Source organism: Corynebacterium mustelae, assembly GCF_001020985.1.
In the GTDB taxonomy this organism is placed as follows: Bacteria; Actinomycetota; Actinomycetes; order Mycobacteriales; family Mycobacteriaceae; genus Corynebacterium; species Corynebacterium mustelae.
On sequence record NZ_CP011542.1, the window covers coordinates 1152446 to 1383131 of the forward strand.

The 230686-nt window shown below is 52.6% G+C and carries 219 protein-coding genes, 1 tRNA gene, 2 pseudogenes and 3 riboswitches (2 of these 225 cut by a window edge); of the genes and pseudogenes, 135 read left to right on the forward strand and 87 right to left on the reverse strand.

Translation table 11 applies throughout. The features are described from left to right. The 3 genes from CMUST_RS05395 to CMUST_RS05405 form a co-directional block, all read right to left on the reverse strand. Positions 1-118, reverse strand: the start of a protein-coding gene (locus CMUST_RS05395; protein WP_144414130.1) for a hypothetical protein. 407 nt of this gene lie to the left of the window's left edge; the window shows 118 of its 525 coding nt (coding positions 1-118); it begins with the start codon at positions 116-118; its stop codon lies beyond the left edge, outside the window. Positions 119-151: 33 nt separating this feature from the next. Continuing rightward, positions 152-673, reverse strand: a complete 522-nt coding sequence (gene greA, locus CMUST_RS05400) for a transcription elongation factor GreA (RefSeq protein WP_047261655.1) — start codon at positions 671-673, stop codon at positions 152-154. Between the two features lie 139 nt (positions 674-812). After that, complete coding sequence (locus CMUST_RS05405) at positions 813-1238, reverse strand: DUF4307 domain-containing protein (RefSeq protein WP_047261656.1); 426 nt, start codon at positions 1236-1238, stop codon at positions 813-815. Between the two features lie 241 nt (positions 1239-1479). Between CMUST_RS05405 and mca the strand changes: the two genes are divergently transcribed. The 5 genes from mca (at position 1480) to CMUST_RS05430 (ending at position 4838) form a co-directional block, all read left to right on the forward strand. Next, positions 1480-2343, forward strand: coding sequence for a mycothiol conjugate amidase Mca (mca, locus tag CMUST_RS05410; protein ID WP_047261657.1), 864 nt, complete (start codon positions 1480-1482; stop codon positions 2341-2343). Positions 2344-2545: 202 nt separating this feature from the next. Continuing rightward, positions 2546-2854, forward strand: coding sequence for a hypothetical protein (locus tag CMUST_RS05415; protein WP_144414264.1), 309 nt, complete (start codon positions 2546-2548; stop codon positions 2852-2854). Between the two features lie 52 nt (positions 2855-2906). Beyond that, on the forward strand, positions 2907-3689 hold the full coding sequence (locus tag CMUST_RS05420; protein WP_169748507.1) for an isoprenyl transferase: 783 nt from the start codon (positions 2907-2909) through the stop codon (positions 3687-3689). A 32-nt stretch (positions 3690-3721) separates the two neighbouring features. Beyond that, positions 3722-4231: a flavodoxin domain-containing protein gene (locus CMUST_RS05425; protein ID WP_047261659.1), complete on the forward strand. Its 510-nt coding sequence runs from the start codon at positions 3722-3724 to the stop codon at positions 4229-4231. A 142-nt stretch (positions 4232-4373) separates the two neighbouring features. Then, the gene (locus CMUST_RS05430) at positions 4374-4838 is read left to right on the forward strand and encodes a hypothetical protein (protein WP_047261660.1); all 465 of its coding nucleotides are present in this window, start codon (positions 4374-4376) and stop codon (positions 4836-4838) included. Here CMUST_RS05430 and coaA read toward each other — a convergent pair. Beyond that, positions 4835-5761: a type I pantothenate kinase gene (gene coaA, locus CMUST_RS05435; protein WP_047263407.1), complete on the reverse strand. Its 927-nt coding sequence runs from the start codon at positions 5759-5761 to the stop codon at positions 4835-4837. The two genes, CMUST_RS05430 and coaA, sit on opposite strands and share 4 nt — an antisense overlap. Before the next feature lie 256 nt (positions 5762-6017). On the opposite strand from coaA, the gene glyA reads away from it, so the two are divergent. Beyond that, the gene (gene glyA, locus CMUST_RS05440) at positions 6018-7301 is read left to right on the forward strand and encodes a serine hydroxymethyltransferase (protein WP_047261661.1); all 1284 of its coding nucleotides are present in this window, start codon (positions 6018-6020) and stop codon (positions 7299-7301) included. A gap of 67 nt (positions 7302-7368) precedes the next feature. On the opposite strand, the gene CMUST_RS05445 is transcribed toward glyA, so the two are convergent. After that, positions 7369-8985, reverse strand: coding sequence for an MDR family MFS transporter (locus tag CMUST_RS05445; RefSeq protein ID WP_047261662.1), 1617 nt, complete (start codon positions 8983-8985; stop codon positions 7369-7371). A 5-nt stretch (positions 8986-8990) separates the two neighbouring features. After that, a complete protein-coding gene (locus CMUST_RS05450; RefSeq protein WP_052844546.1) occupies positions 8991-9632 on the reverse strand; it encodes a TetR/AcrR family transcriptional regulator in 642 nt (213 codons plus the stop codon). Positions 9633-9760: 128 nt separating this feature from the next. Between CMUST_RS05450 and pabB the strand changes: the two genes are divergently transcribed. Together pabB and CMUST_RS05460 are read left to right on the forward strand one after the other, a co-directional pair. Beyond that, a complete protein-coding gene (gene pabB, locus CMUST_RS05455) occupies positions 9761-11842 on the forward strand; it encodes an aminodeoxychorismate synthase component I (RefSeq protein ID WP_047261663.1) in 2082 nt (693 codons plus the stop codon). Further along, on the forward strand, positions 11839-12630 hold the full coding sequence (locus CMUST_RS05460) for an aminotransferase class IV (RefSeq protein ID WP_052844547.1): 792 nt from the start codon (positions 11839-11841) through the stop codon (positions 12628-12630). Before pabB ends, CMUST_RS05460 begins: the two co-directional genes overlap by 4 nt. A 113-nt stretch (positions 12631-12743) precedes the next feature. Here the strand turns inward: CMUST_RS05460 and CMUST_RS05465 are convergent, their stop codons facing one another. Continuing rightward, positions 12744-13151 (reverse strand): DUF5997 family protein, encoded by a 408-nt coding sequence (locus tag CMUST_RS05465; RefSeq protein WP_047261664.1) that lies wholly within the window; start codon positions 13149-13151, stop codon positions 12744-12746. Between CMUST_RS05465 and CMUST_RS05470 the strand changes: the two genes are divergently transcribed. Beyond that, entirely contained in the window at positions 13150-13884 is a 735-nt protein-coding gene (locus tag CMUST_RS05470) for a LysR family transcriptional regulator substrate-binding protein (protein ID WP_047261665.1), read from the forward strand. The two genes, CMUST_RS05465 and CMUST_RS05470, sit on opposite strands and share 2 nt — an antisense overlap. A gap of 1 nt (position 13885) precedes the next feature. On the opposite strand, the gene CMUST_RS05475 is transcribed toward CMUST_RS05470, so the two are convergent. The 4 genes from CMUST_RS05475 to CMUST_RS05490 all read right to left on the reverse strand — a co-directional run bounded on the left by CMUST_RS05475 (position 13886) and on the right by CMUST_RS05490 (position 17603). After that, complete coding sequence (locus CMUST_RS05475; RefSeq protein ID WP_407921995.1) at positions 13886-14830, reverse strand: 5-oxoprolinase subunit C family protein; 945 nt, start codon at positions 14828-14830, stop codon at positions 13886-13888. Next, a complete protein-coding gene (locus tag CMUST_RS05480) occupies positions 14827-15486 on the reverse strand; it encodes a 5-oxoprolinase subunit B family protein (RefSeq protein WP_083987424.1) in 660 nt (219 codons plus the stop codon). The genes CMUST_RS05475 and CMUST_RS05480 overlap by 4 nt, the downstream gene beginning before the upstream one ends. Then, complete coding sequence (locus CMUST_RS05485) at positions 15470-16228, reverse strand: LamB/YcsF family protein (RefSeq protein ID WP_047261666.1); 759 nt, start codon at positions 16226-16228, stop codon at positions 15470-15472. The genes CMUST_RS05480 and CMUST_RS05485 overlap by 17 nt, the downstream gene beginning before the upstream one ends. Positions 16229-16349: 121 nt before the next feature. Further along, positions 16350-17603: an NRAMP family divalent metal transporter gene (locus tag CMUST_RS05490; protein ID WP_047261667.1), complete on the reverse strand. Its 1254-nt coding sequence runs from the start codon at positions 17601-17603 to the stop codon at positions 16350-16352. Positions 17604-17820: 217 nt separating this feature from the next. Here CMUST_RS05490 and CMUST_RS05495 point away from each other — a divergent pair, with 217 nt between their 5' ends. Next, a complete protein-coding gene (locus CMUST_RS05495; RefSeq protein ID WP_158408198.1) occupies positions 17821-18489 on the forward strand; it encodes a GntR family transcriptional regulator in 669 nt (222 codons plus the stop codon). A gap of 80 nt (positions 18490-18569) precedes the next feature. On the opposite strand, the gene CMUST_RS05500 is transcribed toward CMUST_RS05495, so the two are convergent. Together CMUST_RS05500 and glpX are read right to left on the reverse strand one after the other, a co-directional pair. Then, the gene (locus tag CMUST_RS05500; RefSeq protein ID WP_047261668.1) at positions 18570-19964 is read right to left on the reverse strand and encodes a class II fumarate hydratase; all 1395 of its coding nucleotides are present in this window, start codon (positions 19962-19964) and stop codon (positions 18570-18572) included. A 211-nt stretch (positions 19965-20175) separates the two neighbouring features. Beyond that, positions 20176-21183: a class II fructose-bisphosphatase gene (glpX, locus tag CMUST_RS05505; RefSeq protein ID WP_047261669.1), complete on the reverse strand. Its 1008-nt coding sequence runs from the start codon at positions 21181-21183 to the stop codon at positions 20176-20178. A 274-nt stretch (positions 21184-21457) separates the two neighbouring features. Between glpX and CMUST_RS05510 the strand changes: the two genes are divergently transcribed. The 3 genes from CMUST_RS05510 to CMUST_RS05520 all read left to right on the forward strand — a co-directional run bounded on the left by CMUST_RS05510 (position 21458) and on the right by CMUST_RS05520 (position 25011). Next, on the forward strand, positions 21458-22111 hold the full coding sequence (locus CMUST_RS05510; protein WP_236690166.1) for a DUF4245 domain-containing protein: 654 nt from the start codon (positions 21458-21460) through the stop codon (positions 22109-22111). 362 nt (positions 22112-22473) lie between these two features. Further along, positions 22474-23361: a DUF3558 family protein gene (locus tag CMUST_RS05515; protein WP_144414131.1), complete on the forward strand. Its 888-nt coding sequence runs from the start codon at positions 22474-22476 to the stop codon at positions 23359-23361. A gap of 3 nt (positions 23362-23364) precedes the next feature. Beyond that, positions 23365-25011: a hypothetical protein gene (locus CMUST_RS05520; protein WP_047261671.1), complete on the forward strand. Its 1647-nt coding sequence runs from the start codon at positions 23365-23367 to the stop codon at positions 25009-25011. Here CMUST_RS05520 and CMUST_RS05525 read toward each other — a convergent pair whose 3' ends face one another. Together CMUST_RS05525 and xseA are read right to left on the reverse strand one after the other, a co-directional pair. Then, on the reverse strand, positions 25012-25254 hold the full coding sequence (locus tag CMUST_RS05525) for an exodeoxyribonuclease VII small subunit (protein WP_047261672.1): 243 nt from the start codon (positions 25252-25254) through the stop codon (positions 25012-25014). It abuts the gene before it with no gap. Between the two features lie 38 nt (positions 25255-25292). Then, the gene (gene xseA, locus CMUST_RS05530) at positions 25293-26525 is read right to left on the reverse strand and encodes an exodeoxyribonuclease VII large subunit (protein WP_047261673.1); all 1233 of its coding nucleotides are present in this window, start codon (positions 26523-26525) and stop codon (positions 25293-25295) included. A 67-nt stretch (positions 26526-26592) separates the two neighbouring features. Here xseA and CMUST_RS05535 point away from each other — a divergent pair, with 67 nt between their 5' ends. Beyond that, the gene (locus CMUST_RS05535) at positions 26593-27558 is read left to right on the forward strand and encodes a 4-hydroxy-3-methylbut-2-enyl diphosphate reductase (protein ID WP_047261674.1); all 966 of its coding nucleotides are present in this window, start codon (positions 26593-26595) and stop codon (positions 27556-27558) included. 101 nt (positions 27559-27659) lie between these two features. Here the strand turns inward: CMUST_RS05535 and CMUST_RS15875 are convergent, their stop codons facing one another. The 5 genes from CMUST_RS15875 to CMUST_RS05560 form a co-directional block, all read right to left on the reverse strand. Then, positions 27660-29138: a DUF6542 domain-containing protein gene (locus CMUST_RS15875; protein ID WP_052844549.1), complete on the reverse strand. Its 1479-nt coding sequence runs from the start codon at positions 29136-29138 to the stop codon at positions 27660-27662. A gap of 53 nt (positions 29139-29191) precedes the next feature. Then, complete coding sequence (locus CMUST_RS05545; RefSeq protein ID WP_047261675.1) at positions 29192-30220, reverse strand: DNA recombination protein RmuC; 1029 nt, start codon at positions 30218-30220, stop codon at positions 29192-29194. Between the two features lie 29 nt (positions 30221-30249). Further along, positions 30250-31743: an AI-2E family transporter gene (locus CMUST_RS05550; RefSeq protein WP_144414132.1), complete on the reverse strand. Its 1494-nt coding sequence runs from the start codon at positions 31741-31743 to the stop codon at positions 30250-30252. Positions 31744-31942: 199 nt separating this feature from the next. Then, positions 31943-32140, reverse strand: a complete 198-nt coding sequence (gene metS / locus CMUST_RS05555; protein ID WP_047261676.1) for a methionine/alanine import NSS transporter subunit MetS — start codon at positions 32138-32140, stop codon at positions 31943-31945. Then, entirely contained in the window at positions 32137-33780 is a 1644-nt protein-coding gene (locus CMUST_RS05560) for a sodium-dependent transporter (protein WP_047261677.1), read from the reverse strand. The genes metS and CMUST_RS05560 overlap by 4 nt, the downstream gene beginning before the upstream one ends. Positions 33781-34024: 244 nt before the next feature. Between CMUST_RS05560 and ychF the strand changes: the two genes are divergently transcribed. The 4 genes from ychF to CMUST_RS05580 all read left to right on the forward strand — a co-directional run bounded on the left by ychF (position 34025) and on the right by CMUST_RS05580 (position 37121). Next, positions 34025-35110, forward strand: a complete 1086-nt coding sequence (gene ychF / locus CMUST_RS05565) for a redox-regulated ATPase YchF (protein ID WP_047261678.1) — start codon at positions 34025-34027, stop codon at positions 35108-35110. Positions 35111-35150: 40 nt separating this feature from the next. After that, entirely contained in the window at positions 35151-35432 is a 282-nt protein-coding gene (locus CMUST_RS05570) for a type II toxin-antitoxin system RelE/ParE family toxin (RefSeq protein WP_047261679.1), read from the forward strand. An 8-nt stretch (positions 35433-35440) separates the two neighbouring features. Next, on the forward strand, positions 35441-35740 hold the full coding sequence (locus CMUST_RS05575; protein ID WP_047261680.1) for a HigA family addiction module antitoxin: 300 nt from the start codon (positions 35441-35443) through the stop codon (positions 35738-35740). Between the two features lie 892 nt (positions 35741-36632). After that, complete coding sequence (locus tag CMUST_RS05580; protein ID WP_047261681.1) at positions 36633-37121, forward strand: hypothetical protein; 489 nt, start codon at positions 36633-36635, stop codon at positions 37119-37121. Positions 37122-37277: 156 nt separating this feature from the next. Here the strand turns inward: CMUST_RS05580 and CMUST_RS17190 are convergent. The 5 genes and pseudogenes from CMUST_RS17190 to CMUST_RS16885 all read right to left on the reverse strand — a co-directional run. After that, positions 37278-37439, reverse strand: a pseudogene (locus CMUST_RS17190) (hypothetical protein); the annotation flags it as partial. 34 nt (positions 37440-37473) lie between these two features. Further along, the gene (locus CMUST_RS17195; RefSeq protein WP_083987427.1) at positions 37474-37698 is read right to left on the reverse strand and encodes a hypothetical protein; all 225 of its coding nucleotides are present in this window, start codon (positions 37696-37698) and stop codon (positions 37474-37476) included. Then, positions 37643-37876, reverse strand: coding sequence for a DDE-type integrase/transposase/recombinase (locus CMUST_RS17200; protein ID WP_144414133.1), 234 nt, complete (start codon positions 37874-37876; stop codon positions 37643-37645). Before CMUST_RS17200 ends, CMUST_RS17195 begins: the two co-directional genes overlap by 56 nt. Further along, the gene (locus CMUST_RS17205) at positions 37866-37967 is read right to left on the reverse strand and encodes an IS3 family transposase (protein ID WP_144414134.1); all 102 of its coding nucleotides are present in this window, start codon (positions 37965-37967) and stop codon (positions 37866-37868) included. Before CMUST_RS17205 ends, CMUST_RS17200 begins: the two co-directional genes overlap by 11 nt. A gap of 225 nt (positions 37968-38192) precedes the next feature. Beyond that, positions 38193-38447 (reverse strand): hypothetical protein, encoded by a 255-nt coding sequence (locus CMUST_RS16885; protein ID WP_162488701.1) that lies wholly within the window; start codon positions 38445-38447, stop codon positions 38193-38195. Between the two features lie 186 nt (positions 38448-38633). On the opposite strand from CMUST_RS16885, the pseudogene CMUST_RS17210 reads away from it, so the two are divergent. From CMUST_RS17210 to CMUST_RS05620, 9 genes and pseudogenes are all read left to right on the forward strand, one after another. After that, positions 38634-38720: pseudogene (locus CMUST_RS17210) on the forward strand (PLDc N-terminal domain-containing protein); the annotation flags it as partial. A gap of 181 nt (positions 38721-38901) precedes the next feature. Further along, positions 38902-39333 carry a hypothetical protein gene (locus tag CMUST_RS05595; RefSeq protein WP_047261682.1) on the forward strand — a complete coding sequence of 144 codons (432 nt, stop codon included), beginning with the start codon at positions 38902-38904 and terminating at the stop codon, positions 39331-39333. Positions 39334-39614: 281 nt separating this feature from the next. Then, a riboswitch (TPP riboswitch) is annotated at positions 39615-39723 on the forward strand. After that, positions 39717-40550 (forward strand): hydroxyethylthiazole kinase, encoded by an 834-nt coding sequence (gene thiM, locus CMUST_RS05600; RefSeq protein WP_047261683.1) that lies wholly within the window; start codon positions 39717-39719, stop codon positions 40548-40550. (Overlaps the previous riboswitch by 7 nt.) After that, complete coding sequence (thiE, locus tag CMUST_RS05605; RefSeq protein WP_047261684.1) at positions 40547-41233, forward strand: thiamine phosphate synthase; 687 nt, start codon at positions 40547-40549, stop codon at positions 41231-41233. Before thiM ends, thiE begins: the two co-directional genes overlap by 4 nt. Then, on the forward strand, positions 41230-42087 hold the full coding sequence (thiD, locus tag CMUST_RS05610) for a bifunctional hydroxymethylpyrimidine kinase/phosphomethylpyrimidine kinase (protein ID WP_047261685.1): 858 nt from the start codon (positions 41230-41232) through the stop codon (positions 42085-42087). Before thiE ends, thiD begins: the two co-directional genes overlap by 4 nt. 42 nt (positions 42088-42129) lie before the next feature. Continuing rightward, positions 42130-42777 carry a thiaminase II gene (gene tenA / locus CMUST_RS05615; protein ID WP_047261686.1) on the forward strand — a complete coding sequence of 216 codons (648 nt, stop codon included), beginning with the start codon at positions 42130-42132 and terminating at the stop codon, positions 42775-42777. Between the two features lie 42 nt (positions 42778-42819). Continuing rightward, positions 42820-43095, forward strand: coding sequence for a type 2 periplasmic-binding domain-containing protein (locus CMUST_RS16890; protein WP_236690167.1), 276 nt, complete (start codon positions 42820-42822; stop codon positions 43093-43095). 264 nt (positions 43096-43359) lie between these two features. After that, positions 43360-43530, forward strand: coding sequence for an ABC-three component system protein (locus CMUST_RS17215; RefSeq protein WP_407922004.1), 171 nt, complete (start codon positions 43360-43362; stop codon positions 43528-43530). Further along, the gene (locus CMUST_RS05620; RefSeq protein WP_047261687.1) at positions 43514-43696 is read left to right on the forward strand and encodes a hypothetical protein; all 183 of its coding nucleotides are present in this window, start codon (positions 43514-43516) and stop codon (positions 43694-43696) included. The genes CMUST_RS17215 and CMUST_RS05620 overlap by 17 nt, the downstream gene beginning before the upstream one ends. Before the next feature lie 215 nt (positions 43697-43911). On the opposite strand, the gene CMUST_RS05625 is transcribed toward CMUST_RS05620, so the two are convergent. Further along, positions 43912-45780, reverse strand: a complete 1869-nt coding sequence (locus CMUST_RS05625) for a hypothetical protein (protein WP_047261688.1) — start codon at positions 45778-45780, stop codon at positions 43912-43914. Between the two features lie 91 nt (positions 45781-45871). Between CMUST_RS05625 and CMUST_RS05630 the strand changes: the two genes are divergently transcribed. Then, a complete protein-coding gene (locus CMUST_RS05630) occupies positions 45872-46153 on the forward strand; it encodes a putative quinol monooxygenase (protein ID WP_201779226.1) in 282 nt (93 codons plus the stop codon). Positions 46154-46158: 5 nt separating this feature from the next. Here the strand turns inward: CMUST_RS05630 and CMUST_RS05635 are convergent, their stop codons facing one another. Next, positions 46159-46575, reverse strand: a complete 417-nt coding sequence (locus CMUST_RS05635; protein WP_047261690.1) for a bleomycin resistance protein — start codon at positions 46573-46575, stop codon at positions 46159-46161. 109 nt (positions 46576-46684) lie between these two features. On the opposite strand from CMUST_RS05635, the gene CMUST_RS05640 reads away from it, so the two are divergent. Next, positions 46685-47152 (forward strand): HIT family protein, encoded by a 468-nt coding sequence (locus CMUST_RS05640; protein ID WP_047261691.1) that lies wholly within the window; start codon positions 46685-46687, stop codon positions 47150-47152. A gap of 4 nt (positions 47153-47156) precedes the next feature. Here CMUST_RS05640 and CMUST_RS05645 read toward each other — a convergent pair whose 3' ends face one another. The 5 genes from CMUST_RS05645 to CMUST_RS05665 form a co-directional block, all read right to left on the reverse strand. Then, on the reverse strand, positions 47157-47960 hold the full coding sequence (locus CMUST_RS05645) for an energy-coupling factor ABC transporter ATP-binding protein (protein ID WP_083987428.1): 804 nt from the start codon (positions 47958-47960) through the stop codon (positions 47157-47159). A 22-nt stretch (positions 47961-47982) separates the two neighbouring features. Beyond that, positions 47983-48711: an energy-coupling factor transporter transmembrane component T family protein gene (locus CMUST_RS05650; protein ID WP_047261692.1), complete on the reverse strand. Its 729-nt coding sequence runs from the start codon at positions 48709-48711 to the stop codon at positions 47983-47985. After that, positions 48712-49047 (reverse strand): energy-coupling factor ABC transporter substrate-binding protein, encoded by a 336-nt coding sequence (locus CMUST_RS05655; RefSeq protein ID WP_047261693.1) that lies wholly within the window; start codon positions 49045-49047, stop codon positions 48712-48714. A 26-nt stretch (positions 49048-49073) separates the two neighbouring features. Further along, positions 49074-49769 (reverse strand): energy-coupling factor ABC transporter permease, encoded by a 696-nt coding sequence (locus tag CMUST_RS05660; protein WP_047261694.1) that lies wholly within the window; start codon positions 49767-49769, stop codon positions 49074-49076. A gap of 47 nt (positions 49770-49816) precedes the next feature. Beyond that, positions 49817-50003, reverse strand: a riboswitch (cobalamin riboswitch). A 736-nt stretch (positions 50004-50739) separates the two neighbouring features. Then, positions 50740-51663 (reverse strand): DUF808 domain-containing protein, encoded by a 924-nt coding sequence (locus CMUST_RS05665; RefSeq protein ID WP_047261695.1) that lies wholly within the window; start codon positions 51661-51663, stop codon positions 50740-50742. A gap of 90 nt (positions 51664-51753) precedes the next feature. Between CMUST_RS05665 and CMUST_RS05670 the strand changes: the two genes are divergently transcribed. The 14 genes from CMUST_RS05670 (at position 51754) to CMUST_RS05730 (ending at position 65636) form a co-directional block, all read left to right on the forward strand. Then, positions 51754-52641: a 2-dehydropantoate 2-reductase gene (locus CMUST_RS05670; protein WP_047261696.1), complete on the forward strand. Its 888-nt coding sequence runs from the start codon at positions 51754-51756 to the stop codon at positions 52639-52641. Positions 52642-52724: 83 nt separating this feature from the next. Next, positions 52725-52875: riboswitch (TPP riboswitch) on the forward strand. Further along, positions 52867-53487 carry an ECF transporter S component gene (locus tag CMUST_RS05675; RefSeq protein ID WP_047261697.1) on the forward strand — a complete coding sequence of 207 codons (621 nt, stop codon included), beginning with the start codon at positions 52867-52869 and terminating at the stop codon, positions 53485-53487. (Overlaps the previous riboswitch by 9 nt.) Positions 53488-53509: 22 nt before the next feature. After that, positions 53510-54958, forward strand: coding sequence for an ABC transporter ATP-binding protein (locus tag CMUST_RS05680; protein ID WP_047261698.1), 1449 nt, complete (start codon positions 53510-53512; stop codon positions 54956-54958). After that, the gene (locus CMUST_RS05685; protein ID WP_047261699.1) at positions 54955-55713 is read left to right on the forward strand and encodes an energy-coupling factor transporter transmembrane component T family protein; all 759 of its coding nucleotides are present in this window, start codon (positions 54955-54957) and stop codon (positions 55711-55713) included. Before CMUST_RS05680 ends, CMUST_RS05685 begins: the two co-directional genes overlap by 4 nt. A 4-nt stretch (positions 55714-55717) precedes the next feature. Continuing rightward, positions 55718-56434, forward strand: a complete 717-nt coding sequence (locus tag CMUST_RS16945; RefSeq protein WP_052844550.1) for a nucleoside/nucleotide kinase family protein — start codon at positions 55718-55720, stop codon at positions 56432-56434. Between the two features lie 396 nt (positions 56435-56830). Continuing rightward, complete coding sequence (locus tag CMUST_RS05695; protein ID WP_047261700.1) at positions 56831-58429, forward strand: peptide ABC transporter substrate-binding protein; 1599 nt, start codon at positions 56831-56833, stop codon at positions 58427-58429. Between the two features lie 114 nt (positions 58430-58543). Continuing rightward, a complete protein-coding gene (locus CMUST_RS05700; RefSeq protein WP_047261701.1) occupies positions 58544-59470 on the forward strand; it encodes an ABC transporter permease in 927 nt (308 codons plus the stop codon). Further along, positions 59463-60425, forward strand: coding sequence for an ABC transporter permease (locus tag CMUST_RS05705; RefSeq protein ID WP_047261702.1), 963 nt, complete (start codon positions 59463-59465; stop codon positions 60423-60425). Before CMUST_RS05700 ends, CMUST_RS05705 begins: the two co-directional genes overlap by 8 nt. 18 nt (positions 60426-60443) lie before the next feature. Next, the gene (locus CMUST_RS05710) at positions 60444-62141 is read left to right on the forward strand and encodes a dipeptide ABC transporter ATP-binding protein (protein WP_047261703.1); all 1698 of its coding nucleotides are present in this window, start codon (positions 60444-60446) and stop codon (positions 62139-62141) included. A gap of 118 nt (positions 62142-62259) precedes the next feature. After that, positions 62260-63183 (forward strand): ABC transporter ATP-binding protein, encoded by a 924-nt coding sequence (locus CMUST_RS05715; RefSeq protein WP_047261704.1) that lies wholly within the window; start codon positions 62260-62262, stop codon positions 63181-63183. Continuing rightward, on the forward strand, positions 63176-63745 hold the full coding sequence (locus CMUST_RS05720) for a hypothetical protein (RefSeq protein ID WP_052844551.1): 570 nt from the start codon (positions 63176-63178) through the stop codon (positions 63743-63745). The genes CMUST_RS05715 and CMUST_RS05720 overlap by 8 nt, the downstream gene beginning before the upstream one ends. Then, positions 63720-63938, forward strand: a complete 219-nt coding sequence (locus CMUST_RS17020; RefSeq protein ID WP_052844552.1) for a hypothetical protein — start codon at positions 63720-63722, stop codon at positions 63936-63938. Before CMUST_RS05720 ends, CMUST_RS17020 begins: the two co-directional genes overlap by 26 nt. Next, positions 63935-65053 carry a sensor histidine kinase gene (locus CMUST_RS05725; RefSeq protein ID WP_052844553.1) on the forward strand — a complete coding sequence of 373 codons (1119 nt, stop codon included), beginning with the start codon at positions 63935-63937 and terminating at the stop codon, positions 65051-65053. Before CMUST_RS17020 ends, CMUST_RS05725 begins: the two co-directional genes overlap by 4 nt. Then, the gene (locus CMUST_RS05730; RefSeq protein WP_047261705.1) at positions 65031-65636 is read left to right on the forward strand and encodes a response regulator transcription factor; all 606 of its coding nucleotides are present in this window, start codon (positions 65031-65033) and stop codon (positions 65634-65636) included. The genes CMUST_RS05725 and CMUST_RS05730 overlap by 23 nt, the downstream gene beginning before the upstream one ends. Positions 65637-65720: 84 nt before the next feature. Here CMUST_RS05730 and CMUST_RS05735 read toward each other — a convergent pair whose 3' ends face one another. From CMUST_RS05735 to CMUST_RS05750, 4 genes are all read right to left on the reverse strand, one after another. Further along, entirely contained in the window at positions 65721-66518 is a 798-nt protein-coding gene (locus CMUST_RS05735; RefSeq protein ID WP_236690168.1) for a S1 family peptidase, read from the reverse strand. 15 nt (positions 66519-66533) lie between these two features. Beyond that, positions 66534-66887 carry an arsenate reductase (glutaredoxin) gene (gene arsC, locus CMUST_RS05740; RefSeq protein ID WP_047261707.1) on the reverse strand — a complete coding sequence of 118 codons (354 nt, stop codon included), beginning with the start codon at positions 66885-66887 and terminating at the stop codon, positions 66534-66536. A 167-nt stretch (positions 66888-67054) separates the two neighbouring features. Then, positions 67055-67588: a DUF402 domain-containing protein gene (locus CMUST_RS05745; RefSeq protein WP_047261708.1), complete on the reverse strand. Its 534-nt coding sequence runs from the start codon at positions 67586-67588 to the stop codon at positions 67055-67057. Then, positions 67589-68323, reverse strand: coding sequence for an Rv1157c family protein (locus tag CMUST_RS05750; RefSeq protein WP_047263419.1), 735 nt, complete (start codon positions 68321-68323; stop codon positions 67589-67591). A gap of 479 nt (positions 68324-68802) precedes the next feature. On the opposite strand from CMUST_RS05750, the gene typA reads away from it, so the two are divergent. Next, the gene (typA, locus tag CMUST_RS05755) at positions 68803-70716 is read left to right on the forward strand and encodes a translational GTPase TypA (RefSeq protein WP_047261709.1); all 1914 of its coding nucleotides are present in this window, start codon (positions 68803-68805) and stop codon (positions 70714-70716) included. A 278-nt stretch (positions 70717-70994) separates the two neighbouring features. Further along, positions 70995-71321 carry a DUF5713 family protein gene (locus tag CMUST_RS05760; RefSeq protein WP_047261710.1) on the forward strand — a complete coding sequence of 109 codons (327 nt, stop codon included), beginning with the start codon at positions 70995-70997 and terminating at the stop codon, positions 71319-71321. Positions 71322-71478: 157 nt separating this feature from the next. Here the strand turns inward: CMUST_RS05760 and CMUST_RS05765 are convergent, their stop codons facing one another. Beyond that, the gene (locus tag CMUST_RS05765) at positions 71479-72060 is read right to left on the reverse strand and encodes a hypothetical protein (protein WP_047261711.1); all 582 of its coding nucleotides are present in this window, start codon (positions 72058-72060) and stop codon (positions 71479-71481) included. Positions 72061-72094: 34 nt separating this feature from the next. Then, positions 72095-72721, reverse strand: coding sequence for a hypothetical protein (locus tag CMUST_RS05770; protein ID WP_047261712.1), 627 nt, complete (start codon positions 72719-72721; stop codon positions 72095-72097). A 95-nt stretch (positions 72722-72816) separates the two neighbouring features. Here CMUST_RS05770 and CMUST_RS05775 point away from each other — a divergent pair, with 95 nt between their 5' ends. From CMUST_RS05775 to dapC, 5 genes are all read left to right on the forward strand, one after another. Then, entirely contained in the window at positions 72817-74421 is a 1605-nt protein-coding gene (locus CMUST_RS05775) for an ABC transporter family substrate-binding protein (protein WP_047261713.1), read from the forward strand. Then, complete coding sequence (gene mshB / locus CMUST_RS05780; protein ID WP_047261714.1) at positions 74418-75338, forward strand: N-acetyl-1-D-myo-inositol-2-amino-2-deoxy-alpha-D-glucopyranoside deacetylase; 921 nt, start codon at positions 74418-74420, stop codon at positions 75336-75338. The genes CMUST_RS05775 and mshB overlap by 4 nt, the downstream gene beginning before the upstream one ends. A 1-nt stretch (position 75339) precedes the next feature. Continuing rightward, positions 75340-75750 (forward strand): hypothetical protein, encoded by a 411-nt coding sequence (locus CMUST_RS05785; RefSeq protein ID WP_236690193.1) that lies wholly within the window; start codon positions 75340-75342, stop codon positions 75748-75750. 54 nt (positions 75751-75804) lie between these two features. Beyond that, positions 75805-76122, forward strand: coding sequence for a ferredoxin (gene fdxA / locus CMUST_RS05790; protein WP_047261715.1), 318 nt, complete (start codon positions 75805-75807; stop codon positions 76120-76122). A gap of 145 nt (positions 76123-76267) precedes the next feature. Next, positions 76268-77374 (forward strand): succinyldiaminopimelate transaminase, encoded by a 1107-nt coding sequence (gene dapC / locus CMUST_RS05795; RefSeq protein ID WP_047261716.1) that lies wholly within the window; start codon positions 76268-76270, stop codon positions 77372-77374. 75 nt (positions 77375-77449) lie between these two features. Here the strand turns inward: dapC and CMUST_RS05800 are convergent, their stop codons facing one another. Further along, positions 77450-77818: a hypothetical protein gene (locus tag CMUST_RS05800; protein WP_047261717.1), complete on the reverse strand. Its 369-nt coding sequence runs from the start codon at positions 77816-77818 to the stop codon at positions 77450-77452. Positions 77819-78089: 271 nt separating this feature from the next. On the opposite strand from CMUST_RS05800, the gene CMUST_RS05805 reads away from it, so the two are divergent. Continuing rightward, a complete protein-coding gene (locus tag CMUST_RS05805) occupies positions 78090-78650 on the forward strand; it encodes a DUF4303 domain-containing protein (RefSeq protein WP_047261718.1) in 561 nt (186 codons plus the stop codon). 36 nt (positions 78651-78686) lie between these two features. Here the strand turns inward: CMUST_RS05805 and CMUST_RS05810 are convergent, their stop codons facing one another. The 3 genes from CMUST_RS05810 to CMUST_RS05820 all read right to left on the reverse strand — a co-directional run bounded on the left by CMUST_RS05810 (position 78687) and on the right by CMUST_RS05820 (position 82407). After that, positions 78687-79112, reverse strand: coding sequence for a hypothetical protein (locus CMUST_RS05810; protein WP_144414135.1), 426 nt, complete (start codon positions 79110-79112; stop codon positions 78687-78689). 159 nt (positions 79113-79271) lie between these two features. Beyond that, on the reverse strand, positions 79272-79994 hold the full coding sequence (locus CMUST_RS05815; RefSeq protein ID WP_047261719.1) for a hypothetical protein: 723 nt from the start codon (positions 79992-79994) through the stop codon (positions 79272-79274). 268 nt (positions 79995-80262) lie between these two features. Beyond that, complete coding sequence (locus tag CMUST_RS05820; RefSeq protein ID WP_047263422.1) at positions 80263-82407, reverse strand: hypothetical protein; 2145 nt, start codon at positions 82405-82407, stop codon at positions 80263-80265. Positions 82408-82908: 501 nt separating this feature from the next. Between CMUST_RS05820 and CMUST_RS05825 the strand changes: the two genes are divergently transcribed. The 6 genes from CMUST_RS05825 (at position 82909) to CMUST_RS05845 (ending at position 89665) form a co-directional block, all read left to right on the forward strand. Then, positions 82909-83169, forward strand: a complete 261-nt coding sequence (locus CMUST_RS05825; protein WP_047261720.1) for a hypothetical protein — start codon at positions 82909-82911, stop codon at positions 83167-83169. 360 nt (positions 83170-83529) lie between these two features. Further along, positions 83530-84030 (forward strand): GtrA family protein, encoded by a 501-nt coding sequence (locus tag CMUST_RS05830; protein WP_083987707.1) that lies wholly within the window; start codon positions 83530-83532, stop codon positions 84028-84030. Between the two features lie 215 nt (positions 84031-84245). Next, positions 84246-86381: a hypothetical protein gene (locus CMUST_RS05835; RefSeq protein WP_047261722.1), complete on the forward strand. Its 2136-nt coding sequence runs from the start codon at positions 84246-84248 to the stop codon at positions 86379-86381. 176 nt (positions 86382-86557) lie between these two features. After that, on the forward strand, positions 86558-87583 hold the full coding sequence (locus tag CMUST_RS15890) for a hypothetical protein (protein ID WP_052844556.1): 1026 nt from the start codon (positions 86558-86560) through the stop codon (positions 87581-87583). Further along, on the forward strand, positions 87525-88673 hold the full coding sequence (locus CMUST_RS15895; protein WP_144414136.1) for a hypothetical protein: 1149 nt from the start codon (positions 87525-87527) through the stop codon (positions 88671-88673). The genes CMUST_RS15890 and CMUST_RS15895 overlap by 59 nt, the downstream gene beginning before the upstream one ends. After that, positions 88670-89665, forward strand: coding sequence for a hypothetical protein (locus tag CMUST_RS05845; protein ID WP_047261723.1), 996 nt, complete (start codon positions 88670-88672; stop codon positions 89663-89665). Before CMUST_RS15895 ends, CMUST_RS05845 begins: the two co-directional genes overlap by 4 nt. 5 nt (positions 89666-89670) lie before the next feature. On the opposite strand, the gene CMUST_RS05850 is transcribed toward CMUST_RS05845, so the two are convergent. Beyond that, positions 89671-90063 (reverse strand): MmcQ/YjbR family DNA-binding protein, encoded by a 393-nt coding sequence (locus CMUST_RS05850; RefSeq protein ID WP_047261724.1) that lies wholly within the window; start codon positions 90061-90063, stop codon positions 89671-89673. 513 nt (positions 90064-90576) lie between these two features. Here CMUST_RS05850 and CMUST_RS05855 point away from each other — a divergent pair. Next, positions 90577-92637 (forward strand): TerD family protein, encoded by a 2061-nt coding sequence (locus CMUST_RS05855; protein WP_144414137.1) that lies wholly within the window; start codon positions 90577-90579, stop codon positions 92635-92637. A 52-nt stretch (positions 92638-92689) separates the two neighbouring features. On the opposite strand, the gene CMUST_RS05860 is transcribed toward CMUST_RS05855, so the two are convergent. After that, entirely contained in the window at positions 92690-93112 is a 423-nt protein-coding gene (locus CMUST_RS05860; protein WP_047261726.1) for a hypothetical protein, read from the reverse strand. Between the two features lie 198 nt (positions 93113-93310). After that, positions 93311-94288, reverse strand: a complete 978-nt coding sequence (gene dapD, locus CMUST_RS05865) for a 2,3,4,5-tetrahydropyridine-2,6-dicarboxylate N-succinyltransferase (RefSeq protein ID WP_047261727.1) — start codon at positions 94286-94288, stop codon at positions 93311-93313. Positions 94289-94517: 229 nt separating this feature from the next. Between dapD and CMUST_RS05870 the strand changes: the two genes are divergently transcribed. Both CMUST_RS05870 and CMUST_RS05875 read left to right on the forward strand, forming a co-directional pair. Continuing rightward, positions 94518-96257 (forward strand): hypothetical protein, encoded by a 1740-nt coding sequence (locus CMUST_RS05870; protein ID WP_047261728.1) that lies wholly within the window; start codon positions 94518-94520, stop codon positions 96255-96257. Between the two features lie 40 nt (positions 96258-96297). Next, the gene (locus CMUST_RS05875) at positions 96298-98067 is read left to right on the forward strand and encodes a hypothetical protein (protein ID WP_047261729.1); all 1770 of its coding nucleotides are present in this window, start codon (positions 96298-96300) and stop codon (positions 98065-98067) included. On the opposite strand, the gene CMUST_RS05880 is transcribed toward CMUST_RS05875, so the two are convergent. The 3 genes from CMUST_RS05880 to CMUST_RS05890 form a co-directional block, all read right to left on the reverse strand. Then, positions 98064-99026 (reverse strand): hypothetical protein, encoded by a 963-nt coding sequence (locus tag CMUST_RS05880; RefSeq protein ID WP_047261730.1) that lies wholly within the window; start codon positions 99024-99026, stop codon positions 98064-98066. The genes CMUST_RS05875 and CMUST_RS05880 overlap by 4 nt on opposite strands. Positions 99027-99279: 253 nt before the next feature. Next, positions 99280-100641, reverse strand: a complete 1362-nt coding sequence (locus CMUST_RS05885) for an amino acid permease (RefSeq protein ID WP_047261731.1) — start codon at positions 100639-100641, stop codon at positions 99280-99282. A 133-nt stretch (positions 100642-100774) separates the two neighbouring features. Then, entirely contained in the window at positions 100775-101686 is a 912-nt protein-coding gene (locus tag CMUST_RS05890; protein WP_047263423.1) for a DapH/DapD/GlmU-related protein, read from the reverse strand. A 158-nt stretch (positions 101687-101844) separates the two neighbouring features. Between CMUST_RS05890 and dapE the strand changes: the two genes are divergently transcribed. From dapE to CMUST_RS05930, 9 genes are all read left to right on the forward strand, one after another. Beyond that, positions 101845-102933: a succinyl-diaminopimelate desuccinylase gene (gene dapE / locus CMUST_RS05895; RefSeq protein WP_047261732.1), complete on the forward strand. Its 1089-nt coding sequence runs from the start codon at positions 101845-101847 to the stop codon at positions 102931-102933. A 26-nt stretch (positions 102934-102959) separates the two neighbouring features. Next, positions 102960-103742: an LOG family protein gene (locus CMUST_RS05900; protein WP_047263424.1), complete on the forward strand. Its 783-nt coding sequence runs from the start codon at positions 102960-102962 to the stop codon at positions 103740-103742. A 2-nt stretch (positions 103743-103744) separates the two neighbouring features. Further along, positions 103745-104605 carry a dihydropteroate synthase gene (gene folP, locus CMUST_RS05905; protein ID WP_047261733.1) on the forward strand — a complete coding sequence of 287 codons (861 nt, stop codon included), beginning with the start codon at positions 103745-103747 and terminating at the stop codon, positions 104603-104605. Beyond that, complete coding sequence (locus tag CMUST_RS05910) at positions 104602-105360, forward strand: glucosyl-3-phosphoglycerate synthase (RefSeq protein WP_047261734.1); 759 nt, start codon at positions 104602-104604, stop codon at positions 105358-105360. The genes folP and CMUST_RS05910 overlap by 4 nt, the downstream gene beginning before the upstream one ends. A 21-nt stretch (positions 105361-105381) precedes the next feature. Beyond that, complete coding sequence (locus CMUST_RS05915) at positions 105382-105723, forward strand: DivIVA domain-containing protein (protein WP_052844558.1); 342 nt, start codon at positions 105382-105384, stop codon at positions 105721-105723. A 140-nt stretch (positions 105724-105863) separates the two neighbouring features. Next, positions 105864-106034, forward strand: coding sequence for a DUF3117 domain-containing protein (locus CMUST_RS16320; RefSeq protein WP_083987430.1), 171 nt, complete (start codon positions 105864-105866; stop codon positions 106032-106034). An 81-nt stretch (positions 106035-106115) separates the two neighbouring features. Further along, on the forward strand, positions 106116-106982 hold the full coding sequence (locus CMUST_RS05920; RefSeq protein WP_047261735.1) for a methyltransferase domain-containing protein: 867 nt from the start codon (positions 106116-106118) through the stop codon (positions 106980-106982). A 9-nt stretch (positions 106983-106991) separates the two neighbouring features. Further along, positions 106992-107522 carry a P-loop NTPase family protein gene (locus tag CMUST_RS05925; RefSeq protein WP_047261736.1) on the forward strand — a complete coding sequence of 177 codons (531 nt, stop codon included), beginning with the start codon at positions 106992-106994 and terminating at the stop codon, positions 107520-107522. Continuing rightward, entirely contained in the window at positions 107519-108472 is a 954-nt protein-coding gene (locus CMUST_RS05930) for a serpin family protein (protein ID WP_144414138.1), read from the forward strand. The genes CMUST_RS05925 and CMUST_RS05930 overlap by 4 nt, the downstream gene beginning before the upstream one ends. On the opposite strand, the gene CMUST_RS05935 is transcribed toward CMUST_RS05930, so the two are convergent. Beyond that, positions 108469-109920: a GH32 C-terminal domain-containing protein gene (locus CMUST_RS05935; protein ID WP_047261738.1), complete on the reverse strand. Its 1452-nt coding sequence runs from the start codon at positions 109918-109920 to the stop codon at positions 108469-108471. The genes CMUST_RS05930 and CMUST_RS05935 overlap by 4 nt on opposite strands. Before the next feature lie 136 nt (positions 109921-110056). Beyond that, the gene (gene glgA / locus CMUST_RS05940; protein WP_047261739.1) at positions 110057-111229 is read right to left on the reverse strand and encodes a glycogen synthase; all 1173 of its coding nucleotides are present in this window, start codon (positions 111227-111229) and stop codon (positions 110057-110059) included. Between the two features lie 92 nt (positions 111230-111321). Here glgA and glgC point away from each other — a divergent pair, with 92 nt between their 5' ends. Continuing rightward, complete coding sequence (gene glgC, locus CMUST_RS05945; protein WP_201779227.1) at positions 111322-112548, forward strand: glucose-1-phosphate adenylyltransferase; 1227 nt, start codon at positions 111322-111324, stop codon at positions 112546-112548. A gap of 75 nt (positions 112549-112623) precedes the next feature. Here glgC and CMUST_RS15900 read toward each other — a convergent pair whose 3' ends face one another. From CMUST_RS15900 to CMUST_RS05960, 3 genes are read right to left on the reverse strand one after another with little or no spacing between them, the layout of a single operon-like run. Continuing rightward, positions 112624-113394, reverse strand: coding sequence for a phage regulatory CII family protein (locus tag CMUST_RS15900; RefSeq protein WP_052844559.1), 771 nt, complete (start codon positions 113392-113394; stop codon positions 112624-112626). Beyond that, positions 113394-114080: a DUF6891 domain-containing protein gene (locus CMUST_RS15905; RefSeq protein WP_052844560.1), complete on the reverse strand. Its 687-nt coding sequence runs from the start codon at positions 114078-114080 to the stop codon at positions 113394-113396. The genes CMUST_RS15900 and CMUST_RS15905 overlap by 1 nt, the downstream gene beginning before the upstream one ends. Positions 114081-114101: 21 nt before the next feature. Then, a complete protein-coding gene (locus CMUST_RS05960; protein WP_083987431.1) occupies positions 114102-114785 on the reverse strand; it encodes an O-methyltransferase in 684 nt (227 codons plus the stop codon). 136 nt (positions 114786-114921) lie between these two features. Here CMUST_RS05960 and sigE point away from each other — a divergent pair, with 136 nt between their 5' ends. From sigE to tatB, 3 genes are all read left to right on the forward strand, one after another. Beyond that, positions 114922-115575: an RNA polymerase sigma factor SigE gene (sigE, locus tag CMUST_RS05965; protein ID WP_047261741.1), complete on the forward strand. Its 654-nt coding sequence runs from the start codon at positions 114922-114924 to the stop codon at positions 115573-115575. Positions 115576-115724: 149 nt separating this feature from the next. Next, positions 115725-116168: an anti-sigma factor family protein gene (locus CMUST_RS05970; protein WP_236690169.1), complete on the forward strand. Its 444-nt coding sequence runs from the start codon at positions 115725-115727 to the stop codon at positions 116166-116168. A gap of 42 nt (positions 116169-116210) precedes the next feature. Beyond that, positions 116211-116675 carry a Sec-independent protein translocase protein TatB gene (tatB, locus tag CMUST_RS05975; protein WP_047261742.1) on the forward strand — a complete coding sequence of 155 codons (465 nt, stop codon included), beginning with the start codon at positions 116211-116213 and terminating at the stop codon, positions 116673-116675. On the opposite strand, the gene CMUST_RS05980 is transcribed toward tatB, so the two are convergent. Genes CMUST_RS05980 through CMUST_RS05990 form a run of 3 tightly spaced genes read right to left on the reverse strand, consistent with a single transcriptional unit; the run spans position 116672 to position 119693 of the window. Next, positions 116672-117811, reverse strand: coding sequence for an Mrp/NBP35 family ATP-binding protein (locus CMUST_RS05980; protein WP_047261743.1), 1140 nt, complete (start codon positions 117809-117811; stop codon positions 116672-116674). The genes tatB and CMUST_RS05980 overlap by 4 nt on opposite strands. A 17-nt stretch (positions 117812-117828) precedes the next feature. After that, positions 117829-118404, reverse strand: a complete 576-nt coding sequence (locus CMUST_RS05985; RefSeq protein ID WP_047261744.1) for a DUF1003 domain-containing protein — start codon at positions 118402-118404, stop codon at positions 117829-117831. 5 nt (positions 118405-118409) lie between these two features. After that, complete coding sequence (locus CMUST_RS05990) at positions 118410-119693, reverse strand: magnesium transporter MgtE N-terminal domain-containing protein (RefSeq protein ID WP_047261745.1); 1284 nt, start codon at positions 119691-119693, stop codon at positions 118410-118412. 215 nt (positions 119694-119908) lie between these two features. Here CMUST_RS05990 and CMUST_RS05995 point away from each other — a divergent pair, with 215 nt between their 5' ends. Together CMUST_RS05995 and CMUST_RS06000 are read left to right on the forward strand one after the other, a co-directional pair. Then, positions 119909-120343, forward strand: a complete 435-nt coding sequence (locus CMUST_RS05995; RefSeq protein ID WP_201779240.1) for a general stress protein — start codon at positions 119909-119911, stop codon at positions 120341-120343. 52 nt (positions 120344-120395) lie between these two features. Beyond that, positions 120396-121079, forward strand: coding sequence for a hypothetical protein (locus CMUST_RS06000; RefSeq protein ID WP_047261747.1), 684 nt, complete (start codon positions 120396-120398; stop codon positions 121077-121079). 91 nt (positions 121080-121170) lie between these two features. On the opposite strand, the gene CMUST_RS06005 is transcribed toward CMUST_RS06000, so the two are convergent. From CMUST_RS06005 to CMUST_RS06020, 4 genes are all read right to left on the reverse strand, one after another. Beyond that, the gene (locus tag CMUST_RS06005) at positions 121171-124926 is read right to left on the reverse strand and encodes a multifunctional oxoglutarate decarboxylase/oxoglutarate dehydrogenase thiamine pyrophosphate-binding subunit/dihydrolipoyllysine-residue succinyltransferase subunit (protein ID WP_407921996.1); all 3756 of its coding nucleotides are present in this window, start codon (positions 124924-124926) and stop codon (positions 121171-121173) included. 141 nt (positions 124927-125067) lie between these two features. Continuing rightward, entirely contained in the window at positions 125068-128835 is a 3768-nt protein-coding gene (locus CMUST_RS06010) for an ABC transporter ATP-binding protein (RefSeq protein WP_407921997.1), read from the reverse strand. Between the two features lie 70 nt (positions 128836-128905). Continuing rightward, complete coding sequence (locus CMUST_RS06015; protein ID WP_236690170.1) at positions 128906-129610, reverse strand: hypothetical protein; 705 nt, start codon at positions 129608-129610, stop codon at positions 128906-128908. 106 nt (positions 129611-129716) lie between these two features. Continuing rightward, a complete protein-coding gene (locus tag CMUST_RS06020) occupies positions 129717-130526 on the reverse strand; it encodes a shikimate 5-dehydrogenase (RefSeq protein WP_047261750.1) in 810 nt (269 codons plus the stop codon). A gap of 19 nt (positions 130527-130545) precedes the next feature. Here CMUST_RS06020 and CMUST_RS06025 point away from each other — a divergent pair, with 19 nt between their 5' ends. The 3 genes from CMUST_RS06025 (at position 130546) to CMUST_RS06035 (ending at position 133965) form a co-directional block, all read left to right on the forward strand. Next, positions 130546-132285: a carboxylesterase/lipase family protein gene (locus CMUST_RS06025; protein ID WP_083987432.1), complete on the forward strand. Its 1740-nt coding sequence runs from the start codon at positions 130546-130548 to the stop codon at positions 132283-132285. A 7-nt stretch (positions 132286-132292) separates the two neighbouring features. Further along, entirely contained in the window at positions 132293-133066 is a 774-nt protein-coding gene (locus CMUST_RS06030; RefSeq protein ID WP_047261751.1) for a (2Fe-2S)-binding protein, read from the forward strand. A gap of 77 nt (positions 133067-133143) precedes the next feature. Continuing rightward, the gene (locus CMUST_RS06035; RefSeq protein WP_047261752.1) at positions 133144-133965 is read left to right on the forward strand and encodes a hypothetical protein; all 822 of its coding nucleotides are present in this window, start codon (positions 133144-133146) and stop codon (positions 133963-133965) included. 8 nt (positions 133966-133973) lie between these two features. Here the strand turns inward: CMUST_RS06035 and CMUST_RS06040 are convergent, their stop codons facing one another. Beyond that, positions 133974-134480 carry a hypothetical protein gene (locus CMUST_RS06040; RefSeq protein ID WP_047261753.1) on the reverse strand — a complete coding sequence of 169 codons (507 nt, stop codon included), beginning with the start codon at positions 134478-134480 and terminating at the stop codon, positions 133974-133976. 122 nt (positions 134481-134602) lie between these two features. Between CMUST_RS06040 and CMUST_RS06045 the strand changes: the two genes are divergently transcribed. The 4 genes from CMUST_RS06045 (at position 134603) to CMUST_RS06060 (ending at position 140522) form a co-directional block, all read left to right on the forward strand. Further along, positions 134603-135781 carry an MFS transporter gene (locus CMUST_RS06045; RefSeq protein WP_047261754.1) on the forward strand — a complete coding sequence of 393 codons (1179 nt, stop codon included), beginning with the start codon at positions 134603-134605 and terminating at the stop codon, positions 135779-135781. 152 nt (positions 135782-135933) lie between these two features. Then, positions 135934-137382: a GntP family permease gene (locus CMUST_RS06050; protein ID WP_047261755.1), complete on the forward strand. Its 1449-nt coding sequence runs from the start codon at positions 135934-135936 to the stop codon at positions 137380-137382. 111 nt (positions 137383-137493) lie between these two features. Next, positions 137494-139539, forward strand: a complete 2046-nt coding sequence (locus CMUST_RS06055; RefSeq protein WP_047261756.1) for a DEAD/DEAH box helicase — start codon at positions 137494-137496, stop codon at positions 139537-139539. A gap of 182 nt (positions 139540-139721) precedes the next feature. Then, positions 139722-140522 carry a S1 family peptidase gene (locus CMUST_RS06060; RefSeq protein WP_047261757.1) on the forward strand — a complete coding sequence of 267 codons (801 nt, stop codon included), beginning with the start codon at positions 139722-139724 and terminating at the stop codon, positions 140520-140522. On the opposite strand, the gene CMUST_RS06065 is transcribed toward CMUST_RS06060, so the two are convergent. The 5 genes from CMUST_RS06065 to CMUST_RS06085 are packed head-to-tail and all read right to left on the reverse strand — an operon-like array spanning position 140514 to position 145702. Then, complete coding sequence (locus CMUST_RS06065) at positions 140514-141179, reverse strand: response regulator transcription factor (RefSeq protein ID WP_047261758.1); 666 nt, start codon at positions 141177-141179, stop codon at positions 140514-140516. The genes CMUST_RS06060 and CMUST_RS06065 overlap by 9 nt on opposite strands. 25 nt (positions 141180-141204) lie before the next feature. Beyond that, positions 141205-142596, reverse strand: a complete 1392-nt coding sequence (locus tag CMUST_RS06070) for a sensor histidine kinase (protein ID WP_047261759.1) — start codon at positions 142594-142596, stop codon at positions 141205-141207. Between the two features lie 8 nt (positions 142597-142604). Further along, positions 142605-142991: a hypothetical protein gene (locus CMUST_RS06075; RefSeq protein WP_047261760.1), complete on the reverse strand. Its 387-nt coding sequence runs from the start codon at positions 142989-142991 to the stop codon at positions 142605-142607. A gap of 41 nt (positions 142992-143032) precedes the next feature. Beyond that, a complete protein-coding gene (locus CMUST_RS06080) occupies positions 143033-144262 on the reverse strand; it encodes a glycerate kinase family protein (protein WP_047261761.1) in 1230 nt (409 codons plus the stop codon). A 15-nt stretch (positions 144263-144277) separates the two neighbouring features. After that, the gene (locus tag CMUST_RS06085) at positions 144278-145702 is read right to left on the reverse strand and encodes an SLC13 family permease (protein ID WP_083987433.1); all 1425 of its coding nucleotides are present in this window, start codon (positions 145700-145702) and stop codon (positions 144278-144280) included. A gap of 243 nt (positions 145703-145945) precedes the next feature. Between CMUST_RS06085 and CMUST_RS06090 the strand changes: the two genes are divergently transcribed. Further along, complete coding sequence (locus CMUST_RS06090) at positions 145946-147103, forward strand: HNH endonuclease signature motif containing protein (protein ID WP_047261762.1); 1158 nt, start codon at positions 145946-145948, stop codon at positions 147101-147103. Here CMUST_RS06090 and CMUST_RS06095 read toward each other — a convergent pair. From CMUST_RS06095 to putP, 3 genes are all read right to left on the reverse strand, one after another. Beyond that, positions 147093-147572, reverse strand: a complete 480-nt coding sequence (locus CMUST_RS06095) for a hypothetical protein (protein WP_047261763.1) — start codon at positions 147570-147572, stop codon at positions 147093-147095. The two genes, CMUST_RS06090 and CMUST_RS06095, sit on opposite strands and share 11 nt — an antisense overlap. 46 nt (positions 147573-147618) lie before the next feature. Next, positions 147619-148212, reverse strand: a complete 594-nt coding sequence (locus CMUST_RS06100) for an HNH endonuclease family protein (protein WP_236690171.1) — start codon at positions 148210-148212, stop codon at positions 147619-147621. Between the two features lie 78 nt (positions 148213-148290). After that, positions 148291-149814, reverse strand: a complete 1524-nt coding sequence (putP, locus tag CMUST_RS06105) for a sodium/proline symporter PutP (protein ID WP_047261765.1) — start codon at positions 149812-149814, stop codon at positions 148291-148293. Between the two features lie 129 nt (positions 149815-149943). On the opposite strand from putP, the gene CMUST_RS06110 reads away from it, so the two are divergent. The 6 genes from CMUST_RS06110 (at position 149944) to CMUST_RS06135 (ending at position 158856) form a co-directional block, all read left to right on the forward strand. Then, positions 149944-153021, forward strand: coding sequence for a DEAD/DEAH box helicase (locus CMUST_RS06110; protein ID WP_047261766.1), 3078 nt, complete (start codon positions 149944-149946; stop codon positions 153019-153021). Then, complete coding sequence (locus CMUST_RS06115) at positions 153022-153843, forward strand: SWIM zinc finger family protein (RefSeq protein WP_047261767.1); 822 nt, start codon at positions 153022-153024, stop codon at positions 153841-153843. Positions 153844-153852: 9 nt separating this feature from the next. Further along, the gene (locus CMUST_RS06120; protein ID WP_083987434.1) at positions 153853-154998 is read left to right on the forward strand and encodes a metallophosphoesterase family protein; all 1146 of its coding nucleotides are present in this window, start codon (positions 153853-153855) and stop codon (positions 154996-154998) included. Next, positions 154995-157589, forward strand: a complete 2595-nt coding sequence (locus CMUST_RS06125) for an ATP-binding protein (RefSeq protein ID WP_047261768.1) — start codon at positions 154995-154997, stop codon at positions 157587-157589. The genes CMUST_RS06120 and CMUST_RS06125 overlap by 4 nt, the downstream gene beginning before the upstream one ends. Positions 157590-158072: 483 nt before the next feature. Continuing rightward, positions 158073-158543 (forward strand): MarR family winged helix-turn-helix transcriptional regulator, encoded by a 471-nt coding sequence (locus CMUST_RS06130; protein WP_047261769.1) that lies wholly within the window; start codon positions 158073-158075, stop codon positions 158541-158543. A gap of 100 nt (positions 158544-158643) precedes the next feature. Then, on the forward strand, positions 158644-158856 hold the full coding sequence (locus CMUST_RS06135) for a PspC domain-containing protein (RefSeq protein ID WP_047261770.1): 213 nt from the start codon (positions 158644-158646) through the stop codon (positions 158854-158856). A 282-nt stretch (positions 158857-159138) separates the two neighbouring features. Here the strand turns inward: CMUST_RS06135 and CMUST_RS06140 are convergent. The 7 genes from CMUST_RS06140 to CMUST_RS06170 all read right to left on the reverse strand — a co-directional run bounded on the left by CMUST_RS06140 (position 159139) and on the right by CMUST_RS06170 (position 167773). Beyond that, a tRNA-Arg gene (locus CMUST_RS06140) sits at positions 159139-159212 on the reverse strand. A gap of 74 nt (positions 159213-159286) precedes the next feature. Beyond that, positions 159287-160858 carry an alpha/beta fold hydrolase gene (locus CMUST_RS06145; protein WP_158408201.1) on the reverse strand — a complete coding sequence of 524 codons (1572 nt, stop codon included), beginning with the start codon at positions 160856-160858 and terminating at the stop codon, positions 159287-159289. Between the two features lie 94 nt (positions 160859-160952). Beyond that, complete coding sequence (locus CMUST_RS06150) at positions 160953-162524, reverse strand: alpha/beta fold hydrolase (RefSeq protein ID WP_047261771.1); 1572 nt, start codon at positions 162522-162524, stop codon at positions 160953-160955. 127 nt (positions 162525-162651) lie between these two features. Beyond that, a complete protein-coding gene (locus CMUST_RS06155) occupies positions 162652-163284 on the reverse strand; it encodes a LutC/YkgG family protein (RefSeq protein WP_047261772.1) in 633 nt (210 codons plus the stop codon). A gap of 2 nt (positions 163285-163286) precedes the next feature. After that, on the reverse strand, positions 163287-164828 hold the full coding sequence (locus CMUST_RS06160) for a LutB/LldF family L-lactate oxidation iron-sulfur protein (protein WP_047261773.1): 1542 nt from the start codon (positions 164826-164828) through the stop codon (positions 163287-163289). After that, a complete protein-coding gene (locus CMUST_RS06165) occupies positions 164825-165610 on the reverse strand; it encodes a (Fe-S)-binding protein (RefSeq protein WP_047261774.1) in 786 nt (261 codons plus the stop codon). Before CMUST_RS06165 ends, CMUST_RS06160 begins: the two co-directional genes overlap by 4 nt. Positions 165611-166102: 492 nt before the next feature. After that, positions 166103-167773 carry an L-lactate permease gene (locus CMUST_RS06170; protein WP_047261775.1) on the reverse strand — a complete coding sequence of 557 codons (1671 nt, stop codon included), beginning with the start codon at positions 167771-167773 and terminating at the stop codon, positions 166103-166105. A gap of 417 nt (positions 167774-168190) precedes the next feature. Here CMUST_RS06170 and argS point away from each other — a divergent pair, with 417 nt between their 5' ends. The 3 genes from argS to CMUST_RS06185 all read left to right on the forward strand — a co-directional run bounded on the left by argS (position 168191) and on the right by CMUST_RS06185 (position 172871). Continuing rightward, positions 168191-169843 carry an arginine--tRNA ligase gene (gene argS / locus CMUST_RS06175; protein ID WP_047261776.1) on the forward strand — a complete coding sequence of 551 codons (1653 nt, stop codon included), beginning with the start codon at positions 168191-168193 and terminating at the stop codon, positions 169841-169843. 3 nt (positions 169844-169846) lie between these two features. Further along, positions 169847-171319, forward strand: a complete 1473-nt coding sequence (lysA, locus tag CMUST_RS06180) for a diaminopimelate decarboxylase (protein ID WP_083987436.1) — start codon at positions 169847-169849, stop codon at positions 171317-171319. A 142-nt stretch (positions 171320-171461) separates the two neighbouring features. Further along, entirely contained in the window at positions 171462-172871 is a 1410-nt protein-coding gene (locus CMUST_RS06185; RefSeq protein WP_047261777.1) for a hypothetical protein, read from the forward strand. Here CMUST_RS06185 and CMUST_RS06190 read toward each other — a convergent pair whose 3' ends face one another. Next, on the reverse strand, positions 172872-173276 hold the full coding sequence (locus CMUST_RS06190; protein ID WP_144414139.1) for a rhodanese-like domain-containing protein: 405 nt from the start codon (positions 173274-173276) through the stop codon (positions 172872-172874). It abuts the gene before it with no gap. Positions 173277-173539: 263 nt separating this feature from the next. Between CMUST_RS06190 and CMUST_RS06195 the strand changes: the two genes are divergently transcribed. The 3 genes from CMUST_RS06195 to CMUST_RS06205 are packed head-to-tail and all read left to right on the forward strand — an operon-like array spanning position 173540 to position 176264. Further along, positions 173540-174886 (forward strand): homoserine dehydrogenase, encoded by a 1347-nt coding sequence (locus CMUST_RS06195; protein ID WP_047261779.1) that lies wholly within the window; start codon positions 173540-173542, stop codon positions 174884-174886. Between the two features lie 6 nt (positions 174887-174892). Next, complete coding sequence (thrB, locus tag CMUST_RS06200; RefSeq protein ID WP_047261780.1) at positions 174893-175819, forward strand: homoserine kinase; 927 nt, start codon at positions 174893-174895, stop codon at positions 175817-175819. 25 nt (positions 175820-175844) lie between these two features. Next, a complete protein-coding gene (locus CMUST_RS06205) occupies positions 175845-176264 on the forward strand; it encodes a hypothetical protein (RefSeq protein ID WP_047261781.1) in 420 nt (139 codons plus the stop codon). Between the two features lie 68 nt (positions 176265-176332). On the opposite strand, the gene CMUST_RS06210 is transcribed toward CMUST_RS06205, so the two are convergent. Both CMUST_RS06210 and CMUST_RS06215 read right to left on the reverse strand, forming a co-directional pair. Continuing rightward, positions 176333-177043, reverse strand: coding sequence for a helix-turn-helix transcriptional regulator (locus CMUST_RS06210; protein WP_047261782.1), 711 nt, complete (start codon positions 177041-177043; stop codon positions 176333-176335). 159 nt (positions 177044-177202) lie between these two features. Continuing rightward, positions 177203-178942 (reverse strand): long-chain fatty-acid--CoA ligase, encoded by a 1740-nt coding sequence (locus CMUST_RS06215; RefSeq protein ID WP_047261783.1) that lies wholly within the window; start codon positions 178940-178942, stop codon positions 177203-177205. 555 nt (positions 178943-179497) lie between these two features. On the opposite strand from CMUST_RS06215, the gene rho reads away from it, so the two are divergent. From rho to CMUST_RS16325, 17 genes are all read left to right on the forward strand, one after another. Continuing rightward, positions 179498-181477, forward strand: a complete 1980-nt coding sequence (rho, locus tag CMUST_RS06220; protein WP_047261784.1) for a transcription termination factor Rho — start codon at positions 179498-179500, stop codon at positions 181475-181477. Between the two features lie 3 nt (positions 181478-181480). After that, positions 181481-182554 carry a peptide chain release factor 1 gene (prfA, locus tag CMUST_RS06225; protein ID WP_047261785.1) on the forward strand — a complete coding sequence of 358 codons (1074 nt, stop codon included), beginning with the start codon at positions 181481-181483 and terminating at the stop codon, positions 182552-182554. 6 nt (positions 182555-182560) lie between these two features. Next, positions 182561-183427: a N5-glutamine methyltransferase family protein gene (locus CMUST_RS06230; protein WP_047261786.1), complete on the forward strand. Its 867-nt coding sequence runs from the start codon at positions 182561-182563 to the stop codon at positions 183425-183427. 43 nt (positions 183428-183470) lie between these two features. After that, entirely contained in the window at positions 183471-184121 is a 651-nt protein-coding gene (locus tag CMUST_RS06235; protein ID WP_047261787.1) for an L-threonylcarbamoyladenylate synthase, read from the forward strand. Then, positions 184122-185321 (forward strand): MraY family glycosyltransferase, encoded by a 1200-nt coding sequence (locus tag CMUST_RS06240; protein WP_047261788.1) that lies wholly within the window; start codon positions 184122-184124, stop codon positions 185319-185321. 49 nt (positions 185322-185370) lie between these two features. After that, complete coding sequence (locus tag CMUST_RS06245) at positions 185371-185832, forward strand: hypothetical protein (protein WP_047261789.1); 462 nt, start codon at positions 185371-185373, stop codon at positions 185830-185832. A 563-nt stretch (positions 185833-186395) separates the two neighbouring features. After that, a complete protein-coding gene (atpB, locus tag CMUST_RS06250) occupies positions 186396-187187 on the forward strand; it encodes a F0F1 ATP synthase subunit A (RefSeq protein WP_047261790.1) in 792 nt (263 codons plus the stop codon). Between the two features lie 96 nt (positions 187188-187283). Beyond that, positions 187284-187529 (forward strand): ATP synthase F0 subunit C, encoded by a 246-nt coding sequence (locus tag CMUST_RS06255; protein WP_047261791.1) that lies wholly within the window; start codon positions 187284-187286, stop codon positions 187527-187529. A gap of 30 nt (positions 187530-187559) precedes the next feature. Next, the gene (locus CMUST_RS06260; protein WP_047261792.1) at positions 187560-188129 is read left to right on the forward strand and encodes a F0F1 ATP synthase subunit B; all 570 of its coding nucleotides are present in this window, start codon (positions 187560-187562) and stop codon (positions 188127-188129) included. Positions 188130-188134: 5 nt separating this feature from the next. Beyond that, on the forward strand, positions 188135-188953 hold the full coding sequence (locus CMUST_RS06265) for a F0F1 ATP synthase subunit delta (RefSeq protein ID WP_047261793.1): 819 nt from the start codon (positions 188135-188137) through the stop codon (positions 188951-188953). Positions 188954-189014: 61 nt separating this feature from the next. Next, on the forward strand, positions 189015-190643 hold the full coding sequence (gene atpA / locus CMUST_RS06270; protein ID WP_047261794.1) for a F0F1 ATP synthase subunit alpha: 1629 nt from the start codon (positions 189015-189017) through the stop codon (positions 190641-190643). A gap of 54 nt (positions 190644-190697) precedes the next feature. After that, the gene (locus CMUST_RS06275) at positions 190698-191675 is read left to right on the forward strand and encodes a F0F1 ATP synthase subunit gamma (protein WP_047261795.1); all 978 of its coding nucleotides are present in this window, start codon (positions 190698-190700) and stop codon (positions 191673-191675) included. A 3-nt stretch (positions 191676-191678) separates the two neighbouring features. After that, positions 191679-193121, forward strand: coding sequence for a F0F1 ATP synthase subunit beta (gene atpD, locus CMUST_RS06280; protein WP_047261796.1), 1443 nt, complete (start codon positions 191679-191681; stop codon positions 193119-193121). Between the two features lie 13 nt (positions 193122-193134). Continuing rightward, positions 193135-193506 carry a F0F1 ATP synthase subunit epsilon gene (locus CMUST_RS06285; protein WP_047261797.1) on the forward strand — a complete coding sequence of 124 codons (372 nt, stop codon included), beginning with the start codon at positions 193135-193137 and terminating at the stop codon, positions 193504-193506. A gap of 263 nt (positions 193507-193769) precedes the next feature. Next, positions 193770-194246 (forward strand): DUF2550 domain-containing protein, encoded by a 477-nt coding sequence (locus tag CMUST_RS06290; protein WP_236690172.1) that lies wholly within the window; start codon positions 193770-193772, stop codon positions 194244-194246. 32 nt (positions 194247-194278) lie between these two features. Continuing rightward, positions 194279-194974, forward strand: a complete 696-nt coding sequence (gene nucS, locus CMUST_RS06295) for an endonuclease NucS (protein WP_047261799.1) — start codon at positions 194279-194281, stop codon at positions 194972-194974. After that, complete coding sequence (locus CMUST_RS16325; RefSeq protein WP_083987439.1) at positions 194975-195259, forward strand: hypothetical protein; 285 nt, start codon at positions 194975-194977, stop codon at positions 195257-195259. It begins immediately after the preceding gene. A gap of 59 nt (positions 195260-195318) precedes the next feature. On the opposite strand, the gene mce is transcribed toward CMUST_RS16325, so the two are convergent. Further along, on the reverse strand, positions 195319-195777 hold the full coding sequence (mce, locus tag CMUST_RS06300) for a methylmalonyl-CoA epimerase (protein ID WP_047263436.1): 459 nt from the start codon (positions 195775-195777) through the stop codon (positions 195319-195321). 168 nt (positions 195778-195945) lie between these two features. Between mce and CMUST_RS06305 the strand changes: the two genes are divergently transcribed. From CMUST_RS06305 to CMUST_RS17025, 5 genes are all read left to right on the forward strand, one after another. Continuing rightward, entirely contained in the window at positions 195946-196257 is a 312-nt protein-coding gene (locus tag CMUST_RS06305) for an MTH1187 family thiamine-binding protein (RefSeq protein WP_047261800.1), read from the forward strand. A gap of 97 nt (positions 196258-196354) precedes the next feature. Beyond that, entirely contained in the window at positions 196355-197305 is a 951-nt protein-coding gene (locus CMUST_RS06310) for a tetratricopeptide repeat protein (RefSeq protein WP_047261801.1), read from the forward strand. 11 nt (positions 197306-197316) lie between these two features. Next, entirely contained in the window at positions 197317-198906 is a 1590-nt protein-coding gene (locus CMUST_RS06315; protein ID WP_047261802.1) for a peptide ABC transporter substrate-binding protein, read from the forward strand. A gap of 602 nt (positions 198907-199508) precedes the next feature. After that, entirely contained in the window at positions 199509-201317 is a 1809-nt protein-coding gene (locus tag CMUST_RS06320; protein ID WP_047261803.1) for an Ig-like domain-containing protein, read from the forward strand. A gap of 200 nt (positions 201318-201517) precedes the next feature. Continuing rightward, positions 201518-201679, forward strand: coding sequence for a hypothetical protein (locus tag CMUST_RS17025; protein WP_236690173.1), 162 nt, complete (start codon positions 201518-201520; stop codon positions 201677-201679). Between the two features lie 7 nt (positions 201680-201686). Here the strand turns inward: CMUST_RS17025 and glgB are convergent, their stop codons facing one another. After that, on the reverse strand, positions 201687-203891 hold the full coding sequence (glgB, locus tag CMUST_RS06325; protein WP_047261804.1) for a 1,4-alpha-glucan branching protein GlgB: 2205 nt from the start codon (positions 203889-203891) through the stop codon (positions 201687-201689). A gap of 220 nt (positions 203892-204111) precedes the next feature. Continuing rightward, a complete protein-coding gene (locus tag CMUST_RS06330; RefSeq protein WP_047261805.1) occupies positions 204112-206145 on the reverse strand; it encodes a maltotransferase domain-containing protein in 2034 nt (677 codons plus the stop codon). A gap of 304 nt (positions 206146-206449) precedes the next feature. Between CMUST_RS06330 and CMUST_RS06335 the strand changes: the two genes are divergently transcribed. The 7 genes from CMUST_RS06335 (at position 206450) to CMUST_RS06365 (ending at position 214437) form a co-directional block, all read left to right on the forward strand. Continuing rightward, entirely contained in the window at positions 206450-207316 is an 867-nt protein-coding gene (locus tag CMUST_RS06335) for an ABC transporter ATP-binding protein (protein ID WP_047261806.1), read from the forward strand. A gap of 141 nt (positions 207317-207457) precedes the next feature. Then, complete coding sequence (locus CMUST_RS06340; protein ID WP_047261807.1) at positions 207458-208294, forward strand: NUDIX hydrolase; 837 nt, start codon at positions 207458-207460, stop codon at positions 208292-208294. A 547-nt stretch (positions 208295-208841) separates the two neighbouring features. After that, positions 208842-209819, forward strand: a complete 978-nt coding sequence (locus tag CMUST_RS06345) for a hypothetical protein (protein ID WP_047261808.1) — start codon at positions 208842-208844, stop codon at positions 209817-209819. Between the two features lie 176 nt (positions 209820-209995). After that, the gene (locus CMUST_RS06350; RefSeq protein WP_047261809.1) at positions 209996-211186 is read left to right on the forward strand and encodes a THUMP-like domain-containing protein; all 1191 of its coding nucleotides are present in this window, start codon (positions 209996-209998) and stop codon (positions 211184-211186) included. A 296-nt stretch (positions 211187-211482) separates the two neighbouring features. Beyond that, complete coding sequence (locus CMUST_RS06355) at positions 211483-212277, forward strand: electron transfer flavoprotein subunit beta/FixA family protein (RefSeq protein ID WP_047261810.1); 795 nt, start codon at positions 211483-211485, stop codon at positions 212275-212277. Positions 212278-212315: 38 nt separating this feature from the next. Next, the gene (locus tag CMUST_RS06360) at positions 212316-213275 is read left to right on the forward strand and encodes an electron transfer flavoprotein subunit alpha/FixB family protein (RefSeq protein WP_047261811.1); all 960 of its coding nucleotides are present in this window, start codon (positions 212316-212318) and stop codon (positions 213273-213275) included. A 31-nt stretch (positions 213276-213306) separates the two neighbouring features. Further along, on the forward strand, positions 213307-214437 hold the full coding sequence (locus CMUST_RS06365) for a cysteine desulfurase family protein (protein WP_047261812.1): 1131 nt from the start codon (positions 213307-213309) through the stop codon (positions 214435-214437). Between the two features lie 582 nt (positions 214438-215019). On the opposite strand, the gene CMUST_RS06370 is transcribed toward CMUST_RS06365, so the two are convergent. Together CMUST_RS06370 and CMUST_RS06375 are read right to left on the reverse strand one after the other, a co-directional pair. Then, entirely contained in the window at positions 215020-216369 is a 1350-nt protein-coding gene (locus tag CMUST_RS06370) for an alpha/beta hydrolase (RefSeq protein ID WP_047261813.1), read from the reverse strand. Positions 216370-216503: 134 nt separating this feature from the next. Beyond that, positions 216504-217385 carry a spermidine synthase gene (locus tag CMUST_RS06375; protein ID WP_047263437.1) on the reverse strand — a complete coding sequence of 294 codons (882 nt, stop codon included), beginning with the start codon at positions 217383-217385 and terminating at the stop codon, positions 216504-216506. Between the two features lie 134 nt (positions 217386-217519). Between CMUST_RS06375 and mnmA the strand changes: the two genes are divergently transcribed. Continuing rightward, positions 217520-218653 carry a tRNA 2-thiouridine(34) synthase MnmA gene (mnmA, locus tag CMUST_RS06380; RefSeq protein WP_047261814.1) on the forward strand — a complete coding sequence of 378 codons (1134 nt, stop codon included), beginning with the start codon at positions 217520-217522 and terminating at the stop codon, positions 218651-218653. Between the two features lie 2 nt (positions 218654-218655). After that, the gene (locus CMUST_RS06385; RefSeq protein ID WP_047261815.1) at positions 218656-219663 is read left to right on the forward strand and encodes a uroporphyrinogen decarboxylase/cobalamine-independent methonine synthase family protein; all 1008 of its coding nucleotides are present in this window, start codon (positions 218656-218658) and stop codon (positions 219661-219663) included. 6 nt (positions 219664-219669) lie between these two features. On the opposite strand, the gene CMUST_RS06390 is transcribed toward CMUST_RS06385, so the two are convergent. After that, positions 219670-220377 (reverse strand): 3'-5' exonuclease, encoded by a 708-nt coding sequence (locus CMUST_RS06390; RefSeq protein ID WP_047261816.1) that lies wholly within the window; start codon positions 220375-220377, stop codon positions 219670-219672. A 168-nt stretch (positions 220378-220545) separates the two neighbouring features. Between CMUST_RS06390 and CMUST_RS06395 the strand changes: the two genes are divergently transcribed. Together CMUST_RS06395 and ligA are read left to right on the forward strand one after the other, a co-directional pair. Beyond that, positions 220546-221127, forward strand: a complete 582-nt coding sequence (locus tag CMUST_RS06395) for an RDD family protein (RefSeq protein ID WP_047261817.1) — start codon at positions 220546-220548, stop codon at positions 221125-221127. Positions 221128-221204: 77 nt separating this feature from the next. Then, a complete protein-coding gene (gene ligA / locus CMUST_RS06400; RefSeq protein WP_047261818.1) occupies positions 221205-223235 on the forward strand; it encodes an NAD-dependent DNA ligase LigA in 2031 nt (676 codons plus the stop codon). Between the two features lie 40 nt (positions 223236-223275). Here the strand turns inward: ligA and CMUST_RS06405 are convergent, their stop codons facing one another. After that, positions 223276-223941 carry an ACT domain-containing protein gene (locus tag CMUST_RS06405; RefSeq protein ID WP_047261819.1) on the reverse strand — a complete coding sequence of 222 codons (666 nt, stop codon included), beginning with the start codon at positions 223939-223941 and terminating at the stop codon, positions 223276-223278. 388 nt (positions 223942-224329) lie between these two features. On the opposite strand from CMUST_RS06405, the gene gatC reads away from it, so the two are divergent. Both gatC and gatA read left to right on the forward strand, forming a co-directional pair. After that, positions 224330-224623, forward strand: coding sequence for an Asp-tRNA(Asn)/Glu-tRNA(Gln) amidotransferase subunit GatC (gatC, locus tag CMUST_RS06410; RefSeq protein ID WP_047261820.1), 294 nt, complete (start codon positions 224330-224332; stop codon positions 224621-224623). A gap of 7 nt (positions 224624-224630) precedes the next feature. Continuing rightward, complete coding sequence (gene gatA / locus CMUST_RS06415; RefSeq protein WP_047261821.1) at positions 224631-226127, forward strand: Asp-tRNA(Asn)/Glu-tRNA(Gln) amidotransferase subunit GatA; 1497 nt, start codon at positions 224631-224633, stop codon at positions 226125-226127. Positions 226128-226219: 92 nt separating this feature from the next. Here the strand turns inward: gatA and CMUST_RS06420 are convergent, their stop codons facing one another. Then, positions 226220-226693 carry an SMI1/KNR4 family protein gene (locus tag CMUST_RS06420; RefSeq protein WP_052844563.1) on the reverse strand — a complete coding sequence of 158 codons (474 nt, stop codon included), beginning with the start codon at positions 226691-226693 and terminating at the stop codon, positions 226220-226222. A gap of 185 nt (positions 226694-226878) precedes the next feature. Between CMUST_RS06420 and CMUST_RS06425 the strand changes: the two genes are divergently transcribed. The 5 genes in view from CMUST_RS06425 to CMUST_RS06445 are tightly spaced (at most 36 nt apart) and all read left to right on the forward strand, a layout consistent with a single transcriptional unit that may run on beyond the window. Next, complete coding sequence (locus tag CMUST_RS06425; protein ID WP_047261822.1) at positions 226879-227400, forward strand: CbrC family protein; 522 nt, start codon at positions 226879-226881, stop codon at positions 227398-227400. A gap of 36 nt (positions 227401-227436) precedes the next feature. After that, complete coding sequence (locus CMUST_RS06430; RefSeq protein ID WP_047261823.1) at positions 227437-228195, forward strand: SMI1/KNR4 family protein; 759 nt, start codon at positions 227437-227439, stop codon at positions 228193-228195. After that, entirely contained in the window at positions 228192-228593 is a 402-nt protein-coding gene (locus CMUST_RS06435; protein WP_047261824.1) for a hypothetical protein, read from the forward strand. Before CMUST_RS06430 ends, CMUST_RS06435 begins: the two co-directional genes overlap by 4 nt. Positions 228594-228612: 19 nt before the next feature. Further along, positions 228613-229866, forward strand: coding sequence for a hypothetical protein (locus CMUST_RS06440; protein ID WP_144414140.1), 1254 nt, complete (start codon positions 228613-228615; stop codon positions 229864-229866). Next, positions 229853-230686, forward strand: the 5' portion of a protein-coding gene (locus CMUST_RS06445) for a hypothetical protein (RefSeq protein WP_144414141.1). It continues 72 nt past the right edge of the window; the window shows 834 of its 906 coding nt (coding positions 1-834); it begins with the start codon at positions 229853-229855; its stop codon lies beyond the right edge, outside the window. The genes CMUST_RS06440 and CMUST_RS06445 overlap by 14 nt, the downstream gene beginning before the upstream one ends.

Consider the following 230686-nt stretch of genomic DNA (forward strand, 5'->3'; position numbering starts at 1 on the left):
TGGTGGAATCTTGATGGCTGGGTGGGGTACAGCTTGCTACTAGGGTTGCGGAAAGGAAAAGGGTCATCGCGCCAGCTACATGTCGCCGAAGCGATGACCCACTAACTGAAGTAGTCACCGGAGTAAAAATCCTTAGAAGATTTAAATACGGTTAGTTATTGCGCAAGGTTGCGGCCTTGAGGGAATCATAAGGCTCCGCAGAGACGATCGTCACGGTAATCACCTTGCCGCTTGGGGCGGTGTATTCCCGAGTTTCGCCTTCACTTGCGCCCAAAATGGCGGCACCGAGTGGCGACTGCTCAGAATAGGTTTCCAGATCCTTGTTATCGGATGCTGCGGCGCGGGTACCGATGAGGAAGGTTTCTTTATCGGACTCATCACCGTTGTAGTACACATGCACCACCGAACCAACATGAGCTACACCTTCCACGATGCCAGCGCGTTCAGTGGTGGAATTAGCAAGAATCTCAGAAATTTGCTTAATGCGGGCTTCTTCCTGATCCTGCATCTCGCGGGCGGCATCGTAGCCGGCGTTTTCCTTAAGGTCGCCTTCTTCGCGGCGCTCGTTGATTTCTGCTGCGACGACCGGGCGGTGTGCGATCAGGGCGTTAAGCTCTTCTTCCAGCTTTGCTTTGGTTTCTGGGGTGATGTACTGCTTTTGGTTTTCAGCCATGATAAGTTTCGTGCCTTTTCTTCACTTCTTTGATAGTCATTGTGAAACCCCTGACAGGAAAACAACCGTTGTTGTCATGCAGGGGTCATAAAATTTGTGTATTGACGTGGAATCTTACCACACCCACCAATGGTGGTGTTTAGCCGCTGGTGTCCAAATAGAACGGAATATCCTCACTGCACCCATAAGCGCCACCGGCGACAGCCAATTCCCGGGTAGCAATATCGGTTTCAATGCGTTGCTGCGTCGGTCCGCCCGGTGGAATGTAGACCTCTCGGCGTCCGACCTCTGCCATGTCGTAATTGAGTGCTGTGACGATGCAATACGCAGGCACGGAGACGTCTTTGCGACTGATGTCAGCCCACACCCGCAATGTGGAGTCGTCGATACGCTCGGAACTGGCAAAGGAGATATTGGTCGACTGGTTTTCAACCGTACGCAGGTATTTGGCAAAAGCGACCCCAAATGAGGTAACTAAAACGAGTGTGAAAATAGCCACGAGCTTGCCAGTCCAGCCAGTGCCCGACTGATGCGGTGTTGCGTGATACCTCGAACGATTGGACATAGTGCGGGTCAAAACTCCTTGTACTGGGCCTTAAGCATGACATACCGGGTACAAACTTAAAGCCGAAGTGGCTGTCGTTATGGGCAATTAACCATGCTTATCTTACCTAATAATTCTCAGTTACTATCTGAGGTTGTTAAGACAGTACAGTTAAGAGAAGTTTTTACGCGGAGACTGCCGCCAAACAAATACATCTGGGCGGGCAGTTGCATATTTTCACCAGAAAGAAGGAACGAGATCCGTGACCGGTTTGCGTATTCTTGCTATTCACGCCCACCCCGACGATGAATCGAGCAAAGGCGCAGCCACTATGGCGCGCTATGTTGCTGAGGGGCATCGCGTCATGGTGCTTACGTGTACTGGTGGGGAACGAGGCGACATTCTCAATCCAGCGATGGATAAACCGGGTGTTTTAGAAAACATCAAAGCCGTGCGCGAGCAGGAAATGGCAAACGCTGTTGCAGCCCTTGGGGTGGAGCACAAGTGGTTGGGTTACGTCGATTCTGGTCTACCGGAGGGGGATCCACTACCGCCGCTGCCGGAGGGTAGTTTCGCATTGGCGGATACTGACGAGGTGACCGCGAAAGTGGTGGAAACCATTCGCGAGTTTCAGCCGCATGTCATTATCACTTACGACGAAAATGGTGGTTATCCACATCCTGATCATCTTAAAGTCCATGAAGTCTCAATGCGTGCTTGGGAGGACGCGGGGAATCCCGACTACCACCCGGAGCTGGGTGCCGCCTGGGAGCCTAAGAAACTGTATTATTCGCATGGGTTTATCCGGCAGCGGTTGGGGCTTTTCCACAATTTGCTTATCGACGAAGGAAAGCCCAGCCCTTACACAGAGATCTTGGATCGATGGAAAGCACATAAAGGCGACATCATGCTGCGGGTGACCACACAGGTGGAATGTTCCGAATACTTCCCGCAACGCGATGATGCTTTGCGGGCGCACGCAACCCAGATTGATCCGGCCGGTACGTTCTTCGGTACACCGATTGAGGTTCAGCAGCGGTTGTGGCCCACGGAAGAATTTGAATTAGCTAAAACCAGAGTGCGTACTTCGTTGCCTGAGGATAGCCTGCTGGCTGGATTGGAATAATCGGTTCCTAAGTTCAGATTCTGTGCTTCTAAAGGTGTAGCGGTTTGGGTTGGTTTTCCGACAAATATTATGGGTAGTGTGTGCGGCGATTTTTCTCGCGGTGTTAGCTACTGAAGTTAGCTGTCGGCATGGGCTGCGGACTACACTGATAACGGGTGAGAGCGCGAAATAGTGCTCTCGAGTGAATCAATTTATGGAGGTCATGGTGATTGTTCCATCACTGGCACTTAAGGCATCGGCTGTACAAACGGTAGTTTTTCTGGCTCAGCAGGGACCTGGTCCGGTGGGTAGTGAATTTGGCAAGGCCTCTCCGGTAGGTTGGTTCGTCTTGATCGCCCTTGTGGTGGCGGTGTTGTTTATCGGATGGGCGTTTCACCGCCGTTATAGCCGCATGAACCGGCGGCGCATGTTTGCCGAGGCTCATGGAATAGACCCATTCGATCAGGAAAAACTTGACGCAGCAATGGCGGAGGCTGGTGTCTTGGATCAGCGGAAAAAGAGCTGGTTCTAGCCGCTTAGGATGGCAAAAAGTTTTGGTTATTAGGTAGAGGAGAGTGCGGTTCGTGAAGAAACCGAATGTCGTGATACCAACATTGCTCTACCCCCTTTATGAACGCCGATTATTGCGGGAAATTTCCGGGGCAAAACAACCAAATCACGTGGCGATAATGTGCGACGGCAATCGCAGGTGGGCCAGGGAAGCTGGTTTTATTGACGTAAGTCATGGACACCGGGTGGGGGCGAAGAAGATTGGTGAAATGGTTTCTTGGTGTGCAGACACCGATGTGGAACTGGTGACAATTTACTTGCTATCCACAGAAAATCTTGGCCGGGAACACGACGAATTACAACTTCTTCTTGACATCATTTGCGATGTTGTTGACGAGATTTCCTCCCCAGAAAGTAATTGTCGGGTGCGCTTGGTGGGGCATTTAGATCTGCTACCGGAACACATCGCGCACCGCCTGGTCGCCTCGGCGGAATTAACCGCGAATAACACTGGGGTGGCGGTGAATGTTGCGGTTGGATATGGGGGACGACAGGAGATTGTCGACGCGGTGCGGGAATTGATCGCCACCGAGGCAGCCAGCGGTACGAGTGCTGAGGAGATGGTGGACAAAATCAGTGTCGAGTCCATCTCCTCACATTTATATACTTCCGGCCAACCCGATCCGGATTTGGTTATCCGTACCTCCGGTGAACAGCGGTTATCAGGCTTTTTATTGTGGCAGGCGGCTTATTCAGAGATTTGGTTTACCGACACGTACTGGCCTGCTTTTCGACGCCTCGACTTCCTGCGTGCCTTGCGGGAATATTCAAAGCGATCAAGACGTTTTGGTAAGTGATGCGTATTTGTTTATGGAAGGCTAACTGATAAATGGCCACTGTGTACATCAGATATAAGTCGGCATACTCTTCCACCCGCCACTATGCCGAACGCCTAGCGGAATTGCTAGGCACAGAGGCGTATGATCTTTCTATCCCAGTACCTGACGACGGTGAACCAGTTGTGGTTCTAAGCTACGTGCACGGACCAAAAATACCAGCGGCAACTTGCGTCTCGGAATTGCATGCACGTGCATCGGCGCCACGTCCACTGGCAGCGGTGGCGGTGGGGATGACTCCCATCGACGTGGCTGAAGAGAAAGATCAACTGCTAGAACTGGTTCCCGCAGAATGCGCCCGTTTTTATCTCAGTGGGGATCTCATTTACTCAACTATGCAGGCGAAGCATAAAGCGATTATGACCTCGATTGTGACTGCACTTCGGTTTAAGCCAAAGCGCAACCAGGGCGAACAAAATATCGTCGATAGCTACAACGTTGACACCAGAACCATGGATTTCGCGCAGTTAGCGCCAATTGTTGAGTGGGCTACCCGACGCTAGCCGTGGGGTAGGGGGTAGTGCGAGTTGGTGTGGACGCAGGTGTCGTATTAAAAAACATAAGAACTTTCCGCTGAAGGTGGGCGGATTTTTCTTGATACACATACATATTTTCCAGCGACCAAAATTTCTAAGGAAAACCACGATGAAACTCGCAAAAACAATAGTGACTTTGGCACTGAGTGTCACGCTCATTCAAGGCGTACCGACCGCTAAAGCTGCAGAGCAGCCAGCCTCCGAGGCAACTGCCACTGGTTCCTCGCAACTTGGAAGCTCGGCTGTGCTTGGTAATCTACTGACAGATTTCGACCGAGAGCAGGGAGTATTTTCCTACCATACGGTGTTTCGTATCTTGTCGAAGTTTGTTCCGGGGTTAACAGACCGCCAGCGTGACGCATTCCGCTATGGTCCGACTACTGCGGAACAGGCACAGGCATGCAAGGACCGGCACGCAGATGCCATTGCGGCAGGAACGGATGCAGCAACTTTGCCCTGTTCAATCTCAGAGATCTCCTATGAAGAATACTCCGATGCACAGCGTGCCATCGGTGCTGCGCTATCGCTTTCCAGCGATGCGTTTAACAAACCGGAGAAGCCACACGCGGATTAAATTTTTCGCATCCTCACCCGGTGGATACTGTGATCACCGCGCTTTGTTAGCACAAGTGATGCACGTACTCGGGTGGGTAAAATATTTTCCACCAGGTTTGGAAGATTAATCGTTTGCCAGATATCGCGAGCCTCACGGATTGCTGCGCTATCTGGCAATTCCGCGTAGTGGGAAAAGTGCGCGTCAGGAGCGCGGAACACGGTGGAGCGCAGTTGTAGGAAGCGTTCAATATACCATCGTTCAATATCGTCGGTTTTTGCGTCGACATAAACGGAGAAATCGAATAAATCGGAAACCACCAGGGTAGGGCCGGTTTGTAAGACATTGAGGCCTTCGACGATGAGGATGTCGGGCCGGTTGACGGTGATAAATTCCCCCGGCACCCGATCATAAAGGGTGTGGGAATACACCGGTGCTTTCACATCCGGTTTGCCAGATTTCACGTCGGTGACAAACCGAAGCAGCGCCCGCTGATCGTAGCTTTCTGGATACCCTTTGCGCTTCATGATTCCTCGGCGATGTAATTCCGCTGCCGGGTAGAGGAATCCGTCGGTAGTAATCAGATCAACATGCGGATGGCTGGGCCACCGCTGTAGTAGTACCTGCAATAGGCGTGCGGTGGTGGATTTGCCAACGGCTACGGAACCCGCGACCCCAATGACAAAGGGGACATGTTGGGCGCGTTCGCCTAAGAATGTTTCGGTGGCGGCGGTTAGTTCCTGGCGCGCCTGAACCTGAAGATGGATCAGACGGCTGAGTGGCAAATATACTTCTGCGACCTCTTCAAGGTCAATGTTTTCGCCAATGCCCCGGAGTTTTTCCAAGTCTTCTTCGGTGAGCACCTGGGGAAAGGACTTACGGAGTTCTCGCCAGGCGGAGCGGTCGAAATCCAGGTAGGGGCTGGAGTCATTGGGGCGGGCCATGTTCACCATTGTGCCAAGAACACCTACCTTGACCAAAGTTCAGTGGGGCATACGGCAGCTGTATATTTGCTGATAGGTTGCGGCGGGCGTCGAAAAGCTAACGGTGCAACGCCGCAGCATTAACCCGTATTGAATGTGGGATTGTTTTAGCGGCGATACTGTAAAAATCATCTTGTGGGTTAGACTACCTGTTGGGTACAACTCTGGTGGTGGACCAGGGGCTCAACAGTGATGAAAGGTTTGCGGGCCATAAAGAATGACGAATGACATCAGGTATCAGCCACTTGCGCAGCTTGATCCAGAAGTCGCAGGTGCAATCGCGGGCGAGCTTTCCCGCCAGCGCAATACTTTGGAAATGATCGCTTCGGAAAACTTCGTGCCTCGTGCTGTGTTGCAGGCACAGGGATCGGTTTTCACCAATAAATACGCCGAAGGCTACCCCGGACGCCGCTACTACGGTGGCTGCGAGCACGCCGACGTTGTAGAAGATTTGGCACGTAACCGGGCAAAAGAACTTTTCGGCGCGGAATTTGCTAACGTTCAGCCGCATGCTGGTGCGCAGGCAAACGCTGCGGTTCTCATGGCACTGGCTAACCCAGGCGATAAAATCATGGGATTGTCGCTTGCACATGGTGGTCACCTCACTCACGGCATGCACTTGAATTTCTCCGGGAAATTGTATGAAGTTGCAGCTTACGAGGTTGATCCCACTACATTCCGGGTGGATATGGATAAGGTGCGCGAACAGGCCTTGGCGCAACGCCCGCAGGTGCTGATCGCCGGTTGGTCAGCCTACCCACGCCACCAGGATTTCGAGGCGTTTCGCGCCATCGCCGATGAGGTGGGTGCGAAGTTGTGGGTCGATATGGCTCACTTCGCTGGTCTGGTGGCAGCTGGTCTGCACCCAAGCCCAGTGCCATATGCTGATGTTGTCTCCACCACGGTTCACAAGACCTTGGGTGGTCCGCGTTCCGGCATGATTTTGGCGAAGCAGGAGTATGCTAAGCCACTCAACTCGGCGGTCTTCCCAGGTCAGCAGGGTGGTCCGCTGATGCACGCGGTTGCGGCTAAAGCCGTGGCCATGAAGATTGCGGGCACTGAAGAATTCAAGGAGCGCCAGGCGCGCACCATTGAAGGTGCGAAGATTATCGCCGAGCGGTTGACTGCGGCTGATTGCGCCGCAGCGGGCGTCGATGTGTTGACCGGCGGCACCGATGTGCACTTGGTTTTGGTGGATCTGCGCAACTCCAAGCTGGATGGGCAGCAGGCAGAAGACCTCATGCACGAGGTAGGTATCACCGTTAACCGCAATTCGGTTCCGTTTGATCCTCGTCCGCCAATGGTCACCTCGGGCCTGCGTATCGGAACCCCAGCGTTGGCTACCCGCGGTTTCGACGCGGAAGCGTTCAGCCAGGTTGCCGATATCATTGCTGAGGCGCTCACCGGTAAGACTGATGTGGCAACGCTACGTGATCGGGTAACCGCATTGGCGGAGCAATTCCCGCTTTACGACGGTTTAGAGGACTGGAAGCTTTCTTAATGTAAATAAAATCCACCCTCATACCAGCAGTTAGCGCAAAAGACATGAGGGTGGATTTTTGGGTTTTCTAGTCGGTCGTATGATCGCCGCTTAACCGCGCTGTGGTGCGCAGTGGGGTATGGGTGACAAAACTAACCAAAATCAGGCTTAGCGCCACCAGTGGGATCAGCAGCAAAAACACCGGGGTCAAGGCGTCGTTATAGGCGCCGACGAAAGCATCGTGAAGCGGGGTGGGGAGATTTTGCACCAACGCTGGGGTCATGTGGTTCGCGTCGAAGGAACCGGCACCGATCGCTGTGCGCTCTGCTTCGCTTAACGACGCCACCGCCGCAGGCAGCCGCTGTTCTAACAGGGTGGAGAGATTGCCCACGAACACACCACCAACCAAGGCGGCACCCAGTGAGGCACCGATTTGGCGGAAGAAATTATTGACCGCTGTGGCTGAACCAACTACCTCTAGCGGCAACGAGTTTTGCACAATCAGAACCAGCACCTGCATGCATAGGCCCAACCCGGCACCCAAAATAAACAAATACAGCCCGATCTGCCATAACGGCGTATCCACCGTTAATCCGTGCAATAGCATCAGCGCGCCGATGGTGATCGACATGCCGATGATAGGGAAGTGGCGGTAGCGGCCGGTGGCGGTGATGCGATTTCCCGACCAGATGGAAAACCCTAACATGCCAACCATCATGGGGATCATCATGAATCCAGCATTGGTGGCGGAGATCCCCTCCACCATTTGGATGTAGGTGGGTAAGTACCCTAAAACGCCGAACATAGCGATTCCCAATACCAAGCCGGCGCCGGTGGTCAGCGCGAAATTCCGGTTGGCGAAGAAATCCAGCGGAATCAGCGGATCGGCGGCGCGTCGTTCCACGATCACGAGGACGGTGCCGGCAATAACTGTGCTGGCGATAAGCCCAAGAATCACCGGATCGGTCCACGCATATTGCGAGCCGCCCCAGGTGCTAACCAGAATCAACGAAACGGTGGGGATAATCATGAAGAACGTACCGAGGTAATCCCAATTAACTGCCGCTTTCGCAGGGCGGGGAATCCGAATGACGACAGCGGCCACGGCGATCGCGATGATACCTAACGGCAGATTCATCCAAAATGCCCAGCGCCAGCCGACGCCTTCGGTAAACCAGCCGCCGAGTAGCGGCCCGAGGACGGAGGAGAGCCCGAATACGCCGCCCATCACACCCATATAGCGGCCGCGGTCCCGTGCCGGAATGATGTCGGCGATAATCGCCTGGGATAAAATCATCATGCCGCCTGCGCCAATGCCTTGGACCGCGCGGCCGGTAATCAAAAGCGTCATGGAATCAGCCATGCCGCCGATAACCGAACCTAGCAAGAAAATCCCCAAAGCTGCGATGAAAAGATTCTTCCGGCCTAGTATGTCGCCTAATTTTCCATAGATCGGCAGCATGATGGTTTCGGCTAAAAGATAGGCGGTGATAACCCACATCATGTGGTCGACCCCGCCGAGTTCGCCGACGATGGTCGGCAGCGCGGTGGAGAAGATCATCTGGTCGAGGCTTGCTAATAACATGCTCACCATGAGCGCACCTAGTACCCACCAGGCGCGTTTTTGCTCCTCGGGCGTCATAGAAGTGGTATGCCTACCTACTTCGGGTTTATGTTTTGCAGATTTCTGTTTTATAAGTGTCATGATTGTTATGCTTTCGATTGAAGAATTGTGGTGGAATCGGCTAATACATCACGTGCTACGGCTTTAAAGGCGTGTGGCTCTATCGGATCCGTAGCTTTAGTCAGCATGTACGCCGAGCGAATTGCTGATACCGCAATGCCGGTGACGATCAACGCTTCCGCTGCGGGGGTGGCTTTGGTGCGTTGCCGGTTGGGGTGGGTGGCCAAATACTCCTCGATGAGCCGCTCGACCTGTTCTTGAGCTTGGTGAAACCGCGCGAAGTGCTGTCGGAGGAGTTCTGGTTCCGCTTCTAAGATGCGATGCCGCCTGGTGTAAGTGACGGAATTGAATGTGTGCCGCACCGGATCAAAGATCATATCTAGCAGTACTTCTAACGCTGCCTTGGTCAGATTGGAGTGATCGACTGCAATGAATTGTTCATTATGTTCTTTGGTCAGCGGGGTGGGGGCTGGCCCTAAGATTGCATCTTCTTTGGTGGGGAAGTAATTGAAAAACGTGCGTTTGGAAATTCCGGCTTCGGCGGCAATTTCGTCGATGGTCACATGCGACATGCCTTTTTCTAAGATCAGCCGGGTGGAGATTTCTTCAAGAATGGCATAGGTTTTGGCGCGTTTGGTTTCGCGATGAGATTTTTGTTGTTGCGTCATTAACGTGAGTATAGTTCTGAAATTTCACTAAGTGCAAAATTGCACCCTGTGAAATTAGGGCATTGTGTCGTCCTGCGTGTAACCGGTCACATGGCGCGGGTGGTGGAACCTGGATTAACCTCTAAAAGGTGCGTGTCCTCGTTATCGATCATCGTGATTCATTTACCTACAACCTGGTCTCCTACATTGAAGACATCATCGGCGCCCGCCCTGTTGTCTTAAGCTACGATGCGGACTACGACATTGCGGACGTCGAAAAGTTCGATGCCATCGTGCTGTCACCGGGGCCCGGTCGGGTCGATAACCCCAGTGACATCGGAAAAACCCTTGACGTTATCCGGGAAACCACCGTTCCCATTTTGGGCGTTTGCCTGGGACACCAAGCCATCAATTACGCCTGGGGCGGCGGCACCACCCGGGCACCGGAACCCGTGCACGGGCGAACCTCGCTGGTAGAACACGACGGCACCGGATTATTCGCAGGGATAGAAAACCCGGTGACCGTCGTCCGGTACCACTCGCTTATTGCCGATCCCATCGCGAACGACATTACAATCACCGCACGTTCTACCGACGGCATCACCATGGCGATCGCCCATGCGAGCAAGCCTCAGTGGGGCGTACAATTCCACCCCGAATCCATCGGCGGTTTCGACGGGCATAGGCTACTGGAAAACTTCCTGCGGCTCGCAGCTAAGCATACAGGCAAAGATTTCGTCACCAATGCTGCTGGTGCTGGCGGCGAACTAGCTGAAGACCCAACTGACGACAAACCCGGATCAAGCGAATCGTGCCAGTGGAAAGTCGAAGCCCGAACCCTCGATTTTGCGGTCGATGCCGCTGCGGCCTTTCACCACCTATACCGCGAAAAGACGGCTACCTTTTGGTTCGATGCTGGCGATAACAACCACCCCGATGGCAAAGTAAGCTACTTCGGCGATAATTCCGGCCCGCATTCTGGCGGCGAACACATCGACGGTAGTGATAGTGGGGCGTTGTATGTCGCCGAGAAGGAACTGTTTAGCGCCTGCACCCGCGACGTCGACCATCTCGACCTTGATTTCACCCTCGGCTGGGTCGGATTCGTCTCCTATGAAGTCAAAAATATCTGCGGTCATTCCGCCTCAGCAGTGCAGCACTATCCCACCACGTCGTTTATCTTCACCGATCGGGTCATCGCGGTCGATCATCGCCGTAATAAAACCCACATCCTGTTTTTACTGGAAACCGAAAGCGGGCAGGAAGACGGAACCATGTCGCAGCCAGCACGCGATACCGCAGCCAACGCCGCACAATATGAGTGGGCGCAGGCAATATGTGACCAGCTTCGCACGCTGCAACCGGTTCCCATCCCGGCCGATCCGATCACGATCGGACCGCTTTACGCCCGGCATAACAAACAGGAGTACCTAGCCAAGATAGCCGCCTGCCAGGAGTACATCCGCGCCGGGGACAGCTACGAGATTTGTTTAACAAACCAGCTCACTGCCAATGTTGTTTCGTGTGATCCACTGGGAACGTACCTTAAATTCCGGGACCTTAACCCCGCCCCTTTCGGTGCATTCCTCAATTTCGGCGACCAGATTATTCTTTCCAGCTCGCCGGAACGGTTTATTAAAGTCACGCCCGAGCGGGTTATCGAATCCCGCCCTATCAAGGGAACCCGGAAACGCAGCGAAAATCCTGTGGTCGATAACCAGCTAAAGGCAGACCTTGCGACCAACCCCAAAGACCGGTCGGAAAACCTCATGATCGTCGATCTGGTGCGCAACGATTTAGCCCGGATCGCACGGCCTGGAACGGTCATGGTCCCAGCACCGTTTGTCGTGGAATCCTTTGCCACCGTGCATCAATTGGTCAGCACCGTCACCGCCGAATTGGCCCCGGAAAACACCCTGGCGGACGTATTTTTCGCCACCTTCCCCGGCGGCTCCATGACTGGCGCGCCGAAGTACCGGTCGATGGACATCATTGAGGAATTAGAAGGCGGGCCGCGCGGAATCTATTCCGGCGCGGTTGGCTATTTCAGCTTGAACGGTGCCATGGATTTCTCCATGGTCATTCGAACCATCGTGATCCGCGATGGCCTGCTGGAATACGGGGTGGGCGGAGCCATTTTGGCTTTAAGCGACCCGGAAGAAGAATACCAGGAGACCATCACCAAAGCCGCACCGTTATTGAAATTGGTCGGTCAGGAATTCCCACAATGAGTTTCAATCTAGACCCAGGTAGCGAGCAGTTTGTTCCAGCTAAGAATCCACCAGCCGTAACTCCCCGGATCATTGATTCTTTCCTGGTGGATGATGGGCGAATCCGTAGCGTGGAAAGCCACTGCCACCGATTCGGTCGCAGCATCTACGCGGAATTTCCTGCTACTCGTTATCTGCTGAACACCGGCGACGTCGAAAGTTTTACTGTATCGCTCCTCGCAGCGCTTGCAACCATCATGCCGGTAGCAGGGCAGTGGTTTCCCAGATTGGAATACTATCCAGAAACCGACGACATTCGGTTTCTACTCCGCACGGCCCCCAATCAGCGCAGCCACACCGCACTATGGGTGCCCGAAACCCCAGACCCACGGCTCAAACCCCGGATCAAAGGGTGGGATTTAGACGAACTAACAGCGTTGAATGCTACCGCTCGCAGAAACGGTTGTGACGACGCCTTATTAGTCAACCCGGCGGGTGCTGCGATCGAAACGGCCTTTGGGGCGTTAGCGGTTATCGTCGATGGCACCATCTGTGCAGCCGAAACCGGCGTTTTAGAATCGGTCACGTGGAAGCTGACACAGAACTTACTCCCCACAACCGAGGCTTGCCTTAGCCCACAAGAGCTTATCCACTACCCGGTGATCGTCGGAAACGCGCTCCACGGTTGGACTGAAGTGCCCGAAATACTCATCGGCTCCACCCGACATCGGTTACCCACCGCACCGGAATTAGTACGGCGACTCAATGCCGCATTGTCGAACCACGCCGTCGATATTCGAACCTTTTAGAAACTAAAAAGCGCACGGCGTTAAAAATAGCCGTGCGACCTACTAGATATCTATTACAGTCAGTTGCGCCCTTTGTGGTGGGCAAGTGCTCACATTACTGGTACAACCAGGCGTTACTCTTCCACTGTCTCATCCGAATCCCCGGTCCGACTTTCGGCCAACGCGGTGCGGGCGGCACGCAACCAATCGGGTTGGTTTTCCAGTAGTTCCTTGATCTCAGCGGTGGTCAGTGCCTTATCCATACCATTGCGCTTGAGTGCGGCAATTGTGATACCAAGTTTTTGGGCAACCACCGGGCGCGGATGCGGCCCAGTACGGCGCAACTGAACCAACCACTCCGGTGGATTCTTCTGCAATGCCACAAATTCCTCGTGGGTCAACGCGTTAGCTTGGAACTCCTCTGGCGTGGCTGGCAAAAATATCCCCAGCTTCTTTGCCGCAGTTTGGGGCTTCATTGCGGTGCCGGATGGCTTGCGTACAGATTCTTCATTCACACAAACAACGGTAGCATTAACTTCCATGTTGAGCTTAAGCTTCGTAACCGGCACCGAACCCGACAAGTGGTGCGGTCGCTTCACCGAACGCACCCGCCACGGCGGATTAACCCCGACAAGCAGCGACGATCCGCTCGCGTCGGTCATCGCCGGTACCGCCGACCTGGGACTAGTACGACTACCCGACGCTCGCGTCGACGACAGCATGTACGTGGTAACGCTTTACGACGAACAACTGGGCGTGGCTGTTAACAAAGACCACACCCTCACCCTGTTGGAAACCCTCACCGAATCTGATATCACCGACGAAATCATTCACTACCGGCTACCAGCGACCGCTATTCTCACCGGCGAAACCATAGCCGAGATTCGCACCCACCTCCAGGTGGTTGCCGCCGGGGTTGGAGCAGTGATCGCCCCACGACCACTGTTGAAAAACTTAAGCGGAAATCTCGTGGAGCATCGTGAACTTTCCGACCCCCATGTAACCGCCACCACCATTGCATTGGTATGGCGAAAAGAAAAAGACAACGACGCAATTCAAGATTTCGTCGGAATCGCCAAAGGCCGAACCGCTAATTCCTCCCGCCAGGCACAACCGAAGAAAACTGCGCGGGAAAAAGCACTGGCCAAAAAAGCCCGTACTGCTTCGGCCCGCTCCGGAAAATCCGGCAAAGACACAACTAAGACCGCGTCAAACAAGGCGCGCCGGGGTGGCGTCGACAAGCAAAAACCTAGAAAACGCCGCACCAAAAAATAAATCATAATTTAAACCGCACAGTTTGCCCCGGTGCCAACTGAGCGCAGCGGTCACAAGCCCGAGACGTTAACACCGCGATAACCGGATAGCCACCTGTTACTGGATGATCCGGGCCAAAAACCACAGGATGCCCATTAGGCGGAACCTGAATCGCACCCCGCACCATGCCCTCACTCGCCAATTCGCCAGCCCGGGAACGCGCAAGCGGGGCAGTGGGAATCATTCGTACCCCCACCCGATTGGAATCGGCGCTGACCGTGAAAACTTGGCTCAAGAAACTGTCGATCGTCTCAGCACTGAACCAGTCATGGCGCGGTCCTAGAATAACGTGTAACTCCTCCTGCGGCACCCTGCGCCACAACGTCGGAATCTGCCGCAACCTGGGCCACCACTGAAGCTCCTCGATAAACCCCCGCGACGACCACAAAACATCACCAGCCATAATTGGGGCAGGCCCGATACCACTGAGTTGATCCCTGGCAGCCGACCCCAATTCTTGCGCGACATCGAAACCGCCGCGTACCGCCAGATAAGCACGCAAACCATAGTCAGGTGTAAGTACCTGTAACCGGTCAGAAGCCACCACGTCAATGATGACATTTGTATAGCTGCGTTGAACCCGGCCATCAACGGACTCGATTATGATCTGGGCATCGGTGCCGGTAATAATCACACTGGTGGACACCAAGAATTCCACCACAAAACCACCCATAAGTAATTCAATCACCGGCGCGGTAGCAGCATTACCTACAGCATGGTTAGCCCGCGCCGCCGACAACCGGTCGAAACTACCGGAAGCGCTGACCCCCATCGCAGCGAATCCCGGTCGACCTCGATCTTGGAACAACGCCAACGGGCCAGCCTGTACCACCCGCGCAATCGGTAGGGAATCGTGCCGGGGTGGTGCCAATATCGCCGATGATTGTCCATCATGCATGTCAGTCATGATTCCTCCACAAATCGCACCGCATCGCCTGGCTGAATAAGCGATGGGCGCTCACGATAACTATCCCACAGTATCTCGCGGGTAGTGCCAATAATCTGCCACCCGCCCGGTGATTGCTGCGGATACACCGCACTATAACTACCTGCTAACCCAACTGAGCCAGCTGGAATGGCAGTACGCGGACTGGACCGTCTAGGCACCTGAAACGGGTAATTCGCCGCAGTGAGGTACATAAAACCCGGTGCAAAACCGCCGAACGCAGCAATCCACCGGGTTGACGTATGGATAGCGATGAGTTCCTTTGTAGTCACATCTAAAGCACGCGCTGTGTCAGTCAGATCTAATCCGTCATACCTGACCGGGATCTCAATGGTTACCATCGGGTCCAACGCTGAAGCAGAGGCCGAAACCGGAAGAGCCTTAATCACCTTCGCTGCCTGGGTGGGCGTTAACTGGGCCGGGTCTACCGTTACCACGATTGTTTCGGCAGCTGGGACGATATCAACAATACCTACCAGTTGCTCATTGCGGATTGCTTCCATAATGGCGGAATGAAGCTCCATGACAGTGTCGAGTATCTTAGTCGCATCGATCGGGGTGGCCGTGACATCAACGATGAGGGCGGCGTCGCCGAGTGGTCTAATTGCCAGAGCCAATGCTCACACCTTCCGCCGTCAATTCGGTGCGGATACGATCAATCAAAGCCAAAGCCTGCGGGTTATCCCCATGCACACACAAGGAATCAGCTGGCAGCGTGATCGTGGTGCCGTCAATTGTGGAAATCGGTTGCCTTGTGGCAAACGCCACCGCCTGCGCGGCAGCCACCTCCGGGTCATGATGCACCGCGCCGGCAAGAGAACGAGAAACTAAGGACCCGTCGGGATTATAAGCGCGATCAGCGAATACTTCTTCAATCACGCTCAGACCAGCCGACCTCGCCCAATCCACGATAGGACTGGCGGCTAACACCATCAACGACAGTGACTGATCAAGTGCTGCGATAGCTTCGATTACGGCCATCGCTTGGGTTTTATCACTGGCGATGGTGTTATAGAGCGCCCCATGGGGCTTGACGTATTCAACCGTTCCACCACTTGCAGTTGCCGCAGCTTGGAGCGCCCCAATCTGATAAATAATTTCGGCAGTGAGTTCTCGCGGCGAATATATCATGGTGCGGCGCCCGAAGCCGCTTAAATCACGGTATCCCGGGTGGGCTCCGATCCGAACCCCGCCAGCGATAGCTTGAGCGGTGGTGTCAAGCATCACCTGGGGGTCTCCGGCGTGGAAACCGCAAGCGATATTCGCGCTGGTAATCAGCTTTAACACCTCGGTGTCGTTTCCGATGGTATACGCGCCGAAGCTTTCTCCTAAATCGGCGTTAAGGTCAATCTGCGCCATGGGCACGCTCCTTGAATTTTTTAAGGGTGAGCGAATGATGGGATTCGGTGCTTTGTCACACGGTGCCGTTATTACTGTGTAAAAAAACTACGGCAAAAAGAGGCACGCGTGTGGTTTCGGATCAGCTGCCAAGCAATGCGAATACTTTTTCAAAGGACTGCCACGCCAACCACCATGCAACGATAGCCGCGATTGCCCCCACAACAATAAGCCAGCGGGGATAGCGGTAACCGTGTAGAAGATCTGTCGAGCGAAACGCCGCAATATAGACGATTAGGGTGAAACCTATTGGTAGAACCAAACCGTTAAATGCACCCGCAAAGACTAGGAGCAACGCTGGTGCAGTGCCGACTGCTACGAAAGCGGTGCAGGAGATAACGATGAAGATGATGGTGATGATGGATTGCAGGCGTTTCTTCTCCGGTGTATTGGGTACCAGGAAGGTCGCTGAGGTGTAACTTGCGCCAATGACGGAACTTAGGGCTGCTGCCCATAGAACAATGCCGAACAGCCGTAGTCCTATTTCGCCAGCGGCGGCTTCGAATGCTTGGGCTGCTGGATTTCCAGCCGGGTCGAGCATGACTCCACCAACAACCACCCCCAACACCGCAAGGAACAAAACAACCCGCATTATTCCGGTTAGTAAAATACCGGTGATTGAAGAAGTAGTGACGCTCTTGACGTGTTCGATTCCAGTTTTGCCAGAATCTAGCATTCGGTGTGCACCGGCGTAAGTGATATAGCCGCCAACGGTTCCTCCGACCAGCGTGGTGATCACCACCCAATCAATATCGTCTGGTAGCACCGAATTGCGTAATGCCTCGCCTATTGGCGGTTGTGATACTACGGCAACATAAAGAGTAAGCGCCATCATTGCGATACCAAGCACGACAAGGATCTTGTCTAAGGCAGCACCCAATTGTTTAAACAAGAAAATAGCGATGGCGATTAATGCGGTGATAACGCCGCCAATCTTGGCATCCAAGCCCATGAGCGCATTGAGCCCCAAACCGCCACCTGCGATGTTTCCGATATTAAAGACCAAGCCGCCGATCGCGATCAAGGCCGCAAGGAAATACCCAAGACCAGGAATTACTCGGTTGCCCAGCTGCTGTGCTCGCATGCCAGAAATTCCGATCACTCGCCAGACATTCATTTGAATGGCAATATCAAGCACGATGGATACCACGATCGCGAAGGCGAACGCGGCACCCATTTTGCTGGTGAAAGTCGCGGTCTGAGTGAGGAAACCCGGGCCAATGGCGCTGGTTGCCATGAGGAAGATCGCGCCGATGAGAGCGCTGCGGGTGGAGGCTTTGGCGGTTGCTTCCGCTAAAGATGGGTTGGTGGTTGGCGGCGGGGAAGTATCTGCCATACGGAGCTCTTTCCTTGACGAAGATTGTTTAACAATCTGTGGTTTTTGGGATCAACGGAAATCTATACCATAAGTGGCGGTTGGCACAATACTCCCATAAAGTGATCGGGCTTACATGAAGGTGGGGGCTGGTGTAGGGGGCGAACGGGGGTGTGGCGTACACTGGAAAACCAAAGCCATATCAGCATTGCCCCACCATTCTTTGCACACAATGATCATGAATCACTTTCCGCATAAAATCCGTTCCGCAGCCGACCAGCTTTATCGCCACATCAGTAAAGAGATCCTGGAAGGGGTGTATCGGCCTGATCAACAATTATCGGAAATGGCGGCAAGTGAAAAATATGGAGTTTCCCGTAATACTCTCCGCGAGGCATTTCGACTGCTTATACAAGAAGGATTACTGATTCACCGCCCGAATCGAGGGGTGTTCGTGCGAGCATTCACTGTTGCAGATTTGGAGGACCTCTACACTTTTCGACGCATGTGCGAGGCTGCTTGTCTGCGCCACATCGGATCCGACCCTGATGCCACCGCGAGTTGCATCGCCGCGATGCGGCAATCCTGCCTTGATGCTGACCAAGCAATGGCCAACCAGGATTGGAATGCGTTGGCTATAGCCAATAACCACTTCCACATGGCTATTTTCAGTTCCGGTGGCAATAGCCGCATGACTAGACTAGGGCGAACCATTCTGGCTCAATCCCGATTAGTGTTCATGACATCCGGCCAAGAAGACAAAGTCCATGTGCCGTTCATTCGCGATAATAAACGAATGTTGGAGCAGATCGAACGCGGAAGTTTATCAGCTGCGGTCATCTCGTTAGAGCAATACCTCAACCGTTCTCAAGCTAATATGGCGAAACTTCTTGCGGAAAAACAATAACGAAATCCACACATATTCGTGGTGTTACCAAAAACAAATGGAGGATGGTTAAACCATCCTCCATTTGTTAAACGACTAGATTAGTCACGGTCAGTATTGGCCATCGCCAAAACGTCAAGGCGCTTATCAAGCTCTTCTTCGGTGAGTTTTTCACCATCAACGAAGCCCATATCGATAACCGTCTGGCGGATGGTCTTGCCTTCCTTCAGCGCGGTCTTAGCAACCTTTGCTGCGTTTTCATAGCCGATTGCGGAATTCAGCGGGGTAACAATCGATGGGGAGGACTCAGCCAAGGTCTTCATCCGTTCGACGTTAGGCTCGATGCCGTCGACAAGCTTTTCAGCAAAGACCCGAGCGGTGTTGGCCAGAAGTGTTGCGGACTCCAACACGTTACGAGCCATAACTGGAATGAAAACATTGAGTTCAAAGTGGCCCTGGGAACCAGCGAAAGCAACCGCGGCGTCGTTGCCGATAACCTGGGCTGCGACCTGGGTGGCGGTCTCGCACAGAACTGGGTTGACCTTACCCGGCATGATGGAAGAACCTGGCTGTAGATCAGGCAAGTGGATCTCCGCCAAACCAGTTAGCGGGCCGGAACCCATCCAGCGGATGTCGTTGGCGATCTTATTCAAGGAAACAGCTACGGTACGCATAGCACCGGAGAATTCCACCAAGCCGTCGCGGTTAGCCTGAGCCTCGAAGTGGTTGACACATTCCTTCAGCTCCTCAACACCGGTGAGCTTAACCAATTCAGCGGTGACCTTGGCGCCGAAATCAGCAGGGGTGTTAAGGCCAGTACCCACTGCAGTACCACCGATAGGCAGCTCGCCAAGACGAGGCAGGCATGCCTCAATGCGCTCAATGCCAGCGGCGATTTGGCGAGCATAGCCACCAAACTCTTGGCCAAGGGTTACCGGGACAGCATCCATCAAGTGGGTGCGGCCGGACTTTACTACTTCTTTCCACTCTTGCGCCTTCTTTTCCAAAGATGCATGCAGCACCTTCAAACCGGGGATGAGATCCTTAATGGCGGCCTCGGTGGCGGCAACGTGGGTGGCGGTTGGGAAAGTATCGTTTGAAGACTGTCCCATGTTTACATGGTCATTCGGGTGAACCTCAACACCATTTGCCTTGGCGATAGAGGCGATAACCTCGTTGGTGTTCATATTGGAGGAAGTGCCCGAGCCAGTCTGGAAAACATCAATGGGGAATTCGGCGTTATGCTTACCATCGGCAATCTCTTTAGCTGCGGCGATGATGGCATCAGCCTGCTCAGCGGGGAGCAAACCACGATCCTTGTTTACCTGTGCACAGGCAGCCTTGAGCAGACCCATTGCACGGATCTGAGCGGCTTCGAGACCACGGCCAGAAATCGGGAAGTTTTCAACAGCTCGTTGGGTTTGCGCACGCCATAGCGCGTTCACCGGAACTTTTACTTCGCCCATGGTGTCGTGTTCAATGCGGTACTCAGTCATAAACGTTGTCCAACCTTTAGGTGTGAAAGAGGTGTACAAAACAAGGTGCCAGAAAAGCACTACCCCTTAGTATGTACCAAAAACTCGCCGCAATGTGGCAAAGGGGGTAACAATCTTTCACACGTGCGCTGAATCACTTTTATGGCATAAGCCCGCTCTTTATCTTTTTAAAAGAGCGGGCTTAGTATTTTCTACTCGGATGACACACCGATTAACCCTTCGGGGAATAATCCACCACGGCGTATTCCTGTAATTTAGCCAGCTTGTGCACCGATTCAATGAACCGAACTGTGCCGGACTTTGACCGCATCACTAGCGACCGGGTGGTGGCGCCGTTCTTGCGATAGGAAACACCGCGCAACATATCACCATTGGTCACACCAGTGGCTACGAAATAACAGTTATCGGAACTTACAAGATCGTTGGTCGAAAGTACCCGCCCGAGATCATGGCCAGCTGCCCGCGCTTTTTCTGCCTCTGCCTCGTCTTTTGGTGCCAAAACACCCTGTATCTCACCGCCCATGCACTTCATGGCACAAGCGGTAATAATTCCCTCCGGGGTGCCACCAATACCCATCATGATGTCTACCGAGTTATTGTCCTGGGCTGTGGCTACAGCGCCAGCCACGTCACCGTCACGAATGAGCCGAACTTTGGCGCCAGCCGTGCGGATATCAGAAATCAACTCCGCGTGACGTGGCCGATCCAGCACCACCACGGTTACGTCGGAATGTGAAATGCCTTTCGCCTTAGCAACCGCCCGAATATTGTGTTCAACGGGGGCATTGATGTCGATACAGCCAACAGCCTCCGGACCGACGGCGATCTTATTCATATAAAACACAGCAGAGGGGTCAAACATAGTGCCGCGTTCGGCTGCCGCGAGAACGGAAATAGCGTTGGGGCGGCCTTCAGCCATGAGTGATGTTCCATCAATAGGGTCAACCGCGATGTCTACTTCCGCACCGTCACCGGTGCCTACGTGTTCACCATTGAACAGCATCGGGGCTTCGTCTTTTTCACCTTCACCAATAACGACGACACCGTTCATGTGAACCGAGTTGATGAGTTTGCGCATGGCGTCCACAGCTGCGCCGTCGCCTTCATTTTTCTGTCCTCGGCCTACCCACCGGCCGCTCGCTAATGCGGCAGCTTCGGTGACGCGGACAAGTTCAAGGGCGAGGTTGCGGTCGGGAACATCATAGTGCAAGTCAGACATGGGGCGTTAAGCCTCCTTATAGCAAACGCGGGCAGATTGTAAAAACACAGAAATTGGAAAAAGAAACCAAAATCCGTCTATCATTCTTCCACTTTAGGCACAGCCCGTGTGGGAAATAGTCACCCAAATTGGGGCAGCTGGGGTGTTTTATACCACTATTTGCTGTGTATTTTTATCCGAATGTAATTATTCCGTGTCCGGATTCGGTGTGATTCGCCACCAGGATCTCCAGGCGGTGTACCACTGCTATACAACCCCAAACCGTTTTTATACCATGACGCAAAAAACTCAGATGGGCACAACACAATGCCATGCGACTCCCCGTTGCAGCGCGATTCGTGCGATACTGGTCGCCGTGGCTGAAGAAAAACCAAGGATCTTTCAAAGCGGACGCGACATCGCATTATCGTTGGCGGCGGTGTTGGCGGTAATGATCGTCTCGGTGGCTTTTACCGGAATGTGCAGTTATGGTCGGGATACAGCGGAAAACGTTCAGATAAACAAAGTCGACGCGGCGGCGTTTTTCGATCTTGAAGCCCGCGCCATGAATTTCCCGCTGCGGTTGCCGGAGGTGCCAGCCGGGTGGGTAGCCAACTCCGCGCGTCGTGGCGCGGTTGATGGACAACCCGCACCGATCGTGGGGTGGGTGATTGGCAAAGACGGCTACGTACAATTAACTCAAACCGATGTTCCGGCAGATAAAGCTGTGACCGGGGCTGATAATAATTTCCGGGAACTAGTGGAAACTTACGACGTTGATGGGGTGGCGGTCTCCCGCTATGCATCCGAGGACGCCGATGTGCGCGACATAAGGGTGGCTGATTTAGGCGATGTGCGCCTGCTAGTAACCGGTGCTGCTACCAAAGAGCAATTCGACGATCTGATCAGTCGCACGATTGCTTCTGAACCAATCAAAAAACAACTTTAACGTTTCCACTGCCGCTACCCGTTGCACCATTGCTTACGCTCTATTGTGGCGTAACAAGTTTCACATGGGCCCAAAACGTTTTTACTTCATGAATTCGGGGGTTTAGCTGGGGCGGGAGTCAGGTTTGTAGAAGTGTGTGGGTGCTTGTCGACGCCGCCAGCGTGGCGTGTGGGGTGGGGTTGTTGTGCCGGTTTCTTGGAAGTCGGGGATTGTGGGCGGCAGTTGGTTCGTTCCTGGGGTTGATGCCGGGTTGTGGGTAAATCTCCGACTTGTATAAGTGCGTGGGTGCTTGTCGACGCTACCAGCGTGGCGTGTGGGTTGGGGTTGTTGTGCTGGTTTTTGGAAGTCGGGGATTTGGATTAATGCTTGGTTGTTTCTTGGGTTTTTGGGGTGTGGTGGGTGGATTCTCCGACTTGAAGAATTGGTGGGGGTTTACCTGTTTGGGGGTGGCGGTGTTTTTTATGGAACCGGTTGGGGTGGTGGGTGAGTCTAACTCTATAGAGCAGGTTGTCTATTTGGTTTTACACTGGTTGTCAGTGGCGTTGAAAGGCGGTTTTGAGGAAATGGTCGAGAAAATGTCAATGTGTGCCAGGACTCTGCCTGATCAGATAACGGCTCGTTCAGCACGCTGTACCGTGTCTGCGGTTGTGGTGTGTTGTGTCTTTCTGCTTTCTGGCTGCGGGTTATCTACGCCTTTGGCTCAGTACTTGGCTGTTAAAAACCAGCCGCAATCCCAACAACTACCAGCGTCATCGCAGGTGGCTGAACCGAAAACGCTTGGTGAGGTGTTGGAAGCTGGTACTGGAACGTTTGACCCGACCGATCCTAATTTAACGGTTTTTGATCCCTGCGGGGAAGTAACCAAAGAACAATATGAGCAATTCGGACTAACTATTTGGGATGTTTCCCACACGGCGCGCAAAGATTTTGCAGTCTGCGCGGTAAATCCGATAGACGTGTCCAAAAGTGATTTTGGTTTTACGATTTCAACTGATGTCGTTACTTATGAGCATATTGAGTCATTGGATCTAATTGTCGATCGACCGTTAGTAGCACTCCCGGAGCATTGGTATCAGCATAGGCTTTCCGACAAAGATGATGAGTTGGATTGCACTATAGCTGTGTCGACGAACCGAGGACGGATAAGTCTCACGGCATCAGGATCAAACTTGGTCCACGGGATAACACCCGAAATGTCCTGTCAGGAAGCAGTAGATATGTTGCAAAAAATCTTTGCTCTGAAAGGATAATCAATGTCTATGTTGATAAATTCAGCATCATTTGAAAGTGCATTTAACGGCATCAAAAATGCTCAACTTAATGCCAAAGAAACTTACGGTATTGCGCTTCGAGCCACGTTGAGTGGTGCGTTTTCATCATTGTCCGGGTTGCACGAATTAGGACTTAATCATGCGCAGGTGATTCAAGGTGGTGCGGGTAGTGCCCGGGATGTGTTGGCGAGTTTCCGGGATTTGGTGGAGTGGTTGGGGATGAACCTGCGGTTGAATCATGTGGCGTTTACTGGCCATGATCTTGCGTTATCGCGTGGGTTGGATACCGCTGATTCGGGTGGGACGTTTGAGCAGGATGTTGCGGAGTTCGCGTCGAAACCGGCGGCGTCGTTTGCGGATTTCCCATTCCTCCCACCTGCGCCGGTTCCGTCGGTGTCGTTGGAAACATTGGTGGCGCAGTTGGGTGCAACGCAGTCGGGTCAGGCTGCTCAAGCCGCGACAGATTGGCAGTCGATGGCGACGCAAGCAACAAGTATCGCGACACAGTTAGAAGGTATTGCGTCCCAGTTATCAGCGCAGAATCAGGGGGTTGCGGTGTTGCGGGCGACTGCTGGGATGAAGGCTACTGCGGCGAAAGCTATGTATTTCGCCGCGAACGCCACAGAGATGGCGAGGTCGGTGGGGGTGTTGTCGACGATTGCTCCGCATTTTCACACTCAAGCATCCCAAGCGTTGTCTGCGTTGCAGGCTATTGCGAATCCTGCGGAGAAAGAAGCCGCAGAGAAGTTGTATCTGGCGGCATTTCATGGGGTATATAGTGGTGCGTTATCTCAAGCGGTACCGGTAATTAGAAACCTCATGATTGATAACAGTGCTGGTGTTGGTGGTGGTAGTGCCACGATCGGGTCGGATTCTACTGGTGCACCATCTGCACCGACTACGAATACGCTGAGTCCGGCGGGTATGGGCACGCAGGCAGCATCAACTGCAACACTGCCTGTTGCTGGTGGTGGGGTGGGTGCACCGGCAGCACCGGTATCGGGTATGCCACCGGTCACCGGGCTTCCTACTGGAGCAGGACCGGGTGGTTCCGGTGTGTCGGCACATGCGCCGGTGTTTAGTGGACTCACCCCAGGTATGTCTGGTGGTATCAGTGGTGGGAGTGTTCCTGCGTCTGGTGGGTTCCGCCACGGGCACTCCGCTACCAGTGGTGGTCGTAGTACCACTGGTACCAGTATGGGTGCCGGTATGAACGGACTCGGTGGTTACGGTATGGCCGGTGGGGTTGGTTCGTCTGGCATGCGAGGCGGAACCGGTGGTGCTGGTGGCCGTGGATTCGGCACCGGTGGCAGTGGTGGCCATGGCTTCGGTGCTGGTAGTGGGGTTGGTGCAGCACCAAAAACCCCAAACGCAACCGGCAGCGGTGGCACCGGGGCAGGTGGTGTGAAGCCAACCACCGGAACGACCAACAGTGGCGGGCGTACTGGTACCCCGATGATAGGTGCACCGATCGGTGGGCAAAACACTAATAATGACAATCAGCGTAAACGTAAAAAGCCGATACGGGGTATTACTGCGAGTGTTGAACGAGACACCAACCTTAAAGCGTTGTTGGGCGACCAACCCAAAGTAATCCCAGGCGTCATCGGAAACTGGGTACGCGAATAATCAATTGGTTGAGTCGAGTGCATCATCAATGCGCTTCGACGCTCCTGCCAGGTACTCTTCACAGCGCTTGGCCAGCGCTTCGCCGCGTTCCCAGTATTTTAGTGATTCGTCTAACCCCATCTGGCCTAGTTCCAAGATACGGACAATCTCTGCTAATTCATCTCTGGCCTGTTCGTAGCTTAATTCTGAAATGGGGGAGAAGGCGTTTTCTCCGGTGCCTTGTCCAAAAACATCAGTGCTCATGATCGTGTTTTTCCTTCAAACGTTGGAGAGTATTCGGGTTAATCCGCAGGGTGGGTTTGCATGGCAGCAGCAGTGATGGAGCCATCGGCCACGCGGATTCGTAATTGGCTTCCAGGTGGTGATTGTTCGATGGTGGTCACTACCTCCGGGGGGCGGCCATCCCGAGGGATTACCTGAACCACCGCATAACCTCGTGCCAGGGTGGCGGCTGGACCAAGCGCTGCTACTTGGCTACGAAGCCCGGAAATATGGTGGGTTTCTGTTGCAATGAGGTGGCGAACCTCACGTCGAATAGCGGTGATAGTGCGCAGAATTTCCTCCCGCCGCACACTAAGCGTCGTATGGGGGTCTGCCAGCACTGGGCGGGATCTGATTGCCGCCAGTTGTTGTTGCTCGCGTTGGAGCCAGCTGCGTAATGCTACCTGGCAGCGTGAGCGAAGCTCTGCGATTACATTTCGTTCCGCCACCACATCCGGAACGACTCGTTTGGCAGCGTCGGTTGGGGTGGCGGCACGTAGATCTGCCACGTTATCCAGAATCGGATTATCGGGTTCGTGCCCAATAGCCGAAACCACCGGTGTGCGTGTCTGCGCCACAGCCCGCTGGAGAGCTTCCTCCGAAAACGGCAGTAGATCCTCCACGGAACCGCCACCACGGGCGATGATAATTACATCTACCGCTGGATCGGCATCTAATTTTTCAAGTGCGGCGATAACCTCGGGCACCGCCTTTGCACCTTGAACTGCGGTGTTAATTACTCGAAACTTGACTTCCGGCCATCTGGATTCGGCAACTGATAGCACGTCTCGTTCTGCTGCGGAACCTCGGCCGGTAATCAACCCGATTGTGTGCGGTAGAAACGGCAGAGGTTGCTTACGGTCGGCGTCGAAAAGTCCTTCCGAAGCAAGTTGCTGCCGCAACTGTTCAATCTTGGCCAACATAGCTCCGATTCCCACCGGCCGTATTTCTGTCACCCACAGCGAAAACGCGCCACGCCCCTCGTAGAAAGCTGGTTTGCCCAGCATGACCACCCGGTCGCCCTCGCGGATTGGCGTGGCTGGATTACTAAGTAATGTTTGGGGGCAAGTGACTTGAACGCTTGCTTCTACTTCGGTGTCCCGGAGGGTGAGATAGGCGAATTTCCAGCGGGGATTGACTTTAAATTGTGTGACTTGGCCCTCAACCCACACTTGGCCTAGCCGTTCAATCCAACCCTTAACTTTGGCGTTGAGTTCGCTCACGCACCACGCTTCGTCGGGGGAAGTCTGCATAGAAACCCATGTCCCATCTGATCTTTAAGTATTTGGCTTGTCTACAAAGTAGTTTAAGCTTGAACCCATGACTTCCCCTGTAGAGACCAACAAAAAGGTGCTCCTCGCTGCGCCCCGCGGCTACTGTGCTGGTGTAGACCGAGCTGTCGAAACCGTGGAACGGGCGTTAGAAAAGTATGGCACCCCAGTGTATGTGCGCAAAGAGATTGTTCACAACCGCCACGTGGTCGATAGCTTAGCGCGACGTGGTGCCATTTTTGTTGAAGAAACTGATGAAGTGCCAGAAGGTGCCCACCTGGTGTTCTCTGCTCACGGCGTTAGCCCAGCTGTGCATGCAGAAGCCAAACGGCTCAAGCTCAATACGTTAGATGCAACGTGTCCATTGGTAACCAAGGTGCATAATGAAGCCAAGCGGTTTGCTAGAGATGGCTACCATATTTTGCTGGTAGGACACGAAGGCCACGAAGAAGTTGAAGGCACCGCAGGAGAAGCGCCCGACGTCACTCATCTGGTTGATGGGGTCGAAGGGGTGGAAAGTCTTCCAGAATTTCTACAGCACGAAGAAAAACTAGTCTGGTTATCTCAAACCACGCTGTCAGTAGACGAAACGATGGAGATCGTGGACCTATTGCACGCGAAGTATCCGCAATTAGAAAACCCGCCGAGCGATGACATTTGTTATGCCACCCAAAACCGCCAGGTGGCGGTGAAGGCGATTAGCGAGAATGCCGATCTGGTGATCGTTGTTGGCTCGCAGAATTCCTCCAACTCTAAGCGGCTTGTCGAGGTGGCACTTCAGGCAGGAGCTAAAGCGAGTTACCTTGTTGATTTCGCGCACGAAATTGACGAAAAATGGCTAGAAGGAGTATCCACCATCGGCATAAGTTCCGGTGCTTCCGTACCTGAAATCTTGGTACAGGATGTATTGGAATTTTTAAGAAATCGCGGATTCTCAGATGTGGAAGAAGTGAGGACAGCGGCGGAAAAAATTACCTTCGCTTTACCACGCGATCTACGGCCACCACGAACCTAAAACTTGTGGAACCTAGCCCCCAAGAATTTCGTGATTGCTGCGGGATTCTTGGGGTTGTTTTGCTTCGGACCTTAAATATTGTCAATAGCGAAATTTAGGCTTTAACGGTACAAATCGTCATTCAGCGAGGATCGCCGCCGCCTGCGTCGTGGGGTGGAACTGTGATTAGCAGTCGATTGCTGGGTTCGGTTGTTCGATTGCCGGGGTTGCTGCCCTGGTTGCTTCACAATGCGAATATTTGTCTCAGACTGGCTGCGCAGCGAGTGCTGGCCTCGTGCGTTATCAACTACACCGATCCCCGGATTAGTCGCTGAGGTATCCGGGTGCACATTCTGCGCCTGCACACCCGGATTCTGCCGTGGTTGCGTTCCAGAGCGAAGCCGACGGCGACCTCCTTGGGTTTCGGCATTCGTCTGCGGGCGTTGTGCCCGCTGCTGGCTTTGCTGGGATCGTTGTTGACTACGTTGCCGAGACGGTTGCTCGGTTGCCGGGGTCTGCCGGTTGACCGGAGGGTGCGACGCAGCAACCCGGCGGGAAGGACGTCCCTCGCTTTGTGCGTTTCGACGTTGGGTAGCGGCTTCGCCACGACGCAGACGTTGTTGGCGGTGCTCTGCCCGCTGTTCGGCGCGTTGTTGTGCCGCGTTGTGAGGGCTAGGCGTGGCGGCAGCTGGGGAGGCTGCTTGTCGACGCCGTTGCGGTTGTCCTCCGCGTGCTTGTTGCGGCTGTCGCGGTTGCGTTGGTGGTTGCGTGCGGGTCGCTGGATCACGGCGCACCTGAGCCGCAGTACCTGGCTGGGAAGTTGTAGTAGGTCGTTCACCGGAAACCCGTGCGACGCGGCGAGGATGATGTGCGGTAACAGGTTTCTGCTGTGATGCGGCTGGCTTTTGGTCCGGAACCACAGGTTGTACGGTGGTAGCTGCCGGTGAAACTGGCCGCTCGGCTGTGCCGCGTTTTTTCTCTGATCGTTTTTGTGAATTACGTTTGAGCAATTCTTCCACGGTGACAGTTTCGGTTTCGGCTGTGGCGTGGTCGCGTACCCGGGTGCGTTGCGTTTGCTGTCTTGCTCGGGACGCTTGGGCAGCACTTCGTCTGTTTGACTCGGTTTCCTTGCGATACTCCTGGGTGGTTTTATCCGTCAATTGTTGCGAGATCCGACGCAGTAAGAAAAGTCGAATTACTGCCAAAAGCCCAGCGCCAACGGTAGCGCCGAAGATGACGGGGAATTGCTGAAGCAATGGGTAAACAGAAGTAATGATCTGTGTTGTCGACAGCGGTGTATCGGGATTAGGCAGTCCCTGGCGTACCAATAGCCAACCGGTAAGAACGATGGCTATGGCGAAAAAGATAGGAATGCTGGCAACTAAGAGAAAGAGTGACTTTGGCTGAGTAAGAATCGAGAGAAACAGAACTGTGACCACGAAACACACAACAAAAGCGAGCCCCAGGGTCCCGCTAGCAACGGTCAGCAAAGAGCCTACGGCCAGTCCACCAGTCAAAATGATGAGGGACAACCATAGAGGAATACCAAAGAATTGCGCGGCATTAGGCGCAGCGTGGTGCTTCTCCAAAACTCTCGACACGAACACCCATGTTACCGACTCGAAACAAAAAGGGGCATTCACACAGGTTAATGTCACAAAATATTTTCAGGAGACTCTTCGCTTCGCCTAAGCGACGGTAGATTTTTCAGCCCCGCCTCCGCACTCATCTTTCGGGCAGTAACCATAACCCGAGACTCCATTGAGGACATCGCAGCATTAAACGATTGGCTGGCTTTATCCAACGAATGACCGACTTTGTTAAGGTGCCCTACCAGAGTCGTGAGTCGGCTATGAAGTTCCTTCCCCAGCTGCAACACAGTTGCCGCGCGCTCATTGACCGAGTGCTGCTGCCATGTGATAGCGACGGTACGCAGTAGTGCGATGAGTGTTGTAGGGGTGGCAATGATGACATTTCGGCTAAAAGCGAACTCTAACAGTTCTGAATCGGCTGACAATGCCGCATCTAAAAATGGGTCAGCAGGCACGAACATCACGACGAACTCTGGAGTGGGCTGAAACGCCGAAATGTACTCCTTTCCCGATAATGCCGTGATGTGTGCGCGAACCAAATGAGCGTGCCTATTAAGAAATCCTTGTTGCTCCTCCGGGTCGCCGGAATTAATAGCGTCTAAATACGCACTAAATGGCACCTTGGCATCAACAATAAGATTGCGATCGCCGCTTAAATGAATCACCATGTCGGGGCGAACAACTGTGCCTTGGTGGTTACGATGCGCCTGTGTTTCAAAATCGCAATGCTTGACCATTCCAGATAGTTCCACAACTCGTTCTAATTGGATCTCACCCCAACGGCCCCGAACTTGTGGGTTTGTTAGTGCCGCCGCCAACTTAGAGGTGTTCTGGGTTAGTTGGGCATTGGTGTGCGCCATGGCTTGAGCCATGTGTTGGAACTGACTCGACATGGTGGCGAATGCCTCTGCCCGGCCCACCTCCAACTCGCGCACTTGGGAATGGAGCGAATCAAGTGCCCGATAAATCGGGTCAAAAGCAGGGTCCGACCCAGCCATGGAACTAGATGGTTTTCTATCGCGAAGTAACCAGCCGATAGCACCACCAGCTAATAAACAGATCAACGCAACGAGCGGCACGGTTGTATTCATGCCATACACAATTGCACATCAAGCCAACATCAGTTCCGGAAACGGCGAATCTTATCGAACATCTGTTTGGTTTTATTTTGCATTTGCGCAGACCGAACCGCCAAACGAGACATCTTTCCGTAGCCCGAAATCCGGTCAGGCTTTCCGTTCACATCTGGTGTCGCAGTTTGGTCATAACGGCTACCGCCGTTGCCAGAACCAGAGACATCATTAGCGAGATGTTCGTCAGAAGAGGCGTCGATAAGCGTATCGGAGGCGGCAATGCGTTTCGCGCGCAGCTTGCGACCAATTTCTTCACCCCATAGTCCGCTCATGGAACCTGCTGTGGTAACAAATTCAATTTCACTTGCTTGCTTTTCGCCTGCACGCAACGCCGTCATGTCATGTAGATACCGGAACAAGACGGCGACCATCGCGGCAAACGGCACAGCCAAAAACGCGCCAACAATAGAAAACAGCGAACCGCCTACAGTAACTGAGACCAAAATGACCACCGGGTGTAGGTTTAACGCCCGAGACTGCAATAGCGGCTGCAGAATATTTCCCTCTAATTGCTGAACCACAAGAACAATCGCTAATGCTGCAATTGCTTTGGTTACCCCCAGCGACACTAGTGCCACCAACACAGCCAGGGTACCTGCGACAAAAGCACCCACAATCGGGATGAAGCCACCGAGGAACGTCAAAACTGCCAGGGCCAGTGCCATCGGAACTCCAAGGGCGATTAGCCCAATGCCGATAAAAATAGCATCCACCGCAGAAACAATCGCCTGAGCGCGAATAAATCCACCTAGCGTGATCCACGCTCGGGCACACAATTCCGTTAAATGCCAACCTGCTCGCTTACCGACAATGCCGCGCAGCCAGGGGAGGAAACGGTCGCCATCTTTGAGGAAGAAGAATGTAAGAACCAAAACGATACCCAACGTAACAACCACCGACGTGGCGATTCCTAAACCGGAAAAGATTTCCGAGACTATAGAGCCCGTGCGGCGTTGTACCCACTGAACGGCAGAGTTAATTCTGTCATCTAGGTCGTCCGAATCGAGATTAAACGGTGGCCCCTGCAACCACAATTGCAAGCGTTGAACGCCCTCAAAGGCTTGGAAATACAGCGCCTGGGATTGCCTGCCTACTGAGGGAGCAATCATCCAAATAACGACACTAAACGCCCCAACCGCCCCCAGAATTGCAGTCAATGACGCCAAGGCTCGTGGCACCCCAAGTCGACGTAATCCGGCTACCGGCGGCCATAAAACGGTGCAAACGATAATTGCTAAGACGACTGGCAACGCGCCCCGCCACACCTGCTTAATCGCGTACCACAAAACAAAAGCAGCAGCGGTGATAATGAGCAACCGCAGACACCACGTGGCTAATCTGCGGATTCCATCGGCGATGATTTCGGCGCGGTCAATGTGATCCACGGAAGTTTCCGGCTGAAGCTCCTCGAAAACTTCAGCCGCTTCGGCGAACTCGGGCGAGGTGGGGCGGAAATCAGTCACAGAATCATTGTGGCAAATTTTCTGCCACTCGTGGCGGTTGCGCCTTGCCCGCCTGGCAAATTCTTAAGTAATTTTCACTGCCATCGGAGAAAAAATTAACGAGCAGCGGCCTTTCCCTCAGTGGGGGTGCGGCCAGACCGGCGTCGAAAAGCGAAACCGCACGAGGAAACCGTGCACAACAGTGCCACATTTCCCGTGCGGTGAAAAGTTTTAACTGTTACTTGCGGACTTCTGTCGTTATAACCACTTCCCGGATTTCCTGAGCGATCAAAACTTCATCGGTAGCAAATTCTGCGTCACCGAATTGGCCTGACATTTCATCTGGGTGACGCTGCAAGTGGATCAGTGTCGCGGCTAACCCGCCCCACACCACAACAATGAACAGAATCAGCATGGTTATTGCAATACCGGTCATTTCTTTAATTCCTTCCGGTCGTATTGCTCGATGGCGAAACCAGCCACGCGGCGTTCAGTGGGATCAAACTGGCGTGGTACCTGCGGCAACCGCTCCAATTCTGGTTCAATGCCAAAGTCCGAACCAGGAGGGCCATCGACAGGTAAACCGGTAGGCCACTTGATCATGCTCATAATCAACGAGCTAACCACAATGAAGGCCAACACTCCCCATCCGTAAATGGCAACCTGTGCCACGGTATAGTCGCCGTAGGGTTTCTTTACTAACGTGATGAGCTCTTGGATCAAGGTGAATCCCAACACCAAGGTGGTGATGTTCACAACACAGATCCGCCACACGACTCCCACCCGGAAGGACGAAACAACGTTGAGGTGTCCGGCGACCTCATCGATGCGGCGCAGAATCCAGTCAATTACGACGATGATAATAAGCGCGATTGCGACGATGCCGATGTTGTTGGTGAACTTGTCCATGATGTCCAAGTGAACCAGGCCACCCGTTGAAGCAAACAGGGCTAGCGAGAGCATCGCCATGATCAGGCCCACCGAAATAGCGGTGGTCTTACGCGGCAGGTTCAGCTTGTCCTTGACAGCCGAGACCACAACCTCGAAAAGGGAGAATAACGAGGTGAAACCTGCGATTGTCAGTGAACCGAAGAACAAGACGCCGAACAGCCCACCTAATGGCATTTGGTTAATGATGGTGGGGAAGGCGATAAACGCAAGGCCGATGCCAGATGTTGCCGCCTCATCAACGCCTACCCCTTGCTGCAGAGCCATGAAGCCCAAGGCCGCGAACACACCGATACCTGCCAGTACCTCAAAGGAGGAGTTGGCAAAGGCAGTAACCATTCCGGTTCCGGTCAAGTTAGTGCGGGGCTTGAGGTAAGAAGCGTAGGTCATCATGATGCCGAAGCTAACAGACAGAGAGAAGAAAATCTGACCATATGCCGCCACCCACACGGTTGGATTAGAAAGCGCCGACCAATTTGGTGTGAAGAATGCGTTCAAACCATCAACCGCGCCATCTAAGAACAGTGCACGCACCACAACGATGATGAAAAGCACCGTAAGTATCGGCATGAAAATCTTTGACACCCGGCCAATGCCTGAGTCGACGCCCATAGCCAAGACGATGATCGCAGCCACCCAGACTAGCGCTAGGGCTATGAAAATCTCCCAGATATACGTGGTGGAGAATGTCTGGCTTTTATCCAACTGGAGGAAAGCTTCAGAGAAATAGGTGTTGGGATCATCACCCCACGCCTGGTTAAAAGACTTAATGGTATAAAGGCCAGCCCACGCGATAATGGCGGCGTAGTAAATAGTAATGAAGAAACAAATCCCCACCTGGATCCAGCCCACCGGCTCGGCCCAGCGCTTGATGCGCCTAAAGATCAATGGGTCGGAGCCACGGTACCGGTGGCCAAGCGCGTAGTCCAAAAACAGCAATGGGATACCTGCGGTTAACAGCGCGATGAGGTAAGGAACCAAAAAAGCGCCGCCGCCGTTTTCATAGGCAACATACGGAAAGCGCCAAATGTTTCCCAGTCCCACTGCGGAACCAATGGCCGCGAGGATAAAGACCCATCGGCTGGAAAACACCTCTCTCCGCTGCGCCGGATCGACTTGTTGTGCCATGAGACAACCTTTCGTTGAAGAAAATGGCAGTGAACAATTGTGATTAATCGAAGGATGAACGGAACTTTTGGTGACCGCTTTTCGTTTAACTCAGTTCATTCACTTTGAGTATGAAGCATGATTTTAGCGAGAACACCCTAAAAATGGGAAACTATTTCTCATATTTTGAGACACTTGGTGGGCATATGCACCCCCATAACCCCCACCCACAGCAGGTTTGATCCAAATGATAGGATGATTCACCGTGAGCTTAACTCTTGGAATCGTCGGATTGCCCAACGTCGGCAAGTCCACTCTGTTTAACGCACTGACCCGCAACGATGTTCTTGCCGCAAACTACCCATTTGCCACCATCGAACCCAATATCGGGCTTGTCGAACTCCCCGACGCGCGGCTAACCCGGCTCGCCGAAATCTTCGGCTCGGAGCGTATCCTGCCCGCCACCGTCTCATTCGTCGATATCGCCGGAATTGTCAAAGGCGCATCCGAAGGCGAAGGAATGGGCAACGCCTTCTTAGCTAACATCCGGGAAGCCGACGCAATCTGCCAGGTTGTGCGCGCATTCGCCGACGAAAATGTCATCCATGTTGACGGTAAAGTCGACCCCAGCACCGACATTCAAATCATCAACACCGAGCTCATTCTCGCCGACCTCCAAACCATTGAAAAGGCATTGCCGCGATTAGAGAAAGAAGCAAAGAAAAACAAGGAACTTGCCGACACCGTCGCTGCCACCAAGCAGGCAAAGAAAATCCTTGAGGACGACCGCACCCTGTTTTCCGCCGCAAAATCCGGCGAGATCGACCTTGCGCTCCTGCGCGACCTGCACCTAATGACGGCCAAGCCGTTCCTGTACGTTTTCAACTCCGACGAGGAAGTTTTGCTTGACGACGCCCGCAAGCAACAACTCCGCGACCTCGTCGCCCCCGCCGACTGCGTGTTCCTCGACGCAAAGACTGAGACCGAACTCCTTGAACTTGATGAGGAGGAAGCCCTTGAACTTCTGGAATCCGTCGGCCAAACCGAGCCCGGCCTACACTCCCTGGCGAAAGCCGGTTTCGCCACCTTGGGCTTGCAAACCTACCTCACCGCTGGGCCGAAAGAATCCCGCGCCTGGACAATCCACAAAGGCGACACCGCCCCGAAAGCGGCGGGTGTTATCCACACCGACTTCGAACGCGGCTTCATCAAAGCAGAGATCGTTTCCTTCGAAGACCTTGACAAAGCAGGCTCCATGGCCGAAGCCAAAGCACAAGGAAAAGTGCGCATGGAAGGCAAAGACTACGTCATGGTCGATGGGGACGTGGTGGAGTTTAAGTTTAACGTTTAGCGTTATTGACGTTTCTCGTTAAGTCTGGCAGCCTTATCGTGTGATCATATCTTTTGGTGACCGGGACACCGAACGGGTATGGCGGCGTGAAGCTGTGACAAAGCTTGATCCACGGATTCATAAAACTGCTAACCGGAAACTTCATCAACTTGATGCAGCCACGACCCTTGACACACTGAGGGTGCCGCCAGGTAATCGCTTGGAGGCGCTCAAAGGCAACCGAAAGGGTCGCTACAGTATCCGGGTGAACAAACAGTGGCGGATTACATTTCGGTGGACTGATGGTGGTCCCGAAGACGTAACTGTCGAAGATTGTCATTGAGGTGCGATATGACTGAGAAGCTTTATCCTCCGATTCACCCTGGTGAAGTCTTGATGGAGGATTTCATTGAGGGATTCGGGATAACCCAGAACAAACTCGCTGTGTCAATTGGCGTGCCACCGCGCCGAATCAACGAGATCGTGCACGGGAAGCGGGGAATCACTGCGGACACCGCACTTCGGCTGGGGAAGTACTTTGGTATAGAGCCAAAGTTTTGGTTAAACCTGCAATCACGATACGAGCTCGAACTGGCAGAGGAAAAGGTCGGCGAGCAAATCTCGGCGATTCAACCCCTCGACGCCGCTTAACCGGCAAAAAGTCGATGCTGTTTAACAGCACGATGCAAGGCACCCACCGACAGGTTTTCGCTGGGTGTTTACTGCTTTTAGCGACCTTGATGGTTTCTGGAGTTCATCGTTCGACTATGTTACGGGCGCGGCAATCTTGACGTCACGCCTATTTCAATGCTCAATAAGCCAGCGATCGTGGCTGGCTGCGATGAGTGTGCCACTCCACGCGAACAATACTGATTCCGGCACCGCAATCGTCGAAAAGTGCAGGTAACTAGTACAAGTATGTCGGGTGCGCTTGCAATGGTCAGTGCAAGCGCACCCGGCGTTGGTTTGTGACCGATCGGTGGAGGATTGGGCTATTCCGCAACGAAGGATGCAAAACACCAAAACCTAGCACGCTGTCCCCAGTAGCCCATAGTTTCTCAGTGAGGCCAGGATCACCACGACGTGGATGTCGCTGGACCGCGGCACCATTCGACCTGTAGAAAGTAATTGAACCCGATGCTGATGATTCGTCTTGGGCTTGACCAAAGATTATTCAGCGCAGCAGGGTGGATTTACCAGCACCGCGTGATCCTGCAATGAGCAAATGTTCGCCGAATGCAAGCTTGAATAAACGCGGACGATGAGAACTAGCAAACTCTCTGGATAGGTCAGTCGTCACGGATAACGAATGCGGGAGAATTTTCGCGGGCCGCGTTAGGGGCACAGAAGGTTATGCACTCAATTCCTGAATGCCAGAAGTCCTCACAAAATGAACAACGCACTTCAAACCAAAAAAGAACTGCTAAAGAGCCGGATCCAGCCCCGTCCCCGCTAGAACAATGCACCCCCATGCGCTGAGACTCCTTTAATAATTGACTAAATTTGAATGACATCATCCACGGTAGCCAATATACTGCGGGGCATGAAAATATCCCGGACCCTTGGCACCCTCACCCTCCTGACAGCCATTGTTGTAGGCATTGCTGGCTGTAGCAACGATTCCGTCGGCAGCGATGCCAGCGACACCGCAGCATCCGACACGGTAGCCACGATTCCCGCATCGAGCCCTTCTCCGGAAAAACCCGAGAACAAAGACCCCGCCACCACCGATGGATCCTTCTGTGAGGTGATGCTCACCGACATCGATACCGCAGCCACGACGTACGCTGTCAACATTTCAGGCATGACCTCCGCTGACCAAGTGAAAAAGAAACTCGCCCTCGTTGAGCAGATCACCACCCCACCGGAGGGGCTGGAGGAAGAGTTTGCCATCTGGAAGACCTACTTGCAGACTGCGGTGACCTCGATCGACGACATCAGCGCGATGACCGCCGCTTACGACGACACAACCGAGGCCGCTGGCCAAGCTCTCTTCCGCGTTTATGTCGATGAGTGCATGAGTCGCCTCTAAGCAAACGTCCCGTCTCAACTCAAGGGGTAAGCAAAGTCTGCGTATCCTGCTTTCCTTACCGTAGATACACTGACAGTTCTTCCAAAAAAGACCCAGTATTACTGCCACCTTGAACTGCCCTGGGTTTTGTTCTTAGGTGTGTGCCTTGTGTTTCTATTATTTCTTGTTGGTGGTTGGTTCCGTTTCGACTTCGACTGGTGTGCGGTAGCCTAGGTTTTCTTCGAGTCTGGTTTCATTCCACCAAGTACCCCATTGGAACGTGGCGATTTCAACTTCTACAGCATCAACCCATCTGTGGGGATTGATGAGTTCATTTTTTAAGGAGCCGTTGACTTTTTCCGCGAGGGCATTGTCATAAGAATCCTTTTGCTGTGCCGGTTGATGCGGTGATCCCTGATTCTCTCAGCCGCTGATTGTAAACAATACTGACGTATTGTGTGCCATGGCCTGTATGGTGAATCAGCCCAGTAGTTTCCTTCGGTAAAGCAATAGCTTGGTTAAGAGCCTGCAGCGGCAATGCCTCACGTACGCAGTGAATCTGATAAAGCCCAGCCGATGATCGTGCGGGAGAATACATCGGTGATACAAGCGGTGTACACAAACCCTTTCCTGGTTAGTACATAGGTAATGTCAGCAACCCATAACCGGTTAGGGCAACTGGCTGTGAAGTTACGGTTAACCACGTCTGGTCGGGTGTCTGCTTGTGTGCCTTGATGGGTGGTGATCGGGGTTTTACCTTTGCTTTTACCGCACACCCGCCAAACGCATCACACGTGCTGTTTGTTCACGGCCAATAGTCACCCCAGCACGACGCAAAGCATGCCGCATTTTGCGGACACCGTACACTTCAGTAATTTTCCTTGTGGATACGTCGGATCAGCTCTATCAATGTTTCTGTCACGAATGTACGCGAGCACTTGGACCTTAAAGCCTTTGACTGGCGGTAACCACGAGATGTGATAAACCCACCGACACGGTGACTATTCAGTGTCTGGCAGATGAACTCGACTTCAGAAACGATCACGGTAGTGGTCGATAAACCTGATCATTTCCTTTCGTTTCGGGTCGAGTCTAGATGCGAAAAAAGCCGATGCAGCCTTTGAACTGCTCATTAATATCCCGTAGTTCCTGATTGTCACGACGCAACCGCGCATTTTCGGCGATCACATCAGCTTCATCACGGTGAATGATTTCCGCGCCATCCACGCCTAGCCTTTCTACACCCACTGGGCGTGCCGTATGCCACGACACACCAAGCTTCGGCGCCACACATTCACGCCCTACCCGCAACGAGCAGATCTTCAGCCAGAATCCGATTCTCAACAAGACGGACCACACGATCCTTAAGCATCCTGATCAAATTTCTCACGTCTACTCCAGATTTTAGATTTTCCCATCTACTCAAACGGAACAAAACCTGGGGCACTTCACCTTTGATCTGATCGACACCGCTGTTCTGGCGGCTGCTGTCTGATCATATGGTTCAAAGATCCTCTATAGCGCGCAGCTAAGCCCCTGTGGCTTTTGATCATCTTGCTCTTTCCGATTATTGGGCCGATCATATACCTACTTAAAGGCGGTTCTAAAGTTAGGGTTTAACAGGCTCTTCCTCTCTCGGTTGTTGAGGTACGTAACAACCCCACAGCCTAACTGGGGTAAACGATCCTATCTGTATCACTGCATACAAATAGATCCTGTACTCGGTGCGTGAAAACCCGAAACCAGCGCACACATAACGCGTCCGACGCTTCGAGCCTTTGACAAAAGGCATACTGGTGTCATGTCTAAAACTTCGGAAAGCCCCGAGTGGCATCGTGAGCTTATTGCCCGCGAGCCTGTCTTAGATCACCCCGAATTCATCTGGGATGATCGCTCCTTCGACTCCGAGATCGCTTCCGATTTCGCCGAAATTGGGGCATCCGGAACCTGGTACCCTCGAGAGGTCATCCGCGAAGTCGTCCTGGGGCGACTCGCCGGGACACATGCCACCTCGTTGCCTGGCGGCTACCGCATCGAAGACGCACAAGTCATCGAAATCACTCCCGATGTAGCCCAGGTTCGCTACAGCTTGCACGCGCAAGGCCGAGTCACCAGGCGAACTACGCTCTACCGGCGTGGACCCGACGGTTGGCAGGCCGTTTTCCACCAAGGAACCGTAGTCCCCAACGCTATTCCGCTACCACCCAATCATCCAGAGCCTCGCCAAGCGTAATCACCTCGAGCGGCCTCCTCAAACATGAACATGAAATGGTGAGCAATCACAGGGCAGCAACCGGGTAGCTTTCGACAGAGTCGAAGAGATTGATCTTGATGCGCCGCTTAGGCAGCGGGGTTAGAGCTGCTTCTTGTAATTGTGCGCTTTGTTGTTAATTCTGCCTGGTGTACGGGGCTGTTATGTCGCCAAGGCGCACGTTTAGCAAGCCCTGGTCTCCTTCGCACCTGCCGCCAGTCACCCCCATCCTAAACCGGTCTTTAAATCCTGTTACACTCTAAAGCTGTGACACGGGGTGCCACGCCGCCAAAAGTACGTGCGTGTGCTGAGAATATACCCGTTGTACCTGCCTCAGATAATGCTGACGAAGGGATGTCTTTATCATGTTGTTGATTCCTGCCCGCCAAATTTCTGGCGAAATCCGCGAAAACTCACCGCTTGTTGGGTGTATCACCAACACTGTTGTGACGAACTACACCGCTAACCTCCTGCTCGCTGTTGGTGCAGCCCCGGCAATGGTCGATATTGTTGGCGAAGCAGGTTTGTTTACAGGCGTTTCCGATGCCACCCTCATTAATCTCGGAACCCCCACTCCTGAGCAGCGTGAAGCCGCCCTTGAGGCTGCATCTTTTGCCCATGCTGCTGGACGCATCTGGGTACTTGACCCAGTAGCTGTGGGCAGTTTGCCCGTGCGTACGGACTTGGCCAAGGACCTGCTCACCCACCTTCCCGTCGTCATCCGTGGTAATGCCTCGGAAATCATCGCCCTGGCAGGCAAAGGGGTAGGCGGGCGCGGAGTCGACTCCTCGGATTCTGTTGGCGAGGCTATTGTTGCCGCTCAGGCACTCTCGCAGACCTACGGTTCGATTGTTGCTATTTCCGGCGAGGTTGATGCCATCGTGCAGGGCAACACTGTTGTGCGCATCGCAGGTGGATCGGCACTGCTCACCAAGGTCACAGGTGCCGGTTGTGCGCTGGGCGCTCTCATCGGCGCAGCGGCTTCCACCAATAAGGACATTCTTTCCGGCGTTGTCGCTGCTCACGTCATGTACGCTGCCGCCTCTGAAAAAGCTGCTGCCCGTTGCACTGGCCCGGGTACCTTTGGCGTGTACTTCCTTGATGAACTCGCCGCGCTCACTGACGCAGACCTTGACCGCATCTCAGTTAGCGTAGAAAAGATCGGCGCTGGCGATACCGCTGGAGGCATGGGGCAATGAGCGGAGCAGACCGCGGGGCTTCTTTTCTGCATCTCTACCTTGTGACTGACCATGATCTGTGCTTGAAGGCAGGTCGCAGCGTCTTGGACACCGTGTCCTTAGCAGTTGAGGGCGGTGTCACCTGCGTGCAACTGCGGGAAAAGAAAGGCCAGACGAAGGATTTTCTTGAACTGACGGTGCAGGTTTGCCAGGCTGTTGGTCACAAGGTGCCGGTCATCATTAATGACCGCGTGGATGTATTTCTCGCTGCCCGCGCGCTGGGCGTCCATGTCGCAGGGGTGCACGTTGGTCACAGTGATCTTCCTGCTCGCCTTGTGCGCGAATTGATCGGCCCTCATGCGCTCCTGGGGCTGTCGGCCGCAACACCGGCAGAGGTTCGTGAAGCCGAGGAATCTGGTGTGGTGGACTACATCGGCGTCGGCACGGTGCATTCCACGACCACCAAGGATGACGCGCCCAGACCCCTGGGCGTGGAAGGAGTCAGCACACTTGCCGCATCCACCCACCTGCCAACCGTCGCTATTGGCGGCATTGGTGTGGCTGATATGGAACCTTTGGGTAAATCACACATCGATGGGGTGGCTGTTGTTTCCGCGATCTGTAGTGCCCTTGATGCCAGGGCCGCATCCCAGGAGCTTTATCAACAGTGGCAGCGTGGCCGAGATAAAAAGAAGGAGAAATGATGAATACCCCCCGCGTTCTTTCTGTTGCAGGTTCTGATCCCTCCGGCGGAGCGGGTATACAGGCCGATCTTAAGGCTATGAGCGCCTGTGGTGCCTACGCCATGACCGTCATTACCGCACTGACCGCCCAATCCACGAAGGGCGTTGCGGGCGTACACCCCGTGCCAGTTGACTTCGTGCGTGCTCAGCTCGACACCCTCCTTGATGACATCACGCCCAATGCGACAAAGATCGGTATGCTGGCCAGCCGTGAGTTGGCCGAGGTGGTGGGGGAGTATCTACAGCGCCTAGATAACGTGGTCCTTGATCCTGTCATGGTTGCCACCTCTGGTGACTCACTGCTTGCGCCCGATGCCATTGACACCGTGCGTGAGTTGTGTACGAAGGTGGACCTCATTACACCCAACATGGCGGAGGCTGCCGTGCTCCTCGACTGTGCGGTTGCCGCCACCCCCGATGATCTATGTGCGCAGGCTCAAGCTCTGATGGACATGGGGGTGCGCCGCGTTATCGTCAAGGGTGGGCACCTCGACAATGTTGCCACCGATGTCTACGCCGACGAGGACGGCATCAGCCTCATTACCGCCGAGCGTATCAACACCTGCAATACCCACGGCACGGGATGCAGCCTTTCCGGTGCTATTGCCGCCCTGCGTCCGGCCACGTCCACATGGTACGAGGCCGTCGCCCGCGCAAAGCATTACCTGACCGGCGCGATTGGCGCCGCAGATAGCCTCGCTCTTGGTCACGGAAACGGGCCGGTCCAGCACTTCTATGAGCTGTGGTCCTGCGCACGTGACACTGTGGGCACAACTCTTTCCTTCCCAACAATCCCGGCGCGCACCATCCGCTGACCTTCCATCCGTCCCCTCTTGATTTCCATGAAAGGACCTTTCATGGCCTTTACCGATGAACTCTGGGCCGACACCTCCGACGTCTACCAAGCCATTACTTCTCATCCTTTTGTTACGGGGTTGGGCGATGGCAGTCTGCCTCGTGAGACCTTTGCCTACTACATGGCGCAAGATGGTCTCTACCTTGGCGAATATGCCCGCGTCCTGGCTGGCTTGGCCACCCAGTGCGACAGCGCCGATGATCTGCTCTTCTGGGTGGACTCGGCCCGCACCGCCATTGTGGTTGAACGCGAGCTGCATGCTTCCCATGTGGACCTTACTGCTGAAACCTCAATGAGCCCCACCTGCCGCGCCTACACATCGTTCCTGTTGGGTGTTCTTGAATCCGGGTCCTACGGGGTGGCCGCTGCTGCGGTTCTCCCGTGTTATTGGATCTACCAGGAGGTTGGACAGCACCTGCTGGCCGCCGCGGGTGACCTCAAAGGTCACGCCTACGGCGATTGGATTGGAATGTACGCTGATGAGGATTTCGCCCAGTCCGTGCGCCACGCCCGCGATATCGTCGACAAGCTGGGTGAGCGTGCATCCAAGCAGGAACGCGCCCGCATGCACGAGGCCTATGCGACGGCTGCCCGTTACGAGTGGATGTTCTGGGATGCGGCGTGTCGCAAGGAAAGCTGGGCTGTGTGAGCGGAGGGGGGTTAAGAAAGTCACTTTAATCAGTCCAGCACATTGATGCCTCCCGGTCAGGTGCGTGGCACCCTCACGATCGGTGTGATCCTCAGCATCTTCCGCAACGAACTCGCGATCGGGATACTTTCTGCTCATGTCGTCCCGCATGATCAGGATGTCGTCACAGTCCCGCTTGTCGACGGCCCCGGAGGGTCGAGTATCTGGCTTGGAACGAGTTCAACCCAAGCCCCGCCGCCCGAGCCTTCCTGGATGCAATCCTGCACGATCATGTGGATGCTGCTACTGCATCCTCGGATGCGTCAACAATGTGAATAGGCCCTGCCGGGAACCTGCCCCAGCACCGCATCACCGTCACAAGTGCAGTCCGGCCATGACGGCGATTTCTGACGTGTCAGTCCCCGCAAGCAAGGCCCCGCCAACCACAGGGGGCGGTTCGCCACCGTCGAGGACCTCCAAGCTATCACCGCGGCGGTTGTAGACTCCGGCGAACAGGCAGATCCTGGGTTATGTGATGAGAAAGCTCACGGCTTCCGTGTCATCTACTAAGAGGCTCGACAGGCCGCAAAGGATGTACGCGAGATTGTTTGTCGAGTCTGTGGGGTGCTTGGTAGCCAAAACTTTGATCTGCCCTCGAAGAGGGCTAATGCTATTTACGCCGTCACGGCATACTTCTTTGACTCATGTGACATCTTTGAGGAAGCGCCTGCTGATAGCATTGGAGGCGAGGTGCGGCATGTTGCCACCAACTAAAGGCATCAAGCCTCAGCGTGCTCTGCTAACCATTAGGGGCAAGCCTGATTTCTTGAAATCACCCGCAACCGTTTCAGGACTTTGGGAGCGGTTCTCGAAGCGCTCAAGTGAGGCTCGCGGAGACGCCATTATCACCTTCGATTGGTTTGCTGCCGACCAGACCTGAGCCCACCCGAGATGGATCCTCTTGAGTGGTGTCCCGAAGGTCCGATCTGGCCATATTTTCACGGACTGGGTCGATCCGCCCCCAAGGACTCATGGCGATTATTGCAGGGGCGTGTACCCAAAGTTCCGGTGAAGAAGACTCATCTGCAAACAACCAGACGTTTGGTTGGCAGCCTTCGTCGGTACTGCGGATGAAGGAGACATTTGGCAGCGAACTTACAACCCAAACGTTGCGAATGTTTCATTGAAAATCTCCCGCATGCGGCGGCGGGTGGAATAGCGTGTTTCCATGTCTTTGATTGCTTTTTTGATGTAGTTTTTGGTTTCTTGCCGTGGTTTCTGGCAGTGGAATTCGGCGGCGGTAAGTACCCGGCTGAGTACTTTTGCGGCGTTGTAGTAGGCGGCTTCGCCGGTGTTTTCTAGGTTTCGCCATGCTTGCTGTACTGCGATTTCGGCTGCGAGTCCGGGGTTTATGATCGCTAGCCAGCTTAGTTCGCGTTTCCAGGTGTCGGGGTCAAAGCCGTAGTTTTCGGGGTTGGCCATGAGTTCGTTGAAGGTTTCAGCTTGGTGGTGGGAATAGATTGCGTGGTGCAGTCCGGATTGCATGCCGAAATAGCCGCTGGTGTTGGTTAGAAGTGTGTGGAGTTCGTCGGTGAGGGCACCGGATTGGATTTCATTGAGCACCATGAGGTTGAAGAAGCATTCGGCGGTTGGCGAGATGGCGTAGTAGGTGCATAGATACATTTTTGCCGCAGCAAGTTGGTTTGTTTCAACGAGGTTGTAAAAGATGTCGTGTGATGCGGAGCCACAAGAGGTTTTGAGTGGGGATGCGTCGGCGTGGTTTTTTATGGTGGTTAACCACTGGGTTTGTTGTTCGAGAGATACGGGTGCGGTGAAAACGAGTTCAAGTGCTTTGGTGCCTTCGTCTTCGGCAAGGAGGAGTTCCAGTGCGGTTTGCCAGTCGCCTTGGGCCTCTTTAAGTGCCACAAGTAGGAGGAAAGCCGGGGTGGCGTGGTTGAAGTACTGATGTGGGTTGTCTGTGTCGGTGAGGGCTGCGTGCAGGGTGTTTTCGTAGTGGGTGATGGCGGGGTCGTCGAAAAGCGGTAAAAACTCGGAAATGTGTAGTTGGGTGCGTGTGGCATTGGCTAGTTGTTGTTTTACTAACCATTTTGCCAGGTTAATGGGGCGAACGTTGGTGTCTTGGCACAGTCTGATATAGAGCGAAATGAGCCGTTGCATGTGCGGGTTAAGCGCCTCGGGTTTGTATGCGGAGTCGAGGATTTCTAGGAGGGTTCGTGCTTGCTTTGCGACGGCCTTGCCGCGTCCTACATTGATGTGTTCTTCAATCATGCACAGCAGTTCGCCTAGGTCGACTGTGAGTTTTTCTTCATTACTAAACGAACTTTTTATCAAGGCTTTGAAGTCTTTGACTTTTGTGTTCAGCATCGCGGCGATGTCGGCGTCGCTGCCGAGCGCGATGGTGGATCTTTCTTCCAACCAGCGGGCAAATTCGGGTATTTCGTGTGCGGCTTGATCGACCAGCAACCTAAGTTTGCTGTGTGGGAAGGAATCGAGAAACTGTGATACAGGATCGTCCGCAACGGTTTCGTCGTCAAAGGATAACGTGTCAATCACAGTAGTTTCATCGGCGATGGGGAAGTTGTTGCCGCGATCATTTTTCGGCCAGGTGGTGGGGATGGTCATGCCGAAGGTTTCTAGAAGTTCCGCCGGGTCGGTGTTGGTTTCTTCGCAGGTGACGGCTAGTAATGCTGCGATGATGTGTTCGCAGCTTTTGTCGAAGGTACATTGTTGGCAGGAGTTGAGGCTGACATCGTGGCAGGGAAATACACACACCGTGGTGGTTGTTTCCGTGCGAGGGTCGAAAACCTCAGCGTCAATGCGGGTGAAGGGGCCAAAGCGCCCAATTATGGCTGTCCCGATGTCGGCGAAGCTGCTGCTGGTGACGGTAACGCAATTGAGGGCGGCCAGTGATAGTGCGGTTCGGAACTTCGGTTTCCCGGAGATGGTTCGATACAGTGCGAATCGTTGGTCAACGACATGGGAAAGATCAAAAGTGATGGCCACGGGTTACCTTTATGCGATGATAAGTGAGCAATTTCCTACATCGAAGTGTAGTAGAACTATTACTAATAACGTCGGTGCGGGGGGACAGGGGATGGAGAAAATGGTGACATTAACCGGCCAACTTATATGTGCCAACCAGGCTGAATTGGCACTGGTGGAGGAGCTTTTACCGGAGCATATTTCCTTAACGCGTACCGAAAACGGGTGCGTGTCTTTTGATGTTGTACAGACTACTAACCCGTTGGTGTGGGACGTGTCGGAAGTATTCGTTGACTCAGATGCGCTTGCCGCACACCAAAAACGAGCGGCGGAAAGCCGGTGGGGCCAGGCAACTAACCGGATTGAACGCCGCTATCTAGTAACGGAAAACTAGTGGGATTAGGATCCTTGAGTTCCTATCTCCATTTGAAGCCTCAGCAGGTAGCCGTCGGGGTCTTGGACCAGGAATTGCTGCACCCCAATTTCGGTGTCGCCGGTGCGGTACCACTGAGTTTCGGGTTCTACAAACAGTGGATAGTTTTCGGCGCGTAGCCGTTCTAAGGCGGGAGTGTAGTCGGGCACAACCACCTCGAAATTAATGCCTCTACCGAGCGGTTTTTCCGCAGGTGCCGTCAGCCAGGTTCGCCCGATGGCGATCTGGTCGAGCATGATATGGGCATCACCTAGCGTGATATAGGCGAAGTTTTCTTCCGGGCGGGAATAGCGAACACTGAATCCGATGAGCCGGCACCAGAAATCTAATGATGCGTCGATGTCGGTGACGCTCAACTCTGGGACTAGAGCGGGTTCGTTCATAGCGGCTCCGTTCGCGGTGCAGGGGAGGATGGTATTCGGTTACACTTGAGATAAGGTGCACGTTGCACACATGATAGATGATGATATGCCCACCAGAAAGGGGTTTTATATGTCAGATTGGCGAAGTGATCGGATAGGTTCGGCCATTGCGGGGGAGAACCCGATGGTTATCGCGGAATTGGATCAAGCGTTTGTTGCTATCGGTGATACCCAGTTTTTGCCGGGATACTGCGTGGTGCTCACCAAGCAGAAGGGCGTGAACACGCTGTCGGATTTGCCCAAGCCGGAGCGGATGCAGTTTCTCGCCGATCTTGATCTTGCGGTTTCCGCCATTGAAAACGTGTGTAAGCGCCGCGACGATGCTTTTCGACGGGTCAATATCGAAATCCTAGGAAACATTGACCCGTTTCTCCACGCCCACATCTTCCCGCGTTTCAATTGGGAAAGCGAGCTGGCCGCGAAACCCGTGTGGATGCATCCGTCGTCCGAATGGAGCGATCCTAATAATGCTGTAGGTCCTGCGCATGATGAATTGCGCGCCGAATTGCGCGAGGAGATCGAACGGTTGCGTGACTAAGGGCTTACTGTTCTTTCAGATCGGCGATGCTGTAGATGGCGCGCCCAAGTACGGCGGATACCACCGGTGCCCACGGTAAACACAGTGCTGCTTTGTTAAGGAGCTCTTCGTCGGCAAGCAAAGCTTCAGTCGCGCCAACAGTTAGATGGCCGTCGATAAGCACCGCAACCATATCGGCGGTTTCGTAGGCAAAATTGACGTCGTGGGTAGCGAAAACAATCGCGGTTCCAGAGGTGGAAAGATCCGAGAGTATCTCGGTGACCCGTGCAGCGCCATGTGGGTCCAGACCAGCCGTGGGTTCGTCGAGAAGCAAAACCCGTGGCTGCATCGCCAACGCCCCGGCTAAAGCGACACGTTTTCGTTGGCCGAACGACAACTGGTGCGGAACTCGATCCGCTAAGTGGTTGATTTCGCACTGCTCAAGTGCGGTTGCGACCCGGCGTGCGACTTCCGTTTCCGGCAATCCCTGGTTGATCGGCCCGAATGATACATCGGCAGCGACAGTTGTGGCGAAAATTTGATCGTCGGGTTCCTGCAACACCATTTGGACAGTGTTGCGGATCGTATCGCGACCCTTCCGCGAATAAGAATACGGCGTACCATCTAGGGTGATTGTGCCCGACGATGGTTTCCATGCCCCCGCAATTTGCCGAAACAGTGTGGATTTTCCGGCACCGTTGCGGCCTAAAACGGCGATGCGTTGACTAGGATGAATGTCGAGGGACGCATCGACTAGGACAGGAATCCCATCGCGATGAAACGCGATTGTATCTACCGAAACAATAGGTGCTGGGGTTTGATTATCCATGGGCAATACTCGTGGTATGGGTTTAGAAACTAATGAAACTAAACGCAGTTATTGTGGCTAAGACCGCGACGTAGCAGCTGAGCCTGGTGGTATTTGCTTGTCGACGCGGGTGTGCTACTAGTAGCGCTGTGCGATCCGCCCGCAGTTCGAGCCCTTCGCTCAATCTGCGGGCGCGATCAAAGGCAATGACGAATAACCCTGCCGCTTGTCCCGCAACCGAACCGATCCATCGCTTTATTGAGGAATGTCCAAGCCGCATTGCCTGCGCGTCCCACATGGTGCGTGCACTACCAATGAGGGTATTGACCATGCGATACATGGCGGTGACGACATAGACCAGGGGAGTTGGCATGCCGATGTGAAGGCTCCACGCGATGATCTCAGCCATCGGGGTGGTAAGAGCGAAAGCCATCACTGCTGTGGTGGCGACACACGAGCGCGATACCACTGTTAGTGCCTGTTCCCATTGCGAAAAATGTAGTTCAATGCCATGTGTTGTGATGCTCAGTAGAAGCGGAATGACACCAATGATGACAAAGCTCATGGGTGCGATGCACACCCCGAAATAGAGCCGAAGTGGGATCTGGGCACGAATGACCGCCCCGGCGATCAGCGCTGTAATAAGTGGTAATCCGGGGATAGGAGGCAATGCAACTGCGAGGCCAGCGCTGCCGATGAATAACAAGACCTTTTCACCGACGTTGTGGTGTGCCCAGTGGCTGCGCTCGGCAGCCATTTCCAAAGGGTTCATTTACTGTGAATCTTCGGTGGCGGTCGCATTTTCAGATCGACGCGGCAGCATTCGGCCCCGGTAAACACCAAGAACGTATCCTAGAACTCCAGCTCCTAGTCCTGCTTGCAGTGCGAATAATCCAGATTCCACTTCACCAGGTAACTCCCCAACGAGTGGCTCGTACCACGGTTCGTATGCGGGGTTTTCTTCGGCAACGATAGATTCTGCAGACGCATCTGTACCTGCAAATGGTTCCTCGGAATTCGGATCACCGAGGTTAAAGAACATAGGGAATACTGCGATGATAATAGCCACCGTGATAAGGCCGATGGTGACTAGTCGTGATTGTTTCATAGGTATTACTCCTTATCGTCGAGTGGTTAAGTCGATGCTGATTGTGGCTCGACGGTAGTTTCTTCAGTGTGGTTCAGCACACCAAGCGTTATCAGGTCGGATGTTGCGATACGACGAAGTGTTCGGGCGATAAGGACGGTAACAATAGCTTCAACTATTGCCAACGGAATTTGGGTTGGGGCGTATAACGCTAAGAAAGTAGTCAGCGCGTTAGTAAAACCATTGGCATGATGGGCGATAGATAACTGAATGGCAGTCACCACATAGGTGGAGAAATCGGCAAACAATGCGGCGCAGAAAATCCCTACTTCAAAGGAACCACCAATGCTTCGCACCAGTTTCCAGGCACCGTATCCTACCCACGGGCCAACGACTGCCATCGAAAACGCATTGGCACCCAGTGTGGTTATGCCACCGTGCGCCAACAACAAGGCCTGGAACAGCAAGACGGTGGTTCCAACGAAAGCCATGATCGGTGGCTTGAATAGAACCGAACCTAAGCCTGTTCCAGTGGGATGGGAGGACGAACCAGTAACGGACGGGATTTTCAACGCCGAAAGGACGAAAGTGAAAGCGCCTGCCGCTCCCAACAGCATTCCGGTTTCTGGTTGTTCTTTGATCTGTTTATTTACCTTCATTGCACCATGAATAACAAACGGTGCGGCGGCGGCAGTCCAGGCGACAGCCTGGGATACGGGGAGGAACCCCTCAGCAATATGCATTATGCACTTCTTTCAACATCGGTACTTGAGTCCTCGCAAGTACATTGTCAGTTAGCCGTGTCCTAGCCGGTCTCCTGGCTTCGTACCGATTGCGTTTTACTAGCCTTCCCAGGTAATGACAACCCAGTGGCGCAGCAAACTTCTGTGATTTTTTAAAATCTGGTACTTACAGTGGCGAGGTCCGCTGCCGAATTTTCATCGGCATTCCCGTTCACTAAGGCACACATCATAGTCTAGTGGCTTTGGAGGGGGATACACATTCGATTCAATTAATCGGTGTCCCGTGGTGGCTGGTTGCGGGTGGGAAAAGCCTTGCTTGTTTATTTGGCATATGCACACATAATCGGCTTCCTCCTATCATCATAAGTAATACAAAATACTTGTTTAAAGCGTATTTTTCTGTGGTAGGTTGGGGCCGCAATCAGGGGTAATTGACCCACGAATCAGAAGTGGTGAAATCTATGTTGATCAGAGTTATCGCCTGGACCAGCTTAGCTGCGGCAGGGGTTCTACATGCAGTCTGGGCAACTGGATCCTACTGGCCGACACAAGACAAAGAGCAACTTGCACGGGTGGTAGACGGTAGCACCCACATTGTTCCTTCTCCGATCGTGCCCTGAGCTGTTGCCGGAGGGCTAATTGTTGCTGGGGTAGTCACCGGTGGAGCGCTTGGTGAAAGGCACCTGTTGTCTACACACGAAAAGCGATAGCATCCGCACTGTTGACTTGGGAATTATCGCCAAGCACCCTCACCCTTAAAGTAGTAGGTGATGTTTCAGATGCGGAAGAATTCAGTGCGTGGAATCGAAAACTTTACCGACCGTTGTGTACAATTCTCGGGGTGACAACGTTGCTTGGGGCAAGCAAGACTATGAAGCGAATGACGGGTAACTTGAGATTAGCTCCATAAATAGCGTTCCCCTCAAACCACTATGGCAGACGGTATAAGGGGAATAGCTCCAGATTATTGTTAGTGCGCAGCGTCCTTCTTTTTCCGTGGGATCAGGTGCAGGATAGCCACGATGATTCCGCCCACGATCAGGCCGAAGATTAACGAGAAGAACGTATCAATCAACCACACCACGAAACCTCCGAGGTGTTCGACGGAGTGCGAAATGGAATGCACGAAGTGGTAGAGCGGTTCGAAGCCTAGTTCGTTGGTTCCTACCAGGAGGATGTGTCCGCCAACCCACAACATGGCGAACATACCAATGAAGGAAATAACGCTTAATACCTTTGGCATTGCGGTAACCAAGCCACGGCCAAACTTTTGCGAGGCGGTAGATCCCGTTGCGGCAAGCTTGAGTCCAACATCGTCCATCTTCACCAACAGCCCCACTGCGCCGTAGACCAAAAGTGTTACGCCAAGTGCTACCGCGATCAAGACGGCCGCTTCCATCCATATGCTTTGGTCCGCTACCTCATTTAAGGAAATCACCATGATTTCAGCCGAGAGAATCAAATCTGTGGTGATCGCACCGCGCACCAAAGTGTTCTCGTCTTTGGCGGCGGCATCTTCTTCCGCTTCATGGTGATGCCCAGAAATGAGCTCCCAGACTTTTTCCGCACCCTCAAAGCTCAAATAGGCACCACCGATCATGAGGATTGGTGTCAGCGCCCACGGTGCGAGTGCATTAAGTAGCAGTGCCACTGGCAAGATGATGACTAATTTGTTAAATAATGACCCCTTGGCGATGCGCCAAATAATAGGTAGCTCTCGTGCCGGACTGACACCTTCGACAAACCGAGGGGTTACAGCAGCGTCGTCGATAACAACACCGGCTGCTTTAGCTGACGTCTTTGCCGCTGCGGCGGCGACATCGTCGACGCTGGCAGACGCGGTTTTAGCAATTAAGGCAATGTCGTCAAGCAATGCTGCTAGTCCACCGGCCATTTTGTACCTCACCATCATGTTGGATTGTTTCGTTGTTTTATCTTAGCCAAGCGGCCAAGCTAAGCGGGAAAATTTGTTTTAATAGGGAACATGAAGGTCGTTGTATTTGGGGCAGGTGCAGTGGGCACATGGTACGGCGGATGGCTCAAAGCCAGTGGGGCAGACGTGACATTTGTTGCCCGAGGCGAGACGAAACACCGCCTGGAAACACATCCGGTGGAATTGCGGGGGCCGCAGGGCAGTACGTACGTAAGCGTGGAAGTCGTCGAAAAGCTCAACGATGTCGCGGCCGATCTAGTCATCTTTGCAACGAAAACCATCGGATCGGTTGATTTGCCGCCACAGCTTCCTGGTGATGCCGTTATACTCACCACTCAAAATTCCGTCGAATTACCCACGTTGGCGGTGGAAAAATACGGAGCTGATCGGGTGATTCCTGGGGTGGTGCGCGCCTTTCTCCATAACGTCGCACCAGGAATTACCGAACACGACGGTAACATCCAATCGTTGACCATTGGCAGTATCCACCCGGCAACGGCACAAATAGTCGAACGCATTGCCGCAGCTTTCAAGGCGACGCCGATAACCACCACTATCGCGCCTGACATAATGGCTGATGTGTGGGCAAAAGCGATGTTCGTTTCGCCTTTTGGTGCGCTTGGCGCTGTGTTTGCTAAGCCGCTGGGGATTCTACGTACGCGTTACCGCGACAGTCTTCGGCACCTCATGGAAGAAGTTGAACGTACTGCACGTGCTCACGGAGTTGAATTACCAGCGACGATAGTGGCAGACACGTTGAATTTTGCCGATGCTCAATCCCCAGACGCAACCAGCTCCATGCAGCGCGACATCATGGCAGGCAAAGCTAACGAATTAGATGCCCAGGTCGGGGCTGTTATTCGAATGGGACGACGGCTTGACATGGAGCTGCCAGCCCACCGTTTGGTTTTAGATATTCTGAGCACCCGAATTGGATAACCTTCTGACAAGTTGTAACCTATCTACCGCATGACATCTTAGAGTTCTTATGTATGTTATGCATGCTTGTCAGATGTAACTTAAAACGTATGCACGAGTGCTCACCCGCTTCTTTAAACCACTATTTAAGGTGAGCTGAGACAACGCCAGTTTGATTATGAAGAACGCGGTGCGTTGAATCGTCAGAACCTGATCCGGTTAATACCGGCGCTAGGGAGAAAACACATGAGTACTAATAATTCCACCACCAATGAACCACGCGCTAACTATTCATGGCGCGTAATCGACATCATTATCGCATCGGTTCTTGGTGTCGCCATCGGCTTGATTTTCTGGGTATGGAATTCCATCGGCGGCGCCTGGTACGAGGCAGCTAATGCGCTTACCCCCGGCTTGGGTGGCATTGCAGTAGGAATTTGGCTGATTGGCGGTGTTGTTGGTGGCTTGGTTATCCGCAAGCCGGGTGCGGCGCTATACGTCGAGTTAATTGCAGCTACTGTTTCGGCAACTATTGGTAACCAGTGGGGTATTTCCACCCTGTATTCGGGCCTGGCCCAGGGGCTGGGTGCTGAACTAATCTTCGCGTTATTCCTCTATCGGCGCTTTGGTATCCAAATCGCAGCTCTAGCCGGAATTGGTGCAGGGCTTGGCGCCTTTCTGCTGGAATTGGTGTTGAGCGCCAATATCGCCAAATCGTTGCTGTTTAACATCACATACCTGGTATCAATGTCGGTCTCCGGTGCCATTCTTGCGGGTGTTCTTGGATATTTCTTGGTTCAAGCTTTGGCAGCAACCGGCGCATTGGATCGCTTTGCAGTGGGGCGCCAATCCCGCGACCTGGTATAGCCTAAAATAAGCTACGCTGCGAATATCAATGCACATTTCTGCACGTGACTTTAGTTACCGGCATGCGTCCCGCCGGAAACCGGCGCTGAGTAATGTCAATCTCAGTATCGCCCCAGGCGAAAAGATACTCATGCTGGGTACCTCAGGTTCCGGTAAGTCAACCCTACTCGCGGCAATTGCTGGGGTGTTGGGCGCTGAGGACGGCGATAGTTCCGGTCGCCTTGAGGTATCTGGAACTGTGGGGATGGTGTTGCAAGACCCGGATTCGCAGGTCATTGCTTCGCGTGTGGGGGATGACGTGGCGTTTGGCTGCGAAAACCTCAATATTGCGCGCGATGAAATCTGGCAGCGGGTAACGGAAAGCCTTGCGTTGGTGGGGTTGGATCTGCCGTTGGATCACCCCACCGCGGAACTTTCCGGTGGGCAGAAACAACGACTTGCCTTAGCTGGGGTGCTCGCCATGGGGGCGGAGATCCTCGTTTTGGATGAACCCACCGCCAATCTGGATCCCGCTGGAGTGGCGGAAGTTGTGGCAGCAGTTGAGCATGTTGCTTACCACACCAACGCCACAATAATTATCGTCGAACATCGGGTTGCTACCTGGCAGTCGGTGGTTGAGCGATGCGTGGTTTTGGCCGATGCGGATTCCGGTTCCAGCGTGCTTTTCGACGCCCCCCTGGCCACCGTTGTTTCTGAACACGGCAAAGAACTGGCCGAAGCTGGTATTTGGGTACCCGGTTTCGACCCGGAGTTTTCCCATGTACCTGGTTCGGTGGCGGTGGCGGAGGCGTCGACAAGTGAAGCTGCAATTACCCTCACCGACGTAGTTACCGGGTGGAATACCCCGCTTAACCCGCATTTCCCGATAACCGCCACGATTCCCGCTGGGGTATCCACAGTGATAACCGGGCCCAATGGGGCAGGTAAAACAACCCTTTTGCTTAGCATGTGTGGTCTGCTGCCGCTTCATTCGGGCGATATTGCCATAGCCGAGAGCATTGCCGCACCGCTTGGGCCGCAACCGGATCGGTGGAGTTCCCGGGAACTAGCCACCCGCATGGGCTACGTATTCCAAGATCCTGAGCATCAATTCGTCGCTCGGACCGTCCTAGAGGAACTCACCACATCCGCTGTGGTTTTGGGGATGGATAAAGCCGAAGCCGAGGACAAATCGCAAGAAATCCTCAGTAGGTTGCGACTTGATCACCTTAGTGCGGCTAATCCATTCACACTTTCTGGTGGACAAAAACGGCGCCTATCGGTCGCCACCACTTTGGTGCTGGCACCAAGTATCGTATTTCTTGACGAGCCCACCTTCGGTCAAGACCGCACCACATTTATCGAGCTGGTGCAGCTGCTTAGGCAACTAAGCGAAGCCGGTACCACTGTCGTTTCAATCAGCCATGATGAGCTTTTTGTGTCAGCCATGTCTGATAATCACCTTCACCTCAACCCTCGGGGCAGCCAATGATACGCACTCTCGACAGTTTTAACCCGGTCGCCCGAATACTTGCACTTATAGCACTGACCACGCCGCTGATTATCAGCGTTGATGTGGTGTCTGCTGCAACTACGCTTGCTGCCACTATCATCGCCGCACCGTTATTCGGAATAAGCTGGGCGAAGCTTTTCCGTCGCGGTATTCCCATATTCATTGCAACCCCAATATCTGGAATCTCCATGGCATTGTATGGGCGTCCGGAAGGCAAGGAGTATTTCTCTTTTCTATTTGCCCATGTCACCGAAAACTCCGTCGAACTTGCCATAGCCATCATGGTGCGGGTACTTGCCATTGGCTTGCCAGTGGTTGTCCTGCTCGGAAACATTGACCCCACCGAGTTGGGCGATGGTCTTAGTCAAAAACTCAAACTGCCGCCCCGATTTGTCATCGGCGCAGTCGCTGCCGCCCGGCTGGTTAGTTTATTCAGACGCGACTGGGACGCCATGCGGCGGGCGCGGCGGGTGCGCGGACTTGACGGGCACGGCCGCATCCGGCGCGCTATCACCATGACATTCGCGCTTTTGGTCCTGGCTCTTCGGCGCGGTGCGAAGCTAGCCACCGCGATGGAAGCACGTGGCTTCGGCCGCTTTCCGGAGCGGACGTGGGCGCGGGAATCGACCTGGGGGAGGGCAGAGAACGTGCTTATTGCTTTATGTTTCTTCATTTCTTGTTCCTCCATCGCGTTGGCGATAGCGGTGGGAACCTTCCGATTCTTAGGTACGTAAATTCATGATTTTGTTCATCGACGGCCCGTCCGGTGCTGGGAAAACCACCCTCGCGGCGTACTTGCACCATGGGTTGCGCCGGGAAATGCCGGATCTCGATGTGGTGCACCTTGATGATTTTTACCCTGGTTGGGATGGGCTGCGTAAGGGAACCGACATTGTTGCACGTGACGTGCTGTCCATGGCCCGGTCGGGCTTTTACCGGTGGGACTGGGAACATAACCAACCGGCGCAGTGGAATGCGCTTAGCAGCGACAATCTCATCATTGAAGGGTCAGGGTGTCTCAGTAACGCCGCATTAGCCGCCGCGAGCCGTCGAACCGAGGATGTGGCGGCGATCATCATTTCCGGCGATGAGCAGTTGCGGAAACAACGCGCGTTGCGGCGCGACCCGGACTACGCGCTAAACTGGCGGCGGTGGGCGGAGCAGGAACTCCAGCATATGCAGGAAGTAGGGCAGTTGGTTGCTGAGTCGGATGCCGAATTTTACCAACTGTGGCTTAACCCGCGCGAGTTCTTCGCGGGCGGTGACGGGCTAAAACCAAGCGGTTTAGAGGGCGAAGCGCACCGGCGAACGGGTATGCGTCCAAGCCGGATCGTGCTAGGGAATAATATGTATCCACTGTTGTATATGGATATGGAAAGTGTGTCTGCTGTCGGGTACGCCGCAGAAATTCTGGCATGGCTACGCGTGTCCGGAATTATTGATGCCTACGAATAGGGGAGACCGTCACGTGGGTCGGTGTGAGCGGTAACCATGGCGTGCGTTTCTTGCTGGGGATAAGTAAGCCATTAGGTTTTTCTCATCGTTGCAATCGGCGGTTGTTAGGGCGGCATGAGGTGTTTTCCTGTCGAAAGGCCTGCAGCATGGGGGTGCTAAAACTTACCCCCAATTAGCTGCTGATGTGCTGCGGTTGCTGGGGGTTGAGTGTCTGGATAGTTCCAGTTAATGGCGGGTTTTTGCAGGTTTTGCTTGTCGACGATCCTTGATTGTGATCCCCTTTGCATATCACCGGGTATTCATGGGCTAGATCACACGATAGTATTCATTGCGAGTATTGGTATTGGGTCAATGCCGTACAAAATGTTTCATTTATATGTAGATGGAGGTCGTTTAATGACTTTTAAGAAGACTCTTGCCGTAGGAACGGCGGCGGCCGTAGCACTGAGCTTGGCTGCTTGTTCTTCTGATTCCACCTCTGGCAATGGCACTGGCGCCGATGCATCTAATGCAAATTACGTGATAGCTAATGGGTCCGAGCCGCAGAATCCACTAATCCCAGCAAACACCAACGAAAACGGTGGCGGCCGGATCATCGAATCGATCTACTCTGGGCTCGTTTACTACGATGCGGATGGCAAAGTGCACAATGAGCTCGCTGAATCCATTGAGCTTGAAGGCGACAAGACCTACAAGGTCACTATTAAAGAGGGTAGTACCTTCGCAGACGGCACTCCAATTAAAGCCGAGCATTTTGTCAATACATGGAACCACGCAGTGGAAAAGGCACTGCTGTCCAACTACTTCTTCGAGCCAATCCTGGGCTATGAAGAGGGAAAGAAAGAGATGGAAGGCCTAAAGGTCGTCGACGATAAGACCTTCACCATCGAATTGGCTCAACCTGAGTCTGACTTCCCAACCCGCCTTGGCTACTCCGCCTTCTTCCCACTGCCACCTGAGGCATTAGAAGACATGGATAGTTTCGGGGAAAAGCCCAACGGCAATGGCCCATACAAACTTGCAGAGTGGAACCACAATGAGTCTGCTCTTCTAGTTCCTAATGAGAACTATGACGGTCCACGTAAAGCACAAAACGACGGCATAAAGTTCGTTTTCTACTCCAACTTCGATGCAGCATATGCTGATCTGCTTTCGGGAAATCTTGATGTTCTGGATGCGGTTCCAGACACCGCATTCGCTACCTATGAGTCTGAACTCGGCGATCGTGCTGTCAACCAGCCATCCGCTGTATTCCAGTCCTTCACCATTCCGGAAAAACTTGAGCACTTCTCCGGTGAAGAGGGCAAGCTGCGTCGTCAAGCAATCTCCATGGCGATCGACCGCAAGGAGATCACGGACACCATCTTCCAGGGCACTCGTACCCCAGCTACTGACTTCACCTCGCCAGTTATCCCAGGACATACCGACCAGCTCAAGGGCGCCTCGGTTTTGGAGTTCAACCCAGAAAAGGCCAAGGAACTATGGGCTAAGGCTGACGAAATGTCCAAGTTCACCGGTGAATTCTCCATCGCATACAACGCCGATGGTGGTCACCAGGCATGGGTCGATGCGGTGGCAAACCAGATCAAGAACAACCTAGGAATCGAAGCGATAGGCAACCCATACCCGGATTTCAAGTCGTTGCGTGACGATGTCACCAACCGCACCATCGGCAGTGCATTCCGCACGGGTTGGCAGGCCGACTACCCGTCGTTGGCGAACTTCCTGGCACCGCTGTATGCAACCAATGCTAGCTCCAATGACGGCGACTACTCGTCTGCAAAGTTTGATGAGTTGATCAATCAAGGCGACGGCGCAAAGACTGTTGAGGAAGGATTCAATTCTTATCTCGAAGCCCAAGAAGTATTGCTGGAGGACCTGCCAGCTATCCCAACCTGGTACGCAAATACGGTCGGTGGGTTCTCGGAGAATGTCGAAAACGTCATCTTCTCCTGGAAGGGCCAGCCGGAGTATCACGAGATCACCAAGAAGTAGAAGAATCTGCTGGTAAACTATGATCTCCGTTTAGCAACCCCGTGTGGTTTAGTCACGCGGGGTTCGCTTGCGTGAGGAACGTAGTAGATGTAAGTAGATAAGGAACCTAAAGATATGTTGCGCTATGTTGGGCGGCGCTTGCTTCAAATGATCCCAGTGTTCTTTGGAGCGACGCTCTTACTCTACGCCTTGGTATTCCTCATGCCAGGTGACCCGGTGGAAGCCCTCGGTGGCGACCGCGGTCTCACGGATGCGGCACGTGCTCGCATCACGGCAGAATACAATCTGGATAAACCATTCATCATCCAGTATCTGCTCTATATCAAAGGTGTGTTCACCCTTGATTTTGGTACCACGTTCTCTGGTCGACCCGTGGCAGAAGCGATGGCTAACGCGTTCCCCGTCACCATCAAACTAGCGGTCATGGCACTCATCTTCGAAGCGGTTTTCGGCATGATCTTCGGAGTGATCGCGGGTATTCGCCGGGGTGGGATTTTCGACAGCACCGTTTTGGTTACCTCGCTGATCGTGATCGCCGTACCATCTTTCGTTATCGGTTTCGTATTCCAGTTTTTTATTGGTGTGAAGTGGCGGCTGCTCCCGGTCACCGTGGGTGCTAACGAAACATTTACCGCATTGCTCATGCCCGCCATCGTGCTCGGCGCCCTGTCGTTCGCCTATGTAGTGCGGTTAACGCGCCAATCGGTGAGCGAAAACCTTCAAGCTGATTTCGTTCGCACCGCGCGTGCCAAGGGCATGACCAACGGCTCGGTGACCCGTAGGCATGTGCTACGAAATTCGCTTATTCCAGTAGCCACGTTCTTAGGCTCTGATCTCGGTGCACTCATGGGCGGCGCTATCGTCACGGAAGGCATCTTCGGAATCAACGGTGTGGGTGGCGCTATCTATCAAGCAATTCTCAAAGGCGAACCGACCACCGTCGTGTCCTTTACCACAGTGTTGGTGATTGTTTATATCATCGCAAACTTGATCGTGGACTTGCTCTACGCCATTCTTGATCCAAGGATTCGCTATGCATAAAGATGAGAAGAAAATGGTTCTTCCAGGCCAAGAACGCTACATTGCGGAGACGGACGAAACCGGACTTGGCGCAGTAGATGCGGTTGCGGACGAATCCGCTCCCACCAGCGTATGGGGTGAAGCGTGGCGCTATCTACGCAAGCGGCCGCTATTTTGGATCTCCGCTGCACTGATTTTGTTAGCTGTATCGTTGGCGTTATTTCCGCAATTATTTACCTCCACCGACCCTCGGTTCTGTCAGCTTTCTAAATCACTGGCAGGTGCCGAAGCTGGCCACCCATTTGGATTTGATCGGCAAGGCTGCGATATCTATTCCCGGATGGTCTATGGGGCACGTGCATCGGTATCAGTGGGGCTGCTTACCTCCATCGCAGTCGTCATTATCGGCACCATGATCGGGGCTCTCGCTGGGTATTTCGGCGGGTTCTTAGACGGGCTGCTTTCCCGAATCACGGACGTGTTCTACGCGGTTCCGCTGGTACTGGCCGCGATCGTCGTCATGCAGGTATTCAAAGAACACCGCACGATCATGACCGTGGTTATCGTTCTAGCGATGTTCGGGTGGACAAATATCGCTCGCATTACCCGTGGTGCGGTGCTATCAACTAAAAACGAAGAATTTGTCACCGCTGCGCGCGCCGTAGGGGCATCGAAATGGCAAATCCTTAGCCATCACATTCTGCCCAATGCGGCAGCACCGATTATCGTGTATGCCACGGTGGCGTTGGGTACCTTCATTGTTGCCGAAGCCACACTATCTTTCCTAGGAATTGGTTTGCCGACCACAATTGTTTCCTGGGGCGGCGATATCGCCAAAGGCCAAGCATCGCTACGTTCAAATCCGATGGTGCTGTTCTATCCCGCGCTTGCTCTTGGCACAACGGTGCTGAGCTTCATCATGATGGGTGATGTTGTCCGCGATGCACTTGATCCTAAATCCCGGAAAACGAAGTAGAAGGGGCGAATGAGAAAAATGACTGATACTACCCTTCCGACTACCGCCACGGTAAAGCCACTGTTGGAACTTAAGGATTTGAAAATTTCTTTCCAATCTTCCACCGGAACAGTTGATGCGGTGCGTGGTGTTAACCTCACCATTTATCCCGGCCAGTCGGTGGCAATTGTGGGGGAATCAGGCTCTGGTAAATCCACCACTGCGATGTCTATCATCGGGCTTTTGCCTGGCACCGGAAAAGTGACTGGCGGCCGGATACTTTTCAACGGCACCGACCTCGCCGCCCTCGACGAGAAACAAATGGTCGAGTACCGGGGCTCCCAGATCGGGCTGGTCCCTCAAGACCCTATGAGTAACCTCAATCCAGTGTGGCGGGTGGGGACCCAGATTAAAGAGTCACTGCGAGCCAATAACATCGTGCCGAAGCCGCAGATGGATGCCCGGGTAGCCGACCTGCTTGAAGAAGCAGGTTTACCGGATGCTAACAGGCGCGCGAAGCAATACCCGCATGAGTTTTCCGGCGGTATGCGGCAACGAGCGTTGATCGCTATGGGTTTAGCGGCACGACCGAAGCTCTTGATCGCCGACGAACCGACCTCCGCCCTGGATGTGACGGTGCAGAAGCGGATTTTGGATCACCTGGAGCACCTCACCGCCGAATTAGGAACCGCAGTGCTGTTTATCACCCATGACCTGGGCTTGGCCGCCGAGCGGGCCGAACACCTGGTGGTGATGCACCGGGGTCGGGTAGTGGAATCCGGGCCGAGCCTGGATATTCTGCGTAACCCCCAGCACCCGTATACCCAACGGTTAGTCAAAGCTGCGCCGTCGCTGGCATCCGCGCGTATTCAGTCGGCTACGGAAAAAGGCATTGAGTCTTCGGAATTACTATCACACGATCATAATCTGAACGCGGAAGAGATTATCCGGGTGGAAAACCTCACGCGGGTGTTTAATGTTCGTGGCAGCCGTGGAGAAAAGAGCGAGTTTACCGCCGTCGATAACGTCAGTTTCGGCTTGAAAAAAGGCACTACGCTGGCGCTAGTGGGTGAATCCGGTTCGGGCAAATCCACAGTGGCGAATATGATTTTGAACTTGCTTGATCCCACCAGTGGCAAGGTCTACTACAAGGGCACCGACCTGTCGACGTTAAACGAAAAGCAATTGTTTGACATGCGCCGCAAACTACAGGTGGTCTTCCAAAATCCGTATGGTTCCTTGGATCCAATGTATTCCATTTACCGGTGTATTGAAGAGCCGCTTGTGGTGCATAAGGTCGGCAACCGCAAAGAACGCGAGGCATGGGTGGCTGAGCTACTGGACATGGTGGCTATGCCGCGTTCGGCTATGCGCCGGTACCCCAATGAGCTTTCCGGTGGGCAGCGGCAACGAATCGCGGTGGCACGTGCGTTGGCGCTGAAACCCGAGGTGGTCGTACTAGACGAAGCCGTCTCCGCCTTGGATGTGTTGGTGCAGAACCAGATTCTGCAATTGCTGGCGGACCTCCAATCTGAACTCAATTTGAGTTACTTGTTTATCACCCACGATCTCGCGGTGGTGCGCCAGACCGCCGACGAAGTTGCGGTGATGCAGAAAGGTAAATTGGTTGAGCGTGGCGAAACCAATGAGATCTTTAGCAACGCGCAGCAGGAATATACCCGGGATCTGATCAACTCTGTCCCTGGGTTAGGCATTGAATTGGGGACAAACATTTAACCAGCATTTGGCTTGGTTGGCCTAGCTTTTGGTCACAATCTACCCATGACAATAATCATGGGTAGATTGTGACCTTTGTTATGTGTATCGGATTTAAAAATCGATTGAGATTAGGGTTATGGAAAAAACAATACGTGATGGTTCCCAACCAGCTGCGGTCTCGGCTTGCGCCCTGGAAAAAACCTTCAAGGGCGGTTCCGTTGTCGCGGTCGCGGGGGTGGACCTAGAGATTCGCCAGAAGGAAGTAGTCGCGGTTCTTGGCAAAAACGGTGCGGGTAAGACCACGCTGATGGATATGATCGTTGGCCTGACCTCGCCGACGGCGGGGGAAGTGTGGATGTTTGGGTTGCCACCCCGCCAGGCGGTAGCCCAAGGCCTGGTGGGTACGATGCTGCAAACCGGCGGTCTTTTGCCTAATGAGACGGTCCGCTCCGTTATCCGCATGGTCGCCTCGGTGTATGACAACCCCATGCCGGTGGAACAAGCACTGGAGTTTTGCGATCTCGTCTCGATTGCGGACCGCAAAATCTCGAAGTGCTCTGGTGGTGAACAACAGCGCCTGAAATTGGCGCTGGCGTTGATCGGACAGCCTGCCTTGCTGATCCTCGACGAACCTACTAGCGGCATGGATCCGGCCAGTCGGTTCCGGTTGTGGTCGATGCTGCACCAGATCGCCCAAAACGGCACCACCATCGTGTTTTCCACCCATTATCTGAAAGAAGCAGAGGACTTCGCCCACCGGGTGATTTTGCTGAGCAATGGAAAAGTCGTAGGAGACGGCACACCGCATTCGGTTTTCGGATTAGAAGGCCGGGTAACGGTGGAATTTAAGGCTAGCGGTACTGGGGTCGACCTGGAAGCCGTCGAAAAGCACACCGCGGCGCTATCTATCACCCAGATGGGGGACACATACCGGCTGCTGACAAGCGATTCGGACGCGGCGGCGCGGTTTCTGCTAGCCCAACCAGGGGTGTCGAATTTGCGAATTTATGCCACCAGCCTGGACGAAATTTTTGCGGAATTGGAGGGAAGCAATGACTAAGAACCGCGACTATGTTCTGTTATCCATCGCCCGGCCGTTTAAGGATAAGGCAAATGTCTTTTTCTCCATCGGACTTCCGGTCATCATGTACCTGGTGATCGGCGCGGCGCCAGATTACGGCGCTACGCGGCTAAGCCACGGCACCGCCAGCGCCTATATTCTGGTCGGAATAGCGCTCTACGGTGGGGTAACGGCGGCTGTCAGTACCTCTGCGATGTCCGTGGTTGATCATTTTTCCGGTTGGGGCCGGATGCTAGGTACCACGCCGCTATCGATGAGCACACACATCATCGCCCAAGCGATAGCTGTTTTGCTCTTTAGCCTGTTTCCGGTGCTCGCGGTATTCATCACCGGCTACCTCACCGGCGCGCAGATTGATGGCATTGGTTGGCTCACCGCGTTCGTCATCACCTGGGCGGTTAGCGTACCGTTCGGTTTCTATGGCCTTATTTGGGCGCAGTTGGTTCCTTACCCCGACCACCATCGGTGTGGCCGCAACCACCGTCGTCTTGCTCGGCTTTGCCGGAAACCTGTTGATGCCGCTGTCGAAAACCCTGCTTAATTGGGCGGTCTTTACCCCCATGTTCGGCGCGGCGATGCTAGCCAGGTATCCAGTAGCAGAAAACACCCACGTGCTGGACTCCGGTTTCGACGAATCGATACCCATGTGGATGGCCGGGGTTAATCTGGCGGTATGGTCAGTAATCTTTGTGGTAGTGGCGGTGATCCTATCCAGACGGGATCGAAATCGATGATGAAACCAGGCAGCCGATTCTCCATGGAGGCAGCCGCCTACGCCGGAATTTGGTTGCCGTTTCTTGCAGTCGCGATGTGGGAGACCACCGCGCGGCTGCCGCTACCTACGATGGTGTATACCGTCGTCGTGTTCTTGTTGTTTTCTGCCAGCTATTTTTTCGCTTGCGGTGCTATTGGTGTGTATCCCGCACATTGGCGTCGAAGCTGGCAAATAACGCTTTATGCGGTGATTTTATTCGGGCTGATTCTGTGCGTGCTCCCGGTGGTTGGTGTAGCGGCGGTGAGTTTCACACCTTTCATGACGGCGTATTTTTCCTTCAATCTGAAACCGCGCATCGCCGGGCTATGCGTGGCGCTTACCTCCGCGTTGGCGACGGTTTTCGCGGTGCTGGCGAAACCGGAATACATTGAATACTTCCTGCTAATCACCGTTGTATTACCAGGATTGATTTTCGGACTTGCCTTGGTCGATATTTGGTCCGCGAATAAACGCGAACTTACTGCGGAATTACAATTGGTTCACCAGCGAGAAGCTATAGCCCGAGACGTCCACGACGTTTTAGGTCATACCTTGACCGTGATTAACCTCAAGGCGGAACTGGCCGCTCGTTCCGTCGACGTAGATCCGGCACGCGCCCGAGACGAGATGCAGGAGATCGCCCAGCTTTCGCGTACCGGTTTGGCGGAAGTTCGTTCGACGGTTACCCGAATGCGGCAACCAGATTTCGCCGGTGAGTTGCTTGCTTTTCGACGCGCCCTAGACACCGCGAACATCAACCTAACCGTCCATGATGCGGCGAGCCCGTTAGAACCGGTGGCTGCAACGGTTTTCAGTTGGGCGTTACGGGAGGCTGGCACGAATATTGTGCGCCATTCGCAGGCGACCGCGGTCACTGTCGACATTACGCCGAATCGACTGGTTATCACGGATGATGGAATAGGCTTTTGTGTGCCCGATGCCATAATGGGAGGCGGGCTTTTCGCCCTGGAACAGCGGGTGGTGGAATCTGGCGGCACATTCGCGATGACGTCTCGCCCCGGTGCTACTCGGCTGGAGGTAGCGTTTGCTACAGCGACGGAAAGACAGGTTGATGATGCGGATTCTGGTAGCTGACGATCAGGCATTAGTTCGGGGTGCTTTGGTTGCGCTGTTAAACCTGGAACCAGACATGACGGTGGTGGCCGAAGCAGGAACTGGTGCTGAGGTTACTCCTCTGGCACAGGAACACCAGATTGATGTTGCATTGGTAGACATTGAAATGCCGGGAATGAGCGGAATTGAGGCAGTGGCGGAATTAAAACGCGATCGTCCGGTCTGCAAAGCCATCATCGTCACCACCTTTGCACGGCCCGGGTACCTACGTAAAGCCTTCGCCGCCGGTGCGGATGGTTTTGTCGTGAAAGACACGCCGCCAGAACAACTAGCGGAGGCGATCCGGCGGGTGCATTCGGGACTACGGGTCATTGATCCGATACTGGCAACCAAATTTCTGGCGGTTCCGGAATGCCCTTTAACTGACCGGGAAGTGGACGTGGCGCGCTTGGTTATCAACGGAGCCGATACTGCGACGATCGCGAAGCAACTACATCTCAGCCAGGATACGGTTCGCAATCACCAGTCGCACCTCATCGCCAAGACCCAGGCCAGCAATCGCTACGAAGCGGCCCGTATCGCGCACGATAACGGCTGGTTGTAGGGTAGTGGCACTAAAAACGCCCATCACCAGCGTGGGGTGACGGGCGATGCGGTAAGCCGAAGCCTTAGCAGCGGATTGAATGCTCTAGCTGGAGGTTGGCATCTGGAAATATCGCAGATCGAAGTTGTAGTTTAGAAGCGATTCGATAACTGAGCTGCCAATTACCGGGAACCGAGGTTGTGGGACGTACGTCGGGTGAGCCTTGGAATCTACGTTGACACTTGGTTGATCCGAAATTTTTGTGCGTTGTAGACCTGAGTGGCGGCAGATCCAATCCATATGCTCTGTCACAGGAACGTGGAAAGCTACGGTGCCAGGTCCCGCAGCAGCGGATTGAACCCCCGCAAGGCGCCCATCGCCGTCGAAAAGCGGACCGCCGGAATCCCCGAACTCAATGCGGCCTCGTTCTATCTGGGACTCGATAACAGTGACGTTGTTCAGTGGTGCTGGCAGGTTGTGTACCCGACGCTGCACTACTGCATCGGCCATAAGCGCGCCGGTGAATTCGCCGCCACCCCAGCCGACAACGGTGCCGCGCTCCCCTGGATGCAGGTTGGAGCCAGACAACTGTGCGGGCGGGACATCCGTTGGGCGATCGAGGCGAACGAGCGCGATGTCATCCTTGGGATGCAGAATCGCCTCGGCAGGGTAGTGCGTTTGCTTTTTAATGATGATTGCGGAGTCGCCCTGGTGAATGCAGTGCTTTGCGGTAACGACCCAATCCGGGGCGATAACGGTGCCGGAGCATTGTGCATTGCCGAAGAACAGCAGTGCCAGGGAGTCGGTGGACTGGGCACGTCCGCCCATGATAGCCCCGGCAGGAGCTGCCATGATGCTTGTCGACGCTACCGCTACCGCAATAGCGACAGCAGTTTTCTTCATCCAGTTCAGCATGAGTTACAAAACCTCCGCGATTTTTTCAGTGGGGCGGGCAATAACTGCGCCCTTATCGGTAACGACGATGGGACGTTCAATGAGTATGGGGTGGGTGACCATTATCTCGATTAGTTCGTCCTCAGCCATAGACTTACTTAATGCTAATTCCTTATATGCCGATTCGCCACTACGAATTGCTTCGTGCGCCGATATCCCAGCATTGCTTAGAATTTCTTTCAGCTCGGCGGCAGAGGGCGGGGTGTCAAGATAATTAATGACGGTGATTTCTGCATCTGGCGCGTGGGTTTCGAGGTAATTAATTGCGGCGCGAGACTTAGAACAACGCGAATTATGGTAGATAGTGATGGTGCTCATGAAAGAAGGCGTGGCTTTCGTAATGCGGTATGCAGAATTGATCTAATAAAACGACGTCACTCGTATCTTTTTGTGGGTACATAATGGGGCGACCACACATTTAGATCCGGGTGACGTGCATGGATATTATGCAGTTTTAACGTATCAGATGAACCAGAGGTTCGGGCCTAAAGTGAGGGAATTAAATTAACTTCCTGTGCCCAATTAATGTCGATACCTTGGGACTTCATCCACTCGGTCGGATTATCGTTGTGGCGGGTGATACCCTCAACAGCAGCAAGAGTAGCCTCGATTGCCTTTTCGGCATCCTCGGCGGAAATGAGACCAGCAGAAGTCGCAGCGGCTAATTCGTCAATATCGACAACTTCGACACCGTCGCCAGCGTTCCAAATGAGATCAACGTATAGGTCACGGGTGGTCCACACACCGTCTTCTACGGAGATTTCCACCACATCAATGTAGATGTCTTCACGCTCGGTTACTCCATCGCGGTAGTGGAAGACATTTGCACGCAGTCCAAGTTCAGGCAGAAGCCAGCTTTCTAGATACCCAAAGTTCGGATGGTCCGCACCTCTGGCCATGTATAGCCCGAAATCGGTTTCGCGGTAGGTATCGACAGCGCGCAGGAAGCCTTTGGGATCAACGTTGGTGTTGGCCTTGAGATCAAAGGTTTCTTCCTTTACCGGATGGAGATCGGTCATTTAGTACACCTCAAAGAAAGCAGCCGTTGGAATAAACGAGCAGTGAGCATTACTTTCTTTTTCTATCGTGTCGATTGCCCCATCCATTACAGCCACAATTGGTCCGTTTCCGGTTTCCGCTACGCCGGACACAGTGGCTGGTCCCTCTGGGTTGATTCCGTTGTAGCCCAAGGAGGTGGTGCCGAACTTCAACGTCTTCATGTTGAACCAGTGCACCTTCATGTCGGAATGTGCCAATTTGCCAGTGCCGAGAGCGGTGAATAGGAATGTGGTTTCACCCGGTTTGGCCCCTGGCGCTGGAATTGCGGCAGGGCCTGGAACCGCGATGCCGGAACCTACGGAGTCCATGCTGGCGTTAATGCACTTGCTTGCAACCGTTGGCCAGTAGAATTGCTTGAATCGCGGCCCGTTTTCCGGCAGTTGGACATCAGCGTTGCCCTTGTCGGAGCCTTCATAAAATGCCACGCCAGCAAGGATGGTGGCACGTAGATTATCAGGTAGTGGGGTGGTGGTTGCGAAGTGGCGAGCCTGGTCAAGGAGTTGTTGCCGAGGGCGGCCTAATTCGTCGATAGGAGAAAGATCACTGAGTTTAACTACTGGGCCCATCGCGGAGGAACTGGAAGACCCAACGGCTGGTGCTGGTTGGGCTTCGCTGGCCGCTGCGATGGTTGGGCTTGCGATTGAAATTGTGATTGCGGTGATCGCGCCCGCGATGCGGCTTAGCGATTTCGGCATGCGGACATTGCGGGTGGGCGCATAACGATGTGGTAGCACAGGGCAACCTTTCACATGGGAACCAAAGCAATAAATGAGGAAACGTATTTACCGTACAATATCGACTTTTTTACCAATTTCCTCATTAGTCACAGTAATTAACTCAAGTATCAATAATTAACAGGTTTGTTTTGTATGTCAAGGCATTTCCCCAAGAATTCCAAGATCACCTCCGTGTAATTATCAGCAAAATCTCACGTAATTCATTTTCAGTTAAGCTTTTTCCCGCCCGTTTGAGGGGTAAGTAACGGAAGAAAGAATCCCCTCTGCCCACGTGTTTTTCAACTGTCAAGGCATCAAGGTGATGCTGTTGGATAAAAGATCTGCAACGTGTTTAGCGCCTCACTTTTGCCGCAATCTCGATTGCAAGGTGCGCTACCCCCACCTGGTGGAGTAGGGTTGGTACGTTAATTTTTTATGCAGTTTGAGGAGTCACCAGTTTGAGCCGTCCAGAATTTCGCAATGTAGCCATCGTCGCTCACGTAGACCACGGCAAAACCACCCTCGTCAACGCCATGCTAGAGCAATCAGGCGTTTTTGGCGACCGTGGTGAAGTTACCGACCGCGTGATGGACTCCGGCGATCTGGAAAAAGAAAAAGGCATCACCATCCTCGCGAAGAACACCGCCATTCGTCGCAAAGGCTTAGGCAAGGACGGCAATGACCTCATTATTAACGTCATTGATACCCCAGGTCACGCCGATTTCGGCGGCGAGGTTGAACGCGGCCTATCCATGGTCGATGGTGTTGTTCTGCTTATCGACGCCTCCGAGGGTCCGTTGCCGCAAACGCGTTTTGTCCTCGGCAAGGCGCTGGCAGCGAAAATGCCTGTCATCATCGTAGTGAATAAGACTGACCGGCCAGATGCCCGCATTGATGAAGTGGTCGAAGAAGCGCAGGATCTGTTGCTGGAACTTGCGTCTTCTCTCGATGATCCAGAAGCCGCCGAGGCGGCGGAACAGCTTCTCGACCTTCCGGTTCTGTATGCTTCCGGCCGGGAAGGCAAAGCATCTACCGAGAACCCAGGCAACGGAAACGTTCCGGAGGCCGAAGACCTCCAGGCGCTTTTCGACGTCATCTACGAAGCCCTGCCGGAACCTTCCGCTACCGTTGACGCACCTCTCCAAGCGCACGTCACCAACCTCGACTCGTCCTCCTTCTTAGGTCGTATCGCCTTGGTGCGTATCCACGCCGGAACCTTGAAAAAGGGCCAGCAGGTTGCCTGGATTCACTACGACGACGAGGGCAACCAACACGTCAAGAACGTCAAGATTGCGGAATTGCTCAAGACGGTAGGCGTCTCCCGCGAATCCACCAATGAGGAAATGATCGCTGGCGATATTGCCGCAATTTCTGGCATCGACAACATCATGATCGGCGATACCCTCGCCGATATTGATAACCCGGTTGCGCTTCCTCGGATCACCGTGGATGAGCCAGCCATCTCCATGACCATTGGTGTTAATACCTCTCCATTGGCTGGGCGTGGCGGCGGCGATAAACTCACTGCCCGCATGGTCAAGGCACGCTTGGATCAGGAATTGATCGGTAACGTCTCTATTCGGGTACTTCCTACCGAACGTCCAGATGCGTGGGAAGTACAAGGCCGGGGCGAAATGGCTTTGTCGGTATTGGTGGAAACCATGCGGCGCGAAGGCTTCGAGTTGACCGTCGGCAAGCCGCAGGTTGTGACCCACACTGTGGACGGCCAGGTATACGAACCGTACGATCACATGGTTATCGATACCCCAAGTGAGCACCAGGGTGCGGTTACCCAACTCATGGCGGCCCGTAAGGGGCAAATGACCTCCATGGCGAACCTGTCTGGAGACTGGGTTCGGATGGAATTCGACGTTCCTGCCCGTGGTTTGATCGGTTTTAGGACCACCTTCCTCACCGAAACCCGTGGTGCAGGTATCGCTAACTCCTATTCCATCGAGGCTCGTCCGTGGGCAGGGGAGATCAAGGACCGTGCCTCCGGTTCCTTGGTGGCTGACCGTTCTGGCCAGATCACTGCCTATGCGTTGCAGCAATTGGCTGATCGTGGCAATTTCTTCGTTGAGCCTGGCATGGAAGCCTACGAGGGCATGGTGGTTGGTGCCAATAACCGCGATGAGGATATGGACATCAACATCACCAAGGAAAAGAAACTCACCAACATGCGTTCCGCCACTGCCGACGCGACGGTAACCCTGGCTAAGGCACACGTTCTGAGCCTGGACGAAGCGATGGAATTCTGTGGCCAGGACGAATGCGTGGAAGTCACCCCAGATTCGCTTCGGGTGCGCAAGGTTATTCTGAACGCCACCGAACGTGCTCGCGCCCGGTCGCGGGAAAAGAACCGCAATAAGTAGCAAGCAGTACGTGATGGTTGCTTACAACCAACACGTAACGCCCCTGCAAGGATCTACCTGTCAAGTCATGTGCGACAGCCTTGCGGGGGCGTTTCGTGTGGAGGCGAAGTAGTAGCAAAAATCCGCTTGAGCTTGGTCAAGAATTTCGCTTCAGGGTGCGGAAATTTTTGTTACGGTGAGTGTAACCGCCGAATCTGACAGCTTTCAGTGTCTAACATCAAAAGCAAATTATGTGATCTGGCGGGGATGATTTTTTTAAAAAATAAAGGAGCAACCCCGTGACATCGTTTGATCCTGAGTATGTTCTGCTGACGGATATGTACCGCGACGGCTACTACCCGGATTTCCTTGTGGATAAAGTGAAGGCTGAACTTGAGAAAGTGATTAGCCTCCTTGAAACGGGGGAGCAGGACACCACGAAGATCCAGGCGGCGCTTGACACCATGACCTTGGCGATCAACGACCTGGCCGAAGAGTTCGATGAGAACGACAGTGAGATCGAAACGGTTGCGCGCGAATGCATTGCCGAAAACGTGGCTGTCATTCTCGACTGGTTCGAGATCCCCATCGACGTTGAAGACGCTATCGCCGAGCGAGATTGGTAAATTCAGCAACAGGTAAGATTTTCAGCGTAAAACTAAACCGGCATAACTCTGTGCTTGCCAACCGCAACCTGATACAGGTTTTTAACCTCAACCTACAACCGCTCGGTGGATCCGGGCGAAGATGAAAGCACCGGGAACCACCGCGTTTTAGGTTGTTTTAGTCCCACTTCTTCAGCCAGCTGTCGCTGAGATAATACTGCGGGAAATCCACGAAATCTTCATGCAGGCCGCCAATATTGCGCCCTGTCAGTTCGCCATCGGAATCATGTTCCATCAACGACCATCCGAATGAGTCGTCGCCGACGATGTTATGCGGATCGTCGAGAAGATGGGCGGCAACGTTATACATCATGCCAAGGCCGTAATTACGCAAGTATTCCGTCAACCGTTCCTCGCCGATCTCGGCGGCGATAGCTTCCGTTTCCGCCTCGAAAGCCTCGGCGCGTTCGTCGCCGTCATACTCACTGCACGAAAGCATGTCGCTGGCTAAGCTTTGATTGTCGGTTACGTCGTAGATCATGCGATAAAGCTCCTTGAGCACGAGGAACCGGGCATGTTGCGGAATTCTAGTTTCCGAAACGCAGCCTAGAGCTTCCTGAATGGGGTTGCGCGCCTCTTGCTGTTCAAAGCGGTGCACCAATTCGTTAAACCTTGCGCGGTCTGTTTCGTTCAAGGATTCCAATTGCCGTTTAACCAGAGCGCGATCGGATTCGGGTAGTTGATTAAGCAGTTCGTCCATAGCTCTTACACTCTCTTTCGTCTTGTTTGTTGGTTTAGTTTCCTATGGAGCTATACCACTGGTCGGATAGTTCATCGGCAAACCCAAAATACATTTCGTGGAGGCAATCAATGGGGTAGCCGTCAGCATCGCCCTCATCGTTTAATTCCCATAATCCGAAACTGCCGCCCTGGAATTGTTCGTCAAAAACTAGCACCAGGTTACACATGAGGATAAGCCCATAGGCGCGCAGAAACTGCACGAGTTTCTCACGGCCGACTTTCTCGGTGATCTCCGAAACGTCGGCGTCAAAGTCGCCGTCGTAGATGCGATGGTTGTCATAAAGCGCATCGGACCCGTATTCAAGATGCCTGGAAACCTCGGCTATGATGCTAAAAATCTCAAGCAAAACGTCGTAATGGCATCGGATGATGGGATCTTTGTTAACCCTGTCCGGATGCGCGAAATACTCCAGCGTCTCATAATTTTCCTCAGGCTGCTTGTCGACGCCGCCACCCAGGTCTGCGGTTTCGGCCGGTGGTGCCGGTTCGGATGGCTCCGGCGCGGTAGAAATGAGAAACGATGCATCGATTAAATCATCAATGAGTTGTTCCACCTGGCTGCGTTGGTTGGGTTCTAAGGTGTTGAGAAATGCTTCTAGCCGATTGAGGGTGTCGGACATTAGGTTCCCTTCAGCTATCGGGGCGGGGAAATACTTTTTCAAAGATACATCTGTTCGTTCGGTGCCGTGGTGGAAATGAAAGTACACTTAAACGCATGTCCAAATTGTGTCGCGGCGGTGTGCTGCTTATGGTTGCGTTGTGCACGGTGGCGTGCTCAGCCACACCCGGCCCCGCGCCAGTGGAAGACCCCATAGCTTCGGTTTCGCCTAAACCCACTACCACCTCCACACAGCCACGCAAACAAGCCCAGGAATTAGCAATAGGGATCGACCCGGTGTACACCGGGTTTAATCCGCATTTGCTTGCCGACGATTCCCGCTTCACTCAAACCCTCGCCGGATTGGTGCTACCGAGTACCTTTATTGCAGGCACAATCAACGGTGATTTACTGGAATCCGTTGAAGTAATAGATGAATCCGGCACGGTCATCAACACCATCACACCTACCGACGAAGAAAACAAAGAAGAAACACAACCGGAACAGCCCCCATTGGTAGAAGCAAAAACTATCAGGTACCAATTAGCGCCCGAGGCGCAGTGGAGCGATGGCACACCAATTACGGTGGCAGATTTTGAGTATCTTTGGGATTCGATGCTTAAGACGCCCGGAACGGTTAATCCGGCAGGTTACCGGGCGATTGAGGATGTGACATCGGCAAGCGGCGGCAAAGTCATTGAAGTTACCTTCGCCGAAAGCTTTAGCCAGTGGCGCACGCTGTTTAACCATCTTTTGCCGAGTCATTTGCTGCGCGGCGAGAAATTCAGCACCGTTTTAGCAGGCGGTATCCCGGCGTCTGCCGGGAAGTTCACCATGCGTAATTTCGACCGCAATCGCGGGGTCGTAACATTAAACCGAAACGACAGGTTCTGGGGTAAAGAACCTGCCCGGGTGGAAATCGTGAGTTTCAGGGAAATCCGCTCCACCGCCCAAGGTTTGGAACTAATCAGCAATGGCCAGATCAGTTTCATGGACATCACTCCCACCCAAACCTCCACACGTGCCTTTGAACTTATTCCAGATACTCAAGTGCGGGTTGAGGCAGATAGCTATGCGCTGGAAGTCGTGGCGAACGCTAAATTATCAAAAATATTGCGCCAAGAACTGCAAACGATTATCGACCCAACTTTGATCGCGCAGTTAGCCTACGGCCGGGATTCGGAGATGTCGGTTCCAGAACGGGACCATAAGCCAGAGCCGCTGCATCTTAAGGCGATGACCGAGCCGCTGCGGATAGGGGTGGACCCAGCGAATCCGGTGGCTGCGGCAGCCGCCACCACCATGGTTCATGTTTTAGCTGGAATGGACGTGAGGGCTACCGTTGTTCAGGCTGATACTAATGAACTGATGCGTAGTCTGATTCCGGCAGGTGGTGTTGATGTGGTGGTGGCGTTAAGCAACACCACTGTGGCGGATAAATATGCCTGCCCGGTAAAAGAGGTGTTGGGGGCGAATCGGTCTGGTTATTGCAACGAGGAAACGGAGATATTTCTCAAGGAATACAATGCCGGGCTGAAAACGGAAGAAGAACTAGAAAAAGTTATAGCCGAGCTAGAAGCCGAAGAAGCATTGGTTACCACCCTTGCTTACGACGTACGGTTGGAGGTACTAGGAAAAGGTATCCTAGGACCAGACGAGGACTTGACCCAGTGGCCGGATGGCCTTAGTTCCTTGGAACAGTGGAGGATCGAAACCAAATGACGAATCTAAGCGGCGTTACCATCGTTGCCGTTCATGCTCACCCCGATGACGAAGCAATCTGGACCGGTGGAATACTTGCCAGCTTGGCACACCGGGGTGCCAATGTTGTGGTCGTCACCTGTACCTTGGGGGAACAAGGCGAGGTTATCGGGGAACCGTTCGCCGATCTCGTAGCCGACCGGGCTGACCAATTAGGTGGTTTTAGGATTCGAGAATTACAAGACTCACTGTCCATATTGGGCGCACGTGGCGTGTTCTTAGGCGGAGCTGGGTGCTGGCGTGATTCCGGAATGGCGGGGGATAAAGCCAACGATCACCCCCGGGCCTTTATCAATTCCGGCGATCCAGCAGTGGAACAACTCAAAGAGATTTTGCGGGAAACCCCACCGCACATCGTCATCACTTATGGCCCCGATGGCGGGTACGGCCACCCCGACCACATCAGGGCCCATGAGATCACCCACCAAGCTATCGAGGAACTCGGTTTCGGTTCCCCGATCTTATGGGCAGTGACTGATCGGCACCGGCTGGAAGAAGGCCTGAACGCCATCGACGTTCCCACGGCTCCTGGCTGGCGGCGAGCTGAACCCGGCGAAATAGCGAGCGTGACCTCCTACGACATCGAGATTCGGCTCACCGATTTCGCCCTGGCAACAAAAGTCGCAGCGATGAAAGCACATCCCACCCAATTGTGGATAGCCGATGGGCAAGTTAATGCCACCAATCCGCAGGCGGCTTTTGCTACCACCACTGACGTGGATAAAGCACCATTCGTATTCGCATTGTCCAATCTGATCGCCCAACCAGTACTGCGCTACGAGCACTACCAATTGGGCACATCAGTTACTAGCGCCAGCCAAGAGAATATCCTTGCGATGGTCGCAGGTGAACTGGAAGCACCAAAGGAGCGTGGCTAGAGTGGACGCGGCGGCGTCGAAAAGCGAACAGCAGATCACCGAAAAACGAACCTACCAAGGATTCTCCAAAGGTGAGGCGGCCTTTGGCCTGCTGTGGCTAAGCATCGGATCGCTCTTAAGCGTCTTGCTGGAAGTGGTGTACCTGGGTACCTGGATTTTTGGGGTGCCGGTGCCGTACACCATCCCGATCGCGTTTTTCTTCAACATGGTGCTCACCAAAACCGCCATGCTGTGGAGCAAAAACACAGCTATCGCACTTATTCCGCTGTGGGTGTGGGTCGCCGGATTCTTCATACTCACCATGATGGTTTCAGTTACTGGCGACCAATTAGTTGGGGCAAATATTCGCAGCATAGTGCTACTGGTAGCCGGAGTGATTGGCGGCGGTTGGCCTATGATCGCACAGAAGTGACATAATAGGGCAATCACCCAAAAATTTAACTCAAACTGGAGAAATTAAACACCAATGACGTACACAATCGCACAGCCCTGCGTTGATGTCATGGACCGAGCCTGCGTGGAAGAATGCCCAGTTGATTGCATCTACGAAGGCAAACGCATGCTCTATATTCACCCTGATGAATGCGTGGACTGCGGTGCCTGCGAACCCGCATGCCCCGTCGAAGCTATCTTCTACGAGGACGACGTTCCGGACGAGTGGATCGACTACAACGATGCCAATGCCGCATTCTTCGACGATCTCGGCGCCCCCGGTGGGGCTGCAAAACTCGGCCCACAGGATTTCGACGCCCCGCTCATTGCGGCGTTACCTCCACAGGCATAATAAAAACCGAAATTTTAATCGCAACGCAAAAAAGAACTCCCACCTATGACACATAGGGGAGCGGAGTTCTTTTTGCTGTGCCACTTGAACTAGCATGGGACACTAGTTTCCCGCGTACGCAGCATAACCAACGAAAAGGTTTCTCATGGCTCGAACCAGTCTAGGCAGCACCCTTCCGGATTTCCCCTGGAACCTCCTTGAACCAGCAAAGGACACCGCAAGCCGCCACCCCGAAGGCATCGTTAACCTTTCCGTCGGTTCCCCCGTCGACGCGGTAGCGCCCGGGATTCAACTGGCACTAGCCGAAGCCGCGGCCGAACCTGGCTACCCGCAGACCATCGGCACCCCGAAGCTGCGCCAAGCAATCACCGATTCGTTAGCACGGCGCTACAACGCCCCCGACGTGACAAGTGTCCTGCCCGTCATTGGCACCAAAGAAGCGATCGCTTGGCTGCCCACCCTGCTTGGATGTGCTGGCACCGTCATCATCCCGGAAATCGCCTACCCCACCTACGAAGTCGCAGCACTGCTTGCCGGCGCTACCCCGCTACGCAACGATTACTGCTATGAGCTTGACGAGGACACCGCCGCGACCATCGACTTGGTGTTCATAAACTCACCATCAAACCCCACCGGCAAAGTCCTCGACGCCGACCACCTGCGCAAAGTCATCGAATGGGCCCGGGCCCACGACGTCGTTGTTGCCAGCGACGAATGTTACCTCGGCCTCACCTGGGAAGACCCAGCACCATCAATTCTGGATGCGGAAGTAGCAGGCGGAAACTTCGACAACCTCATCGCCATACACTCGCTGTCCAAAACCGCCAATCTGGCCGGTTACCGCGCCGGATTCCTCGCTGGTTGCCCCACCTTGATCGCGGAACTCACGGAACTGCGCAAGCACGCGGGGCTCATGGTGCCCGCACCCATCCAGGCCGCAATGACCGAAGCGCTTATCGACGACGACCACGAGGTTTTGCAAAAACTGCGCTACGCTTCCCGCCGCGCGAAACTCATGCGGGCGGTTGTGGAGGCAGGATTTGAAGTAGTCAATTCCGAAGCTGGACTCTATCTATGGATCACCCGTAACGAGGATTGCTGGGACACCGTGGCCTGGTTCGCCGACAAAGGCATCCTGGTCGCGCCGGGTTCCTTCTATGGGCCGAACTCACAACAATTTGTCCGAGTTGCATTGACAGGGACCGACGATGATGTAGCTAAGTTTGTCAGCCGGTTAAAAGATAACTCGTAGTTGGTTAGCGAACGTTCTAGGCATAACCTGGAGATCAGTTTCGCAGCGTTACCGATAATGCGGAGTGCGGAAACACTATATTGCCTCGTCCTCCGCGCCGCCTGGGTAGGCGCTGTAGTCGGGTATCCAATCCCCGAGGAAATCGCCGCCTAAGCCGTCGCTAATGGCGGCTAAATCTGTGCCCAGGTAGTGCACAATCAATTCGGGATGGTTTTCCTCAAATGCGACTAAAAGTTTAAAAATGACTTCATCGATTGTTTTTAGGCATATGTGATTAAAAAGCTCTTCCGGAATGTTGTTTTCAGCCAGCAACTTCTGAAAATTCTTCGATTCTGGGGTGTTGAATCTTCCGTGATAATCCATCGCCATCGTTGACATGACGGCGTCCCTCACGTCGGTGATTAAAATTTTCCCAAAACCTTGCAAAATTTCTTGATCGTCCATTGTTCCTCCGCCAGATGTGCAGGTACATGCAATCACCAGTAATAGCATGCGGCGGCATCTTGAAGAGCACTAAAGAAGAGGATTTCTACTTTTCAGATTTCCAAGAGACGTTGGTGGGAAGCGAACGGCAAGAATTTTTATGTCAAGCTGGGCTTCAAACCCGCGTGTGCGAACAGATTGACAGCCCGTCCCATCAGCGCTACATTCTGTTGTGCCCGGCAAAAACGCGATGGTTGTGCTTAACGGAAAACAATATATGAAGGGGAAATGTATGTCCGTGGTGAGTGAAGAAATTCTCCGGAAATTACAAGAACAGATTTCCAGTGGGGTCGTGGAAACATTGCGGTTTGTTTTACACGAGAATAACCCGGGCGAGGTTTTTACTTACGCGCTTTATACGGATGACTATTGTTCCTATGTGGGCTGGGCCGCGAATACGCTATCGCATTTCGAGAAAAAGAAAGCAGAATTTCCCGATAGCCGAGATCACGCGTTTGTTCAGTGGTACTACCCAGAATTCTTCATTGGCACAGGGGAGGCCCCTGCTGAGTTAGATAATATCTTCAACGAAGGGATCCAAAAAGCCCTAGACGAAGCTCAGGGTTTCGTGAATGAGGATAATTTTCCGCAGTTTCAGTCAGATATATACGACAGCATAATCGGGGCATTTGGGGCGGCAATTCATCAGTTCGATCAGGAAGTGACCGATGCAATTACTTTCTTTGTGTCTATTGCCGATAGTGATGATGCGGAAAATCTGGAGAATTACTCGGCAGAAAAGCTTAATTCGGCCGAAAAATACGCCGCGTTCCAGAAACGATATGACAACTAACGGGACACGGCGTAATTTCGCGGTTTATTAGGTGCGTTAGATGCGAATTGCGGTTGTGCATTGAAAGGGGCTGTGGATTTTCACGAGCTCTTTAGCCGTTGGCAGGGTTATGGAATGACATGTTAATGGTGTTTCCGGGGCGGCTATTAATGTGTATGTTAGGTCGTCGAAATTTATGTCGAAGCTGAAAATGCCTTTCCGGGCGTAGTGTAAAAATGACTCTAAATACTGGTTACGGCTAGCGGGATCGTCGAAAAGCGGCACGTTTTTCTCGCAAATAACATAGCCGGAAGTAGCGGGAAGCCCACTAATAACGTCATAGTGAAACTCCCATAATTCCTGCGATTGTTGTAATTCCCGTGGGATTTTATCCGTGCCGCCAGTCGTGAAATGCGCGACGAAATTCGCGGCGTTTACGGCGAACCAATCGAGATCATGAGACTCGATAAATAGCTTGGTCATTTTCATTGTTATCGTGGCTCCAACGGCGAGGTACGTGGTTTGTTACTAGCTAGTGTGTAAAGAATGACCCCTTAAGAGCGCCATCACCTGCGGTACCGACGGCAAACATTAAGCGTTCAGCAGGTGAACATGCAGGTGCTGACTGTCCACTTACCTGCATTACAACATCTTTTCCCAACCCAGCTTAAAAAACTCAGGTGCCCCGCGCATCCACTGCTGGATCGCTTCCGCAGCCTCGGCGGGGCCAGGAACAAACGTGAGATAGTGGTGCTCATTATCACCCTCGTGGTATTCCACCTTCCACCATCCAGGAACTACTGTTTTATCGTTGAAGCGGAAAGTTGATTCAGTATTGAAGCGGAAAGCCTGGATAAAGCGCTGCTCCTTGCTGGTGGCGTCATCGACAACAATGAAAAACCCATCTGCGTCCGCCGAATAGCTACACGTTTGCGGGATCGCGGCCTCCGACACTGCTAACATGTCGACCTTGCCTGAAACCGACAACCGAAAACGTTGGTCGTCGTCGCCGTAGAGAACCACAAAGTCCCGTGTGCGGTCGACCATGCCCAAGCCATTGTCAAGCGCAAGCTTCATCAAATACATGTACAGGGATTTGGCGGTGGGCTCGGCAATCAAAATCCAGATTATCCTATCGCCCCACACCGTTACGCTTTCATAAAGCTCGTCGCCCGAGTAGGTGCTGAACTCGAAGATAGCGTCGTCGATCTGATCCATGACCGAATTAAGCTCAGGGGATGGTGAAGCTTCTCTATTTTTGTAGCGCTGTTTTAGTTCCTCATTCTTCGAGAAAGCACGCGGTCCAATCACAACCTGGTTGTTCTCATCACGGTCGGGGATAAACAACAAGATTTCGTATTCCATTGTGGTAACCTCGCTCAATTCCTGATCTTAGGGGTCTGTCCAAGACAACCTTCTTCTAATCTAGTTTCAAATGCTTTTTATCGGAGCTTTATCATCAGATTTTCTTATTGTCTTAGGTATAGGACCCACGAAGGTGATAATCACACTTGCGGTGGGGCTTTGAACAACGCACTGACAATGCGGGAAACAACAAACAGTATGTAACCTGTGGGCCAAAGAAGCCACCACCCGTGCGTTGTGCTTTCCTGCTACAAGGAAATGCGTTTTCCTAACAGCTCTTCAGTAACCGTGTTACCTGCTCTTTCCCGCCGGTTTCGGCGGGTTCATCGGTCGTGGGTACGCCGTGCGCCTGGGCCCACAGTTTCAGCAGTTGCCCGTTGGTAAGCCGCTGGGAAAGCGCGGTCAGCTCAGCGTAGGCCAGCGGTACCACGTCGGTGTTTTCCAGATTGAGTTTTCCTTCGATGGTGCCGAGCGACGAGTCGATCCATATGAGCTCATTGGTAGCTAGATCCACGATGAATGGAATGGCGGAGGTCGATTCCACATTGAGTGCGGTGGCAGTTTCCACCGTGCGCGGTTCAAAGACCAATCCTGCCATCTCATCATTGCGAACCATGACACCAGCGATATTGTCGATCGCGCTGAACGGTTGTCCCGAGAAGCTTGCGACGCTGATAACCGCGTAGCGGGCGGACGGAAGCTGCATATTCAGCGATTTTAGGTGCAGGTTTTCCCACGTCCACGCGCCGTCGCCCAATCTGATGTCTATGAACTCGCAGCCGCCTTTTGGCCTGGGTGCTTTCACCACATCGCCGGAGTGAATCACCGATCGCCGAAGCCGATTGGAATTCATATTGGTGTAGTCGAGGTAGCTTAATTGTTCGCTGAACTCGACATCGGTAAAGCTCACCCCAAGGTCAACGTCCTCGCCGAACCAGTGCACGAAGACCCGTAGCACCGCGTGATTTCCGGTGGGGTTAAGCTGGATGCGTTCGCCGGGCCAGATGTCTGTCATGCTTGACGACGCCTGCCTGCGCACCAGTTCCACCGGGATGCTGCTGCCCGTTGCCACCGACTGGGTTACCGGGGCGGGTGCTAAGGTCAATCGCGCCAAAATTGCGTTTTCCAACGCCTCCAGCACCTGCGCCAATAACCCGGGTTCTAGTTTTTCCGTTTTTGAAACATCGGTGATGTGGAATCTTCTGCGCAGCTTGCGAATTTTAACCGCGGCTGCATGGTTTGCTAAGCCGTTGTAGGCGGAGATCAGCGTGCTCAACCGCACTTTGGGGCCAGCCTCCGCCAACGCAAATTCGATCGCCCGGGCACCGGCTTCCCAGCCTTTTAATTCCGGGTGTCCGGCGAGCCGAACCAGGTGTCGAATCCTGCGCACCAGGTTGCCGGGTTCTGCGACAAGTAGGTTGGCTGCTGCCACGACGTCACCTTTGGCAAGCAACGCCTCCACCCGTGCGTTAAACGACCGATACCTAACATTATCGAATACCACATCTAGGAATTGCTCCGCGCCCACCGACTCATTGAGCTCGAACGGGTGGATGCGACGCATCACGCTACGCCACACATCCTTGCGGCGAACCGCAAGGTCCAGCGAACGTCCGTCGTCGAAAAGCGACAACACCTTGAGAATCTCCCGGCGCGCAGGCCGCGGAATTGGGTTCAGGGGCAACCGCTGTCGCTTTGGACGATTGAGGTCGAACGCGCGCTGGTAATCGCGACAGAAGCACACCAAAATGCTGCGCAAAATGTCGTCGACGTTTCGGGCGTTATTCAACCCCAACCGCAGGACCTCGGTGGTTTCTATTCCGAGACTGCGTAGGCACAGCAACGCGGCGGCGAAGTTCTCGCCGTTGTTAAACCGGATGTCGCGGAAGAGTGTGACGGCATCAAAGGCGATCGATCGGGCGACATCGGTAACAAACTGCCTATCCGCGGGGCTCATAGCAATTGCCCCGGCCCACGCACGACGGATCATGCCACTGCTTAACGGTTTGAGTTTAAGCACCCGGCGGTTTTTCGCCCAGTCAATCTCGGGCAGGTCGGCGCGCCGACAGTCACGGGTGTCGTCCGGCCGCCACTGCCCCTCGGTGACGTAATGCACTACTGCGGCGGCAAGCAGATCCGCGTCGGTGGCGCGTAGCACCTCGGCAGGAAAGTCGGGGAACAGCGGCTCCCAGCTTCGATCAGAACCCACAGCTTGGCTAGCTGCAAAAATGAGGCTTGTGAGCTGGTCCGTGGTGAGGTGGCGGAGGTCATCACGATGGGCAACGAATCCCAGGTTAAGTAATTCGTACATCGCGGTTGCTGCGATTTCTGGCGACGAAACGACATCCGCGTCCGGCTTTATCGCAATAATCCCGTTGCGCAGCATGGAAACAGTTGTGTTGGGGTATGCCATTACCATTGTGACCTCCTTCTACAAGCAAAAACTATGGAACGGTAGCTACGAAAAAACCTTCATCAGGGTTTGCAGCGGCATACGTCATGCCTACAAACGTCCTGGCGAAGGTGGGAGATGAGGGTTGCGGTTTCCGTGAAAGTTGTAAGGAATGAAAATCCGCCGGTTATCGTTGTGCCTCACCAGCCCCTTAAATTACAACAACGAAATGAGCAGGTCAATGGGTGTGGGAAACCTAACACTCAAGGTGAGGGGAACACTCATGTAAGTGGCAGCCATTTCATGTGCGCGTCTTTGACAGGGCCTTTTCTAGAACATATTCGTGGGCAAGTCTTAACAGTGGGATTGTAATCAGCGCGCTGTTACCCGAGAAGTGGTTTGGCTGATGTGGTGCAAACCCAAACGAATTGATTTTTCTTACAATGCTTAGTCCAACAGTATAGAAGCTCTTATACAATCGGGTGGTGTATGTTCAGCCGTCACAACTGTGAGGGGAAAACCATGTCGCACCAGCGTAGTTTCATAGCCACAACCGTCACCGGACTACTCTTCGGCGCTTCGGTGCTTTTTATCGTGATAGCTGTTCTTTTTGGTATCTCAGCTATCACCGATCAACCGGTAATCATTCCCGGAATCGTGAGCGGGCAAGTACTCAAGGAAAACGATATCCCAGCAGTGTATTTTGACCCCAACGGCCAAGGAATCATGCTGGTTATCCTCGTCATTGCGGTGAGTTACATCGCGGCGTCTCGTTCGCGTTGAGATGTAGGCGTGCGTCTAATACCTAATATTATGTTGTAGCTTTATCCCAACATAAATGAACGTCAGTGGTGGTGAGGAAAGGGACTTCGTGAACCTGAACCTGGTGTGTGAAGTAACGGATGCCTGCGGTTAAGCGCCTCACCAGGGGATAATGTTGGCAAATTGTGGGTGGATAGTCAAGGGAAAACTTTTTATTTGTAAGGTTAATCGTCGCGAAATTCTGATTTCTACCGTAACTAACCGCGAAAAATCAGGCGCACAGAGTACACTTATCGAAGTTAACTGAAGTTTGAAAGAAAGCGCGCACAGGTGAGTTCCACACGAATCCGACGCAATATCCGCCAATTCATCCAATTTGGGATGGTGGGTGGTTCGGGCGTTTTCGTCAACCTTATTGTGGCGTTTTTATCCAAAAAAATCGCCGGCTGGGGGTGGGGAATAACCGAGCATGATGTGTTTATTAATCTGCTTGGCACGCAGTTTAATATCCGTTGGTACCACGTATTTATGACCATCGCTTTCGTGGTGGCCAATACTTGGAATTACCAACTCAATCGCATGTGGACGTTCAAAAGCAGTTCCGTTAGCTGGTTGCGGGGTTTCTTCCCATTTCTTACCACAGGTATCTTGGCGTTCTTGGTTAGCCAACTTATCGCCACATTATTGATGAATCCCACGTCACCGATGGCGCTTTCCAGCGAGCTTTTCGACGACTCCACTGGTTTCCGAACGAAGTTCTACTGGGCGACGCTGATTGCTATTTTCTTTTCAATGCCGGTGAATTTCATACTCAATAAGTTGTGGACATTCCGGAAACAGCCGCAAACGAAGCTTGTCGTTCATACCGATCCGGTTGGGTAGTTATCGCTTGGAGTCGGTATAGCCGAAGCTTTTCACGTGCTGCCAGTTCAAACGGAAAACTTTTGCAACCGTACACTTTCTTTAGTTTAAAATTCGCTTCTTTGTGGGTGGTTTTGCGGGGGACTTGTGGAGGGTGTGGTTGACAAGGTAAAGGCATCGTGAGAATCTGTAACGCTTGCCATACGGCAGGCAGTACAGATGAAAGGAAAGTTGTAGTGACTACCGTTGCGATGCTACGTCGGGGTGTGTTTGTTGTTCCGGAACCTTCGCCTAACGGGCACCCGGAACCCGCCAGCCCGCGTCAGGTTGCAACCGCAGCGGTGGAGCTGTTGCGGTTGGGCTTCGGAGCTGATGTTGATCAGTTGCAACATCTGGATGCGATGTCGTTGAAATACCTCGTGTGGCAAGCAGCCATCCTTATGGGTGGTGATCGGCTCTGGCGTCCGCTATTTCCAAACTTTCCGGAGGAGCAACTATCCGTACATGCAGCGGCGCGTATGCGTTCTAAGTGGAAAACCAATCTGGAAGATCAAGCATGGAAGCAGCTGGTGGAAGAGGCAGCAGCACTTAGCATGCATGAGGACTCGGAAGAGATCTGGCCGGAAAATCTGCGGCCATTGCAGGCATTTCGGCCAACGATGGAAACACTTATCACGGAGTGGGAAAAACCTGTAGGTTTAAGCGAAACAGACCACCAGTTTGTACTAGACGTGGCTACGTATATCCCGGAGAACGTTTTGCCCTCGGTGTATGCCGCGACGTTCCATCGAGGGGAAAACCTAGCGATAGCTTTGGAAGCATTACTCCTGGTTGGGCACGACGCCAACGAGGTATGCAATGTGGGGCTTGCCAAAGCCCGCAACGTCGATGATCTGCTCCGCGTGGTGCTGGCCTGCTACTGCCAAGACCCGGCCCGGAGCCGGGACTTGCAAGCATCGCCGGAATATCCGCTGCTAGTTAAACCCATTCCGCGGAAAGTGCGACGCACCATCGTGCTGGCGTTATCGGTCTTTGACAACGCATCGAACCTCGACTTGCTGCACAAACGTCGAGTCGCGTGGCGGCGGGTGTTAAGGCGCATTCACCCGTATGACTTCCCCGAGCACACGTATGCCACCACCCAATTGGACGTGGTGTTTGCAAATAGTACTTATCGCACTAAAAACGCACAGGTGGAAGATGCCCTAGCAGCAGGCGACGTGGTGAGTGCCTGCGCATTGTTGGCAGATAACCCAGGTAATCTGTTGCGGCGATTAGCCCACCTCATGCGCCTTGCAACTTTTCGACGCACCAAAGGTTGGCAGGCAAAAGCGCGGGCAGTGGAAGAAGCCGTGGCCAAAGCTGCACCGCATGCCAAGCTGAGCACGCTGATAACACTTAGAAATGGCCTTAACAACCGAGATACTGATGTAAAGCTGACACAACTGGGAGACCGGACTGTACTGCGTACCACATCGAAGAAGAAACTTGACCCCAACCACCATCGGAAAGTGATAGCCGCCATTGATGCGGCAATTTCCCACCGGTTAACGCTTATCCCGCCACCACATCACCCACTTCCGATTAGTAACCGGGAACCGGTACTGACGGGGCGCAATCAGGCGTCGAAAAGCATAGATCAGTGGGTACGCGGGCAACGGATCAACCTTGGTAAACCCGCGCCGGGAACGGTGCTGCGGATCTTTAGCCATTGGCACGGATCGAACGTGGATCTGGCGTTGAGCTTGGCCGATAGCAACCTCAGTAAACAAGTAGCCTATGTTGACCACAGCACACCCCGGGGCAGGTGGGGTGAGACGCTACGCCATTCCGGCGACGTGACCGATGGGTCGTATCCGCGCGGCGGATGCGAGTTTATCGATGTAGCTATAGGCGACCGGGATTACGGCTACGGTGATTGTGATCCGGTGCAGGAAGTGTTACCGGCGGCCCGGTACCTCATTCCGGTGGTCATAAGCTTTGATGCAGGCACATTCGATACCTTGGATTGTTTCACCGGGGCGATGTTGCGTGACGAACCGTTAACCGGTGACGTTTTTCAGCCGCGAACGGTCAAGGCAGCAACAACGATTACCGCTCGTAGCACGGTAGTTGTCCCGTTCGTGGTTGACCTTGATCGGATGGAACTGATCTGGCTCGATGCATCGGCAGGTACCCGGCGCGGCTACACGTCGGTGACCGGGGGTAATATTCCCGCGCTGGTCAAAGCGGAGCTTAGCCGGTTGTCTACTCAGATCACGGTGGGTGACCTGCTTAGGTTGTGGGCCAACGCTCATGATCACCCCACAGTGGCGGAAGAGCAGCTGGAGTTTAGCCGCGATCTTATCAATTCGCTTTTAGCCGCCGTGTAACTGTGTCATACTGGTGTACTGGCGAGGCCATAGATATTCGTTACTTCTTCCTTGTGATGGATATTTTCACGGGTATCACTTTCCTCGCCTTCTTTATAAAGCGTTATGACCTCCGCCAGAGTGGCTGAAAAGCCGCAGTTACTGGCGGATTTTTAACGTAAGGAGCGTGGTTAATCGTGACCACCGTGGCTATGATTCGGCGCGGAATCATCGCAGCGCCCAGGAAATCTGGACCATCACCATCTACTCGGCAGGCAGTAACCGCAGCGCTGGAATTAGCCAGATTGGGGTTCGCCTGCGCTCCGGAGCAATTAATGCAATTGGCGCCAGCGCAATTGACCGAGCTTCTTGGCAGCGCGGCGGCAGCAATCGGCGCTGACCGGCGGTGGCAGCCGTTGTTTCCGGGGTTTCCCAAGCAGGTGTACCAGGAATCAGATTGGCAGTTGCTCGCTACGGCGTTGGCACATTACCACTCACGTGGTGAGTTTCGACTAACCGACATCGATCGGCTTTCCGGTGGACCGCTTTGTGATGTTGATTTCGGGCGTCCGCTTCGGAAACTGACGGTGACAACACTTACCGCTTCCACCATCACATCCGAATGGGGGAGCGTTATCGCACCCAGTGGACATGATCGGGATTTTATCCGCGATGTCGCAAACCATATAGATACCGCCATCACTGACGTGTTTAGCGCTACTGATTTCCGTAACGGGGAACAGCTGGCCGCCGCTCTGGTGCTTCTCTCCGAATGCGGTTACCAATCCGCTACCTGTCTTGCCATGGGGTTTACTAAAGCCCGCCACCTTGACGATGTTCTACGCTGCATCCTAAGCACCTACTGCCAGGACGTCGAACGTGGGGTTGACCTCCAATGCTCGGCCACATCTCCGGTGAATATGCGTCCGTTGCCGAGGGAATCGCGGCGGCTGATTGTGGCGCAATTAAGCAAGTTTACAGCCGCGTCTGATGCGGATATGGTGTACCGTCGGCGGAAACTATGGCGGCGGGTATTGAAGTTCTGCCACCCATATGACCACGCAACTGATGCTGCCGCTAGGCATGTCTTAGACATCATTTTCGACAACATGCCCCCATCGCACCACGAATGCGCAGGTAGAGTGCGCATTGGAAACCGGCGATGTGTCCACTGCGCTAGCGCTGTTGCGCCACAGCCCAGGTGGTCTTTTACGGCGGGTTAACCATATGCTGCGCCTGATTGATATGGCGGACGGGGCGCGTCGACAAGCACACACTGAGGCATTGCTGACTACCGTGCGCGCAACCGGCCACCAGGTGCAACTGTCCACCCTTATTTCCGCGTATAACGGGATCGCCAACGGGGAGGCAAAAACGAAAGTCCGGCGGCTTCGCGGCCGCACCATCCTTGCCCGCACTGCGTCGAAACCAGTATCGACGGAATTGGTAACCCAGGCGTTATCCGTGCTGGAAGAATGCATGATCGGGCGGCTACGTGACACAACCACACCACCTGACACCCCGGTACCAACATGCAATACTTGGCCGGTGCAACTTATCCGGCGCGGGGCAAGCGCAAGCCACACCAACCTCATACGTGGGGCACGGCTACCGCTAGGGGAACCACGAACGCTGCGGTTGTTTTTACACTGGTATGGCGACGATATCGACCTCGCCGTATGCATCGCCGACGCCGACTGTGCGCAGCAACTGGCCTTTGTCGATTACACCAACCTTTTCCACAACCCGCTGCGCGAATCCATCGCCCACTCCGGCGACGTCATCTACGGCCCGCACCCGGACGGCGCGTGTGAATTCATTGATATTCGGCTCGCAAGCACCACTGAGCCGACGCTTATCCAGCAACTACCCGAAGCCCGGTACCTTATCGCCAGCGTTATCAGTTTCTCCGGTACCAATCTGGCCCGCATTGATGCATGTGCCGGGGCGATGCTAGTTCACACAGACGACAACGTTTCCCTGTTTCAACCGCGCGCCGTGGCAACCGCCGCGCAGCTTAACGCCGTTTCCACCTCGGCGGTTCCGTTTGTCATGGACTTGCACACGAATGAACTCATCTGGTTGGACAGCTCCATCGGTTTCCAGGAAGGCGGCTACAATGCTGGGGGAGTAGCGCTTGTTGATCTCGTGGCTGCGGAACTAGAACTATTGCGGAACCAATTATCCATCGGACGGTTATTGGAGCTATGGGCCGCAGCGCACAACGCGGAAACTACCAGCGACCCCACCGCGGATAGCGACGGTACCGCAAGCGTCGACTTGGCTCGGCGATTATTGGACGGTGCGAAATGAGCTACATAGATAAAACTTTTGGTCGCGATATCTCGGACGACGATGAGAATGGATTGTTTGTAGAAACACTGAAACAACAAGTACGTGATGTTCGGCGAATCGGCGTGAATTCGGTGGTGACGTCAATCGCCCATGTGGCACAACATGCGACAATGGCCGGATTAGTGGCCGCGATTAACTTTGTGCGAACCGAGGAAAACATACCTAGGAAACTACGGCGAAAACTTGAACAAAGGTTAGAGCACTTTCTTGTTGATAAGCTGCGTGGTATCGCAATTCCGACTCAACCATTACCGTGCTTTTCGACGCGCGTAGTCGATGTCGGCGCTCATGTGCGTCAATGGCAGTGGATTGAAGAAACTCAAAGCAATATTCTGGAAACCATCTGGCCTAGCCTCGACATATTTGAAGTGGGCATAGTTGTTATTGATGCCAATTTGCGACCGCTTAGCGAAGTAATCACGATGGATAACATAGCATTACAGCCTTCTCCCAAAATTTTCAGGATTTGGCCCGGCTGCAGTACGCGATTAGAACGAGAGCTCCGAGTCAGCATAAATCTTGATGAAGTAGCACAGCACTACTACAACTATCGTTATCTTGCGATGGTGGTTGGGCCAGTTTTTGATTCTTGTTTTTCGGTTGAAAAAATCTACTGCACACTACTGGCCAATGAATCGGAATCCCAACGGGAAGAGGAAATCGTCACACCTGACGTAGCGATTCCGTTCCGCCCTGATTGCTCTGGATTGATTCCGCTCATCATTGACGGAATCGAAAAGAAAATACTGTGGTCAACGGCAGAAATTGCGTTACCCACAGTGGCGGAAGAGTTTGCAGCAACAGTGAAGCAGATTATCCGGTTCCAAGTTTCTGCAATGACGTATGGCGAATTATTGACAATGTGGGCCAGAGCTCATTATTCGGAAACTGTGCCAACCCCAGCGCAATCTCACCACATTGAAACCTTGCAACGGTTTTTGAAAATCTAACTCCCCTAAAACGTATCGTTCGCCAAATCAGTGATAAACGTGTGCGGGTTAACCGGCTGGTTCTTCTTTGGAAGTTTTGCAACCACGGCAATGTAACTATCGGTGATTAACTCCGTCAGGGTGGCTGCAGCAATTCCATCGCAAACGGTAATCCAATGCTTTTTATTTACATGCCATCCTGGGGTGATATGCGGCTGGTACTGCCGAATAAGCTGCGGAATTTCCTCCGGAAGCGCTTTTAGCACCACCATCGGTTTGCCGTTTAATAGTCGGGAAAACGCAAAGATTTTGCCGACTACTTTAAAAACTTCCGTGTCCGGGCCAAACGGAAAACTTACAGCTGCACCAGGTAATTGCAAGCACCAATTACGGACCTGATCGAAAAAATCCTCCGCCACAAAACCCTCGCTTCCTTGCCGTCTCGCTATGGAACCACTACATGCAGAGCTTTCTAGGCTAGCAACTTCGCACGTTTAAGTAATTCATTGAATTGTTCTTTGGGATGCGGCGGATTACAGATTGAGTTTGTGCCTATATATGTTCACGTTTTGGATAAGTGATGAATATGGACGACATGTAGCCAAAATGAATATATTTATCCCATGATGGACGTAAGTGCTACTCGGTACATATCGTCATGCAAAATTTTTTATATATTTCCAATCTCAAAACGTGCGGGGGCAAAGCTGGGTCGCTGTAGCCCAAAACCTTGCGGAATCAAATACCGCGTGGTTATTCTTTGTTTTTGGGTTTCTTTGAAGGCTTCATTTCGGTTTTCGTTACTTCATTTTCTACATGACACACGGGAGCCACTTTCCTTAAAGGAACCCTCCTTTTTCAAACCTTTAGAGGTACAACATCACCAGGGATATGAACTCAGCTATGGGTACTACTGCTGGTGAAAGAGGGATATGATGACAACCGTCGCTATGCTGCGCAAAGGGTTGATTGCAAGCACGCCAACCACTCGTAATCGGTGTTCATTGGCCGAAGCCGTCAGCGCGTGTTGCGAACTTATGAACCTAGGTTTTCTAGCCGATCCAGTGGAATTACTTTACTTAGACACTAATGATCTACGAACCGTCATCGGTAACGCAGCATTGGTGGTAGGTAGTGATCGCAACTGGGTGCCCATGTATCCAGGGTTTCCGCAACAAGTCATTGATACTTCAGTCGCGCAACTGCTCTTTGGCCAGTTGGTTCACTATTGCAGTTTCGGGGAGATTCTGCCTGAATTACAGAGGGAGTTTGACCGGTCACCTGACGTATTAATGACTGATCTTAGGCCGCTTAAGGCATTTCATCCCAGTACATCCGACCTGGTGCAGGTGTGGCAGAAACCTTTAGGACTCAGTGACACAGACCGGGATTTTGCGGATGATCTCGCCTTATATCTTGGGCAAGCAGCGGCAACCGCGTTTGAGACCACGACGTTTGTTAGCGGTGAAAACTTCGCTCTCGCCTGTGAAGCGCTCATGGGTATCGGCATTCCGAACGCGTTTGAGTACGGTGCAACCAAACTCCGCAACGTTGACGACTTATTGCGGTTGGTTCTAGCGTGCTTTGGTCGTGGGGCGCGGTATTTGCGCAAAGTTACTGTGACGTCGATCCCTAAAACTTATCGACGTCTCATCCTCGATGAGCTTTCGCGTTTCGACGAGCCACATAACCTTGATCTCTTATATAAGCGCCGCATGCAGTGGCGGGTGGTAATGCGCAAAATTCACCCCTACTCGTTGCCTAATAGGCGTACTGACTTATTGGATATCATTCACAGCAATGTGAAATACGTGACGCTTAATGCACGTATTGAGAAAGCGCTTTTCGACGACGACATAGCCACCGCCTGCGAATTACTCACACATCAGCCCGGCAACCTGATACGACGGTTAGATCACCTCATGCGGCTTATTGGTCACAGACGCGTCGGTACATGGCAGCAAAAACTGGAAGCATTAGACAACGCACTCACGAAAGTGGCGTACAAGGTCAGATTGAGTACTTTGCTCTCAGCGCTAAACCACCTGCGCACCCGCGATGTCACTTTTAAAGTGGTCAAGATTCCTGGCAAAGGAAATGTTCTGCAGCGACTAGAACCCACACCTGTGTTCCCAGCGGTGTTAGAACTGGTAACTGATCGTATACTAACAGCGATCATACATCGGTTACGGCTTGCGTCAGCACCACCAGCGCCAGTGGCCTGCGCATCTGAGGTACCAGTCGAATTAGTACGCCGTGATACTTCCGCCGCAGTAGCAAGACTAAAACGCGGTCAACGAATTGCACTTACCCAAGATTCAGATTCCCCGAACGAACCTCGAATCCGGCCAGGTGTTATTAGGATGTTTGTGCATTGGTACGGCGGCGATGTTGATTTAGGCGTAGTGCTTACAGATAGAACCCTTAAGCATCAAATAGGCTACGTCGATTACACTAATTACTCCGGCAAACCCTATGGTTCGATGATTGTTCACTCTGGTGACATTATTAGCGCGCCTAATGGCGGCTGTGAGTTTGTCGATATTGATGTTGCCGAGCTAAAGAAACAGCATCGCAACGCCCGCTACGCAATATGTTCGTTGATTGCGTATAGTGCGGGACTTTTTAGTGCGATTGATAGTTTCGCTGGTGCCATGGTTCGTATCAGCGGGATGAGCGGTGACATATTCGAACCACGAACCATTGCCACTGCGGCGAAACCCACCGCACCATCGACCAGTTCCATCCCATTTATCATTGACTTAAAAACGTATGAGCTCATCTGGTTGGATTCCTCCTTGGGAACCAGGCGCGGCCGCTACAGTACGGGGAACTCTCTTGCAGCTGACCTGGTTCGATCAGAGATGACAATGCTGGAAAGACGAGTCAGTGAAGGCGAACTTCTTTCTTGGTGGGCACAGGCACACCAGACAGACACCGTGGCAGAACCTGTCGATGACACACAAGTCGAGATGCTTTTAACGAACTGCTAGACGTGGTTGATGATATTTCAAGGTTTTAGGTTCAGTGATTGTAACCTTGTAATCAGATCTTCAAGAAGTTTTGCATTAACGGAACAACTGCAAGAACCGCTAGAACCGCGCCAATCACTGCTCCCAGGAGTCCGGAAATGCCTGCAACTGCGCCGGTGCTGGATTTGGATGTTGAGCTTGATGCTTGCTGTTGTTTGCATTCTTGTAATGCATTTCGGATTTTTCGATCGCCTCGTTTGTACTCTTCACTTTGATTAGAGTTGTCGGTTCTCTTATTGTATAAGTCGATTAGCTCATCGACTTCTTTTGGTGATAAATATATAGGGTCGTAGATCCGAGTTTCCTTGGCGTCTTCAAGTGTTAGATTTATCCGGCAATCTTCGCCGACTTTTTCAACAGTCATTGCGGAAGCTGGGAATGAAAATAATGAAAAAACTGTAATTGCGCAGATCGCTGAAGCCAAAATTTTCTTCATGAGTGTGCATTCCTTTCATTGCAGATGTTTGAGAAGGGGTTATTCGGCACGCAGGGTCTAAGCGTGGCAAACTGCTTACAATTTTATTAAAAAATAATAAATTTTCAATTGGTGGAGCGGGGGTAAACCTGAATTTATTCAATGTAAAACCCACCTAGAACCAGTCGGACACTGATCCTAGGTGGGTTGATTGTGCCCTTAATTAGCGTGTAGTGCCGCGTTGAGCTCCACGGCTTCTGATTTCCAGGTGGTTGCTTCGACCGCACCAGAGATGGAATTGCGGCGGTAGAGCACGTTGCTTGCACCGGAAAGATCAAGCGCTTTGACCGAATCGCCGTCGGCAAGCGAAAGTGCCTCAGCCACCGCACCCCGCACCACAACCTTGGTGCCAGCGGTGACGTACAAACCAGCCTCAATCACGCAGTCATCGCCCAAGGAAATTCCGCAACCAGCGTTAGCGCCTAACAGACAGCGCTTACCGATGGAAATCACCTGCTTGCCGCCGCCGGACAAGGTGCCCATGATGGAAGCGCCGCCGCCGATATCCGAGCCGTCGTCCACGACAACACCAGCGGTGATTCGGCCTTCCACCATCGACGTGCCGAGCGTGCCAGCATTAAAATTGCAGAAACCCTCATGCATCACGGTGGTGCCCTCTGCTAGGTGCGCGCCGAGCCGCACCCGGTCAGCATCCGCGATTCGAACGCCAGTCGGCATGACATAATCAACCATGCGGGGGAACTTATCTGTCGAGTACACCGCAACCGGGCCGCGTGCCATGAGCTTTGCACGAGTCAATTCAAAACCTGCTGGCAAGCACGGGCCAAAATTCGTCCACACCACATTGGCCAGCAAACCGAAAATGCCGTCCAGGTTAGCGCCATGCGGGCGAATCAACCGGTGGGAGAGCAAATGCAGTCGCAGATACGCATCGTAGGCGTCCACAGGAGCCTCATCCAAGGAAGAAATCTGGGTGCGGATAGCAACCCGGCGAACATTACGGTCTGCATCTTCGCCCACCAAAGCGGCGAGTTCAACAGGGGTTTCGGCCGCCTCCAGAACCTCGGTTCCGGTGGTCAGGGAGTCGGAGCCTAATTCGGGGGCGGGGAACCAAGCATCAAGAACTGTTCCGTCATTATGAATTGTGGCTACACCAGTAGCAAAAGCAGAAGTCATGGATAGAAGTGTACTCATTTTCTGTCGGTTTTGCGCCCAGCGCCAGAAGAAAAAACCGCCATTGTGCGGAGAAAACCAGTGGATTTTTCCGCATACGTCCGTTATTCTCAAAAACCAGGCGAGGCCTTAAGCAGACGTTATTTACCCAACTTTGACATACACTACGGCTGCGCTTTTCCTCGCCGCTTGAACTTTCTAGGGGATTTCAAAAGTGTTGACATCACACCACATGATTCGCCGCGGATTCTTTGTGGGGGAGGATCAGCCCCAGCATGTGGCGGCGGAACGCGTGAAAGAGGTGGCAGATGAGCTTTTCAGCGCAGGCTTCGTGGTTGACCTGCACCAGCTGGGTTTTTTAACTCCCTTGCAGTTAGACGTGTTGGTTGAGCAAGTACGAATGGTGGATAGGAGCCTTCGGCCTTGGGACGAAACGCGGCCACCAGCACGTCAAGTGCGTCAAAAACTGGAATTACGCCAGATTGGTATTGAACTTGTCCAACACAGTTGGCAGCGGCCGTATAAAAACTCAGTCGCGGACTGCGAATTCGTCGTAGCAATCCTCGCTGCGTTATGCGGTGACCAGAAAAACCTGCACCCAGATGCGCCATCGTTGTCGGCAGCTATCGATAAAACGGATGCATTAAAGCTTTTCTCCAAAACGTCATTTTCCAATAATCACAATCGCCTTTATGCGATGCATGCGTTGCTTACAATTGGTGCCGATAAAACGCAGGTTATAGCTGCGGGATTGGAACAGTGTCGCAATTCCCGCGAAATGCTTAGCTGCATCCTGCTAGGTTATGCACAACCAGCACCGTTAGCAGCCTTTGCCGTCGACAGGGGCTTGTACCCATACATGTCGATGTTGAGTGTTCCTCGTCGACTACGGGGTGCGATTGTGCAGTCGGTGTCGCGGTGCACCCAAGAATGGGATGTGGGGTTGTTGCTGCGGTATCAGCGGTACTGGCGGCAGGTGTTCGCGAAAGTGCATCCCTACGATGTACAGGGGTGGGAGCAGGCGCGGTTTCAGCTGGATGTGGTGCATGGTAATTGCGAATGGACGTCGCCGGTTAGCCAGCTAGATCGGGCGGTCGCGCGCCGGGACATTTCCGGAGCACTGGCAGTTGCAGCAGGTCATCCGGGGCTATTAGTACGAAGATTACGACAATTCTTAGTAATTATCGACGATGATCCAGCCCAAACAGCCTATCTGTTGCAGCTGGTACGCGAAGTGGGAATTCATGCAGGGACACGGACACTAACGCAAGCATGGACTGCGCTTATGCTTGACGACATTTCCCTGGCCTTTCGTCGCCACCCGTGTCGAATGGTTCAGGTGGAACAGAAAGCTGAAACGGCTGAATCAACACCAAGAGTTCGTGCTGAAATTATCGACCAATTGGAAAAAATTCTAGATAGTAGAGGAAGCTGGCACGCTCAATCCCCATTGAGCGGAACGTGGGAACCACTACCAGATCCGGCACCTGGTGAGTCATTGTGGCTGCATTTGTATTGGGAAGGCTGGGATATGCAGATGCTTGCTTACACCTTCACCGCCGATAAAAGTAGCATTCCTAATAGTTATGCGAAGAAAACACGCTTTTCTTCGATCCGTCCAGGCGTGTCACACGAAGCGATTGAGCTTTCACCCGACAATGATCGCACCATTCGATATATTCTCATCGAAGTTCACAATCTTTCCAATGTTCCGCTTGGCCAGATTACAAACTTTATAGCTGTGGAAGTTGCACCACATGGCCGGACACTAGATACGCAACCAGACAGCGGACGCTCGATGTCGAGTTCGACTAACACGTGTGTAGCTTTTGTAATAGATATGGAAAAGGGAGATTGTCTGTGGCTTGACGCAGAGATCGGGCATCGGACACACGAGTTTTCGATGCCAGCAGCTTCCAGTAAGCGACTCTTGGAAGCAATTTTACATATCAATCCGCTGCCCGAAACCTAAATGGCCATCACAACCAGCGGAACTGCCAAAAAGGAAGTCAATGTTTACAACACACCACATGATTCGCTGCGGATTCTTTGTGGGGGAGGATCAGCCCCAAAACGTTCCAATGGAACGGCTTGAGTGCGTTTCCACGCAACTTCACGATTGGGGATTTTGTGTGGAGTGTGAGCAGTTGACGTTCTTAACACCCGCGCAGTTAGACGTGTTGGTTGAACAGGCACACACGGTGAAAGAATCGCGGAGCGGGTATCAGGAATGGAGCCAGAACAAACCTTGTGGGGAACTGGTTTTTCAGCCACTGACTCTCCGCACCCTAGATTGGCAGCTGGTTCGGAGAATGTGGGAGAAACGGTTCCCGTCGAACCTGGCGGATCGGTGGTTTCTGCGTGACATCATTTCGACGTTGTGCACTGCGGCGGAATCACACACAACCGCCACCAAAGAATTCGCGCAAACCAATTTCCGTAACCACAACAACCGGCTCGCGGTGATCCGGGAATTAACATCCGTTGGAATTGACAAGGCTGATGTTCTTACGGTCGCCCTTGACCAGTGCCGAAATAGTGTGGAGATGCTCACCTGCATTCTTACCGCGTGTCACCCACGTGGAGTTATTGTTGACGCTCCTCGGCTGCGGACCCAGGACTTCCGCGTGCAGTTGGAAAGCATTCCACGGCGACTACGCGTGGTGATTGTTTTTGCTCTCTCTCGTTGCGTTGAAGACTGGGATGTCGGATTGTTGGTACGGTACCAGCGGTATTGGCGGCAGGTGTTGGCGAAGGTTCATCCCTATGACGTGCGCGGGTGGGAGCAGGCCCGGTTTCAACTCGATGTGATCCACGGGAATCGCGAGTGGGCGACACCGATTGCTCAGTTAGATCGGGCTTTCGCGCGCCGGGACGCTGCTGGCGCGTTGACAGTTGCGGCAAAGCACCCAGGGCTACTGATGCGGAAACTACGGCAGCTTGTGGTCCTCATTGATGATGACCGGCAGTTGCGTGCCAAACTACGTGGAGCTGTGCAGGTCGCCGCGTGGCAGGCCAATCCGCGAACCGTGATGCAGGCGCGGGATGCGCTTTTGCTTGACGACGACCGGCTGACGTGGGTGCTAACGAAAGACTATGGGTGGGGTATGGAGTCCCAAGGGATTCCAACCCGAACACTGGTGCCGGATCATGTGAATATTGATGATTTGGTGAAGGTGCTGGACACTGTGGTCGTCGAAAAGCTTGGTTCGACCCGCCTAACTGCACCAGTAGGGATTGATGGGGTAGGGGCGGTGCTGCGGATTTTTGGGCTGTGGTGGGGCTGGGACTTTTTCATGGATGTGACGTTGCTTGATGACATGTTTCAGGAAATCACCGACCAAGTGGCGGTTAAAACGATCCAGGAGAATCTCCGGCCGGGTATAGGTATCCATTATGCAGACATTGATTCTGAGGCAGTGTCCGCACGGTACGCCGTGGTGCATTTCAGCGGGCATGTGTGCGTGGGGGAGGTGTTTAACCGGGTTGGTGTGTACGCTACCGACCTTGCTACCACACCGGATTCGGAAACTGTGATGCGCATAGAAACTTCAGGGGTGATGCATAGTGCCGAAAACAACTGCTTTGCATGCGCGATTGATCTGAAAGAGCGTACCTTCATCTGGTTAGACATATCCATGGGGACGCAATGGTGCAGAAAATTCCAAGGTGAAAACAGATCAGGCATGGTGCTGAAATCGGTTTTTGGATCTGGAAGCTCGATAGAAAAAGAAAACCGTGTCAGATGGGTATCTGACACGGAAACTAGCACTAGCGATTAGTCAAAGAGGTCTTTCAGCCCCGGAATCGCATTAAATATTCCGCTTAGCGCCTTGAACAGCTTAGACAGCATTTCGAGAAGGCCACCCTTTTCGGAGCTGCTGGAGCTGTCGTCATTGGAACCTGGAATCTTAGGAGTGGAGGTCTTGGAGCTGCTCGTAGAAGTTGTAGGCTTCTGGCTGCTTGGCGACTGCGAAGTTGTGGGTTTCTGGCTGCTTGGCGACGACGTTGTCGATGGTTGCTGGCTAGGAGGTTGCTGCCCTGGTGGCTGTTGGCCAGGCTTGAGGCCAGCACACTGGTTCACAGCTGGAATGAGTGGATCACGGGCATCTTCGTGAATATCGACTTGGAAGTCGAACAGCTCGTGTGCGTAGCCGATGTAGTCGTTATTGTCGTCATCATCTTTCGACTCCACCAATTGCCGCTGCTGTGCAAGTGGTGCGGCGGCAGCATCGTAGGCGCCCTTCACACTGGCAGGGGTTTGATCCTTCACAGCGTCCAGCAGGGTAGCGCCACCCGCGATGGATGGGATGGTGCGCAGCTCTTCCAGATTGGATAGACCGCTGAGTTTCTTGGCGAAGTTAGCGACCGTCAAAATCTCTTTAATCTGTTCGTCCGTGAAGTTTGGACGCTGAGCTTTGATTCCGGCAGTGAAAGCGGCATCAGCTGCTGCGTCTGCCAGCGGGGCCGCCCGCCATTTATCAAACTCGGCTGCTGGGTAGTTGTTTTCGCGCTGGAAGTCCTGCAGGTCTTCATTTGCGTCCCTCACAATTTCTGCGACGAGTGCGCGGTCGCGGGCTTCGTCAGCTGCGCTCCAGGTGAAGACGCATTTTCCATCTTGGTTCAGTGTGGCATTGATTGCACGGTAGTCGTCGTACGCAAGGGCTGGGTTGGCGCCCAGGCCAATGCCAAGTGCCGCGGTGCATGCCACGGCTCCGAGAATTCGGGTTACGTTAGCCATGATGTCTCCTTTGACTTCTTTTGAAATGGACTACGTGAACAAAGCCCGATGATAACAAAACGTTATAAATTCGGAACCGTGATATGTATGCAAAACCTTTTGCTTGGGTTTTTATTATATAGTTTCGTTATTATTCTGCCCGGTAGTATGTGTGCTTGATATGCCCTCAATTAAAAAAGTGAAATGAGACACAAAACCCGCCAGGGCGGTTATTGCGCGTCCTTGGCGGGTGGAAAGTTAGGTGACGATGGCCTTAGGCTTTCTTCCTGGAGAAGAAGCTTAAGGCCACGGTAACAGCAAAAACCACGGCCACGGCGGTGATTTGCGGGCGCGAACCTGCGTCGAAAAGCATCAGCGCAACCAAAATTCCCAACAGAATCAAACAGATAATAGCCGACCATGGGTGACCTGCCATGCGTACAGTTGTGATCTCATTATTACGTACCAACTGTGGATGTAACTTGATCCAGCTAGCCGCGATCATCACCCACAAAACGATTAGGCAACCACCCACGGCGTTGAGAAGGAACGTAAGAAGACCTGGTGGGTTCCAAAACTGTAACCCTACAGACGCGAATGCGAAGAACATGGACAAAAGTACCGCATTCATGGGTACGCCCTGGTGGTTTGTTTTCGCGAAAATTTGTGGCGCGTCTTTGCGTAGTGCTAAAGAATGAACCAACCGGGAAGTGCCGTAAATCTGCGCGTTAAACGCCGACAATAAAGCAAGGACAATAACTGCCTCCATGAAACCAACAACACCAGGGATGTTTGCCATACCCAAAATGACGGCGAACGGCGACTCAGCGGCGGTTTTAGCGCCGCCGATTGCTTCATAGGGCAGAAGCAGAATGATGATCAATACTGATCCCAGGTAAAACAATGAAATGCGCCAAATTACAGACCGCACGGCGGTGGCTATAGCAGAAGCAGGATTCTCCGATTCGGCCGCGGCGATAGTTACCAGTTCGATGCCGCCGAAGGCGAAAGCTACCGCAAGCAGCCCAGCCGCAAGCCCAGAAACTCCATTAGGCATAAAACCATGTGCGAGGAAGTTTTTGGTGCCCACAAACTCAGTTCCTGGCAGCAACCCAAACACCAAAAGCACGCCGATAATCAAGAAAGCCACGATCACGGCAACCTTGACGAAAGCAAACCAGAATTCAAATTCGCCAAAGCCACGTACCTGAGCCAGATTGACAATGGCGAATCCCACAACGCAGATAAATGCGGGGATCCATGGGTCAACTCCGAACCACTGCCCCATGATTGCGGCGGCACCAGTCATCTCGGCGCCCATCACCATGGTCAGCAAAAACCAATATAGCCAGCCGATCGAAAAACCAGCCCAATGCCCAAATGCTTGTTGGGCATAAACCGAAAAGGAGCCCGAGTTCGGACGCGCAGCGGCGAGCTCTCCGAGCATTTGCATCAAAAGCACCACCACTAATCCGGCGAAAATATAGCCAAGGATAACGGCCGGGCCAGCGGCTTGAATGCCGACGCCGGTACCGAGAAATAACCCGGCGCCGATCGCGGAGCCAAGCCCCATCATTGTGAGGTGGCGGGTTTTGAGCCCTTTACCCAGACTGGTGCTGTGATCTGATTGTGTCATAGAAATGACTTTAGCCTGGTGTAGACCAAAACTATGCATCGGGTGGCATAAAGCTGATTATTATGTGGCGGCAGGTATCGAACTTTTCCCGGAATAACATGGGAATAGTGTAATTATGGCCGTCAAATATCCGCTAAATAATTCGACGTGCAACTGGTTCTGTGGAGTCCGCTTCCATGTGAATCGACCAGTGGGACTGCCCAGCAATCTGGTTGGCAGTGCCAATCGTGTCGGAATCAGCAAACCGAATCAGTGTCGTGGGATCTAGCACGATGTTATGCCCCACATGGACATTATCGCCTAAGCTCAATCCAATAATTGTGGAGGAAACTCCGAATGAACAATTATCACCAATCGACATGGGGTTAGGTTTGGCGGAAATAAGAGAAGCAGAAATCCCTAAGTCCACGCCGGTGCCGATAACGGTTCCAGAGGAGATGCGGCCTTCCACTCGACACGGCCCAAGCGTGCCAGCATTGTGGGAAACAAAGCCCTCTCGCATGACCCGAGTTCCTGGTGCTAAATATGCCCCTAGTCGTACTCGTTCTGCCTCCGTAATCTGAACTCCACTAGGAACCACGTAGTCGACCATGCGGGGAAGCGGATCGATGCCATACACATGGATTAAACCTCGGGATCGCAACGCGGTGCGCATATGCTCAAAATTATCCGGCAAACACGGGCCTTTATTGGTCCACACCACGATGGATAGCTTCTTAATCGCGTGCTCCATATTCATTTCGCATGGCTGCACCATTCGGTGCGAAAGCAAATGAAGCCGCAGATACACATCATGAGCATCAAAGGGAGGAGAATCAAGATCCTGGATTGTGGTGCGCACCGCGACCTGTTCAACCATCCGGTCTTCATCCAGATTGACCATGCTTAGTAATTTAGGTGGCAAATCCTGGGCGCCGAGTCGCACCGTACCCGATGAAGAAGTGATATTTTTGAATAATTTCGGCGTCGGAAACCACGTGTCCAATACGCTGCCGTTGCTGGCTATGTTGGCAATGCCGATTGCCTGTGCACCAATGACGCTCATGGTTTCAACGATACTAAACCTATGGCCAAAACCATTATCTCCTAAAACACGCACCGTGATATGAGGCGGATGAGCAATAAAACCTTACGGTGGCCAGCGCAACCGCTACGACACAGGTTTTCCCATTCGTGTTGCAGTAGGCAGGTATGGTGTAGGACATGGTGAATCTCCTTGCTGATCCGATAGATCTAACCGCTGATCTTGTGAATATTTACTCGGTTTCCCACGCGGAAAAAGACATTGCGGATACTTTAGAAATAGCACTTCAAAAAATCCCCAATATTGAAGTGTTACGGCACCAAAATTCCTTGGTTGCCCGAACCAGTAGGGGGTTTTCGCATCGAGTCATTTTGGCCGGGCATGTCGACACTGTGCCAACGGCAGACAATATTCCGGTAACGAGGGGGCCAGATAGTAACGGCAACGACACCTTATTTGGATGCGGAACTGTTGACATGAAATCAGGTTTGGCGGTCTACGCCCACGTGTTTGCAACGCTTGCTAACGATCCCCGGTTGCAATTCGACTTGACCCTTATCTGTTACGAAGGTGAGGAAGTAGCCAGTGAATACAATGGCCTGGGGCTTATTGAAAAAACACACCCCGATTGGTTGACCGGTGATGTGGCACTGTTGGGTGAGCCGTCGGGCGCTGTGATCGAAGCAGGGTGTCAAGGGTCGATCCGGCTACGGGTAACCGCCCACGGTGTGCGAGCTCACTCGGCGCGAGCCTGGCTTGGAGAAAACGCCATGCATAAATTAGCACCTGTAATAACCAATATTGCTCAGTATCAAGCCCAAGAAATACTCGTTGACGGTTGCTTGTACCACGAAGGTATAAACATTGTGCACTGTGAGTCTGGTGTCGCCACCAATACCATTCCGGATGAAGCGTGGATGTTTGTCAATTTCCGCTTCGCTCCGCATCGGAGCATTGACGAGGCATTAGCTCACTTGCTAGAAGTGTTAGATTTGCCAGAAGGCGTGGATTTTGACGTTGATGATGCGGTTCCTGCGGCGCGTCCTGGCCTGGATCAGGAAGCCGTCGCTAAGCTTATCGACGCCACAGGCGGCACATTTCGGGCAAAATATGGGTGGACCGATGTTGCACGGTTTAGTGAACTAGGAATCCCTGCGGTGAACTTTGGTCCAGGTGACCCATCTTTCTGCCACAAGAAAGATGAACAATGCCCAACCTATATGATCACGGAAGTAGCAACCACCCTCATGGCGTATCTCACCGCCTAATGAATAACAACTTGATTGGACAAAACATGACTCCTCGAATAACTCCCTCTGATGTGAAAAAACGGTTTCTACGCGGACCCGTCTTGGTCCGAGAATCCGGTGAAGTCAATGAATCAACCTATGATCAGCGGCTACTTGAGTTAGGGGCAGATCACGATTGGATCCATGCCGACCCGTGGCGTGTGTTGCGCATTCAATCAGAATTCGTTTCTGGCTTCGATGCACTTAGTGAACTACCACGAGCGGTCACAGTTTTCGGATCCGCCCGCATTAAACCCGACCACCCGTACTATGAGTTGGCGCAGGAAACTGGCAAAAAGCTGGTGGAGGCGGACTATGCGGTAATCACCGGTGGTGGCCCCGGCCTGATGGAAGCGGGGAACAAAGGTGCATTTGAGGTCGACGGATTATCCGTCGGTCTAGGCATCGAATTACCCCATGAACAAGGACTCAATGAATACGTAGACATTGGAATCAACTTCCGGTATTTCTTTGCCCGCAAAACAATGTTCCTCAAGTACTCCCAGGCCTTCGTTTGTCTACCAGGCGGGTTCGGCACGCTTGATGAACTATTTGAAGTCCTTTGCATGGTGCAAACCGGAAAAGTAACCAATTTTCCCATCGTGCTCATCGGGGTGCGGTTCTGGGAACCAATGGTGCAATGGCTCAAAGATAGGTTAGTCGATGAAGGAATGATCGACGCGAAAGACCTCGACTTATTCTTAGTCACCGACTCGGTAGACGAAGCCGTTCAACACATCGTTGCCACCCACACTGTCATGCGGGAAAACGGCAATAACAAGTTGTAGCTATGACCATTCGAAGCGCATTTATCGGCGACGATGGATTAGCCGCCGTGATGGCAATCATCAATCGCACCCCGGATTCTTTCTATGACAAAGGCGCCACCCAGCTTTTCGACGACGCCCTCGCCCGCGCCGAATCGGTCATCGCCGAAGGAGCAACAATCGTAGACATCGGCGGAGTGAAAGCAGGCCCCGGCGACTTTGTCAGCAGTGCAGAGGAAATCGATCGGGTGGTTCCACTGATTGCCGAAGTACGACAAAGGTTTCCCACGATAGCTATTTCAGTCGATACTTGGCGCTCCGAGGTGGCCGAACCGGCAATCACAGCCGGCGCAACTCTCGTCAACGACACCTGGGCCGGACACGACCCAGAACTCGCTCAAGTGGCAGGACAATACCAGGTTGGATATGTTTGCTCCCACACCGGGGGAGTAACACCCCGCACCCGTCCCTATCGGGTGCATTTCGACGACGTAGTTGAAAGCGTCATCAAAGAAACCACTGAGCAGGCCGAACGTGCCGTAAGTTTCGGGGTTCCCGAAGACAAAATATTCATCGACCCCACCCACGACTTCGGCAAAAATACCCATCACGGACTCCTACTCTTAAGAAGAATAAAAGAAATAGTATCCACCGGGTGGCCGGTTCTCATGGCACTAAGCAATAAAGACTTCATCGGCGAAACCCTCAACCGAAGCGTCGACAAGCGAGTAGCAGGCACCCTAGCCGCCACCGCCTGGTCTGCCCAGCACGGTGTTGCAGCCTTCCGATCCCACCAAGTCACAGAAACCGTAGACGTCATCCGGATGACCGCAGCGATCGCCGGAACCGTCCCGCCACTCATAGCGACGAGGGGACTGGCATGAATCCCTCGATCTCTGTCGTCATCCCAGCACTCAACGAAGAAGCAACCATTGCAAAAGTAATCACCGCCATTCGTGCCAATGCTCCTGCAAACCTCATCGAAATCCTGGTGATTGACGCAGATTCACACGATGCAACCGCCCAACGTGCAGTAGAGGCAGGTGCAACCGTGTACAACTGGCGCAAAATACTCCCGACAATCGATGTTCACCCGGGCAAAGGCGAATCACTCTGGCGCGGTGTCGCAGCGGCAAAAGGTGACATCATCGTATTTATCGACGCCGACCTCAACCACGTGCCACCTAAGATCGTCGAAAAGCTCACCGCGCCGTATAAAAATCCCGAAATTGCATTGGTGAAAGCAGACTACACCCGTAGTTTCGGAAGTACACCCACCGGCGGTGGGCGCGTCACCGAACTCTGCGCCAAACCCCTCCTACGTGCACTATTCCCAGAATTATGCTTTATCAATCAACCACTAGGCGGCGAATACGCAATCCGACGCAGCGTGGCAACGAACCTCCCCTTCGTCGGCGGCTACGGGGTCGAAATTGGTTTGCTTATCGACGTCGCACACACCCACGGTACACAGGCGATCACCCAAGTTCCGCTCGGAATACGCAGCCATAGAAACCGCCCCCTGGAACAACTTGGCCCGATGGCTGAAGTGGTAGCAACGGCGATCCTCACGCGCGCCGGGTGCCGCACCCAATCCCAGGTTTTCCAGCGACCTGCACTAAAGTCACTATCAAACTGATACCGAGGAGAAGATGTAAGAATGATTGTGGTTTCGTGGATCGTACTTTTTATTTTGGTGATCATTTGCGCCATCGCGTTTTTCTTCATCTTCGCCAACGTATTCACCAGCGGTGAGAAACTAGAGCCGATGGAATCAGCACCGGATGTAATCGCCAGTAACCGGGCAGCTGCTCAGAATGGGGATACCGAGGCCATTCGGTTTGACACTGCAAAACGCGGGTACCAAACCGATCAAGTGGACGCATTGATCGCTGATCTGCTAGACATAATCGACGAGCTTAAAGATAAAAACGCAGGTTACAGTCATCTTCGGCCATCCGTTGCAACTGAAGTGAACCAGGCGGATCTTCGGGATATGTAACCTAGACAAATGCAGTGAGTAAGCGCACCATTTCGCTGACCATACAAAAGGCTGACAAAACAGTTAAGATATGTAGTAATGCTGTGTTTTGCTTTCAGTGGGAAGGCAAGCAATAACAAGTTGGGAATGGTGAAAAATACATGGCTGCTATGAAGCCTCGCACCGGCAATGGTCCAATGGAAGCGGTCATTGAAAGTCGAAAAATCGTCATGCGGATACCCACCGATGGCGGGGGACGGCTGGTGATTGAACTTAACAAGGAGGAAGCAGCTGAGCTCGGCAGCTTGCTCACCGCGGTGGCTGAATCTTAACCCACTTGCACCTTGGGTTCGTCGATGAAATACAAGACGAATCCTTTTTTCATGTCGTAAATCTTCAAGGAGTAACCCGCAGTGCTTGCTGATATCATCGATTTGCTCACCGACCCCATCGATGGCACCCCGTTAACCGGGGTTGACGGTTTTAGCCGGTTAGTTTCCGAATCAGGGCACTCATTTGACGTGGCGAAGCAAGGCTATGTGACTCTCGCTGGTGGCGCGGGTTTGCGGTACAGCGGCGACGATCTTTCCATGATCCAAGCCCGGGAAACCTTTCTCTCCTCTGGGCATTTCGCACCATTTGTCGAGGCCATATCAACCACGGTTGCCCAGGTTTTCGACGACTCTGGGATGCCTGATGACACCGAACCCGCAATTGTCGAAATAGGGGCCGGAACCGGCTATTACTTGTCGCATATTCTTGACTCCATCCATAATTCGCGCGGAATTGGTATTGACGTCTCGGTTCCAGCGGCCAAGATTTTAGCGAAGTGCCACCCCCGGGTTGGTGCAGTGGTCGCGGACGCTTGGGCGCGCCTACCGATAAAAGACGCAAGCGTGGACGCCATCGCAGTGGTCTTCGCCCCGCGCAACGCCTCTGAATTTGCCAGGATTCTCAAACCCGAAGGCGAAGTCATCGTCATGACCCCGCAGGCCGGACATCTGGCGGAGCTGCGGGAACCACTAGGGATTATCGATGTGGAAAAGGGCAAAATCGACCGAATGCTTGAGCAAGCATCAGGGCATTTGGTACCAGTGACGGAACCAGAAACCATTGAATTTGTGATGCAGCTAGACCAAGACTCTATCGCTACCCAGATTGGTATGAGCCCATCAGCTAGGCACATTCACCCTGACATTCTTGCCGAGCGTATCGCCACCTTGCCCACCACAATGGCAGTGACCGCGCGTGCGACGATTACCAGACTAGGTAAGGCTTAAAAGCTTGACATGATGAATAAAATCATCGTCGCTGGGGTTTCCGGAGCAGGTAAGAGCACTTTATGTAAAAAGATCGCTGTATTAACCGGGATTGACTACACAGAACTAGATAGTTTGTACCATGGCCCGCACTGGATAGAGCGAGAGACTTTCATGACCGATGTGGTTGAAATGGTACGTTGCCCTAGCTTTATCTGTGAATGGCAGTATCCGCAGGCAAGAGACACACTTGCGGCCAATGCCGAGGTATTAATTTGGCTTGATTTCCCATACTGGCGGGTGGTATTCCCACAATTGATGTATCGGACAATACGTCGGAGGATTACAGGTGAACCGCTATGGTCAGGAAACCGCGAACCTCCACTGTGGCGAGTCTTGGTGGATTCCGATCATGTAATCCGTTGGTCAATGAAAACCCGACACGATCTGAAGCACCTTATCAAAACAACAGCGAACAAGTACCCGCAACTAAAAGTCCTTCGGTTTAAAAACCATAATGAAGTACAGCGCTGGTTGAATTCGGTTATCATAAAACGGTGAAATCACCGATTGACCTGTATCAACTAGGTTGCAGGATTCTTCAGTCAGGTAGTGCCAACAGTGTTGTAAGCCCGGTTGGGGCAGCGGTGTCATACGCTGCTAACACAGCTGAACGTAATCTGGCTGAGTATCTTTCAATGTGGCGGCGGTGGGCAGGAACCCCCACGACACAGCCAGAGAATCAGCCAGTGGTGACCATTTCTACCAGGATTGTTCATGTGCCTGAGATTAAGGTTCCTGACTTTGGGCACATTCCCGAGGTTGAGGTAGCAGCGGGGGAGATAACCCAGGAAGATCTAGACCGGTGGGTGCAGAAAGCCTCCGCAGGATTGATTATGCAGTCGGCGATTAAACCTACTTCGAATCTGGAAAAAGTTGTGCAGAATGTAGTGATGTTCGCTGCCACATGGCAGTATCCATTCCAAGCGGCTAATACATCTGTAGAAGATTTCACCACCGCCACCGGTGACGTGATCCCCACCCCGATGATGCGAAGCGATTACGCATTGATTCCGGCACTTAAAAACCCACGGTGGCAATCGGTTCGGTTAAATTACAGTGATACGGGGCTGGCTGCTTTTATCCTCATGCCGCAAACCTTCGAGCCAGTAACTGCGCAGGAACTGCTTGAGGCCGTGGCGGAAGTAAATATCACCGAGGAAACACGTGTAGATTTGCATCTTCCCAAGCTGGAGCTAGAATCTGCCAGCGATTGCAGCATGCTTTTCGACGGTTCCACCGACCTTGTCCATCAAGCAACCCAACAGGCGATGCTGCGGGTGGATGAAGAAGGCACTGTTGCCGGAATTGTCACCGAAGTGGCGATCGCTTCCATGCTGCGTGATCCGGTGGAACGCTTTAGCTTTGACAGGCCATTTTACGTAGTAATAGCCGACACCAGCGGCCTTTATCCGCTGGTCATTGGATACGTGGCTAATCCGGCTGGTTAGCGAATAACCCCTTCGTCGATTGCATCAAGGTAGTCGTTCATAAGCGACATTGTGGGGGTAATCACATCGTAATGCTCCACCTCGACGCCCTTGGTGTGATGGATGATAAAGTCCTCACAGGTTCCAGTGAAATATACCCGGCTAGCCAAAGCGACCTGGCCACCATCGGCGAAAACCTCCACCGTGGAACCATCAGTGACAATAGTGACCGCATCGGTGTCGTCCTCACCCAAAGGAGCCACTGCAACTGCATCACCCGAGTGGTGGGGATTCATGGAACGGTCTAGTTCCAGATGGTCACCATAATGCGTGATCGTTGCAGCAACCTGACCGATGGAGTCGATCAGCTCCACTGTGAGCGATTCACCAGGAGGTACTTCGAAAACCATGGTGAAAACTTTGGCGTGATCTGACTCTTCAACAGCGTGAATCAAACCGGCGGCGGGAGTTTGATAGAGGACCCCATCTTGTAATGTCACCCGGCGAGGAAGGGACAGACAGTTGGCCCAATCTTCCTTCAGGTAACTTTCATGCTGATGTCCATCATCGAGTCTGCCTACACCATTCATCAGGCCGAAGATATGGGCATCGTTGTAGGACTTCATCAAATCTGGGGTGCGACAATATTGGTTGGTATTACGCGGACGCGTGAAATCATGTCCATGATCTATGCGTCTAAAAGGTTCAGATACGGTGAAGGTTGTACCAGATAAAGTACCCACCAAGTAACCAGAAATATCAATGCCACCCTGCTCAATGGTGATGATGAGAACGTCATAAAGCTCGTCCCGCACCTCGTCCCGTAACCGGATGATCCGAGGTGAGACGATACATGCACTATCAATTCCTGTCTCACCGACGAATGAAAGTGGTCCTTGCAACTGCCATGTCAAACCGTCAGATGACCGTAGAATCACCAATATTGGATCATCTGCACTACCAGTCACCGCCAACATGAGCCAATCTTGATGTCCATATTCCCGATCGGAACTATCCTGCCAATCAGGAACCACGCACGGCGAGCGGAATCTGGTCAACCCTGCTTGGTCGCCCACAACTTCGCCTAATCGCTGCACATTGGGATCGACTTCCCATGGAATGTCACTGACCGTTTCTGTGGTAGCGACAATATCGCCAATTTTCGCAGCATGGATACTACGCCCAGCTTCGGTTACTGCGGTGAAATAGAGCATGACATCGTCACCAATTGTGACAACTGAGCCTGCTCGAAGGTCAATCTCCCCAGTATCTGGGGCGAGTACGTCATCGCATTCTTCAAACACGAAAGGCTCGTCTTCTGCGAATTGGTGAGCCCACCGTGCCCCTTCGGTGTCACGCGGTCGGAATTGGTGGAAGATGTGCCAACTCTCGCCATCGAAAAGCGCGCCCGCAGGGGCATCCAAAATTCCAGTCCCGGGCGTTACATGTAGTTCAGGGCGATGTGTCATCTGGGGGATCTCTCCTTGTCCGGAAATGAGAACAGCACGTCAGCCCCGAGGGTAGTAGCAAACTGAAAATCCTGCAGAACCTCGGGGGCGACCACGTTGGAAAAACACACCTTCGGTGGTTTCCGACGTGGGAAAACTACATCAGCGACCGATAAACATCCACGGTTTGCTGCGCAATCGTATCCCAAGAGAAGTCCGAAACTGCGCGGTCACGTCCAGCCACACCAAATTTCTTTGCACGCTCTCTGTCTGCCACCATCTGATTAACCGCAGCAGCAAGATCACGTTCGAAACCCGTCGCATCCGCCTCATCATAGTGAACCAATGTTCCCGTTTTGCCATCAACGACAACCTCAGGAATACCACCCACATCAGAAGCAACAACCGCAGTTCCGCAGGCCATGGCCTCTAGATTGACGATGCCCAGCGGTTCATAGATTGACGGGCACACGAAGCAATCCGCAGCGGTGAGGATCTCTTGGATCTTCTCTTTTGGCAACATTTCCTGCACCCACACGATTCCGTCACGTTCCGCCTGCAGCTTGGCAACCAACGACGCCGTCTGCTCCGCGATCTCTGGGGTGTCCGGCGCTCCTGCACACAGCACGAGCTGCACACCATCATCGAAATGCCGGGCGGCTTTAACCAGGTGATTCACGCCTTTTTGGCGAGTTATCCGGCCTACGAAAGCAACAATTGGCCGATCCGGATCTATTCCTAATTCCCGCAGAATCGAATCCTCCGCGGCATCAAAAGTTGGGCGCGGCTGCCACAGCTTCGTATCGATCCCATTCAGCACCACATGAACTTTGTCGGCATCCACTCGCGGGTAGGCACGAAGCAACGCTTCTTTCATTCCTTCTGAAACCGCAATCACTGCATCTGCATACTCCATTGTGTTTCGTTCCGACCAAGAAGAAACTTCGTAGCCGCCCCCTAATTGTTCCCGCTTCCATGGACGATCCGGTTCCAAAGAATGCGCTGTGGCAATATGGGGAATACCGTGCAATAGCCCGGCTAAATGACCACCTAAACCCGTGTACCAGGTGTGGGTATGGACGACATCGGCGGCTTTGGCAGCCTCGGCCATCCGCAACCCAGTGGAAAGAGTTTGAATTGCCGGATTAGCAGACGCTAGCGCCTCATCTACGCCGTGGACATAGACATCTTTCTCATCCCGCGGCGCGCCCATGCAATGCACATCAACATCAACGATATCGCGCATATATCGGGTTAGTTCGGTAACGTGTACTCCCGCCCCGCCATAGATCTCTGGCGGATATTCTTTTGTCATCATTGCAACTCTCATAACTTAAAACTTAGCCCGGTTGCGTAACAATTGTTGGTGTTATTTATCGCATTTCCGCAATCACCAAGCAAAGTTCGGAAAACCCATATAGATTGGGCAGAGTGAGGAGTCAAAACAACGTTTTAGCAATCGTTCTCGCTGGCGGCGAAGGAAAGCGCTTATTTCCGCTCACAGAGGATCGCGCAAAGCCAGCGGTACCATTCGGCGGCACGTATCGTCTTATCGACTTCGTGCTTTCCAACCTGGTCAACGCCGGATACCTAAAAATCTGTGTGCTTACCCAATACAAGTCGCATTCATTAGACCGGCATATTTCCCAATCGTGGCAATTCACCGGACCGACCGCCCAATACATCGCATCGGTTCCGGCTCAGCAACGCCTTGGCAAACACTGGTACCTGGGGTCGGCGGACGCAATTTTGCAGTCGCTTAACCTCATTTATGACGAAAAACCCGATTATGTGATTGTATTCGGTGCTGATCACGTCTACCGGATGGACCCAGAACAAATGGTCGCTGAGCATATTGCCTCTGGTAAAGCCGTATCAGTAGCTGGCATTCGTATCCCACGGTCGGAGGCTAAAGCATTTGGTTGCTTGCAGGCTGACGACGAAGGAAACATCACTGAATTCCTAGAAAAACCAGAAAACCCGCCCGGAACTCCAGACGATCCGGACATGACTTACGCCTCCATGGGCAATTACGTTTTCACCACCAAAGACCTGGTGGAGGCACTCAAAGCCGACGAGATTAACCCGGACTCTACCCACGACATGGGTGGCGATATCATCCCGTATTTCGTGGCCAAAGGTAACGCCCACGTCTATGATTTCTCCAATAATCACGTACCGGGTTCGACCGACCGGGATCGGGGGTACTGGCGGGATGTGGGCACCATCGACGCATTTTACGAAGCCCACATGGATCTGATTTCGGTACACCCGATCTTCAATCTGTATAACCAGCAGTGGCCAATCCGTTCCACCGACCTAGGTGAATTACCGCCAGCGAAGTTCGTTCAAGGCGGCATCGCCCAATCCTCAATGGTGGCCCAAGGGTCGATCATTTCCGCCGCTACGGTTCGCAATTCGGTGCTTTCTACTGATGTGATGGTGGAAGAAGGTGCAACCGTGGAAGGCTCAGTGTTGATGCCTGGTGTCCGCATCGGAAAAGGTGCAGTGGTGCGTCACGCCATTCTTGATAAAAACGTGGTGGTATCTGAAGGCACTTTGATTGGTGTTGACCACCAACGGGATGCTGAACGCTTTGCCATCAGCCCCGGTGGGGTGGTTGTGGTGGGCAAGAACACCGTCGTTTAAACCGCTGGATATTCCCGTGGCTCCCACGTAACCGGCTGGGTGAGAGTAAAAACCCTCACCCAGCCGGTTTTTGCATTAGCAATCCCACATTTCGGGTAGGGTTTCGGCGAAGGTGGCGATGTGGCGGTAGTGTTGTGCCCATAAAGATCGTGTTTCGCCGTGGTCGATGTAGCGGTCGGCGGTGAGGTCGACGATTTTTTCTGCTTCTTTATGCATTTGTTCTGGGGTTCCTGCCCAGCTGTTTGGCCAGTGGCAGATGTAGGGTTCGTCGTTTTTCATGTGGACGATTGATACGATGCTGCCGTAGCTTCCGACGGGGGATAGCGTGATGAGGTGTTGCTGACTGGTGATTTCGATTGGGCGTGGAACATTAAAGACGAACCCGTTTGAGTTCAGGTAACAATTGATGATCCCTGAGGCGGTTAGACGGAGTGATCCGTGTATCTGTGCTTCTGGTCCGATCGTTAGATCACCAGCCAGCCATACGTTGTCAGTAACGTGACCACCAGCAACATGAACGGCATCACGAATCTCAGCAGTTCCAGATACAGTGGCGGTTCCGGCGACCAAAGCTGTCCCATTGATTACTGCCTTTCCAAAGACTGCCGCGTTGTCCTTGATACGCGCCCGGCCGATCGCGGAAGCACGGCCAAATAATTCTGCTTCATCAGAAACCCAAGCGGCATCGCGAAGGCGAGGTTTGCGCCCGCTAGGAGGCTCTAACCAACCTCCTACATCACCTGCTTTGACTCGTTGTTTGGGAAGATCACGGGTGGCGCGGATACGGAATAACCGAACGCCGTGGGAATTGATTTTTGATTCGTCAGTTAGCTCGTAATGCAGCATTAGATCTCCGCGAAATAATCACAGTTACTCAGCAGCATGCGCGTGTCTGTGTTGTTATTCCACTTATAGCCGATGTTAAAAGCCCTAAACGTTGGCCGCAGAATCTCATTGGCCAACCGTATGCACGTGTTGCTATAGGCAGCCTGCCGCTCAGACCGGGTGAACCCGGTTAATTCTGCTTCTGAGTACCAAGATTCAAGCCGAATGTCATATCCAATATAGGTTTGATTGGTGTTGATGAGGCTTTCAGCGTCCTGATTGTGGAAATACACGAAACCGCGCCACTGTGGTTCGGCAGACATGACATCCCATGCCTCCGCCGTGGCACAGGTGGCGCAGCACGTGAAATTTTGCAACGCCAGTATTTCTTGTTCGCGCAGTTCATTGAAGGCTGCGCTAAGCCTAGATGGTTGAAGCTGGCCGGTGGCACGTAACCGCCCAATCTGAAGCCGACGAGCTTTGACCAGGTAATTGGCGGCTTCGGCGGCTTGTGTTGCTGATGGCGCCTCCGTGAAATTACGAGTCCCGTAGGTGATGTCGTCGGTAAGCGCATCAATGCTTGTGCCTAGGGTGATCATCCGCCAACAGTGGTTGATTGCATCCTGCGCCTGCTCTTCGGTACAGCCTAAAATGGTGCCAACATCCGCCGCGCTGACAAACTCTGGAATTTCGGTGTGTGCTGGCATAGGGAAATCCGGCTTTCCCGGTTAGTTTTCCTTGGTAACAATTGTCAGCCCCGCGCCGAGTGGAAGTCGAGTGACATGGACGTCGTCAAGGGAGCGAATGTATTCGTCGGTTTCTCGAGCCGCGATGGTTTCTCGATCTTTTCGGCTGGTGTCAGACAAGGTGCCGTCGAAAAGCGTATCGGCCAGAACCACGGAGCCCCCTGGTGTGAGCAGAGGTAACGCTGCATTGACGAAAGCACGCATGTCGATGGGGGAGACCTCGCCGAAGATCAGCTGGTAGGACTCAGCAGCAAGCCGACTCATCACATCAAGCGGGCGGGAAGGCAGAAACCGGATACGCGATGAACTGTAACCTGCGCTACGGAAAGTTTCTTTGGATAGTTTTTGGTGTTCTGGTTCCGGGTCGATGCAGGTAAGAATGCCGGAATCGGAAAGACCTGCCAGCAGGTACAGCCCCACAACGTTTGCGGCAGGGGTCACTGCTATAGCGCCTTGAGCTTGGCAGCTGGCAGCGAGGGTGGTGAGTAGTTGTCCGGTCATAACATCGGGCACCATGAGTCCAAATTCTGCTGCGGCTTCCCGTGCGGCGGTCAAATGGACGCTGGAACTCGAGGTATTTTCGATATAGGCGCGTAATTCGGCAGTCACGAAGCCTAGTTTAACCCGCAATTCAATTCCGTAGGAATCTGGACTCGCATGAAACATCCGATAAAGCTGAACGGATTTGCATCAACGATGCCTGGCAAGCCCCCATAATTGATATTTCTGCGGGGCGACGTTGACAGTTAACTCACAGACTTTTGGGTGGTTTTCCCAAGTTCGGTAAGGCAGAATATGTGACATGACAAACGTGCATCCAGTATCGCTTAACTCCGAATCCGCTGGACGTTTTGATGCCGACCATGCGGAAGAAATCCAGCTGACTGGAACAGCCGCGTTTGATGCTGGGGTGGGGGAAATGCCAAGTTGGGGTGAACTGGTGGAGCAGCACGCCGACAGTGTGTACCGGCTTGCGTTTCGTCTATCGGGTAACCAACACGACGCGGAGGATCTCACTCAAGAAACCTTCATGCGGGTGTTTCGTTCAATTAAGAATTACCAGCCAGGCACCTTCGAAGGGTGGCTGCACCGTATAACAACCAACTTGTTCCTCGACATGGTTCGACACCGATCCAAGATTTTCATGGAGGCGTTGCCGGAAGACTACGAACGAGTGCCGGGTACGGATATGACACCGGAGCAGGCATATTCCGTCGCCAATCTGGACCCAGCGCTCCAAGAAGCTCTTGATGCGCTTGCCCCAGATTTCCGTGTTGCCGTCGTATTGTGCGACGTTGTGGGTATGAGCTATGACGAGATCGCAGATACCCTTGGCGTGAAAATGGGTACGGTGCGATCCCGGATCCACCGGGGGAGGTCGCAGCTCAGGGCAAGCCTGGAGGCGAAGGCAGAGGTGGATAGCGATGCAAAGCTGTTGTTGCCTGTGAAGAGCTAATTCAATTAAGTAGTAAGTAAAAACGCCCCGCTTCGCTTTGAGGCGGGGATTTGCTGTTGGGGGAACTTATTGCAGTTATCAGACGTTTAATCCTTAAGAAAACACCAATAGCCGATAATAAATGCTGAATGTGAGGTGAATGTGCAGCAATGACTGATCACTCATCAATCGACCCAATGGGCGGCAACCGCCGAGTCCAGCCAGCCGGTCGTAATATCACCGCATTCATTCAGATTTCTGCCACGACCAACCGGGTTTTTGCCAGTACCGATCACTTACACCCTGAAGCTGTAGCGGCTTTTGTCGACAACGAATTAAGCGACATCGCGACCCACCGGGCTCAGGTTCACTTAGTACACTGTCCGGAATGCCGCCAGGAGGTAGAGCGGCAGCGGCGCGCGGCAGAGCTGTTACGAAAGTCTTGTGCTGCGGAGGTCAAGGTTGCGCCCGAATTCATGCAGCGGCTCATGGGAATAGCGCATTCTTGCCCCGACGGCCCGTGCGCTGAAGAATCATTCCGGCAGCCGGAGACTTTCCTCGATAAGATTGACCTGATTGCCCGGGCGGTTCGACGAGGACATCACGGAAAATAGCCACGATCGTGGATTTGCCGTCCAATTAGGTAAGGTAGATGTGTGTTTGATTCCATTGGCTGGTTTGAGATCCTCTTCATCCTCATTATTGGCTTAATAATCATTGGTCCGGAGAAAATGCCCGGCGTGATTGAGGATGTCCGTGCCGCAATCTTCGCCGCTCGACGCGCGATTGATAACGCCAAAAAAGAACTCAACGGGGAATTAGGGGACTTGGGCAGCGAATTCGACGATATTCGCAAACCCATCAGCCAGATCGCGTCTATGCGGGCAATGGGGCCGAAGGCGGCCATCACCAAGGCACTTTTCGACGGTGACGAGCGTTACCTTGATGATTTCGACCCGAAAAAAGCACTTAGCGAAGAGAATCTGACCGGTAAAAACCAAGCCCAGCCACGCACCCAATCGACGCCACCTGCGCAACCACAACCCACGCCACAATCGGAAGCGCAGCCGGAAAGCAGTCACCGCAAGGGTGGTAGTTTTTCTTACGACGACATCACTTAGGACTCAGCGCGGCTGACCCCTAGGTTCAGGCTTTTACCCAACAACGAATCCTTACGAACCACGAGCTTATCCACAATCCCCATAATTGCCTGTGCAGTCGGTGAACCTGGGGCGCCGACGACGATGGGTGTCCCAGCATCGCCACCTTCTCGCAGTTTTGGATCCAGCGGAATCGAGCCTAGCAAAGGGACAGCGGTCCCGGTGAGAGTACTTATCCGCTCCGCCACGTTGGCACCACCACCGGAACCAAACACGTCCATAACACTGCCGTCCGGTAAAACCATCGCTGCCATGTTTTCGATAACGCCAGCTACTTTCTGCCGGGTTTGTAAACTGATGGTTCCGGCTCGTTCCGCAACTTCCGCTGCGGCTGCCTGTGGGGTGGTAACAATAAGTAATTCGGCGGTGGGAACCAATTGCGCAACCGAGATCGCAATGTCACCGGTCCCAGGTGGCAAATCAAGCAATAAGATATCTAAATCCCCCCAGAACACATCGCCCAAGAATTGCTGAATCGCACGGTGCAGCATAGGGCCACGCCACACAACCGGGGAATTATCTTCAACGAAATGCGCGATCGAGATGTGTTTAATGCCGTGTGCTTGTGGCGGCATGATCATATCATCAACCGGGGTTGGGCGTTCCACGCAGCCAAGCATTCCAGGTACGGAGTGTCCGTAAATATCCGCATCTAAAATACCAACCTTTAGCCCACGGGCCGCGAAACCAACTGCCAGATTCACCGTCACGGAGGATTTACCCACCCCACCTTTACCGGAGGAAACCGCGAAAACCCGGGTAGTGGAATCTGGCTGTGCGAACGGAATAACTGTTTCTGTTTGGCCACCACGTAACGTCTCACGCAATTTTCGACGTTGCTCGTCATTCATTGCGTCAGTGGTAACAGATACTTCTCCGACCCCAGGTATTTCTTCAATCGCTGCCTTGGAATTAGACACAATGGTATTTTTCATTGGGCACCCAGCGATAGTGAGATAAATTTCAGCAGCGACATCATTACCTGAAATGGATATGGACTTCACCATTCCCAATTCAGTCAATGGCTTGCCAATCTCCGGGTCTTCCACCCGTGATAGTGCCTGACGGACTTGTGCTTCAGTAATCGTTGTACTCATAACAGTCACTAACCTTACTACGGTCGGTCAGAGCGACCAGAACGGCCTTGAATGGGATCGTTAAGATCTTCGTGTGCGGCTTCACCAGCATGGTGCCGGGCGGCAGTGCGGGCGGCGGCTTCATCGTCCAACTTGGCCTCAATGCGTTCAAGCATGTTGTGCACATCTTCTAATTCGTGGCGCAGATAGTCGCGGGTGACCATGTCGCCTATTGCTAGTCGCAATCCGGCCAACTCGCGGGTGATGTATTCGGTATTTGATTTTGTCTCGAATGCACGCCGCCTGTCCTCATTCAATGCGATACGGTCCCGGTCTTCCTGCCGATTCTGCGCCAGAAGAATCAACGGAGCGGCGTATGCCGCCTGGGTGGAGAATGCCAGATTAAGCAGAATGAACGGGTAGGGGTCCCATTGCCACCAGAAAGCACCCAGATTGAGAATCACCCAAATAACCACAAAAACGGTTTGCCACATAAGGTAGCGGCCGGTGCCAAAAAACCGGGCGACTTTTTCTGCGTATGCTCCGACGGTGTCGTCGTCAAGCTTAAAAATACTCTTTTTGCCGCTTAACCGGGGAGTATCTAAATCTGCCATTGAGATTAATCCTCCTTTATTTCTGGGCGGATACCTGTATCGCGCCAGTCATCGGGCAATAAATGGTCGATCAGATCGTCCACCGCAACCGCCCCGAGCAAATGCCCGTCACTATCAATCACTGGTCCGCAGACCAAGTTATACATAGCGAAATACCGGGCGGCGGTTTCCTGGGAATCATCGGCATACAGCGGTGGTAAATCCGGATCCAGGCTGCCTGACACCAGATTTGATGGGGGTTCACGCAGTAGCTTTTGCAAGTGAACACAACCAAGGTATTTCCCGGTGGGTGTGGCTGTTGGTGGGCGCACCACAAACACCATTGATGCCAAGGATGTTGGCAGGTCAGGATTACAGGCATGAGCCAGTGCTTCGGCGACGGTGGTTTGTGGGCTAAGAATAAGCGGCTCGGGCGTCATCAGAGCACCCACGGTGTCGGGATTAAAACTCATCAATCGACGCACCGGTGCAGATTCTTCCGGATCCATCAATTCCAGCAGTACATCTGCCTTTTCATCATCCAATTCGGACAATAGATCGGCTGCGTCGTCGGGATCCATTTCTTCCAGAACATCCGCCGCACGCTCAATATCGAGCGTTTCCAACAGCTCTGCTTGCCGGTCTTCACTCATTTCCTGCAAAATGTCGGCCAACCGTTCATCGTCAAATTCACTGGCCACGGTGTGCCGTTGGTTTTCCGGCAAATCATAGAGTGCGGTAGCCACGTCAGCAGGTCGCATATCTTCAAATTCTGCAATCAATTCAGCGGCAGCATCGGAGATGCCAACGCCAGCAGCAGTGATGCCGTGTACGTGTTTCCACGGCACAATAACGATTTCCGGCCGTCTGCCGAAACTCGGACGGCTTCCGATCACCGCAACGGCAGAGATCGCCCAATCCCTGGTTCTGGTTCGCTCTAACTCAATGTCAGCAACCTCAACCGGTTTGCCGTGGAATTTTTCTAATTCTGGATCATCAACCTGAACTTTTGAACCGATAATATCGTGGATGATGGTCACCTCACCGGATCGTGCCTTAAATGCACGCAACGAAACCGATCCCGAAACCAACATGATCTCGTGCGGGTCAATCGAAGCGACCCGCAACATCGGAAGGAAGATACGACGTTTATTGGTCATTTCTACAACTAGCCCAAGCACCCGAGACGTATGCCCCTGGGGGCGGACGTTAACAACCACATCCCGAACCCGGCCAATGACATCCGTTTCCGGGCCGCGCACAACCATACCCGCCAGTCGGCCAGCGTAGACACGTGTAACTTCACTCATGTCACCCTAGTGTAGTTCAGTCGCGGTAGAAGCAATAAGAGCCGGTTATATGGGAACTTTTCCGCAGGTTGCAGCGTTTACAATGTCAATAAAGAAAAAGTAAAAGCCCCTATAAGGATACCACTGTGTTTTCCAATTCTGAGCCGCACAATTCGCATAAACCAGCGCCGAAACCGTTTAACCCCAATAGGCGAACTCGTCCCGAAGGATGGCCGGTGGGTAGTTTCAGTAGTTACGAAAAAGCCCAGGCAGCGGTGGACATGTTATCAGATAAGCAATTTGACGTTTCTGATCTCACCATAGTGGGCGTTGATCTGATGGAGGTGGAAAAAGTCATCGGCCGGTTAACATGGCCGCGAGTGATTTTTAACGGGATTGCCTCCGGAGCGTGGCTTGGGCTGTTTTTCGGCCTGCTGCTTGGCATAATGAATAATCAATGGGCCATGTCGCTTCTCATCGGTATTTTCATGGGAATGGTGTTTTCCACAGTGACAGCTTCCGTGCAGTACGCGATGCAAGGTGGACGGCGCGACTTTGCTTCCGCCACCCAAATTGTCGCTGGACGGTACGACATCCTATGTGCTCCGCATTCTGCCCGGCAGGCGCGGGATATGATTAGTGAGTTTGTAAATCGAGGTGGCGTACAATAACCGCTAAACTAAGACACGCATATCACCTCAACCAATGACTTTGTGGAGCCTCATGACCGCGCCAAAAACTTATTCTCTTTCCGCACTAGTTTTAAGCTGCGCGGTATTACTGAGCGGATGCGCAAACCTGGAGCGCTTCGAACCAGGACCCGACCCGGTGCCGGATAGCGAAAAAGTGGTAGAGATTGCTGTACGGTCCAATTCAGTTGAGCAATTAGTTCTAGGGGAATTGTACAAGCAGGGGTTAGAGCGGCTGGGGCGGCCAGCCACACTGAATATGGGGCGGTTAGGGCTTGAACATAGCTTCGACCGGGTGCCGAATGGGGCAGCGGATGTGGCGATTGTGTGCGCTGGACGTATGTTGGGCCAGGTGCAGCCGCAAAAAGCCAAAGAATTAGAAATGGAATTTTCCGCTGCGGAGAAAGACGTCAATTCCGGTGACCAACGCGAAAAAGTTTATCAGGCGGTGATGGGGGCGCTGGGAGATAATGTTAATGCTACCGACCCGTCGAACGCGCTCGGATGTAGCGATGAGCTCTCGGCAATTCCGCAGCACATCATACCGATTTATCGAGTTCCTACGCTCAACCGTGAGGAACGCGGTGCATTGAATATCATCTCCGGTACGATCAGCACCGAAGAGCTTGCAGAATTGGTGGAAGAAAGTAAAAAGGTACGCAACACCAGTGAGGTCGTTATGAAATACCTTGACGATAACGGAATTTTCTTCCATTAACTATCTCGCTTGTCGACGCCAGTTCGCGAGAGATAGAAAAATAGTGCGCTAGCGTATCTGTCAGATCGCTAGCGCACTATTTTATGTCGTGCTAGTCAGCAAAAGCCTCGTTGAGCAATGCTTCCTGTTCAACGGCATGCACCTTAGACAGGCCGGTCGCGGTAGAAGCCTGCGCCCGACGCGAGATGCGCTTCATCGGCAGCATTCCCGGAATCAACTCGCGCAGATGTTCGTTGAGGAATGGCCACGGGCCTTGGTTAGCAGGCTCGTCTTGGCAGAACCGGATTTCCTCAGCGTTCGGGTAGCAGTCGAATGCGTCCTTCAACCGGTTGAACGGAATTGGGTGCAGCATTTCGATGCGTACGATGGCAACATCAGTGCGGTTGTCTTTCTCGGCGCGCTTTGCCAGTTCGTAATACAGCTTGCCGGACACCAACATGATCTTCTTGACGGTGGAGCAATCACCCACCTTGTTTCCGTCTCGATCAACAAACCGTGGGTCATTAATGACAGACTGGAACTTCTTGACCTCGGTAAAGTCTTCAACTGGTGAAGTCGCAGCCTTCATGCGCAGCATAGACTTCGGAGTGAACACAATGAGTGGGCGTTTGAGATCACTTAAGGCGTGACGTCGCAACAGGTGGAAGTAATTCGCCGGTGTGGTTGGCTGTGCCACCGTCATGGTGCCTTCCGCACACAGCTGCAGGTACCGCTCAATGCGGGCGGAAGAGTGGTCTGGGCCTTGGCCCTCGTAGCCGTGCGGCAGGAGCAAAATAACCGAGGAGGTTTGACCCCACTTGGTTTCGCCAGAGGAGACGTATTCGTCAATGATGGTTTGCGCACCATTGGCGAAATCACCGAATTGTGCCTCCCAGGCGACCACTGCATCGGGATTGCCCACCGAGTAGCCGTATTCAAATCCCATGCCCGCAAACTCGGTCAAAGCAGAGTTATAGACCAAGAACTTGCCGCCATTGCCTTTCTTTTCGGCCAGCTCATTGAGCCCGTTGAACTCAGCACCGGTATTGGGGTCTATGACGATTGCGTGACGCTGGGTAAAGGTACCACGGCGGGAGTCTTCACCAGCTAGGCGCACCAATTTACCGGTATTGGCCAGGGAGGAGAACGCAATCAATTCGCCCCAGCCCCAATCGATGCCACCCTCGGTTGCGGATTCTAACCGCTTCTTGGCAACAGGCTTGACGCGTGGATGGAATTCAAAATCTTCTGGTTTAGCCGAGTATGCTTCGGCAATTTCCTTAAGCTCGGCGCGTGAGATATTGGTTTCCAAGCCGTGTGGCAGGCTCTGGGAGGATGTGATGCCTTCTTGCTGGGTAAAGGCTTTCTTTTCGGCTTCCTTAACCTCGATGAATACGGATTCCATCTGATCGTGGAAGTCTTGGGTGACCTTTTCCGCATCCTCCTTGGACAGCTCACCACGTCCAAGCAAATCGTCGATGTACTGGTCGCGAACAGTCTTGCGGCCTTCGATCAATTCGTACATCTTTGGCTGCGTCATCGACGGGTCGTCGGCTTCGTTGTGGCCCCGGCGTCGATAAGCAATCAGGTCGATGAAAACATCCTTGCCAAAGCGGCGGCGGTACTCGGTAGCCAGTTGACCGACCCATACAACAGCCTCTGGGTCGTCGCCGTTGACGTGGAATACTGGGCAGCCGAACGCTTTAGCCAAGTCGGTGGCATAGTGGCTGGAGCGGGAGGAATCCGGGGTGGTGGTGAAACCAATCTGGTTATTTACCACGATGTGAACGGTGCCACCTACGGTATAGCCACGTAATTGGGCGAGGTTGATAGTCTCAGGGACGATACCCAGACCAGCGAACGCAGCATCGCCGTGGAGCAATAGCGGCATGACGGTGTAGCCGCCGGGGCCTTTATCTAACAGATCCTGCTTAGCGCGCGCAATACCTTCCATCACCGGGTTAACTGCCTCAAGGTGGGATGGGTTAGCGGTCAGCGAAACCTTGATCTCTCCATCACCAAACATCTGCAGGTGGGTACCTTCAGCGCCGAGGTGGTATTTCACGTCACCGGAACCACCAGCAGTCTTTGCCTCAATATGGCCTTCAAACTCGGTGAAGATGGTTTCCAGCGGTTTGCCCACGATGTTGAATAGCACGTTCAACCGGCCCCGGTGTGGCATGCCGATAACCACTTCGTCCAAGCCTTGACCTGCGGCAGTGTCGATGGCGGAGTCCATCAATGGGATGAGAGACTCGGCGCCTTCCAAGGAAAATCGCTTCTGGCCGACGTATTTGGTTTGCAAAAAGTTCTCGAATGCTTCAGCTGCGTTGAGCTGCTGCATGATGTACTTCTGCTCCGCGTGGGTTGGCTTGGGCATACCAGCTTCCAGCCGGTCCTGGAGCCATGTGCGCTCGTCGCGGTCGAGAATGTGAGTGTATTCGCTACCAACCTTATGGGTGTAGGCGTTTCGCAGGCGGGTCAGAACCTCACGCAAGGTCATGGTTTCTTTACCGCAGAAGCCGCCCACGTTGAAAGTACGATCCAGATCCCACAAGGTAAGACCGTGCGTTTCGATGTCCAGGTCGCGGTGATCTGGCACTGGCATACCTGGTTGAACCCACCGCAGAGGGTTAACATCGGCGATCAGGTGGCCGCGAGAACGGTACGCTTCGATCAGCTGCATAACCCGGGTGTTTTTATCCAACCCAGTATTTGGTAGATCCTGAGCCCACCGCATGGGGGTGTATGGAATCTCCATTGCTTCGAAGATGTCGTCCCAGAACGAATCATCCACGAACAGTTGGCTCATGGTGCGTAGGAACTCACCAGATTCTGCACCTTGAATGATGCGGTGATCGTATGTGGAGGTAATGGTAACTAGCTTGCCCACACCCAGTTCAGCGAGACGATCCTGGGATGCGCCAGCGAACTCTGCCGGATAATCCATGGAGCCCACACCGATGATGGTGCCTTGACCCTTGGTAAGGCGTGGAACGGAGTGACGGGTGCCGATACCACCTGGGTTGGTCAGCGATACGGTAACACCAGAGTAGTCATCCATGGTCAACTTGCCATCGCGGCCCCGGCTTACGATGTCTTCGTACTTTTCCAGGAACTGGGCAAAATTTAACGTTTCGCATTCCTTAATAGCGGCGACTACCAGTGCGCGAGAACCATCTTTTTGTGGTAGATCGATTGCTAATCCGAGGTTGATGTGTTCCGGGGTGATAACAGTCGGCTTGCCGTCAATCACAGCGTAACTATTGTTCATGTCTGGGTGGGCCATAAGGGCTTTAACCAAGGCATAGCCAATAATGTGGGTAAATGAAACTTTACCGCCGTGCGTGCGCTGCATATGTTCGTTGATGATCGCTCGGTTTTCGAACATCAACTTCACAGGCATATCCCGAACCGAGGTTGCGGTTGGCACCTCAAGCGATTCGTCCATGTTCTTGGCAATCGCCTTGAAGATACCCTTAAGTGCCTTCTCGCCAGCATCGGGTAAAGCTACGGCACGACCAAGGGGTGATTTCTCCAACTTCTTTGCTGCCGCCGCTTTCTTGGCTTCTTTGGCTACTTCGTCGGTAAGGTGCTGATCTGCCTTGATCGCGACAGCTTCGACGACGGTAATTTCCTCTACCGGTGCTAAGGATTCATTGGTTGTCGGGCTAACAGAAGGTGCCGCAGAATCTGGGGCGGTGGGGGCTGATTCTGGTGTAGTGGGGACACCAGAGGTTTCGAATAGTTCACGCCACGAAGGATCAACAGATTCTGGATCGTTCTGGAACTGTTGGAACATTTCATCTACCAGCCACTGATTCTGGCCGAAAGTACTAGCGCTGCTCACGGCAGGTGCTCGCCTCATTTCTTTGTGAGAGTATATGTCTGTTCACACTTTAGTTGCTGAATACAGGCTAGTGGTTTCACACCCACAGGTGTAATCATTTTCCAAGGAAATCCGGCAATAATTGTGCGCGGATTCACAGATTGTCCCTGAACTGCATGTTTATTGGGGGCTGTTGCGCCACATAGTGGCATAAATACCCCCAAAAGTAAGTAATGACTCGTGGGTGCCGTCTTCAACGATTTCACCGTTGTCGACGACAAGAATTCGGTCGGCGCGAGTGGCAGTTGCAAGCCGGTGGGCAACCACCACAGTGGTGCGGCCAGCAGCCACTCGTTGTGTAGCTGAAAGAATGGCAGATTCTGTTGCTGGATCTACAGTGGCAGTGGCCTCGTCGAAAAGTAAAATCTTGGGTTTTATAAGCTCTGCACGGGCGAGAGCAACTAATTGCCGTTGACCTGAGGATAATCCCCGCCCACCATCACCGACCGGCGCGGTGAAGCCACCTGGAATCGCGGCGATGGTTCCTAACGCGCCAACTCGGCGTGCGGCTTCAGTAATTTCTTGTTGGCTGGCATCTGGGTCACCGTATGCGATATTGCTTGCTATTGTCCCGTTAAAAAGATGAGCCTCTTGTGGGACATAACCAATGTGACGCCGCCATAACCCGAGCGGTATGTGACGAATATCGGTGCCCCCAGCGCGTATCGTGCCTGATTGCGGGTCATAGAAACGTTCCAAAAGCTTAATCAGGGTAGATTTTCCAGCTCCGGTCGTTCCGACAACCGCAACAGTGCGTCCCGCCGTTAGGGTTAGTGAAACCCCTGATAAAACCGACCGGTCGATTGCTTCGTAGCTGAAACTTACATTGTCCAGGGATATGTTCGACCGCGCCAGCTTTTCGACGTCTGCCGCTGGCAGCGGGTCAGCGGGCGCGGTTGCTGCGATGTCTACAACATCTTCATCTGTAGCGAGAAGGTCTGTGATCCGGTTAAACCCTATCTGTGCTTGTTGGTAAGAATCGAAGACTTGGCTTAGGTTTTGGATTGGGGGATAGAGCCGCTCTAGATATAAAAGGAACGCCACGAGCACACCGATAGGCAGATGACCGTCGGCGACCATCGTTGCCCCGATTCCCAGCACGACTGCTTGCAATATTTCCGATACCGCACTAATTCCTGGAAAATAGATAGCGACCGCCGCTTGGGCAGTGATTCTTGTTGTCGCATACTGCTGGGATTGTGCGCTAAACCGGTTGAGCACCGTGGTTTCACTTCCCAACATCTGAGCGGTTCGTAGCCCAGCCATAGCTTGATGAAAAGACGCGTTTACTGCGCTGATCTCTTCCCGGGCCCGCGCGTACAGTCGAGTAGAAATCTTTCTAAACACGATGGTAGCTAAGGCTATGATGGGGACCCCCATCATAGCTATTGCTGCTAGCGGAGCACTGGTGAAAATGAGCAACACCGTTATCCCCGCTAATGTTGTGAGCGCCACCAGCGCGGTTGTGAAACCAGACTGGAGAAACCCATTGAGCGCGTCAATGTCGGTTGTCATCCGCGTAATGATGGCGCCCGACATGGTAGATTCGTAAAACCGTAGTGAAAGCCGTTGCAAATGCGCATAGCATCTAATGCGAAGCTCATAGAGCAACCGTTCGCCAGTTACGGCAGTGACAAGCGTTGTGGCATAGGAAATAACCCAGCTAAACGTAACAATGAAAAGACCCGCTATGGATACCCACCACAAGACGCTGACATCACCAGAAGTAACTCCCTGGTCTAGTGCAACCTGAACCAACCATGGAATAGCTAAACCCGCCGCGACACCGAGGACATACAACATAATTGCAGTAACAAGAAGCCACCGTACGGAATGAAATAGCCTGCCGGCAGAAACATGGGATAACCGTTGTTGAAACACATCAAAACCACCCACTGGGGGTGTGTCACGCACCGCCGGGAGATCTTTGACACGGCTGAGCAATTCTGTGGTTGCTGGAACATGAGCAGCTGACCGATGAACATTACCCCGCTGGGGAAGTCCCCCAAAGGGTCTCATCGTAGTGCTTGGTGTCATATACGTGGGGGACTGGCGCGGCGGCTTGGTGGGCCATAACTGTTCTGTCGGCGGGGTTGCTGTGTCGTCGTCAAGTACCACTGAGCTGACAGAGGATGCAGCTTGGACGCCGATGTCGCCAGCGGGGGTCATTAAATCCATGAAACGGGGGTCGGTCAGCATGTCCGCTTTGGGTCCGTAGGCCGTTACTCGTCCTGCGTCAACCACAGCTACCGCATCAGCTATACCTACCGTAGACATCCGATGGGCAACCGCGATGATGGTGGTATCCGATAGCTGGGTACGTAGATTCTCGAAAATCTTCGCTTCGGTGGCGGCATCAATCGCGGAGGTGGCGTCATCAAGTATCAGGATGCGCGGTTGATCAGCAATAGCCCGGGCGAGTGCGATTCGTTGGCGTTGGCCGCCAGATAGCGTTAAACCGCGTTCCCCAATCTGAGTGTCGAAACCGTTATCGAGCTCAGCTACGAAATCGTAGATTTCTGCCTGGCGCGCTGCGGTGATAATGTGATCGTTACTTAAACCACGGCCAGCGTCGATAGCGTCGTAGATGCTGGTAGAAAAGAGGAACGGGTCTTCAAACACGCAGCCCATAGTTCCTCGAATAGCTGTCCGGGAAAGATCGAGATAATCAACTGCCGCGCCGGTGGCGTCGACAAGCGCAAGGCTGCCGGAATCCGGTCGGTAGAAACCGGCAATGAGGTTCACAGCCATAGTTTTTCCGGAGCCAGGCGCGCCCACCAGAACCAATGTCTCGCCGGGGGAAGCAGTGATGGAGAAACCGTTCAGCGCATCACCAAAATTCACATTGCTCAGCCGTAAACCCACTTTCCCGGTTGGCGGCTGCGCCGAAGAAACGGGATCGGGATCAACCGGGCGAAGGTCAATAATTTCAAAAACCCGCTCTGCCGAAGCTATTCCCAGCTGCTGTTGCACGATCATTCCGGCCAACATTGACACAACGGAAGTTAATTGCGACATATAGACGCTGAACGCAACAAACGTTCCAATGGTGATAACGCCTGTGAGTGCTAGGTAACCGCCGATGCCGATGCACAACACCAAAGACACATTCGGCAATTGCTGCAACAGGGGCTTAAACCTAGCCGTCAACCTGGCAGCCCGCAGCATTTCACCATAAACTTTTCCCGCAACTGCGACAAACCGGCTAACTTCTCGCTGCTCCTGATTGAAGGCCTTGACCACCCGAACACCAGTGACGGTTTCTTCAACCTGGGTGGCCAACTCGGCGATAGTCTGCTGTGCCGACCATGTGGCACTAAATAACGTGGTACGAGAGCGTGCACTCAACCAGACGAGAACTGGCATCATCGCGATAGCGGTAATAAACAAAACCGGCGACAGCCACAACATGACACCCAATATGGCCACGACTGTAAGCACATGACCTGTAACCAATGGAAACATGGCAACCATCGTGTACACCAGATTAAGGTCCGAAATCGAGCGTGACACCAACTGTCCAGTACGCAAGTGATCCTGGGCAGGTCCATCTAATTGATACAGTGCGGATAATAGATCTACCCGCAAATTGTGTTGGATCCTATTGGCGAGGATTCCGGCCGTAAACCGACGGCCAAATTGAAACACGTAACGGCCAAGCGCCACCGCAATAAGCAGCCACATCACTAAACGAATATTTCCCGTCATCTGTGAAGTAGCAATATCAACCGCCGAGGCGGACACAAGCGGGATGACCGCATTAAAAACGGTAACCAGCAGTGTCGAGAATAACGCCGCCCCCAATGCAACCGGAAACCGCACAGCAACGGCAGCTAACCGAACCATAGTTGTGCGGTTAGCTGCCGGATGCGCGCCAAAGAAGTTCATGGTGCCCTTTCGCAGATGGGAAATGAATGGTTGCGTGGCACCTATGGTAAACCCTTAGCGCATAGAAGCTTTAGGCAGGCCCCATCGCGCTGTGCACATGCTCGATGACTTTCTGCCCAATTTTACGGTTAGCAATGGAACCTAAAACCGCACCTATTCCCAATGGCATGAGCTTACCCAACCACGCAAGGCGCACCGATTTGGAAACCTTCTTCAGCGCGTACTTAAACATGAAATTATTCGCTTCGGTCAGCTTCGCAGTAGACGACCGGCCGACCATATTCATCAAGGAACCACCAGCAAAGGTGGCATCAGCGATAGCAGACCCCTCTGAACCTAAAACCGCGACTAAAACGATTGCTTTTCGACGCTCGGGGTTGGTGATATCCACGCCGCGTAAATGCGCGCTAGCCACAGCGTAAAACGCGGCAGTGTCCAAGAACAACAAGCTTTCCGCACTGACCGCGACAGCTCCGGTAATAAAACCAATAGCTGGAATAGCCGCAGCACTACCCGCACTCGCACCCGAACCGGTCACCGCCAGCATGAAGTGCTTATCCATGAGCTTTTGAATCTCCGCATTATCTGCCTCGGGATTCTTAGCCTTGAGCCGATCAACATATTTGACCACTAAACCAGACTTCATGTTCGCGGTTTTATCCAACGCAGCAACAAGTGCCTTCGCAATCGGCCCCTTTTCCTCCAACACAGAATGCGAATTGGAATTAAACACATCAGTGACAACCGAGTGATCAGATTTCTTTTTTAAGCCCACGATATATTTACGCTTTCTTTAACTTAAATCCAACAATAAATAACAAAACCAGAATAGTCCGGAGCGATAAAACCAAGCGAGTCGGTTCGCTACAAGCGTAAAAACACTACCGCTGCGCAAACTCCTCAGCCCGCGCAACATCCTCCTCACTCGGAACCACCCCGGTGTACAACGCAAATTGCTCCGCAGCCTGCAACGCAACTACCTCGCCACCATTAATAGTTGGAACCGACAGCCGCCTTGCGGCGTCGATAAGCGGCGTGCGCACTGGAAAAGCAACAACATCAAAAACCAATTGAGCCCGAGCAATCTCCACATCACTAAATGCTTGCACTGATTCATCCGCGCCCACCATTCCCAACGGAGTGACATTGACCAGCATAGTAGCAGCTTCAGGTACCCTATCGGAGTACTCAAAGCCATACCGATTCGCCAAATCCATACCCGTCTTAGCATTACGGGCAACCACACAACCAGACAAACCATAATCCGCCAGCGCAGCAACAACCGCATTCGCCATACCACCGGAGCCACGCACCGCCACAAAAAGATCCTTGGACACCGAATACGAATTCAATAACTTAGCCACCGCCACATAATCGGTGTTATAACCAACCAAATGCCCATCCGTATTAACAATCGTATTGACCGCACCAATGCGGGCAGCCGAATCATCTAATTCATCAATGAGGGCAATAACATCCTGCTTATAAGGCATCGAAACCCCCGCACCCCGAATACCCAACCCCCGAATACCAGCAACAGCCTGTTCAATATCAACTGGCGCGACCGCCTTATATAAAAAGTTCAGCCCCAACGTTGCATACAACCAATTATGAAACCGCACCCCATGGTTGGAAGGACGGGCAGCTAACGAAATACACAAGACAGTATCTCGGTCGACGTGATTCACCATGTCACCTACTCTAAGTGATATGAGGAGCCAACGTCGGTTTAAAAAACCGCGAAAAACAACCACAACCACACCAGTCACAACCACCCCCACCCACGCAACACCCGCACCTGCGAAAACCCGCCGAAGCGCCAAATCTCGCGTTGCCGGTCCCATCACACCACCACGCCAATTAGAACCCACCGCAACTTCCACCAACGACACCGGGCTCATCATCGAAACTACCTCCGGGAAAATCCGCGGCCTTCGACTCTCAACCCCCACCGCGATCCGCACCTGGCGCGGTGTCCCATACGGCGCCGATACGTCAGGCGACCACCGGTTCCGGGTACCCAAGCCCGTGCCACCCTGGGCAGGTATCCGCGACTGCCGCGAATATGGAACAGTCGCCGCCCAACCCTCCTTCGGACCCAGCGAAAAAATTAAAGGCAGTGAAGACTGCCTCACCCTCGACATCGTACGCCCCGAACACGATGCCAAACTGCCAGTAGTGGTCTACATTCACGGCGGATCTTTCATCTACGGCTCCTCCCACCAACAAGTATTGCGTGGCCACTACCTGGTCGAAGCCATGAACGTCGTCTACGTTTCCCTCAACTTCCGGCTCGGCGTACTTGGCTACCTAGATTTTTCCCATTTCGGTGACGATTGCTCCCCAAACCCAGCAGTACGCGATCAACTACTTGCTTTGCGGTGGATACACAACAACATCGAGCAATTCGGCGGCGACCCTACCAATATCACCCTCATGGGCGAATCAGCAGGTGGCGCAAGCGTCATCACCCTCATGTGCATCAAAGCCACCCAGGGGCTTTTCCACCGCGCCATCGCACAATCACCACCAATAGCGGCAGTCCATTCCAAAGCGCAGGCAGCGTTCTGGGCACGAGAACTAGCAAGTCGCGCCGGGGTAGAAGCCCCAACCTTGGCCAAACTGCGCTCTGTGAGCACAGAGGTCTTGATCAATGCAGGTCAATCCATGATGTGGCGCAGCGGTGAATTACTCAATCTAAACCCCTGCTTTGGTGCAACTGTAGATAAAAAAGTTATCCACGATCACCCGCTTTCGACCTTTCGAGCTGGGGAACAACACAAAATCCCACTGATGATAGGAACCAACGTCGACGAAGTTTCCTTCGCAAAAACCTTTTACCTGCGCAGTAAAGCCCGCTCAAAAGCCGCTCGCCGTATGCTCGAAGGCTACGATCCCGAAGGTGCGGAAGTTATCATGCGCCACTATAACGACGGCTACCTACGCAAAGACTTCGCACAATTGCTTGCCGACGGTATCTTTTGGGCACCAAGCGTAATAACCGCTTCCGCCCACAGTCTTTCCGCACCCACCTGGATGTACCGCTTCGACTTCGCCCCAGCAGCCTTGCGGTGGTTGGGTTTAGGCGCAGCCCATACTGCCGAATTAAGCCCCATCTTCGGAGATCTGAATGGCTCAAAAGCAGCTACTCTCAATCGGCTTGGTGGTTGGCACGAGTTGCACGATTTACGTGATCACATGCAAAACCACTGGGCTAATTTCATCCACACCGGAAATCCCAACGGCGCTGAGACCGAAACATGGCCACAATACCAAGCACCAAGTGATAATCGCCCTGGACGTGCGACGAAGGTGTTCGACTCCACCCCGCACATCGTCTACGACCCCTATGCTGCTCGCCGAATCGCATGGGAAAACTACAATATGCTGGAATGGGGCAGCGATAGGCTAGAGAATCTAGCCCAACTAGTCGACCTACCTGAGGAATAAAAACGCAATGCACTCCGCTATCGACAACCACCTAGAGCACATGGCGACGCATTTTCCCCGCTACGCGCCGTGCATTCAGGTACACAACAACGCCGCAATCCCGCCAGATTATCTTGCAACCGACAACGTGATTTCAGCTGCGATTGCGCAATCCACGCAATTGTTTAAGCTCGACAATCCTCGCCATGCTGCCCAAGTATGGTTGTTTTCGCTCATGGGATCCGTAGCGGCTCCCGCGATAGCGACTATGGTATGTACTGATTCATGCATTGATATGGGGCTTGATTCTGGAATCCTGTTCAACCGCGATGACGGCTTGGGGTATTGGTTTGGCTTCCGACCTCAATCTGACGCAGAGGGCTACAAGGAATCGGGCGCACGTCTTGCAGCCACATTGACACCGATAATCGACTGTATTTGTGCGGTTACTAAGATGCGTCCAGCGCCGCTATGGGCGGTCGTCGGGGATGGCGTGATTCAACCAGCAGTCGATGCTGGAAATGAGGAGTTTGAGCAGTTGCGTGCCATACACATTGCCCAGCAATTGCATCTCGGATTGGCAGAGGCCGCACCTGTGAAAATACCCCAGCCTCGTTTTGAGCAAATAGTTGATGGTGGGATTGTTCCGTTGGTTGTTGGCGAAGAACCAGATTATCTACTGGCCCACCGGACAAGTTGCTGCATGATTTACCATGGGGCTGATTCTAACTACTGTACCTCCTGCCCACACCAGCCGAAGGAACAGCGTTTAGCTGGTTTGGTTCAAGCAGCACAATTCTAAGAAGCCAGCCAAAATCTGTGGAGTCTATTACTGTGGAGGTTCAAGACCCCACACAATGAAAAGGGTGATTTTCTACTATGAGTTTCTTCGAGGACATCGCAGCAGCATTGGATGCCGAGGGAATTGAATCCCGAGTCCATGCCGACACCATGTTCATCCCCATCACCTCAGAACTGGAAATTCAGTTCGTAGAGATTGACCCACATTTGCCAGCGGCAAACGTGTACATCGCCGCCGCGGCTGGTGATGATTCCGCCCAAGACTTTGAAGCGGTATTAGTCTCGGTGGTCTTCTCTGTGGAAGATGCAGTCAATGCTGTTAATTCCCATGTCGTCACGGACCAGGTAGTAACTGTGTTGCGTGATCTTTTGGAGGGGACCGATGAGCGGATTGAAGACCTCGACTTTTTCCAATCTCACCACGATGAAAATGTCGTTTACGCTGATCTGACCGAATTTTCTGGAATTGAAGTTTCCATCGACGTTGTTGATGGGATGCCTATTGCAAAGGTGGATTTCATAACCCTAGGTCCATTGTTTGAACAAATGATGGAATCTGCATATAGCCAAGTTGAGGACATCGTGCGGGATAACAACCTGTCCGAACAAGATGCCGATGAGATGTTTGAATCCATCGTTGGACAGATAATCGAAAGTTGCCAAGAGGTACTTGAGCTCGGATCGTTTAGTGATTTCGACAAACTTTTCGACGTTCTTTCGTTGGCAGCAGATCAAGCCGAAGCTTGGGAAAACCAATTGGCCCCCCTCGAAGATGAAGACGAGCCAGACATATACGATATCTTTGGCGAAGACGACGGCGATGAGTCCGACTTCTACTACCTCGAAGACGATGCTTTAGATGAAGATGATCAAGATGTTATCGATTACACCGACAACTAATAAGTGCATCAGGCTGCCTGGTCTGCATTACTGAACAATGAAGCCGGTGATGGCAGTGGTCGGAATCTGCCATCAACCAGCCATACAAAAGTTGCGGTAGGCTCGCCAGTGATTTCGTGGACGCAATAAGCACGATCTTCACCAACAATGGTGCGCAACCATGCTTCGGAAACAGCGGGGTTAATGTTGTTGCCGTTAGGGGACGAGATCCGAACTGTGACTAGGTATGCTGCTGGTTGGGTTTCGCCATAAATACGTAGTTGTTGCTGTACGTGTGGTCCTATTCGATGTCTAGTAAAAGTTGCATTCAAGTGTTTTTCTGATGAAACTGCCGGTAGGCGAACCGTTGGTGGTCGCCATAGTGGGGTGGGGCGGGCCAGTGAGCGCGGATGTGCTATGACCATGCGAATCCTGTCGATGGTATCAGCACAATGTGTGCGGATGTGTTCGGAAACTGTCGTAGGATTTATTGGTTGAATGTGTCGGCTGGGGTTTTTCACATGTGAAGTAATCATGGTTGTAGCGTAACCTACAAAACGAACACCGAAGGGGATTTTTAGAAAATTTGTTCTAAAAAGTTTGTAGATTGTAATTTTCAACTAGCCGGAGCGCCTGCTTGGGCCTAGGCTAAACAGGCGTGGTGGAAAAAATTAAGATTCCCGGTGAAATCTGGATCCTGGTTGTCGCGGCATTTTTTATTGCCTTAGGTTACGGGTTTATTTCCCCTATTCTGCCGCAGTTTGTTATCAGCTTTGGGGTTGGGGTTGCCGCCGCCAGCGCGGTCATCTCCATTTTCGGCTTTAGTCGACTAATTTTCGCACCAATGTCAGGAAAGCTCGTCGACCGGCTGGGGGCGCGGTGGGTGTATATCACCGGACTATTGGTGGTCGCGGTAACTACTGCCTTGGTTGCGCTGGCGCAAAGCTATTGGCACATCGTTGTATTACGCGGGTTAGCTGGTTTTGGCTCTACCATGTTTACCGTTTCTGCCATGGGGCTTATTGTTAAGCTTGCCCCGGCCCAGATTAGGGGGCGTTGTTCAAGTGCTTATGCCTCTGGTTTCCTGTTGGGTTCGGTGTTGGGGCCAGCGTTCGGCTCGTTTCTATCCGTATTGGGTTTCCGCTGGCCATTTGTAATTTACGGGGGATTTTTAGCGATAGCGGCTGCGGTCGTGTGGTTGCGAATGCCAGTGACGATTGGGGCCCCGTCGCTTGGCGACGGCCGGGAGGTTTTTGGGTTTTCAGAAGCCTGGTCGGATCGCACCTATCGGACGATGCTTGTTAGCGCCTTTGCTAATGGTTGGGTTAATTTTGGGGTTCGAGTTGCGATTGTACCGCTTTTTATTGCTGCGACCGTCGACAAGCCTGGGGTTGTGGCTGGGGTGGTATTAAGTGCGTATGCGCTAGGTAACGCCGTGACATTACAGTTTTCTGGACGGCTGACCGATAGGGTGGGGCGGAAGAAGCCGATCATTGGTGGACTGTTGGTCAGTGCAGTGTTTACCTCGGTGTTTGGGTTAAGTGACAATCTGGTATTGATGGTGACTTTTGCGATTTTGGCGGGCATTGGTTCTGGAATGTATAACCCGGCGATTCAAGCATTGCTAGCGGACATTGTTGGTGCCGATCGTAATGGTGGTAAACCCCTCGCGGCCTATCAAATGGCGGGCGATTTAGGGGCGATTATGGGTCCATTGCTTATTGGTTTTGCGGTGCAATTATGGGGTTTTGCGGTAGCGTTTGCTGGAACCTCGGTCGTGTTATTCCTCTCTGCTGGATTGTGGCTTACTGCTCGCGAAACCTGGGTTCGGCAATAATTCGCTTGTCGACGCCAACTGGGTGCCCCCATTGAGAACTTGTGTGGGGCAGATCGTCGAAAAGCGTATATTACTCACACCACTCCTACTATTATTTGTGACTGTTGCCACAGTAATCTGTGGTGCGTATTACCTTATAGGAAGGAGCGATTGTGGTTGTCGCGTTGATCGGCATTGTGCTTTCATTGATCGTGCTGATGGGATTGGCATATCGCGGGCACTCGGTTGTCGTGGTGGCACCGATTGCGGCCTTGGTTGCCGCAATTTTTTCCGGAGCACCTTTATTGGCGTCGTATACCCAAATTTTTATGCCAGCGCTAGGGAAATTTATCGTGAGTTTCTTCCCGCTATTTCTTGCCGGTGCAATATTTGGAAAACTTATGACAGCTTCCGGGTTGGCAACCGACCTGGCTAAGGGAATCTCTCGGCTCTTTGGCCCCAAACACGCCATGCTATCGACGGTGCTGGCAACGGCTTTACTAACATACGGTGGTGTTTCCGCATGGGTGGTAGCATTTACCATCGTCCCAATCGCGATTGAGCTGTTCCGCGAAGCACATATCCCTAAACGGCTCATGCCCGGAGCATTGGGTTTAGGCACCATCACTTTCGCACTCGCAGCGCTACCCGGATCGCCACAGGTACACAACGTCATTCCCACCCGATATTTCGGAACCACAAGCTATGCGGCACCCGCCATCGGCCTGATAGCTGCAATCTTGATGTTCGGGCTTGGAATGATGTGGTTGGAATTTCGGATTCGCCAATTACAAAAAGCAGGCGAAGATTTCCTCCCGGAGGGCACAGTTGATGAAACTCCAGCCGAAATCGTGTTCCATAAGGATGGGATCGACATGGAAGGGGTGTCGGAAACCGCTGTTCACCACCCGAAAACTGGCGGAAATGTTGCGATAAACGGGCTACTAGGACTGCTACCGATTGCAGTAGTCATTGTAATGAACTACCTGTTTGTGTACGTCATTGCTAACAAGATGGATTTCTCCTACCTAGCTGAGGAAAAATTCGGAGCTGTGAACTTAGACGCAGTCATTGGCGTGTGGTCGGTGGTGGTTGGTCTGGTCACAGCAATTATTCTCATCTTCATCATGCGGCTTGGAATGATCAAAGAACTATTCGCCGACCTTTCAGAAGGCGCAAAAAACGCAGTGCTGCCCGCCTTTACCACTGCCAGTGAAGTTGGATATGGGGCGGTGGTTGCATCGCTGGCGGCGTTCGCGGCAGTTCGGGAAGGAATCTTCGGCACCTTCGATAACGCGCTTGTGGTCTCGACAGTTTCCGCAGCGGTCATTTCAGGCATAACCGGATCATCCTCAGGCGGGTTGTCCATCACCCTTGCTGCATTCGGTGAAGAACTCAAAGAAATGGCGATCAATCAGGGAATCGATCTTGAGGTAATGCACCGAATCACAGCCATGGCATCGGTTTCGTTTGATTCACTGCCACATAATGGTGCGATCCTTACCATGCTCATTGTGTGTGGAATGACTCACCGGCAAAGCTACAAGGATGTTGCGATGGTAACCGTTGTTATTCCGCTGCTGGTTGTTGCCACTATGCTGATCGGAATTCTCGCCCTCTAATCTGGAAATGATGCTTTGGCGCTACGTGTCATACAACTGCCCGCGAGCTGATTAGGATGTGCGTCACTAAATTCGCTGTTTAGCCTAGTAATAGCGTAACGTTGACGGGCAATGAGTATTACCGATGACGCTACCAGCGGCGCAGTTGAGCTGGATGAGAATATTGTGTCGGAATCTCAGGAAACTTCGCAGGACGTCCACGGCGTAACCACCTCTGAACCGGTTACTAGCCACGATGACGCCAGGGTTGCGGATAATTCTGAGGGCACCGGCTCTGCTAAAACTGAGGCAGATATTGAAGAAAACAAAGAGAGTGACTCAGAGGGTGACTCCGTAGCTGACGGGTCGGATGACGTCCCACAGGGCCCACGATTTAAAGATCTAGGTTTGCCTAAGCCTGTGCTGAAGGCCATTAAAAAGGTCGGGTTTGAAACTCCATCACCCATTCAGGCACAGACAATCCCAGTCCTGCTCGAAGGGCACGACGTTTTGGGCTTGGCTCAAACCGGTACTGGTAAAACGGCCGCATTCGCGTTGCCAATTCTTTCGCTTATCGACGCCGATGTGCGGCATCCGCAGGCGTTAGTCTTGGCGCCTACGCGTGAATTGGCACTCCAGGTAGCGGACTCGTTCCAATCCTTTGCCGACCATTTGGGCAATATTTCCGTCTTGCCGATATATGGTGGACAGGCATATGGCATTCAGCTATCCGGTTTGCGGCGCGGAGCACAGATCGTGGTGGGAACCCCAGGCCGTGTCATTGACCATTTGGAGAAGGGCTCCTTAGATATCTCCGAATTACGCTTTTTGGTACTCGACGAAGCCGATGAGATGCTCAACATGGGCTTCCAGGAAGATGTCGAGCGTATTCTGGAGGATACCCCAGACGATAAACAGGTGGCGCTCTTCTCAGCGACGATGCCTAACAGCATTCGGCGAATCTCGCGGGACTACATGAATGAGCCGCATGAGATTCAGGTGAAATCCGAAACTCGAACCAATACCAACATCACGCAGCGCTTCCTGAATGTGGCGCACCGTAATAAGCTTGATGCTTTGACTCGAATTCTTGAGGTTACCGAGTTTGAGGCGATGATTATGTTTGTGCGTACCAAGCACGAAACCGAAGAACTTGCGGAAAAGCTGCGGGCTCGTGGTTTCTCTGCGGCCGCTATCAACGGCGATATTGCGCAGCAACAGCGTGAACGCACTGTTGACCAGCTTAAAGATGGTCGCCTAGATATTCTGGTTGCCACCGATGTCGCTGCTCGCGGTCTTGACGTGGAACGGATTTCGCACGTTTTAAACTACGATATTCCGTCCGATACCGAATCATACGTCCACCGTATTGGGCGCACCGGGCGGGCTGGTCGTAGCGGAGAAGCAATCTTATTTGTTACCCCTCGTGAACGGCGGTTCCTGCGCAATATCGAACGCGCCACCAATGCGCCGTTGGAGGAGATGGAACTACCTACCGTTGACGAAGTCAATGAATCGCGCAAAGCAAAATTCGCTGATTCCATCACCGAGTCATTGGAAGATTCGCAGGTCGCAATTTTCCGGAGCCTAATCAAAGCGTATTCCGAAGAGCATGATGTTCCCCTGGAGGATATCGCTGCCGCCTTGGCAACGCAGGCCCGAGCAGGCGACGAGTTCTTAATGAAGGAGCCGCCACCGGAGAAACGTCGGGAACGACGTGACCGCCGTGACCGCTTTGATGACCGGGATGATCGTCGTGGACGTGGACGTGGCGAGCGGGATCGTGGTCGTGAGCGCTTTGAACGCAGTAATAAGGATATGGCAGTCTATCGGCTTGCTGTGGGTAAGCGGCAGCATGTTCGGCCTGGTGCGATCGTAGGTGCACTCGCCAATGAAGGCGGATTGTCTAACAAGGACTTCGGCCGGATTGTCATTGCGGTCGATCACACGTTGGTCGAGCTGCCTAAGGATCTTCCTCGGTCTGTTTTCGATAACTTGCGGGATACTCGGATTTCAGGTCAGTTAATCCATATGGAGAAAGACACCTCCGGTGCGTCTATGGATCGCGGCGGCCGCGGTGGACGTTCATCTGGCGGTTACCGGGATCGGGACCGGGATAGAGGCGGTCGCGGCCGGAATCGAAGCGGCGACCGGGGCGGTCGGCGCTGGCGAGATTAATTTATCTTGAGAATTTAAAAAATGCCCTCTGGGTTTATCTGCAATGTGTATGATGCCTAGGGGGCAATTTTATATTTAAACAGGTTTTTCGGGATTAATTATCTGTGCAAAAACTGTGGCATAATGCAGCAAAAGCTTAAATTAAGCTTAGTGAATGTGCTTATAGTTTGGAGCATGGTCCCATGAAACGCCGAATGTCCTGCCAGGTAGCTGCCGTGGTAATCGCCGTCACCCAGGCATGCAGCCTTATTCACCCCGCATTAGCGCTGGCAGGTGGCCAAATAGTCCCCGATGACGATCCACAAGGCCGAACGGTTGCTCGGATTATTAGCGGCAACAGATTCTGTACCGGAGTTGCTGTTGCACGACATTGGGTCTTAACTGCAGCCCATTGCACCAATCAGGAAACGGGACAAATCTACTCCATAACGATAGGTAATACGTACACCGGCCCCACCTATACGGGGGATATGCACTATATTGCACCGCACAGCGATGTTGCCCTGATTAGGGTTCCTTCAGGCCTAAATCTGGACGGATATGCGGAATTGGCCGACACGATGCCTGGGGCAGAAAGCAGGGGAGAAGTCTATGGCTGGGGCAATGGGACTGGTGAGATTCTGCATAGTGCACACACGACGATCAAAAACACCTACCGAATTGATGCCTATAACAGAGGCTATTTCTTTATCGTGGAAAACGATATCCCGGCTGTCACCCTCCCCGGGGATTCAGGCGGACCGGTGTTTTATGAAGGAAAAGTCATTGGGATCAATGCATCGTATACCGGACATGAACGTGCGCATCATTGTCGAACAGACACATTGCGGGAATGGGTGATTAATCACGTTTATTCTTTTACACCCGAATCCGACGAAATCGTTGAAGCAACCAATCTGAAGTGGCTCGCGCTGTTGGCCTTGATCCCGATCATCGTATCGGTAGTTACCGCGATCATCGCACTGTTAGCCAAGCTACCGTAGTCGGTAACCTGATCCACGCACGGTTTCCACTTTGTCTTGGCCAATTTTTTTACGAAGGCTTCGAATATACACATCAACAACATTCGATCCTGGGTCAAAATCCATACCCCACACTTGGCTCAGTAACTGGGCTCGGGACAGAATCTGGCCAGGGTGTCGCATCAACGTTTCCAGTAATCCAAGTTCACGCCGTGACAAATCGCGCCATTTGTCGTCGACAAGCACCCGATGCGCTCGCAAATCTAGCACCATACCGGAATGCTCTAACTGGGTGGTAGATTGAGCAGACTCCGTGGAAGTATCAGACAGCCGCAGCCGCACACGCGCTAAAAGCTCCGCAAACTGGAACGGCTTCGGCATGTAATCATTCGCGCCGCCTTCAAGAGTACGAATCCGGTCTTCTAAGCCCGTTCGGGCAGTAAGCACAATGATAGGTAACGTCGCGCCTAAGGCACGCAGCTGCTCCAAAATATCAGTGCCATCCATGTCGGGAAGACCCAAGTCGAGAATCATCAGCTGATACGCACCCGATCGCGCCATGCCAAAAGCAACGGGGCCGGAATCAACGACATCGCAACAATAACCCGCAGACTCCAATCCGCGGGCGATAAATTCAGCGATCCCGGTGTCATCCTCTGCGATCAATATACGGCTCACGGTACTTACTCCTTTCCATGGGCGCTTACGTCACCGCAGGGAAACTGAACCCGAACGTAGCACCCAAACCCGGTTCAGATTTTACCCAAGCGTGACCGCCATGTGCCTCCGCAATGACCCTAACAATCGACAATCCCAGGCCAGCCCCCTTTTTAGGAACCTGGTCAGATTGGGTTTTTTGTCCCCTCGTGAAGCGACTAAATAAGTTCTGCTGCACCTTAGGGTCGACGCCGGGTCCAAAGTCGCGCACGCTGATACTAATCTGATTGCCCTCACGACTGGACTCAATAAGGATGGGCGAGCCATCTGGCGTGTACTTCACCGCATTTCGGGTAAGCTCAAGCACCGCCTCCGTTATTCGTTGCGCATCAAGAATCACTACCCCTTCCGCAATCTTCGTCACATGTGCGCGTCCGTCAGAGACAATCTCAGCCTTATCCTCAATGTCGATCATCAGTTCCGACAAATCGCATTGCGTTAGATGCAAGAACTTCGGTCCATCAGCATCCGCGATCGCCAAAGTGAGTAGGTCATTGACCATTCGGGTCATACGATCAAGTTCACCAGTGCACAAATCTATACTGCGGGCACGTTGTTGGGGCGTTGCTGTTTCCAATAACTCTAAATTTCCCCGAATAACTGTAATTGGGGTGCGCAGTTCGTGCCCAGCATCATCAATAAATTGACGCTGAATCTGGTATGCAGAATCGATACGATCCAGCATGTGATTGAACGTCCTAGCGAGGTCGGCAATTTCGTCATCGCCTGTTATCGGAACCCGCGAGGTCAACGATGAATCACTAATCTGGCTAGCGACGTCTCGCAAACTTCTGATGGGGATAATGATCTGATTGGAAATCAACCAGGCGATAATTACTGCCAATGCCATAACGACAGCACCCATCACAGACAGATTTTTCGTTTGATTACTCAAATGGCTGTAGGAGACTTTTGTGTCAATCGCCGTAGCAAAATAATCTGGCTTTTCCGAATTTGGCGATGTCAGTTCCACCCGGCCCCAATGTATGCCATTGAAAATTCCTGAGTTTGCATGTGAGGTGAAAATCTCATGTAACAAGGCAGCCTTGTCGGCTGGTTTGTATGGTGTGGAGATTTGCTGTCGCACCACTTGGTCGCCAATCTGACCGATGAGTAGCTGCTGATCCATCGGAATTTCTTGACCAAGATAGGCTTCAACCAGTTCCCGGGAGTTATTAAAGCTCCGGGGCGATTCCGTGACGAAGGCTGAAAACTCAGCGATTTCCTGTTCCACTGTGGTGTTTGCATGTGTGTGAATTTCACCGCGCCGTACGGCGTCAGTTAAATACAAAACTGACGCCAAGGCAGTAAATACAACCAGCAAGATCCAGGCGACGATACGAACCCGAATGGAAGAAAACGTTGTAGCGGAGATCATATGCAGTGCTAATCATCGAACTCGAAGCCACCGAGAACATCATCCAAATCCTCGTAATCAAGCGGTGCCTGTGGAATCACAATTTCCGGTTGGACCGGGATAGGGATGGGTTGATGGAGGTCAATTATTGGTGCTGGCGGGATCACCGGAGCAACCGGTTGTACGGGTGCTACATTTGGAACAGTTGCCTCTGGTTCTGCAACAGGCTCAGGGGTAATGTCGACAACTGGGTCAACATCAGACGGCGCGGCATCAGGCAATTCAATCGCTGCGGTGGCGGGACCAATCTGGGGTGGCGATTGGGTGTTGGAAAGGGCCTGCCCGGCGAGAGCGACAAAAAACATCAACGCCAAGATACCCGCCAACGGGGCAAACCGTTTTGCTGTACATAACATAGTCGATACTCCAGATTAGGTTAGGTTAAAACTATCACGAATTAGGCTGCTTGGGGATCCAACCATTTACGACGCACCTTGTCTTCGCTGCGCGAAGCAAGAACACTCCCGAGTTGAAGCATTCGAACAGCGCGCTCGGTGGCGTCGACAAGCAATTCCCGACCGTCACGTACTGCATCCTCAAGTGCCATAGGTACAGTCATGATTGACTGGATCGCTGCGATTCCCACATCATGAACCCGGGGAGCGCCCTTTCCAAGTGAACCTGCAATGCCAAGAACTGGCACCCCAGTACGTTGCGCCCGACGGGCGATTTCCGCAGGTACTTTACCATGCGGAGTTTGAAAATCAATTGCTCCCTCTGCGGTGATTACCAGATCGGCAGCGGCGATCAATGATGAAAGATCCTCATTGGCTGCGCTTGGTAACTCGCCAAGCAAAACATCGAAACGGTTGCGTGCCGACGCGCCCACCGCCATAAGTCCAGCGCCTAAACCACCTGACGCACCAGAACCTGGGCCACGCAAATCACGTTCTGGTTTGAATGTTTCTTCCAGCAAATCCGCCCAATGATCCAACGCAGCGCCCAAATGCCGCACCTGCTGACTAGTTGCCCCCTTTTGCGGGCCGAAAACCTCGGCTACACCTTTGGGACCAGTTAGAACATTGTGAATATTGCAAGCAAGCGTGATGGATGCGGTAGCCAATCCAGGGTGGAGTTCGCTGGTGTCGATACTATGAGCGTCGACAAGCGCATCGCCACCTAATCTGATCGCATTGCCGTCAGCATCAAGGATACGAGCCCCCAACGCCATCAACGCACCCGCCCCGCCATCGGAAGTGCCAGAATCACCACAACCAACCACGATCGTAGAAATTCCAGAGTCCAAAATGTCGGCCAGAATTTCACCCACACCAAACGTAGTGGTCGACCCCGGCGACCGTAAATTATGCGGAACCAACGATAAACCAGCAGCCTGCGCCATTTCCATGACTGCTACTTTGCGATCAACAAACTCAAGCCACTTCGCTTTAACCTTGGCGCCAACCGGGCCAGTAACCTCAATCTGGTGCACCCTCGTACCTGGATGAGTAGCAAGGATATCTAAGGTCCCTTCGCCACCATCTGGCACCGGGAAAGAATCAACCCTAACCCCAGGCAACACCCTGCGGATACCTGACGCTATAGCATCGGCCACTTCTACCGCGGACAGGGACTCTTTGAAACCGGAAGGTGCAACAAGAATTCGTTCTGGAAGATACATAGTCATGATAGAAATCCTTTTCTATTGGAAGAGATGAAGACCCAACGCGGGCCAAATAACAGTGGAAAAAATAGCTAACAAAATCATGTGGATAGGTGCCAGCGTCGCAGAGATACGCATCAATTGCGCGTTGGTGAAACTAGGGCGAGACTGGTCCTCGCAATAAAAGATGGTGAGCGGTTTAGCTGAGGATGGCAACGTGTGGCAAAAACCAGCCGCAGCCGTCGATAAAAACGCCGCAGCCACCGGGTTAACCCCGCACGCAGGTGCCAACGCAATAACAATAGGAATCAACACAGCGCTTCGTGCGGACCTCGATTGAATAAACAGATGAGCCGCAGTGGATAGCGCGATAACAATAGCGATAAACATCCACGCCGCATTGCTACCACCGACCAATGAAAACACCCCAGATGCCATAGCCTCAGCGGCGCCAGATTCTGATAACGCCTCCGACAAAGCAACTGTTGCAGTCATGAACAAAAGCAACGACCATGGAATCTTCTTAATCGCCTGATTAAGGTCAACCGCACCAAAAGACGGCGAGGCTATCAGTAACGCACAGACCACCGCAACCAAAGCAGGCGGAATGGAATGAATCGATTCCGTAAACCATAACGCCACAGCAATGAACAAAACCGCTAGTGAACGCTTTTCGCCCAGATTAGATGTTGTGTCAGGGAAATCCTGCGCCCCAATCTGAAGTCGTTGCTGTCGCTGCCCTTTCGTGGAAGTAAGAAGCAAAATAACCTCGGCACTCACATGACTGGACACCACGGCGAACGGTAAACCGTAAAGCATCCACGCGCTAAAGCCAATCGAACCTAAATCTTGCTCGGAAAGAATCTGATCAGTAATCAGGTGGGCACCAGCGCCAATGAAGCTGGCGACCGCTGAAAGTAAAACCACACTGGGCATAGCGATGGATAACGTAACAAGCAGCCACCGGTGTTGTGATTCCAAAATAGGAACCAAGGCAAGGAAAACAGGCAGCACCAGCGCCGCGCGACCCGATGTTGCAGGCACCATAAAGGCGGTACACACCAAAGCAAGGCTAACCAGGTGCACAAGAGTGCGCGGACTAGTTATACCAACGCTTAACCAAGATGTGACTCGTAGAGCTAGACCGCTGGAGGTTACTGCCGTTGCGATGATGAAGGCGCCGATGAGTAACCAGGTGGTGTCATGCCCTAGCGGTTCGAAAAAGTCCTCCGCCGATAAAATTCCAAGAACTGCAAGCAGGCTCGCAGCGGCGAGAGCAACATACGTGTCCGGGATAGTGCTAAAAACCCAAAGGAAGATAGCTCCGATGAATACCGCGAGCGTCAATCTGGCTTCGATGCTCAGGCTAGTCGGGAAGTACAAAACCGCTGCGATTGCAATCAACGCAACAAGCTTTTCGACGTGCCCACGTAGGCGCCGGTTTTGCGTTGCAAGAGTAGTCACGGTAGCACCACCTCCTTTCTATGGGTTGAGAATTCCTTCCCTTTCCATTGTGGAGGCCCTACGTGAAGTACTAATGAACCACTGATGAAAAAGCGTTCATGTAAGAAAGTTATCCACAACCCACCAAAAGTAGCTGAAGATCTATCGTGGTTTTCCCAGCAAATTGCGAAAATTCCACATTTTTGACTGCACTAATTTGCGCAAAAATTCGCCGTCACGGAAGAAAATGATACAAGTAAAACTATGAAGGCGATTTTAGATTCGTTCAAGCAACTGCAGTGCCACGGCGTTGACTTGATGGTAGCTATTCATGCATCCAAAACACCGCATGAACAACTCGCCAATGACTTGCGGATGACAGTTAAAGAGATAGAGCGGTTGAACTGGCTAGCTATTCAATTTAGTCACATATACCACCGCAAACTAGCGCGCAGTCTAGGGTTGTCAATTAAACAACTTGAGTTAATAGCCACTGGTGTTAACAAATGCTCTAACCCGCTAACAAATAAGCTCAAACTGCGGGAAGAGTTCATTAGGGCAGCTGGAACGCTGAGCACCCAAGAACTAAAAACAACTATCACCATGCGGCTGAAACAACTTAATCGTGGGCACAGCAAGCGCCGCAAATCTACCCTCGGTTGTTCCAATCACCCCGATCAAGACGGAATGGGGCATCTACACGCTAAACTTCCATTCCCGCTCATCCGGCATATCCACATTGCATTGCACGCAAGAGCTCAGAATATAAGACGCAATCAACCAAAACTTGCCTACGATGAAGCACTTGCCATGGCTTTTGAGCAATGCTTTAGCGGTTCGAAAAAGGAAGGCATGCTCTACCAACCGGCATTTCTCTACGCGCTCAATAACGGTGAAATTCTACACGAGGACGGGACCGTAACCACGACGAATGGTTGTCAGGAAAAACTAGAATCCATTCTCAACAACAGACTTGCCCCCTACGGATACGTGATCGCCTACGCCCTAGATACCCATGGGGTTGCTCAACCAACTGCAACCTACCGGATACAACGCCAACCCGGCGTCGAAAAGCAAAGTCGTCACGCAACATGGCTCCAACGTTTTCACGCCACCATCGAGAACCCCGTATGCACCCACCCTGACTGTGCCCGTCCCGCAGCCAACTGCGACATGCACCATATCACTGCCTGGTCAAATGGCGGACCAACCGTCCTAGACAATCTTGCTCCGCTGTGCCGACCCCACAACGCCCGAAACGACGACAACCCCAATCAACACAAAAACGGCAGAATCACACGTGACACAACAACCGGCCGCAAAGGATTCCAATTGCGACCGGATGAACCCATTCGCTACAACCAACACCCCACAAATCAAAAGTCAGCACGCGAATGGGCCATAGCCGCATTTAGCCAATAAAGCGCGGCAACATCATCAAAATAAACGTAACCACCCACAGCAAGGAGAAAATGCCACCGAACATCGACAACCGGGCTTTAGCCTTTGCCCAATCCCCAATCTGGACTTCATCCGTTTGCTCGTCGGCAGGCAACAAACCCAAAGCCGACATCATCTCGCGCTGCTTTGGGGAAATAACAAACAACAGCAATGCCCACGCAACAACAGATAACGCAATCGATGCGTGGAACCTGCCATCAGACCAAAAATCACCGGTAAACATCACAGCGAAGCCAAGCAACGGCACCAACAACGACAACATGCCGTACGTCTGAGTCACCCTATACAGCACTGATGCAGCGCCACGAGCGGATTCATCTCCACCATGCGCTTTAAGAGCCTGAACCTGAAACATTGACACGGCAATAGTTACCGGCCCCAGAAACAACACCGCAGTCAACACATGCAGCAAAACAATGAGAGAACCCACGGGAAAACCCAACCTTCCAATCTGGAATAAACATAACGGCAATACCCTATCGGAAAAGGCATTGCTTTCGCATAATCGTTACATCCTCTGTACTTAGGAACAGGCCGTACTTCGCAGCGACCTCTGTTACCCGATTCACATACCAGCACCGGTTGCTTTGTACTGGAGGCAACCAATCTGACGGCAATAAGTCAGATTTACTCTGGTTCTGTTTCGCGGAAACCGCAACCAGATTTAGGGGGTCGTTTGCAAAGGCAATCCGGGTTTCCTCAGACCACGCAAATGCCCCCATGTCCCAGGCGGCTGAAAGCGGAAAAATATGATCCACCTCAATGGGGTCTCCCGGCACAGAACCTGGATCGCTGCTTATCTTAGTGTTGGAATACGGGCAAATGCCTGCCACAATCGAGTCGCAGCCGTCAAAATCCCCAACGGTAGTTAGCTGATTGCGCAATACGTCCTGCCGGGTGGAGCAAGAGGTTTTGGGATTATACGCCCAGCCATTGCCAAATAGCTTTCTGTCATAACCAATGACGGTACTGCGTTGCCCAATCTGAGGAATTTCGGCCAGATTAGGGGAGAGTCGTCCACCAGGTGGTAGTTCTAAAATTATGAGGATCAACGTGGCACAAATCAGCATGCCCAGAATCGTGTGAAAGGAAAAAGCTTGTCGCATACTCAATTAGACTCATGCGACAAGCATTTTGGTTCCATGGTGTTAGAAAAGTTCGTGTTGTTCTCGTTCCACAGCCCGATTGAAGGTCTCGGTGATTTCAACGCTGGGTGGTTTAGTGCTTAAGGAAACGATGACGATAGTTAACGTAGCTGCGATTACTCCGGGCACCATTTCGTATAACGAGTCTCCTAATCTGGAGGAGCCCCACGCAAATACAACCACTGCGCCGGTGATCATTCCTGCGAGTGCCCCGGCGGTGTTGAGTCGTCGCCAATAGAGCATAAAGAGCACAAGTGGACCGAAAGCTGCGCCGAACCCGGCCCAGGCGAAACCTACCAGCCCCAGGATTGAATCTGAGGGGTTGATTGATAATACTCCGGCAATAATTGCGACTAGCACGACTGCTGTTCGGGAGAGATTGATCATCACTGATTCGCTGGGGTGGTCTTTCTTGAACACTTTGAAGATGTCTTCAATCAGGGAAGTGGATGTAACTAGAAGTTGAGAGGAAATGGTTGACATGATCGCTGCGAGCACGGCGGTGAGAATCAACCCTCCAATCAGAGGGTGGAACAGTAGCCGACCCATATCGAGGAAGATGGTTTCATAGTTTTGCTTGTCGACGATGTCGAAGCCTGGATTTTGGCCAAAGTAAGCTGTGCCCACAATCGCAACGAAAGCGGCGCCAGCAATTGATATCGTCATCCAGCTGATTCCTACAAGCCGCCCAAAACTGGCGTCGGCTGGCGAACGTAACGCCATAAATCTAATAATGATATGTGGCTGACCAAAATAACCTAATCCCCAAGCCAGATTACTAATAATCACGAGTAGCGGGATTCCGCTAACGAGCGAGAAATAAGTCGGGTTTCCCACTCCCGAAGTGTACGGCCCGTAGTCGTGCGATGGCGCCCACGTCCAAATCGAGGCTGGTGAGTCTAAAGCGATCAGCGCCATGGCAGGGACGATAATCAACGAACAAAACATAATCATTCCTTGCACCGCGTCGGTGTAAGAAACCGCCAGGAAGCCACCGATGAATGTGTAAGCCACCGTGATGAACGCTACGATGAGCATCCCGTCAATGTATTGACCACCGAACGCTGACTCAAAATAATGCCCACCGGCTACCATTCCGGATGAGACATAAAATATGAAAAAGATGACTATAACGACGGAGCTGACCAGCCGCAGTAGCCGAGAATCGTCCTTGAGGCGATTTTCGAAGAAAGACGGGAGAGTGATTGAATCATCAGCAATTTCACTATAGGCGCGAAGGCGAGGCGCAACCCATTTCCAGTTTGCCCATGCTCCGATAATTAAGCCGATGGCGATCCAAAGTTCACTCATTCCAGTTACGAAAAGTGCGCCTGGTAACCCCATAAGCAACCACCCTGACATGTCTGACGCGCCAGCCGACATTGCAGCTACAAATGGGTTGAGTCCACGGCCTGCCAGTACATAATCCTCGTATTGGTTGGTCTGGCGGTAGCTCCAGTATCCGATGGCTAGCATCGTCAACATGTATATGATGATGGCCAAAATGTGCCAGGTTTGGTCAGCCATGTACTACCTCATTTTTTGCTTTTGTGCTGGTCACGGGATTTCGTCCAGATTACACTGTGGCTGCAGCTTTTGGGGTTTCGTCGAAAGTGTGTTTCTTTGGTGTCAGGGTCTCCTGGTAGAACAGTAGACATGACGTCGCACATTCTTCATGGCCTTTGGCTGAAGCAATCTGGTCTGCATTTGTGGGTTGAGCAAGTGGAGGGCCATAAGATTGTTTCTGGGGCTGATGTTCCTTTGGGGGTGTTTCCTCCGGCTGTGGAGTCGTTGATTCAAGGTAAGCGGTTTGTGCATCGGGTGGATATGCTTTTGATGACCCCAAAGGGGCGGGAGGTTCGGCTGCCAGTTCCTACAGTTGCGTTTGCGCCTGAGCAAGCGGTTCAAGTTCTGGCTGTCGTTGCTGGGGCGGGTGGGGCATCTGGTTTGGGTGCGGATTTGGTGTGGCTTGGGCATATGTTTGCCGGGTTGCGCGAGTTTATTGCGGCTGGTCGGGTCGTGGTGAAGTTGTCGTATTCGGATCGAAAGTGGTTTCCGATGTGGCAATTGGCGGCGGGGCTTGGGGAACGTGGGTGGATTGCGCAGATGATGCACGCTGCACCGGGTGTTTTGGTGCGTAATGGTGGGTTGTCGGTGGCTGAGGATATCGTTGAGGAGCTGCCGCATTGGATTGCGAATTCGCTGCTTAGGGATTTGTTTGATTCGGGGCGGCCAACGCCGTGGCATGAGTTTTCTGAGGCGCTTTTGTCTTCGAAGCCGTTGCGGCGGGGTAGCGCGAATTTGGTGTCAGCGCTTAATCGGTGGCGGGACTCGATTACAGCGGTGGATGTGCAGCTGGTTTTTGTGGTGGAAGAGCCTGGTTCTGTTGATGATGTGGAGGTCGGGTCGCAGGGGAGTGTGTGGCCGGTGCGGGTTAGGGTGCGTTCGGGGGTTGATGCACCTATTCCGGTGAAGATCGGTTTGTTTGATCGGGCGACGGTGAACCGGTTGGCTGCGCTGCGCCGGGAGGCAATTTTTGTATCGCGGCTGTTGGATTCGGATCGCGAGTTATCGCCTACTCATCCGGGGCGGGTGTCTCCAATGATGGGGGTGGTTTCGCGAGGAAGTGTTGTTGGCGAGTGGGATGTGTATCTGTCGACGGATGAATTGGTGGCGTTTATTTCTGAGGATGTTCCACGACTGCGCGATAGCGGGTTTACGGTTTTGCTGCCTAAAGCGTGGAGTAAGCAGGATACGAAGGCTAGGCTTCATGTTCATGAGTCGAATGAGACTGTTGGGCAACCGAAGGTGGGTTTGGAGCAGATCATTGACTTTGATTGGCGAGTATCCATTGGTGATGTGGAATTGTCGGAAGCAGAGATGAATGATCTGGTGGCTTCCAAATCTGGTTTGATTAATCTGCGTGGCGATTGGGTGATGGCTGATAGTGCGGCGATTCGATCGATTGCACAGTACATGGACGAGTTGGTGAAATCGTCGAAAAGCCATATTTCGCAGCAGATTGAGACTTGGAAAATGCGTATGCAGCTAGCAGCGGCCCGAGGGGAGGATACTGCGCAAATGGCGTCGGTGATTGCGCAGTTGGAGCAGCGTTTGGCTACTGAAGATGTTTCGGTGGGCCAGATTAGTGTTGCAGAGTTGCGGGAATTGTCAATGCGGTCAGCATTGGATGAAATTGTCGAATATCACGGGAATCAGTGGCATGTCGGCCTGATTGGGGGCAGTTTTCAGGATTTGCCCGCCCCGCAGCGGGTGGATATTCCAGGTACGGTTCACGCAGAGTTGCGGGAATATCAGCGTCGAGGTGTGGATTGGTTACATTGGATGTTTCGGCAGAAGTTGGGTGCAGTGCTTGCCGACGACATGGGGTTGGGTAAGACTTTGCAGCTGTTAAGTCTGGAGGCGGTTGATCGGGCCGAAAAGCTTGCCAGTGTGCCTAGCTTGGTTGTGGTTCCTACTTCGGTGGTGGGGAACTGGGCGCGGGAAGCGAGCCGGTTTGTTCCCACGTTGCGGGTAAAAGTACATCATGGGCCGAGCCGTAAGAAAGGCGATGCGTTTATCTCCGAGGTTAGTGATAGCGACATCGTAATAACTTCCTTCGGCACTGTTTCCCGTGATGTAACGCTATTGTCGCGGGTTTTCTGGCATCGGGTCACTATTGATGAGGCGCAGCATATTAAAAATTCGAGTACGAAGATTTCCCGTGCGGTTCGGGCGTTGCCTGCCTCGCATCGGATAGCTTTGACCGGAACGCCAGTGGAAAACCGGTTGTTGGAATTACGCGCAATTTTGGATTTTTGTAATCCTGGGATTTTGGGCTCAGTGTCATTTTTTAAAAATCACTTTTCCAAAGCCATTGAAGTCACTGGTGATGAGGTAAAAACTGCGCAGTTGCGTAATTTGACGGCACCGTTTATTTTGCGTCGACTTAAATCTGATCCTAGTGTGATCGCCGATTTACCCGAGAAGACCGAGACTGTGATCACTGTGGATATGACGACCGAACAGGCAGCGTTGTATAAGGCTTTCGTGTCGGACCTGCAATCAAAGCTTACGCAGGCGCGCGGCATGGGACGCAAGGGGTTGGTCCTGGCTTCATTAACGAAGATTAAACAGATCTGTAATCACCCCGCGCATTTTCTTAACGACGGTTCCCCGGTGGTGGTGAAAAGCCGACACCGTTCCGGCAAGGTTGCTGAATTAATGGATTTGATCGCCATAGCGAGGGAAAACAACGAGAAGGTGTTAATTTTTACCCAGTACAAAGCCTTCGGTGATCTATTGGTTCCTTATTTATCAGATAATTATGGTGTCGCCATCCCGTTCTTGCATGGTGGCGTACCCCAGTCACAGCGTGACGCGATGGTGACGGATTTCCAATCCCCATCCGGTCCGCCCGCTATGGTGTTGTCGCTCAAAGCTGGCGGCACGGGGTTGAATCTGACCGCGGCAAGCGTCGTTATTCATATGGATAGGTGGTGGAATCCTGCGGTAGAAAACCAAGCAACAGACCGGGCGTATCGGATCGGTCAGGATAAAAATGTATTCGTGTACAAGATCATCACGGCCGGTACGTTGGAGGAACGGATTGAAGAAATTATTGCCGGAAAGACGCAACTGGCTTCAACCATGGTGACCCAAGGAGAAGGCTGGTTAACTGAGCTTTCCGACGACGAACTTGCCACCTTGCTTAGCTATCGGGAGATGGAATAAATGGCGGAGAAACCGAAGCACCCAAAGATTGGCAATGTAATCTACGCCAATTTCGGAGCAAACCGACATGCAGTATCACCTGAGCCCGAGGTGAAAAGACGTAAAAGTACCCAAGCACGCTCTAACTCTAGTGAGACTTGGCTACAGGAACTCGTCGAAAAGCGATCGGATAGGGCACGTATATCTCGCGGCGAAAAGTATTTCCGCGACGGACGTGTCTTAAATCTGGGCCTCGCGAACGCCAGGATCACGGCGGAAGTTGTTGGTTCTGGACCGGAACCATTTCAGGTGGATATTGCTTTTCCATATCGGTCGAAGGACGATGTTTCGGAATTGATAACTGAGATTGCGGCTACACCTAATGGGATAATGCAGGCACGAAGTGGTGAGCTTACACCGCAATCGTTGGGGCAGCTATTCGCCGAATCACATGGTGATGTGCGTTTTCATTGTGATTGTCCTGATCCCAGTGTTGTTTGTAAGCATTCCATTGCCACACTTTATGCGGCGATAGCCGCGTGTAAAGACAACCCCAATCTGGCGTTCCAATTGCGTGACTTGAATTTACTTGACGTGGAACAAGCGGTGATGCTTCGCGCTAAAGAGCTTTCTGAGCGACAGGCAACCATGAGCCCAGAGTGGTTCTGGCAGGGCGGTGAATTACCGAAATTGCCACATCCACGTATCCAACCTGCGCTTGACGATTCCGATCTGCAACTGTTGCACCAAGCGATGCGCCAAATCTCTTACACCAGCATTGACGAGCTTCGTGCAGTCAGCGACATTGAAGACATGTACGATTACCTCACTCGGGAGGATTAATACATCATCGTGGCTAATATTCGTTTTCTTCACACATCCGACTTACAGATCGGAATGACTCGGTGGTTTCTGAAAGATACCGAAGATGCACAAGCGCGTTTCGAGGCTGCTCGAAAAACTGCGATCACCAGGTTGGGGGAAGTCGCGCAGAAACACGACTGTGCCTTTATTGTTGTTGCGGGAGATGTTTTTGAGCACAACGCTATTTCTCCCACAACCCTTAATCGTGCGATTGAAGAGCTGCGGCAGTTACCAGTTCCGGTGTATCTACTTCCCGGAAATCATGATCCGTTAACAGCAGACAGTGTCTTTTACCAGGCTGCCACAGCCGGAAATATCCATGTTTTTGATACCGCTGAGCCTATAGACGCCGCAGGCATCGAACTCATCGGCGTGCCGTGGCTCAGTAAAAAACCCAGTCGCGACCTGGTAGCAGAAGCTACCAGACAACTTGAGCCGAGTTCTACCATCCGGGTGGTCGTTGCGCATGGGCAAACAGAAAACCGAGGCAATGACATCATGCCGGAGCTGATTGGCTTGGATTCCCTCAATAAGCTGGTAGCCGCTGGGGCGATCGACTATGTGGCGTTGGGCGATACCCATTCGACAATGCAGGTGGGCCCAACCGGGGCAATCTGGTATTCCGGGTCGCCAGAAGTGACGGATTTTAAAGAACTCCCAGCGGGTGGCGGAGAAATCGACTCCGGCAACGCACTGGTTGTGAACATAACTAAGACTGCAGCCGCACAAGCTACCGTCGAGGTGACACCGGTTCAGATTGGCCGGTGGCGGTTTGAAGCACTTTTTATGGAAGTTTCCTCTCCTCACGACATTGAGGAATTCATAACAACCTTAAAAAAATATCCGCGCAAAGACGAAACTGTTGTGAAATATGCGCTGCGAGGCACCGTTGACATGACCACGCGAGCCTACTTAGAGTCGGAGATTTCCCAATTGAAGCCGCTGTTTGCCAATCTGTACCCGCGGAGTCGCACGATGGATTTGACTACAACCCCAACAGAAGACGAGATAGCTGACATGGGATTTTCTGGCTTCGCCCAGAAAGCACTTTCAGAGCTTTCTGACTCTACTCATCCAGCGGCGGAGGATGCCTTGGCTTTGCTTTTTCATTTGCAACGATCGGGGAAGAAATGAAAATCACGTTCATCGAAATTGAGAACTACAAATCAATCTCTCAATTCACATGGCACAACATTCCCGATCGCGGGGTTTTAGTCATATCGGGGGAGAATGAGAAAGGAAAATCCACGGTGCTTGATGCCTTACATCAGGCATTATTTAGCAAGCACAATTCCAAAGCGGCGGCGGTGAAAGCCAGCCAGCCAATTGGCAAAGACATAGGACCACGAGTCAAGCTTGGCTTGGTATTCGGCCAGATTAGATGCGAACTGGAAAAACAATGGTTAAAAAGTCCGATGGCTGTTGTGACGGTCGCCGGTGCCGACTACGGAAACGGTAGTTTCACAGGAGCTGAAGCGGAACAACGTTTGCAGCAATTACTAGACGACCACCTAGACCACCAACTATTCGAGACATTATTTAACAAACAAGGAAAACTCACACCGGCAATGGAGTTGGTGGGCATTTCGGCGTTGAAATCTGCGCTAGACCAATCTGAAGATAGTTTTGTTGGAGAAACAGAATCTACCGAGCTGATGCATCGAGTCACCGCAGAATATGAGCGGTATTTTTCCAAACGTACTGGCGCACCCACTAAGTATCTCAAAGATCATGTGGCTGCCTTAGAAACGGCGCGGTTACGGCGTCGAGAAGCAGAAACAAAGCGTGCATCGCTTCAACAACGCGTCGACTTAGTTGAGCAAATCACAGCTGACAAGGATCATGCGCAGCTGGAGCTACCGATGGTGATCGCGCAATACGAAAAGCTTCAGGCCGAATGGGAGCTAGCCCACAACGCGGAAAAGAAGGTTGAACTTAAACGTCGGGAGTACCAGATTAGTCATGCGCAATGTGAAGCGGTGAGCGCCAAACGCGATCAGCGGCGCGAGCGATTGGAATTAGTCACCCAACTTGAGGCGAGGGTCCTAAGTTTGCGAGAAACGCTGCAACAGCACGAAGATGCAGCGACCATAGAAAAACACAATCTTGATCGGTTGAAGTTACAACGCGATGACTGCGAGACAGCGGTAACTATGGCCCATACAGCACACCGATCTGCGGTGACTGTGATGCAAGAAGCGCAGCGTGCCGACCGCAGATCGGAGCATCGGTTGCTCATAGAGCAATTAGATGACATTGATCGGCGGATCGAGGAACTCGCTGCGGTCTCGGAGGTTTCGGCGGAGGCCGTAACTGCCTTTAGCGAGGCGGAACTGGCGGTCAGGGCCACCGAACAAGCGTTGGCTGTGCATAGCCCCTCGGTAACTTTCCATTCCGAAACTCCCCGGACGATCTGTATTAATGGAGAGGAAACTGCGATATCCGTTGAGCCAGAGACTCTATCTTTGGAAGCAGAGACAGAAATCACTGTCGAGGACATTTCTATAATCATCAACCCGGGAATAGGGATAGTTGGTGTTATAGAGCAATTGGCGGCTGCACAAGAGAACCTAAAAACCCTGCAATCTGAATATGGTTTTGATTCCGCTGCTCAAGCCCAATCTGCACTGGAGCGTTATACTGCTAGCCAGACCGAACGCAAATTATTAATCACACAACGCCACGTTATTGTGGGGGAACAGTCAGAGTTAGAAATTCGGCAAGAATTGGCAAAACCAGCCCCTGACGTTGAGCTAAGCGTTACGGAGGCTGCCGAGCAATTAGCACAGGCAGCATCTGCTCTAGATAATGCTATTGCCGCACGCGACGAAGCCGTCGCAGTCTACGAAGTTTTGGCGCGACGACCCGCCGAAACGGATTTTATAGCCACGCGCACGCTTTTCGACGAAGCATGTGACCAGCTGAATCGGGAAAAACAAGTGATGGCTGCTGTTGAGTCGGAAACTCCCCTGGAAGCGTTAGACATCGAATATCGCAAACATAAAAGTGCCACTCAAGAGCGTGAAAATGAGCTAGCTAAGATGGAATCAGAGCTGGAACAACTAGCGCCAGAGCTAAAGCGGCAATTGGCGGAGGCAGCGTCCGCACAACTTGCTGATGTTGAAGACCGCATCCGGCAAGCGGAGACAACTATCGCAGCGCATCGCAGCTATATCGAGGCGTTTGCAGGTGCGGCCGAGGAATGCGATCTTGCCATGGCTGCGGAAATCGCTGCCGAGCGAAAAGAAGCCACAGTGCAGGCGCGCGCCGCAGCAGCGAAATTACTGTATGAGACTCTTTTGCGTCACCAAAAACAAGCACATGCGCGCTACAGCGCTCCTTTTACACAAGAACTCACCAGATTAGCTAAACCAGTATTTGGCTCTGATGTTAGTTTTGAGCTTTCTGAGGCGTTGGAAGTAACGAGCAGGATAAAAAACGATGAAAAAGTCAGCGTGGAATCTTTATCCGGTGGCGCCCAGGAACAATTGGCGATCCTTACTAGATTAGCTGTTGCTTCACTAGTGTCCGCGGATCGCGTTCCGGTTTTCTTTGACGACGTATTAGGTTCTACCGATCCAAGTCGACTTTTATCTATGGGCGCAGTATTCAATGATGTTGGGCAACAGCAACAAATTTTCGTATTCACTTGTGTGCCACAAAGATACGCCAGTGTAGCGAGCCGGGTGGAAAAGCCAATGCATGGTCTGATGGAAAACGAATAACCATGAAGGCGGTACTGGAGTCGATCAGATGAATTTTTAGAAAATTATTATCTTCCATACCGCGATAGTTCTAAGCAGCTGCGCACATTCATGTGAACAAGGTAGGTTGTGCGCGGGAAGTTTTTCTGACAATAACTAGCCAAATGCGCGCTGTGGTCGGTTACATTTTTTGGATCGCGTGATCGGCAAGAATCCGGTTGTACGATATCCAAAATATAACATTATGGTTATGTTTTTGTTTGGTAAGGGGTGGAGGGGATGGCATGTTGGCTGATAATGTGAAACAATTTTGTTGATGTTGAAACTTTGGCAGCGCTGCCACACTGAGACGTGAATTTTTCGGTTTTTATTGAATATTTTTGGGAGATATTTAATAAATAAAAGAAGGGTTAAAAGATACTTTTCTTCTATTTTCCTATGTATTTGCCAAGAATTTGCAGGTAATTGTAAACAATTAGTGAAAGTACTGTTTAATATAGATCCATGACTACTCCGCGATGGCTTACTGATGACGAACAGCAATTTTGGCGGCTTATGCTTGCTGCTATTAGAAAAGTGGAACACCACATTGAAAACATTCTTCAAGATGGTGCTGGGCTGACCACCTCAGAATTTGCAGTTCTGGTTTGCCTGTCTGAAAGTCCAGACAAAGAGATTCGGTTGCGTGATCTTTGCGCTGACCTAGATTGGGACCGCAGCCGCACGTCCCACCAAGTCACGCGCATGGAAAAACGTGGATTGGTGACCAAGCAGCGGTGCATCGGTGATGCCCGCGGTATTATCATCGAATTGACTGAGGAAGGTGAACGCCGGATTAGGGAAGCTGCCCCGTTCCATGTCGAATCAGTACGCGAGATCGTTTTCGATAGCCTCAATAATGAACTTAAAGAACCTGTAGCTGAGTTTCTTCAAAACATTCTTGAGCAACCGGTTGGTCGCCCCCGAAACGAGTAAATCAGGGTGAATATCAGGGGAGTCCCTGATGCAGGCTGAAGCCTTTGAAACCACAATGGGTGTTAGTTAATCCCGTTAGACAACAGAAAGGCTTTGCATCATGTCTCAACCATTCAATCCACAACCTTTTGCGCAGCGCCCACTGCACCGCTCAATCAGCACTCGCCTCGTTGGCGGAGTATTCGGTGGAATCGCAGAAACTTACGGGTGGAATGTAACCCTGCTCCGCGTTCTCTTCCTGCTATCAATGTTTTTACCAGGGCCTCAGGTGCTGGCCTACCTAGCGGCGTGGATCATTATGCCCGAGGGTTAACCGCTACCAAATGTCGTCGTAAAGTGTAAAGCCCCGTCGTGACTGCCACGACGGGGTTTAGCCATATTTCACAGGCTCCTCAGGTTTCCTCCCAAAGAATCCCCCCCAATCGCAGGTCTGCAAACTTGACCACGGTTGCGTGTTTTAATGCACATATCGCTTGTCAGGATGCGCCTAGACGAATGTGAGCTTCACTAACAAAAGAAAAACCGGTGATGCGTGTTCCTATTTCAGAACACACATCACCGGTTGTGCCATCTATGTCTCGACTGATGACAAAAGTGTCCCCGACAGGATTCGAACCTGCGACCTTTGGTACCGGAAACCAATGCTCTAATCCACTGAGCTACGGAGACAAGCTGCGCTGTGCAACGCTTTGAAATATTAGCACCCACCGAACCAAAAATCGAACTCGGTGGGTGCATGGGGGTTACCCGAAGAATCCAGGCAGCTCAGAGGTGGTGACACTGCCAGTTCGGAAGTAGTCTAGAACGACTTTATCGACAGCTTTGTTGCCAACCCCGAAGTGTGAATGCCCCGGCCCATTCACGGTTACCAGATGGGAATTCATGGATTTTTGCATTTCCCAGAAATCACCATATGGTGTTTGTGGGTCGCGGGTGGCTTGAATTTGTAGCGGTCGGGTTTTTAACGCTGAACCGTTAAAAGGCACACCCTTGGTGATTGAACCTGCACCATTGCAGACTAAACCTGAATTAAACAGGGAGGGGCCAGCTTGGATAATATCCGCAATAACGAAGTTGGTCCACAGTGCACGTGGTGCATCCTGTGGATTCCACGGGCTTTGTGCCTCGTTACACATGATGGTCACGCGCATATTGTTCGCGTGCAAGAAAGCATTGATTTCTTCCTCTGTCGGTTCATGTGGCACTAGCCTTTGGGTAGCAAGCTCTGGGTTATGGATGGTTTCCACGATTGATTCCCAAAAACGTGGCATTGGAAGTCTGGAATAGGTGTAGCCAAGCACTGACGAATCTGATTGTTTTCTTCCACCGGCAACTAATTGGCTACCGAGGTTTTTGGCGTGGGCATTCGCGGGCTCGGTGCCGTTGATAATGTCTACTGCGGCTTGGCCAGCCCCGGAAGAATGCGGAGGGACGTCAGCAGCGGTTGCCTTAGGTGGGGTAACGGACGGCCAGACACCAGATTGGGACTGTATGGCTTGCGCCCACTTGGTATACACCGCGTATGGTGTAGCACCCAAATGGAATTTGTCATCGTTAAGTGCAGCCCAGTTGAAAAACTCTTGCAGTGCGGTGTTAAATCCTGCTTCTTGGCTTGCAATGACATGGCTCCATTGATTAGACGCATTCAAACCTGAGTCCAGCACCACTTTATTAGTGCGCTCCGGAAATAACGTGGCGTATGTAGAACCAAGCAACGTGCCGTAGGACAGCCCATAGATGGAGATGGAGTCTCTACCAAGGGCTTTTCGGACTTCGTCCCAGTCGCGTGCGGTGTTTTCAGTTGTGATCTGGGCTGGGTAGCCCGGGTGGCTTGATTCGCAGGCTTTCCTCACCGCCGTGCCGGACTGGAATATCTGTTCAATGGGGCCGAGTTTCGAAATATCTGGGCATTCCAGTGGGGTGGAACCGTCGAGTCCGCGAGGCTGGACGCCAATAATGTCATAGTTGGCGTAAAGTTCGGCAGGGAACTCTGCGATTTCGGAGGTGCCCAGCCAACCGTAGACATCACCGCCAGGCCCACCGGGGTTGGTGAAAATCGTGTCTTTGGCACCGTTGGTGGCTTTAAATTGAATAAAGCCGACGGAGATCTTTTTCCCTTGTGGGTTGCCGTAATCTTGTGGCACTTCAACACGGCCACAGCGGGCACCGGGTCGTTCCACCGTTGTTGGACAGTCCTCCCAGGCAATTGCTGGCTTGTGTTGCGCCGCTGCATGGGGGATGGTTACCGCTACCGCGCTTGCAGCAATAGAAGTGGCAGCAAGTAGTGAAAGTAACTTTGGAAGTTTCAGTTGCACGATAAGAAGTGCTCCTTTTGACGTCTGAAGTAAAAAACGGCTCGTCATCTACCCTAATAAATAGAGAGACGTTTGGGAATACAATCGAAGGAAACTATTGCTCAAAAAATCCAGGTGCATCGGAGACAGACACCGTACCGTTGTAAAGATAATCCAGTATCAGTCGATCTACAGCGGTATTTCCAGAACTGAAGTGGCCATGACCCGGGCCGTGGACTGTAACGAACTGGGTATTCATGTTCTCACGCATTTCCAGCGAATTCTCAAATGCAGTCTGGGGGTCACTAGTTCCTTGAATTTGCAATGGCCGAGTAGCTAGCTTTGAACCATCTAAGGCTATGCCTTGGGTAATCGGTGGAGCGCCGTTGCAAGTAAAACCCCAAGCGCTGGCTAGCGGCGGCCCAGAGAACGGATCCTCAAGAACTAGATTGGTCCAGGCTGCGCGGAGAAATAGGCTGCGATCCCAAGGTTGCAAGGCTTCATTACATAAGATGTTTTGGTTTACTATTATTGCTGCCTTGGATGCTGTCTGAGATTCTTCATCGTGGGTCAACCGTTCTTTCAATTCCGTCAACTCGTGTTGGGCTAAATCAGGATTTTGGATGAATTCCACTATGTCTCGCCATTTTGCTGGCGCCGGAAGCAAGGCATGTGTCTGGATTAACAGCGCTGGTTCCTTACGCTTCGAACCAGCTGATACCACAGTGGCACTTAAGTTTTTCGCTTCTGCACGCGCAACCGCCGTGTTGTTCATAGCATCAACGGCTGGTTGCCCCAAGTTTTTCGCTTGTGGTGGTAGATCCGCTTCGGTGGCACGGGGTGGTACCACCGAGGGCCAGACGCCAGATTGACGTTCAATAGCTTCTGCCCATGTTGTGTACACAGCGTAAGGCGTAGCGCCTAAGTGGAATTTATCGTCATTGATTGCCGCCCAACCGAAAAATTCGTGTAAGGCTCGGATGAAGCCAGATTCTTGCTTCTTGGAAGAATCAGTCCACTTTTTGGTGTGATCCAGTCCAGAATCGAGTACTACCTTATTAGTGTGATGTGGGAATAGCGTTGCATATGTCGATGCCAACAACGTTCCGTATGACGCGCCGTAGATCGAAATGGTTTCTCTTTTCAGTGCTTTTCGTACCTCTTCCCAATCACGTGCTGTGTTTTCGGTGGTTATGTGGGGAAAATATCCAGGTTGTGTTCTTTCACAAGCGGCACGTAACTGCCCACCGGCGTTGGAGAAGATTTGGAAGAAATCAACCTCTGCGTCGTCATCACAGGTTAGGGGAGTGGAACCGAGCATGCCACGGGGCTGTACACCTACAATGGTGAAGTTTTCCAAAAATTCTGTTGGAAAGTTTACGAGATCGGCATTACCCACTAGGTCATACACACCGCCACCTGGACCGCCTGGATTGAGAAAAACCGTGTCGCGTGCAGCTTTGGCTGTATGTTGGATAAAACCGATGGATATTTTTACGCCATTCGGGTCTGAATAGTCGCGGGGTACTTCAATCCGACCACAGGCTGCACCAGGGCGGGTTACTGTCTTAGGGCATTTCTCCCAAGTTATCGCTGGTGTATTCGCGTGAGCTGGAATGCTCGTACACAGTCCGATTGTTGTAGCTACGGTGACTATCGACGCGAGCATCTTTGAAAAAGAATGCATAAAGTAGCAAAGCTCCTTGATATATGAGGACATTTCAAACGGCTCGGCAAAAAATATTAGTATTTTTATTTCTCTATATGTGGAAAATGCTCCTTTGTAGACACAAAGGAGCATTACAATTTAGTAACTAGTCGACAATGACACAGATCAGCGTGCGGGGACCGTGCACACCTTCAACCCGGTTGAGCTCAATGTCGGAGGTTGCCGACGGACCAGAAATCATGGTGATTGGCTTCTCTTGCCCCAAGCGACCGATCATTTCGGGCACACCATAAACCACGTTGTCCATGCGCACGATAACTACGTGGCAATCAGGCACCAAGGTAAGGGCTCGACGACCGCAGACCGGATTGGATTCCAAACAGATGGTTCCAGTTTGGGCTGAACTTACGTGCGAGTCTGTAACAACCGCATCGACGTCGTTAAGCAGGCGGGGATCGGAACTACGATCATCGGGAGTGGCAGTGCCGTTAAAGGTGTCGAAAAGCGCCTTATCGAGCCCCTCCGCATAGCGAATCTCCTTGGCTGCGCGGTCGTGAAGAATCTCGGCGATTTTCTCTCCCAGTTTTTCTTCAGTGACTTCGTGGACGATAGCCTTGTAATCCAATAGCCGGTCGACGAGAACTTCCTTGAGTTCATCTCTGGAAAATTCAGCGGTCTTGTCCATGTTGTATTCCCGCGAGATCTCTACATCGCTTGGCATATTGGACAATTGCTGGGCATTCCGGATGCGGGTGAGCATTTCAGTTTTTGCATCCATGATTACTGCTCCTCGACTTGCTTTTTGACGTTATTTTCCGGCAACCCTTCTTCCCGGGCTTGCGCAAGCAAATCCTGCGCTTCTTGGGAATCGAACCATTGGCGGAAAGATTTCTTCGGTGGCACTGACGTATCACGCACATCAGTCCAACCGGCTAGGAAGCTTGGCAGGTGAGTGATCTTGCCGTCTCTACCGCCAAGCAGCCGCCCCATAAATACCATCTTGGTGGCAGTATTCCATAATTTGGAATTGCCCCACAGAAGCTGCATGCTTCCCAGCAACGAGCCTTCGATTTTCGGCTTGAATTCTTTAACCTTCTTATGTCGCAATTCCAAAAGCGCGTCGGTGATCGGAATCTTCACCGGACAGACCTCGTTGCATCGACCACATAGCGAAGATGCGTACGGTAGATAACCGTTTGGATCGTGGGAATCGTCAATTCCGGTCAGCTGAGGTGTCAAGATTGCACCGATTGGGCCCGGATAGGTAGAACCATAGGCATGGCCACCCGCACGTTCATATACAGGGCACACGTTCAAACAAGCCGAACAACGAATGCACTTTAGCGCTTCCCGTCCGATTTCATCAGCCATCGCCGCGGTACGACCGTTATCAAGGAGAATGATGTGGAAGTTCTGCGGGCCGTCCCCCTCCGTGACACCAGACCACAACGAGGTGTAGGGATTCATCCGTTCACCAGTAGACGACCTAGGTAGTAATTGCAGGAAGGTTTCATAGTCGCGGAACGTTGGCAGGATCTTTTCAATGCCCATCACTGAGATTAGAGTCTCAGGCAAGGTCAAACACATACGGCCATTGCCCTCTGATTCCACGATAGTTACGTGCCCAGTTTCGGCAATACCAAAGTTGGCTCCCGAAATAGCGACCTTAGCTTCCATGAATTGCTGCCGCAGGTAAAGCCGGGCGGCCTCAGCCAATTCAGCGGGCTCGGAAGTGATGGATTCATCAATGTGATCCATCTTCTTCAAGAAAATACTGCGAATCTCCGCACGGTTACGGTGGATCGCAGGAACCAGAATGTGGGAAGGCTTGTCATCACCGAGCTGTACGATCAGTTCTGCCAGGTCGGTTTCCTGGGCGAAGATGCCTTCTGCCTCCAGCTGCTCATTAAGCGCGATTTCCTGAGTCGCCATCGACTTGATCTTGACAACCTTCTTTTCGCCGGTCTGCTTGACCAGCTCGGTAACGATCTGGCCTGCCTCTTTGGCGTCGCGAGCCCAATGCACATGACCGCCGCGGGAGGTCACAGCCGCCTCGAACTGCTCTAGTAGCTCAGGCAGATGGGCCATGACGTACCGCTTGGTCGTTGACCCTGCTTCGCGCAGTGCCTCCCAATCGTCAATTTCATCAATGACCGCTTGGCGCTTGTTGCGGATGGTGGTGGTGGCTTTAGTTAAGTTACGGCGCTGGGTGACGTTGTTAAGATCAGTGTGTGCGTTTTTGGGGAACGGCTTGTCCCCGCGCAGATTGGAAATATCTGAAGCCCGGGGTGGCATCGTGGGCATTCCGAGGTTGACGCTCATAGCATTGCCTCCTTGGAGTAAGCGGCCGAGGTTGGGGTCCACGGATGTGCCTTGGTAGAAGCCAAGATCTCGGCGAGGTGAATTGCACGGACACCGACGTGCTGGCGGGAAAGAGAACCTGCGATATTCATCAGGCAGGAGGAATCACCACCGGTGACATATTCGGCACCGGTGAGCTCGATATTGCGGCATTTGTCTGAAACCATGGCGGCCGAGGTTTCCGCGTTCTTTAACGAGAAAGTGCCGCCAAAACCACAGCACTCTTCCTTATTAGGTAGTTCGACAAGCTCTAATCCCTCAACGTTTTGCAGCAACCGATATGGTCGATCGCCGAGTTTGATAAACCTGAGCCCGTGGCACGATGGGTGATAGGTAACTTTGTGGGGGAAGAATGCGCCCACGTTTTCTACGCCAGCTACATCGATGAGAAACTCCGGCAGGTCGAGAGTTTTCTTCGCGCAGCTAGCAGCTCCGTCTGCTAGGGCGGGGGAGCCGTAGCGTTTTGCTACATGTTCGTGTTGTTCGCGTACCGCACCGACACAGGAGCCAGAAGGAGACACTACATAGTCGATGGATGGATCGGAAAACGCATCGACATAGTTTTTGATTTGTCCCACTGCTTCCTTTTGGTAACCAGTGTTGACATGCATCTGGCCGCAGCACGTTTGTGACTGCGGGAAAACCACTTCGTATCCCAGGCGGGATAGGATCAGCGCGGTTGCCTTAGATGCGTCGGGGAACATTGCATCCCCGATGCACGTGGAAAAGAGCGCTACTTTCATGAGGCGAAGCTCCTTTTAAGTGGGAGAATTAAATACATTGTGTTGTGGAGTGCGGCGGCGTTTGGTTAGTGGCTTTGCGACGAATTGTGTTTTCGGATAAAAACCACATTTTCATCGTCATGCACAAACTTTCCAGAGGCCTAAGACGCCACGGTATGTCCTCTAATGTACCCAAAAAACAGTGCAAATTTTAGCTAGGATACCCTCATTTAGCTAAACGTAAAACTTAGCTTCTAGCTGCTGGTATATCCGAAACACTTATGTTTCTAAAATGGTGAAATCTTCTCCCTAGGCAACGGATTGTAGCGCAATGTGGGATTCGGTCTGTTTACGTGGGCAAAGTTTTATTGACGCCCACGAAGCCGAAATTACTTTCAGCTCCCGGTTGCTTATAACTGGGTGAAGTTGGTTTGGAATGCACGAAAAAACTGGCCTGGACTATACACAGTGTGATTAGTCACAGACCAGCTTTGGGGGTTTTGAAGGGGGAAACTATGGAACTACCGGTGCCATAACCGAAAGTACGTTGGTTTGGAGGAATACCAGGCAGCAAACCACGAAGAGGAGAAGGAAGGACCAACCAACCACTGCCTTGAAGATATCGGATTCCTTGCCTTCCATAGATACCGCCGTTGCAGCAATAGCCAAGGATTGTGGTGAGATCATCTTGCCAACCACACCACCGGTCGTGTTGGCGGCCAGCATCAGGTCTGGGTTAAGCCCAGCGTGCTGAGCTGCGGTGACCTGGAGGTTACCAAACAAAGCGTTAGCCGAGGTGTCAGAACCTGTTACTGCAGTACCCACCCAACCCAAGGTCGGAGCGAGGAATGCGTAGATTGCGCCAAGCGAAGCGACATATTGGCCGATCGCGATGGTTTGGCCAGAGTAGTTCATGACGTAGGCCAAACCCAAAACCAACATGATGGTTACGGCCGACCACCGCATGCGGTACCACACGGAGCCGAATTCCTTAACCACTTGGGCGGCAGAAAGCGAATACTTGCCATTCTCGTTGAAGATCGCGTACACGACGGCGACAATGATGCCAGAAATTAGCAGAAGCGAACCAGGGTTGTGAATCAAGAAGAAGGTGTAGGCCGATTTCACCGGTTCGCCGGAGGCAGTGACCAAACGCTCAGAAAGGAGTGGCCATTCGAAGGATACCTTGGGGGTCTTCAGTAATGCCGGAATGGTGGAGCCGAGGTTAGCAATACCGAAGATTACGGTCACGACAGCGTAAGGCATAAGGGCCATCCATACCCGGCGGGCGGGAAGTTCTTCAGCTGTTGCCGCTGGTGGAAGATCCATGCGCTTGCGCATTTCGTCAATGCCGACTGGGTTCCAGAACCGCAGGAATACGAAGGCAACACCCAGGGAAACGATACAAGCCACGACGTCGGTGAGCTGGTATGCAAAGTAATTGGACGTAGCCCACTGGGCAATCGCGAAGGAAATACCAATAACGAATGCCGGAATCCAGGCTTCTTTGACACCCTTCATACCATCAAGGATGAACAACAAGATTGCGGGAACAAATACCGCGATCAGTGGTGCCTGATGGCCGACGATTGCAGCGATATTTTCGGTTTGTTCCACGGTGCGGCCGGAGACTTCACCAGCAGTGGTAATTGGGATAGCGACGGCGCCGAAGGCGACCGGGGCGGTATTGGCAAGCAAGACAACGATCGCTGCTTTGAGGGGTTTGATACCAAGTGCCAGAATCATAGTTGCGGTGATAGCAACTGGCGCGCCGAAACCAGCGAGAGCTTCAAGCAAACCACCGAAACAGAAAGCGATGAGAATTGCTTGGATACGCACATCGCCGTCGCCAAGTTTGTCAAAGGTGCGGCGCAGGTCTTCAAAACGGCCGGAGGCTACCGTAATTTGGTAGAACCAGATGGCCATAACAATTACCCAAACGATGGGCAAAAGTCCGAATAAGCCACCGCGTAGCGCGGACATGAGGGCGAGGTCGGTGGGCATATTAAAGCCGAAAATTGCAACAAGGATTGCGGCTAGGGTCGCTACTGCGGCAGAAACATGGGCGCGTGCTTTAACGCCTATGAGCATTATGAAAAACGTCACTAGTGGGATACACGCCACTAGGGCGGATAATCCAAGACTGCCGCCAACTGCGTCGGTCACAGCGGTGAAGGTGTTCACTGTAACTCCTTAACAGACATCGATGGGTCAAAATGGGCTGTGTGTTAGTTTTCTAACAAGGGTTTTTGCGAGTTAGTAATATAAATCTCTTTCTTGGAAGAAGCTAAAGTACTTCACACATCGGATTCAAGTGTAATTGTTGAACTGTGAAATTCCGGTACCGGACGGGTAAAGCAGTTTCGCTTTTCGACGAGGTGGGTAAACAGAGAAAAAAGGAGCGATCTTAACAAAGGCCAAGCTGAGGGTGACTATATTCAGCTCATCTTGTTGCTAAGGCCAAACTTTATTGAGTGATGTATATCTCAAATTTCTCCGGAACTTTTATCGAATAAAACCGTTCCGATGGTGTCACAGCGCCACAGTATCTAGCAACCTGCATTCTTATCTTCAACCTTTAGTAGGTTACACTCTTTCGTTATGACACCAGCGGATTTGGCACAGCTTATTAAAAATACCGCCGTGGAAGTTTTATCGTTCTACGGCCAGGACACCTCAGTTCTTCCAGATGTAGTAACGGTTGAACGTCCACGAAACCCAGAGCACGGCGACTACGCCACTAATCTGGCACTACAGCTGGCAAATAAGGTTGGAATGAATCCTCGGGAGCTGGGCCAGTCGTTGGCTGAAGCATTATCTAAAAACGAGGCCATCGCCACTGCCGAAATAGCAGGCCCGGGTTTTATCAACATCCGGCTTGCTGCGGAAGCTCAAGGAAAAATCGTCGCTGATATTCTTACAGCAGCAGAGAAATTTGGGCATTCGAACCGCTATCAGGACAAGGTTGTCAACCTTGAGTTTGTTTCCGCTAACCCCACCGGCCCGATTCACCTTGGTGGCGCACGGTGGGCTGCGGTAGGCGACTCATTGGGTCGGGTGCTTGCCGCCTCAGGGGCGCAGGTCACCCGGGAGTACTATTTCAATGATCACGGACGTCAGATTGATCGTTTCACCAACTCACTAATCGCAGCTGCTCAGGGACTTCCCACTCCAGAAGATGGCTACGGGGGCGCATACATTCAAGAGTATGCGGCCGCTATCGTCGAAAAGCACCCACATTTTTCGGATCTTCCGGAAGCGGAAATGCACGAACTTTTCCGCGCCGAAGGCGTGGCGATGATGTTTGGTCACATCAAAGAGTCTTTACATGAATTTGGCGTCGATTTCGATGTGTACTTCCATGAAAATTCACTTTTTGAATCGGGTGCGGTAGATCGGGCCGTCGAAAAGCTCAAAGACAACGGCAATCTGTATCAACACGACGGTGCCTGGTGGTTGCGGTCGTCCAACTATGGCGATGACAAAGACCGGGTTGTCATTAAATCCGACGGTGATGCTGCCTATATCGCAGGAGACATCGCGTATGTAGCAGACAAGTTCGATCGCGGCCACAACCTCGCCATTTACATGCTTGGCGCTGATCACCATGGTTATATTTCCCGCCTGCGTGCGGCTGCTGCCGCGATGGGCTACGACCCGGAGCACGTTGAGGTTCTCATTGGCCAAATGGTAAACCTGGTGCGTGGTGGGGAAACCGTGAAAATGAGTAAACGTGCCGGAACAGTCATCACCCTTGATGATCTTGTGGAGGCCATCGGAATCGATGGCGCCCGGTATTCATTAGCACGCAGTTCTGTAGATTCCACCCTCGACATTGACCTAGCACTATGGGCATCGCAATCCTCCGACAACCCGGTGTACTACGTTCAATATGGACACGCTCGGCTGTGTTCGGTGGCGCGGAAAGCCGCAGATGCAGGCGTTAGCGTGGATAACCCAGATTTGTCGCTACTAACCCATGAACGCGAAGGCGACCTTATTCGCACCTTGGGTGAATTCCCGTCGGTGGTCAACGCCGCAGCGCAATTGCGGGAACCACATCGCATTGCACGCTACGCAGAGGAGCTCGCAGGAACCTTCCACCGGTTCTATGACGTCTGCCAGATCCTGCCGAAGCAAGACGAAGAAATTCAACCGATCCATACTGCCCGCTTCGCCTTGGCTATGGCCTCACGCCAGGTGTTAGCCAATGCACTTGGCCTGCTCGGGGTGACCGCACCGGAGCGGATGTAACAGATGTCAAACCGTAATCACTTGCGAGCCGATGATGTCAAAGCCGCCTCCAAGGTTGCACGCGTTCGCTCAGCAAATCCTAAAAACGTTGCGACCGATCACAGCGTTGGCTGTTTCAATGGTCTACCCGCCCATGTGTGGCCCCGGACCGCGATTCGGCAGGAAAACGGTGAGATTTCTATCGGCGGGGTGTCGCTAAGCCAGATCGCTTCCACTTACGGCACCCCGGTGTTTGTTGTCGACGAATCCGATTTTCGTTCCCGCTGTCGCGACATGGCTGCCGCCTTCAACGGCGCCGAAAACGTACACTACGCAGCGAAAGCGTTTCTTACGTCCCGGATAGCTGGGTGGGTAGGTGAAGAAGGACTCTCCTTAGACATTGCATCGCTAGGCGAGCTACAAGTCGCATTGCATGCAGGTTTCCCTGCAACCAGAATCGCGGCACACGGAAATAACAAGAGCAAGGAATTCCTACGTACCTGCGTAGACAATTCTGTCAGTCACGTCATTTTAGATTCTCACCAGGAAATTGAAGACTTAAACGACGTCGCCGCATCTTTGGGGAAAATACAAGACGTGTTGGTTCGGGTGAAACCAGGTGTAGATGCCCATACACATGAGTTCATTGCAACCGCACACGAGGATCAAAAATTTGGATTCTCACTGGCATCCGGGTCTGCTTTCCAGGCTGCTCGTAGGGTGACCGAATTGCCGCACCTGCGGTTAGTGGGACTGCATTGCCACGTCGGATCACAAGTCTTTGATGCAGAGGGTTTTTCTCTCGCAGCGGAACGCGTGTTGAAGCTTTACGGCCAGGTGCGCGCCGAAACCGCTGTCGGGGAAGAATTCAATATCTTGGACTTAGGTGGCGGATACGGCATTGCTTATGTGGAAGAAGAATCGCCGTTGGATGTCCACGGGGTTGCTGCCGACCTGCTTTCACGGGTTGAGAACTACGCTCGCCGCCACAACATCCCATTCCCACAGGTGATGGTGGAACCTGGTCGGGCTATCGCAGGCCCCAGCACAGTGACCGTATATCGCGTCGGAACAGTTAAGGACGTAACTGTGGACGACAATGCTTCTCGCAGATACCTATCTGTTGACGGTGGTATCAGCGACAACATCCGCCCAGCGCTATACGAAGCCGAATACGACATTCGAGTTGTCGACGGGTTCAAAGACGGTACCCTGATTGCTAGCCGGGTGGTTGGTTCTCACTGCGAATCTGGCGATATTCTCATCCACGACAAAGCGCTGCCCGATAACATCACTACCGGTGATTTAGTGGCCCTGGCGGCGACCGGAGCGTACTGCTACTCAATGTCTAGCCGATACAACATGATGATGCGGCCAGCTATTGTCAGCGTGTGCGATGGTAAGGCTGAGCTGATGGTACGCCGGGAAACCATTGAGGATTTTCTGGCTCTCGAAGTGCCAGTTATTAAACCACCAGCGAATCTAAAAGAACAATAACTTTGACCCAGTCTTTTTTAAAAGAACCCATTATTTTAGTGAAAGTGCTGAAATCGCTGAATATGTGTGGTTATAAATTAAGGTGCAGCGTTCACCGAAACTAACCACCTTACCCGGGACCGATAAGAAAGACTGCACAGCAATGGCTAAGGACGATCCTTTGTGGGGCGACGGCACCGATAGAGACGAATTTTTACGTGAGCTTGATGCCGCCGCCATCCGCTATTTGTCGGAAAATAGCGAGGATATCCTAGGTAAACTAGATTCGCTTCCCATCAATCAACTGCTGAGCTTGCCGTTCCATGTCCCTTATGGCCCACTACAAATAGCGATCTGGGAAGAATGCGTTAAACGACAAGAATTGCAGCATCCAGCGGATACCGCAGGGCCCGCTGCAGCACGCCTTAACCTCGTTGATGCCCTCGCGATGGGTGGGCAACTTCATCAAGTGCCTGCGGTGTTCGAATTGGTGGAGGATTATTATTACGACTCATGGGGTGCAGAACAACACCCGGAATTTTTAGAGCATTTTGCCTGGCACTATCGCAATTACATCCAGGCGCTTACCGACGATCCAACCACACCAGCCGATGAGCTTCACGCGGCTCTTGGGCGGATGAAGGAACTCTATATCTCGCTTAACGACGATATGAAGAGTTATTACCTGAGGGCATACCAGGTTCATAAAGAACTCGGTGAAGAACAAGAAGCCGCCGAACTACGCGAACTGTGGCTAAACACCCCATCCTCGAAATTATCAGACTGTACTGGTTGCGATCCGGTGTACGTGGTGAAAATGCATGCAGCTATAGGGGATTGGGAACAAGCCGTAGCTGTTGGCGAAACTGCACTGGAACATCCTGATCTTTTGTGCGATGCGCAACCAGAAAACCTATATCTTTCACTGCTCACGCCGTGGCTAAGAACCGGTGCGGATAACGTGGCAATCGAAGCCCACCTTGATGCATTAAACCGAGACATCACAAGCCCCATTTTTCTCGATCACTTCCCCGATCATTTCATGTACCTAGGGCTATCAGGAGCCGCAGGCAGACCCCGTCGGTTGGAGTTAGGACTTGTGTTATTTTCGCACTACATTAAATGGTGGCAACACGCAGAATCACCCCGGGTTCTTATGAATCTAGCCGCGTCCGTCGCCTTTTTCCTAACCCAGATTAAGCAACAAAACCGGCAACTACAGTGCATCCTTCCCGGCTCCCAATTGCCGTGGGTTTGCGCACCAGACATCAAGGAACCAACCATCACCCAGGCTCGACAGTGGTGTGCGGACATAGCACTCGCGTTGGCACAGCAATTTGATGCACGTATAGGAACCCGATTCCCACATACAGTGGCGGAAATGACTTATCTCATGGATAAGACCCCGCCCATCCAGCCGCTGGGTCGACAAAGTCGACTGGAGCGGATGTTTGAGCAAGGTCAAATTCTTGTGGCAACCGATGCCGTGACTCGCGCAACCATGCTGAAATTTAAAGCAAAAACCTTGTACGCATTCGTTGTCGATTTCGTTGATCGACGCAAAAATAGCTGATTACTTTTCTAATTCACCATTCCACGCATCAAGCCCCTCATCCAGGTGGGCGATATTGGAAAAACCCGCCAATTCCATAACTGCGATAGCGCCGGAACTACGGTTTCCAGATCTGCAATACACCGCATACTCTTTAGATTGATCAAGCTCTAGGATCTTATTTCCAAATTCAGGATCATCAACATCGAAATTCACGGCGCCGGGAATGTGTCCGGAATCATATTCCGCCGGGCTACGCACATCAATGATTGTGGCGCCATTATCTATAGCTGCAGAAAAATCTGGGTCGGTGGTGTCAGAACCATCTGCTGTGGCACCAAGAGAACCACAGGAAGCTAAAGTGCAGGTGGTGATAATAATAAGCGCAGCATTCACACAGCTGCGCACGAACGGGGAAGATTTCATGCCTATTATTATGCGCATATCATAATGAAAGAAAATCTGGTTTACACAGATTGGGGGAGTGCCATAACCGAGTTTTAGGACAGTAGTGAATGAAATCAGGGGGAGAAAGACGCAAGTTCCGTGCACAATCCTCTACAATTCTAGGAATGTTGCGTGTTACACGACGCACAGTAGCACTTATAGTTGCCATACACCGGGCATCGTAACGCACAACAACGCCCTGGCGTACCAACAAAAACCACCATAATATTTCTGGGAGCACCATGACCGAGCAACAAAATCCATCAACATTCAACCCCGGTAAAGGCGCAGGTTCGGCTGTCGGCGTTGCAATTTTGGGCTATGGCACCGTAGGCTCCCAAGTTCTGCGACTAATGTTGGAAAACGCCGATGAATTCGCTCACCGCGCTGGAGGTCCGTTGGAGGTGCGTGGTGTGGCTGTTTCTAACGTCGAAAAGCACAACGGCACGCTTGCGGACGAAAAAGGTTTGCTCACCAACGACGCCCGCAGCCTGATCTCCCGAGATGATGTTGATTTAGTAGTCGAAGTGATCGGCGGAATCGACTATCCACGCGAGCTGGTTCTCGCCGCGCTACGCAGCGGAAAATCCGTTGTTACTGCAAACAAAGCGCTGGTTGCCGCTCACTCAGCCGAATTAGCAGAAGCCGCTGACGCAGCGGGTGTGGATCTCTACTTTGAAGCCGCAGTTGCCGCAGCGATCCCTGTAGTGGGGCCGCTGCGTCGTTCCCTAGCCGGCGACCGAATCACAAAAGTCGCAGGTATTGTCAACGGCACCACCAACTTCATCCTTGACGCCATGGATTCCACCGGCGCTAATTACGAAGACGTATTCGCCGAAGCTGACCGGCTAGGATACGTTGAAGCTGACCCATCTGCCGATGTTGAGGGACATGATGCCGCATCAAAAGCAGCAATCCTGGCTTCGCTTGCCTTCCACACCCGAGTTACCGCAGACGACGTCTACTGCGAGGGAATCACCAAGATCAGCGCCGCCGATATTGATGTTGCCAAGTCGGCTGGATACACCATCAAACTTCTCGCAATCTGCGAACGGCTAGTTGACGACAGCGGCAACGAATCCGTCTCCGCACGAGTGCACCCCACCCTCGTCCCACGCAGCCACCCTCTCGCAAGCGTTAACAAGAGTTTCAACGCAATCTTCGTCGAAGCCGAAGCGGCTGGTCGCCTCATGTTTTACGGAAACGGAGCGGGCGGTAACCCAACGGCTTCCGCAGTTCTTGGCGATATAGTAGGTGCCTCCCGCAACAAAGTATTCGGTGGGCGCGCACCTGGCGAATCCACCTACGCAAACCTACCAATCGCCGATTTTGGTGATGTCCCAACCCGCTACCACATCGACATGAACGTCGAAGATCGGGTTGGTGTTCTCGCCGAACTCACCCAAATCTTCGCAGCACACGGCATTTCTCTACGGACCGTGCGGCAGGAAGAACAAGAACAAAGCGCTAGGTTGCTGGTCATTACCCACACCGCCCGGGAAGCAGACCTATCCGCCACAGTCGCGGCACTAGCCGAAACGGACGCTGTGCTCAACGTCAATTCCGTCATCCGACTCGCAGGAGAATAACCAGCAATGCCCATTGAGCTACCAATCGGGAAGAAAGTAACTGTCACCGTTCCTGGCTCCTCCGCTAATCTGGGGCCAGGTTTCGATACCCTCGGTATGGCGGTATCCATTTACGACACGGTGGAAGTAGAGATCATTCCAGCCGGACTTGAGGTTGAGGTTTTCGGTGAAGGGCAGGGCGAATTACCGCTTGACGGCTCCCACCTGGTGGTTAAAGCAGTTCGGGCGGGATTAAAAGCCGCTGATGCTCACGCGCCGGGCCTTCGGGTTGTCTGCCACAACACGATCCCGCAATCGCGGGGCTTAGGCTCTTCTGCGGCAGCTGCGGTCGCCGGGGTGACTGCAGCTAATGGTTTGTGTGATTTTCCGCTAACCGAAGAACAAGTTGTGCAGCTTTCTTCGGCGTTCGAAGGACATCCAGACAATGCGGCTGCCTCTGTGCTGGGAAATGCTGTGGTGTCGTGGACGGAAATTCCGGTTGATGGACGTACTGAACCGCAATATAAGGCAGTAAGCATCCCGGTGCACGAATCGATCACCGCCATTGCCCTTGTGCCGGATTTTCATGCATCCACTGAGGCGGTGCGGCGAGTCTTGCCGTCGGATGTGACTCATATTGATGCCCGGTTCAACGTTTCTCGGGTGGCGGTGATGACGGTTGCATTACAGCACCACCCAGAGTTGCTATGGGAAGGCACACGGGATCGATTGCACCAGCCGTATCGTGCGGATGTGCTTCCAGTTACTGCAGAATGGGTTAACCGCCTGCGCAATCGTGGATATGCTGCCTACCTGTCAGGCGCAGGTCCTACCTGCATGGTGTTAACGACCGAGCCAATTGATGCCGCTATACTTGACGACGCCCGCACCGCCGGACTTCGAGTAATCGAGCTGTCAACAGCGGGCCCGGTAGAAGTAACAGTTGAGGCCTAGAGCCACTAAGGAGAGGGGCGAACTTGTGCTGCGCAAAGTAGCCATTACCGTTATCGTTTTGCTTGCCGTCGGTGTGGGATCGATTGTATGGCTTTTTGGTTCCAGCGACTCCCTAGAAAAATATTTGGGGCAGCGCTCCATAAAAACGCAAGTAATGCTCAAGGACGTCCTGCGCGAGGCAGACCGTTACGTTATCGCTTGCCCTAACGTGACCGAAGCGGAGATCGCTGCAGTTATCAGTGACAATTACAAAATAAGTGTTCCTGAAGGGGAGAACTATATCCTCAGCATTTCTGGTGGTGCCATAAAAACACTTAATTACGATCAATCAGCGATTGACTTGTGCTCCGAATTTGATGGCAAGCGAATGTGGGAGGTAGCACCGGATCAGGCGCTCACCTTCACCCAGCCCGAGCAATCGGCTAAGTGGGTTTTGCAACCATAACTTGGTGTGGTGCCAAACCTAGAAGCGGCCGCTTGGAAGCCCGGCGGCCGCTTCTAGGTTTGGCACCATTATTTGTTGTCGTTGTCCTCGTCGGGCTCGGTGATGGAGATCATGCACTTGCCGTTTTCCATCAAGGGCTGTAGATCGATGCGAAGCGGTGAAAGATTGCGGTGGTGTTGCAACATCCCCTGATGAATATCGCACATGAAATCACCAAGTTCGCCTTCGTCGTTAACAAACGGACAAGAATGCATGCAAACATCTACGTGATGGCTGTTTTTTGCGTCTCGTTTAATTTCTGGGTCAAAACCCATCTGCTGTAAATGCCCGCATAGGGAACGGACGGCATCATTAATATTGTCGGCTTTGAAGCCGTCCTCGATCATTTTCTCACCCCACTCTTGGCCAATCAGCTGGGCGAGCTTATGGGCTTGTTCCTGATCTCCGTCGCCTAGATACTTGGACATAACGTTGATTAACGTGAGGTATTCATTAGCTACGGTGCGGTTGTCAGGGATACGAAGTCGGTAGATTAACGACGGCCTACCCCGCCCGGTGGCGGGGGCGGTTTCGGCAAAGATAGCCTTCCGTTCCACTAACTCATCTAGATGTCCCCGGGCGGTATTGATGTGCATCCCTAATGTTTCTGCGACTTGGGAAACCCGCGCCCCATCAGGAAAGTTATTGAGAACATCTAATACGGCACGCTGTTTAAGGCTAAGACTCAGCGACTCTGGAAAAAGCTCAATTGCTGGGCGGGGCCGTGCGGGTTTTGTCATGTGGTGCGCTCCGAGAAGAAATGAGAGAAAAATAATAAGTGGCTATGTTGTTTTAAACAAAGTACTGCATTTTGGTTGGGTGTGCATTAATTTTGGATGAAATCAACCTAAAGTTTAGACACTTTACCTGCAGAAGCCACTCAAGGAGTGGAATAGGAATTAGTCGACGTTTTGAATTGCCGAATTATGCCCTGGCCCCTGGAGCTTAATTACGTCAAAATCTCCATCGGCTAGGTGTTGACGAAGGTCTACTTTGTCGAATTTCCCCACTGAAGTCTTATCAATGGAATCAACAAAAGTCCAATATTCGGGAAGCATCCATGATGGGAAGTTTTTCCGTAACCTGTCGCGTAACCGTTCCGCTGTTTCCTTATCACGGGATATTCCATCGGCAACGACAGTAACCGCTAGTGGTCGTTCCCCCCACTTGGGATCGGGGTAGCCAATGACAGCGCATTCAACTACAACTGTGGCTGCCATGATTTCATTTTCTAATAGGGCAGAGTAGATCCACTCACCGCCGGAACGAATTACGTCACGTGCTCGGTCATGAATGGTTAAGAACCCATCAGAAGTGACAGAACCGACATCCCCAGTGCGCAGCCAGCCATCAGTAGTGAACTGCTCGGCGGCATCGTCAACCGGCTCGTTTCGGAAAATACTTGCTGCACCACCAGCATCTGTGGTGGGGGAATGGTAGTAAGATCCAGTAACCCAATTTCCCCGAACTTGAATTTCGCCTTGGTTGCGATCGGTGGCGGTGACCACCTCGCCATCATTGACAACGCGGTATTCTAGCGATGCTGGAAAACGCCCTTGGCTGATTCGATACGCCTGCCGCGCCTCACCGGATACACCTGCTGGGGTTCGTGCTACGGTTCCCACCGTAGATGTCTCGGTCATACCCCACACATGGACAATGTCGACGCCATACCTTTCTTCCCATAATTGGATGAGAATGGGAGGTACGGCAGAACCTCCTGCATAGATTTCCTGCAAACTCATCCGATCTGGTGGATTGTGCATGTAGTGCACCATGAGTTGGATCCAGATAGTTGGGACTCCGTGTGCCACCCGAGGGTGACAGGTGGCGATCAGATCAGCCAAACCGGCAGGGGAGACATCTGCACCAGGAAAAACTAGTGGAGCGCCTGACATGAACGCTGCTACGGGAACCCCCCAAGATAAAACATGATAAATCGGGACACAGCATAAAAATGATTGACCGTGGCTAATTGCCAAGGAATCGGTGGTTCGCAAGCTTAATGATTGTAGATACAGGGAGCGGTGGGAATAGGCTACGCCTTTTGGCGCACCCGTGGTTCCGGTGGAATAACATAATGCGGCCGCGGTGTTTTCCGCCAAGACTGGCCAATGGTAAATGGTGGATCGGCCATCGAGAAGCGATTCGTAGGAATAACATGCGACCCTTTCTGGCATAAATTTCGCAGGGCCGGAAACATCCGCACGGCCGATAAACACCACGGCTTCAACGCTGGGGCAACCACGAGCAAGGATTTCGCCGAGCTGTTTGGCTAAACGCTGGTCAGCAACAATCACTTTATCTTCGGCGTGATTAATGATGTGCGCGATCTGATCATTCATCAGTTGTTTATTGAGTGGGTTAAATACCGCACCCTTGCACGCGACAGCAAACAAAACCTCCAAATGCTCTGAGCAATTGTGCATAAAAGTTGCCACTCGTTGATCGCCGGTGATCCCTAGTTCGTCGTTAAGCGCATGTGCGAAAGCTGCAGCCCGCGCCGCGATATCTGCAAAAGTTGTTTCATGCAGCCTGTCAGCTTCCCAAGTTGTAACTTTGGTGGAACCGAATGCGGTCGCACCATGGTTGAGGATGCGTGACAGGTTAAGTGGCAAATCCTGCATCGTTGAAAGCATGCCCTAAACTCTAGCCAAGGTTTAGTTGTTTGTAGCGCTACCTCCCCAAGAAAGTGGTATTTTCCTCGCATTTTGAACACGTCGACTACTTTTTACGGCGATATCTTTTTACCGAGGGTTTATGTTGCGCTACACTTAAGACACGAGTTTTCTATAGTTGGTAAAACGAAAGCGCATAACATTCAACTAGCGTGAGTATTCAACTCTTTCACATCACTTAAGGTTCATTATTTAATCGAGACATAGCGACTGTCTTTAGGTATCAATTGCGTACCTTAACGTCATATGGAGTCGAGCGAATGTTCATCACCTTCCTGGTGTGAAATTCAGAAAGCTTGCTTTTTCAACTGCCTAATAGGACTTTGGGTAGTGAAAGTTTTTGGTTTTTGTGCAGTCTTTTTTGTAGGTTTCTTTAAAAAGATGCACAGACCATCAGATTAAATTACACATGGGAGCTTCCAGCTGAACCAAGCCGCGCGAAACGTTTGTGGGTATCCAACCACTACCTGACGGCTTTATGTTGTTCCGGCTGGTCAAGCCAATGAAAGGACATCTGTGACCACAACAGATAATGGCGCACCACGTAATCTTGTTGCAATGCGTCTTCCCGAGCTGCGGAAACTTGCAGCTGACATGGGGCTTAAAGGCGTTTCCGGGTTGCGTAAGGGTGAATTGATCGCCACCATTAATTCAGCATCGGCGGGGGAGCCGACACCGCAGAAACGTGCTTCCAAAACTACAGCTTCGGCGACGTCAGCCGCGAAAGAGGCTCAGAACCAACCAGTAGTAGAGGTTGAAGAATCGAAACCGCGTCGACGACGCGCGACCAAAGCATCAATGGCAGCTGAATCAAGCACAGTTGAAGACGAGGCTTCGACTGTCGCAGCGGAACCTACCAAACAGCGCCGTCGTCGAGTAACCTCTCGGCACACTGATGCCGAACAAGAGCAAAACGTAGACACAACTGAATCAAACATGGATTCCGCAGCGGATGATGCTTCAGAATCTGCCGAATCAGGTGTCTCGTCTGAGGATAACGATAATCACTACGGTTCCCGTTCCGCAGCACGTCGCGCTCGTCGGAATCGGGCACGCAGGGAAGCTAGGGAAAATCGCTCCGGGCGTAGGTCCGACAATGGTGATGGCGATGCAGATGCACCGGCTGAAACTTCCTCTGCACCAGAATCGAACGAAACTACGGAGTCGCAGGAAACAGAGCGACCAGAACGTCGGGAACGGGGGGATCGCCGGGATCGTGACGATGACCGCCGGGGACGGCGCGGTCGCAGGAATCGCCGGGGACGGGATCGTGACGGTGAGGGTTACGAAGGCGAAAGCCGAGAGCAGCGCGAAGAGCAACTACAAGATGTAGCAGGCATTTTGGACGTTGTTGACAACAACGTGGCGTTCCTGCGCACCTCCGGTTATCATTCCGGCCCGGCCGATGTGTACGTGAACAATCAGATGGTGCGCCGTCTCGGACTTCGCTCTGGAGACGCCATCGTTGGTGCAGTTCGGATGCATGATAACAACGACAACCGGGGCGGGTATAATCGGGGCCGCAACCGGCAGAAATACAACCCTTTAGTGCGGGTTGATTCTGTCAATGGCATGACCGTCGATGAAGCTAAAGCGCGGCCAGAATTTGCCAAGTTGACCCCGTTGTATCCGAATCAGCGTCTTCGGCTTGAAACCGAACAAAAGGTTTTGACCACCCGGGTTATTGATTTGATCATGCCTATCGGTAAGGGGCAGCGTGCGCTTATCGTTTCGCCTCCGAAGGCTGGTAAGACCACTATTTTGCAAAACATCGCGAATGCAATCGCTACGAACAATCCAGAGTGCTATCTGATGGTTGTTTTGGTCGATGAACGGCCAGAAGAAGTTACTGATATGCAACGAAGCGTCAAAGGTGAGGTCATTGCTTCCACCTTCGACCGACCCCCATCAGAGCATACTGCTGTGGCTGAGCTTGCAATTGAGCGGGCAAAGCGCCTGGTTGAGCAAGGCGAAGACGTCGTCGTTCTGTTGGACTCGATTACTCGACTTGGTCGGGCGTATAACAACTCTTCGCCAGCTTCTGGACGTATTCTTTCCGGTGGTGTGGACTCCAACGCGCTGTATCCTCCGAAACGGTTCCTTGGCGCGGCTCGCAATATCGAAAATGGTGGTTCGTTGACCATCATTGCCACGGCGATGGTTGAGACCGGTTCCGCAGGCGATACTGTTATCTTTGAGGAATTCAAGGGCACTGGCAATGCGGAACTGAAGCTGGATCGCAAGATCGCCGAGCGTCGAGTATTCCCGGCGGTTGACGTCAATCCTTCCGGCACCCGTAAAGACGAATTGCTGATGCCAAAGGAAGAAGCGCAGGTTATGCACAAACTGCGTCGTATTCTTTCCGCGCTGGATAACCAGCAGGCCATTGATCTTTTGATCAAGCAGCTCAAGAAGACCAAGAACAACCGCGAGTTCCTCATGCAGGTCGCCTCGTCTGCCATCATGAACACCGAAGATGGTGAGGAGGTCGAGTAATTAGTGGCGAACCAAGTATCTGCGGTTGACGACATCGTCTCCGAATACCAGGGCATAGAAGCTCAAATGGCAGATCCGGAGACGATGGGCGATCAAGCGTTATTTCGGAAGCTATCAAAACGCTATTCAGAATTGCAGCCAATTATTCGGGTCAATAATAAGCTGGTTCAGGCCCGAGACGACCACGAAGTTGCTGCTGAAATGGCCTATGAGGATGCCGAGTTTAAGGCCGAAGCTGAACGGCTAGCTGGTGAGATTGTCGAACTAGAAGAGCAATTAGCTGATCTACTTGCCCCGCGTGATCCTCACGACGGTGACGATATCGTCATGGAAGTTAAAGCTGGTGCTGGTGGCGAAGAAGCTGCATTATTTGCGGGCGAGCTGGTGCGTATGTACCAGCGTTATGCAGAAAAGCATGGTTTTAGCACTGAGGTTTTGGATTTATCCGAATCTGATCTTGGCGGCGTAAAGGATATGACGTTATCCATACGTTCGAAGCAGCCCTCACGTGATGGTGCCTGGAGCGTGTTCAAATTTGAGGGTGGCGTTCATCGTGTCCAGCGAGTTCCGGTAACGGAGTCGCAAGGTCGGATTCAAACTTCGGCAGCTGGTGTGTTGGTATACCCGGAGCCAGATGAGGTTTCCGAGGTGGAGATCGACGAAAAAGACCTGCGGGTTGACGTGTACCGCTCTTCCGGTAAAGGTGGGCAGGGTGTTAATACCACCGACTCGGCGGTGCGCATCACCCATCTTCCAACGGGCATCGTTGTTACCTGCCAGAAGGAACGTTCCCAGATCCAGAATAAGGCGCGTGCTATGCAGGTACTCGCTGCCCGACTTCAGGCTCTTGCCGAAGAACAAGCAGAAGCGGAAGCTGCGGAGGGACGTGCGGCTCAGATTCGTACTCTGGATCGTTCGGAACGTATCCGTACATACAACTGGCCTGAAAATCGCATTTCTGATCACCGGATTGGGTATAAAGCCAATACATTGGATTCCGTACTCAATGGTGACTTGGAAGATTTATTTACTGCTTTGCGCACCGCAGAGCGGGCAGCCCGATTGGAAGCGGAATAGGTTTTCGTGCGGGAAATTTTACATTCAGCTCAAGCCACCCTCGCTGCGGCGGGGGTGGCTTCGCCGCGCAACGACGTCCAGCTGATTGCGGCTGAGCTTCTAGAGATTGACCCGCTAGCCGTGCCCTTATTTCGGCTTCGGGATCTAACGGAGGCGAAACGTGCTGCATTCCTATTGGCATTTGATTCGGCAATTCGGCGACGTGCGGAGCGGATTCCGTTGCAACACATTATCGGTAAATCGTGGTTTGGTCAGGTCGAACTATCTGTCGGGCCTGGGGTCTTTATACCTCGACCGGAAACGGAACTGATGGCAGATTGGGTGGTAGATCAGCTGAAGCATCGCTTTGACGAGCAACCGTTAGTTGTGGTCGATATGTGCACTGGCTCCGGCGCGATTGCCGCTTATATTGCGGCAGAGCTTTTCGACGCAAACCTGCCCGCGTCAATCTACGCCGTCGAAATGTCACCGGAGGCCGCGGCCTTTGCTGCAACCAACCTGGAAAAATACCAGGTCGATCTCATCCTCGGAGATGCTGGAGACATTGCCACCTATCCATCCGATCTGATTGGGCGGGTGGATTTGGTTATCAGCAACCCGCCTTATGTGCCGGAAACACTTGAGCTGGATCCTGAGGTGTACCACGATCCGGAAATGGCGGTGTTTGCAGGGCCAACCGGCATGACCGTCATTCCGCGGTTGGTGGAGGTCATGGACAAGCTTTGTGTCCCCGGCGGGCTAACCGCAATTGAACACGATGACACCACCCAACCAGCGGTGCTGAGCTGTCTGGCTGAACAGGGTTTTGCACAGGTTGTCGGGCATAATGATTTCACTGGTCGCCCCCGATTTGTCACAGCGACTAAGCTATAACCGCACCTCGCAATAATCGCGACCACATGGAGGAAGATAAACCGTGAGCAGAATCTACGACTGCGCTACCGCTGATACTCGGGCTGCCGGAATTAAACAAGCCGTTTCGGCGGTCAAATCTGGTCGCTTGGTTGTTCTGCCTACTGACACGCTATATGGGCTGGGCTGCGATGCTTTCGATAATGACGCTGTGAACCGGTTGTTGAATACAAAACAACGCGGACCGGATATGCCAGTACCGGTGCTGGTTGGCAGCTGGGAGACAGCTCGCGGTCTCGTCCATTCCTATGATCAACGTCTCCGTACGCTCATCGAAGCGTTTTGGCCTGGGGCGCTGAGCATAGTGGTGCCACAAGCGCCATCCTTGATGTGGAATCTCGGTGACACGAATGGCACTGTCATGTTGCGGATGCCGCTGCACCCAGTTGCTATCGAACTTTTGCGGGAAACCGGCCCCATGGCCGTGTCAAGTGCCAATATTTCTGGGCAACCACCGGCAACAACTGCAGCGATGGCGAAGCAACAGCTAGGTGCTGCGGTCAACGTTTACCTTGATGGCGGTGAATGTGCCGAAGGCTTAGCCTCTTCAATTATCGATCTGTCCGGTTCTCAACCCCGGTTACTGAGAGAAGGCGCTGTCTCCGCAGATCGCATCGCCAGTGTACTGAAAGTAACTGCGGAAAGCCTGAGATAGATGGGCACCGGGGTTGCGGGTGTCCCGCTGCGTGAATTGGGACTTATAGTTTTAGTCGCCGCCGCGCTAACGTATCTGACCACTGGGCTCGTGCGGTACAGTATGGTTCGGTCGGGCCAGGTCGGGGAGATTCGGGAGCGGGATGTGCACTCAATCCCGAAGCCGCGTCTGGGCGGAGTCGCAATGTTTTCGGGTTTCGTTGGCGCAGTTTACCTTGCAGACCAGCTTCCAGCCTTGACTAGAGGGTTTCAGCCGATAACGCCGGAAATGAATGCGGTGCTGTGGGGTGGTTTCGTCATTGTCATTGTTGGTGTGCTTGATGATCTTTTGGAACTAGACGCGCTCACCAAAATTATTGGTCAAATACTTGGGGCTTTAGTCATGAGCTTGCTGGGTCTTAATTGGACACTGCTATTTGTCCCTTTTGGCGGCGGGACGACGTTACTGCTCGACCAATTTTGGTCCGTGCTTCTCACCGTGTTCTTTACAGTAACCTTGATAAACGCTATCAACTTTGTTGATGGGTTAGATGGTTTGGCGTCTGGTTTAGGAATGATCGCAGGTGGTGCGATTCTCATTTTCTCACTGACCATTTTGCACGACCAAGGTGGAATGGTGTCTGCCTATCCACCAGCGATTATCGCTGCCGCTTTGGTTGGGATCTGTGCAGGTTTTTTGCCGCATAACTTTGAGCCGGCCCGAATATTCATGGGAGATTCTGGCTCCATGCTCATCGGATTACTGCTGGCGGCGGCATCCACCTCGGCGAGCGGGAAAATCAATATGGGCTTATATGGTGCGGTGGATATGGTAGCGCTACTTTCACCTATCATCGTGGTCTTTGCTGCTGTATTCGTACCACTGCTCGACCTTTTCCTGGCGGTCGTGCGTCGGCTAAAAAACGGAAAATCACCTTTTAGCCCGGACAAGATGCATTTGCATCACCGATTGTTGTCGCTGGGGCACACTCATCGTCGAGTCGTTCTTGTTTTATATCTGTGGGTGTCCGTGGTGGCGTTCGGTGCGGTGAGTTTTTCTATCATTCCGCCAACGTTGGCTACTGTGAGCTTCATTATCGCCGTCGTGATTGCGACCATTGTGACCAGCGGGCCAGTCCGGCGGGCGCGGATAGAAAACCCGACGCCCACGATGAAAGTGGTGCGGCACCGACCAGGTGGGGCGTCGAAAAGCGAATCCTAGCTCAAAAACGTTTAGCCAAAGTTCAGGGGGTTCGGTAGAATCGCCCGGTGTGACTAGCAGCAACAACAATACAGATCTAGGTGCTTCATCATCGGCGGAAGAAGGTTCCCCATACGATGATCAACGGAGACCGCTTTTCCGGGCTTTAAAATTTGGCTCAATAGCGTTGGTTATTATCACCATAATTTCTCTAGCTGTGTGGGGATCGTTCCGGGATCTGCCAGGGATCTTGGGGGTTTTAGTCGGCGCCGCCATCGGAGGTGGATTCGTTCTTCTTACCGTCGTTAACGTCCTTATTACTGCTAAAACGAACGCTTCCGTGACCGGCGCCGTGGTGCTGGGAGGCTGGTTGCTAAAAATCGTTGTTGTCTTTATTGTGCTGTATTTTCTTAAAAACAAAACCTTCTACGACCCAATCGCACTATTCGTAACGGTTGTGGTTTCGTTGGTCGTTGTGTTGGGAACCGAAGTGTATGGAGTCATAACCTCAAAAGTCACATATATTAGCTAGGTAGCATCCTTATTTATTGGTTCAATCCCACCCAGACATAGCCTGCAGTGCATAGCTATGCGGTGGGATTTTTTTCTTTCATGTCCCTAACAGGGGAGGGCAGAAAAATGTGGGAATTCCGGTGGGGGTGGAAGCTTCCCAGATCGCGCCACCTTATAACGGGGTGGGTTGAGCATGGTCATGCTTGCGGTAACTGGCGTGAAAACGTAAAAACGGGAGTTTTAGGGGTAATAAAATTACCCCCGACTATTTTTGTGATAAAGCTTACAATTAGACGTTCTTCCCTGTTCAGTGGGGGTCGATTGAGATGCTGATTATCGGGGGTGAATTACCCCTAGAAACATGTGGGAAATATTGGGTTTAGGCTGCTAGTCTAATCGGTGGGTTTATTTGGAATATTCGCAGCCTTGTGGGATGTTCCGACAATTGTCCCCTGCGATCGCCATGCTGATGTGCGACGGAGTCCGTGGTGGTTGCAGAGAGTTTATAGACGTCCATCGCACCGTGACTTTCCACTTAAAGTCGCGGCCCGAACACGGGAGAGAACGCTGAGCGTTACAACTTTGTCCTTCAAGGGTGAGTTCCACGCACCCTCGCTCGGACACGAATTTTTCCCGGATGCCCTGTGGTTCGCCGATGTGGCGAATGGCTGGTTCACAATCGACCGTCTGATGTTCGTCCGCCTGTTGATGGCAGCGATTCTGGCTATTTTCTTCCTCGTTGCAATGCGGAACCCGAAGTTGATTCCTTCTGGTTTGCAAAACGTTGGTGAAATCATGCTGGATTTCGTTCGGATTCACATTGCTGAAGAAATCCTCGGCAAAAAAGAAGGTCGCCGATTCCTACCGGTATTGGCCACGATCTTCTTTGTCGTGTTGTTTATGAATGTGCCTTCGATCATTCCGTTCCTCAATATTTCGCCAAATGCACGAATTGGTATGCCATTAGTGCTGGCGTTGTTCGGATATATCGCTTTCATTTACGCAGGTGCTAAGCGGTATGGCTTTTTCAAATATTTGAAGAGTTCTGTGGTTGTTCCAAATCTCAATCCACTACTTCATATTTTGGTCATCCCGCTGGAGTTCCTCTCCACGTTCATCTTGCGCCCTGCCACGTTGACTGTGCGTCTCATGGCAAACATGCTTGTTGGACACATCATCTTGGTTCTGCTGTTTTCTGCTACAAACTTCTTCTTCTGGCAGCTCAACGGCTGGACCTCGCTGTCCGCTCTCACAATTGTTGCGGGCATTGCGTTCACACTCTTCGAAATGTTGGTTATTTTCCTGCAGGCATACATCTTTGCGCTGTTGGTAGCCGTATATATTGAATTGTCCCTGCACGCAGACGAACACTGACCTAAGTGCATCCAATCGGATCACCAAGTCTTACACAAACCAAAACTCATCGCTCAACACCACGCGTTGGGCAACTAGAAAGGGAACGACACTCTCATGAACGAAGTCATTCTGGCTCAGGAAGCTGCGCAAGCAGGTATCAGCGGTTCCATCGCTACCGTAGGTTACGGCCTGGCAACCATCGGCCCAGGCTTGGGTATCGGCATCCTCGTCGGTAAGGCTCTCGAGGGTATGGCACGTCAGCCTGAGATGGCTGGCCAACTGCGTACCACCATGTTCCTTGGTATCGCCTTCGTTGAGGCTCTTGCCCTCATCGGCCTCGCTGCCGGCTTCATCCTCTAATACCCAACGACACACGAAAGCAAGAGATTCATGACGAACGTCATTAATTTTATGGCAGCCGGAGGCGAATCCCTCCCGCTGGAAGAGCAGCCAAATGTTCTTCTGCCAGCTGCATACGACATCGTCTGGTCCCTCGTTGTGCTCGTTGTTATTGGGCTTCTTTTCTGGAAGCTCGTTCTCCCGAAGTTCCAGGAAGTCCTGACCGAGCGTGAGGACCGGATCAAGGGCGGCATCCAACGTGCTGAAGCTGCGCAAGCTGAAGCAAAGGCAGCCCTTGAGAAGTACAATGCTCAGCTCGCTGAAGCCCGTGCTGAAGCAGCAGAGATCCGCGAGGAAGCACGCCAAAAAGGTAAGCAAATTGAAGCTGACCTAAAGGCGAAGGCTACCGAGGAGAGCGCCCGCATCATCGAGTCCGGTGAAAAGCAATTGGCAGCGCAGCGCGAGCTGGTTGTCGAAGAGCTTCGCCGCGAGATGGGACAGAACGCTATCAATTTGGCTGAACGCCTCATGGGTGAGCAGCTGTCCGAGGACGTTAAGCGTTCCGGCACCATTGATCGTTTCTTGGCCGAACTCGACACCGTAGCCCCAGCAGGAAAGTAGGCACCATGCACGCAGCAAGTCGCGACGCATTGGCGTATGTATCCGAATACCTCGACAAGTCTTTATACGAGTCGGGTAACGCCGTAGCTGTTGCCGCCCAGACTGGCAGCGAATTGTTTAGCATCGTGGATACTCTCGACGGAGACCGCACGTTGCGGATCGCAGTCGCAGATTCCGCACTTAAGTCTGAACAACGTTCTGGTCTGGTTTCTGCTGTGTTCGCCGGTAAGGTTTCCCAATTCACACTTGAGCTGCTTATTGTTGCGGCTCGTCAAGTGTGGTCCACCCCGCGGGAATTCCGCGCAGGTTTGGTGGAACTGGGACGCCGCGCACTCCTGCGGTCCGCAGACAAACAAGGTCAACTGATGCAGGTAGAGGAAGAACTCTTCCAGCTATCTCGACTCCTGGACAAGGAAGCACAATTGACTTTGCGTCTCGATGATCGCAGTGCAGATCGTGCCGCGAAGCGCGACCTGTTGGCGAAGGTGTTGTACGGCAAGGTCACTGCGGTGACAGAAGCCCTCGCACTTCAAGTTATTGGCCGCCCAGAAAACAACGCTATTGACGATATCGACGCATTGTCGAAATTCGCAGCTTCCCTACGGGACTGCGAGGTTGCCTACGTTGTTTCTGCAGCGCCGCTCAATGACACACAGAACCAGGCACTGGCAACGAAGCTAGAGCGCATCTATGGTCGTGCGATGTCCATCCACTCTGAGGTTGATCCCAGCCTCCTCGGCGGCATGGTTATCCGCGTTGGCGACGAATTAATTGACGGCAGCACCTCGGGTAAACTCGAGCGGTTGCGCGCTAACCTCGTCTAAAACACGACTTTTTAAATAAACGAAGTAATTGCTGGAAAAAACTACCGAGAGCAGGAAGAACATGGCGGAGCTTACGATCTCCTCCGATGAGATCCGTAGCGCGATTGCGAACTACACCTCGAGCTACTCCGCGGAGGCCTCCCGTGAGGAGGTCGGCGTGGTCATTTCCACCGCTGATGGTATTGCCCAGGTATCTGGTCTTCCATCTGTAATGGCAAATGAGCTGCTCGAGTTCCCAGGCGGCGTTATTGGCGTCGCACAGAACCTCGACACCGACCGCGTCGGCGTCGTTGTCTTGGGTAACTACGAGACACTTAAAGAAGGCGATGAAGTAAAGAGGACTGGCGACGTTCTCTCCATCCCGGTCGGCGACAAGTTCCTCGGCCGCGTCATCAACCCACTGGGTCAGCCTATCGACGGCCTAGGGGCCATCGAAGCTGAAGAGGACCGTGTCCTTGAACTGCAGGCACCATCTGTGCTGCAGCGCCAGCCAGTTGGTGAGCCTATGCAGACCGGCATCAAAGCTATTGACGCCATGACCCCCATTGGCCGTGGTCAGCGTCAGTTGATCATTGGTGACCGTAAAACCGGTAAAACCGCTGTCTGTATCGACACCATTTTGAACCAAAAGGCAAACTGGGAAACCGGCGATAAGACCAAGCAGGTGCGCTGCATCTACGTGGCTATTGGCCAGAAGGGTTCCACCATTGCCGCAGTGCGCAAGACTCTAGAAGAGCATGGCGCGCTGGAATACACCACCATCGTTGCAGCACCTGCATCCGACTCCGCTGGTTTCAAGTGGTTGGCCCCGTTTGCCGGTGCCGCTTTAGGGCAGCACTGGATGTACCAGGGGTACCACGTGCTGGTCATTTACGATGATCTGACCAAGCAGGCTGAAGCTTACCGTGCTATCTCCCTGTTGCTGCGTCGTCCGCCGGGCCGTGAGGCTTACCCAGGTGACGTTTTCTACCTGCACTCCCGCCTGTTGGAACGTGCTGCTAAGCTTTCCGACGACATGGGCGCAGGTTCCATGACCGCACTGCCGATCATTGAGACCAAAGCTAACGACGTCTCCGCCTTCATTCCTACCAACGTAATTTCCATTACCGACGGTCAGGTGTTCTTGGAGTCCGATCTGTTCAACCAGGGTGTCCGGCCAGCAATTAACGTTGGTGTCTCGGTTTCTCGTGTTGGTGGTGCAGCCCAGACCAAGGGTATGAAGAAGGTTTCTGGCTCCTTACGTTTGGATCTCGCTGCCTACCGTGATCTTGAGGCATTCGCTACGTTCGCTTCCGACCTCGATCCAGCCTCCAAGGCTCAACTTGACCGTGGTGCACGCTTGGTTGAGTTGCTCAAGCAGGCTGAAAATTCACCGCAATCCGTCGAACACCAGATTATTTCTATCTGGCTTGCGGGTGAAGGCGAATTCGACAACGTTCCCGTCGAAGATATTCGCCGCTTCGAGGCAGAACTGCATGATCATCTTCACTCATCGGCCCCCGAGGTCTATGAGCAAATTGCTGGTGGTGCCCAGCTCTCGGAAGAATCCCAGAACACACTCATCGCTCAGACCGATGCCTTTAAGAGGTCCTTCCAGACCACCGATGGTACTCCGGTTATCAACGAGGCTGAGGTTGATGCCTTGCCTGCTGAGCAGGTTAAGAAACAAACGCTGACGGTCAAGAAGTAAGAGATGATCCTTACTAAGATGACCCATCAAACGAAAGGAAGGAGGCGTTAAGATATGGCTAGTCTTCGCGAACTACGTAACCGTATTCGTTCGGTCAATTCGACGAAGAAGATCACAAAGGCTCAGGAGCTGATCGCAACTTCGCGCATCACCAAGGCCCAAGCCCGCGTGGAAGCTTCTGAACCATACGCCACCGAAATCCACAAGGTGATGGAACGTCTGGCCTCAGCGAGTTCACTCGACCACCCGATGTTGCGCGAACGCGACAACGCAAAGCGCGCAGCTATCTTGGTTGTCTCCAGTGACCGTGGAATGTGTGGCGGCTATAACTACAACGTGTTCAAAAAGGCAGCTGAGTTGGAAAAGCTCCTGACCGAAAAAGGTTACGAAGTAGTTCGCTACATCACGGGCAACAAGGGTGTTGGTTACTACAACTTCCGTGGCGGCAACTATGCAGGTGCTTGGACCGGATTTTCTCAAGATCCAACATGGGCTGGTACTCATGATGTTCGCCGGCACCTCATTGATGGCTTCCTGGCTGGTTCCGAAGGCACCGCCAGGTATCGTGAGGGGCTAAATTCTGAGGAAGGCGAAGCTGTTCAAGGCTTCGATTCGGTGCACATAGTGTATACCGAATTTGAATCCATGCTGACCCAAACCCCACGTGCTCATCAGCTTTTGCCAATCGTCCCGGTAGTGGAGATCGAGGAAATCCCGCAAGGCGACGGCATTTTGGATAATGTCGGCGAGCCTGAGCCAGATTATGAGTTTGAACCAGATGCAGACACTCTGATGGAAACACTGCTTCCGCAGTATGTGTCTCGTACCTTGTTCGCGATGTTCCTTGAGGCCTCGGCTTCGGAATCGGCTTCTCGTCGTAACGCGATGAAGTCTGCTACTGACAACGCCACGGAATTGGTCAAGGACTTGAGCCGTGTGGCTAACCAGGCACGTCAGGCACAGATCACCCAGGAAATCACAGAGATCGTCGGTGGCGCTGGTGCGCTCGCCGAAAGCGGAGAAAGTGACTAGATTATGACCACAGCTCTCACAGAGCAGAACACGCAGCAGGCTGTTGCCGGCCGCGTCGTGCGCGTCATCGGTCCGGTCGTCGACGTGGAGTTCCCGCGCGGCGAGCTACCGGCCTTGTATAACGCGCTGACTGTCGAGGTCACCCTCGAAGCAGTCGCTAAAACCATTACCCTTGAGGTTGCTCAACACTTGGGCGATAACCTTGTGCGTACCATTTCGATGGCGCCTACCGACGGTCTCGTTCGCGGTGCTGTTGTAACCGACTCAGGCAAGCCAATTTCCGTGCCAGTTGGTGACGTCGTTAAAGGACACGTCTTCAACGCACTAGGTGACTGCCTCGACGAGCCAGGTTTAGGTCGCGATGGTGAACAGTGGGGCATCCACCGTGATCCACCGCCATTCGACCAGCTTGAAGGTAAGACTGAAATCCTTGAGACCGGTATTAAGGTTATCGACCTGCTTACCCCTTACGTTAAAGGCGGCAAGATCGGCTTGTTTGGTGGTGCCGGTGTGGGTAAGACCGTTCTTATCCAGGAGATGATTACCCGTATCGCTCGCGAATTCTCCGGTACATCGGTGTTCGCTGGTGTGGGTGAGCGTACCCGTGAAGGTACCGACCTCTTCTTGGAAATGGAAGAGATGGGTGTGCTTCAGGATACCGCTCTTGTCTTCGGACAGATGGACGAGCCACCAGGAGTGCGTATGCGCGTTGCGCTGTCCGGTTTGACCATGGCAGAGTACTTCCGCGATGTCCAGCACCAGGACGTGCTTCTGTTCATTGACAACATCTTCCGTTTCACCCAGGCAGGTTCCGAGGTTTCGACCCTGCTCGGCCGTATGCCTTCTGCTGTGGGTTACCAGCCAACCTTGGCTGACGAAATGGGTATTCTCCAGGAGCGTATTACCTCAACCAAGGGTAAGTCGATTACCTCGCTGCAGGCCGTTTACGTCCCTGCTGACGACTACACCGACCCAGCTCCAGCAACCACCTTCGCTCACTTGGACGCGACTACCGAATTGGACCGTGGCATTGCATCGAAGGGTATTTACCCAGCTGTGAACCCACTAACCTCCACTTCTCGTATTCTCGAGCCAAGCATTGTTGGTGAGCGTCACTACGAAGTGGCACAGCGAGTAATACACATTCTGCAGAAGAATAAGGAACTTCAGGACATCATCGCCATCCTCGGTATGGACGAACTGTCCGAAGAGGATAAGATCACCGTTCAGCGCGCTCGTCGCCTGGAGCGGTTCTTGGGTCAGAACTTCTTCGTGGCGGAGAAATTCACCGGTATCCCAGGTTCCTATGTCCCATTGAGCCACACCATCGACGCTTTCGAGCGCATCTGCAACGGCGACTTCGACCACTACCCAGAGCAGGCCTTCAACGGCTTGGGTGGCTTGGACGATGTTGAAGCTGCATACAAGAAGATGACCGAAAAGTAGGGGAGGCGAGCACATGGCTGACGTCACCGTTGAACTGGTGTCGGTGGAGCGTATGTTGTGGTCTGGAAAAGCCACGATCGTTACCGCACAAACCACCGAAGGTGAGATCGGTGTGCTGCCTGGCCATGAGCCGTTACTCGGCAAACTTGTCGATAATGGCGTCGTGACTATTCGCCCGACCGAAGGCGACAAATTGGTTGCCGCAGTGCAGGGCGGGTATCTCTCCGTCGATAAGGATAAAGTCACTATTTTGGCAGATTTTGCAATTTGGTCCGACGAGGTAGATTCCTCTAAGGCAGAATCGCTGCTTAAGGATAGTGATGAGGACATCCGAGCACGTGCTGAGGCCGAGCTAAAGGCAGTCCGCAGGAGTGCGGAGTCTTAATGCCCCTTATGTTTATGCGGTTTTAAGCTTCCACCAGCGGTTAAAACTGACCCCCATTTTCCATGAAACCCTAGCGGGTAATGGAGATGGGGGTCATTCGTTTGTCTGATATAGGGATAACAATATAATCGGGATTTTTCGTGCAATTGATTTGCGGAGTAAACTTTGCGGATATACGAGAAAACCTTAGAAATCTCCATCTTTGTTTGATGTACAAGCGTGTTTTTAGGTGACGAAAACTAGCGGCGTGAGGGGTGTAGCAGGTGTCAACCGTCATGTGGGTTACAGCAGCGTATTGGGGGTTCGTTGTGGTTTTTCTCGTCGTTGTGGGGTTAGGGGCTTATCGGTTTTTTCGCATTCGTTCAAGCGGCATTCCAGTGATCATGCGCCGAATGCCAGCCGAAGGCAATCATGGTTGGCGTAATGGATTATTGCAATATGCCGGTAAAGAAGTGAAGTTTTACCAAATTCGTTCGTTAAGCCCAGCCGCTGATGCGGTGTTTGACCGCTACGAGGTGCAGTTAAATGGTCAACGGGACTTAAAGGCACACGAAGCCTCCTTCGTGCCTTTTGACACGCCGATCATGATGTTTAGCCATAATGGTGTCAATTATGAGGCCCAAATGTCCACCCATGGCCGTATGGCGTTTGTTTCCTGGGTTGAGGCAGCCCCGGATTCTCGCACGGATAAAATCAGCCCAAGCGAGTTAAAACGTCGAATGCGGCACAAGAATCCCTAAGTCTGGTTGTAATTCGACTACGCTTGTTCAGCATGCGCCTTGTTATTGCTAGATGTTCCGTTGATTATGTGGGCCGGTTGGAAGCACACCTGCCCTCGGCTGATCGGTTGCTTATGGTTAAAGCTGATGGTTCCGTATCTATTCATGCTGATGACCGGGCTTATAAGCCGCTGAATTGGATGACTCCGCCATGCACGTTGACTGAGCTTGATCGTCCAGAAAATTCAGACGGTTCGGAAGAGATGGCTGCTTTCTGGGTGGTTGAAAATAAGAAGGGTGAGCAACTTCGGATTACCCTTGAGGCTATCCATTCCGATTTGTCGTATGATCTGGGCGAGGATCCCGGGTTGGTGAAAGACGGGGTAGAGGCACATCTTCAGGAGCTTTTAGCTGAGCATATCGAAACACTCGGCGAGGGCTATGATCTGATTAGACGAGAGTATCCCACTCCAATTGGTCCCGTGGATATTCTGTGTCGGGATAGCGGTGGGGGAACCGTTGCGGTTGAGGTAAAGCGTCGTGGCGGCATCGATGGCGTAGAACAGTTGAGCCGGTACCTAGAATTATTGAACCGTGATTTGCTCTTGGCCCCAGTCGAAGGAGTTTTTGCTGCCCAGGAAATTAAACCGCAAGCACGCACGCTGGCGGAAGATCGAGGTATTCGGTGTGTAGTTTTGGATTATGATTCGCTGCGCGGAATTGAGTCAACGGAATTGCGGTTGTTTTAAGTGGCTAGAAAGAACAGGCGTCGTGCGGAACTCTCTCGTCAGTTACCTGTGAACGGTGCGAGCTTTTTAGGGGTTAGTGAAGTAACTGGTCCGCGTTGGACTAATGGGGCAACGTTTTTCGTTCGCCAGATTGGTAGCCACGCTGCGGTAAAATTCTACGTGTGCCCTGGATGTAATCAGAATATTCCGCCGGGCATTGCTCATGTTGTTGCGTGGCCGAAGGATTTTGGTCGCGGTGCGGAGGACCGTAGACATTGGCATACGCCGTGTTGGGAGCGTCGATAAGCAAAAATAAAAGTTCCTTGACACATCTCGAGGTGTTCAAGGAACTTTTTTAGTTACTTTTAGGCGACAGGCTGGGTGATTTCTAGGAGCACACCACCTGCATCTTTAGGATGAACGAAGTTGATCTTTGCGCCGCCAGTGCCAACCTTTGGGGCTGGGTAAAGCAACCGGACGCCTTGTTCTTTCAGATGATCAGACAATGCGTCGATGTCGGAGGTGCGCAGGCACATCTGCTGCAAACCAGGGCCTTTCTTATCGATGAACTTGGCGATGGTCGATTCTTCATTCAACGGCGCAAGAAGCTGAATCATGCCATCCGTGGAGCCGAGATTTTTCGGCCCGATCATTGCTTCGACGACGCCTTGTTCTTCATTAGTTTCTTGGTGGTGGTTAACCCAGCCAAAAGCGGAACGGTAGAATTCAACTGCAGCATCAAGATCAGGGACAGCAATCCCAACGTGATCTAAACAAACGACAAGTTCGTGGGGGATTTCGATTGCAGAAATGTCATGACTCATAATCGCCATAGTAGTAGTGTGTGGAGTGATATGCCTACGGTCTGGCTGTGAAAAATCTCAAATATTCATTGTCGTCACATTCGTAATCAACGCAAATATTGTTCGTTTCCCTTTTCTACACATACAAGGGACGAAAATCATGCGCGGAACCAGATACAATCAAAAACCATGATCATTGCTTTCTCAGTCGCACCGACAGAAGTCCCCAACGCCTATGCCGAAATGAGTGAAGCTGTTGCAGCCGCGGTGAAGGTAGTGCGCGAGTCTGGGCTTCCTAATGAGACCAATGCCATGTTCACCCTGATTGAAGGGGAGTGGGATGAGGTTATGGCGGTTGTCAAGGCCGCCACCGAAGCGGTTTTGGCAGTGTCGCCTCGGGTAGGGTTGGTGCTTAAAGCCGACATTCGCCCTGGGGTTTCGGGACAGTTGCGAGGCAAAGTGGAATCTGTTGAACGCCATCTTATTGATTTTGAGAAATAAGAGATCAAAAGATGTGGTGGCGTTTGGTTTTCGGTATTCTGCCACTATATAAACTTTATTTGCGCACGTGTTGATTTTACTGACTAAAGGATATTGAGTGACTTTTCCACAATCCACCCCTAACCGTTTTGTCGCTGGCGCCATCGACCTAGGGGAGGTGAAAGCTCGTGCCGAGGCACGGGCTCAAGCCGAAGCACAAGCTAAGGCGACTAGCGGCGGTGAAACGGGGCCGGGAGTTGAACTAGTAGCGACATTGACGATGGATAATGTTGAGGAAGAGTTAATTAAGCGTTCAGCTCAAGTGCCTGTCATCGTCTTAATTGGCACATCGCGTAGTCCAGACTCTGAACAACTACAAACAGATTTCAGGTTATTGGCACATCAAGCCGGTGGTACCTTCGTATTTCGATACATTGATGCTGATGCGACGCCTCAAGTGGCCCAAATGTTTGGCATAGCGGGATTGCCTACTGTGGTGGCGTTGGCAGCGGGACAACCTATCGCAAATTTCGAGGGGGGACAGCCATTAGCTGCGCTACAGCAGTGGGTTGAAGCCGTCGTTGCCGCTGTTGCTGGCCAGCTTCCCGGCTTGTCTGCAGCATCAACGGAATCCTCCGGTACGACAGGTTCGGCGGAGGATTCCCGCTTCGCGCCTGCGACCGAAAAACTCAATGCCGGTGATTTTTCAGGGGCGATTGAGGTGTATGAGTCGATTCTTGCTCAAGACCCGAAAAATGCGGAAGCATTAGCTGCACGTGATAATGCACGGCTGTTGATGCGGTTACAGCAGGCTGATCGCAACACTGATCCGATTGCTGCGGCAGATGCTGAGCCACATAATGTTGAGCGAGTTTTTGCAGCCGCTGACGCGTTGATTGCGGCAGGCGATGCCGAAGCTGCGTTTAGTCGGTTAGTCGTCGCATTGTCGCAGATTCCCGAAGAGAAACTATTAATTCGGGATCGGTTATTGGAACTATTTGCGCTTTTCGACGCCGCAGACGTCCGCGTTCTAAATGCACGCGCGCAAATGGCAAACGCGCTGTTCTAGCGTGGTGCACTATGCGTAACTATATACAAACTTTGGCGGCTTTAACCATCATCACGACAAGCGCATCATTACTAACTGCCTGCTCCGCGATTGAACCGGACATCAATCCTTGTGTCGTTCAAGTAAACGGCGAAGAACCTGAAGTGCGGGTGACACCAGGAATGACCCGCGACGCGGCGGGCTTCCGCATTTTGAAGATGATTTCATCCGGTCTAGTGCATTTAGACTCCGACAATAACGTTGTCATGGACTTGGCCAAATCGATCGAAAAAACATCACCAACAACGTACCTTGTCGAATTACAGCCAGGTTTAAAATTTTCTGATGGCTCCCGCATCACCGCCCGAAGTTTCGTGGATTCGTGGAATTTTATTGTCGCGACGGACGAACTCAACACGGAATTTTTCCAGCCAATCGCAGGTTTTTCTGAAAAAACGCCATCTATGCGGGGGCTAACGGTAACCAGCGACACAACTTTCAAAATTGAGCTGTCTAAGCCTACCCCGGACTTTTTAGTGCAATTGAGTCATCCGGTGTTTTCTGCTCAACCTGAATCCGCGTTGAAAGAAGACCAGGTTTTTAATCTGATGCCGACAAGTAGCGGCCCCTATGTGGTAGAAACATGGGTTCGTAACCAGGCGCTGAAGCTACGCGTGAATCCGGAATACAAAGGCCCCCGTAAAGCTGTAAATGACGGGGTGACGATGAATTTCTTCATAGGCCGGAAGTTGCCCTTCGAAGAATTGCAGCGTGGTTCTCTTGACGTTTTCGACAACGTCAATGGGTCTGATATTGAAAAAGCGCGAAAAGATTTTGGCTTCTACGCCAAGCCAGGTGCTGCCGTTTTAGAATTGAGCATTCACTCGGAGACGCCGCATTTTCAAGGAATCGAAGGCAAACTGCGTCGTCAAGCGATTTCCTTGAGTATTGATCGAGAAAAAATTGCGAAAGATACATTGAAAGGTACTTTCGAGCCTGCATATTCATTTGTACCGCCAGGAATCCCTGGGGTTGATGCGTCGATCGGGGTGGAAGGCTACGATCCGGAGCGGGCCCGGGAACTGTGGGCTCAGGCAGATTTGATTAATCCCTTCGATTTCGAGGTGCCAGTGCATTACAACTGGGATTCTGGCGATAATCGCGCGTGGGGACCGGAAGTTGCGCGACAGTTGAAAAATAATTTGGGTATTAATGCTTTCCCCGAACCCGGCTCGGATCATGCGCGATTCCGCTATGACTATCATGACGTACGGTTTAACGGTGTTTATCGCACAGGTTGGCGCGCTGATTTCCCGTCAATTCGAAACTATTTGGAAAATAACTATGCTTCTGATGGGGTGTCAAATGATGCCAAGTACTCGAATGCAGAAGTCGATGACCTGTTAAAACAAGCCGACGCAGCGCAGTCTGAAGATGAAGCAATGGCGTTGTATAACAAGGCGCATGAGTTAATAGTTGCGGACCTTCCGGCTATACCATTCCTGTTCCCAGTGGTGAATGCAGCGTGGACGACACGAGTTAGTGACGTTGGTTTTGGGTTTGATACGTTGCCGGAATACCACCGCATTACAATTGATGATAATCAATGTAACAAATCGTAGATATTTTGCTTTTAAAATATTTGATTGCGGGATTAAAATGCGGTCTCAATTAAATATCGACGGAAGTAGATGTTAAAAATATAAATATGACCTAATTGATAGCTTTTCTTTAAATGAGGCATCTTTTGGGGTGAATCCGGCTTGAATGCTTAGGCTAATTTCAGGACGAGTCTTCATTTCGCATGTGGGAAAAAAAATTTAACAATCATGGTATTTTTCCAGTTAGAAATCGCTTTTTGACAGCGCTGCGGCGCAGGTGATGTTTCTGTGAGCTGAAAAATATGGCCAGATATGAATTTCCTAAGTGAAAAACCCTAATTAATTTTAGTAAAAATTAAGTAAGCACATTATTTTCCCCCAAAGGTAGGTGGCCAATGGTGCGCTTCATTTATGCTATTCTTGCTGGTTGTTTGCATTTTCGCTGGCTGAAGTTTCATAAGGAAAGGTGTGTAATTTTTAAGATAAATTAAAGATTTTTGCTGTGTTTTTAGCTGATGAATAGAACTCTAGGATGAGAACTGAAATATGCCAGTCTTAAACCTAAATAGGCATTAATTTCTTTTTAAATCAGCTAGGAAATCAATTAAGGAGGGAGTCCGGGCATGTTCCAACGGGCATCCTTAGAAAAAGCGATAGTGGTACTGCTGTCCGCGATCGCTGTTATTTTTGCGGGTTTCACGGTTCCCCGTGCTACCGCACAGGATAATTTCGCGAATATCACCATCGACAAGGTGACCGTGGAGAAGTCGCAGCAGCACGGGACTGAGGTGCCCGAATTGCGTCGGTGGGAGTTTGGCAAGTTCAATATTGAATGGAGCGCCCCAACTGGGGTTAAAGAAGGCCAAAAATTCACCGTCCGCTATCCTGATGGATTCCACGTGTACTTGGCCGAAAACTTCCCGTTAGTTGATAAAGACAAAGTCCGCGGCGGCACCTGTGTGGTCGATCCGGATCAGGGACAGATTACTTGTACCTTTGACAAGACCTTCGTTGATCGGGAAAACGTCAAGGGAACTCTTACGACAGAAGTGCAAGCACGGAAGGAAAAGAATACCGATGAGGTAGAGGCAACTTTGAATGCTGGCATCAAGATCAAGATTGATCTGCCGGGCACTCGGGGAATCATCGAACCAAACCTCCGGATGCGGCGTGAGTTTTACAAGCAGGGTTGGTATGAGGACGACTTTACAAAAGCCCGCTGGACCATTAATTTCCCAGGCACAATCGCGCCTGATGCCACGATAGATTTCCAAGACACCCTTGGTGGCGAAATCCAACACACATTTTTCGACCCAACCGTTAAGGGCGCACGCGAGTCGCTTCGGGTATTGGAATATAAGTGCCAACCTGATAGCAACGACCAGTTCTGTGTAATCCAGGAGGAAGATACCCCTAATGCACAGATCAAGGACATTACTGATCGCGTGCGTAATGCACGGATTGACGCTGACCGGTCACTAAAGTTTGAAATTGAAAAACCAGAAGGTGGTTGGAAGGCTGATCACTACTACCGGGTGATCTATTATTCACAGACTGCAACCGGCAAACCTGCTCCAATTGGTAGCGACGATACTAATATCACCACTAACAACGTGGAGTCTCGTATCTTCGCCAAGAAATCTGATCAACATATTTACCGCACCCAGCGTTCTTCCGGAACTATCAGCGGCGTGATTGTACACAAGGGCAGCTTCCAGCTGACCAAGAAAGCGGCGCCTGGTTTAAGCGTTCCAGCTGGAACCATGTTTGAGGTCAAAGCAACCTATTCAAACCCAGGCCGTAAGATCAACGAGTCTGAGGTAGTCAAGGTAGCTGTTGACGGCACTGTTTCAGGTTCTAAGGAACTGCCAGCGGGTACCATCGTTACTCTTGAAGAAATCAACTTGGACAAGATTCCGGGCGTTAGCTTCGCAGAACCTGTATTTGCTTCGGCAAGTCCAGCCGACAACGTCGAGATTTTGGACAATGGCAAGAAGGCACGGTTTGCTATCAAGGGTGAAACTAATGTGGCGATCAGCTTGTTGAACTCGCCAGCAGTTACTGAAACTCCAAGTACTTCACCTTCAACTACACCATCGACCACTCCGCCGGTACCGCCAACTGTTCCACCAACACCAACTACAACACCTACGACTCCTGAGTCCACGACACCTACGACTCCTGAGTCGACCACACCTACGACTCCTGAGTCGACGACACCTACGACTCCACCAACTCAGCCGCCAGCTGCAGAAGGTTCTTCGAACCGTAACCTGTGGTGGATAGCACTCGTAGTGCCGATTCTTGCGGGTATGGTCTATGTCATCTACAACGTGATTAAGCGCGTGATCCCAGGCGCACCAGTTCCGCCACAAGGCCAAGAACCAGTTGCTCCTGCTCAGCCAAACCCGAAGGCTATCCCTAAGAAGTAACATCTTCTGAAAGCGGTGGTGTCGGTATCGTCACCGCCGCTTTTGGCGTCGAAAAGCAAAAGACCGACATCCGATTACCACGGTTGTCGGTCTTTTCTCATCTGATTTACGGACACATTAGTGAGTATGAGTAATTCACAACTGCCACGTGGCGGGTAATTGGTGCGTTTCCTAGTGGCAACTCGACCTTTTGTGGTTCTGTGACCGGTTTCGCGACCCAGGAGGCGAAAAGGTCGAGTTGGGGATTGCGTACTGGGCTGGGGCTGGCTGCTAACTGCGGTGGTGATGGTATCGTCACCACCGCTTTTTGGCGTCGAAAAGCAAAAGGCCTGCAACCGCATACAACGGCTGCAGGCCTTTAGTCGGCTATTAGCTCTCCCAACGGTAGAATTGGGCGCTCATAGCGGGGATATGGAGTGTGATTGAATGCTCGTAGCCATCCCAACCGGTATCCCACGCGGCAACCTCTTGCTCTAAAAGGTTGTTTGCGCCTTCGTAGACTCCTGCGTCGGTGTTGAGAATGCACTTCCACATGCCTGACTCCGGGACACCAAATTTGTAATTCGGATGGCTTGATCCACCGAAGTTAAAGACGCAAAGCATCTTGGAACCGTCGCTTCCGTAACGTACAAACGACAAAATATTGTTTTGCGCATCGTCGGACTTAGTCCAGCTGAAGCCCTCAGGATTGTTGTCAATGGTGTAAAGCGCAGGTGACTGGGCATACAGCTCGTTGAGGTCTTTGACTAACTGAGAGATTCCAACATGGTATTCGCCTTCCCAGCCGACCATATCGTCCCAATCAATGCTGCGGGCTTCGCTCCACTCCATGACCTGACCAAATTCCTGCCCCTGGAAGAGCAGCTTCTTGCCAGGATGAGCATACATGTAGGCGTAGAGGGCACGCAGGCCAGCGGCCTTATTCCAAGCGTCGCCAGGCATGCGATCCCACAACGAGCCCTTGCCGTGGACAACTTCGTCGTGGCTAAACGGCAGGCAATAGTTCTCGGAATAGGCATAAACCATGGAGAACGTGATGTCGTTGTGATGGTAGCAGCGGTGGATTGGGTCTTTGGAGAAATACACGAGTGTGTCATTCATCCACCCCATGTTCCACTTCAAGTTGAAGCCTAAACCGTTGAAATCGGTAGGGCTGGTAACACCCGGCCATGAGGTAGATTCTTCGGCGATGGTGAGCACACCCTGATGCAGTTTGTGCACCGTGGCGTTCATCTCTTGGAGGAATTGCACAGCCTCTAGGTTCTCGCGGCCACCGTATTGGTTTGGTAACCATTCGCCTTCTTTACGGGAATAATCCAGATACAGCATGGATGCGACTGCATCCACCCGAAGTCCGTCAATGTGGAATTCTTCCAGCCAGTACAATGCGTTCGCCACGAGGAAATTGCGCACTTCGTTACGGCCGAAATCAAAGACGTAAGTGCCCCAATCCATCTGCTCGCCGCGCCGCCAATCAGGGTGTTCGTATACGGCTTGGCCGTCGAAGCGTCCCAGAGCGAAATCATCTTTGGGGAAGTGCGCGGGTACCCAGTCCATGATGACGCCGATGCCTTCAGCATGGAAAGCGTCAATTAGCTGACGTAGTTCGTCGGGGCTGCCCCACCTAGCTGTGGGGGCGTAGTAACCTGACACCTGATAGCCCCACGATCCACCAAACGGGTGCTCTGCGATCGGCATGAACTCCACGTGGGTGTATCCCATCTCTTTCACGTATGCGACTAATTCAGTGGACAGCTCTTTGTAGCCTAAACCTTGCCGCCAGGAACCCAAATGCACCTCATAGATGCTGATAGGGGTGCTCAAATGGTCAGTCTCTGCCCGGGTGGCTAGCCACTGGTCGTCGTTCCATTCGTAGGTGGAGGTGGTGACGATGGAGCCAGTGCGCGGCGGTTCCTCGGTCCGACGAGCCATCGGGTCGGCTTTGTCTAAGCGCCATCCTTCCTGGGTGTGGATGGCGAATTTGTACACATCCCCATCGCCCACACCCGGTATGAAGATTTCCCAGACCCCGGATTCGCCGAGGCTGCGCATTGGATATTGATTAGGATTCCAGCCGCAAAAGTCACCAATGACGGCCACGCCTGCTGCGTTTGGTGCCCAGACTGCAAAACTTGTTCCGGAAACCGGGCCGAAGTTTTCGGTCTCGATTTCGCGAACATGAGCGCCGAGTACCTCCCATAAACGTTCGTGGCGGCCTTCTCGGATCAAATGGATGTCGAGTTCGCCGAGAGTAGGCAGGAAGAAATAGGGGTCAAATGTATCAGTGACAGCATCGTTGTCCCAGGTGATGCGAAGACCGTACCCGCCTCCGGAGCCGCCTTTTTTGATGTATAGCCCAAAAATATCATCACCCAACGGCTCCATTTCGCGGGTTTTGCCGCATTTGGTTACCAATTCGACTTTTTTGGCACCAATCTGGCGAGTGCGCAATACTGCGTCACCATTGTCAAGTGGGTGCCACCCGTAAACAGAATGTGGGTCGTGGTGGCGGCAGTGGGTCAGCAGCGTGCGGTCGTGATTGTTGATACGCAGTGATTCTGATGAGCTGGACATAACTGAAGTTTCCTTAGACTTTTATTTGGTAACCATCCGGCGGCGTTTGTGGTGTGAAATACACCGATATTTCTCACATCTCACGCTACCGGAGTGGACGGTAGTGGACGAATACATATACATCGACCTTAGGGCGTTTACGCTTGTCGACGCCCCACGGTGTGACATATAAGACGTTTATGTTGGTTTACGGCGTTGCTGTGTTATGAAGTGATGCTTCTTAAGCCCGGTAATCGCGGACCTCGCGCTCCCTAATCTTTGCCAATGCCTCACCGACAACTTGAGGAAGCGTCAGAATATGTGCCACGTCCTTATTCGGATCTAGCCGGACGAATGTTTTTTCCGACCAATTGAAGTCTTGATTGGTGATCAGATCACGCGCAACAAACTGAGCACCATACTCCTGTCCAACCGCAGCCATGTTTAATTCAACGGTAGTTTCTTGCGCATGGTTCGGATCGAGGTTGATAACCACTAACACTGCATCGCCAGTAACAGGATCGACCTTGGAATACGCCAAAATTTGATCATTAGCCGTGTGATGGAATTGGATTTGACGTAACTGCTGCAGAGCTGGCTTATCCCGGCGAATGGTATTGAGCAACGTGATATAGGGTTCAAGCGAGTCGCCGCTTTTAACTGCCGCCTCGAAGTCCCGGGGCCGCAATTCGTATTTCTCGGAATCGAGGTATTCCTCACTACCAGGTGCAACGGCTTGATGTTCGTATAGCTCGTACCCGGAATACACTCCCCAGATTGGTGAAAGGGTAGCGGCTAGAGCGGCACGAATAGCGAACATGGCGCGGCCGCCATATTGTAGTGACTCATGCAGAATGTCGGGAGTATTGACGAAGAGATTTGGGCGGCAGACATCCGCCATGCCTGCAATCTCCAAAGCAAAGTCCCGCAACTCATCTTTGGTAGTTTTCCAGGTGAAATACGTATAGGACTGTGAGAACCCAACTTTGGCAAGTCCATATAGCCGGGCGGGTCGGGTGAATGCTTCGGCGAGGAAGATCACTTCGGGGTGAGTTTGATGAACTTTAGTGATCAGCCAATTCCAGAAATTTGTGGGTTTGGTATGTGGGTTGTCTACCCGGAATGTGGTTACCCCAAGTTCAACCCAGAACATGACTATCCGATAAATTTCGGCGTAGATGGTTTGGGGGTCATTGTCGAAATTAAGCGGGTAGATGTCTTGGTATTTCTTCGGCGGGTTTTCTGCATAGGCTATGGTGCCATCAGCAAGCACAGTGAAAAATTCGGTGTGTTCTTTGGCCCACGGATGATCCGGTGCGGCCTGAAGCGCTAGGTCAAGGGCGATCTCAAGATTGAGGTCTTTGGCACGATCGAGAAGCTTAACAAAGTCGTCGATCGTACCAAGATCAGGGTGTACCGTGTCGTGCCCACCAGCGCGGGATCCGATTGCCCAGGGAGAACCAACATCCTCAGGTGTGGGGGTGAGAGTATTATTACGGCCTTTGCGGTTGATTTCGCCGATAGGGTGAATTGGCGGGAAATAGACAGTATCGAATCCCATACGTGCTACCCGGTCAAGCGCGGCGGCTGTTGTGGCAAAGGTGCCATGAGTGGGAAGGCCACGGTCATCCCAGCCTCCGGTAGAGCGGGGGAATAGTTCGTACCAGGAGTTAACCAATGCTTCTCGACGCTCGACGTGGACGGTGTGTTCCAACCCGTTGGTCAACAATTCGCGCAGCGGGTGTTCGGAGAGGATTTCTAACACTTCGACTGATAGCCCAGGAGCAACACGAGTTCTTAATGGCGCGTCACTGCGCAGCTCTTCTGCCACCGCGAGGAGTGCTTGCTGTTGAATTTCGTCGGTAACTTGGGCGGCGGCTTTTTCAAAGAGGGATGCGCCATGTTCAAGATCGTTTGCCAACTCCTCTTCGGATTGGCCAGCTTCGATTTTCTTAGTAACCGCATTTCGCCAGGTCTGCATAGGATCGCTCCACGCATCGACATGGAATGTCCACGTGCCGGGAACATCGGGGACGAAAAACGCATGCACTAGATCTTGGTTATCCACGTCCTGGTGCATGGTGATTCTTAAAGGATAGGCTGCAATCTGGGAGTTCTTAGGCCCATTGATGGTCAGCGTTGCGGCGATGGCGTCATGTCCTTCGCGCCACACCTGGGCGCTAATGGGGATCAGTTCGCCAACAACTGCTTTTGATGGGTACAGGCGGCCGGAGATTTGGGGGCGAACATCTTCGATGGCGAGTCTTCCAGTCACTGCTGTTTCTCTTTCTATCCGGGTGAACACAGGTGTCGTAACCTCCCGTCGGGTCGACGTCTGCGTCGTAACGTATCCTCTATGGTTCCAGTATGCTCTTATACCCGCATTACTGCACCAATTTCGGTTTTATTCGTGGCAGGGGGATAGCTAATTACATTGAAAAGTGCGGTGTTGGTTATCCTGCTACTACGGTATGCGACATAACGACATTGAGCACGGGGGTGGGCTGTTAACGTGCTACTTTGCTGCTGGGGTGATTTCCCTGTGTCCGATTAACCGCAGCAGGTAAATTGGGGTAATTATGGAACCTATGAGTAGTGCGATGCTTCCCCCCGTTTCTGGTGATAACCAGCGTGATCCTGATACCCTCATCGATTTTGAAGACGTCACGTTCGTTCGTGACGGGCGTACCTTGTTGGCACCGGTGACCTGGAAAGTTGAGCTGGATGAACGGTGGGTGATTATCGGGCCAAATGGCGCGGGTAAAACCACCCTAGTTCGATTGGCCGGGGCAGAGGAGTTTCCGTCTGGTGGAAAAGCATGGATCATGGGGGAGCGAGTCGGCAAGACCGATATGCGGGATCTGCGATCGATGATCGGGGTATCCTCATCAGCCTTAGGCAATCGCATACCAGATGGAGAAAAGATCGAAGACCTTGTTGTCTCAGCTGGCTACGCCATTCTAGGGCGCTGGCGAGAAGAATACGAATCGCTGGATCTGGATCGGGCTAACGACATTTTGGAACAAGTCGGTGCAATGCACTTGGCAGATCGTACATGGGGAACACTCAGCGAAGGTGAACGCAAACGTGTGCTCGTAGCCAGGGCCTTGATGTCCAACCCGGAGCTTTTGCTTCTCGACGAACCCAGTGCCGGCATGGACCTAGGTGGACGAGAAGATCTAGTCGGTTACCTAGGTCAACTGGCGCTCGACCCGGACGCTCCAGCAATCGTGATGATAACCCACCACGTAGAAGAAATTCCCTACGGTTTCACCCACGCGATGCTACTTGACGAAGGCGAAGTAATCGCCCAAGGGCTCATTGATGACGTCTTAACTTCGGACAATCTCACCCGCACGTTCCATCAAGCGATTCAAGTAGACAAGATCGACGGCCGTTTCTTCGCCCGCAGACTACGCACCGGTGGAGTTCATCGTAAGAAATAACACACTCAGTGTCTGACACCTGGTGACGTCGAAAAGCACCCCACGTGAGCCTTGGGTATGCTGTGTTGAGGAAACTGACCGCCTGCAGCTGACATATGTTTGTTGCTCTCGGTCATAGCAACTGGAGGTGACGAGACTACCGTGGCAGCAAAAGTGGAAGGCTATGGCGGTGCAAAGCTGGCTGTCACGGTCGTTCTGGTACGCGACGGTGGCACCGGAATAGAAGTATATGTACAAGAGCGCGTGTCCTCTATGCCCACCTTCCCCAACGCCACTGTTTTTCCCGGCGGTGGGGTAGACCCACGAGACTTCGAACTTGATATCACCCCGCCTGCCATTGGTGCCACACCAAACTCCAACGCTCAAACTATCGATGCCACCTGGCACGGCCCAGACCTAGATGAATGGGCACGCCGACTACATACAGACAGATCTAGAGCACGCGCTCTCGTCATGGCAGCCTGCCGAGAATTATTCGAAGAATCCGGCACCTTACTTGCATCCTATGAAGACGGCCGTCTTATCACCGACGCTACCCCCTTTCACGCACAACGGCTGGCCCTTGAGTCCCATCGGTTATCATTTTCCCAAGTACTAGAACGTAATGAACTAATGGTGCGAACGGACTTGTTGCGTCCCTGCTCCAGGTGGGTGAGCCCGCAAACTGATAAACACCAATTCGACATGTTCTCCTTTGTAGCGGTGCCACCCTTCGGTCAAGAACCTGATGGGCAAACTCGCGAAGCTGCCTCCACCGGGTGGTTCTCGCCATCGCTGATTCTCGATGGCTGGCGCGCCGGGTTACTCCAGCTAGTCATTCCAACTTGGGCACATATGCTGCTGCTGAGTGAACACGATTCGGTATCGTCACTAATGAAAACCATCGAGAACCCAACAATGGAACCTATCATTGGTGATCCGGTGGGGGATCCTCGCTACGCTGAATTTTTCAACTTCACCCCACCCCGGCGCTTTTGAATACGGCGCTGTAGGGCAGCTTTGAGGTTTTCTATCCGCGATCGCTGAAATTTAAGGAATTTTGGTTTTTCGTGTGGTTTGGGGTTGGGGCTCGACTTTTGTGGGTCAAGTTTGTGGTTTTGTTTGTTGTGGTGGGTGAGCTCGACTGATTCTGCGTGGGGGGTGGGGGCTGGGTGCTATGTGAATGATTTTGGTCGAGTTGCTGGGTTTTGGGCGGTGTTTTGTAGCCATGCAGACTCGGGGTGATCGGATAGGAAAGCGGCACTGAAGTTTCACGCTTGGGGCTTGGGGTGTGTCGGTTCGACCTTTGTGGGTGGTATTGGTGGTGTGGGTTGATGTGGTGATGAATTAGTCGAGTTGGGGGTTTTAAGGCTAAGGGGTGGGGTGTGGAAGACGGCGTGGTGGGGTGGGTTATCCACAGGTACCCCCGCACATCCCCCGGGTTTTATGTGACTGGTGTCACCATGTGGGTGGGTTATCCACAGGCCTGGGGCGGTTTTTAAGGTTTATGCACTAGTAGGGTGCGGGGTGTGTCAGGATCACAGGCATGAACCATATCGCCACCAATACTCCTACTCGTTATGAGGTTATGCAGGGGCTTTGTCTTCTGGGTGTGTTGGTTGGGGAGCTTGTGTATCTGCGACGTGGTGGGCAGAACACCTCTGGGTGTGTTCGGTTGTGTCCTACCTGGGGTATGGCGCATGATCGGTATGTTCGGTTGTTTCCGAGTGTGCGTAATATTGTGCGGTGTTATGCCACGATTATGTCGGCGCGTAGTGCGGTGTTGACGGGGACGGCGGCTGCGTGTGTGTTAGGGATCCCGTTTCTGGGTAATACCAGCAACCTGAAAACCATCTATCTGACGTTGCCGGGAAAAATGAAACCATCGGCGCGTTATCAGTGGGGTGCTCACGTGACTTATACCGCCCGGGTATTACCGGAATGTGACATTGTGTATGAACATGGGGTTCGGGTAACGAGTATCGCCCGGACGTTTCTCGATCTTGTGGTGCTGGAATCAGAGGAGATGGCGGTGTCGTTTATTGAGGCGGCGTTTTATCTGAAACGGGCATCGAAAACCCAGATCACACGGGAGCTTATGCGCATGCCCGCACTCCACGGTAAGCCTCGTGCGTTACGGTTGGTGGCCGCCACCCGGGAAAATAGTGAGAGTTTATATGAGACCAAAGCCCGGTTGATGGTTGAGTATGCGGATCTTGACTGTGTGGAATCTATCGAGACTCAAGTGCCGGTACGGTGTGGGGGCACGACGTACCGGATTGATATGGTGATCAATAAGTTCTTAGGGGTGGAGATTGATGGAAGGTGTAAAACCAGAAACAACCCTCATGCGCTGATCAACGAACGGGTTCGGGAGAAACGCATCCAAAATCAGGGGTATATCATCATCCGCTACCACCCTGATGAACTGACCAGTACTTTCCTCACCGACATCACCAGAATCCTCACCAACCACACAGCCAACAAACGTCGAAAAGCAAAAAACAGGAAAAGCGAAACATAATGACGTTTTCGACCCCGGAAACCCTGGTGTAATAAAATCGAGGTAGTTCTCCTGGCGGGAAACCTCATTATCATGTTAAGGGTCCGCTTAGGCAGGTTTATTTCTAAAACCTATAAGTTTTGCACCACGACAACTGCCCCTCAATAATTGCGTACAAGAAAGCGGTAGCCGGCACCATGAGTTTCACACCCACTGAAGTGGATTTCCTGCGCGCGCACGCTAGTGACATCGCAACTTCCCTTGCTCAGCGGTGCTTGACTAAAGAAAACTCCGTAGCTGATGCAGAATTTTTTCGGCAGCAGTATGGGGAATTTGGTCGCGCTGTGATGGAATTGGCCACTGCACGTACCAAAAGCTCGGGGAAACTTCCAGCTGATTGGTTGGTGTGTAATGAATCAGCTCAGCAAGCAACGCCCCTATTGGTGGCAGACATACGGGCTGAACGCATTCATGCGGTCATGCAGGATGCGCTTATCCATGATGTCACCTGTTCGATAGGCACTGAAGGTGCGGCAATCCGTTCCTATGGTATGGACTATCTTGGCAGTGATATTGACTTTTCCCGGCTGAAAATGGCGAAGTACAACCAGGAGATTGTGGAAAAACGTGTTGCCATTGAACAGCTTGGCTGGTGTGGGATTGTGGCATCTGATGCTCTTAAACCAGGTGTGGCGGACGCGGCAGGAGTGGTTATCGCTGATCCGGCGCGGCGATCGGGTGGCCGTCGAATTGCGAAACCGGAAGATCTAATCCCACCACTTTCATCAGTTATTTCTGCCTATCGGTATCCGGAACTGGCAATTAAATGTGCACCTGGTTTGGATTTTAGTTCTTGGGATGGATTGGTCAGCGTGGTTAGTCTCAACGGTGGTGTGAAAGAAGCATGTTTATATACTCCGGGCCTTGGTCTTGGTGTCCGGCGCGAGGCCGTTATTATCCGAGACGGCGCTGCGGAAAACAATGTGATTGACAACACTCACCCTGATGACGTTGAGGTTTCCCCACCAGGAAGATTTATTATCGACCCGGACGGCGCGATTGTGCGGGCCGGTTTGGTTCGCCATTACGCTAACCGAGAAGCTTTATGGATGCTTGACGAACGCATCGCGTATCTGACCGGTGATAAAATTCCTGCTGGCGCTAGCGGCTTTGAATACATTGAAACGGTGTCGCTTAAAAAATTAAAATCCGTTTTGCGCTCTTATGATTGCGGATCCGTGGAAATTCTGGTGCGAGGACTTGATATTGATCCAGACGTACTACGCAAGAAACTAAAACTTACAGGAAGTACGAAGCTTGCCGTTGTTCTGACCCGAATCGGAAGTGCAGGGGTGGCTTTAGTGTGCAAGGCCAGGCAGTGGGCCTGACCGTAGGTTTTTCAGCACGGTGGATATAGGCTGTGCTGGTTTAAGGGTTTTTTATTAGGCTACACTGTCCCTTGGTAGTTTTCGTCGTACCACTGCTAAGTGGCGTATCTGGTGAATAAAACGGGAAACAATCAGTGATGATATCCGTTACATTGACAGCTACTGAAGGCAGATACCGCCTGTAGTGTAATGATGGGTTCTTAGACTGTGAAAGTGCAAAAGTAGCCGGGTTGACATAACTGCAGTGGCAAACCGATGGCGACGAATGAAAAATTACGAAAGGTGAGTGACAAACCATGCCCGCGATTGTGGTGTTGGTGAAAAATGTGCCAGATACCTGGTCAGTTCGGACGCTGGATTCGGACTTCACCCTGAACCGGGAGGGGGTGGATAACGTGCTTGATGAAATCAACGAATTTGCCGTTGAACAGGCCCTCCGGTTGCGTGAGAATAATCCTGATGCTGGTTACGAAGTTGTTGCGTTATCGGCTGGCCCGAGCGGGTCAGAAGAAGCACTACGAAAAGCCTTGGCTATGGGGGCGGATCGAGCGGTCTTGCTGGCGGATCCAGCGCTAGCCGGATCGGATGTTATTGGAACGGCTTGGGCATTGACTAATGCCATTAACCAGGTTCCCGATGTGGCGCTTGTTGTAGCGGGTAATGCCTCCTCGGATGGTGCTATGGGGGCTTTGCCAGGAATCCTTGCGGAGTACCGGAATCAACCAGCATTAACATCTTGCAAGTCGGTGCAACTATCGGGTGAAATTGTGCGCGGTGTTCGGGAGACTCATGATGGTGATTACGATATTGAGGCGTCCCTTCCTGCCATTGTGACGGTTACAGATAAAGCAGATAAACCTCGATTCCCTAATTTCAAGGGCATTATGGCTGCTAAGAAGGCAGAAATCACCACGCTTAGTTTAAGCGAGATCGGGGTGGCGCCGGAGCAGGTTGGCTTGGGGCACGCATCCACCGCAGTTACCTCAGCGAACGCGCGGCCAGCACGAAGCCAGGGTGACGTGATTCGTGGTGACGCAGCGACGGCTGCACAGAAGATTGTTGATTTCTTAGAGGCGGAGAACCTGCTGTAACGCAGACCGGTCAGAAACGATTGTGAGGAGAATAATATATGTCTAATTCTTATGTTCTGGTCGAGTATTCCGGCGATCAGGTTCTTGATGCTACAGCGGATCTCATTACCGCTGCCAAGGTTTTCGGTGCGGTAACGGCAGTTATCGTTTCCGCGCCCGGCGCGCACACCAAGCTTCACGATCAATTGCGTGCCATGGGGGCTGACGCGATCGTTGCAGCAGAAGCTGCGGATCTTGATTCGCGAATTGTGTTACCAGCTGTGGATGCGTTAAGTATGTTAGCCGCAGGTGCCCCTGCCCCGATTGTGTTGGATGCAGGAGCGCATGGCAATGAAATTGCTGGCCGGTTAGCTGCCCGACTGGCCTCGGGCGTATTGTGCGATGTTGTTGGCATTAATGCTGATAGAACTGCGGCTATGAGTATTTTTGGTGATTCCATTGAGGTGACCGCAGCGGTTGGTGGTTCCAGTCCGATTTATACTGTTCGGCCTGGTGCAATTACCGCGACTGATAATGCGGCTGGGGCGGGGACGTTTTCCAGCTTCGCTCTTCCTGCCGCCACGGTTAAGGATGTCAAGGTTACCAATTTTGTTCCAGCCGCTAAAGGCGATCGGCCGGAGTTAACCGCTGCTAAGGTCGTTGTGGCTGGTGGTCGGGGAGTGGAGTCTGAAGATAATTTCCACACCGTTGTAGAGCCGCTTGCCGACGCGCTTGGGGGTGCGGTTGGTGCCACCCGTGATGTGGTTGATTTGGGTTGGTATCCGCCACAGTTCCAGGTGGGGCAAACGGGTGTGACTGTTTCTCCTGATGTGTATATCGGATTGGGGGTTTCCGGTGCGATTCAGCATACGTCCGGCATGCAAACAGCAAATAAGATCATTGTGGTCAATAACGATGAAGACGCACCGTTTTTCCAGATCGCAGACTTAGGTGTCGTTGGTGATCTACATGAGATAGTGCCAGAAGTGGTTGCCGAAATAGCTAGGCGGCGCGCTTAACCGGAATGTTGTTGGGCTGGGAGAGATACTGATGCGATACTTCGATCACGCTGCGACTACTGTCATGCGGGAGTCAGCCCGGGAGGCGTGGTGTAAGGCGAGTTATGAATTCAACCCGGCTGGTCAATATCAATTGGGCAGGCGGGCGCGTAGCGTGCTTGAGGATGCTAGGGAACAGGTCGCTGCGCTTGTTGGCTGTGAGCCTATCGAAGTGATATTTACTGCTTCAGGTACGGAAGCAGACAATATTGCGCTTAAGGGTTTGTGGCGGGCACGCAGTGATGTGTCGTCACGGGTGATTAGCACCGCTATTGAGCATTCTGCGGTGTTTGATACTGTGAGGTATCTCGAAACTTTAGGTGCCAACCTTGAGTTGTTACCAGCGGATTCTTCAGGTTTCGTCTATGACCCTGCGGATGTTTTCTCTGAACCAGCTGCGGTCGCTACGTGTATGTGGGCTAATAATGAAACTGGTGCGATTCAAGACGTTGCGCAGTTTGGTGAGAAGTTAGCTCGTACTGGGACACCGTTTCATATTGATGCGGTTCAGGTTTTAGGAAAACTTCCGATTAAGTTTAGTGAGCTTAATGCCACTACCTTGGCTGGCAGCGGACATAAATTCGGTGGTCCGCGTGGGGCGGGAATCTTGATAGCTAAGCGTTCGCCTGCCCCGGAGCCTTTGTTTCATGGCGGTGGACAGGAGCGTGGTATTCGTTCCGGTACTGTCGATGTGGCTGGTGCAGCGGGGCTCGCTGCCGCGTTGCAGGAAGCTTGTGATGAGATGGATAGCCAACAGCGGCGACTTCGTGAGTTTAAGTGCTTGCTTATCGACGCCATCCAGGCAGCGGTTCCGGATGTGCAGCTTAATACCCCGCAGCATTCGCTTTCTACTCACGTCAATATCAGTATTCCAGGTGCTGAAGGCGACAGTCTGATTATGTTGTTGGATTCCCATGGCATCGCCGCCAGTACGGGTTCGGCCTGTGCCAATGGTGTTAACCGTGCTTCACGGGTTTTGCTTGCCCAGGGGCTTTCGGAAAGCCTTGCGCGTGGCACGCTTCGACTCAGTATGGGGTATACCACCACTGAGGAAGACGTCAACTATCTCATCGACAAGTTGCCAAAGGTCATCGCGCAAGCCAAACGTGCGGGCATGGCATAATTTCCTAAAAAGGCCGCTGTGATTATTTCTCATCACAGCGGCCTTTTTGCATGGTCGGTCCGCTAGACTCACCCCGAACTCGACTTATTTTTCTCCTCAGCTAGGGAACGGATCTTTACACCACGAATAGGTCGAGTGGCTCTTAGCCCGCCTGCAACGGTGTGCCGTGTTGGTGCGGATTTGTGCTGCTCGATTCTCTAATTTTCCGCAAAAAATGTGCTGGAAAACACCCAGTCGTGGAGTTTTCATTTCAGGACACCGGCTGGGCGAGTGTTTTGTTTACCTAACTTAGGTTTTCTCACCCCAAATCTGGTGCTCAGGTGCGGTCAAGTATGCTGGCCCGACACCCAACTCGACTCATTCGTGGTTCAGTGTTTGATTTTCGTGGCATAGGAGATGAATAAGTCGAGTTGGAATAATGAGTCGGCACCGATCATCCGGATAGCTGGCGGTTTGTCATGTCCAATCGCAGGATTCGGCGTTGACGCATCGTAAGTCAGTTGCGCAATGGCTTTAATTCGTACTAAAAAGGCCGCTGTGACTATTTCTCGTCACAGCGGCTTCTTGTGTGGTTATTGGGTTTTAGTCTGATTCTCCTTCTATGCCGAAACCACGGGCAAAGGTCGGCCAGGAATCCTTCATGTCGTTAACCCAGTAGTACCAGGTATGGACGCCAACGTTTCGGAACTTGAAGTCTGCTGGAATATCTAGCCGGTTTAATTTCACCCGAAGATCGTGGGTGCAGGCATTGGTGCCAGCCTCAATTAGCCCACCGACTACCGCGATGTCTGAGGAAGTGGTAAACGCAGCCAATGATGCCTCTTCTGCCTCGTTTTTAATCAGACCATTGAGCGTCTCTCGGTCGGAGATTAGACCGGAACCGTTGGAGACATAGATCTGGGAACCACGCAGACCCTCCGCCTGAATGAGGGCGTCGTGTTCAATGGCGCGTTGGCTGCCTTTGGGGCCGAATACGTTTTGTGGGCTAATTCCATCCCGGTCGAGGGTGAACTTGGTAAACAGCGATGGCAAGGTCTTGGATGTTGCTGCACACCCTGAGAACGACCCGACGGCGTTGTAGAAACCTGGGTTGCGGGCGGCTAACAGCAGAGATGATGTTGCCGACATAGACAGACCAGCAATGCCGCGCTTGTCGTTTGCCTGAATGAGATCATGGCTTTCTAACGGTTTTGGAAGTTCCTGGGTGAGAAACGTTTCCCAACGCTGTGGTCCCTTTATATATTCCGTACCGTCGACGTCCTCAGCCCAGTCGACGTAATAGGAGAATGCACCGCGCATCGGAATGACCACATTGATATTTTTATCAAGGTAGAAATTGATCGTCTCGTTATAGCTGAGCCAGGTGGTCGACTGCTCGCCGCCACCTGCGCCGTTAAGCAGATATAGGATCGGACGATTCGGTTCTTTTGCACGAATAACTGCCAACGGAATCGTGCGGTTATTCATCGAAGGGGAAGTAGCCGCAAACTCCATTACCCGCGGGCGCCCTTGGTTGTCGATGGCGCCTGAATAGTATTTGATCTTATCCCGCCACTTTTCATCGTTGAACTCGTGGACTATAGGTGCTGGAGGGTTTGCGGTAATCACCGATGGTTGGGCGGATGCCGCAGCGGCACGCATCCGATCAGCAAGCGGGGTGTTTTCGACCGTGGCGTCAGCGGTTGGGGTATCAGGATCAATCGCGTCACCTGGTTTATTACCCGAGGACAACCCATCCTCAGAAAGCCCTGATCCGCTGTTTTCATCTGATTCTGGTGCCGGTTGCGTGCCAGCATCTGCATCTTTTGTTGCGTCCTGCACCGGCGTAACCACCGAAGGGGCGGTGGATTCTTGCGCCGAAACCACTGGCACAGTTCCTGCAGCTATCGCGATGCACGCTGTAAGTGCTGCGCCAAGAGCCAGTTTCCGCATGGGATTCCTTTCCGATGAGAAAATTTTTCTAATCAGTCTAAAGACACTACCAAAGTTCTACACAACCTATCGTCAAACAGGGAGGAAAGATTACGCTGCTTTAAAAATAATTCGTGCTCTGGCTACAGCCACAGTTAAACGTCGACAAGCACAGTTCCACCTTGCATAAACTCCCGAACCTCAGCCTCGTCCTTATACTGGGCAGGCACCGCTCCGCCTAGCAGCTGCCGGGTCAAAGCCGCTGCCATAGCATCACCACTGGTGGGAAGCGGTAATGTGGAGGCTAGCAAAATGATGTTGCCGTAGCGACGTCCTTTAAACATTGGCGGATCCGCGATTGCGGCGACATGCGGAAAAACCTTAGCCAATGTCATTAATTCCGACCGGGCAACAGTTAGCTCCTTATGATCACCACAATTTGCCACATATAACCCATTTGCTGCTAATGCTCGCGCAGCCATACGAGCGAACTGAATCGTCGTTAAACTATGGGGAGTTATCGCGCCGGAAAACACATCTCGAATGATCACATCCCGGCTGTTTGGCTGCACCGATTCTAGTACTGTGCGGGCATCGCCTACCCGAATTTTCACCCGAGGTGCGGCTGGAATCGGAAACCAGTCACGCACTAACGTCGCAAGCTTTGCATCGATCTCAACCACAGTATTGCGCGAGCTTGGGTAGCGATCGGCAAAATGCCACGCCAACGTGCACGCACCTCCGCCCAGATGAGTAATCCGCAACCGGTCTGGATCAAGATTATTGTCAATGAATGCAGAAACACCGATCGAAATCCAACGCATGTACTCATAGTCCAACTGGGCCGGATTATCCGAAATATGACTAGACGGCACCCCATTAACCAAAATTTCCCACGCGCCTGATCGATAAGCATCCGGCCGCAGTTCCACTGTCCCGGTGGATGTTTCATATATTCCCGCACAAGGTTGCGTGCCGGTAGTCTCCCGCCTGCTTTTCGACGCCGAATGTTGCTGCTTACCACGCTTTCTGCCCATGGTCGCCCATGGTAGTGCCTCAGCCACCACCACAGCTAACCGTAAACCGCAATTGCAAAACCGGACAGTTATCGCAAATAATGAAACAACAGTTCCCACATCAACAAAAACAGATAACCAGAAAAGGAGAACTCATGCGAGTGCTCGCAGCCATGAGCGGTGGCGTAGATTCAGCAGTAGCTGCGGCCCGCGCAGTTAAAGCTGGACACGACGTCGTCGGCGTTCATCTTGCCTTAAGCCAGGACCCCCAAGCCGTCCGGGAATCTTCCAGGGGGTGTTGTTCCCTGGAAGATTCCGCCGATGCGCGCCGGGTCTGCGACAAACTTGGCATTCCGTTTTACGTGTGGGATTTCTCCGACCGATTCAAAGCCGACGTCATCGACGATTTCGTAGAGTCCTACGAACGCGGCGAAACCCCGAACCCGTGTTTGCGGTGCAATGAGAAAATCAAATTCGCCGCACTTTTGGAGCGAGGTATTGCCCTTGGCTTCGATGCTGTGGTCACTGGACATTACGCACGATTAACTCAGCCAGTCGACGGTGGGGACGGTTACCTTAGGCGGGGAATAGACCCGGAAAAAGACCAATCCTATGTGCTAGGAGTTTTAGGCAGCCACGAAATCGCCCACTGCATGTTCCCGGTAGGCGATACTCTCAAACCAGATATCCGCAAGGAAGCCGCCAACTTAGGCTTCTCGGTGGCCAGCAAACCAGATTCTTACGATATTTGTTTCATCCCAGATGGCAATACCCAAGTATTTTTAGGCAACCGGATCGGGATTCGTCGCGGCGTCATCGTCGATACCGCAGGCAATACCTTAAAAGAACACGATGGTGCCTGGAATTTCACCATTGGTCAACGCAAAGGCCTTGATATTAAGCAGCCCGCAGCAGATGGAAAGCCTCGATACGTCACTGATATTGACGCTGAGACCGGAACCGTGACCGTGGGATCACGTGATGATCTAGCAGTAGGGATCATCAACGCTGATCGGTTGAAATACCTGCACCCACTAATGCGCAGCGGAAACTTTGACTGCGAGGTTCAGGTACGAGCCCACGGCTCCGTAGTTCCATGCCGTGCCGAGGTAAATACAGGTACCGACCAGATGACACTGCGGCTAGAAAAGCCACTCTCCGGTGTGGCTCGAGGCCAAGCGGCAGTTTTGTATCTGCCCGATGAAGAAGGAGACATAGTTTTAGGTTCCGGCACTATTTGCGGCACGGTATCGACTACAGCGTTGGCTGCGGAACCTGAAACGCAATAGCCATGACTGTCGTTGCGTATAACCTCGGCCCGATGCCGGGACGCTTAGCTACCGACCTTGTTGCAGCCGCAGATGTTATCACCAGTGAAACCGGCAGCTTGCGAACTTTTCCAAGACTACCTCACCGCGGGTTAGGCGGAGATTTGGTCGGCACCACATGTGCGCTTATTCCTCAGCTACCAGTTGAACCTGGGCCGCGCAGCTGGCGATTAAGCGCCCGGCCACAACTATTCACCCGCAGGCTGTGGGATCAAGTTCAACGCGACGGTGACATGGTGGAAGAGCAGTGGTCTGCCTCAACTGCTCCGGTGCAACTTGAAGTGCTCGGCCCGTGGGCATTAGCCACAGCGGTAGAGTTGCCCAACGGGCACCGGGCAGTAACGGATTCCGGTGCCCTACGAGACATAACCGAGGTTTTAAGCCACGGAATAACCGAACACGCAGCCCAACTTGGTCGCAGATTCGGCAGTGTGGTCGATGTATTGCTGGTGGAACCGTGGTTGGCTCCGCTTGAGTCAGGAACCCTGCCCGGAACCTCCGATTTTGATGTGATTGCCCGGGTGCACGCCAAAGAACTCGGAGAACGTTTACATGCCGTGTGTTTGGCGCTGAGAGGTGGCGGAATCCGTACAGTGCGGATTTCCCAAATCGGCGTAACCCCAGTTCTCGACATCGCGCAGTTAGCCGCGGCAGACACCATGGTTTTGGAATTAGAGGCAATACATGGGGCCAGCATGCTTGATACCGTCGGTGAGATTCTTAGCGCTGGCATTTCTCTTGGTATTGGGTGCACCCTGCCAAAAGCTCGCCCGGAATTCGCCCGAGAAGTTGCGCTTAAGGTTGCATCGCTTTTCGACGAACTATCCTTCGGTCGCAGTCACATTACCGAAAAAGTAGAGATAACCACCACCACATTTTTAGATTCCCTACCTCTTATCGATGCCGCCCATACTCTCCAAACAGCCCGGTTAGCTGCCGATATTTTAAACACCGACGCCGGAAATCTTTAGTGGCGGCTAATCTGAATTTTGCATCGGCCAGGTGGTATTGACATCGGAGGCATCCCGCCCCCGACTTTCCAGGTATTTTTTCAAATCCGTTTGGGAGTTGTAATACCCGACCGCTTGAAACTCCATCAGCTCTTCCAATGTGAGATCCTTAATCCGCCCAGCAAACCGTCGTTTTGCCTGAACCCACGCAATGCGCGCGGCAGCCAGAGCATCACTGGTCGCCTCATGGGCATTGTCCAACCGGACGTTATATTCCTCACATAAATCAGTTAAGGTGCGCTTACCCTTACGGTACGGATCAAGCACCTTATCCACAACGAAAGGATCATACACTGGTCCCGCTACCACAAACGAGGGTTCAAGCGAATGCAAAACTGTGAGATCGTATGCTGCGTTATACACGATCAAGGTGTAACCATCAGCCCACGCTTGCGAAATTTTCTCAAGAGTCTCTTTCAACACATCATCATGCGGCCTGCCATGCTGCTGCGCGTATTCTGTCGTTATTCCATGAACATTCGCAGCTGCCTCCGGAATCGGAATACCAGGATCAGCCAGCATCTCATAAGGATGAGCACCTTCAGAATCGACCCGAATTAACGCCGAAGTGACAATTCTTGCTTCAAACGGATTAGCCGATGTGGTTTCCAAGTCGAAACTTAACACCTTCATGGGATCGAATTGCGTTTGCAACAGTTCAGTGGAGATTTCCATAGTTACTTCCTTGACCTAACAATCAACTACCAGAGTGAATGGGGATGGTTACACCATAAAACACAACCCCAACATGGGGCGAAAGGCACCTAAAAGATCCGAGTTATATTAACGTGTCACTGAAAACCGCCAAGATCACGATGGAGAAAATAAGGGGAAGGAACATTCATGGACTCTACTACCGACCCCACCCAACAACGGCAAAATGAGCCGACTCCACGGTCATCAATCAACATAAATAGGTGGCAACCAAGGCGATCGTGGGTCAAGACTATTGGGTCCACCCCGTCTTCCATAACGCGCCGGGGTGTTGCCCTGATCATCGACCTCATCATTGTGGCCACAGCAACCGCGTTGGTGGAAAATATGTGGCGGTACATGATGGGGTGGCAAGCACCGGCAAATATTGCGCTGGTGATTTTCGCCATGCTTGGACTTTATAAAGCCGCGGGTGAGGGCTTATTTGGCCGCAGCGTAGGAAAGAAACTATTAGGCATTGAGGTGGAGTACGGCAACCGTAGCTTTGGTACGGGAAACCTTGTTAAAGCCTGCGTGCGTAACGCTTGGTGGGGAAGTGCTTTCGCGCTAGACCCAATTACCGAATGGGCGGCACCAATTTTCAGTTTGATCTTCTGGTTGTCGTTCCTGTCCATCGTGATCGACAAAGATCGGCTCAGTCCTATGGATCTTTTTACTCGATCCATTGTGGTTAAAAGCGAATATCTAGTGGATAGTGATTCCGAATACTGAGGGTAAAGGCGCATTATAATGGCTAGTTTTTCCAAAGTGGACTGTCATGTTGGGGTCGAAGTCTAAACTAATGCACCATGAGTAAAACGCAGGATTCAATCCAGGAAGAATGGCAGCGTTTAGCAGCCGAAGTTACCCGGCACCGGGAACTGTATTACAACCAAACCCCTGAAATAACTGACGCTGAATTTGATGAGCTGTTTCACCAATTGGAGACGCTTGAAGCAGCCCATCCCGAATTAGCTACGCCAGATAGCCCGACCCAAAAAGTTGGTGCACCGGTATCATCCTCGTTTGAAAACGTGGCACACCTTGAGCGCATGATGAGCCTGGAGAATGTGTTCAATGCGGAAGAATTAGACGAGTGGTTGGAACGTGCTGACGCTGACCAATACCTCACCGAACTGAAAATTGACGGGCTATCTCTTTCCCTGGTGTACCGCAACGGTGAATTGGAACGCGCGGCGACCCGGGGTGATGGCCGGGTCGGCGAAGATGTGACTGAAAATGCCAAAGTAATCACCGGTGTACCGCTAAAACTTATTGATAATGAAGACTTCCCGATTCCTGCGTTGCTGGAAGTACGCGGCGAGGTTTTTATCGCCGTGGAAGATTTTGCCGAGGTAAATGAGCAACGGCAATTAGAAGGGGGCAAACCGTTTGCCAACCCACGGAATGCCGCTTCTGGTTCGCTGCGGCAAAAAGATGTGGAGGCGGTTCGGCGGCGTAAACTCCGAATGATCTGCCACGGTATAGGTGCTACCGAAGGTTTTGACCCAACATCCCAGTTTCATGCGTATGAAGCCCTGGCCGCATGGGGGCTGCCCGTTAGCGAATATACTGCGCTGGTTTCCAGTGCCGCCGACGTTCACAAACAAGTGGCTTATTGGGAAAAGAACCGCGGCCAGGCAATCTGCGAAATGGATGGTTTGGTAGTCAAGGTCGATGACATCGCTACGCAGCGACGCATGGGGGCAAATTCCCGGGCACCGCGATGGGCGGTGGCGTACAAGTATCCACCGGAAGAAGTTATGACCAAGCTTCTTGATATTCAGGTCGGAGTAGGGCGAACGGGTCGGGTTACACCGTTTGCGGTGATGGAACCGGTATATGTCGCCGGATCGACCGTGTCGATGGCTACCTTGCATAATCAAACTGAGGTTAAGCGTAAAGGCGTTTTGATCGGCGATACTGTTGTTATCCGTAAAGCTGGTGAAATTATTCCTGAAGTTTTAGGGCCAGTTGCTGATCGTAGGGACGGAACTGAGCGGGAATTTGTATTTCCGGAAAACTGCCCCAGTTGCGGTATGAAGTTAGCTCCGCAAAAGGAAGATGATGCTGATTGGCGGTGTCCTAATAGCCGGTCGTGTCCGGCTCAGTTGGCCGCTCGTATTGCTTACCTGGCTAGTCGTGCGATTTTCGATATTGAGGCGCTTGGGGAAAAAGCGGCTCATGATTTGGTTAAGTCAGGTGTGCTTCTCGACGAAGCGGAGCTGTTCAACCTTACCGAAGAAGATCTGCTGCGCACCAGTGTGTTTACCACCAAGAAAGGCACGCTGAATACGACCGGTAAAAAGCTGTTGAAAAACCTGGAAACAGCAAAACAAACGGATCTGTGGCGGGTGATGGCAGGGCTATCAATCCGGCATTGTGGCCGAACAGTGTCCCGGGCCCTAGCCAGCCGCTACGGCAGCCTGGATAAGGCACGGAATGCAACGGTTGAAGACATAGCTCAAACTGACGGGGTGGGGTTGGTTAAAGCTCAAAGTTTCAAAGAATGGTTCGAGGTGGACTGGCATGTCAATATTGTCGACACCTGGGCAGAAAGTGGAGTAACAATGGAAGAAGTAATAGCTGACGCACCGGAGCAGGTTCTAGAGGGACTAACCATCGTCGTCACCGGAACCTTGGAAGGTTTTTCTAGGGATTCCGCGAAAGAGGCGATTATCTCTCGGGGTGGTAAAGCATCTGGTTCGGTATCGAAGAAAACCGATTACGTGGTGGTCGGGGAGAAAGCTGGCTCTAAGGAGACCAAAGCCCGTGAACTTGGGTTGAAGATTCTTGATGAGGCGGGTTTCGTGCGGCTACTAGAAACCGGGGAAGCTTAAACAACATGATGGCCGTGGTTTTCAAACCACGGCCATCATGTTATTGACGCAACATTCGGGACAGTATTGTGCCCACGTAGCCTATGTGTTCTACTTCGGAAGGGAGAAAGTCTGGTCCGCCTACTCGGCCGATTATCAACACCAACCCTGATTTTCCTAGCGGGGCGGCGGCAAGCGAAGAATCTAGTAGCGACCAGGATTCGGGAATCCAGAAATCAACCTCTGGGTTGAGAATCCGAGCCGAGGTGATATTGATAAGATCTGGTGCGGAGCCATCGTCTTCCGGGGCACCTTCAGAAGCCGTTATGCGTTTTACGGGAGAGCCATCCTCAAGCAAAATTGCCCATGACGAGGTGAGTGCCTGCGGTATATCGTCGATTAGCTGCGCGATGGTATCGGAGTGGCTGGAAGCACCAGCGACATTGGCCAGCATTTTTATCTGTCCTCGGCGATCCACAGTCCCGGAAAACGGGCGGATGGAATCAACTTCCACCCCTTCGACACCGTGGGCTGCGGAAATGAGAACATCGGCCATGACCCCAGCGGGCAAGTTCACCACCATATCATCCATGACTGTTCCGTCAGGAAAAGTTTGGACGACATCAACACTTTTGATGTCGCCGCCAGCAGCACCGATGGCGTTTGCTAACACTCCGAGGCTGCCTGGGGCGTCGGGGAGCAGTACACGAATAAGGTACGTCGTCACCGAAAATCCCACCTTTCTCAAGTGAATAACCAAAAAGTTTTTAGTTATTCTCCTTAATAAAAATAACAGTTGATCCATCGTCAGCAGCGGTAATAGCCGCCATGCGAGATGAATCAAGACTTACCTGCAATATTGTACGAATAATTAGCCGATTTCGGGGCCGGACGTAGACAAGTTATCCAATTTGTCACCTAGTGCCAGCAGCCGAAGTGCACTAATTGGGAATGGGGTGAATATAACCTAACCCCAAACCTGGTGTCCGAAATACTGCGAACGGGTAGGTGTTGAGTACTATGTTTTAGTAGCTTTGCCACTGGTTGTTAACCGCAGCCCATAGTGGCCGGTACCAAATAGACATACACCGACGTTAAGTTAAGGATTATCCCACGTGCCTGAGATCTCGCGCGATGAAGTCGCCCACTTGGCTAAATTGTCTCGACTGGCGTTGACCGATGAAGAACTGGATCGATTTGCTGAGCAGATCGACGGTATCATTGGTAACGTTTCCGCAGTGCAGCAGGTAGCAGCGGAAGGGGTGGAGCCAATGTGCCACCCTCACTCGATTCGCACCACTATGCGGGAAGATGTAGTGGAAAAAACGTTGACGGCCGAGCAGGCGCTAGATCAAGCGCCAGAAGTAGCTGAACAGCGCTTCGTTGTACCACAGATTTTGGGGGAGTAAGGGTTTCATGACTAATAAATACCTCGTAGGCGCAGCTGGTTCCTCCGAACTGACCAGCATGACTGCGGCGGAATTGGCCGCGAAGATTCATAGCCGCGAACTAAGCTCGGTTGAGGTCACCCAGGCACACCTTGACCGTATCGGCGAGATTGATGGGGATATCCACGCGTTCCTCCATGTGGGTACTGAAGAGGCACTCGCCGCCGCCGCTGATGTTGACAAGAAACTTGATGCAGGCGAAGCTCCAGCTTCACCATTGGCGGGTGTGCCACTTGCGCTTAAGGATGTTTTCACCACCACCGATGCGCCGACCACGTGTGCGTCGAAAATATTAGAAGGTTACATCGCGCCTTACGATGCAACGGTGACCAAGAGAATCCGGGAAGCTGGCATTCCGATTCTTGGTAAAACCAACATGGATGAATTCGCTATGGGCTCCTCCACCGAGAACTCTGCTTTTGGGCCGACCCATAATCCATGGGATCTGGAACGCACCGCTGGTGGTTCCGGTGGTGGCTCTTCTGCCGCATTGGCATCTGGTCAGGCGCCGCTTGCGATCGGAACGGACACTGGTGGTTCCATTCGCCAGCCTGCCGCGCTCACCAATACCGTTGGTGTAAAACCCACCTATGGCACTGTGTCCCGTTACGGTTTGGTTGCGTGTGCTTCCTCCTTGGATCAAGGTGGCCCGACTGCACGCACCGTGTTGGATACAGCCCTGCTGCACGAAGTAATTGCAGGCCACGACCGCTTCGATGCTACCAGCGTTAATCGGCCGGTAGCACCAGTTGTTGAAGCTGCTCGTGAAGGTGCCCATGGTGACTTGAGTGGGGTCCGAGTTGGCGTCGTAAAGCAATTCGATCGGGAGGGCTATCAGCCGGGTGTGCTGGAACAATTCCACAAAGCCGTGGCGCAATTGGAATCCCAGGGCGCAACTGTAGTGGAAGTGGACTGCCCACACTTCGATGACGCGCTTGCCGCATACTATTTGATTCTTCCGTGCGAAGTGTCCTCAAACCTCGCACGTTTCGACGGCATGCGTTACGGCCTGCGGGTCGGCGATGACGGGACTCGTTCTGCCGAGGAAGTCATGGCGCTGACCCGTGCCGCTGGTTTCGGCCCGGAAGTTAAACGCCGCATTATCTTGGGCACTTATGCGCTGTCGGTGGGCTACTACGATGCCTACTACCTGCAAGCCCAGCGCGTGCGGACGTTGATCGCGCAAGATTTCGCAGCTGCTTACGAAAAATGCGATGTTCTTGTCTCACCAACAACCCCGACCACGGCTTTCAAACTCGGGGAGAAAATTTCCGACCCGTTGGCGATGTACAACTTCGACTTGTGCACCTTGCCGCTCAACCTCGCTGGTCTTTGCGGCATGTCTTTGCCTGCCGGATTGGCTTCTGACACGAACCTTCCGGTGGGTCTGCAGATCATGGCTCCGGCATTCGCCGACGATCGGTTGTACAAGGTAGGCGCAGCTTTCGAAGCTGGCTTGGCCTAATTAATGAGTCGGTAACGCCGCCTTAAGAGAACAATTACTTTCTTAAGGCGGTGTTTCGTTACGATTTTTGCTTTTCGACGCTACCTGTGCCGCTAATCCAACCGGAAGTCGGTGGGACAGAAGCGAAGATTGCTGATAAAACGCGTAAAGGACGGCGCGATGTAGCAGGTGTCGGCGGTGTCGCGGTCATAATAGGCAATGCGATGATCTTGGACATCGATACAGAGATAGTTGCCAAGCCAATCCATGCCAAACGGCAGGAAGTTACGGGGCACCTCGCCGGTTTTCCATTCTTCGGCCACGCGTCCTTCCAACGTAAAATCCGGGTCGTCGCCAAAGTCCTTGCTGTAGCGAAACGGAATGAAATCCTTGATTTCTATCTCGGGGATGTTCTCGCAGTGGTATTCCGGATCGATGACCACCAGCGACAACGTCGGATAACCACCGTTCCACCGTGCAAAATGGTTGATGAAATCCTCTGGCAGGTCAACCTCCAATGTTTCGGCGATGGTACGGATTTCGTCCTCAGTTATCTGCTTTTCGGTGTTTTTAAATTCCAATGTCATGGTGCCATCCATAAAGTTTTTAGGTGAGCTCAGTAAAAAACACCCATAAGTCTACGTGGTCTTAGCTGGGTTTTCGTCAAAACTAAACCACGAACACCTGATCCTTTTCTTATCGCTCGATCTCATGTCAGGGTGGTAGGTTACACTCTGATCCGAAATGGAAAAGCCCACGTGAGAGGTTAATTGTGTCTGATTCTTCTAATGCAACCACGTTGCCAGTATTCAAGTATTTCGCCGACCCCGTCGCGGCCAAAGTTTTCGAGGAAGACCCGACCGCAGTATGCCCGTGTTGTGAGAAACAAACTGGGTGGATCTACACGATGGAACCATATGGGGAAGACGAAATCGAGGACATTTGTCCGTGGTGCATCGCCGACGGAAGCGCTGCGGAGAAGTTCGATGTGGTTTTCAACGACACTCCCAGCGATGTTCCAGACGACGTTGCGTCCGAGATTGAGGAGCGCACCCCGGAATTCCCGTCGTGGCAGCAAGGCATGTGGTTAAGCCACTGCGATGATGCGTGCGTATTCGTCGGTTCACCCGATTGGGAGCAGCTGCAGCAGATGCCGGATATTTGCCAAGAGTTGTTAGACATTGGGCATACAGAAGCCCAGCTTCGGATGCTAGGGGAGGACTCGCCCTGGTCAGCCTATGTTTTCAACTGCCTGCACTGCGGCGAGCAACTCGTATATTCTGATTCTGATTAACTGATAGCCAACAATCACAAAATAGCGGAGAAACCGATGCCCGTGGATCAAATCGCAACAGCCGTAGCGCGTGTGGAAACTGCACTTGGTTGCCCGCTGCCATCTGATTTTCGTGACTTTGTTTTATCCCCTGAACACGCCGATAGCGTTGAAACGGTCTCGTTTCTAGATCAGGTCGATTCCGGGGTGTGGGATGAAGATTTCCCCTTCGAACCCCACCCGCATCGGTTTGATGTGGATAGTGCAATCACAAAGATCATAGAATCTGACGATATGGATGAGGGGTTCGCCCAGCTTAACGCGTTTTTGGACGAGTCTTTTGATAAGCCTGCCCGCCGGGGCGCCGTAGTGTTGGGGGAGGATTTCTGCACCGACGATCGCTATCTTTTAGTGCTGCGTGGTCTATCCCGTGGGCAGGTGTGGTTTTCCGCGATTAATTACAACCAGGTTCTGGTTACCCCGGTACACCACCCCGTCACTGGCTCACCGTTGGGGTTTAGCCAATGGTATCAGCTGTGGCTTAATCCCTACCGGCTCACGGCACAAAAGCCTAAGAAACTCAATGAAGCTGGCATTGCACACGTCCGATTATTAAGCCCGGAGACACAAACCGCGTTGCAATATCATGCCGCGCATGGCCAATTGCGCGGACTTGCCGAATCTGCGATCAGCCGGATTAGAAAGAAAACCGATGTGCCGGAATCTGCGGAGTTCCTCGATCCGTACTCGAATCAGTGGAAACCGGTACGCAAAGCCGTTGTCGCAATATGGCTAGGCGGGCAGATACCGCAATGACAAATCCTGCTACATCACGCCCGACCTGCATGGCGCCGGACACAGAACACTTCGCGTATTGGTGTTCTGAGGCAACGCGAGTTCGTGGCAGCGATCCAGTGGCGGAGCTGGAAGCGTTGTCACACGCCGTGGACTCGGGCGATCCGTGCCGAATTGATTGCGATTTCTTAGCGATATACACGCGGCTATCCCATCTTTTAAAAGAGTTTCCGCACCTAGCTCACCAATACCTTGGAACGGAACGTGATGCGTTAGAGGCCGCAGTGTCTCAGGCGGTCGCCGACCCGCACGTTCCCGCGGAAACGTTGCGTTCGCTATGGCGGAAACTGCGCCAAACGGGCAAGCCTTTTGATTCGCTTGAGCGTCATGTAGCTGCGGCAATGGGGGATGGGGGATAGCGCGGCACTCAACCAGCTCATGACGGAATTGCCCGCCTTCGAATCGGAAACGCACTCTGCCCACCAGCACTTTATGCGCGTTGCCGACTACTTGGATGCCTATGTGGATCAGCCACCTCAGGTAAGCGAGGTCGCCAAATTATTGCGGTTTGTGGGGCGTCGACAAGCACTACCGCCGTATTATGGTTTCGCGCTTATTATCGAACTTTTAGCCGTTTTAGCAGCACAATTGCCGTGGCTTGTCATGCATGGCTGCATTTCAGTCGTGCAATTGTTAAAGCTCACCAAGCCCCAGCCCTGGTATTTCTCGCTGCCGCAACTAACCATCAGCGGTCGCGTTTTCGCGGAGGTCAGCACCAGGACCACCGTGGATGTTATCCAGTGGGCTGCGGAAATCGCTACCTACTGTGCTTCGCTTTTCGACGCCCGGCTAAGCCCCACCGCCACCGGGTTCCGCGACGCGGTGTCACGTCAGCTCGACCAACAACCGCCACAACCACCTAGTGTCGATACAGTTTTTCCGGCCCCCGATTCTGTCCCGGTAACAACCACCGATGATTATTTTTACCAACTAAAACTTTCAATCTACGACATCGAACGTGAGGTGACACAACGCCCCACAACTGAACGTCACTTGCGCCTTATAGAACTATATGACGACCTTGGGTGGCAGAGCGTGGCTGGCTGCGCGGTGCTAGAACTGGCCAGAACAACCACCAATCCGATTGAGCAGTTTTCACTTATGGAACGCGCCTATGGATATTTTGATAACGCGGAGCGACTCCAACCAGTAGATCTTTCGGCCGAATTGGTGCGGCTCGGGCGTGAGATCGCCACCACCGGCGAATGCCGTTACCTGGCGTGTGCGTTGCTTACTCATGCATCCGCATTGACCTATTACACAGATACAGAAATGCCAGCGATTATGGCAGTAATCGACGAAGCAGCAACAGTTGCCACCACTATCGACGATGGTTCTTTTCCGCCAGAGCGATTTTTGCAGTTGAAAGCATCTGTTGCGCTTGCGTGTGACGACCCCGAATCAGCTTTCCAATTCTATGAACACGCAATTGCGGAACTGGTGGCGAAAGACCAGTGGGATGACGCGGTTGAATTAGCACTACGGGTAGCGACTTTATGTGACATAGATGAACGCAAAACTATTGCACTATTAGCCGACCTTCGCGACAATCCGGCCCTACCCGATATGCGGTTATACGGCCGACTCGCGGGTGCTACCCACGATATAATTGCTGGTTATGACGATGCGTGACGGTGACAAGAGCGGTGTAACTGTTGCCGGTTCCGGGGAAGCAGAACCAGCCGGAACCACCTATCAAGATACTTCAACAGAACTACACCCCGATAGGCACAACACCGCGTCTGGATATTCAGTTCCCGGCCAACTTGAGAATGCTGATGCCAATCTCGCGTCACTTCTTTCTTTTGTGCAATTGCGCCCTGGAATGTACATAGGAATCCATGACATACATGCACTAGCGGCTTTTATCTCTGGGTTTTCCATGGCGGAGTTTTGTGGTGCAGCTGTGGATTGCTCTGTTCTTGACGGCTTTCATGATTGGGCTGCTGCGAAATATGGCTTCCGTGAATCAACCGCCGGTGCTTACAACATCATCCATGCGTGCACCCCACACGGCGGCGATCCGTTGCACAATTTCTTCCGTGATTTTGCGGAGTTTTTATTAACCGATGTGGAGCGAAACACCACGTGGGAACCGTCGTGGCGAAATGGCCCCAGTAAATTCTCCGGTTCATCACGGGGAGAAGCGGATTTTGGTGCTTCCACCGCCCGCGAGATCGCCGCTGAGGTGGCGAAAACCCACAATGGAAAGCTGCTTACCCCCTATATGGTTGAGCTAGGCGATTCTTGTAGGGTGACCATTTCCTACAGTTGTTTCCTCACGAAGCCGCAATTAGACATCATTGCCTGCATCGACATTCCTGCGGAACTGGAAGCACCAGAATCTGAGCCCTACACGGTGCGGCTAAGCGGTAAAAGCTTCCCGGAACTGAAGTATCAGTTTGTGCAACCAGGAACACTCATCACAGTCCCAAAAAATCCCGATGATTGT

Bases quoted from the DNA above. Each gene is read 5' to 3' on its own strand.
- CMUST_RS16320 (WP_083987430.1), top strand. From the start codon at position 105,864: ATGGCTGCTATGAAGCCTCGCACCGGCAATGGTCCAATGGAAGCGGTC.
- CMUST_RS06010 (WP_407921997.1), bottom strand. From the start codon at position 128,835: ATGAACTTCTTTGGCGCGCATCCGGCAGCTAACCGCACAACTATGGTT.
- thiM (WP_047261683.1), top strand. From the start codon at position 39,717: ATGTTGTTGATTCCTGCCCGCCAAATTTCTGGCGAAATCCGCGAAAAC.
- CMUST_RS05710 (WP_047261703.1), top strand. From the start codon at position 60,444: ATGACTGATACTACCCTTCCGACTACCGCCACGGTAAAGCCACTGTTG.
- CMUST_RS05970 (WP_236690169.1), top strand. From the start codon at position 115,725: ATGACTGATCACTCATCAATCGACCCAATGGGCGGCAACCGCCGAGTC.
- CMUST_RS06390 (WP_047261816.1), bottom strand. From the start codon at position 220,377: ATGGAAATCTCCACTGAACTGTTGCAAACGCAATTCGATCCCATGAAG.
- CMUST_RS05520 (WP_047261671.1), top strand. From the start codon at position 23,365: ATGTCTATGTTGATAAATTCAGCATCATTTGAAAGTGCATTTAACGGC.
- CMUST_RS05820 (WP_047263422.1), bottom strand. From the start codon at position 82,407: ATGGCATACCCCAACACAACTGTTTCCATGCTGCGCAACGGGATTATT.
- CMUST_RS05595 (WP_047261682.1), top strand. From the start codon at position 38,902: ATGTCTAAAACTTCGGAAAGCCCCGAGTGGCATCGTGAGCTTATTGCC.
- CMUST_RS06305 (WP_047261800.1), top strand. From the start codon at position 195,946: ATGATCATTGCTTTCTCAGTCGCACCGACAGAAGTCCCCAACGCCTAT.
- CMUST_RS06135 (WP_047261770.1), top strand. From the start codon at position 158,644: ATGTCTCAACCATTCAATCCACAACCTTTTGCGCAGCGCCCACTGCAC.
- coaA (WP_047263407.1), bottom strand. From the start codon at position 5,761: ATGGCCCGCCCCAATGACTCCAGCCCCTACCTGGATTTCGACCGCTCC.
- CMUST_RS05665 (WP_047261695.1), bottom strand. From the start codon at position 51,663: ATGGCCGGTGGACTAGCAGCATTGCTTGACGACATTGCCTTAATTGCT.
- CMUST_RS05750 (WP_047263419.1), bottom strand. From the start codon at position 68,323: ATGCCGAAATCGCTAAGCCGCATCGCGGGCGCGATCACCGCAATCACA.
- CMUST_RS06100 (WP_236690171.1), bottom strand. From the start codon at position 148,212: ATGCTGATTTGTGCCACGTTGATCCTCATAATTTTAGAACTACCACCT.
- CMUST_RS06025 (WP_083987432.1), top strand. From the start codon at position 130,546: ATGAGGAGCCAACGTCGGTTTAAAAAACCGCGAAAAACAACCACAACC.
- ligA (WP_047261818.1), top strand. From the start codon at position 221,205: ATGAGTAAAACGCAGGATTCAATCCAGGAAGAATGGCAGCGTTTAGCA.
- CMUST_RS06165 (WP_047261774.1), bottom strand. From the start codon at position 165,610: ATGAAAGTAGCGCTCTTTTCCACGTGCATCGGGGATGCAATGTTCCCC.
- CMUST_RS06275 (WP_047261795.1), top strand. From the start codon at position 190,698: ATGGCTAGTCTTCGCGAACTACGTAACCGTATTCGTTCGGTCAATTCG.
- CMUST_RS05910 (WP_047261734.1), top strand. From the start codon at position 104,602: ATGAATCCCTCGATCTCTGTCGTCATCCCAGCACTCAACGAAGAAGCA.
- CMUST_RS15905 (WP_052844560.1), bottom strand. From the start codon at position 114,080: ATGCCAGCACACACCGAAATTCCAGAGTTTGTCAGCGCGGCGGATGTT.
- CMUST_RS06260 (WP_047261792.1), top strand. From the start codon at position 187,560: ATGACGAACGTCATTAATTTTATGGCAGCCGGAGGCGAATCCCTCCCG.
- CMUST_RS05960 (WP_083987431.1), bottom strand. From the start codon at position 114,785: ATGTTTCATGCGAGTCCAGATTCCTACGGAATTGAATTGCGGGTTAAA.
- CMUST_RS06155 (WP_047261772.1), bottom strand. From the start codon at position 163,284: ATGGATGCAAAAACTGAAATGCTCACCCGCATCCGGAATGCCCAGCAA.
- CMUST_RS06335 (WP_047261806.1), top strand. From the start codon at position 206,450: ATGGAACCTATGAGTAGTGCGATGCTTCCCCCCGTTTCTGGTGATAAC.
- CMUST_RS05510 (WP_236690166.1), top strand. From the start codon at position 21,458: ATGACGCAAAAAACTCAGATGGGCACAACACAATGCCATGCGACTCCC.
- CMUST_RS06090 (WP_047261762.1), top strand. From the start codon at position 145,946: ATGAAGGCGATTTTAGATTCGTTCAAGCAACTGCAGTGCCACGGCGTT.
- gatA (WP_047261821.1), top strand. From the start codon at position 224,631: ATGACTAATAAATACCTCGTAGGCGCAGCTGGTTCCTCCGAACTGACC.
- CMUST_RS05425 (WP_047261659.1), top strand. From the start codon at position 3,722: ATGGCCACTGTGTACATCAGATATAAGTCGGCATACTCTTCCACCCGC.
- CMUST_RS05500 (WP_047261668.1), bottom strand. From the start codon at position 19,964: ATGACTGAGTACCGCATTGAACACGACACCATGGGCGAAGTAAAAGTT.
- CMUST_RS05560 (WP_047261677.1), bottom strand. From the start codon at position 33,780: ATGGCACAACAAGTCGATCCGGCGCAGCGGAGAGAGGTGTTTTCCAGC.
- CMUST_RS06440 (WP_144414140.1), top strand. From the start codon at position 228,613: ATGACGGAATTGCCCGCCTTCGAATCGGAAACGCACTCTGCCCACCAG.
- CMUST_RS05875 (WP_047261729.1), top strand. From the start codon at position 96,298: ATGTTTACAACACACCACATGATTCGCTGCGGATTCTTTGTGGGGGAG.
- CMUST_RS06240 (WP_047261788.1), top strand. From the start codon at position 184,122: ATGGGCACCGGGGTTGCGGGTGTCCCGCTGCGTGAATTGGGACTTATA.
- CMUST_RS05430 (WP_047261660.1), top strand. From the start codon at position 4,374: ATGAAACTCGCAAAAACAATAGTGACTTTGGCACTGAGTGTCACGCTC.
- mshB (WP_047261714.1), top strand. From the start codon at position 74,418: ATGACGAATCTAAGCGGCGTTACCATCGTTGCCGTTCATGCTCACCCC.
- CMUST_RS05805 (WP_047261718.1), top strand. From the start codon at position 78,090: ATGTCCGTGGTGAGTGAAGAAATTCTCCGGAAATTACAAGAACAGATT.
- arsC (WP_047261707.1), bottom strand. From the start codon at position 66,887: ATGAGCACCATCACTATCTACCATAATTCGCGTTGTTCTAAGTCTCGC.
- CMUST_RS06435 (WP_047261824.1), top strand. From the start codon at position 228,192: ATGACAAATCCTGCTACATCACGCCCGACCTGCATGGCGCCGGACACA.
- CMUST_RS06420 (WP_052844563.1), bottom strand. From the start codon at position 226,693: ATGACATTGGAATTTAAAAACACCGAAAAGCAGATAACTGAGGACGAA.
- CMUST_RS05935 (WP_047261738.1), bottom strand. From the start codon at position 109,920: ATGACACATCGCCCTGAACTACATGTAACGCCCGGGACTGGAATTTTG.
- CMUST_RS06395 (WP_047261817.1), top strand. From the start codon at position 220,546: ATGGACTCTACTACCGACCCCACCCAACAACGGCAAAATGAGCCGACT.
- CMUST_RS06075 (WP_047261760.1), bottom strand. From the start codon at position 142,991: ATGTTATGTACAGCAAAACGGTTTGCCCCGTTGGCGGGTATCTTGGCG.
- CMUST_RS05445 (WP_047261662.1), bottom strand. From the start codon at position 8,985: ATGACACTTATAAAACAGAAATCTGCAAAACATAAACCCGAAGTAGGT.
- CMUST_RS05730 (WP_047261705.1), top strand. From the start codon at position 65,031: ATGATGCGGATTCTGGTAGCTGACGATCAGGCATTAGTTCGGGGTGCT.
- CMUST_RS05470 (WP_047261665.1), top strand. From the start codon at position 13,150: ATGTTGAGCTTAAGCTTCGTAACCGGCACCGAACCCGACAAGTGGTGC.
- CMUST_RS05460 (WP_052844547.1), top strand. From the start codon at position 11,839: ATGAGTTTCAATCTAGACCCAGGTAGCGAGCAGTTTGTTCCAGCTAAG.
- CMUST_RS05990 (WP_047261745.1), bottom strand. From the start codon at position 119,693: ATGAGTGAAGTTACACGTGTCTACGCTGGCCGACTGGCGGGTATGGTT.
- CMUST_RS05535 (WP_047261674.1), top strand. From the start codon at position 26,593: ATGACTTCCCCTGTAGAGACCAACAAAAAGGTGCTCCTCGCTGCGCCC.
- CMUST_RS05695 (WP_047261700.1), top strand. From the start codon at position 56,831: ATGACTTTTAAGAAGACTCTTGCCGTAGGAACGGCGGCGGCCGTAGCA.
- CMUST_RS06000 (WP_047261747.1), top strand. From the start codon at position 120,396: ATGACCGCGCCAAAAACTTATTCTCTTTCCGCACTAGTTTTAAGCTGC.
- CMUST_RS15900 (WP_052844559.1), bottom strand. From the start codon at position 113,394: ATGCTGCATTACGAGCTAACTGACGAATCAAAAATCAATTCCCACGGC.
- CMUST_RS05490 (WP_047261667.1), bottom strand. From the start codon at position 17,603: ATGGCAGATACTTCCCCGCCGCCAACCACCAACCCATCTTTAGCGGAA.
- lysA (WP_083987436.1), top strand. From the start codon at position 169,847: ATGTCAAACCGTAATCACTTGCGAGCCGATGATGTCAAAGCCGCCTCC.
- CMUST_RS05770 (WP_047261712.1), bottom strand. From the start codon at position 72,721: ATGTCCGACACCCTCAATCGGCTAGAAGCATTTCTCAACACCTTAGAA.
- mnmA (WP_047261814.1), top strand. From the start codon at position 217,520: ATGCGAGTGCTCGCAGCCATGAGCGGTGGCGTAGATTCAGCAGTAGCT.
- CMUST_RS06020 (WP_047261750.1), bottom strand. From the start codon at position 130,526: ATGGTGAATCACGTCGACCGAGATACTGTCTTGTGTATTTCGTTAGCT.
- CMUST_RS05885 (WP_047261731.1), bottom strand. From the start codon at position 100,641: ATGACACAATCAGATCACAGCACCAGTCTGGGTAAAGGGCTCAAAACC.
- CMUST_RS05925 (WP_047261736.1), top strand. From the start codon at position 106,992: ATGATGAATAAAATCATCGTCGCTGGGGTTTCCGGAGCAGGTAAGAGC.
- CMUST_RS05745 (WP_047261708.1), bottom strand. From the start codon at position 67,588: ATGACCGATCTCCATCCGGTAAAGGAAGAAACCTTTGATCTCAAGGCC.
- CMUST_RS05880 (WP_047261730.1), bottom strand. From the start codon at position 99,026: ATGGCTAACGTAACCCGAATTCTCGGAGCCGTGGCATGCACCGCGGCA.
- CMUST_RS06285 (WP_047261797.1), top strand. From the start codon at position 193,135: ATGGCTGACGTCACCGTTGAACTGGTGTCGGTGGAGCGTATGTTGTGG.
- CMUST_RS06345 (WP_047261808.1), top strand. From the start codon at position 208,842: ATGAACCATATCGCCACCAATACTCCTACTCGTTATGAGGTTATGCAG.
- CMUST_RS06365 (WP_047261812.1), top strand. From the start codon at position 213,307: ATGCGATACTTCGATCACGCTGCGACTACTGTCATGCGGGAGTCAGCC.
- CMUST_RS06130 (WP_047261769.1), top strand. From the start codon at position 158,073: ATGACTACTCCGCGATGGCTTACTGATGACGAACAGCAATTTTGGCGG.
- greA (WP_047261655.1), bottom strand. From the start codon at position 673: ATGGCTGAAAACCAAAAGCAGTACATCACCCCAGAAACCAAAGCAAAG.
- CMUST_RS06255 (WP_047261791.1), top strand. From the start codon at position 187,284: ATGAACGAAGTCATTCTGGCTCAGGAAGCTGCGCAAGCAGGTATCAGC.
- CMUST_RS06315 (WP_047261802.1), top strand. From the start codon at position 197,317: ATGCGTAACTATATACAAACTTTGGCGGCTTTAACCATCATCACGACA.
- CMUST_RS06190 (WP_144414139.1), bottom strand. From the start codon at position 173,276: ATGAAATCTTCCCCGTTCGTGCGCAGCTGTGTGAATGCTGCGCTTATT.
- CMUST_RS05495 (WP_158408198.1), top strand. From the start codon at position 17,821: ATGAATCACTTTCCGCATAAAATCCGTTCCGCAGCCGACCAGCTTTAT.
- CMUST_RS06350 (WP_047261809.1), top strand. From the start codon at position 209,996: ATGAGTTTCACACCCACTGAAGTGGATTTCCTGCGCGCGCACGCTAGT.
- CMUST_RS05915 (WP_052844558.1), top strand. From the start codon at position 105,382: ATGATTGTGGTTTCGTGGATCGTACTTTTTATTTTGGTGATCATTTGC.
- CMUST_RS05735 (WP_236690168.1), bottom strand. From the start codon at position 66,518: ATGAAGAAAACTGCTGTCGCTATTGCGGTAGCGGTAGCGTCGACAAGC.
- CMUST_RS06150 (WP_047261771.1), bottom strand. From the start codon at position 162,524: ATGCATTCTTTTTCAAAGATGCTCGCGTCGATAGTCACCGTAGCTACA.
- argS (WP_047261776.1), top strand. From the start codon at position 168,191: ATGACACCAGCGGATTTGGCACAGCTTATTAAAAATACCGCCGTGGAA.
- CMUST_RS05405 (WP_047261656.1), bottom strand. From the start codon at position 1,238: ATGTCCAATCGTTCGAGGTATCACGCAACACCGCATCAGTCGGGCACT.
- CMUST_RS05580 (WP_047261681.1), top strand. From the start codon at position 36,633: ATGAAAATATCCCGGACCCTTGGCACCCTCACCCTCCTGACAGCCATT.
- glgA (WP_047261739.1), bottom strand. From the start codon at position 111,229: ATGAGAGTTGCAATGATGACAAAAGAATATCCGCCAGAGATCTATGGC.
- CMUST_RS05810 (WP_144414135.1), bottom strand. From the start codon at position 79,112: ATGACCAAGCTATTTATCGAGTCTCATGATCTCGATTGGTTCGCCGTA.
- CMUST_RS05715 (WP_047261704.1), top strand. From the start codon at position 62,260: ATGGAAAAAACAATACGTGATGGTTCCCAACCAGCTGCGGTCTCGGCT.
- CMUST_RS05525 (WP_047261672.1), bottom strand. From the start codon at position 25,254: ATGAGCACTGATGTTTTTGGACAAGGCACCGGAGAAAACGCCTTCTCC.
- CMUST_RS05725 (WP_052844553.1), top strand. From the start codon at position 63,935: ATGATGAAACCAGGCAGCCGATTCTCCATGGAGGCAGCCGCCTACGCC.
- CMUST_RS05545 (WP_047261675.1), bottom strand. From the start codon at position 30,220: ATGAATACAACCGTGCCGCTCGTTGCGTTGATCTGTTTATTAGCTGGT.
- CMUST_RS06185 (WP_047261777.1), top strand. From the start codon at position 171,462: ATGGCTAAGGACGATCCTTTGTGGGGCGACGGCACCGATAGAGACGAA.
- CMUST_RS06040 (WP_047261753.1), bottom strand. From the start codon at position 134,480: ATGATTACTTCACATGTGAAAAACCCCAGCCGACACATTCAACCAATA.
- CMUST_RS06195 (WP_047261779.1), top strand. From the start codon at position 173,540: ATGACCGAGCAACAAAATCCATCAACATTCAACCCCGGTAAAGGCGCA.
- folP (WP_047261733.1), top strand. From the start codon at position 103,745: ATGACCATTCGAAGCGCATTTATCGGCGACGATGGATTAGCCGCCGTG.
- CMUST_RS05815 (WP_047261719.1), bottom strand. From the start codon at position 79,994: ATGGAATACGAAATCTTGTTGTTTATCCCCGACCGTGATGAGAACAAC.
- sigE (WP_047261741.1), top strand. From the start codon at position 114,922: ATGACAAACGTGCATCCAGTATCGCTTAACTCCGAATCCGCTGGACGT.
- dapE (WP_047261732.1), top strand. From the start codon at position 101,845: ATGGTGAATCTCCTTGCTGATCCGATAGATCTAACCGCTGATCTTGTG.
- CMUST_RS05825 (WP_047261720.1), top strand. From the start codon at position 82,909: ATGTCGCACCAGCGTAGTTTCATAGCCACAACCGTCACCGGACTACTC.
- CMUST_RS06355 (WP_047261810.1), top strand. From the start codon at position 211,483: ATGCCCGCGATTGTGGTGTTGGTGAAAAATGTGCCAGATACCTGGTCA.
- CMUST_RS05635 (WP_047261690.1), bottom strand. From the start codon at position 46,575: ATGAACGAACCCGCTCTAGTCCCAGAGTTGAGCGTCACCGACATCGAC.
- CMUST_RS05415 (WP_144414264.1), top strand. From the start codon at position 2,546: ATGGTGATTGTTCCATCACTGGCACTTAAGGCATCGGCTGTACAAACG.
- CMUST_RS06385 (WP_047261815.1), top strand. From the start codon at position 218,656: ATGACTGTCGTTGCGTATAACCTCGGCCCGATGCCGGGACGCTTAGCT.
- CMUST_RS05660 (WP_047261694.1), bottom strand. From the start codon at position 49,769: ATGCATATTGCTGAGGGGTTCCTCCCCGTATCCCAGGCTGTCGCCTGG.
- CMUST_RS05675 (WP_047261697.1), top strand. From the start codon at position 52,867: ATGAGTACTAATAATTCCACCACCAATGAACCACGCGCTAACTATTCA.
- CMUST_RS05830 (WP_083987707.1), top strand. From the start codon at position 83,530: ATGGTGGGTGGTTCGGGCGTTTTCGTCAACCTTATTGTGGCGTTTTTA.
- CMUST_RS06055 (WP_047261756.1), top strand. From the start codon at position 137,494: ATGAGTATTACCGATGACGCTACCAGCGGCGCAGTTGAGCTGGATGAG.
- CMUST_RS05860 (WP_047261726.1), bottom strand. From the start codon at position 93,112: ATGAAGAAAATTTTGGCTTCAGCGATCTGCGCAATTACAGTTTTTTCA.
- CMUST_RS05890 (WP_047263423.1), bottom strand. From the start codon at position 101,686: ATGAGCGTCATTGGTGCACAGGCAATCGGCATTGCCAACATAGCCAGC.
- CMUST_RS05640 (WP_047261691.1), top strand. From the start codon at position 46,685: ATGTCAGATTGGCGAAGTGATCGGATAGGTTCGGCCATTGCGGGGGAG.
- glgB (WP_047261804.1), bottom strand. From the start codon at position 203,891: ATGTCCAGCTCATCAGAATCACTGCGTATCAACAATCACGACCGCACG.
- CMUST_RS05465 (WP_047261664.1), bottom strand. From the start codon at position 13,151: ATGGAAGTTAATGCTACCGTTGTTTGTGTGAATGAAGAATCTGTACGC.
- CMUST_RS05845 (WP_047261723.1), top strand. From the start codon at position 88,670: ATGAGCTACATAGATAAAACTTTTGGTCGCGATATCTCGGACGACGAT.
- CMUST_RS06430 (WP_047261823.1), top strand. From the start codon at position 227,437: ATGCCCGTGGATCAAATCGCAACAGCCGTAGCGCGTGTGGAAACTGCA.
- CMUST_RS05765 (WP_047261711.1), bottom strand. From the start codon at position 72,060: ATGGACGAACTGCTTAATCAACTACCCGAATCCGATCGCGCTCTGGTT.
- tenA (WP_047261686.1), top strand. From the start codon at position 42,130: ATGGCCTTTACCGATGAACTCTGGGCCGACACCTCCGACGTCTACCAA.
- atpA (WP_047261794.1), top strand. From the start codon at position 189,015: ATGGCGGAGCTTACGATCTCCTCCGATGAGATCCGTAGCGCGATTGCG.
- CMUST_RS05630 (WP_201779226.1), top strand. From the start codon at position 45,872: ATGGAGAAAATGGTGACATTAACCGGCCAACTTATATGTGCCAACCAG.
- CMUST_RS06115 (WP_047261767.1), top strand. From the start codon at position 153,022: ATGGCGGAGAAACCGAAGCACCCAAAGATTGGCAATGTAATCTACGCC.
- dapD (WP_047261727.1), bottom strand. From the start codon at position 94,288: ATGACTTCTGCTTTTGCTACTGGTGTAGCCACAATTCATAATGACGGA.
- CMUST_RS06375 (WP_047263437.1), bottom strand. From the start codon at position 217,385: ATGGGCAGAAAGCGTGGTAAGCAGCAACATTCGGCGTCGAAAAGCAGG.
- CMUST_RS05655 (WP_047261693.1), bottom strand. From the start codon at position 49,047: ATGAAACAATCACGACTAGTCACCATCGGCCTTATCACGGTGGCTATT.
- CMUST_RS06060 (WP_047261757.1), top strand. From the start codon at position 139,722: ATGAAACGCCGAATGTCCTGCCAGGTAGCTGCCGTGGTAATCGCCGTC.
- CMUST_RS05685 (WP_047261699.1), top strand. From the start codon at position 54,955: ATGATACGCACTCTCGACAGTTTTAACCCGGTCGCCCGAATACTTGCA.
- atpD (WP_047261796.1), top strand. From the start codon at position 191,679: ATGACCACAGCTCTCACAGAGCAGAACACGCAGCAGGCTGTTGCCGGC.
- fdxA (WP_047261715.1), top strand. From the start codon at position 75,805: ATGACGTACACAATCGCACAGCCCTGCGTTGATGTCATGGACCGAGCC.
- CMUST_RS17195 (WP_083987427.1), bottom strand. From the start codon at position 37,698: ATGTATTCTCCCGCACGATCATCGGCTGGGCTTTATCAGATTCACTGC.
- CMUST_RS06070 (WP_047261759.1), bottom strand. From the start codon at position 142,596: ATGATCTCCGCTACAACGTTTTCTTCCATTCGGGTTCGTATCGTCGCC.
- CMUST_RS06005 (WP_407921996.1), bottom strand. From the start codon at position 124,926: ATGAGGCGAGCACCTGCCGTGAGCAGCGCTAGTACTTTCGGCCAGAAT.
- CMUST_RS05650 (WP_047261692.1), bottom strand. From the start codon at position 48,711: ATGAACCCTTTGGAAATGGCTGCCGAGCGCAGCCACTGGGCACACCAC.
- thiD (WP_047261685.1), top strand. From the start codon at position 41,230: ATGATGAATACCCCCCGCGTTCTTTCTGTTGCAGGTTCTGATCCCTCC.
- CMUST_RS05720 (WP_052844551.1), top strand. From the start codon at position 63,176: ATGACTAAGAACCGCGACTATGTTCTGTTATCCATCGCCCGGCCGTTT.
- CMUST_RS06080 (WP_047261761.1), bottom strand. From the start codon at position 144,262: ATGACTATGTATCTTCCAGAACGAATTCTTGTTGCACCTTCCGGTTTC.
- thiE (WP_047261684.1), top strand. From the start codon at position 40,547: ATGAGCGGAGCAGACCGCGGGGCTTCTTTTCTGCATCTCTACCTTGTG.
- CMUST_RS05645 (WP_083987428.1), bottom strand. From the start codon at position 47,960: ATGGATAATCAAACCCCAGCACCTATTGTTTCGGTAGATACAATCGCG.
- CMUST_RS05450 (WP_052844546.1), bottom strand. From the start codon at position 9,632: ATGACGCAACAACAAAAATCTCATCGCGAAACCAAACGCGCCAAAACC.
- CMUST_RS06370 (WP_047261813.1), bottom strand. From the start codon at position 216,369: ATGCGGAAACTGGCTCTTGGCGCAGCACTTACAGCGTGCATCGCGATA.
- glpX (WP_047261669.1), bottom strand. From the start codon at position 21,183: ATGTCTGACTTGCACTATGATGTTCCCGACCGCAACCTCGCCCTTGAA.
- CMUST_RS05980 (WP_047261743.1), bottom strand. From the start codon at position 117,811: ATGAGTACAACGATTACTGAAGCACAAGTCCGTCAGGCACTATCACGG.
- CMUST_RS06110 (WP_047261766.1), top strand. From the start codon at position 149,944: ATGACGTCGCACATTCTTCATGGCCTTTGGCTGAAGCAATCTGGTCTG.
- dapC (WP_047261716.1), top strand. From the start codon at position 76,268: ATGGCTCGAACCAGTCTAGGCAGCACCCTTCCGGATTTCCCCTGGAAC.
- CMUST_RS05670 (WP_047261696.1), top strand. From the start codon at position 51,754: ATGAAGGTCGTTGTATTTGGGGCAGGTGCAGTGGGCACATGGTACGGC.
- CMUST_RS06320 (WP_047261803.1), top strand. From the start codon at position 199,509: ATGTTCCAACGGGCATCCTTAGAAAAAGCGATAGTGGTACTGCTGTCC.
- glyA (WP_047261661.1), top strand. From the start codon at position 6,018: ATGACGAATGACATCAGGTATCAGCCACTTGCGCAGCTTGATCCAGAA.
- CMUST_RS05620 (WP_047261687.1), top strand. From the start codon at position 43,514: ATGTTGCCACCAACTAAAGGCATCAAGCCTCAGCGTGCTCTGCTAACC.
- CMUST_RS05855 (WP_144414137.1), top strand. From the start codon at position 90,577: ATGATGACAACCGTCGCTATGCTGCGCAAAGGGTTGATTGCAAGCACG.
- CMUST_RS06125 (WP_047261768.1), top strand. From the start codon at position 154,995: ATGAAAATCACGTTCATCGAAATTGAGAACTACAAATCAATCTCTCAA.
- CMUST_RS06215 (WP_047261783.1), bottom strand. From the start codon at position 178,942: ATGCTTTCAACGATGCAGGATTTGCCACTTAACCTGTCACGCATCCTC.
- CMUST_RS05900 (WP_047263424.1), top strand. From the start codon at position 102,960: ATGACTCCTCGAATAACTCCCTCTGATGTGAAAAAACGGTTTCTACGC.
- CMUST_RS06160 (WP_047261773.1), bottom strand. From the start codon at position 164,828: ATGAGCGTCAACCTCGGAATGCCCACGATGCCACCCCGGGCTTCAGAT.
- CMUST_RS17020 (WP_052844552.1), top strand. From the start codon at position 63,720: ATGCCGCTGTCGAAAACCCTGCTTAATTGGGCGGTCTTTACCCCCATG.
- CMUST_RS05700 (WP_047261701.1), top strand. From the start codon at position 58,544: ATGTTGCGCTATGTTGGGCGGCGCTTGCTTCAAATGATCCCAGTGTTC.
- CMUST_RS06030 (WP_047261751.1), top strand. From the start codon at position 132,293: ATGCACTCCGCTATCGACAACCACCTAGAGCACATGGCGACGCATTTT.
- thrB (WP_047261780.1), top strand. From the start codon at position 174,893: ATGCCCATTGAGCTACCAATCGGGAAGAAAGTAACTGTCACCGTTCCT.
- CMUST_RS06265 (WP_047261793.1), top strand. From the start codon at position 188,135: ATGCACGCAGCAAGTCGCGACGCATTGGCGTATGTATCCGAATACCTC.
- CMUST_RS05870 (WP_047261728.1), top strand. From the start codon at position 94,518: ATGATTCGCCGCGGATTCTTTGTGGGGGAGGATCAGCCCCAGCATGTG.
- putP (WP_047261765.1), bottom strand. From the start codon at position 149,814: ATGGCTGACCAAACCTGGCACATTTTGGCCATCATCATATACATGTTG.
- metS (WP_047261676.1), bottom strand. From the start codon at position 32,140: ATGACCGGTATTGCAATAACCATGCTGATTCTGTTCATTGTTGTGGTG.
- CMUST_RS05485 (WP_047261666.1), bottom strand. From the start codon at position 16,228: ATGGCGCAGATTGACCTTAACGCCGATTTAGGAGAAAGCTTCGGCGCG.
- CMUST_RS05800 (WP_047261717.1), bottom strand. From the start codon at position 77,818: ATGGACGATCAAGAAATTTTGCAAGGTTTTGGGAAAATTTTAATCACC.
- CMUST_RS16945 (WP_052844550.1), top strand. From the start codon at position 55,718: ATGATTTTGTTCATCGACGGCCCGTCCGGTGCTGGGAAAACCACCCTC.
- CMUST_RS06210 (WP_047261782.1), bottom strand. From the start codon at position 177,043: ATGACAAAACCCGCACGGCCCCGCCCAGCAATTGAGCTTTTTCCAGAG.
- CMUST_RS05515 (WP_144414131.1), top strand. From the start codon at position 22,474: ATGCTTGGTTGTTTCTTGGGTTTTTGGGGTGTGGTGGGTGGATTCTCC.
- mce (WP_047263436.1), bottom strand. From the start codon at position 195,777: ATGAGTCATGACATTTCTGCAATCGAAATCCCCCACGAACTTGTCGTT.
- CMUST_RS05775 (WP_047261713.1), top strand. From the start codon at position 72,817: ATGTCCAAATTGTGTCGCGGCGGTGTGCTGCTTATGGTTGCGTTGTGC.
- nucS (WP_047261799.1), top strand. From the start codon at position 194,279: ATGCGCCTTGTTATTGCTAGATGTTCCGTTGATTATGTGGGCCGGTTG.
- CMUST_RS05705 (WP_047261702.1), top strand. From the start codon at position 59,463: ATGCATAAAGATGAGAAGAAAATGGTTCTTCCAGGCCAAGAACGCTAC.
- CMUST_RS06035 (WP_047261752.1), top strand. From the start codon at position 133,144: ATGAGTTTCTTCGAGGACATCGCAGCAGCATTGGATGCCGAGGGAATT.
- CMUST_RS06360 (WP_047261811.1), top strand. From the start codon at position 212,316: ATGTCTAATTCTTATGTTCTGGTCGAGTATTCCGGCGATCAGGTTCTT.
- CMUST_RS05575 (WP_047261680.1), top strand. From the start codon at position 35,441: ATGACTGAGAAGCTTTATCCTCCGATTCACCCTGGTGAAGTCTTGATG.
- CMUST_RS05475 (WP_407921995.1), bottom strand. From the start codon at position 14,830: ATGACTGACATGCATGATGGACAATCATCGGCGATATTGGCACCACCC.
- CMUST_RS05985 (WP_047261744.1), bottom strand. From the start codon at position 118,404: ATGGCAGATTTAGATACTCCCCGGTTAAGCGGCAAAAAGAGTATTTTT.
- xseA (WP_047261673.1), bottom strand. From the start codon at position 26,525: ATGCAGACTTCCCCCGACGAAGCGTGGTGCGTGAGCGAACTCAACGCC.